The following is a 229,886-nucleotide window of genomic DNA, read 5'->3' on the forward strand; positions in this document are numbered from 1 at the left end:
TACCGCTGGCGAAAGATGCAGCGGTGATCGAGGCGGGGCTGGATGTGAGTGTTGGGGCGGCGGGCAAGCTGGGTGTCGGTTATTCGGGTCAGTTGGCCAGTGATAACCGGGATCATGCGGTGACTGTGAGCTTCAGTCTCGGGTTCTGAGTCAACTGGGGCCGCTTTGCGGCCCTTCGCGAGCAAGCTCGCTCCCACAGGTATGGTGTCCACGGACCTGTGGGAGCGAGCTTGCTCGCGAAGGCCTGCAAAGCAGGCCCAAATCTCCACCCGACTAGTGGTCATTTTCTGTACAGTTTTGTGGGATATTTCCTACCCAATTCATGGCCATTTGATGTAAAAGGGCCACTTTCCGCTTCATTTACCGCCAAGGTCAGGCTTTTTGACTGGCAGCGTGAGACTCTCACCGCTGTCACCGTCGTAGGGGCCCGCATTCAAGGGATTGAATCGCCTGATCCACATTCTGGAGTTTCATTGTGGATAGCCGCGTAGCCCGACCGCTTCGTACCCCTCGTTCGTCCCTTTCTGTCGCCGTCAGCATGGCCGCGCTGGGCGTGTTCGCAAGCCTGGGCAGCACCGAGGCACTGGCGTGTACCCCCTATCCGCCACTCAATAACGACACCGTGACCTGCAGTTCGACGTACTGGCTCGGTTTCGCGAGCAGTTCCGCCAACCTCACGATCACCGTCAACGCCACTTCAACGATCATACAAACCTCGGGCGGCGGCGGGGCAGCGATGCTGGCCAACGGCGGCCACCTGCTCTTGACCATCTCCGGGACCATCGATCCGTCGGGGCTCGTGGCGATGCCGGTACTGACCAGCGGGGTGATCGCCGGTAACGGCTCCGCTTCCAGCATCATCATCCAGAGCGATAACAACGGGATTATCAGGGGCACCGCGCGTTCGCCGAGCGCTTTCCTGACCACGTTTGCCGGTATGGCGGTGGAGGTGTGGAACGCCGTGGGCGGGCAGACGCGTGTCAACAACGCTGGCCTGATCGCAACCCGCGATATCGCCGGCCTCAGCACGCCGACCGTTGCTGCCGACAACGCGCTCATGGCCATCCGCGGCGGTGGCCAGGTCATCATGAGCAACGTGGCGAGCGGCCGCATCATCGGCCGGGTTGCATTCGAACGGTCGTCGGGGGTGGGTAACACGTTCCTCAATGCCGGCTCCATCAGAGGCAGCCTGTCGATGGGCGCGGGCGGCGTCAACGAATTCACTGCGGTCACCCTTGGCAGCCTGACTGGCGATGGCAGCACGACGGGCAGCCTGGGCAACTCGCTGGGCTACAACCTGACGTTCGCCCCCACCGGGCAGGTCGATGGCGGCGCGGGCGGGGTCAACACCCTGAAACTGCGTAACCCCGGCAGTTCGGGCACCACCGGCGCCGTCACGATCAGCGCCAGCCAATACGTCAACTTCAATTACTTGGAGATCAACGGCGGCACCTGGACCATCAATGGCCCGCTGCTGAGCGCGGCCAGCACCAGCACAACGCTGGCGGCCGGTATCGCCATCGTGGACAACTCGCTGGTCTTCGGTAACGGTTCGGTTCAGGCCAACGGCGGGACCCTGCAAGCCAGCGGGACCAATGTAAACCTGGCCAACGCCATCACCATGAACTCCAGCGGGCTGACCGTAACGGGCGGCGATGACCTGACGCTCAGCGGCGTGATTTCCGGTGCCAGCGGCAGCCTGACCAAGAACGGCGCCGGCAGCCTGACCCTCAATCGCCTCAACTCCTACAGCGGCATGACCAACCTGAATGCGGGGACCCTGATCCTGGGGCACAACAGCGCGCTGGGTAACAGCACGCTGATTGTCGGAGGCGGCACCCTTGAGGCCAGCACGGCGATCACCGTCGGTAATGGCATCAACGTGACGGCGCCCGCGATGACCGTCGGCGGCAGCAACGACATCACCCTCACCGGGCTGGTCAACGTTGGCGCGAAGCTGGTCAAGCAAGGCACGTCGAACCTGACCCTGAGCAGCAGCACCGTATTCTCCGGCGGTGCCGACCTCAAGGGCGGCACCTTGACGGTGGGCAGCGGCTCGGCACTGGGCAGTGGCTTCATCACTGTCAGCGGCGCCTCCAGCCTGGCCAGCCTGCAGTCGGAAACCCTCGACAACGCCGTTTTCCTCAACAGCAACCTGACGGTGACCGGCAGCAATGACCTGCAGCTCAATGGCGTGGTCAGCGGCAGCGGCAAGCTGATCAAGGCCGGCACTGGCACGCTCATCCTCAACGCCGTGAACACCCATACCGGCGGTGTCGAGTTGCAAGGCGGGACACTGCAGCTGGACGCTTATGGCCTGGGCCCGGGCGGACTCAAAGTCAGTGGTGCCAGTACCCTCGACGTCCGTACCGCCCTGATCTATGTCGGCCCGGTGGCGATCGAGGCCAACCTGGCACTCGTTCAGGCGTCCAACATGGTGCTGGCCGGCATCCTCAGTGGCAGCGGCACCATCACCAAGACCGGCATCTCGACCCTGCGGCTGGACAATACCGACAGCACGTTCAACGGCACGTACGACATCCAGCAGGGTTTCCTCACCAACAACGCAGTCAACGCGATGGGTGTTTCGCCGAGCGTCAACCTCGCCGGCGTCTCCGTGCTCAACGTGTCTGCCTCGGGCACGGTGGGTGCGTTGACCGGGTCGGGTTCGGTTGCCATCAACAGCGCTGCCACCTTGACCGTGGGCGGCAATAACCAATCCTCCACGTTCAACGGCGCGTTTTCCGGTGGGGGAGGGCTGGTCAAGACGGGCTCGGGCACGTTGAACCTCAGCAACACCAGCTTCAATTCCGGTAGCACTCAGGTCAACGGCGGCACGCTGAACCTGTCGGGTAGGTTCAGCAGCAGCACGGTCACCGTCAACAGTGGCGGCACGTTGCGCAGCACCGGACAACTGGACGGCGGCGTCGTCGTGAAGGGTGGCGGCGCCCTGGCCCTGGCGGGCGGCACTGCCGGCGCCGTGCAGGTGCAAACCGGCGGCAGCCTGCTGGTCAATGGCGGTGCGCCCGTTACCACCGGCGAACTGTTCATCAGCAACGGCGGCATTCTCACCGTTGGCCTTGGCCAGATTTCCACCACGCCGATCATCAATGTCCAGGGCAACCTGACGCTGGACGGCATCATCCTGAACCTCCTGGATGCCGGCAATATCAGCAACGGCGTGCACCGGCTGATGAACTACAGCGGCACCCTGACCTACAACGGTCACATCCTGGGCTCGCTGCCCACCGGCGTGGCCTCGAATCAGTTGCTCCTGACCCTCGGGGCCGGCCAGGTCAACCTGCTGGTCAGCTCGCCTTCGTTGCCCATGCAGTTCTGGGATGGCAGCAACACCGCCGTTTCGGGCACGGTCGAAGGCGGCAGCGGCACCTGGAACGGTAGCCTCGGCAACTGGACCAACGCCCTGGGTTCGAACAACTGGGCCTGGGCTTCGCAAGGCGCTGTGTTCCAGGGCGCTGCCGGCACCGTGACGGTGGACGCCGCACAGTCGGTGTCCTTCCTGCAGTTCATGACCGATGGCTACAACGTGGTAAGCGGCAGCAATGGCAGCCTGAGCCTGAACCCGGGGGTGACCGGCAGCACCGAAGTGCGCGTGGACGCTGGCGTGACCGCCACCCTGGGTCTTTCCGTCCTGGGTGGTTCGCGGCTGGACAAGGTCGGCAACGGCACCCTGGTCCTGACGGGGAACAATGGTTACTACGCCGGTACACGGCTGGCGGGCGGGACCTTGCTGGTCGGCAATACCAATGCAATGGGTTCCGGCCTGGTAGAGGTGCTCACCGGCAGCACACTGGGCACGACAACCGCGCTAAGCCTCAGCAACAGCATCGACTTCAGCGGCGCCAGCACCCTCGACGTCAGCCATAACCTCACGCTTACCGGTACCCTCAGCGGGCTCGGATCCGTGACCAAGACCGGCGCCGGTACCCTGACGCTCACCAGCGGCGGCTCCAGCTTCTCCGGCGCGCTCACCCTCAACGATGGCGCGTTGGTGCTGACTCGCACGTTCGCGCTCGGCACCGCCGCGCTGATCGCCAACAACACCACCAGCCTGAGCACCACCAGCGCACTTACCTTGGGTAACGCGGTGACGGTCAATGGCAACCTGACGTTGCCGAGCAATAACGACCTGGGCCTGTCCGGCGTGATCTCCGGCGCGGGCACCCTGATCAAACAGGGCAACGGCACCCTGAGCCTGTTCGGCAGCAACCTGCTGACCGGTACCCTCAGGCTCGACAGCGGCACCCTGAGCCTGAGCAATGACGGTGCCCTGGGCCAGGGCACACTGAAGATCGCCGGCGTTTCCACCCTCGACAGCAATGCCGCGCGCACGCTGAGCAACGCTGTCGTCCTCGACCAGCAACTGCTGTTGCCCGGCAACCAGGACCTGACCCTCAATGGCGTGATATCGGGCGCCGACGGGATGGTCAAGGATGGCGCGGGCACTCTGACCCTGAACGGCGCCAACCTGTACCAGGGCGATACCCGGCTCAATGCCGGCAAGTTGATCGTGGGCCGCTCCGGCGCGCTCGGCAGCGGCCTGCTCAACGTAGCGGGTAACGCCACGCTGGAAAGCAGCAGCAGGGTGACCTTGAGCAACGTGGTGGACCTGAGCAGTGCGCTGACCGTTTCCGGCAGCAACGACCTGACCCTGAGCGGCGGCATCAATGGTGGCGGCACCCTGAACAAGACCGGGACCGGCAGCCTGACCCTGAGCGGCGGCAGCACCTTCAACGGCAGCGTCAACATCAATGGCGGCCGCCTGATCAGCACCGCCGGCACCGCCATGGGCGTTACGGCACGGGTCGATGTCGCCTCCGGCGCGGCGCTGGAACTGCGCGCTGGCGGTGTTATCAGCCAACTCCAGGGCGCCGGCGACATCGAACTGGTCGGCGGCACCTTCAACGTCGCCAGCGGCACCTTCGTGGGCGCCTTCAGCGGCAACGCCAACCTGACCAAGTTCGGCACCGGCACCTTGCTGCTGACCGGTAACGGCAGCCTCCTCGGCAATACCGTCGTCAGTGGCGGCACCCTGCGCGTGGACGGCAGCCTCGGCAACGGCAGCGTCGCGGTGGGCAGCGTCGGCACCCTCACTGGCAGCGGCACGCTGGGCGGCGTGGTGAGCGTTGCCGATGGCGGCCACCTGAGCCTGGCGGCCGGCTCGGTACTAGGCCTCGGAGCGCTGGTGCTCAACAATGCCTCCCAGCTCGATGTGTCGTTGGGTGCGGCTGTTCCGGGCGCGGCGGGCCTCGCCAACATCACCGGCAACCTGACCCTCGACGGCCAGCTCAATGTCACCGACACCGGCGGCTTCGGCATCGGCGTCTACCGCCTGTTCGACTACGGCGGTGTGCTCACTGACAACTATCTGGCTGTCGGCACCTTGCCTGTCGGCTTCCCGGCCAACGAACTGGCCGTGCAGACCAGCGTCGCCAACCAGGTCAACGTGGTGGTTGGCGGTGACGCCAACGTGCGCTTCTGGGACGGTGCGGGCCTCGTCGCCAACGGCGTCGTCCAGGGCGGCAACGGTGTATGGAACAGCGCCACCACCAACTGGACCACCGCCAACGCCGGCTTCAACATGGCGTGGAACAGCACCTTCGCGGTGTTCCAGAACACGGCGGGCGTAGTCACCGTGGACGGCAGCCAGAACATTACCGGCCTGCAATTCCTCACCGATGGCTACCGCATTGAAGACGGCGTGGCCGGGCAACTGTTGCTGAACGGCACTGCCGGGATGCGGGTCGGCAACGGCCTTACCGCGACCGTGGACGTCGAGCTTGGCGGCAGCGGCGACCTCGACAAACTCGAAGCCGGCACTCTGGTGCTCAACGGCAACAACAGCTACACCGGCAGCACCCGCGTCAGCGGCGGTACGCTGCGGGTCGATGGCAGCCTCGCCGGCGGCAACGTGACCGTTGCCAGCGGCGCGACCCTGGCCGGCAGCGGCTCGCTGGCCGGCGCGGTCGAGGTGGCTGATGGCGGTCACCTGAAGCTGGCCGCCGGTTCCGTACTGAATCTCGGCGCGCTGCTGTTGAACCAGAACGCCAACCTCGACGTCGCGCTCGGCGCGCCGATTCCCGGCGCTGCGGGCGTGGCCAATATCGCCGGCAACCTGACCCTCGGCGGCACGCTAAACGTCAGCGACACCGGCGGCTTCGGCATCGGCGTCTACCGCCTGTTCGACTACGGCGGCCTGCTGAACTACAACGGCCTGGCACTCGGCACCCTGCCAGTGGGCATCCCGGCCAACGAACTGGAAGTGCAGATCAGCGCCGCCAACCAGATCAACCTGGTGGTGGGCGGCGCGCCGGACCTGCGCTTCTGGGACGGTGCCAGCCTCACCAGCAACAGCATCATCGAAGGCGGCAGCGGCGTGTGGAACAGCGCCAGCACCAACTGGACCACCACCAGCGCCGGTTTCAACGAAGCCTGGAACAGCACCTTCGCGGTGTTCGCGGCCAGCAGTGGCACCGTCACGGTGGACGGCACCCAGCGCATCACCGGGATGCAGTTCCTTACCAACGGCTATCGCCTGGTGGGCGGTACGGCCGGTGAGCTGGAGGCCGCGGGCGGCAACGGCGAAACCATCGTGCGCGTCGGCAATGGCGTCAGCGCGGAACTGGATGTGACCATCAGTGGCAACTCCGCCCTGAGCAAACGTGAAGGCGGCACCTTGGTGCTCAGCGGCGTCAACACCTATAGCGGTGGCACCCGACTCCAGGGCGGCACGCTGGTACTGGGCAACAACGCGGCTCTGGGCAGTGGCGCTTTACGGGCCAGCGCTGGCACCACACTGGTGAACGCCGACACCTTGAGCCTCGGCAACGATGTGGTCCTTGATGACTACCTGAGTCTGAACGGCAGCCATGACCTGGCTCTGACCGGGACTGTCAGCGGCAATGGCGGCCTGAACAAGTCTGGCAGCGGCCAATTGACCCTGTCCGGCAACAACACTTACCAGGGCGACACAGTGATCGGCTACAGCAGCCTGTTGCTGCGCCACGACAACGCACTGGGCACCGGCGCCCTGAGAACCTACGGTACCGTCGAGATATCTACCTCCGGGGTGAGCACGCTGAGCAATGCTCTGGACGTTGCCGAAAACGTGACCTTCAGCAGCAATGACTCGCTGACCCTCAGCGGTGCGCTCACCGGCGGCGGCTGGCTGAGGAAGCTCGGAAGCGGCACCCTCACCCTGAACGGCAACAACAATTTCCTCGGTCGTCTCAACCTCGATCAGGGGCGCGTGATCTGGGAGGGCAGCAACAGTCTTGGCTCACCGGACGTTGATGTGGCGGGCCCGGCAGTCCTGCAACTGGGCGTTGACAGCCGCTTCAGTTGGCTGGCCGGCTGGGGCGGCGTGGAGCTGGGCACTTCGAGCCTGACTGTGGAGCGGGGTTACTTCTCCGGCAGCCTGAGTGGCGGCGGCAACCTCAACAAAGTCGGCAGCGGCTCGCTGGTACTGGACGGCACCAACCATATTGGCGGTGCGGTGAACGTCGATCAGGGCGACCTGTACGTCAACGGCCCCGGTGTGCTCAACACCACCGCCGTGTCGGTGGCAAATGGCGCGCGGCTGGGCGGCGACGGCATCATCAACGCGGTCGTCGGGATCGCTGACGGCGGCCACCTGAGCCTCACCAGTGGCAGCGTTCTGACCACTGGCTCCCTGACCCTCGGCAACGACGCCAACCTCGACGTCGCGCTTGGCGCTGCGTTGCCGGCTGATCCGGGCCTGCTCAAGGTCAACGGCAACCTCGCGCTGAACGGCAAACTCAACGTCACCGACATCGGCGGCTTCGGTTTGGGCGTGTACCGCCTGATCGACTACACCGGCTTCCTCACCAATAGCGGCCTGGCCATCGGCAGCTTGCCGGGCGGGGTGGTGGCGGGCGACCTGCAAGTGCAGACCAGCGTCGACAAGCAGATCAACCTGGTGGTCGGCGGCGCCACCGGCAACATCCTGTTCTGGGACGGCCAGAGCGTGGGCAATGGCGCCATCGACGGCGGCAGCGGCACCTGGAGCAACAGCGCGACAACCTGGAGCAACGTCACCGGCAACTTCAACCAGACCTGGAACAGTGGTTATGCAGTGTTCCAGGGCGCGGCCGGCACGGTCAGTGTGGACGGCGCGCAAAGCGTCACCGGGCTGCAGTTCACCAGCGATGGCTACACGCTGACGGGCGGAACGGCCGGCCAGGTGAACCTGGTCAACGGCGCTGGCGGCGTCGCCACGGTGCGCGTTTCCGACGGCAGCACCGCCACGCTGAGCGTGGACCTCGGCGGCAGCGGCACCCTGTCGAAAATGGAAAACGGCACCCTGGTGCTCAACGGCAACAACAGCTACAGCGGCGGCACCACGTTCAACGGCGGCACCCTGGTGGTCGGCAGCGACTCGGCACTCGGCAGCGGCGCGCTGACCGTCGCCAACGCCAGCCTGCCGCCGAGCGGCCCGCTGACGCTGGACAGCAACACCGCGGTCAGCCTCGGCAACGCTGTGGTGCTGGACAACACCCTGCTGATCGGCGGCAGCCACGACCTCGGCCTCAACGGCGTGATCAGCGGCAGCGGCGTGCTGGTGAAAAACGGCAGCGCCAACCTCACCCTCGGCGGCAACAACACCTACGCGGGCGGTACGCAGCTCACCTCCGGCAGCCTGACCCTCGGCCACAACGCCGCATTGGGCAGCGGCATGCTGGTGATCGCCGGTCAGGCCACGCTCGACACCAGCACCAACCTGAAGGTGGGCAACGCGGTCGCCGTGTCCTCGCAACTGACCGTGGCCGGCAGCCACGACCTGACCCTGAGCGGTGTGCTCAGCGGCAGCGGCAACCTGATCAAGAATGGCAGCGGCCAACTGCTGCTCAGCGGCGCCAACACCTTCACCGGCAACACCGCGGTCAACGCCGGCAACCTCACCGTCAGCGGCAGCTTCGCCAGCGCCAACGTGCAGGTCGCCGGCGGTGCGAGCCTGGGCGGCAGCGGCACCTTGTCGGGTCGGGTCAGCCTGGCCGACGGCGCCAGCCTGCTGGTCGGCAGCGCCAGTGCGCCGCTGACCGTGGGCAACCTCAGCCTCGCCTCGGGCAGCAACCTGAACGCGGCCCTCGGCCAGGCGGACGCTTCCACCACCCTGGTGAAAGTCACCGGCGACCTGACCTTCGACGGCACCCTGAACATCAGCGATGCCGGCGGTTTCGGCATCGGTGTCTACCAACTGTTCAGCTACGACGGCACGCTGACCAACAACGGCCTGGACTTCGGCAGCCTGCCGATCGACACCTACGCCTCGCAGCTCAAGCTGCAAACCAGCATCGCCAACCAGATCAACCTGGTGGTGGAGAACTTCGACGGCGACCTGCTGTTCTGGAACGGCGACAAGACCAGCGCCACCGGTTCGGTCAACGGCGGCAGCGGCATCTGGGGCGGGGCAGCCAGTAACTGGACCAACTCCGCAGGCACCAACGCCGCCAACTGGGGACGCCAGTTCGCGGTGTTCGGCGGCAAGAGCGGCACCGTCACCGTGGAGGGTGTGCAGGGCTTTTCCGGCATGCAGTTCCTCAGCGATGGTTACCAGATTCTCGCTGCGGCAGGCGAGGGCCTGGAGCCGGTCAACGGCGCCGACGGCAGCCTCGCGGTGGTCCGGGTGACCTCGGGCAGCGCGCTGATCGGCGCGCAAATGAGCGGCAGTGGCGGTATCGAAAAACGCGACGCCGGCACCCTGATCCTCGCCGGTAACAACACCTACAGCGGTGGCACCACCGTCAGCGGCGGCACCCTGGAAGGCAGCACGTTCAGCCTGCAAGGCAACATCCTCAACAACGCCAACCTGGTGTTCCAGCAAGCAGGCGCCGGTGAATTCAACGGCCTGCTCAGCGGTACCGGCGCGGTGTTCAAGCGCGGTGTCGGCACCTTGCTGCTCAAGGGCAATCACGACTTCAGCGGCAGCTTCACCGTCGAGCAGGGCGTGTTGCAGGTGGGCGAGACCGACGACAGCGACGACGTGGCAGCGGCCCCGGTCGCAGCGTTCGCGCGCATGGCACTGTTCGCCGTGGCGGCGCCGGCCGATGCGCTGGCGGCGAATGTCGAGGTCAAATCCGGCGCCGGCCTGACCGGCACTGGCACCGTTGGCAGCGTGCTCAACCACGGGGTCGTGTCGCCCGGGCCGAACGGCAACCTGACCGTCACCGGCAACTTCACCAACGCCAGCGACGGCACCCTGAGCATCGCCCTGACCCCGCTGCCCACCAGCTTCCTTGCCGTGGGCGGCACCGCCAACCTGGCCGGTACGCTGAGCGTGTTTGCGGTAGCGCCGTACACCGGCGACACCACCTACACCCTGCTGACCGCCGACGGCGGCATCACCGGCAAGTTCGACACGGACAACGTCGACAGCCTCGGCCTCGGCCCCAACCTTGCCTTCATCGACACCACGCTGATGTATGGCGCCAATGACGTGAGCCTGTCGGTGAGCCGCAACAGCACCGCCTTCGCCGATGTCGCCCTGAGTGACAACCAGCGCAACGTGGCCGTGGCACTGGATTCGGCGGCCGCACCGGCCAGCCTGAACAGCGCGATCACCAGCATGGACCGTCCTTCGGCGCAGGCCGCGTTCGACAGCCTGTCCGGCGAGATCCACGCCAGCACCGTCAGTGTGCTGCTGGAGGATTCACGCTACCTGCGCGAGACCGTCAACGAGCGCATGCGCCAGTCCGGTTGCAGCGCCGGCGGCGACCCGCGCAGCGTGCTGGCGCCGAGCGGCAACCTGCAACAGAGCAGCGCCGGTTGCCAGGGCGAAGGCGTGGGCTGGATCCGCGCCATCGGCGGCTGGGGCGACTACGACAGCGGCCATGGCGTGGCCAGCGTCGATCGCGACCTGTCCGGCTTCATGCTCGGCTTCGACAACCACCTTAACGAGGAATGGCGTGCCGGTATCGCTGCGGGCTACACCAACGCCAGCATCAAGGCCAGCGAGCGCAATTCCAGCGCTTCGGTGAGCAGCGTCCACCTGACCAGCTACCTGAGTTACCAGCTCGACGCCTTCGCCGCACGCATGGGCGCGGGTTATAGCTGGCACAACATCGACACCAAACGCGACCTCACCGTGGGCAGCTACAACGATCGGCTCAAGTCCAAATACAAGGCCGGGACCGCACAGGTCTTCGGCGAAGTGGGCTACACCGTCGAAGCTGGCGGCGTGGCGCTGGAACCGTTCGCCGGCATCGCCTACGTCAACTACGACAGCGACAACGGCCGCGAGAAAGGCGGAGCGGGGCGCCTGGAAACCAGCGCGAAACAGGACGTCACCTTCACCACCGTTGGCCTGCGCGCGGGCAAACAGTTCGTCCTCGACAACGGCACCACCCTGACCCCGCGCGGCAGCCTCGGCTGGCGGCATGCCCTCGGCGACAGCCGTCCGGACGCCGACCTGCGCTTCGTCGACGGCGGCGCCGCCTTCAGCACCCAGGGCGTAGCGATTGCCCGGGATGCAGCGGTGGTCGAGGCCGGACTGGACATGAGCGTTGGTGCGGCGGGCAAGCTGGGCGTCGGCTATTCCGGGCAACTGGCGAGCGAGAGCCGCGATCATGCGGTGACCGTGAGCTTCAGCATGGGCTTCTAAACCACCGCTTAGACCGGCTCCCACCCCAACCTGTGGGAGCCGGCCTTGCCGGCGATGAGGCCATCAGCAGCACCACAAAACCCGGCACTCAAGCCTACCGGCTCGACGCCGTCCCCCACTGCACCACCAACATCCCCGCCACGATCAACCCCACCCCCAGCAACCGCAGCAGATTCACCGGCCGCTCCGGCAGCCCCATCAAGCCCCACTGATCGATCGCCAGCGACGACAGCACCTGGCCGGCCACCACGCACACGATGAATCCCGCAGCGCCCAGGCGTGGCGTCAGGATCAGCGCCGCAGTGATATAGGCCACCCCGGCCACGCCACCGAACCATGTCCACCACGGCGCCTGTCCCAACCCGGCGAATTGCGGCGCGGGCGCGCGCATCAGCCACAACGCCGGCAGCACCATCAGCACACTCACCGACAACGACACCAGCGTCGCCCACAACGGATGCCCCAACAGCCGACCCAGCGCGGCATTGCTGCCGGCCTGGAACGGCACGGCGGCGCCCGCCAGCAGGGCGATCAATGGCAGCAGGATCACAACGGGGGAAAAGCTCGGGTTCATGGTGGACTCCTTGATACACGCAGTAGGCATAAGGCAGTCTTGGTTATCCATTCACTGGATGGAAATTCGAATTCCGCACAGGGACTATTCGCCTGATGGATGATTTGCGCCGCATCGACCTCAACCTGCTGCTGGCCCTGCACGCCCTGCTGGCCGAACAGCACGTCTCCCGCGCCGCCTTGCGCCTGCACCGCAGCCAGCCGGCGGTGAGTCACGCGCTGGCGCAGTTGCGGGAAATCTTCGCCGACCCGCTGCTGGTGCGCCGTGGCGGCCGCCTGCAACCCACCGCCCGCGCCCTGGAGCTGGCCCAACCGCTGCAAGACGCCCTGCAACAACTCGACGCCCTGCTCAACAGCCCCGGCTTCGACCCCACGCGAGCGCGGCGCAGCTTTCGCCTGGCGATGTCGGATTACGGTGCGCGGGTGGTCTTGCCGCGACTGATGCGCGGCCTGCGCGAAGACGCGCCGGAAGTCGATCTTGTGGTCACCCAAGGCAGCCGCGAGGCGATGCTCAGTCAACTGTTCGACGGCGAGATCGATCTGGCGTTGGGGGTCTTTCCCACTCTGGCCACCCCGCTGCGGGCCGAGACCTTGTTCGAAGAGCGCTTCGCCTGCCTGGCCGACCGCGACAGCCTGCCGGCGCGTGGCGGGCTGACGTTGGCGCAATGGCTGGCGCGGCCCCATGTGCTGGTGGCGGTGCGGCCGGGTGCCGACAACGAAATCGACCTGGCCCTGGCGGCCCTTGGCGAACAGCGCCGCGTCGCCCTGGCCTTGCCCCACTGGACCGCCGCCACCGAAGTCATCGCCGGCACCGACCTGCTGCTGACTGTCGCCCGCCGCAGCCTGGCGGGGCGCTTGTCGTTGCGCGGTTTACGCTGCTTCGAACCGCCGCTGCCGATCCGCGCGTTCAACTTCCAGCAGGCCTGGCACGAGCGCCGCGAAGGCGATGCCGCGCACCGCTGGTTGCGGGACAGGGTGATGCAAGCGTGTCAGCTTGAACCCGACACCGCGTAAGATAGCCAGCCCGTTCACCACGACATGGAGTTTGCCGATGAACCCGAAAATTTACCTTGCTGCCCTGGCCCTGCTGCTGGGCAGCCAGATGGCCCAGGCCGACACCTACAGCCAGTGCATGAAAACCGCCAACACTACGGCCGACATGAACGACTGCAGCGGCGCCGAATACAAACGCCAGGACACCCGCCTGAACGCCGCCTACAAAGCAGCCATGGCCAGCCTTGAACAACCCCAGCAAGAAAAACTGCGCGATGCCCAGCGCCAATGGGTGAAATACCGCGACGCGAACTGCGCCGTGTACTACACCCTCACCGGCGGCACCATCGACCTGCTCAATGGCGCGGGTTGCGAACTCGACATGACCCGGCAGCGAGCGGATGAGCTGGAGAAATTGCCGCAGACGTAAGGGGAGGGCGGTTTTCACACGGCCTGTGTAGGAGCGGCCTTCAGCCGCGAAGGGCCGCAAAGCGGCCCCAAAACCATCCAGCACGAGGTGGCTGTCTATGACCGGCATTTCTTTCGACGTTCAGGATCCCTGAATGTGAGATCCGAGCCAGCCAGAAACAGTGTGCCGGATGGATTCAGGGCCGCTGTGCGGCCCATCGCGGCTAAAGGCCGCTCCTACACAATCGTGAGCGGCCCACGCTTTCAGGCAAGCGACTAAACCGCCGCCACCGCCTCAACCTCCACCAACATCCCTTCCAGCGCCAACCTCGGCACCGGAATCAGCGTACACGTCGGCTTCATATGCCCGCCCCACGCCCGGTCCGCCTCCGCCACCCACTCCTGTAACCGCGCCTCCGAGTGATCGACAATCAACAGCGTCAGCTTGAACACGTTCTCGATCCCCGCGCCCTTCGACGCCAGCGCCGTCTTCACATTCTCCAGCGCCTGCCGCGCCTGCTCGGCGAACAACGGCGACAATCCACCGTCACGGTCCTCACCCCCTTGCCCAGCGATAAACAACAACCGCGAACCACCCTGAACCTCGGCCACATGCGAATAGGCATTGGCGCTCGGGTCGTACAGGCCTTCGGGGTTGGAAAGCTGGAAAACACCAGTCATGGCGAACACTCCTTGGGAAAAGTGCGGGCGAGTATCGAACCTCGACTTAAGTGGAGGTCAAGCGGGGGGCGGGGGAAATATTTCGATGCCAATTGTCATCCCCTTCTTTAGCCCAGGCGTGGCAGGCTCCTCCGGCTCGATGGAGGAGCAGGGAAGCATTCATCCTGACAGGTGGAGGCTGTTTTTTTCAGCCAGGGAGGGTACGGTGTATGTACATGCGTAAATACGGTGTGTCCCATGTTTTTTGAGTGGGACAACGCGAAGAAACGGATAAACCTCATCAAGCACGGCGTGGACTTCGAAGACGTACCAAGCATGTTCGAGTACCCGATGCTGGTTTTACACGATGGACGAGGTGACTACGAAGAGGCCCGTTGGGTCGGCATTGGCTGGATCAGGGCGTTTGTTGCTGTGGTCGTATACACCGAGCGGTCAGGCGATGTGATCAGGGTTATCTCCGCCCGAAAAGCTACCCGAGAGGAAAGTAGAAACTATGTCGAAAACTTCCAAAACTGACTGGGACCGTCTCGCCAGGATGGACGACAAGGACATCGATACCAGCGATATCCCTGAATTGGGCGAAGCGTTTTTCCGCAATGCTCAACTGCGCTTGCCGACCAAGCAGGCGATGACCATTCGCCTGGATTCGGATGTACTGGAGTGGTTCAAATTGCAGGGGCCGGGCTATCAGACCCGCATCAATCAACTGCTGCGCCAATACATGCAGGCGCAAGAGCAACTGCAGGAAAAAGCCGTCACGAAGTGACCAACGAAAAAGCCGCGGACTTGAACCCCGCGGCTTTTTCGCGTTGGTGGTATTGACGCTTGTCAGCCCAATCCCGGCAAGGCCACTTCGCCATGGATTCCCACCGCCACTTCCCCTAATCTGGCGCCCACCTTTTTCCCGACGTCGGCTCTTCATGATCGTCCACTTCGCCATCTTCCTCTGCACCCTGGTCGCCATGGAGGGTGTCGGCTTTCTGGCCCACAAGTACGTGATGCACGGCTGGGGCTGGTTTCTGCACCGTTCGCACCACGAGCCGCACCTGGGCGTGGTGGAAACCAACGACGTCTACCTGCTGGTGCTCGCGCTCGTGGCGATCACCCTGATCGTGCTGGGCAACGCCGGCCACGATCCGTTGCAGTGGACCGGCGCCGGCGTAGCTGCGTTCGGCATTCTCTATGTGGTGACCCGCGCGGGTGTTGCCCACCGCCACTGGCCGTCGAGGCCCAAGCCGCGACACCCGTACCTGCGCCGGCTGTACCAGGCGCACCTCATGCACCATGCGGTGAAAGGGCGGCGCAACAGCGTGTCGTTCGGCTTTCTCTACGCGCCGCCGGTGCATGAAATCAAGCGCCAACTGCGCGAGATGCGCGATTCAGAAACGCGGGTCGAGGATGGCCGGCAGGGTGATTTCCTTGACGAAGCTCGCGGCTGACAAGCTCAACGCCATCCGCACCACCTGCACCACATCATGCACCGGGATCTGCTCGCCGCCGCCGTGTTGCGCGGCTTGCTCGCGCGGGGTGCTCAGCGGGTCGGCGGTGTTTAGGTAACCGAGGTTCAGGCAGGTCACCCCGAGACGCTGCTCGCGATACCCCTCACGCAGCGCATCGGCCATGCCCCGCAACGCGAACTTGCTGGCGCCGAAGGTCACTTCTGGCCGACCGCTCTGGGTCAGGCCCGAGGTCGAACCCGTGAGAATGATCCGCGGCCTGTCACTGCGCAGCAGCACCGGCAACAGACGCTTGATCAACAGGATCGGCGCGGTGACGTTGCAACTGACGATGGCCTGCAACTGGTCTTCGTCGTCGGCGAGAAAATCGTAGCTGTCGTCGAACGCGCGGTCTTCCCAGATGCCCAGGTTGTAGATCAGCGTGTCCAGCCCGGTTTCCGCCGCCTGTTGCGCGATCTTCCCGACCGCAGTGAGCGGATCACCCAGGTCCGCTTCGATCCACTGCACGTCCACGCTGTCGCGTGGTTGCAGCACCAAGGGGCGACTGCGCGACACGCCGATCAGGGTATCGCCGTGCTCGCCCAGTCCTTCCATCAACGCTTTGCCCAGGCCCTTGCTGGCGCCCACTACCATGGTTTTCATCGCATCACTCCTGTGTTGGCCGGGGCATGCAAACAGACCGGTCGGGTGATGGCAAAGGGCTGGATGTTTCTGAATGTGTTCTGTTCGTAACGATCACGGCATAACGGGAGCGAGCCCGAGGCATTCAGGGATGCCTTGGGCCGCATTTCCCTCAGCCGCATGGGCTCAGATAGGCATTGCCGTAGTAGACCTGGCCATCGCGATCTTCAGATACGCGCGGCAAATCTCCATCTCCACGATCGATGCGCTCAGGAGCGTCTGATGTTCGGGGATGAGTTGCCGGGGCAGGAGAGAGGTTTTCTTGTGCGCGTTGTGAACGAACTCCGCCGCCTGGCGGACCGCCTCTTCATGGGTGACACCGGGGCGGATGGAGACAATGGGTGGGGGATCGGGGACGATTTTTTTCATGGTGGAACTCCTATGTGATTTGGAGTCGCTGGAGTTCGCTGCTAAACGAAGGGTGGCGACTGTACGTGGGTTAGCAGACCGAGACATAGGAGAACCCGGCGCACCCGAAGGTGCCCACACGTACAGCCGCCATAACGGGCTGTTGGGTCGCTTATGTGTTCGGACTGCTAATCCGGTCGTTGATTTGGCAACGACCCGAGGAGACTAGGCACCGATTCCACAGAGCGCAACAAGCTGGCGGGGCTGGGGAGTATGCTTGGGAAGTTGCCTACAAGAAAGTCGGATATTGGGGAAGTTTCGTAGCTTTATGCGATGGTTTTCTGCTGATTGTTCGGCGTCTGTCGTGTGAATTCGAGCAGGTCGCAATCCATCCCGACGTGAGAATTACACAAGGCCGTTTTGCCGGCGCGGTGATGGGGGCGGGGCGCGAATGATGCGCCCCGCGTTGTTTTACTGAACCAGAATGCCGGGCTCATTCACCTCAGCCCATTTAACAAAGTGGTCGATGACCATATTGCTGGCGAACTCTGTGAAGTGGCTGAACTCGTCACGAAAAATTGGCATCCCGCTCACCAGCAGGTTGCATTTTTCTTTGTCGCATAGCGCTTCGTTCTGATCGTAGAAGATAACGTTTTCATTTTTCGCTACCACGCCATCGATGAGTGGTTGGAAGTCACTGTCCATCTGTTCTCTCACGGAGTTGGGCACAGTGCATTCCATTGGGATTTGCTTGAGAGGTCGAACAAAACACCGTTTCAAGCTGTAATTCGCCGACACGTGAGGAACAAAGATAATAACTTTTGCACCCTTGCTGGTGATGCTCTCGATGCGGTTGTTTATACGATCGATGTAAGCCGCATCAGGGTTCTGAATCAGCCCGTCGATGATGACGTACCTCACCGAGCCTGTGTCCTTGATGATCCCGTCGATGAATGTCCGCTGCTTTAGAGGATTATCAAGCGCACAAGGGTTGGTTATCGCTTGATCCGGCCCTTCAATCACATCATGCGATGCTGGCGAGCAGGTTCCGATCGACAATACACTGTTGTCCTTTGTTTTCTGATTCGTCGCCAGACCAGGGAACAGGTGGTTTGCGAAGCTGGTACCCAGCAGAAGAATGGTAGGCGGCGCGTCTTTGTTGGCGGCACAGAACCACCAACCATAGCTGTCGGCATCCTTGAACGGATAGCGGCTCATGCATATTTCGTTTTTCGTGTAAGCCCAGTTGAATTGCTGACCTACCTCGATGGTTTTTTGCACTAATGGCCGGGCTTCAATTCCGTTGTTCAGGAATGCGAAATACCCCGCCCCGCCAATTCCGATCATGCCCAATGTAAGGAAGGCAGCTTTTATCCCACCCGAAGAAATCCTGCGCAGTGGCTTCTCAATCAGAAGATAAGTTGCGATGGCCAGGACAAACGCCGCGCCCACAGCGGCCATCCTGATTTCACGAGCCGGCATTTCACCTTCAATGATTCGTGCGAACGACAACAGTGGCCAGTGCCACAGGTACAGCGGAAAGCTGATAAGGCCTACCCAGACCATCAGCCTGTTCGAAAGAATGTGTTTGTTCAGCCAGGCGCCCGGTCCTGCTGAGATAATCAACATGGCGCCGGCGACCGGGACGACTGCCGACCAGCCCGGGAAACCTTCTTCCCTGATCAGCAAGAAGCCCGCGGCGAGCAGCAGAACACCGACGGTCGACATCAGGTGTTTGATGCTACGACCGTCAGGCTGTGGAGCGGGGCGATAGAAGATCCTTCCGGCGAGGACGTCGGCGCGCTGCGCTACGTGCTGCAGCGTGTCACCGCCATACATCGCCACATAAGCAACGAAGGCGCCGCCGATAAGCTCCCACACCCGGGTTTGCGGCATGTAGAACGCGAAAGACTGGTTGGCAGCGATATTTGAGATGTTGAGGGCGAAAGATCCGGCCGCAATGACCAAGACGATGGTCAGCGGGTTTAACCTGGATCGCCATGCCACGCACATGAACACCGGCCAGAAGATATAGAACTGTTCTTCAATACCCAGCGACCACAGGTGCAACAGCGGTTTGATGTCTGATGTGGTGTCGAAATATCCGACTTCATCCCACAGCAGCAGGTTCGCGATAAATCCAGCACCGCCGGCGATATGTTTGCCGAGTTGCTTGAACTCGTCCGCGTAGAGCGTGTGCCAGCCGAAAATAAAACAGGCCACCAGCACCACGATCAAGGCGGGGAAAATTCTGTTCACCCTGCGCGAGTAGAATTCGGTAAAGCTGAATGACTTCTTGTCCAGGCTGCCGAAAATAATCGTCGAGATAAGAAAACCGGAAATAACAAAAAAAATGTCGACGCCGATAAATCCACCCGGCATCCATACGGGGAAGGCATGAAATGCAACGACCGATAGCACGGCGATTGCACGTAAACCATCGATGTCGGGTCGGTATTTCGGGTGAGTCAGGTGCGGGGTACTAATTTTCAGGGCAGTTTCGGAGAGGGACGTCATTGTTTTTATAGTTCCGTATTTTTCGGTCTGCCTTATTCCTTCAAGGCCCAGTCATTGCGTACAAGCGCCGTAGCGGAGATTTACGGATGTTTACTATTGTTTTTAATGCATTGTTTTGAATGTATTGCGTTGCTTGTTGCACCCAAAGAGACATGCGGCAAAAGGAGACAGATTTATTGTTCGATCCCAATAAATAAGTCCCGTTCTTGTTTGGCTATTTCTAAAACGTAATTGGCGACTCCCTTTCGAGGAGCGCGCGGGATGCTAGCACATCACCGTCTGTGGTCGCATTGGCAAGTGAGGGGATGCTAGACAGACGGTTGATATAGTAAGTGGCGGTTGCGCGGCGCATGCCGGTGGTTTTGTAGCGCTTTCAAGGCCGAGTGCCGCAAGTGCGGCGCTTAGTCTCGAGGGCGCAACACGTCTCAAGATACACATCAGGTTGCCATTGCCTGATTTTCCGGGAGACATGTTTCGACTACCAAGTGACCAACAGTTGCGTGGATCCCCCTGCGCGAAGGGCCGAAAATCCTGTGGGGATATCTGAGCTACCGAATAGGCAGCTTAGAAAGAATCCTTCGCATGGTCAGCGCTGGTCTGACCGTTCACGGTCGTATAGGCAGCCCAAAAGACCCAGAGTGCCAAAGCTTGGCAGTTCAAACGCCGGAACCGCTCCGTGCTCCATCGCAGGCCAAGCCAGTTCCTACAGAAACACTGCACGTCCCCTTTCTTCCAGGCACAAAAAAACCGACTAAAAAGTCGGTTTTTTCTGGATTTTGGTGCCCGAGGGAGACTCGAACATTTGCCATATTGCTCAGTAAATGCTGGGTTTTATCGGAGAGGCAAGGTTTGTCTACTCGCAATCCTACTCACTATCTGGCTGGCGCGTAGGCAGTGGTTCCGTACTACACTCGTGATCGGTCGCTGGGCCCAGGCTTGTCGCAGCGAATCTCCGCCACTCATAGCATGGAGCGAAAATGATTACCGAGGTTTTCAAGGCGACAGTTCAGTATGGCGATCACAAGGGTACCGCTGCCGCGGACGACCATGACCGAGACACGCTCGAAGACTACTTCAGTGCCCGAGGGTTGATTGCGGAAGGGGACAGGATTGTCGGAGTGAAGATGTACTCCGGGGAGGTTCATGCAAACCGGCAGGAGCACCCGATTTACGTCACTGCGTATATCCTTTCGGCTGAAGGGTTTGATCAAGCGCAGCAGGAGCTTGAAAGCGCTGAGCCTGTTCCTGTGAGAGCGGTTAAAGCAGAAATGGAGCTTGCTGATTTCTTCGGCCTGTACAAGCGCTTTGAAATAGCTATCTCCCGCCACTCTGAACTGAATGGGCGCGAGATCCAGGTTTTTGATTGATGCTGAGCTTATGGTGTGGGTTCGAGTGATTGAGATTGCGCCATGAATTCCGCCACTTCCGTGGCATCCCGCTGAAAGCAGGCCAAGGCCGTGACAGCAGGGTGACAGCAAAAAGCCCCGATTAAACGGGGCTTTTTTGTGCCTAACGATCCCGCCTCGGTCGCACGCCAAGAACTGACGCATCAGGGGTATCCTCAGAAATGAGGAGCCCCACTAGGCCTTATTTCAAGGTGCTTACGCCATTGGCGGAAGCGGCTTGCCATACGCACTGCCCCACATTCTCGGCGGCTTTCTTCATCTCGTTTTCCAGGCGCCTGGTTCCGAACGCCTGCTCACTGGCCGGCATGCCGTCGTAGATGACGACGCCCGTTACCCTGGCCATCAGTCTGGCCAATTCATGCCTTCTCTCTCTAAATTCCTTGCCGGTTCCAGTGCACAGTTGCTGCGCCAAGGACTGGATCAGGACCTCTCGCAGCTTGTCCGCAAGCTCAATCCGCTCCTCAAGGGTCATGTACGCCTCCAAAGCAATCCACCCTGCTGGGTTTCTCGATGTATCACGTCGCGAATCTGCTCGGTGACAGCCTCGCTTATAGCGCCGGCCTGCCGCCGCGCCGCCTCATCACTCATACCAGACTGGGCCTGCACTGTGATTGGCGCGTTGATTGTGATGCCGCCGGAGCGACCCGCGCCGGAACCGGCGTCGCCGGCATTGCGCAGGTACTGGGTCAGGTCGCGGTTCTGGTTCGGGTTCAGCACCCGCTCCCCGCCATCGAGGAGCCAGGTGCCCTCTCGCGGAATGTTGTCCATGCCGTCGTGCGCCATACCCATGAGTGCAGAGGATGCGACGCCCGCCACCATTGGTGCGGTAGCAGCTGCGGCGGTGAACGCAGCAGCTGGCGCCAACGCCGGTCCGTACACCGGGATCGCTGCCGTCGAGGCGTAGGCCGCGAGTTGAGCCTGAAATGCTGTGGCCTGTGCGTTGGCAACCAAGCCCATGCCCGCCATTGATTGAGTGCTCTTGCCCACCAAAAGCTGAACGGCCTGATACACCAGCCACTGGGCTGCCATGTCCGCCAAAGTGTCGATCATCGCCTTCCCGAACCCGGCCACCATGTCCCCCAAAGCGTCGCCGACATCCGCAGAGCCGGTAGCCACATCGGAGAGGAACGAGCCAAGCTCGCTTCTGGCGCTGCCAAGCACAGTGCTAGTGGCATCGGATGCCATGGCTGCGTAGTTCATCGCCGCGTCGGCGTAGTCGGCCCAGGCGCCAGCCATGCCCTTCATCCAGTCGGACTGGGCCTCATCGATCAGCGCCCAGCCTTCCTGCATGGCCTCCAGTTGCTCGGGCTGGTACTCCTCGATCAGCGCGATCTGGTTTTCCAGGTCTCGGCGGCGCAGGGCGTCCGAGGTAGTAGCCAGCTCGGTGCGCAGGCCCAGAATCTTGTCGTTGTTCTCCTGCTCGAGCTGCAGCCGCTCCTGATAACGGCCCGCCTCCTTACTGCCCATGCCGATTGAGTCGGCAGCGAGCTGGTACTGGGCCTTCTGGTTGGCAAGGCCCTTCTCCAGTTCGGCTTGGTACTTCATCTGCTCGACCAGGCCGCTGGATGCTTGGATCGCATCGTTGAACCCGCGCGCCACCCACTCAGTGCCTTGGGCGTACTCCTGCTGGCTGATCTTGCCGTTCTTCATCAGCAGGCCCAGTTGGGCGGTTTTCTCCTTAAAGTCATCCACCGCGGCGCCTGCCGGGTCGTACTGCTGCTTGAGCTGGGCGAAGCCACTGGCTGCCGTCTTCAGCGTGCTCTCAAGCTGCTTGGCTTCCTGCTGCTGGCCAGGCGTCACGGCATTGAACGAGCCGGCGCCACCACTACGCATCTGCTCCATCAGAGAGGCCAGTTCTTTGACCTGGTTGGTCGCCCCCTCCCCGGGCTTCTGATCGAAGCCTTTCATCAGGTCGCCATAGCCCTGGGCCAGGTCCGCCATGTGCGCCCTGGCATCGCTTAGCGTCTTGCCCATTTCGCCACTGTTCTTGAAGGCGTTGTAGACCCGCACCGGGGGTAAGTACCTATCCCACCAACTGGCCTCCTCGCCGCCGACCATAGCGTTATCCAGATCGGAGAGGGTTTTGAGTCCGTAGCCCAGCATGTGGATGCCGCCAACCGTGCCCACCGCAAACTTGCCCAGGGCCTGGAAGCTGGCGGCCAGATCGTCGGAGACCTTCTTAGCCATCACGCCATTGATGGTCGCATCGTTGAGCCTGGTGGCAAAGTTGGCAAGTGTGGGCAGCAGGGCGCTGGTGAGCTGATTACTCAACCCGCTGACGGACTGCTCGATCAGCCAGTTCGCGGCGCGCAGTTCCTGGCCGGCGCGGATGGTCTTCTCATCCATGATGGCGCCCGCTGCTGCGGCTGCATCGCCGAATCGCTGGAACCCCTCGGCGTTGTTCCGTAGGAGCGGCAGCAGCGCGGTCGCATCGCTGGCAATCGCTTCCAGGTAGAAGGTCATGTCCGACTGGCTGACCTTCGCCTTCTCCAGGCTCGACACGTACAGCCCCAGAGCCTGGCTACCGCTCAGGTTCCTGAACTCATCCGCCGTAACGCCGACCTTTGGCGCGATCTGCTCGAAGAAGTCGATCATCCCGCCGCCGCCCGTGTTCAGGTAGTCGCCAACCTTGTCGTTCACATCCTTCAGGATGTCGGCCAGCTTGTCCTGCTCGATGCCGACCGCCTTCGCGCCAGCAGACCACCTCTGGAAGTCGGTGGTGCTCACGTTGGCTATGGCTGAGAGGTTGCTGATTTCCGCCGCGCTGCGCATCGCTGAGGCGGCGATGGCGGTCATAGCGGTGACGCCTGCGGCAAGGCCGGCGCCGACCAGCTTGCCCGCTTTGGTGGCGCTGTCGCTGATGTGCTTCATGCGCTGGTCAGTGATGCGGGCGGCTCGATTTATGCCCTGCTCGAATCCGCCGATGCGGGCGATCAGGTCAAGAGTGAGCGCGCCGAGTGATCGTGTAGCCATGATGGCCTCCGGTGTTAAAGCGTTAACTTCTCGGTGTTAAAGGTGTTAACACTGTTAACGCCTCCTGAGCACCTCAGAAGGGCCTTAAGCCCACGGTTTATGTGTCTTTCGGCCCTATGCACGTTCGGCATGGTGTTAACGCGGAATTAACATTTTTTGTTAATCGGGGAAAAAATCTGTGCGTGGGGTTGGAGGTGGTCTAGTGATGTGGAGCCCCCAAGGTTTCACACCCCCTCCCACCTCCTCGGCCTTCTTGACCGAGTCGTGGCACCACCTGGCGGTTGGTCAGTAGTCAGGTGGCGTGAAGGGCGGCGCGCTGCGAATCGCTTCGAGCGCCTCGGCGGGCGTCTTCCCCTCTGCCAGCAGCCGATCAATCTCCCGGCTCAGTTGCTCCCGCTCTTGCATCTGGCGCAGTAGTGCGCGGCTGTGAGCAATCTGGTTGAGTGCCCGTTGGATTGGCTTGGGCAGATGTACGTTGGTCATGATGTTCTCCAGGTAAATGAAAAGGCCCGCGAGCGCGGGCCAGTGACGAATCACCCCTGAAAGGAAATAGAGGCTTCGACTGCTGCGGTTATTGAGCTCGTGGCACTCACAGCTAACCCACGCTCGCCGCTAGCTCAGGGTGACCAGACGAGTAGCAGACGGCGCGAACACAGCCAGGCCGGCGCGCAGCTCCGCGAGGATGGTCACCAGGTTGCGCTTGAAGTTGTCCCCGTCGTTGCGGCTTGCCTCGACAGTGACCTCTTGACGGTCCAGCAGCGCGGCGACGCTGGTATCGAGGATCAGCGCCTTGCCTTGCGGCATGCCGTTGGTGACAACGACCGGTGTGCCCCACAGGCTTGGCGGTGCCGGATCACGCGGGGTGCCGATCACGTACTGCCCGTCGCCCTCGTCGGCCCGCTCACTCTCGATGGCGAACCAGTCACGGGGGTTCATCACGATTACGGTCGGATTCCAGCCATCGGCCTTGAGGTCAGTGAGCGCGGCGCCAATGCGGTCAGCAGGCTTGCCGACGGTGACCCCTGCGGCCTGGGCCTGGGCATTGAACCCGAGGATCTCGCCTGGTCCGCCGGCGCCACGAATCAGCTCGGCCTCCAGCTTCTGCCGCACGCCAACCCCCATCAGCATGTCGATCTGGCCGCTGAGCTGTTCGTTGTCCTGGAGCACTTGGAGGCTGGCGGGAATCCAGGTAGCGATGGTGGCGATCTCGGCGCGTTCAAGCTTGGTCGGCACCGAGCCTTCGGCCTTCTGTTCGCCCTCTTCCTTCTGGTAGTCGGCGCCGTTGATGTAGCCGTCCAGGCGCACATATTCGAAGGTTGCGCTGGTCACCGGGATGATGGGCAGGACGTCCAGCAGGCTGAGGCGCGGCTGGGGAATGCCGCGAATTCCACCACCGTCACGCTGGGGTGCAGTCGGGTAGCTGGTGGAGCCGGTGCCGCCCTTGCCGGGATTGGTGATTGCAGCACGGATACCGGCCACGCAATTGATTTGCCCCGTGGACTTCTGGCCGGCGCGCAGGCTGCTGACGCCCTCTGCATCCACCACCTGAGCGCTGATGATGTTGGGGGTGTCGCCGGCCTGGGTGCTTGCTTGGCCCGGGCGACCTGCGGCGATTTTTTGTTCGACTTCGAGCAGGCGAGCGCTGATCTCGGCCTGCTTTTCGTTCGAAGCGGATTGGAAGTCCGTGATCTTCGCGGTGATCGTACCGAGGTGCTGATTCAGTTGGGTCAGGTCTTGCTGATAGGGGTCGGGCATGAGTCTCTCCGGGGCGTTGAATTCATGCCATTCACCCTATGCGCGCACGCCCACATCGGTCATGCAAACAACTCCCCGTTGTCCCTCGCCTTCATGCGGTTTCGCTCACGAAGGCTCGGATATCGGCGATGCGGTAGAAGCGCCGGTTGCCCCGGCGAACGAAGGGAAGCACTCCAAGCCCCTTGGCTGCCTGCTGTCGCATATGGGCGTGCGAATAGCCGAGGAGATCGGCAGCCACCCGCTCAGGGATCAACCCGCCCAGCAGCGGAGTAATGCCCATGTCTGCGAGCCGAGCGCAGATCTCGGCGTCAAGGTCGGTCATGCTGGCCTCCTGCGGCTGGGTGTACAGCAGAGCCCAGGCCCAACTCGCGGGCGATCTCTTCCACCGTGGCGCCACGCTCCAAGGCACGCATTGCATCGCGGACCAACTGATTGAGCACTTCGTCTTCAAACCGCCGCACCATGATGTCTGCCTTGCGGGTGATGAGTAGCACCAGGTCGTGCGGCAGCGATTGGCGCGGGGCGGGCCGGCGAATTCTGGTCATTGCATACTCCCCTGTGATGGATCTAGGTTTTCGCTGGACGCCACGTCAGCCGTGGCCTTTAGCGGTTTCTGGTGGATTTCCTGTCCCGGCTCTGTCTCACCCGTGAGTACGCTCAATCCCAGCGGATCTAACTGGTTGTGCCAGCGCTCCAGGGCGTCACGTTTCAGGGCCTCGGCGGTCGTGTGGATGTAGGTGGCGTCCATGTTGCGCAGCGCGTGGTTGACCAGCATTTCCCCCACCAGGTAATCGACGCCCAGGTCCATCCAGGCTGTTCGGGCCAGCTTGCGCACATCGTGGCTGGTCCACTCCCGGCGACTCAGGCGCACGAAGATTTCACTGGCGGCAGTCGGCCCCAGCGGTCCGCTACGGGCGGCGGGGAACACGTGGCCACCGCGATATCCGCGCTTGGCTTGGGACGCCTGATATCGGATCAGCAGGGCCACGGCTTGGCGGGTCAGCGGCAGCGTGTGGTCCTGCTTGGTCTTGGTGTCCGCACTGGGTATGAACCACTGCCCACCAGCCAAATCAACGTTGCGCCACAGCGCACACCGGGTTTCCCCGAGGCGGGTGCCGTGCAGCAGCATCATCACCGCCAGCATCGCTTCGGCAGGCTCTTGCTCGAAGTGGTCGGCCAGTTGCGCCAGCAGCCCCGGCAGATCCTTTTCGCGCAGCCGTGAGGTCTTGGGCTTGATCTTGGCCGCGACGAAATCGCCGAAGCGCAGCGAGCCCATTGGGTTGTGCTCGATAAGGCCCAGGCGATGGGCCTGGCGCATGGCGACAGCCAGGACGTTGTAGACCAGCCGCACGAAGGACAGCGCGTAACGCTCCTGCAGAGGCCACATCAGCCGGCGATCCAACGTGCCTTTGTCGAGGTCGGCCAGGGGCAGATCGGCCAGCCGCGGCGACAGGTGGCAGGTGATCGCCGACTTCGCGCCGGCCTTGCGCTTGGCCGACAGGTTGCGGTCGCGCAGCATCCGGTCCCGATACCAGTCCAGTAGCTCGCCGACACGGCACCAGGTGCTGACGGTGGATTGCGCGTTGGCGTCCACGGCGCGACGGCTGAGGATCTGCGGAAGCGCCAGCAGCATGGCCTTTGCGGTCAGGCCCGGATAGTTGCCGGCTTTGCCCCATTTGCCGTTGACGACGACGTGCCAGGAGCCGCGTGCACGGTTCACGGACGAATAGCGAAAGCGCAGCTCGGGATAACGCTGATCGCGGAGCTGGCGCACTGCAGTGTTGGCCAGCTTGCGGATCTCCGCGTCGGTGAGGCTGACGTGTTTGGTGGTCATGATGGACGTTCCCAGTCGCATGGGGCTTTGACGCCCCGCTGATGGCAGAGCAGGAATTCCTGCTTAGAGAGTGAGCGTCGAGCGCTCGCCAACTGCTCGGCGAGCAGGCGGCGAGGTGCGGGAGATGCACCCGTCTGTTGATTGCGTGGAGTCATGGTCCCACCTCCGCACCTGGCCAGCGCACACACACGTCCGCCAACGCTTCGTCACGGGTGATCGGCTCGCTGATCATGGTGAACGGCCGGCACCCCGGTACCAGCACCGTCCAGTTGCAGCGGCGCTCTATTCCGTCGTTCGCCGCCAACTCGGCCAGCAGCGCGAGCCGATGGGCCTTGACGTACTTGCGCACGTCGTCGGTCAGCCTTGAGGCGGGGGAGATCCGCACTCGCATGCCTTGCTTTCTGGCCGTAAATCCACGCTCTAGCAGATAGTCGAGCGCGGCCATTACAGATCCTCCACGTCATCTTCAAGCGAAGGCGATGGGATAAATGCCGATGGCGGCACCTCAAGAAGTACTGGTGCCCTTTCGTCCATTCGTGCCCTTTTTTCCCATTCGTGCCCTTGTTCTTTCCCCGGCACGAATGGGGCACCAATGGGCACGAATGGTGGAAATGTCGAAAATGAACCGGTGGCCTCAGGGAGTGACCAGAGGGTTTTAATCTCTTTTCCGAAGCCCTCTCGTACCGTCACCACCGACAGCTTTTCGCGGGCGGTGCGGGTTTGCTTCGCGCTGTAGCCGTTCTCCGACATCAGGCCTTTGGCCTGCTTTCCGATCATCGGGCCATCTTTGAGGATTCGGCGTAATGCTTCTGATGGATCATCGTCATTCAGGCGGGTGTCATCGTCTGCCCCCTCCACGTCGCCCAGAATCTCCCGGGCTGACCCTTCGATCAGGTCACCCCATGCAACGTGTGTCGTCGTGATGTCGCCATCGATGATGCAAGTCTCGATGGTGTAGGAGACGCCACCCTCGTCGGTGCCGATGTTCGACTTTGCCCGCGCCAGCACGCGCAGGTCGGAGTCTTCCTGTTTGGCAGCCACCAGCACCGTTCGCGCCAGCGCAGAGAAAGCCTGTGAGCCAATCACCCGATCAGCCGGTGATGAGCCAGCGCCGCCCTTGGCAAAGTGAGAAATTCCCACGATGGCGCAAAGGTTCTGCTCCGCAAAGTCCACCACGCCCTGCAGCGCCCGGCGCACGTCGTTGGCCTTGTGCATGTCGCCCTTCACAGCGCTGACGATTGGGTCGAGCATCAGCAGCGACACACCGCCAATCTCGTTTGCCGTCTCTCGCAGCAGGGCAATGTCGTTGGCCGGGTCAAAGGGATCAGCGTCTCCCTGGGCGTTGGTGCGTCCTTGGATGATGTAGACGCGGCTCATGTCGGCGCCAGCAGCGGTCAATCTGGGAATCAGCGTATCGGCGGGTTCATCTTCGCTCGACCAGATCAGTGCATTGCCTGGCTCGCTGCAGCGGCTGCCGTCAGGCCAGCGCCCGCCCGTGGTGATGGTGGCGATCAGGCCGATCAGCAGTGTGGTTTTACCGGTACCGCCAGCGCCAGCGAGGATGTGCAGCTTCCCCTTGGCCAGCCAGCCGGGCCACAGCCAGCGGATGGCAACGGGCTTTATCGATGCAGCACTGGCCACCTTCACTTTCCATACTGCTGGCGCTGCCTCTCGGGTGATCGCGCTGAGTGGTTCTGTCCATTCTGCGGCAAATCGATCAGTCGTCATTTGACCCCCAGGCGCTGCTTGGCGAGGTTGAAGCGCACCAGGTCTTCACCTGCCAAGCTCCCCTGCTGCTGGAGTGATTGGCCGATCCGATAAATCATGCGCTCATGTTCAATCGCGGCCTTACTTGGTCCGCGCCGTGGTTGTTTTTCGCCGGGGAACAAGTCCCGCAACTCCAGGCCAATTGCCGAGACAATTTCTTTAGTTGTGCAGCCGGCCCAGCACTTGATCAACACAACGCCCTCCGAAGTCTCGCTAATTGCCAAGCTCGGATGTTTGTCGTTGTGTGCAGGGCAGCAGGCTTTCCACTTTTCGGCGCCAGCGGACTTAACTTTTTCCAACCGGTTAAGCACTTTATCCAGGCAAGCCGATTCCATCGGCACAAGTGCGCCGTTTTGAATGTTCATGGTTATGCTCCCGGCTTAACTTCGGGCAAGCGGGCGGTAGCCTCGGCACCGGTATCAGTCAAGTTGCTGATAAGAGATCCGAGACTTTCGAGCATCCAGCCAATATCTGTTACGGCACTTGCGTTTAGGCCCACCTGGTCATTTGAAGCAGCACATGCCAATAGGTTGCCAATGCCCGAAATTCCATGGGCGAGGATGGCTACACAGTCATTTGACGCTTGCCCTGCTGCGTCCAGTTCTTCCGCAGACATTTCTTTCATGGTTTTACGGCTAGGTAGAAGGGCGTTCCAGTTGGCACCGGCCATTACAGACCCCCTTCGGCTTCAAGGGCGCGGGCTTGATCCATGTGGTGGTTGTAGCGCTTCAAGCGGACGGAAAGGGACGAGTTTGCGCGGAGAGCGCTCAGAGCCATGCGGCGGTGAGCCAGGGCGCGGATGTTGGACGGAATGAGGGCGTGCATGGGCGTAGCTCCTTTTGCTGTTGAGGAGCTGCCACGATCCTTCCTACGGGATTGGGTGGCAGCTATGCGTGGGGTAGGAATACCGGGGCAAAAGGGTCCCGGCCAGACCGAAGTCTGCCCACGCACAGCCGCCATAAAGCAGGAATGCGGGCACAAAAAAAGCGCCTGCAATCGAAATGGGGCGCCGTGCGCCTTTTGCTTACTCGGGTTCCTACGCCCGGTCGCTGAATTTGCAGCGACAGGCGGACCATAGCCGCGAAGCTCATCGCAAGCAACCGATTTCTTCATTCGTGCCCATTGGTGCCCCATTCGTGCCGGGGAAAGAACAAGGGCACGAATGGGAAAAAAGGGCACCAATGGACGAAAGGGCATGAATGGAGCGGCGAAAGTCATCACGCCACCTCCCCACGGCTGGCTGCGATCTGCTCATCACACCAGGCATGAATCTCGGCCTCGATCCACACTACCGACTTCGGGCCAAGGGTGACTTGCTTGGGGAACGCGCCAGCGGCGATACGGCGGTAAATCTCGGTACAGGACAGGCCGGTGATCGACTCTACGTCCTGGCGCTTGATGAAGCGGCGAGCGGGTGGGGTGGTGTTGGTAGGGTTAGCCATCGTCTGCGCCTCCTTGGGCGGTTTCGGTAATCGACGGTGGCAATGCTGGCGTGTGGTGATCGGGGAGTCATTGCAACTGCAAAAATCAGTTTTGCAGTTGCAATTGCAGTCAGGCTTTCGCGGCCTTCGCTTCGGTGAGTTTGCGGTTGGCCTGGGAGAACATTTTTTCTAGGTTGCTCTTGCTGAGTCCTCGAAGGTCGTAGTTATCGAGTATCTCGTCTATCAAGGATGACTGGTTGCGGTTCTTGGTTTCGCCGTTGGTTGCTATTTCGACCAGTGCTGCGACAGCGAGAGCAAATGACGGGGCTTCTTGTGCTGCCTGCATCATAATGGCTGGTGCTTGCTTTATAGGCCGGTCATCACCAGGAGGGAAGTTGTATAACGTCATCGAGGATATGCAGTTGTCGTTTGGCCGGACTCTCCCTTTTGGTGCTTGAACGGGTTTGTCGTCATTTGCAGACTCTGCTAATTCATATATTTCTGAGGGTGATATGAAGCCTTCTTCGAAGTACGGCATGCTGTCGTGAATATCATTCAGAAAAGATTCGGTTGCATGATCTCTAAGCGCATAGAAACCGCCATCGTCATCCCTGAGAACATAGGCTCTACCACCGTCTCCTATATCTACTTGATCGGCGGGTATGTCGAACCCTACGCATAGTCCGCAGTCTTCGCCGGGCTTCATAAAGTAACGGCCTAGTTCGACTTGCTTTGCATGCTCTTTGGGGTCGAGTAAAGGTGTTAGTTTTACGATGGTGGCGAAGCAGTTAACCCTGGCAGTTATCCAGCCGTTGGTATACATCATTGAGATATCGTTCTCGGTCACTTCCTCATCGATAAGGCGCGAAAGAAGCACGGCAGCCTCTTTGGGAGAAATGCTGCTCTTGAACTTGCTCAGCTTGCTCATCAGGAAGCGCTCCGAATAGAAACCACATTCGCGCCAGCGCAAAGGGCGTCAATCTCATCTGCCCAGTTCTGCATCATTTCCCGTCGCTGCTCCAGGTAGTGCGCATGGTTGTAGGTGTCGCGGATCGAGTCTTGATCGCCGTGGGCCAGTTGCCGCTCGATCCAGTCGCGGTTATAGCCTCGGGTGTTCAGGCTGGTGCTCAGCAGATGGCGGAACCCGTGGCCAGTCTGGCGTCCCTCGTAACCCATCGTGGAAAGTGCCTTGTTTACAGTGTTCTCGCTCATTGGCCTAGAGCGATCGTTACGTCCAGGGAACGCGAGGGGATAGGTGCCGGTCAGTTCGTGCAGGGCACGCAGCAGGACCACGGCCTGGCGCGGGAGAGGGACGATGTGAGGGCGCCGTGCTTTCATCCGCGCCGCTGGGATTGTCCAGGTCGCTGACTCTAGGTCGAATTCGTCCCAGGGCGCCAGCCGCAGCTCACCTGGTCGCACTGCCGTCAGCAGTAGCAGGCGAACGGCGATCTTGCTGGTCAAGTCGCACTGAGCTGCCGCCAGCTTCTCCAGCAACTCCGGTAACTCGGCTTCGGATACGTGAGGATGATGGCGAGTGCGCGGGGCGTGCGCAGCTACGACGTCCAGATCGGTGGCTGGGTTGCCGGGCACCACGCCCTTGGCCAGACCGAAGCGGAATATCTGGCTCAGCCACTGGCGAACCTTGCGAGCGACATTGAACGCCTCGCGCTGCTCGATCTTGCGCACCAGGTCTACCAGTTCAGGGCGCTGGACCTCGGCGGCGGGCCGCTTGCCAATTACCGGGAAAATGTCTGACTCCAGGTACTGCAGGGCCTTCGACGCGGTGGCCGGTGCCCAGCGCGGTTGGTTGTAGCCGTACCACTCCCTCGCCAGCGATTCGAGCGTTAGGGCCTCGGCGGCGGCGGCAGCCTTTTCCTGCTGTTTATGGGCGCTTGGGTCAATGCCCTGCGCAAGCAACTTGCGTGCGGCATCCCGACGCTCGCGTGCCTGGGCGAGGGTGATCGCGGGGTAGGTGCCCAGGCCCAGCATCTTGGCCTTGCCCTCGAATCGGTAGCGAAGGCGCCACAGCTTTCCGCCGGCGGTTGTCACCTCAAGGCAAAGGCCCTGGGCGTCAGCGAGGCGATAGAGTTTGTCGCGGGGCTTGGCGGTGCGGATGGCGGTATCTGTGAGTGCCACGGGCGTTCCTCGCAGCGGCCGACCGGCGCAGGATTGCGGCCGATGTGTGAGTAGGATTCGGGACCGAACTCGTCCTACTCACAAATCTACTCACATACTTTCGGGCTTACAAGGGAATCACTGGGAACGATGGGCACAAAAAAACCGGCTCAGTGGCCGGTTTTCCTGGTGTTCCGGGTCTTTTTGGGACCGCTTGGAACTATGTGATGGTGCCCCGAGGGAGACTCGAACTCCCACTCCTTTCGAAAACGGATTTTGAATCCGCCGCGTCTACCAATTCCGCCATCAGGGCTTGTGGCGGCGAAGTATAGAGATGGGCATACCGTTGGTCAATCACGTTTCATGGTCAATTTTTCCGCTTTCGGCTAAACTTCCCGGCCCTGTCGATCCCGTACCCCCACTGCCATGCGCGTCGCCGATTTTTCCTTCGAACTCCCCGATTCCCTGATCGCCCGCCATCCACTGGCCGAACGGCGCGGTAGCCGGCTGCTGGTCCTCGATGGGCCAAGCGGCGCGCTGGCGCACAAGCAGTTCACCGATCTGCTCGATTATCTGCGCCCCGGCGACCTGATGGTGTTCAACAACACCCGGGTCATCCCGGCGCGTCTGTTCGGCCAGAAGGCCTCCGGCGGCAAGCTGGAGATTCTGGTGGAGCGGGTGCTGGACAGCCATCGCGTGCTGGCCCACGTGCGCTCGAGCAAGTCGCCCAAGCCAGGCACGCAGATTCTGGTGGACGGCGGCGGCGAAGCCGAGATGGTGGCGCGCCACGATACGTTGTTCGAGCTGCGCTTCGCCGAGGAGGTGCTGCCGCTGCTCGACCGGGTCGGGCACATGCCGTTGCCTCCTTATATAGACCGCCCCGACGAGGGCGCCGACCGCGAGCGCTATCAGACGGTCTACGCCGAACGCGCCGGTGCGGTGGCCGCGCCAACCGCGGGCCTGCATTTCGATGAAGAGCTCCTGGCGAAGATTGCCGAGAAGGGCGTCGACACGGCCTTCGTCACCCTGCACGTCGGTGCTGGCACGTTCCAGCCGGTGCGGGTCGAGCGCATCGAAGACCACCATATGCATAAAGAGTGGCTGGAAGTCGGCCAGGATGTGGTCGATGCCGTGGCCGCCTGCCGCGCGCGCGGTGGTCGGGTGGTGGCGGTGGGCACCACCAGCGTGCGCTCGCTGGAAAGCGCTGCGCGCGATGGCGTGCTCAAGCCGTTCAGCGGCGACACCGATATCTTTATCTTCCCGGGCCGGCCGTTCCATGTGGTCGACGCCCTGGTCACCAACTTCCATTTGCCCGAGTCCACGCTGCTGATGCTGGTTTCGGCCTTCGCCGGTTACCCGGAAACCATGGCGGCCTACGCGGCGGCGGTGGAAAACGGCTACCGCTTCTTCAGTTACGGTGATGCGATGTTCATCACCCGCAATCCGGCGCCACGCGGGCCCGAGGATCAAGCATGAGTCGCACCTGTCGTATGTCCTTCGAGTTGCTGGCCACCGACGGCAAGGCCCGTCGCGGCCGCCTGACGTTCCCCCGTGGCACCGTGGAAACCCCGGCGTTCATGCCAGTGGGCACCTATGGCACGGTCAAGGGCATGCTGCCGCGGGACATCGAGGCCATCGGCGCCGAGATGATCCTCGGCAACACCTTCCACCTGTGGCTGCGCCCGGGTACCGAGGTGATCAAGGCCCACGGCGACCTGCACGATTTCATGCAGTGGAAAGGCCCGATCCTCACCGACTCCGGCGGTTTCCAGGTGTTCAGCCTGGGCGCGATGCGCAAGATCAAGGAGGAGGGGGTGACCTTCGCCTCGCCGGTGGACGGCTCCAAGGTGTTCATGGGCCCGGAAGAGTCGATGCAGGTCCAGCGTGACCTGGGCTCGGACGTGGTGATGATTTTCGACGAATGCACGCCATACCCGGCCGACGAAGACGTCGCGCGGGTGTCGATGGAGCTGTCGCTGCGCTGGGCCCAGCGCTCGAAGAACGCCCACGGCGACAACACCGCAGCGCTGTTCGGCATCGTCCAGGGCGGCATGCACCAGAACCTGCGCATGCGCTCGCTGGAAGGCCTGGACAAGATCGGCTTCGACGGCCTGGCCATCGGCGGCCTGTCGGTAGGCGAGCCGAAGCACGAAATGATCAAGGTGCTGGACTATCTGCCAGGCCTGATGCCCGCTGACAAACCTCGTTACCTTATGGGGGTTGGCAAGCCGGAAGATCTTGTTGAGGGTGTGCGCCGCGGTGTCGACATGTTCGATTGCGTGATGCCCACTCGCAATGCGCGAAATGGTCATCTGTTCATCGATACCGGCGTCCTGAAAATCCGCAACGCGTTCCATCGTCATGATGATTCGCCGCTGGACCCGACCTGCGATTGCTATACCTGCCAGAACTTCTCCCGCGCTTATCTGCATCATCTGGATAAATGCGGCGAAATGTTGGGCAGCATGTTGAATACGATCCATAACTTGCGTCATTACCAGCGCCTGATGGCTGGTTTGCGCGAGGCTATTCAACAAGGTACATTGGCCGCCTTTGTCGATGCCTTTTACGCCAAGCGCGGGCTGCCTGTGCCGCCCTTGGACTGATGTTCCGTCGATCCTGACAAATACAATTTTGCAACTTGGAGTGCCTCATGAGCTTTCTGATTCCTGCCGCTTACGCGGACGCCGCAGCCCCTGCTGTCGCCGGCCCGGCCGGTACCGGTTTCGAATGGATTTTCCTGGTGGGTTTCCTGGTCATCTTCTACCTGATGATCTGGCGTCCACAGGCCAAACGCGCAAAAGAGCAGAAAAACCTGCTGGGCAATCTGCAAAAGGGTGATGAAGTTGTCACCAACGGCGGTATCGCCGGCAAGATCGTCAAAGTCAGCGATGACTTCGTAGTTCTGGAAGTCTCCGACACGGTTGAACTGAAGTTCCAGAAAGGCGCTGTAGCGGCAACCCTGCCGAAGGGTACGCTCAAAGCGATCTAAGTTAAGTTTTTTACCAATCGACGGGGCGCGCAAGGCGCCCCGCGTCTTGAACGGGCGGCGTGATGCTGAACAAAACTCCTCTATGGAAATGCGCACTGATCCTGGTGGTACTGGTGATCGGTTTTATTTATTCCGCTCCCAATCTCTACCCTGACGATCCGGCTATCCAGGTCAGCGGCGCCAGCACTGCGCTGCAGGTCAACCAGGCCGATCTGGACCGTGTCAGCAAGGCGCTGGTCGATGCCGGGATCGCGGTCAAGGGCGCAAACTTGGGTGAAAATGGCCGGGGCGCGCTGCTGCGTCTGACCAAGCAGGAAGACCAGCTTCCCGCCAAGGATGTTGTGCGCAAGGCACTGGGCGACGATTACGTGGTGGCGCTGAACCTGGCCCCGACCACGCCAAAATGGCTGCGCAGCGTCGGTGCTCATCCGATGAAGCTGGGTCTGGACCTTTCCGGTGGTGTGCACTTCCTTCTTGAAGTGGACATGGAAAAGGCCATGCAAGCGCGCCTGAAAGTCTACGAAGGTGAAGTGAAGAGCCTGCTGCGCAAGGAGCGCGTGCGCTACCGCAGCCTGCCGCAACAGGATGGTGGCATCCAGTTGGGCTTCTCCGACGATGCGTCCCGCGAACAGGCCCGCAGCCTGATCCGCAAGAATTTCAACGATTTCGACCTGACCACCAGCGAGCGTAACGACCTGTTCGTGCTGCGCCTGGCGATCACGCCGGCGAAGATCACGGAAATCCGTGAATACTCGATCAAGCAGAACTTGACCACGGTACGTAACCGCGTCAACGAGCTGGGCGTCGCCGAGCCGCTGGTTCAGCGCCAGGGTGCCAACCGCATCGTGGTTGAGCTGCCGGGTGTGCAGGACACCGCCGAAGCCAAGCGTATTCTCGGCAAGACCGCCAACCTGGAATTCCGCCTGGGCGCCGAGCCTGGTGCGTCGAAAGCCACTACCGAGGTCTTCGAGTTCCGTGAAGGCGGTCGCTCCGCGCCAGTCGAGCGTGGTCTGATCATCACCGGTGACCAGGTTACCGATGCCCAGGCCAGCTATGACGAGCACGGCCGTCCGCAGGTGAACATCCGTCTCGATGGCCACGGCGGCGAGCTGATGAGCCGCGCGACCCGCAGCAACGTCGGTCGCAGCATGGCGGTGATCTTCATCGAACAGCGTCCGATGACTCGCTATGAGAAGCAGGTGGTCGACGGCGTCGAGAAAGACGTCGCTATCCAGACCTTCAAGGAAGAGAAGAAGATCATCAGCCTGGCGACCATCCAGTCGCCGCTGGGCAGTCAGTTCCGCATCACCGGCCTGAACGGCCAGGGTGAATCGTCCGAACTGGCCCTGCTGCTGCGTGCCGGTGGTCTGGCTGCGCCGATGTACTTCGCTGAAGAGCGCACCATTGGTCCGAGCCTGGGTGCTGACAACATCACCAAGGGTATCGATGCGTCGCTGTGGGGCATGCTGTTCGTCTCGCTGTTCATCATGGCCATCTACCGGTTCTTCGGTCTGATCGCCACCGTCGCCCTGGCGGGCAACATGGTCCTGCTGCTGGCACTGATGTCGGTGCTCGGCGCGACCCTGACCCTGCCTGGTATCGCCGGTATCGTGTTGACCATGGGTATGGCGGTGGACGCCAACGTGCTGATCTTCTCGCGTATCCGCGAGGAATTGGCCAACGGGATGTCCGTGCAGCGCGCCATCAACGAAGGTTTCGACCGTGCCTACACGGCGATTCTCGACGCCAACCTCACGACGTTGCTGGTCGGCGGCATCCTTTTCGCAATGGGCACCGGCCCGGTCAAGGGCTTCGCGGTCACCATGTCGCTGGGTATCTTCACCTCGATGTTCACTGCCATCATGGTTACCCGTGCGATCGTCAACGGGATCTATGGCGGGCGTGACTTCAAGAAGCTGTGGATTTAAGGGGCTGCCATGCTACGTACGATCAACTTCATGGGCGTGCGCAATGTTGCGTTCGCCATCACCATGCTCCTTACCGTTCTGGCGTTGTTCAGCTGGTTCCACAAAGGGCTGAACTTCGGCCTGGACTTCACCGGCGGTACGCTCATCGAGCTGACCTACGAGCGTCCGGCTGATCTGACCCAGGTTCGCGAAGAGCTGGTCAAGTCCGGCTTCCACGACGCCGTGGTGCAGAGCTTCGGTGCGACCACCGACCTGCTGGTGCGTATGCCGGGCGACGACCCGCTGCTGGGCAACCGCGTTTCCGAGGCGTTGCAGAAGGCCGGCGGCGACAACCCGGCGACCGTCAAGCGCGTCGAGTTCGTCGGCCCGCAGGTCGGCGAGGAACTGCGTGACCAGGGCGGCCTCGGCATGCTCCTGGCGCTGGGCGGGATCATGATCTACCTGGCCTTCCGCTTTCAGTGGAAGTTCGCGGTCGGCGCGATCATCTCGCTGATCCACGACGTGGTCGTGACCATGGGTATCCTGTCGTTCTTCCAGATCACCTTCGACCTGACGGTGCTGGCGGCGGTACTGGCGATCATCGGTTACTCGCTCAACGACACCATCGTCGTGTTCGACCGGGTTCGCGAGAACTTCCGCGTTCTGCGCAAGGCAACGCTGATCGAGAACATCAATATCTCGACCACCCAAACCTTGCTGCGTACCGTGGCGACTTCGGTGTCGACCTTGCTGGCCATCGCCGCACTGCTGTTCTTCGGCGGCGACAACCTGTACGGCTTCTCCGTGGCGCTGCTGGTGGGTGTTCTGGCGGGTACTTACTCGTCGATCTACATCGCCAACGTGGTGCTGATCTGGCTGAACCTGAACACCGAAGACCTGATTCCTCCGGTTAAAACCGAAGGTGTGGACGAGCGTCCATAAGGCTTTTTCCTACGCCTCAGGCGGAAGAGGAAGGCGCGAGTATTGAACTCGCGCCTTTTTTTTTGCTCCAAGGCTGGGAGAAGCGCGGGCAAAACCCGCAGGTAAATCAGGAGGTTCACGTGAATAAGTCGATGCTGGTGGGTGCGGTACTGGGTGCTGTCGGTGTGACTGCCGGAGGTGCTGTCGCGACCTACAGCCTGGTCAACAGTGGGCCGGAATACGCCCAGGTGCTGGGTGTGCAGCCGGTCAAGCAGACTGTGAAGACGCCACGGGAAGTCTGCAAGGATGTGACGGTTACGCGGCAGAAGCCCGTGCAGGACCAGCACCAGATCGCCGGTACCGTGCTCGGTGCGGTGGCGGGCGGGTTGCTCGGCAATCAGATCGGTGGCGGCACCGGCAAGAAGATCGCCACGGTGGCCGGTGCGGTTGGCGGCGGTTATGCCGGCAACAAGGTTCAGGAAAACATGCAGAACAACGACACCTACTCCACGACACAGACCCGTTGCAACACGGTCAATGACGTCAGCGAGAAGGTGATTGGCTATGACGTGAAGTATTCGGTCGGCGAGAAGGTCGGTCAGGTGCGCATGGACCGTGATCCTGGGTCGCAGATTCCGCTGGATAAGCAGGGCAATCTGGTTTTGGGGCAGGCGCAGCCGGCTCAGTAATGAGGCCCTGAAATCCGACCAAAAAAAAGCACCTCGAAAGGTGCTTTTTTCATGTCTGGCTAAAAACTCAGCGCTTGACCGAAGGCGGCAGGTGCGGCTGGATAGCCGTCAGCACAGCCTTGAAGCACTTGATGTTGCCGGCAACGACGTGGCCTTTCTCAAGGAAATCGTGACCACCGGTGAAGTCGCTCACCAGGCCGCCCGCTTCCTGGATCAGCAGCGCGCCCGCAGCCATGTCCCATTCGGACAGGCCCGACTCCCAGAAGGCGTCGAAACGACCAGCGGCAACGTAGGCCAGGTCCAGGCTGGCGGAACCGGCGCGGCGGATGCCGGCGGTCTGGCCGACCAGAGCGCGGAACATGCCCAGGTAGTTGTCCAGGTATTCCATCTGGTTGTCACGGAACGGGAAGCCGGTGCCGAGCAGGGCGCCTTCCAGGCTGGTACGCGAGCTGACACGCAGGCGACGGCCGTTCAGCTGGGCGCCACGGCCACGGCTGGCGGTGAATTCTTCCTGGCGAACCGGGTCCAGTACGACGGCGTGCTCAAGGCGGCCGCGGTATTTGCAGGCGATGCTGACAGCAAAGTGAGGAACGCCACGCAGGAAGTTGGTGGTGCCATCGAGTGGGTCGATGATCCACAGGTAGTCTTCGCCTTCACCGCTGCCGGCGTGCAGGCCGGTCTCTTCGCCTTGGATGGCGTGGGTCGGGTAGGCTTTGCGCAGCGCTTCGATGATGACTTTCTCGGCGGCGCGATCAACTTCGGACACGTAATCCTTGGCGTCCTTCTCATCAACCTTGATGGTATCCAGGCGCTCGATTGAGCGGAAAATCAGTTCGCTGGCGCTGCGGGCGGCGCGCAGCGCGATATTCAGCATGGGCTGCATGGACGTTTCACCTGAGTGTTAAAGAAAGCCGCACATTCTATCAGAAAACTTTCCGGGCAGAAGGGCAACATTTGCTTACGTAGCTTAATGGCGGTCGCTTCTGTAAGATTTGCTCCCCTCTTTTTAGTGTCTGAGAGCGCCTGCCGTGCTGGAAAATATTCGTGTCGTTCTGGTTTGTACCAGCCACCCCGGCAATATCGGAGGCGCTGCGCGTGCCATGAAGAACATGGGCCTGTCGCGGCTGGTGCTGGTGAGTCCTGCGGATTTCCCGTCGCCCGAGGCCAGCGCACGCGCCTCCGGTGCTGACGATGTGCTGACAGGTGCCCAGGTGGTTTCCACCCTTGAAGATGCGCTGGTCGGCTGCACCCTGGTGATCGGCACCAGCGCGCGCAGTCGCAGCCTGCCCTGGCCGATGCTCGAACCGCGCGAGTGCGGCACCGAAGTTACCGGACGAGCGGCGCAGGGCGAGCAGGTCGCCCTGGTCTTCGGTCGTGAACACGCCGGCCTGACCAATGAAGAACTGCAGCGATGCCATTACCACGTGCACATCCCGTCCAATCCGGATTTCAGCTCGCTGAACCTGGCGGCGGCGGTGCAGGTGCTGAGCTACGAAGTCCGCACGGCCTGGCTGGCGCAGGCGTCGCAGCCTGAAAAAACGGAAAAGGACGAGCCGGTCGAAGAGCTGGCCACCATGGATGAAATGGAGCGGTTCTACGGGCATCTGGAAGACACGCTGGTGCAGATCGGTTTCCTCGATCCGTCCCGGCCCAAGCACCTGATGCCGCGATTGCGTCGCCTGTTCGGGCGCAGTGCGGTGAATCGTTCGGAAATGAGTATTTTGCGCGGCATCCTCACCGAAACCCAGAAAGCGGCCCGGGGCGATGCACACAAGCGGAAGGATCAATAATGTTCGAGCGTCTGCGTGAAGATATCCAAAGCGTATTCCACCGTGACCCGGCGGCACGCAATGCCTTTGAGGTGCTGACCTGCTATCCGGGCATGCACGCGATCTGGCTGCACCGCGCGGCGCATTGTCTGTGGAAGAAGGACTGGAAGTGGCTGGCCCGGCTGGTGTCGAACTTCGGCCGCTGGATGACCGGTATCGAGATTCACCCGGGCGCCAAGGTCGGTCGGCGTTTCTTCATCGACCATGGCATGGGCATCGTGATCGGTGAGACCGCCGAGATCGGCGACGATGTCACCCTGTACCAGGGTGTGACCCTCGGCGGCACCAGCTGGAACAAGGGCAAGCGCCATCCGACCCTGGAAGACGGCGTTGTGGTCGGTGCCGGGGCCAAGGTGCTCGGCCCGTTCACGGTGGGTGCCGGAGCCAAGATCGGCTCCAACGCAGTGGTCACCAAGGCTGTGCCGGCCGGCGCCACGGCGGTGGGAATTCCGGGGCGGATCATCGTCAAGTCCGATGTCGAGCAGGAAGCCCGGCGCAAGGCCATGGCCGAGAAGATCGGCTTCGATGCCTACGGCGTCAGCGAAGACATGCCCGACCCGGTGGCCCGCGCCATTGGTCAGTTGCTCGATCACCTGCAAGCGGTGGACGGGCGCCTGGAAGACATGTGCGGTGCGCTGAAAAACCTCGGCAGCGACTACTGCGCCAAGGAGCTTCCGGCCTTGCATGAAGAAGATTTCGCCTGCGTCAAAGGCGAGGTTCGCAGCGACGCGCCGACGCATTGACAGGCCGTTCGTTACAAGGGGCGTGTGCTCACGCCCTGATCTTGCTATCATCGCGCCCGCCGTTCAGGCGCAATCCCGACTAAAGCAGTAGGTCTTATAGTTGACTTAAATGCTCGGGAATCGCATACTCGCACACATCCTGTAACTCCCGTGGTATCAAATAGCCATGCGACTGACTACTAAAGGCCGATACGCCGTGACTGCCATGCTCGACCTGGCACTGCACGCGCAAAATGGGCCGGTGTCCCTGGCCGACATCTCTGAGCGCCAAGGCATTTCCCTCTCTTATCTGGAGCAGTTGTTCGCCAAACTGCGCCGCGCCAACCTGGTTTCCAGTGTGCGTGGTCCAGGCGGTGGCTATCAGCTCTCGCGAGTCATGGAAAGCATCCAGGTGGCCCAGGTTATCGATGCGGTCAATGAATCGGTCGACGCAACCCGTTGCCAAGGCCTCGGCGATTGCCATGCCGGCGACACCTGCCTGACCCACCACCTGTGGTGCGACCTCAGTGCACGAATCCACGAATTCCTCAGCGGAATCAGCCTGGCCGACCTAGTGACCCGCCGAGAGGTCCAGGAAGTGGCCCAGCGCCAGGACCTTCGCCGCATTGCCGGCCGAGCCCCGCATCTGGACAAGATTGAAACGTCCGCCGTCGAATGACCGTTTCGAACGAGCGACGCGCCTGCCTGATAGGAGAGATTCAATGAAGTTGCCGATCTACCTCGATTACTCCGCGACCACTCCGGTCGACCCACGTGTCGCCCAGAAGATGAGCGAATGCCTGCTGGTCGACGGGAACTTCGGTAACCCGGCGTCGCGCTCCCACGTCTTCGGCTGGAAAGCTGAAGAGTCGGTCGAAAACGCTCGCCGCCAGGTCGCTGACCTGGTCAATGCCGACCCACGCGAAATCGTCTGGACCAGCGGTGCCACCGAGTCCGACAACCTGGCGTTGAAAGGTGTCGCGCACTTCTACAGCACCAAGGGCAAGCACATCATCACCTCCAAGATCGAGCACAAAGCGGTCCTGGACAGCACTCGCCAACTCGAGCGCGAAGGCTTCGAAGTCACCTACCTCGAGCCTGGCAGCGACGGCCTGATCACTCCGGCCATGATCGAAGCGGCCCTGCGCGACGACACCATCCTCGTGTCGATCATGCATGTGAACAACGAGATCGGCACCATCAACGACATCGCCGCCATCGGTGAACTGACCCGCTCCCGCGGTGTGATGTTCCACGTCGACGCGGCTCAGTCCACTGGCAAGGTCGAGATCGACCTGCAGAAGCTGAAAGTCGACCTGATGTCCTTCTCCGCCCACAAAACCTATGGCCCGAAAGGCATTGGCGCGCTGTACGTCAGCCGCAAGCCGCGGGTTCGCCTGGAAGCTGCCATGCACGGCGGTGGTCATGAGCGCGGCATGCGTTCGGGCACCCTGGCGACCCACCAGATCGTCGGCATGGGCGAAGCCTTCGCCGTTGCCAAAGAGCTGATGGCCAGCGAGAACGTGCGCATCAAGGCCCTGAGCGATCGCTTCTTCAAACAGGTCGAAGGCCTGGAAGAGCTGTACGTCAACGGCAGCCTGACCGCGCGCATCCCGCACAACCTGAACCTGAGCTTCAACTACGTCGAAGGCGAGTCGCTGATCATGGCGCTCAAGGACCTGGCCGTATCGTCCGGTTCTGCATGCACTTCGGCATCCCTCGAGCCGTCCTATGTCCTGCGCGCCCTGGGCCGCAACGACGAACTGGCGCATAGCTCGATCCGCTTCACCTTCGGCCGCTTCACCACCGAAGAAGAAATCGACTACGCCGCGCAGAAGGTCTGCGAGGCCGTTACCAAGCTGCGCGAATTGTCGCCGCTGTGGGATATGTACAAAGACGGCGTCGACATCTCCAAGATCGAGTGGGCTGCGCACTAAGTAGTCGCCGGCAAGAGCGGCTCTCTGATGAGGAAGGAATTGCACCATGGCATACAGTGAAAAGGTCATCGACCACTACGAAAACCCGCGCAACGTCGGCAAGATGAATGCCGAAGACCCGGATGTTGGCACCGGCATGGTCGGCGCTCCGGCGTGCGGCGACGTGATGCGCCTGCAGATCAAGGTCAACGAGCAGGGCGTCATCGAAGACGCCAAGTTCAAGACCTACGGCTGTGGCTCGGCCATCGCTTCCAGCTCCCTCGCCACCGAGTGGATGAAGGGCAAGACCCTGGACGAAGCCGAGACCATCAAGAACACGCAGCTGGCCGAAGAACTGGCCCTGCCGCCGGTCAAGATCCACTGCTCGGTACTCGCCGAAGACGCCATCAAGGCGGCCGTTCGCGACTACAAGCAGAAGAAAGGTCTGATCTGAACCACCTTCAGCAGGTTTAAGGAGTCTCGATGGCTATCAGCATGACAGAAGCCGCCGCCAACCACGTGCGGCGCTCCCTCGAAGGACGCGGCAAGGGTGACGGTGTTCGCCTGGGTGTCCGTACTACCGGCTGCTCCGGTCTGGCCTACGTGCTGGAGTTCGTTGACGAGCCGAACGGCGAAGACGAAGTGTTCGAAAGTCACGGTGTGAAAGTGATCATCGACCCGAAAAGTCTGGTGTACCTCGACGGTACCGAGCTGGACTTCGTCAAGGAAGGGTTGAACGAAGGCTTCAAGTTCAACAACCCCAACGTGCGCGGTGAGTGTGGCTGCGGCGAAAGCTTCAACGTCTGAGGCTGCGCGTGGGTACTCCTTGTCATTTCGCCCTGTTTGAACTGCAGCCGGACTTCCGTCTGGACCTCGAGCAACTGGCCGCCCGCTACCGCGAGCTGGCCCGTGCCGTGCATCCAGACCGGTTCGCCGATGCGTCCGAGCGCGAACAGCGCCTGGCGCTGGAGCGGTCCGCTGGTCTCAACGATGCCTATCAGACCCTCAAGAGCGCGCCCCGTCGGGCGCGTTACCTGTTGGCGCTCGGCGGCCATGAAGTGCCGCAGGAAGTCACCGTCCACGATCCCGAGTTTCTCTTCCAGCAGATGCAGTGGCGCGAAGAGCTCGAAGACCTCCAGGACAGTGCCGACCTCGATGGCGTGGCCGCGTTCAAGCGCCGCCTGAAAGCCGCCTCCGAAGCCCTCAACGAGGAGTTCGCCGCTTGCTGGAACGACGCCGCGCAGCGTGAACAGGCCGAACGCCTGATGCGCCGCATGCAGTTCCTCGACAAGCTCGCCTACGAAGTGCGCCAGCTGGAAGAGCGCCTCGACGATTAACCCGGTGCCGCCCCTGGCGACACCCCTGGTATTCAGATAAGCATGGCCCTACTGCAGATCGCCGAACCCGGTCAGACTCCTCAACCCCACCAGCGCCGACTGGCCGTGGGTATCGACCTGGGTACTACCAATTCGCTGGTCGCTGCCCTGCGCAGTGGTCTTTCCGCTCCGTTGCCCGATGCCGAAGGCCGGGTCATCCTGCCGTCCGCGGTGCGCTACCACGCCGACCACGTCGATGTTGGTCACGTTGCCCGTGAGTCGGCCTCTGCCGATCCGCTGAACACCATCCTGTCGGTCAAGCGCCTGATGGGGCGTGGCCTTGCGGACGTCAAGCAACTGGGTGAGCAACTGCCTTACCGCTTCGTCGGCGGCGAGTCGCACATGCCGTTCATCGAGACGATCCAGGGGCCGAAGAGTCCGGTGGAAGTGTCCGCCGATATCCTCAAGGTGCTGCGCCAACGCGCTGAAGAAACCCTCGGTGGCGAACTGGTTGGCGCGGTGATCACCGTACCGGCGTATTTCGACGACGCTCAGCGCCAGGCCACCAAGGACGCCGCGCGTCTGGCCGGCCTCAACGTGCTGCGCCTGCTCAACGAGCCGACCGCTGCGGCTGTCGCCTACGGCCTGGACCAGAACGCCGAAGGCGTTGTGGCCATCTACGACCTGGGCGGCGGCACCTTCGATATTTCCATCCTGCGCCTGACCGGCGGTGTCTTCGAAGTGCTGGCCACCGGTGGCGATACCGCCCTGGGCGGCGATGATTTCGACCACGCCATTGCCAGTTGGATCGTACAGTCGGCCGGCTTGTCTTCCGACCTCGATCCCGGTGCGCAGCGTCGCCTGCTGGAAACCGCCTGCGCCGCCAAGGAAGCCCTGACCAGCGCTGATTCCGTGGCCGTGCGCTACGACGGCTGGCAAGCCGAGCTGACCCGTGACGCCTTCGATGCGCTGATCGAGCCGATGATCGCCCGCAGCCTGAAAGCCTGCCGTCGCGCCGTGCGTGACAGCGGTATCGAGCTGGAAGAAGTCGAAGCGGTGGTCATGGTCGGCGGCTCGACCCGTGTTCCTCGCGTGCGCAGTGCCGTGGGCGAGTTGTTCGGGCGTCAGCCGCTGACCGATATCGACCCGGATCAGGTGGTGGCCATTGGTGCCGCGATCCAGGCCGATACCCTGGCCGGCAACCGCCGCGAAGGTGGCGAATTGCTGCTGCTTGACGTGATTCCGCTGTCCCTGGGGCTGGAGACCATGGGCGGGCTGATGGAGAAGGTGATTCCGCGCAACACCACCATTCCGGTCGCCCGAGCCCAGGAATTCACCACCTACAAGGATGGCCAGACGGCCATGATGATCCACGTGCTCCAGGGTGAGCGCGAGTTGATCAGCGATTGCCGTTCCCTCGCCCGTTTCGAGTTGCGTGGCATTCCCGCCATGGTGGCCGGTGCGGCGAAGATCCGCGTGACCTTCCAGGTCGATGCCGACGGCCTGCTCAGCGTTTCGGCGCGGGAGCTGGGTTCGGGTGTCGAGTCGAGCATTCAGGTCAAGCCGTCCTACGGTCTGACCGACGGCGAAATCGCCCGCATGCTCAAGGACTCCTTCGAACACGCCGGCAACGACAAGGCGGCGCGCCAGTTGCGCGAACACCAGGTCGACGCCGAGCGCCTGCTCGAAGCGGTGCAGGGCGCGCTGGATGCCGACGGCGAGCGTTTGCTGGATGCCGAAGAGCGCCTGGCGATCGAACAACAGATGCAAGATTTGCGTGATTTGATGAGCGGCACCGATGGCTCGGCCATCGAGCAGCAGACCAAGCGTCTGTCGCAGGTGACCGATGCCTTTGCTGCCCGACGCCTTGATTCGACGGTCAAAGCCGCACTGGCCGGGCGCAACCTGAATGAGATCGAGGACAACTGATGCCGCAGGTTACATTTCTGCCCCACGAGAAGTTCTGTCCGGACGGCTTGACCGTCGAGGCAGCACCGGGGACTTCCATTCTCGAACTGGCCCATGACCACCACATCGAGATCGAAAGCGCCTGTGGCGGCGTGTGTGCCTGCACCACCTGTCACTGCATCGTTCGCCAGGGTTTCGACTCGGTCGAGGAAGCGGACGAGCTGGAAGAAGACATGCTGGACAAGGCCTGGGGCCTGGAAGCGCAGTCTCGTCTGGCCTGCCAGGTGGTCGTTGGTGAAGACGACCTGACCATCGAGATTCCGAAGTACTCGCTCAACCACGCCGCCGAAGCGCCGCATTGATTCTGGAGCCGACATGAGCCTGAAATGGGTTGATGTACTTGAAATTGCTATCCAGCTTGCCGAAAGCAAGCCGGAAGTCGATCCTCGCTACGTGAATTTCGTCGATCTGCATCGCTGGGTGCTGGCTTTGCCAGATTTCAGCGACGATCCGGCCCGCGGCGGCGAGAAGGTCCTGGAAGCCATTCAGGGCGCCTGGATCGAAGAAGCCGACTGAGCGCACTCGGCAGGTTAGGCAATCCCCCGGAACCCGCGTATAATTCGCGGGTTTAATTTTTCGCATCACTTACTGTTTCTGGAGTTACACCATGGCTGTTCAACGTACTTTCTCCATCATCAAGCCTGACGCCGTTGCCAAGAACGTCATCGGCAAAATCACCACCCGTTTCGAAGACGCCGGCCTGAAAATCGTTGCTTCGAAAATCAAGCAACTGTCCAAGGCCGAAGCTGAAGGCTTCTACGCCGAGCACGCAGAGCGCGGTTTCTTCGGTGACCTGGTTGCCTTCATGACCTCCGGTCCAGTTGTTGTTCAGGTTCTGGAAGGCGAAAACGCCATCGCTCGCAACCGTGAGCTGATGGGCGCTACCAACCCTAAAGAAGCTGCTGCCGGCACCATCCGTGCTGACTTCGCCGAGTCCATCGACGCCAACGCCGTTCACGGTTCGGACTCCGAAGCCGCTGCTGCTCGCGAAATCGCTTACTTCTTCGCAGCTACCGAGGTAACCACTCGCTAAGCCACGGCTTTCGAGTGAGGGTGAATCCATGACTACATCGACTGGCAAAACTAACCTGTTGGGACTTACCCAGCCGGAAATGGAAAAATTCTTCGACTCGATAGGGGAGAAGCGCTTCCGTGCCGGTCAGGTAATGAAATGGATTCACCACTTTGGCGTCGATGATTTCGACGCCATGACCAACGTCGGCAAGGCGCTGCGCGAAAAGCTCAAATCGTGCGCCGAGATTCGCGGCCCGGAAGTGGTCAGCGAGGACATCTCCAGCGACGGCACCCGTAAATGGGTGGTGCGCGTGGCCTCTGGCAGTTGCGTCGAAACCGTCTACATCCCCCAGGGCAAGCGCGGTACGTTGTGCGTATCGTCTCAGGCCGGTTGTGCTCTGGACTGCAGTTTCTGCTCCACCGGCAAGCAAGGATTCAACAGCAACCTCACCGCCGCCGAAGTCATCGGCCAGGTGTGGATTGCCAACAAGTCGTTCGGCAGCGTGCCGGCCACCATCGACCGCGCCATCACCAACGTGGTGATGATGGGCATGGGTGAGCCACTGCTGAACTTCGACAACGTGGTCGCCGCCATGCACCTGATGATGGACGACCTCGGCTATGGCATTTCCAAGCGCCGGGTGACCCTGTCCACCTCCGGCGTGGTGCCGATGATCGATGAGCTGGCCAAGCACATCGACGTCTCCCTGGCCCTGTCGCTGCACGCGCCGAACGACGCGCTGCGCAACGAACTGGTGCCGATCAACAAGAAGTACCCGCTCAAGGTTCTGCTCGAGTCGTGTATGCGCTACATGTCCGAGCTGGGCGAGAAGCGCGTACTGACCATCGAGTACACCCTGCTCAAGGACGTCAACGACAAGCTCGAACACGCCCAGGAAATGGCCGAGCTGCTGAAGAACGTGCCGTGCAAGATCAACCTGATCCCGTTCAACCCGTTCCCGCACTCCGGCTACGAGCGTCCGAGCAACAACGCGATCCGCCGTTTCCAGGACTGCCTGCACCACGCCGGTTACAACGTGACCGTGCGCACCACGCGTGGTGAAGACATTGATGCCGCGTGCGGGCAACTGGTCGGCCAGGTCATGGACCGTACCCGTCGCAGTGAGCGCTATATCGCTGTGCGGCAATTGAACGCCGACGCCGATTCCAGCGGCGCGGCGGGCAACTGAGACGAGGACCGCCATGACCTTGCGCGTCGCGCTGCCGCTTCTCCTGCTGACGCTGCTTTACGGCTGCGCCACGCCCGGTGGCAAGGCGCGAGACGAGTCCCGCAAGGCTTATGTGCAATTGGGTCTGGGGTATCTGCAACAAGGCCAGAGCGAAAGGGCGAAGATTCCCTTGAAGAAGGCCCTGGCGCTCGGCGCCGATGATGCCGAGGTCAACGCGGCGCTGGCACTGGTTTTCCAGCGCGAGGACGAGCCGGCACTGGCCCGGATGCACTTCCAGAAGGCCTTGTCGGCCCAGCCCCATGACTCGCGCATTCGCAACAACTACGGTGGTTTTCTCTACAGCCAGGGGCAATATGCCGAGGCGCAGCAGATGTTTCGCCAAGCGTCGGCCGATACCCTGTATCCTGAGCGGTCCCGGGTGTTCGAGAACCTCGGATTGACGGCCATCAGGCTGGGTCAGCGCGACCAGGCGCGGGAATACCTGGAAAAAGCTTTGCGTCTCAACCAGCAGCAGCCTCGGGCCTTGCTGGAAATGGCTGAGATGTCTTACGAAGACAGGCATTATGTGCCAGCTCGCGCGTTCTACGACCGGCACAGCCGCTTGAGTGAACCGAGTGCACGCAGCCTGTTGCTGGGCAACCGCCTGGCGACCGTCTTCGAAGAACGGACCGCAGCCGCCGAACTGGGCCTGCAATTACAACGACTTTATCCCGGTACGCCGGAATATCAGCAATACCTGTCGGAGCAATGATGAAAGCGGCGCATCCCGAAGTAGCACCAGCGACTCGCGAAAATCCCGGTGAGATTCTGCGTCAGGCTCGTGAGAGCCGGGACTTGTCGCAGGCCGAAGTGGCCCGCAAGCTCAACCTGACCGTGAGTTCCCTGAACAACCTCGAATCCGGCGCATTCGACAAGCTGCCGGGTCACACCTTCGCCCGCGGCTATATCCGCGCCTACGCCAAGCTATTGGAGATGGACCAGGCCGCACTGGTCCAGGCCTTCGACCATTACACCGGTACGCATGCCCAGGGCAGTGACGTACACGCGCTGGGTCGTATCGAAGAGCCGGTTCGTCTTTCCCACAACATCATGCGCATCGTCAGCCTGCTGCTGTTGGTCCTGGTGGTCGGTGGCGGCTTCGTCTGGTGGCAAGACCAGAGCAGCCTGCGCGGCAAGGACCAGGCAAACATTGCCCTGGAACATGTCGAAGTCGAAAGCGCCGATGGCACCACGCAGATTCATCAGTTGGACGAGCCTGAGGATCAGGCCGTGACCGCTGGCCAGGAACCGGAAGCCACCCCGCCCGCCACCGAGCAGGCGCCTGCGGCTACCGCCGAAGCGCCGGCCCCGGTCCAGGCGCCCGCTGCTGCGGCAACACATCCTGCTGCGCCAGTGACTCCAGCCGCTCCGGCTGCCGCTGCACCTGCACCGGCAGTGCCCGCTGCACCGGTGGTCAGCGCCCCGGCTGTCGCGGCCGCGACGCCAGCGCCCGCTGCTCAGCCTGCCGCGGTCTCCGCGGGCAGTGGCCAACTGCACATGCAGTTCGTTGCCGATTGCTGGACCTCGGTGACCGACGGTAACGGCAAGGTGCTGTTCAGCGCCGTCAAGCGTAAGGGCGATACCCTGGAGCTGACCGGCAAACCACCTTTCTCGGTACGCCTGGGCTTTGCCCGTGGCGCGCAGATCACCTACAACGGTCAGGCTGTCGATGTCGCTCCGTTCACCAGTGGCGAAACCGCTCGCCTGAAGTTGGGGCAATAAGTCATGCACGGCGAATCTCCTATCAAACGTCGCGAATCCAGAAAGATCTGGGTCGGTAACGTGCCTGTCGGCGGCGATGCTCCCATCGCTGTCCAGAGCATGACCAACACCGACACCAACGACGTTGCCGCCACCGTGGCGCAGATCAACCGTCTGGTAGACGCCGGCGTCGACATCGTCCGGGTTTCCGTCCCGGACATGGATGCCGCCGAAGCCTTCGGGCGCATCAAGCAACTGGTCAGCGTGCCGCTGGTCGCCGATATCCATTTCGATTACCGCATTGCCCTGCGTGTCGCCGAGCTGGGCGTTGACTGCCTGCGTATCAACCCGGGCAACATCGGTCGCGAAGACCGTGTGCGTGCCGTGGTCGATGCCGCTCGCGACCGGGGCATCCCGATCCGCATCGGCGTCAACGCCGGTTCCCTGGAAAAGGACCTGCAGAAGAAGTACGGCGAACCGACCCCGGCCGCGTTGGTGGAGTCGGCACTGCGCCATGTCGAGCACCTTGATCGCCTGAATTTCCAGGACTTCAAGGTCAGCGTGAAGGCTTCCGACGTGTTCATGGCCGTTGAGGCCTACCGTCTGCTGGCCAAGCAGATCGTTCAGCCGCTGCACCTGGGTATTACCGAAGCCGGTGGCCTGCGTTCGGGCACGGTGAAATCGGCGGTCGGCCTCGGTATGCTGCTCGCCGACGGGATTGGCGATACTATTCGCATTTCACTTGCGGCCGACCCGGTTGAAGAAGTGAAAGTCGGCTACGACATCCTCAAATCGCTGCACCTGCGTTCCCGTGGCATCAACTTCATCGCCTGCCCGAGCTGCTCGCGGCAGAACTTCGATGTGGTCAAGACCATGAACGAGCTTGAAGGCCGTCTGGAAGACCTGCTGGTGCCGATGGACGTCGCGGTGATCGGTTGTGTGGTCAACGGACCCGGCGAAGCCAAGGAAGCCCATGTCGGGCTGACCGGTGGCACGCCGAACCTGATCTACATCGACGGCAAGCCGGCGCAGAAGCTGACCAATGACAACCTGGTCGAGGAGCTTGAAAGGCTCATTCGCCAGAAAGCGGCCGAGAAGGCCGAGGCCGACGCGGCAGTGATTGCCCGCGGTTGACCGCTACAGATTTCGTTAAGGATTTTCCGTGAGCAAATCGCTGCAAGCCATCCGTGGCATGAACGACATCCTGCCCGAGCAGACGCCGCTGTGGCGCTACTTCGAGAGCACCGTTGCAGGTCTGCTGGATACCTACGGCTATCGCCAGATCCGCATGCCGATCGTCGAGTTCACCGAGCTGTTCAAGCGCTCCATCGGTGAAGTGACCGACATCGTCGAAAAAGAGATGTACACCTTCAACGACCGCAACGGTGACTCCCTGACCCTGCGCCCCGAAGGCACCGCGTCCTGCGTGCGTGCGGTGCTGGAGCACGGCATCAGCGGCGGCGGCCAGGTGCAGAAACTCTGGTACATCGGCCAGATGTTCCGTCACGAGCGTCCGCAGAAAGGCCGTTATCGCCAGTTCAACCAGATCGGTATCGAGGTGTTCAACCTCGACGGCCCGGATATCGACGCCGAGCTGATCGTCCTGACCTGGCGCCTGTGGGGCCTGCTGGGCCTGCGCGATGCGGTAAAACTGGAGCTCAACAGCCTGGGCACCAGCGAAGCGCGTGCCCGCTACCGTGATGCGCTGGTGGAATTCCTGTCCGCCCGCCTCGAGCAACTGGACGAAGACAGCCAGCGCCGTCTGAAGACCAACCCGCTGCGCATCCTCGACAGCAAGGACGCCAATACCCAGGCGGCCCTGGTTGGCGCCCCGAAGCTGGAAGAGTATCTGGACGAAGAGTCGCGGATTCACTTCGAAGGCCTGAAGTCGCGCCTGGATGCCGCCGGCATTCCTTATGTGATCAACACCAAGCTGGTGCGTGGTCTCGACTACTACAGCAAGACCGTGTTCGAGTGGGTCACCGACAAGCTCGGCTCCCAGGGCACCGTCTGTGCCGGCGGCCGTTACGACGGTCTGGTCGAGCAGATGGGCGGCAAGCCGACCCCGGGCGTTGGTTTCGCCATGGGTATCGAGCGTCTGATCCTGCTGCTGGAAACCCTCGAGCTGGTGCCTGAGTCGATTTCCCGTCAGGTCGACGTCTACCTCTGCGCCTTCGGCGAGCAAGCCGAACTGGCTGGCCTGCAACTGAGCGAGCGCCTGCGTGACCGCCTGCCGAACCTGCGCCTGCAGGTCAACGCCGGCGGCGGCAGCTTCAAGAGCCAGTTCAAGAAGGCCGACAAGAGCGCGGCGCTGTATGCGCTGATCCTCGGGGACGACGAACTGGCCCAACAAGTGGTAGGTTTCAAACCCCTGCGTGGTCAGGGCGAACAACAAAACATTGCCTGGGATGCTCTGGCTGAGCACCTGGAAGCTTCCCTCGCGCAGGCGTGAAGCGCCCATCAGCGGATTTGGTGAAAAGGAGTATTGGGGTGTCGAGTACCGATGATGAACAACTGGCCGCATTCAAGGACTGGTGGGAGCGCAACGGCAAACCACTGGTAACTGGCGGTCTGCTCGCACTGGTTGTGGTGTTCGGCTGGCAAGCCTGGCACAAGTACCAGAACAACCAGTCGCAAGGCGCCTCGAACCTCTATCAGGCCCTTCTGGAAACCACGCTGACGCCGACCGGTGAGCCGGACAAGGCCAAGGTCGCGGAGCTTTCCGGGAAACTCAAGAACGAGTTCCCGGGTTCGGCCTACGCCCAGTACGCCAGCCTGTTCGTCGCCAAGGTTGCGGTGGAAAGCGGCAAGCTGGACGACGCTGCCGCAGAGCTGAAGAGCGTTACCGACAAGCCTGCCGACGCGACCCTGGGCGAAATCGCCCGTCAGCGTCTGGCCCGCGTGCTGGCTGCACAGAACAAGGCCGATGAGGCCCTGAAACTGCTCGACGGCGACACTGACAAGGCGTTCGTTGCCACCCGCGAAGAGCTCAAGGGCGACCTGCTGGTGCAACTGGGCCGTAGCGATGACGCACATGCTGCATACGAAAAGGCCAAGGCCGCACTGTCTGACGACGATGCGGTAGGTGGTCTGCAACTCAAGCTCGACGACCTGGCCAAAGGGGATGCCTGACGTGATTGGTTGGAAACATGCAGCAGTGCTGAGCCTGGCCATTCTGGCCGCGGGTTGCAGCAGCAACAGCAAGAAGGAATTGCCTCCGGCCGAACTGACCAAGTTCACCGAAGAGGTGGTACTCAAGAAGCAGTGGAGCCGTTCGATCGGCGATGGCCAGGGCGACAGCTTCAACATGCTGGTGCCGGCGATCGAGAACGACCGCATCTACGCCTCGGACGTCACCGGTGTGGTGATGGCCCTGGACCGTCTGAACGGCGACGTGGTCTGGAAGAAAGACCTCGACCTGCCGGTCTCCGGCGCTGTCGGCGTTGGTTATGGCCTGGTCACGCTCGGCACCCTCAAGGGTGAAGTGATTGCCCTGGACTCCAGCACTGGCGAAGAGAAATGGCGTTCCCGGGTAACCAGCGAAGTGCTGGCTCCGCCTGCGAACAACGGTGACATCGTTGTCGTCCAGACTCAGGACGACCGCGTGATCGGCCTCGATGCCAACACGGGCGATCGTCGCTGGATCTACGAAAGTACTCCAGCGGTGCTGACCCTGCGCGGTACCGGTGCTCCGATCGTAACCAACAGCCTGGCAGTCGCCGGCCTGTCCAGTGGCAAGGTTGTCGCCCTGGATACCCGCAACGGCGTGCCGGTGTGGGAACAACGGGTCGCCGTCCCGCAAGGTCGTTCGGAACTGGAGCGCGTGGTGGACATCGACGGCGGTCTGCTGCTGTCGGGTGGCACCCTGTACGTCGCCAGCTATCAGGGCCGCGTCGCGGGCCTGGACCTGGAATCCGGCCGTGTGCTCTGGCAGCGTGATGCTTCCAGCTACACCGGTGTGGCTCAGGGCTTCGGCAACGTTTACGTAAGCGAAGCGTCGGGCACTGTCGAAGGTATCGACGAGCGTTCTTCGTCGGCCTTGTGGAGCAACGACCAACTGGCTCGTCGCCAGCTGTCGGCGCCGGAAGTGTTCTCCAGCTACGTGGCAGTCGGTGACCTGGAAGGTTACCTGCACCTGCTGAGCCAGGTGGACGGCCGTTTCGTCGGCCGTGAGCGCATCGACAGCGACGGCCTGCGCGCCCGTCCGCTGGTGGTGGGCGACACGATTTATGTGTATGGCAACAGCGGCACCCTTGAGGCGCTGAGCATACGCTGAGTCTATGCTTGGGGCCTGAGTGCCCCGGGCCGCGACGTCGCGAGACGTCGCCCGAAACTCCGGCCGCTGCCTCGCAGCGGCCTTTGTATTTTTTGAATTTACGCAAATGGAGAGCCGCATGGTTCCCGTAATCGCCCTGGTAGGTCGGCCGAACGTCGGCAAATCCACCATGTTCAACCGCCTGACCAAGACCCGCGACGCCATTGTCGGCGACCTCTCGGGTCTGACCCGCGACCGCCAGTACGGCGAAGCGCGCTGGCAGGGACGCAGCTACATCCTGATCGACACCGGTGGTATCACCGGCGACGAAGCAGGCATGGACGAGAAGATGGCCGAGCAATCGCTGATGGCCATCGAAGAAGCCGATCACGTGCTGTTCCTGGTCGACGCCCGCGCCGGCATGACCGCCGCCGACCAGATGATCGCCGAGCACCTGCGCAAGCGGAACAAGCGTTCGTACCTGGTGGCCAACAAGATCGACAACATCGATCCTGACACCGCCCGCGCCGAGTTTGCGCCGATGGGCATGGGCAACGCGATTCCGGTCGCCGGCTCCCAGGGCCGTGGCATCAATACGTTGATGGAACTCGTGCTGGGCGACACGCCGCGCGAGGAAGAAGAAGACGCACTGGCTGAAGACGTCGCCGAAGGCCAGGAAGCCGTACGGATTCCCGGCCCGAGCGAAAAGGATGGCATCAAGATCGCCATCATCGGTCGTCCCAACGTCGGCAAGTCGACCCTGGTCAACCGCATGCTCGGCGAAGAGCGCGTGGTGGTCTACGACGAGCCCGGCACGACCCGCGACAGTATCTACATTCCCTTCGAGCGCAACGAAGAGAAGTACACCCTGATCGACACGGCCGGTGTGCGCAAGCGCGGCAAGATCCACGAGGAAGTTGAAAAGTTCTCGGTGGTGAAGACCCTGCAGGCGATCAAGGACGCCAACGTGGTGATCTTCGTCATGGATGCCCGCGAAGGCGTGGTGGACCATGACCTGAACCTGCTGGGCTTTGCCCTGGAAGCCGGCCGCGCCATCGTCATCGCCCTGAACAAGTGGGATGGCATGCAGCCGGGCGAGCGCGACTACGTGAAGACCGAGCTGGAGCGCCGGCTGTTCTTCGTCGACTTCGCCGATATTCACTTCATTTCGGCACTGCACGGCACTGGCGTCGGCAACCTGTACCAGTCGGTGCAGAACTCGTTCAAGTCGGCGGTCACCCGCTGGCCGACCAGCCGCCTGACCCAGATCCTCGAAGACGCGGTCAGCGAGCACCAGCCGCCGATGGTCAACAGCCGCCGGATCAAGCTGCGTTATGCCCACCTCGGTGGCGCCAACCCGCCGATCATCGTGATCCACGGCAACCAGGTGGAGAAGGTCCCGCGTTCGTACTCGCGTTACCTGGAAAACACCTATCGCCGTGTGCTGAAGCTGGTGGGTACGCCGATCCGCATCGAGTACAAGGGCAGCGACAACCCTTATGAGGGCAACAAGAACACCCTCACCGACCGCCAGGTCAACAAGAAGCGCCGGCTGATGACGCACCACAAGAAAGCCGAGAAGAAGCGCAAGGACAAGCGCAAGTAAAACCGTTGCGGCGCACCGAGGGCTTCTCGCCCGCGGCGCGCCGCACGCGTTTTTGACCCGGATCAGCGCCCCGCGCCGGGAGTTTGTTTCAACCTTTTTCCTGACCATCCAATCCGCTATGCTCGGGGCCTGTCCGCGCCTCCCGGGGCGGGTCCGCAGGAAAGAGGGCTCCATGATCAGCAGCAAGCTGCCGAATGTCGGCACGACCATCTTCACCACCATGTCCCAGCTCGCCGTGCAGACCGGCGCGTTGAACCTGTCCCAGGGTTTCCCCGATTTCAATGGCCCGCAGGCCTTGCTCGACGCCGTCGGGCGGCATGTCAGTGCCGGACACAACCAGTATTCGCCGATGACCGGCTTGCCCGCGTTGCGCCAGCAGGTGGCGACCAAGGTCGCGCGGCACTACGGCGTCAACGTCGATGCCGACCACGAAATCACCATCGTTCCGGGTGCAACCGAAGGGATCTTCTGCGCCATTCATGCGGTGATCCGCGCCGGTGATGAGGTCATCGTCTTCGACCCGAGCTACGACAGCTACGAGCCCGCCGTCGAACTGGCCGGCGGTCGCTGCGTGCACGTGCAACTGGATGCCACGGACTTCTCCATCGACTGGCAGAAATTCAGCGATGCCCTGAGCCCGCGCACGCGCATGGTCATCATCAACTCGCCGCACAACCCCAGCGGCGCGCTGATTACCCGGGCGGACCTGGACCAGTTGGCGGCGTTGATCGCAGACCGCGACATCTACCTGATCAGCGACGAGGTGTACGAGCACCTGGTGTTCGACGGCGTCGCCCACGCCAGCGTGCTGGCCCATGAGGCGCTGTATCAGCGCGCGTTCGTGGTCAGTTCGTTCGGCAAGACCTACCACGTCACCGGCTGGAAGACTGGTTATGTGGTTGCGCCACCGGCCTTGAGCGCCGAGCTGCGCAAGGTCCATCAGTACGTCAACTTCTGTGGCGTGACCCCGCTGCAATGGGCGCTGGCGGATTTCATGGCCGAGCACCCGGAGCACGTGGACGAACTGCCGGCCTTCTATCAGGCCAAGCGCGACCTGTTCTGCGACCTGCTGACGCCGTCGCGTTTCAGCTTCCGTCGCGCTGCGGGCACCTACTTCCAGTTGGTGGATTACTCGCAGATTCGCCCGGACCTCAACGACGTCGACATGGCCCTGTGGCTGACCCGTGAACACGGCGTGGCGACCATTCCGGTGTCGGTGTTCTACCAGCAGCCCATTGCGCAGCAGCGCCTCGTGCGCCTGTGTTTCGCCAAACGCGAGGAGACGCTGCGCGAGGCAGCGGAAAAACTATGCGCGATCTGAGCAGCCTGCCCAACCTGACCGTTGCCCTGATCCAGACCAGCCTGCTGTGGCAGGACCGCCAGGGAAACTACGCCCATTTCGAAACCCTGCTGGATCAAGCCCGTGGCGCTGATCTGGTGATCCTGCCGGAAATGTTCACCACCGGCTTCTCCATGGAGTCCGAGCGCCTGGCCGAGCCGGAAAACGGCCCCACTTACAAGTGGCTCAAGGCCCAGGCGGCGCGTATCGATGCGGTGATCACCGGCAGCGTGATCATCCAGGCCGCCGACGGCAGTCACCGCAACCGCCTGCTCTGGGCGCGGCCGGACGGCGAGATTCTGCACTACGACAAGCGCCACCTGTTCCGCATGGCCGGCGAGCACAAGCACTACACCCCCGGCGAGCGTCAGGTGCAGTTCGAACTCAAAGGCTGGCGGGTGCGTCCGCTGATCTGTTACGACCTGCGCTTCCCTGTGTGGAGCCGCGATGCTCAGGACACGGACCTGCTGCTGTACACCGCCAACTGGCCAGCGGCGCGACGCCTGCACTGGAACCGGTTGCTGCCGGCGCGGGGGATCGAGAACCTGTGCTATGTGGCTGCGGTGAACCGGGTGGGGACGGACGGAAAGGGCTTCGCGTATACCGGCGACAGCCAGGTGCTGGACTTCCAGGGCGAGAGCCTGCTCAGCGCTGGCGAGGCGGACGGGGTGTTTACGGCGGTGTTGAGCGCGGCGGATCTGGCGGCGTACCGTACACGGTTCCCGGCCAACCTGGATGCCGATACCTTCGAGCTTCATTGAAAATTCTGGGGCCGCGTTGCGGCCCTTCGCGAGCGAGCTCGCTCCCACATGTTGATGTCAGGTTCATGTGGGAGCTAGCTTGTCGGGACGCCGAACCGTCGCGAAGGGGCGCAAAGCGGCCCCAGAATCATCCTCAGTAAACGTCCCGGCGATACCGCCCCAGTTCGATCAGCTCTTCCACCGCCGACTCACCCAGCAGCCCGTTCAACGCCGCATCCACGCCACCAGCCATGCCGTGCAGGCTGCCGCAGATATAGATCGCCGCGCCGTCATCCAGCCAGCGCTTCAGCTCTTCACCGCGCTGCAGTAACAGGTCCTGCACGTAGACTTTCTCCGCCTGATCGCGGGAGAAGGCCAGATCAAGGCGCGTCAGGTCGCCGCTTTCCACCCAGCCCTGCAGTTCTTCACGGCAATGGAAGTCGTGCGCCCGATTGCGTTCGCCAAACAGCAGCCAGTTGCGTTGCTCGCCGCTGGCGATGCGTGCCTTGAGCAGGCTACGCAGGCCCGCCAGGCCGGTGCCGTTGCCGATCAGGATCATCGGCGCCGGAGCGCCCGGCAGGTGGAAGCCGCTGTTACGACGCAGGCGCAGGCTGACGCTGTCGCCCAAGGCCATATGCTCGGTCAACCAGCCAGAACCCAGGCCCAAACTACCGTCGGCATGACGCTCCTGGCGCACGATCAGTTCCAGCACGCCGTCGCTGGCGATGGAGGCGATAGAGTATTCCCGTGCGTCGATGGGGATCAGCGCATCCACCAGTGCCTGGGCGTGCAGGCCCACCAGATGCTCGCGGCTCACCGGCAGTTGCCGGCTGGCGAGAGCCACGGACAGCGGCTCCTGCAAGCCGTCGATCTGCACCGGCGTGTTGGCGTCCAGGCCAAGCCCTTGCAGGAAGCGCTCGATGGCGGCAGGGGCGAGACGCGGGAGGATTTCCACCAAGTCGCCAGCGTCCCATTGCCCGGGTGCCGGTGGGTTCAGGCCCAGCAGGAATACCGGCAAGCCCTGGCTGCCGGGATTGAGTAGCGTGCGCTGAGTCAGGGTCCAGGGCGCGAACTCCGGCGCCTGCCAGACCGGAACAGTGCTGCTGCCGCTCATCTGCGCGAGCTGCTGCTGCCAATGTTGTAGCGCCAGTGGGTCGGCGCTGTCGACTTCCACCGGGGCGAAGCGGGCCTTGGCACCACGCTCGTCCAGCCAGGCATTCAGGCGCCGGGCGAAGCCGCAGAAGTGCGGGTACTGGCGATCGCCGAGGGCGAGCAGGGCGTAGTTGAGGCCCTCCAGGGACCACGGCTGGCCAAGCACCTTGCGCTCGAAACCGCGGGCGCTGTCTGGCGCTTCGCCGTCGCCGAAGGTACTGACCACGAACAGCGCACGCTGAGCCTGGCGCAGGTCGTCTTCGCTGATGCTCGCCAACGGCTGCACCCGCACCGGCAGGCCGGCAGCCTGCAGTTGGCCGGCGCTCTGCCAGGCCAGTTGTTCGGCGAAGCCGCTCTGGCTGGCGAAGCCCACCAGCCAGCCGTTTTTCTGCTCGGCATTTGGGTTCAGGCCGCTACGGGCGGCGCGGACCTGGCGTTTCTTGCGCCGGCGATCAAGGTACAGCAGCCAGCCGGTGACGAAGAACAGCGGCATGGTCAGGCTGGCGATCATCGCCAGGATGCGCCCGGTCAGACCGAAGTAGCTGCCGACGTGCAACGCATAGATGCTGGTCAGCAGTTGCGCCTTGAACGATTTGTCGGTGTACACCTCCTGACGCCGAACCTGGCCGCTGGCCGGGTCGATGGTCAGGGTGTTGTAAGCACGCTCATGGGCGGCATCGTCGAGCAGGTAGAACAATGTGGCCGGCTGGCCTCCAACCGGCGGCAGGCGCAGGTTGTACGCGGCAAGGCCGGGACCGGCAGCTTTTTGCAGGCTGGCCCAGATGGCGTCGTAGTCGACCACCAGCGCGGGAGCATTGGCGTCAGGCTGTTGCGGGCCGCCATGACCGCCGCGGTTGCCACGGCCTTCGCCGCGTTTCTGTTCCTGACCGGCTGGCGGCGGGTCCGCCAGCAGTTTGTTCAGGCCTTCGCGGTACCACTCGTAGGACCAGAACAGCCCGGTCAGGGCAAACAGCAGGTAGAACAGCAGGCACCAGGTGCCGGCCACCGCGTGCAGGTCCCAGTTGAAGGCGCGACCCTTCTTCGCCCAGTCGAGCGTCAGCCAGGCCCGCCAGTTCAGCGCCTGACGCGGCCAGCGCAGGTACAGGCCGGACAAGCAGAAGAACACCAGCATCAAGGTGCAGGCACCGGTGATCTGCCGGCCGGTGTCGCCGATGGCGAGGAAGCGGTGCAGGTTGAGCATCAGGTTGAAGAAGTCCTGGCCGACTACATCGCCCTGGAATTCTCCGGTGTAAGGATCGACGTAGCGCAGCTGGCCACGGCGCTCGCCCGGCGGCGGGGTGAAGAACACCCGTGCGGCGGCATCGCTGTGGGTTTCGACCCAGAGCATGGCGACCTTCTTGCCCTCGGTCGCCTCGACCCGGCGCACCAGCTCGGCCGGAGCGAGCACGCCTTCTTCGCGAATTTTGACCTTGAGCACCTGCGGGTTGATGGCCCGGAGGATTTCATCCTGGAACGAATACGTCGCGCCGGTGATCCCCATCAGCGCGAGCACCAGGCCGGCGGTGATGCCGAAGAACCAGTGCAGTTGGAACAGCGTCTTTTTCAGCACATCAACCACCTTGCCTTACCGGAATGCGAATTACTTGCGCATTATGCCTTGATACACAAAAGCCCCGTTCATCGAAATGAACGGGGCTTTGCCAATCAGCGACCTTAGAAGTGGACGCTGGTGCTCAGCAGGGCGGTGCGCCCGGCGGCCTGGTTGGCGAAGTGCGTGGAGAATGCCTTGTCGTAGTAGACCTCGTTGGTCAGGTTCTGCACGTTCAGTTGCAGGTCGACGTTCTTGGTCAGCTTGTAGGCGGCCATGGCGTCGTAGCGAACATAGCTGTCGACCATGGTGGTGTTGGCCACGCTGCCGAAGACGTCGTCGGTGTAGAACGCGCCGCCACCGATGGTCAGCTTCGGCGTCAGCTGATAGGTGGTCCACAGGCTGGCCGCGTTGTTCGGCATGTTCGGCAACTGGTTGCCGTCGTTGGCTTTGCCCAGCGGGCCGCCGTCGATCTGACGACCTTCCATGTAGGTGTAGCCGGCGAAGACCTGCCATTTATCGGTCAGCTTGCCGCTGGCGCCCAGTTCGATACCGTCGACGCGGGTGGTGCCGACGTTTTCGTAGGCGGTGGTGTTGACCTGGACGCGGGCGTTGTCTTTCTCGGTGCGGAAGATCGCACCGGTCAGCGACAGGCGGCTGTCGAGGAAGTCCCACTTGGTACCGATTTCGTAGTTGGTGGTTTCTTCCGGTTCCAGGTCGCTGCTCAGCACGTTGCCGGTACGGTCGGTCGAGCCTGGCAGTTTGTTGTCGTCCATGCCTTCGCCAAGCTGGGCACCCGGTGGGGTGGCCGAGGTGGCGTAGGAGACGTAGACGCTACCGTTCTCGGCCGGCTTCCACACCAGGCCCAATTGGCCGGTGATGAACTCGCTGGTGTCGCTGCCTTTGGCCGGCACGCCGGTCTTGCTGACGGTGGTGGCACCGTTGGCGCCATAGGTGCGGTATTCGGTCTCGAAGTGGTCGTAGCGCAGGCCCATGTTGAGCAGCCATTGCGGGCTCAGCTCAAGGGTGTCGAACACGTAGATCGCGCGGGTCTTGCTCTTGGTGTCGGTGCCGGCGTAGTTGCGGGCGATCGAGCCGTTCCACGGATCATCCGGGTTCGGGTTGGACAGCGAGGTGCAGTTGTAGCCGCTGGAGACGATCATGCCCGGGGTGCAGTTGGTGCTGGACGGCACGGTCGAGGTGATCGGCGTCAACGGCGTGGTGTCGGTGTTGACGTCGTAGGTCGAACGCTTGCTCTCTTCGCGGCTCAGTTCGATACCGGTGGAGAAGCTGTTCTTGAAGCCGGCCACATAGAAGTCGCCGAACAGGTCGGTCTGGTTGGTGGTGGTGGCAGTGTTGCCCACGCGGGTGTTGGCCCGACGCCAGACGCTGCCGTTGTTGACGTTGCCCTTGCTGTCGTCCGGCTGGGTCAGGATGTAGTCCTGCATCGAGTTGCCGTGGCGCAGGGTGTTTTTGATGGTCAGCGATTCAGTCAGGTCGTGCTCGACGGCGATGGTCGCGATGTCGGTACGGGTCTTGCGGAAGTCGCGGTCGGTCAGGCCGTAGAAGTTGCTGTCGTCACCACCGGCGTAGGGTTTGTCCGGGTTGGCCGAGGTACGGTTGGCGCCGCTGTAGGTGTAAGGAACGCCCGAGTCTGGCAGGTCGTTGCTTTCCATGTGGTAGTAGTCGAGGTTGACGCGGGTGTCGGTGCCCAGGCCGAAGGCCAGGGACGGAGCGATGCCCCAGCGGTCGAAGTCGACTTTGTCGCGGCCGGCGACATTGCTCTCGTGGCTCATCAGGTTCAGGCGGCCGGCGACGGTATCGCTGAACTGGTAGTTGCCGTCGAGGGTGTAGCGCTGGGTCTGGTCGGAACCCCAGGTGAAGCCACCGTCGAAGGAGTTGCCCAGATGCGCTTTCTTGCTCACCAGGTTGATGCTGCCGCCTGCCGCGCCACGACCGCCAACGGCGGAGTTCGGGCCCTTGCTGACTTCGACGGATTCCACGGCGAAGATTTCGCGGGTCTGTGCGCCGGTGTCGCGCACGCCATCGAGGTAGGTGTCGCTTTGCGAGTCGAAGCCGCGGATGAACGGACGGTCGCCTTGCGGGTTGCCGCCTTCACCGGCACCGAAGGTGATGCCGGGCACGGTGCGCAGGGCGTCCTGCAGGGTCAGGGCGTTGGTGTCTTTGAGAACTTGTTGCGGAATCACCGTCACCGAGCGCGGGGTGTCGATCAGCGGCGCAGTGTATTTCGGCGAAGAGGCTTTTTCCACCTTGTAGTCGGTGCTGGCCTGGCTGCCCTCGGCATTGATGCTGGTGGCGTCCAGTGCGATCGAACCTTCCTTGCGGACAGGGGCCGGCTCGTCGGCGTACGCCATGTGTGCGGCGGACGTTGCGGTGATGGCTACACCAATGGCGGATGCGAGCAAGCGCGGCGAGCTGACAGCGGTTGGTACGAATTGACGTGACATCAGGTGGACCCCCTCCCAAGGTTTCGAGGGGGCGGAATATAAGAGCAAGTGATTGGCACTCACAATTGAGAAACGTTGGCATTTACATTCTTTACACCTTTTTCACGAAATTTTGCCAAGGATCAATGTCCACCCCTCGGATGAGGCTTGTGGCAAAGAGATAAGAATCAATACCATTGGCAACTTTTTCCGTTCAGGTGCCAACCGCCATGCTTTTACACATTCCCGGCTTGTTCAACCGCGAGGAAGTGCTGCGTATTCGCGAGGCACTGGAGAGCACCGATTGGGCGGATGGCAAGATCACCGCCGGCTATCAGTCGGCCAAGGCCAAGCACAATCTGCAGTTGCCCGAGTCCCATCCGCTGGCCAAGGAAATTGGCACCGCGATGATCGAGCGCCTGTGGAAAAACCCGCGTTTCATGTCGGCCGCATTGCCACACAAGGTGTTTCCGCCGCTGGTCAACTGCTACCGCGAAGGCGGCAATTTCGGTTTCCACATCGATAACGCGGTGCGCCAGCCTCGCGGCAGCATCGAGCGGGTGCGTACCGACCTGTCTTCGACGCTGTTCTTCAGCGATCCCGAGGACTACGACGGCGGCGAACTGGAGATCCAGGACACTTACGGTCTGCAGCAGGTCAAGCTGGCGGCCGGGGACATGGTCCTGTATCCCGGCACCAGCCTGCACAAGGTCAACCCGGTCACCCGCGGCGCCCGTTACGCGGCGTTCTTCTGGACCCAGAGCATGATTCGCGAGGACAGCCAGCGGACTCTGTTGTTCGAGATGGACAACGCCATCCAGCAGCTCACCGCCGACGTGCCTGATCATCCGTCGCTGATCCAGCTCACCGGCACCTACCACAACCTGCTTCGCCGCTGGGCTGAGGTCTGACATGGCGTTCCAGTTGCGCCGTGAGGAAGTGATCGGCACTGACGCGTTCGGGCAGATGCTCGAACAGAGCCCGGCCAAGGCGGCTCAGGCGTTATTGATGGCCTCGGCAGAGGGCGTGGTCGAGGCGCAGGCTTTGCTCGGGCAGATCCTGCTGGACGGGCGCGGCATCGAGCAGGACGCGGTCCTCGCCCGGCGCTGGTTCGGCATCGCCGCGCAGCAGGGCAGCGTGATGGCGCACAACATGCTCGGGCGTTGCCTGGAGCACGGCTGGGGTGGTGAGGTGGACGTGGCGCAAGCCGCGCGACATTACCGCGAGGCGGCCAACGGCGGGCTGGACTGGGGGCTTTACAACCTGGCCAACCTGCTCGCGACCGGGCGCGGTGTGGCGCTGGACCATGGCGTGGCGCTGGCCTGTTATCGCCGGGCGGCGGACCTGGGGCATGCCAAGTCGATGAACCTGTTGGGACGTTACCTGGAGGAGGGCCTGCATTGTCAGGCGGACCTGTCGGCGGCGCGGGAGTGGTATCGGCGCTCGGCCGAGGGCGGGGATTTTCGCGGGCAGTTCAGCCATGCGGCGATCCTGGCCGGGCAGGGCTTGCTCGATGAAGCGCTGAGCTGGTTGCAGCGAGCACTGGAAGGCGGCAATGCGAATTTCCTGCGGGTAGCGGGGCCAGCATTGGAGCAGGCGGGGCAGGCGGAGATTCGGGCGATGGCGGGGGCTTACAAGGCGCGCTTGGCTGAGCTGGTGTAAGGGCTTTGAGATAAAAAAAGGGGCTGATCACTCAGCCCCCTTTTTGCATTACAGGTAGAACGCTTTCAGCGGCGGGAAGCCGTTGAATTCGACGGCGCTGTAGCTGGTGGTGTAGGCACCGGTCGACAGCCAGTACAGACGGTCACCGATTGCCAGGTTCAGCGGCAGGCCGTACTTGTAGTGTTCGTACATGATGTCGGCGCTGTCGCAGGTCGGGCCGGCGATGACCACTTCTTCCATCTCGCCTTTCTTCTCGGTCCAGATCGGGAACTTGATGGACTCGTCCATGGTTTCGATCAGGCCGGAGAACTTGCCCACGTCGGTGTAAACCCAACGCTCGACGGCGGTACGCGATTTACGCGCAACCAGCACCACTTCACTGACCAGGATACCGGCGTTGGCGATCAGCGAGCGGCCCGGCTCCAGGATGATTTCCGGCAGGTCGTCGCCGAAGTCTTCCTTGAGGAAACGGATGATTTCCTCGGCGTAGGTTTCCAGGCTGTTGGTCCGGGTGATGTAGTTGGCCGGGAAGCCGCCACCCATGTTGATCAGTTTCAGTTCGATGCCGTCTTCTTCTTTCAGACGCTCGAAGATCACTTTGACCTTGGCGATCGCCGCGTCCCAGACGCTGATGTCGCGCTGCTGCGAACCGACGTGGAACGACACGCCGTAAGGCACCAGGCCCAGGTCGCGGGCGAGGATCAGCAGGTCCATGGCCATGTCGGTCTGGCAGCCGAATTTGCGCGACAGTGGCCAGTCGGCAGTGGTGGAGCCTTCGGTGAGGATACGCACGTAGACTTTCGAGCCCGGTGCGGCCTTGGCGATGTTGCGCAGGTCGGCTTCGGAGTCGGTGGCATACAGACGCACGCCCTTCTCGTAGAAGTAGCGGATGTCCTTGGATTTCTTGATGGTGTTGCCGTAGCTGATACGGTCGGCGCTGACGCCGCGGTCCATCACTTTGTCCAGTTCGTAGATCGAGGCGATGTCGAAGCTCGAACCTTTCTCTTTCAGCAGGTCGATGATTTCGACCGCAGGGTTGGCCTTGACCGCGTAGTAGACCTTGGCGAACTCGAAGCCCGCGCGCAGGTCATCGTAGGCCTGGCTGATCATCTGGGTGTCGATGAGTACGAACGGGGTTTCTTGCTTGTCGGCGTACGCCTTCATTTTCTGGAAGGTTTCGCGCGCGAAGTAGTCTTCGACTTGGATCGACATGCTTGGGGACTCCATGGGCAAACTGAAAAAATAAGTGGCTGCAAACTGAACGCCCTCCGTATCCCCACTTTGGTTCGCCTACTTCCCAAGGCATGTCGCCGAAAGCAAAAAGGTCATCCGCGCGATTGAAAGCTGCTGCGGGTGACCTTGCTGTCTCGTCGTCAGTACTTGAGCCGGATGGATCGTTTCCAGCATGGACGTTCGGCGCGAACTTTAGGACTTGAGGGGTTCAAGATCAACAAAAAATGTCGCGTTTTCGTACTGATCAGCCGCTCGTTATCGACTTGTTTCCTTCATAACCGACTCAGGTGACAGCCATATGTTCCGCTGGATCGTCCTTGCGTAAAAAATTGTGGAATAGGTGGCGATTTGCTGACTTCTCGGTAACTTCGTCATCTGGCGTTTCGATCGGCGAGTTTCGCTTCGAAATCACCTTTAAATGAAAAAACGACCGTTTGTCGTGTCGCTTCGAGGTTCTTTTTTCGACGCCTCACTGTTCATATTTATGGCCACTTGAACGGCGGGTATTTCCGACAAAAAAAATTCCTGAATCACCGACAAAAAGCGCTTGGTCGGAAGCCTCTACACAGGATTTGCCGGGCTTAATAAGAAACATTACTATTCGCGCACCTTTCCAACTGCCTGACGACGACCTTCCTATCGTGTCTCGACACAAAGGCTTCCTCGACCACTACCACGAGTTGATCGGCACCTGGACGCGCAAGTTGCGCAGTCGCCAGCAAGCCGAGGACCTCGCGCACGATGCGTTTGTGCGGGTGCTGGAAAGCGAGCAGGACGCGGTGGCGCAGCCGCGCGCCTATCTGCACCAGACGGCGCGCAATATCGCAGTGGACGGTTACCGCCGCGAGGACCGCCGCCAAGCCCTCGAACAGCAGGCCCTGGACCTGACCCCGCCGCTGACGAACGACCCGGAGGCGTATATGAATGCGCTGCAACTGGCCGACAGCGTCGAGCGGGCCTTGGCGGAGTTGCCGCTGAACTGCCGCAAGGTGTTTGTCTGGCAGAAGCTCGAAGGGCTGACCCAGGCGGAGATTGCCGAGCGCATGGGATTGACCAAGAACATGGTCGAAAAGTATATGATCCGCACGCTTCGCCATCTGCGCGAGCACTTGGATGTGTCGAAGAGATGAGTCAGGCGAATGTATTCATGAATCAGGGCCACAGCCCACAAGAGGCCGTCCGCGAGCAGGCGGCCGAATGGTTCGCCCGCGCCCAGGACGCGCCGCTGCCTCCTGAGCAGCAGGCCTGTTTCGACGCCTGGCTGGCGCAGGATCCCCTTCACCGCGACGAATACGACCAGCTCGGCCAGCTCTGGCAGGCGGCTGACCTGTTGCCGCGTGCGCGCCTCGAAGCGCTGTGTGTCGAAGACCGGGTCAGCGCCTTGCCGCGGCGGCGTTTCGTCCAGCAGGCGCTGGCCGCCAGTGTGCTGGCGGCGGCGGTGGGTCTCGGCTGGTTCGGTTGGCAGCAGCACACGCTCAACTACCACGAGCATTTGCAGACCGGTCTCGGTGAGCGCCGCCAGGTAGAACTGCCGGACGGCTCGCACCTGGAGATCAACGGTCGCACCCGCCTGGACGTGCGCTTCAGCGCCGGACAGCGCGACATCCGCCTGGAGCAGGGCGAGGTGATGTTCAGCGTGGCCCACGACAGCAGCCGGCCCTTTGTGGTCGATGCCGGCCATGGCACGGTCACCGTCACCGGGACGCGCTTCGATGTGCGCCGCGATCCTGGGCAAACCCGCGTCGCGGTGGAGCAGGGCTCGGTGCGGGTGCAGGGCCAGGGCGAGTCGAAGGCGCTGCTCAGCGCCGGGCTCGGGGCGCATATCGATGCTTCCGGCGCGGTGGCTGCTCCTTATAAGGTGGATGCCGCTGCACTCACCGCCTGGCGCTCCGGCAAGCTGGTGTTCACCGATGCCTCGCTGGCGCAGGTGGCCGAAGAAGTCTCGCGCTATCGCGAGCAGCCCCTGAAAGTGGCAGCGAAAGTTTCCGCCCTGCGCCTGAGCAGTACCTTCCGAATTGATGACACGGATGCTCTGCTACGGGCCTTGCCGAGCATCCTGCCGGTCACCGTGGTGGCCCATGCCGATGGCTCCCACGAAATAATTTCAAAATAGATTCAGGTATTTTCCGAGTTGTTCGTCTTCCTGCCCGACTTGTAACTGCCAAGCATTTCCATTCGCAACGGCAGTTGATCCCGATCCTCCCTCAGGACTTCTCGAAGACGTGAACAACAACAAGCTTTCTCCGCGCTCCGCCAGCCGTTCGCGCTGGTTGCCTCTGGCCCTGGCGTTGGCGGTCAGTGCCGGTATCGGCAACAGCTACGCCGACTCGGCCCCCACCAGCATCCAGATCCAGGCTCAGTCGCTGGCCACGGCGCTGAACCAGTTGGGCCAGCAGACGTCGCTGCAGTTGTTCTTCAGCCCCGCGCTGGTCGCTGGCAAGCAGGCGCCGGCGGTGTCCGGCAACCTGTCGCCGGAGCAGGCGTTGCAAGCTCTGCTGCAAGGCAGCGGGCTGACCTACGAGATTTCCCAGGGCACCGTGGTGCTGCATCCGGCACAGGGCGACAGCCAGGCCGCCAACGGCACGCTGGAACTGGCGCCCACTGATATCACCATGGTTGGCGACTGGCTCGGCGATGCGCAGGAAACCGTGGTGCAGAATCATCCGGGCGCGCGCACCGTGGTGCGCCGCGAAGCGATGGTCGAGCAGGGCGCGATGAACGTGCGAGACGTGCTAAAGGGCATTCCCGGCGTACAAGTGCAGGACTCCAACGGCACCGGCGGCAGCGACCTGTCGCTCAACGTCGGTGTGCGTGGCCTGACCTCGCGCCTGTCGCCACGCTCCACGGTGCTGATCGACGGCATTCCGGCGGCGTTCGCGCCCTATGGCCAGCCGCAACTGTCAATGGCGCCGATTTCCTCCGGCAACCTCGACAGCATCGACGTGGTGCGCGGCGCAGGTTCCGTGCGCTACGGGCCGCAGAACGTCGGCGGGGTGATCAACTTCGTGACCCGCGCGATTCCCGAGAAAGCCACCGGCGAAATCGGCACCCCCCTGGAAACTCCCCGCCATGGCGGCTGGAAGCACATCGAGTCGGCGTTCATCGGCGGTACCGCCGACAACGGCCTGGGCGCGGCGCTGCTGTATTCCGGGGTCAACGGCAATGGCTACCGCAGCAGCAACAACGCCAACGATATCGACGACGTGCTGCTCAAGACCCACTGGGCGCTGACCGATCAGGACGAACTGTCGCTGAACTTCCATTACTACGACGGCAAGGCCGACATGCCCGGCGGCCTGACCCAGGCCCAGTTCGACGCCGACCCGTACCAGTCCGACCGCGACTACGACAACTTCAGCGGCCGGCGCAAAGACGTTTCGCTCAAGTACCTGCGGCAGATCGACGACGTCACCCAGTTCGAAGTGCTGACCTATTACACCGAGAGCTTCCGCGGCAGCACCATCGCCGCCCGCGACCAGAAAACCCTCAGTTCCTACCCGCGCAGCTACCGCACCTTCGCGATCGAGCCGCGGGTTTCGCGGATCTTCTTCAGTGGCCCGGCCACCCAGGAAGTCAGCGTTGGCTATCGCTACCTGAAAGAAGCCATGCACGAGCAGTCCAGCCGCCTGGCGCTGATCAACAACGTCCCGACCGTGACGCCGACGTCCGACGGCCACGTGTTCCAGGACCGCACCGGCGGTACCGAGGCCAGCGCCTATTACATCGATGACAAGATCGATATCGGCAACTGGACCATCACTCCGGGCGTGCGCTTCGAGCACATCAATACCGACTGGAACGACCGCGCCGTGCGCGGCACCAACGGCGTGCCGGTGCAGGCCAAGAGCCGCAGTGTGACCAGCAACGAGCCGTTGCCGGCGCTGAGCGTGATGTATCACCTGTCCGATGCCTGGAAGCTGTTCGCCAACTACGAAACCTCGTTCGGCAGCCTGCAGTACTTCCAGCTCGGCCAGGGCGGTAACGGCGACCAGACCGCCAACGGCCTGGAAGCGGAAAAGGCCAAGACCTACGAGATCGGCACCCGCTATGACGATGGCGACTGGGGCGGCGAACTGACGGCGTTTTACATCGACTTCGACGATGAGCTGCAATACATCAGCAACGACATCGGCTGGACCAACCTCGGTGCGACCAAGCACCAGGGGATCGAAGCGTCGGTGCATTACGACCTGTCGGGGCTCGACCCACGCCTGGACGGCCTGAGCGCCAATGCCGGGTTCACTTACACTCGCGCCACCTATGAAGGCGAGATTCCCGGCTTCAAGGGCCGTGACCTGCCGTTCTACTCGCGTCAGGTGGTCAATGCCGGGCTGCGTTACCAGGTGGACCGCTGGACCTGGAACCTGGACGCCTTCGCCCAATCGAAACAGCGCGCACCGGGCACTGGCATGAACGCTGACGGCAGCTTCAACGGCAACTACATCACCGAGCCGAGCGCCGATGGCCAGTACGGCAATATCCCGGGTTATGTGACCTGGAGCGCGCGGGGCGGGTATGAGTTCGGCAAGGACCTGTCGAACCTGAAACTGGGGGCGGGGGTGAAGAACATCTTCGACAAGCAGTACTACACCCGGTCGAGCGACAACAACTCGGGGATCTATCTGGGTGAGCCGCGGACGTTTTATGTGCAGGCCAGTGTAGGGTTCTGATTTATCGGTTGTCCTTCAGGGCCTCATCGCTGTATGGGTATCTACACACCTCGCAGGCAGCGCAGGACGTCAGATCGCCTCGTATTGTGGGAGCGGATTCATCCGCGAAGGGCCGCAAAGCGGCCCCCAAACCATCCCGCACGAGGTGGCTGTCTGTGTCCGGCCTTTCTTTCGACGCTCAGGCTCCCTGAATGTGAGACCCAGACCAGCCAGAAACAGTGTGTTGGATGGATTTAGGGCCGCTCTGCGGCCCTTCGCGGATGAATCCGCTCCCACAGGATTGCAGGTGAACGACACTTTGCGATGACCTGCGAGATCTGTAGATACCCATGCTCATCGCTGGCTTGTCGGGGCGCCGAACCGCGGCGATGAGGCCCTAAAGTTTTAAACCGCAGCCTCAGCCGGCGACACAATGCTGGTCTTCCCACCCCGCGACCGACCCGAACTCAGGTACGCCGCAATCGATTCCTGCGTCACCTCCCCCAGGAACACCTGATCGCCATCCAGCACCGGCAACCACGCCCGGTTGAACTCGTACATCCGCGACAACAGGATGCGCAGATGCTCGTCATGCGCGGCGGTAGCGTTGAACGGGCGCAGGAAGTCGGCGCACGTCCCTTGCTGGCGATGCAGGTCGCGCCGGCGCACATAACCCAGCGCGCGGTTGTTCTGGTCAGTCACCACAACGTACTTGCGGTCATGCTCGTCCATCAGCTCCAGTGCATCGGCGACCACCATCTCCGGGCTGGCCGACGGGGCGTTGTCCGCCGCGTCTTCGGCGCGTACCAGCAGCAGGCGCTTGAGGGTGCTGTCCTGGCCGACGAAGTTGCTGACGAACTCGTCCGCCGGATGCGCGAGCAGGGTGTCCGGGTGATCCAGTTGCACCAGCTTGCCGGCACGGAAGATGGCGATCTTGTCACCCAGCTTGATCGCTTCGTCGATGTCGTGGCTGACCATGATCACGGTCTTGTTCAGCGCCCGCTGCATCTCGAAGAATTCGTTCTGGATCATCTCGCGGTTGATCGGGTCGACCGCGCCGAACGGCTCGTCCATCAGCAGCAGCGGCGCCTCGGCGGCCAGCGCGCGGATCACGCCGATCCGCTGTTGCTGACCACCGGACAGCTCACGCGGGTAGCGCTGCAGATATTGCTTGGGCTCCAGGCGGATCATGCTCATCAGTTCGCGGGCGCGGTCGTGGCATTTCTGCTTGTCCCAGCCGAGCAGGCGCGGGACCACGGTGATGTTTTCCTCGATGGTCATGTTGGGGAACAGACCGATCTGCTGGATCACGTAGCCGATGCGCCGGCGCAGGGTCACTTCATCCAGGCCGGTGGTGTCTTCGCCGTTGATCAGCACCTTGCCCGAGGTGGGCTCGATCAGGCGATTGATCATTTTCAGCGTGGTGCTCTTGCCGCAACCGGACGGGCCGAGGAAGACGCAGATCTCGCCTTCGTTGACGGTCAGGCTGACCGAGTCGACCGCCTTGACCTCCTTGCCGTTGCTTTGGAAGGTTTTCGAGAGGTTCTGGAGTTCGATCATTTGAGCAGTCCTTCTGGAGTCAGCGAGCGTTGCAGGGCTTGCAGCAGCAGGTCGGCGGCGATGGCCAGGAGGCTCACCAGCACGGCGCCGACCAGCAGCATCGACATGTCGCTGCGGCTGATGGAGGTCAGGATAAGTACGCCAAGGCCACCGGCACCGATGGTCGCGGCGATGGTCATGACGCCGATGTTCATCACCACGGCGGTACGCACGCCGGCGAGGATCACCGGCACGGCGATCGGCAGCTCGACCATGCGCAGGCGCTGGCCGAAGGTCATGCCGATGCCGCGGGCGGCTTCACGGATGCCCGGCTCTACGCTGGTCAGGGCCAGGTAGGTGTTGCGCATGATGGGCAGCAGTGAATAAAGGAACACCGCGGTGATTGCCGGCAGCGGACCAAGGCCCTGGCCGAATTTGGAGTAGAACGGCAGCAGCAGGCCGAACAGGGCGATCGACGGCACGGTCAGCAGCACCGTGGCGCTGGCCTGCAGCGGGCCGGCGAGGGCCGGGAAGCGGGTCATCAGAATGCCCAGCGGCACGCCGACGACAATCGCCAGGGTGACGGCGATGCCCACGAGGGTGATGTGCTGGCCGGTCAGTTGCAGCACTTGCGCCCAGTCCAGATGGGCAAAGGTATCCAGCAGGCTCATTGCGCACCTCCTTGCAGTGGATGCTGGCTGAGGAACTCGTCAGCGACCTTGCCCGGGCTCTGGTGCTCGACATCGACCTTGGCGTTGAGTTGGCGCATGGTCTCGTCGTCCAGTTGTTCGGCCAGTGGCTTGAGCAGTTCGGCCAGTTGCGGGTGGGCGTCGAGCAGTTCTTTGCGCACCACGGGCGCGGCGGTGTAGTCGGGGAAGTAGTGGCGATCGTCTTCCAGCAGCTTGAGGTCGAAGGCGCTCAGGCGGCCGTCGGTGGTGTAGACCAGGCCGGTGAACACCTGGCCGTTACGCAGGGCGGTGTAGACCAGGCCGGCATCCATCTGGCGGATGTCCTTGCGGGTGAATTGCAGGTCGTAGGTTTCGGTCAGGCCGGTGAGGCCGTCGGGACGGTTGGCGAACTCGGTGTCGAGCGCCAGCACGTGGGTCTGCTTCGGCTCGTCGCGCAGTACCTGGTTCAACTGGCTGATGCTGTTCACCTGCGGGTACTGCTCGGCAATGTTGCGCGGCAGGGCCAGGGCGTAGGTGTTGCTGAAGCGCGACGGTGCGAGCCAGATCAGGCCCTTCTTCGCGTCCAGTTCCTTGACCCGGGCGTAGGTGGCTTCTGCGTTTGGCATGCGTTCGTCGATGTGGTTGTAGGACACCAGCGACACGCCGGTGTATTCCCAGACCATGTCCAGTTGGCCGCTTTCCTGGGCGCTGCGCGCCAGGTTGCTGCCCAGCCCGCCGGTGATACGCACCTCGAAGCCGTGCTGGCGCAGGTAGCGGGCGGTGAGTTCGGCGAGCACGGTCTGCTCGGTGAAGACCCGCGCGCCGATGCGGATCAAGGGTTTTTCGGCGGCCTGGGCAAATCCTGCGAACAGCAGGGCCGCGCCCAGCAGCAAGGCGATTCTTTTCATCGGGGTCCCTCGGTCAGTGAGTCAGGCCGCGTTCCAGCCAGCGGCGGCTGCACTGGCTGACCAGCGCGTCGAGCAGCAGTGCCAGGGCCGCGGTGCAGGCCGCGCCGAGTAGCAGTTGCGGCTGATTGTTCAGGGCGATGCCGGGGAAGATCAGACTGCCCAGGCTGTTGGCGCCGATCAGGAACGACAGCGGTGCGGTGCCGACGTTGATCGCCAGGGCTACCCGCACACCACCGACGATGATCGGCACGGCGTTGGGCAGCTCGACCTTGAACAGCGACTGACGCGGGGTCATGCCGATGCCGGTGGCGGCTTCCTTGAGTGAGGCGGGAACGTTTTTCAGGCCTTCGTAGGTGTTGCGCACGATGGGCAGCAACGAGGCGAGGAACAGCGCGAAGATCGCGGGGCCGGCGCCGATGCCGAGGATACTCAGGGCGATGGCGAGAACGGCGAGGGGCGGAACGGTGTTGCCAATGTTGAAGATCTGCATGAAGCGTTCGGCGCGGTCGACCCGGTGCGGTCGACTCAGGGCAATGCCGGCGGGGATACCCACGGCCAGCGCCGCCACCATCGACAGCAGCACCAGCATCAGGTGCGCCTGCAGGTAGAACCAGAGATCGGCGCGGTAATGCGCGATCGTATCGATGCCGATCCAGTGGATCAGCAGGGCCAGGATGACGAGCGCGGCGGCCCATCCCATCAGCCCCTTGCCATAGCGTTTAGCCACAGGCGGACTCCTTTTTTTGTCGGCGGACACACTCCCGTGGCGGCCGCCATTCCAGGCGACAGGCAGTGTGTTCGCGAGTAGCAGCGCGCGTTCCCGCAGAGGGTGATGTGCACGCCATGAGCGAAGCCCCGTCAGGCTCGTGTTGCCGGTGAAACCCACCCCGACCAACGGTCATTGCAGGGGAATGGACGCCTCCATTGCTTTAAAGGTTCCCATCTGATGCGGCATTTGGCCAGTGTTTATCCCTGGGGTGTGCGAAATTTCGCACGAGAAAAGAGCGTGATTCGGACGTGGAGGCGTTGAAGTACCTGCTGTTGGGCCGTTAGTCGCGAGGTTCAGACTTTTTGGTACTTTCGGTAATTGGTGCAGGAAAAGTTGATGGGCAAAACACTTGAGCAGGTGATGAATGACTTATCCCCTGGGTTTCGGGAGGAAGTAGAGCACCTAGCGCGGGAATTGATCGAGGAGGAGACGCAGCGGTCGGTATTCACAAGAATTGGTAGGAGCGATCCGCCAAGCTCACTCCCACAAGGTCAGTGTCAGAGATCGAAATTCAACCGACCTTCAGGTATGATACCGCCCCATTTTTCAATCCCCAGTCAGGCGATTTCCCATGACCAACCAGGCCGCCGAAGTCGCGAAGCGCCGCACTTTCGCAATTATTTCCCACCCCGACGCCGGTAAGACCACCATCACCGAGAAGCTCCTGCTGATGGGCAAGGCGATCGCTGTCGCCGGTACGGTGAAGTCGCGCAAGTCCGACCGCCATGCCACTTCCGACTGGATGGAAATGGAGAAGCAACGTGGTATCTCCATCACTACCTCGGTGATGCAGTTCCCCTATCGCGAGCACATGATCAACCTGCTCGACACCCCGGGCCACGAAGACTTCTCCGAAGATACCTACCGCACCCTGACCGCCGTGGACTCGGCGCTGATGGTGCTCGACGGCGGTAAAGGCGTCGAGCCGCGGACCATTGCCCTGATGGATGTCTGCCGCCTGCGCGATACGCCGATCGTCAGCTTCATCAACAAACTCGACCGCGATATCCGCGACCCGATCGAGCTGCTCGACGAGATCGAGGCGGTCCTGAAGATCAAGGCCGCGCCGATCACCTGGCCGATCGGTTGCTACAAGGATTTCAAAGGCGTCTATCACCTCGCCGATGACTACATCATCGTTTACACCCCGGGCCACGGCCACGAGCGTACCGAGGTGAAGATCATCGAGAAGCTCGACTCCGACGAGGCTCGCGCCCACCTGGCTGACGAGTACGATCGCTTCATCGAGCAACTGGAGCTGGTGCAGGGCGCCTGCCATGAATTCAATCAGGAAGAGTTCATCAACGGCCAACTGACCCCGGTGTTCTTCGGTACTGCGCTGGGCAACTTCGGTGTCGACCACGTGCTCGACGCCGTCGTCGACTGGGCGCCGCGCCCGCTGGCCCGCGTTGCCCACGAGCGCACCGTGGAGCCGGTGGAAGAGAAGTTCTCCGGCTTCGTGTTCAAGATCCAGGCGAACATGGACCCGAAACACCGCGACCGTATCGCCTTCATGCGTATCTGCTCGGGCAAGTACGAGAAAGGCATGAAGATGCGCCACGTGCGCACCGGCAAGGACGTGCGCATCGGCGACGCGTTGACCTTCTTCTCCTCCGAGCGTGAGCAACTGGAAGAAGCCTTCGCGGGCGACATCATCGGTTTGCACAACCACGGCACCATCCAGATCGGCGACACCTTCACCGAAGGCGAGAGCCTGGGCTTCACCGGTATCCCGCACTTCGCCCCGGAACTGTTCCGTCGTGTGCGTTTGAAGGACCCGCTGAAGTCCAAGCAACTGCGTCAGGGCCTGCAACAGTTGGCCGAAGAGGGCGCGACCCAGGTGTTCTTCCCGGAGCGCAGCAACGACATCATTCTCGGCGCCGTGGGTGTGCTGCAGTTCGATGTGGTCGCCAGCCGCTTGAAAGAGGAATACAAGGTCGAATGCGCCTACGAGCCGATCACCGTCTGGTCGGCTCGCTGGATCGCCTGCGATGACAAGAAGAAGTTGGAAGAATTCAAGGTCAAGGCCGTGGAAAACCTGGCGGTGGACGGCGGTGGTCACCTGACCTACCTGGCACCGACCCGGGTCAACCTGGCGCTGATGGAAGAGCGCTGGCCGGACGTGAAATTCCGCGCGACCCGCGAGCATCATTGATGCTGATGCAGCCGCAAGTTTGAAGCTGCAAGCTACAAGAAGAAGCGGTCCGTGTACTGGCCCGCTTTTTCTTGAGGCTTGCAGCTTGTAGCTTGTACCTGGCCGAAGGTCAGTTGCCTGCTTTTATGCCGGTCCAGATCCGCGTCCTGATCCGGTCGATCTTCGCCGGCATCGCCTCCAGGGCATACAGCTTGCCCATCATGTCTTCGCTCGGATAAATCATGTTGTTGGCCTTGAGCTGCGGGTCTACCAATCCGTCCGCCTTGAGGTTGCCGTTGGCGTACTGCACGAAGTTGCTGATGTTGGCCATCACGTCCGGCTGCAGCAGGTAGTTCATGTAGGCGTAACCGGCTTTTTCGTCAGGCGCGTCCGCCGGCATGGCAACCATGTCGAACCACATCGGCGCCCCTTCCTTCGGAATCGAATAGCCCACCTTGACCCCGTTCTTCGCTTCGATCGCGCGGTTCTTCGCCTGCAGCACATCCCCCGAGAAACCCACCACCACGCACACATCGCCATTGGCCAGGTCGCCGGTGTACTTCGAGGAGTGGAAATAGCTGATGTACGGTCGCACTTTCATCAGCAGGTCCTTGGCTTTCTCGTAGTCGGCCGGGTTCTGGCTGTGGTGCGGCAGGCCGAGGTAGTGCAGGGCGATCGGCAGCAGTTCGGGGCCGTTATCCAGCACCGCGACGCCGCAGCTTTTCAGCTTGCTGATGTACTCGGGCTTGAAGATCAGGTCCCACGAGTCCACCGGGGCGTTGTCGCCGAGCACCGCCTTGACCTTGTCGATGTTGTAGCCGATGCCGGTGCTGCCCCAGAGGTAAGGGAAGCCGTACTGGTTGCCGGGGTCGTTCACCTCCAGTGCCTTCATCAGCACCGGGTTGAGGTTCTGCCAGTTGGGCAACTGGCTCTTGTCCAGTTTCTTCAGGGCCTTGCCCTGGATCTGCCGGGCCATGAAGTGGTTGGACGGGAACACCACGTCGTAACCGGAGTTGCCGGTCATCAGTTTGCCGTCGAGGGTTTCGTTGCTGTCGAAGACGTCGTAGGTGGGCACGATGCCGCTGGCCTGCTGGAAGTTCTTCAACGTGTCGGGCGCGATGTAGCTGGACCAGTTGTATATCTTCACCGAGTCGGCGGCGTTGGCCGCGCCGGCGGTCAGCATCAGGGGGGCGAGAAGAAGAGGTGTGAGAAGAAGGGTGCGCATGTCCGGGTTACCTTGCTTTGTCTGTTGTTATCGAAGGCAGGCGATCAGCGGATCAAAAGATCAAAAAATCAGCACGTAGGTCTTGCGCACGGTCTCCTGGATATCCCAGATGCCGGTGCTGTTGGCCGGTAGCATCAGTGCGTCTCCGGCTTCTATGGACAGCGGCTCACCACCGTCAGGGGTGAAGGTGCAGCGGCCTTTGACGAAGTGGCAGAACTCCTGTTGCACGATCTGCCGCCGCCAGCGGCCTGGGGTGCACTCCCAGATCCCGGTTTCGACGCCGTCGCTGCGCTCGACGCAGGTGACCGACGTCACCGCGACGGGCTCGCCGAGGGGCACGGCGACGGGGTTGGAGCTGTCCAGCGCGACAGTCTCGGTGTGTTTGAACTGGGTGATGCTCATGGCCGGTGAACCTCTGTGGTGAAAAGTCAGTGCATGAAGCCTTGCATGAGATCGGCCAGACCACTGGCCAGGCGCCGACGCCACGGCGGGCTGGCGGGGCTGGCGAGGGTGCGATCCTCGAACACGAAACTCTGGATGATCGCGTTGTAGCCCAGCCAGCGGCAGGGTTCCGGCGGCCAACTGGCGAGGCTCGACAGCGGACGGTTGCCGTGGACGGGCTGCGCGGTGAGCGCGTTGTGCTGGTCGAGGATCAGCGCGGCGAGGGTGCGCCGCCGTTGGTGGTGCGCCCACCCCTTCGCCGCCGTAGCCGCCGGCGGGCGATGCCGCGCTGGCGGTCGCAGAGCATGTGCGGGCGGAAGCGCCGCGCCATGCCCGTGTGCCGCCCCAGGAATGACTGATGCGCACGTTCTTCAGGTGCGGGAACAGCTCGCCGAACAGGTAGCGGCGCAGTTCGATTTCGTTGTGGGTCAGGCTGAAGTCGTCGCGCAGCCGGCCGCCGAAGCGGTAGCCGCCACGGGCACCGAAGACCAGGCGGTCGTCGAGGGTGCGCTGACCGTAGGTGACCTGGCGGCTGTTCTCGCTGAACGCCTGGCCCTGGGCAAGGCCGATCTGTTCCCAGGCAGATTCGGGCAGCGGCTCGGTCGCCACCAGCAGGCTCTGCACCGGCAATTGATGCTTGCCCAGCGGCGGCAGGCTGGCGGCGTAGCCTTCACCGCCGGCACCGCCCACTGGCAGCGAATTGTCGCCAGCGGCGTGCGCACCTGACCGGGATTCCAGTCGATGGCGGGGGTGTTTTCGTAGATCGTCACACCGAGGTTTTCGACGGCGCGGGCCAGGCCGCGTACCAGCTTGGCCGGATGGATCGTCGCGGTGTGCGGGCTGAAAATCGCGCCGTAGGCGTTGCTGAGCCGCAGTTGCCCTTCGAGTTCTTCGGGGCGCAGCCAGCGGTAGTCGTCTGCGGTCATGCCCTGGCGGTACAGGTCATCGAGCCAGGCACGCAGGCTCTTTTCCTGTTCCGGGTAACGGGCGGCGCAATAGAGCACGCCGCCTTTGCGGTAGTCGCAGTCGATGCCTTCACGCTGCAGCACGCTGTGCACTTCATCGGGGATGCCGTGGAGCAGGTCGATGCTCTCGCGCCGCTGCTGCGGGGAGAGGGTGGCGAGCAAGCGGTCTTCGCCGAGCAGGTTGCCCATCAGCCAGCCACCATTGCGCCCGGATGCGCCGAAGCCGGCGATATTGGCCTCGACGATGGCGATCTTCAGGTGCGGGGCTTGCTGCTTGAGGTAGTAGGCGGTCCACAGGCCCGTGTAGCCGGCGCCGATGATGCAAACGTCGAGGTCGAGGTCCTGGCGCAGGGCCGGGCGCGCGCAGAGCGGCTCTTCGAGCTGGTCCATCCAGAGGCTGATCGTGCGCCAGGGTTGCATCGGGTTCCGCTCCACATCATCAGGGTGTGGGGCCGATCCTAGTGGCGGGCGGGGCGCGCTGTCTTACGTGCGTGCACGCAGGGAAATCTGCTTCACATAGGCCTTGGGCGACAGCCCGGTGTGCTCGCGGAAGCACTTGTAGAAGGCGGACAGCGAGTTGAAGCCGGCGCTGAAAGCCAGTTCATCGATGGACGCCGCGCAGTTGCCGCTGTCGATCCCGGCCAGCAGATGGTGCAGCCGGGCCTGGTTGACGTAGCGGTAGAAGCTCTGGCCCAGCACTTGATTGAGCAGGTAGGAAATCTGGTTGCGGCTGTACCCGCTCTCGTTGGCGACCCGCTGCAGGTCCAGTTCGGCATCGAGATAGGGACGCTGGCGCTGGAAGTAGTGCTCCAGGTCCTGGGCCATGGTGCTCAACTGCCGGGGCGACAGGCCCAGGCGACTGGTGGCGGGACGCGGGCCGGTGCGGCTGGCGCGCTGGTCGTCGCGGCGCACCAGGGTGGCGTACTCGTTGACCCGCCAGATCAGCCCGTCCCTGACGGTGATGGCTTCGCTGGACTGGAACGCGACCAGGCCCTCGCCGCCCTGGACCGTCACTTCGTACTGGATGAAGGCCGTGCAGCCATCGACGCGGATGCGGTCGCTGTGGACGATGTCTTCGCCGGCCTCATGGGGCAGGCAGGCGCGCACGTAATCACGCAGCTCCCGGTAGCCGAGCACGCGGTTCTGGAAGAAGTCGTGGTACTCGACGTCGGGGTGGTAGAGCGCCATGACCCCGTCCAGATCGCGGTGCTTCCAGCACAGGTGATAGCGCAGCACGGTATCGGCAGTGAGCGGGGTTTGGGCGGGGCCGTCGGGGATGGGCTGGGTCATGGCGGAAATAGTGCCGAGGGGGCTGAGTGTTGTGCAAGTCCCGGGGACGTGTCGCCGGGATTCAATCATCTTGCATAAAACCCACCAGCGCTTCGCCAATCCGGCATTTTGCACGGTCCTAAGACGCGCGCCTGCCCGCAAAGCCCCGTATTCATTGGGCTTCATCTTTTGAAACATTTGGCATGCCCGGTGCACCGTTGTAGAGCGAAGGGGACATTTCGCTCACCGGAGAGGCGCACATGATCACAACTAACGATTACTCACCCACGCTTGATGCAGGCCCTAATCGCTCGGGTGTGTCCTGGGCGGCCATATTCGCCGGCGCTGCGGCGGCGGCGGCCTTGTCACTGATTCTGGTGGTATTGGGCGCCGGGCTCGGCTTCGCCGCGACCTCGCCCTGGGCGAACGAAGGGGCCAGCGCCAAGGCGTTGGGAATCTCGACCATCATCTGGTTGCTGCTGACCCAGATCCTCGCGTCTGGCCTCGGTGGTTACCTTGCCGGTCGGTTGCGGGTGAAATGGGCCAACCTGCATGGTGATGAGGTGTATTTCCGCGACACCGCCCATGGCTTCCTGTCCTGGGCCATCGCGACGTTGGTGGCGGCCGTGTTGGTTGTCGGTACGGTCGGCAGCATGGCCGGTGCCGGTGTTCAGGCGGGTGCCGTTGCTGCAGCCAACAGCGATGCGTCGATGGGCTACTTCGTCGACAGCCTGTTCCGTGGTGAAGGTCCCGCACCGGTCAGCGACGATGCCGCCAATGGCGTGGCAGCCCGTATTCTGGCCCGTTCCGTGACTCAAGATCGCGCCCTGGCGCCGGAAGACCATGCCTATCTGGCGCAGCTGGTGGCGCAACGCACTCGCTTGAGCCAGGCGGAAGCCGAGGCACGGGTTGATCAGGTCGTCGGTCAGGTGCAACAGGCGAAAGTCGAGGCCAAACAGGCGGCTGACACTGCGGCCAAGGTGGCTGCATGGACAGCGCTGTGGACCTTCGTCGCGCTGCTGTGTGGCGCGTTTTTCGCCAGCTTCGCGGCGCTGTTCGGTGGTCGTCAGCGGGATCAGGTGCGCTGGCTGGAAGGTGACACCGTGGGCTATGCCGACCGGCATGCGGCGCGCAACCCTGCCGCCCCGATTCGTTAATTGAAATGAACTAGAAGGAGAACAATCATGCGTTCATTACTGCTGTGGATGTTGGGTGTGCCGATTCCGGTGATCATTCTGATTGCGCTGTTTATGCACTGATTATTTCAGACCGCTTCGCGAGCAAGCTCGCTCCTACAGGGTTCATTCGGCGCCAACCATGACGCTAATCCTGTTCTTGTAGGAGCGAGCTTGCTCGCGATTGGGCCTTAAAGAAACTGCTCCGCGTAATGGCACGCCACCTGCCGCGTCCCCACCTGACGGAACGCCGGCACTTCCCGCCCACAACGCTCGGTGGCATACGGGCAGCGCTTATGGAACGCACAGCCATCCGGCGGGTTCAGCGGGTTGGGCAGCTCACCGGCAATCTTGATCTTCGGTTTCAACGGGTCCGGATGAATCGTCGGCGTCGCCGACAACAACGCCTGCGTATACGGATGCAGCGGCTTCTCGTAGATATCCGCCTTCGGCCCCATCTCCGCCGGCCGCCCCAGATACATCACCAACACCTGATCGGCAACATGCCGCACCACCGCGAGGTTGTGCGAGATGAACACGTAGGCGGTGTTGAATTCCTTTTGCAGGTCCATGAACAGGTTCAGCACCTGGGCCTGGATCGACACGTCCAGCGCCGAGGTCGGTTCGTCCGCCACCAGCACTTTCGGTTGCAGCATCATCGCCCGCGCCAGGGCGATGCGCTGGCGCTGGCCACCCGAGAACATGTGCGGGTAACGCTGGTAATGCTCGGGGCGCAGGCCCACTTGCTGCATCATCGCCTGCACTTTCTCGCGCCGTTCGGTGCGCGACAGCGTGGTGTTGATCAAGAGCGGTTCGGCCAGTTGGTCGCCGATCTTCTGTCGCGGATTGAGCGAGGCGTAGGGGCTCTGGAACACCATCTGCACGTCGCGCCGCAACTGCTTGCGCTCGCGCTTGCCGGCGCCGGCAACTTCCTGGCCGGCGATTTTCAGCGAGCCGGAAGACGGCTCTTCGATCAGCGTCAGGGCGCGGGCCAGGGTGGATTTGCCGCAGCCGGATTCGCCGACCACGGCGAGGGTCTTGCCGGCTTCCAGTTCGAACGACACGCCATTCAGCGCACGGACCGTGGCGTAGCCCTTGAACAGGCCGCGCGAGACTTCGTAGTGACGGGTGAGGTCACGGGCAGTGAGGACGACTTCGCTCATCACGCTACCTCCTGGTTCAGTGGGTAGAAGCAGCGGGCCAGGCTGTGGGCCTGGGGATCGAGGTCGGGGCGTTGCTGGTGACAGTTGTCGCGCACGTAAGGGCAGCGTGGTGACAGCAGGCAACCGCTGGGCCGGTCATACCGGCCGGGAACGATGCCCGGCAAGGTGGCCAGGCGCTCGGCGCCCAGGCTGTGCTCGGGAATCGCCTTGAGCAGCGCTTCGCTGTAAGGGTGGGCGGGGACTTCGAACAGCTCCGGCACCTGGCCGACTTCCACCGCTTGCCCGGCATACATCACGCACACCCGCTTGGCGGTTTCGGCGACCACGGCGAGGTCGTGGGTGATCAGGATCAGCGCCATGTCCTGCTCTTTCTGCAGGTTCAGCAGCAGCTCCATGATCTGCGCCTGGATCGTCACGTCGAGGGCGGTAGTGGGTTCGTCGGCGATCAGCAACTTGGGCTCGCCGGCAATCGCCATGGCGATCGCCACCCGCTGGCTCATGCCGCCGGAGAGTTGGTGCGGGTAGGCGTCGAGGCGGCTTTCCGGGGCCGGGATCTCGACTTTCTTCAGCAGCTCCAGCGCCCGCTGGCGCGCCGCCTTGCCGCGCAGGCCAAGGTGCTGGCGCAGCACTTCCTCGATCTGAAAGCCCACGGTGTAGCTGGGGTTGAGGGCGGTCATCGGGTCCTGGAAGACCATCGCCATGTCCTTGCCCACCACCTTGCGCCGTTGCCGGCCGCTGAGCGTGAGCATGTCGTGGCCGTCGAAGGTGAGGGCATCGGCGCTGATGCGCCCGGGGGCGTCGATCAGGCCCATCAGCGCCATCATGGTCACCGACTTGCCCGAGCCGGACTCGCCGACGATCGCCAGGACTTCGCCTTTGGCCACGCTCAGGTCGAGGCCGTCGACCACCGGCACGGCGCCGGCGTCACCGAAGCGCACGTTGAGATTGCGGATTTGCAGAAGTGACATGGGCTTCTCCTCAGGCGGCATTCTTGAGTTTCGGGTCCAGCGCATCGCGCAGCCCGTCGCCCATCAGGTTGATTGCCAGCACGCTGAGCAAAATGGTCAGTCCCGGCAGGCTCACCACCCACCAGGCGCGTTCGATGTAGTCGCGGGCCGAGGCCAGCATGGTGCCCCACTCGGGGGTCGGCGGCTGGACGCCGAGGCCGAGGAAGCCCAGCGCCGCGGCATCGAGGATCGCCGAAGAAAAACTCAAGGTGGCCTGCACGATCAACGGCGCCATGCAGTTGGGCAGCACCGTGATGAACATCAGTCGCGGCAGGCTGGCGCCGGCCAGGCGTGCGGCGGTGACGTAGTCGCGGTTGAGTTCGCCCATCACCGCCGCTCGGGTCAGGCGCACATAGGACGGCAGCGAGACGATGGCGATGGCGATCACCGTGTTGACCAGGCCAGGGCCGAGGATGGCGACGATCGCCACCGCCAGCAGCAGCGACGGCAGGGCCAGCATCACGTCCATCAGGCGCATGATCGAGGCGCCGAGGGCCTTGGGAAAGAAGCCTGCGAGCAGGCCGAGGATGATCCCCGGAATCAGCGAGATGACCACCGACGACAGGCCGATCAGCAGCGACAGCCGCGAGCCCTGGATCAGTCGCGACAGCAGGTCGCGGCCGAGTTCGTCGGTGCCGAGGAGGAACTGCCAGTTGCCGCCTTCGAGCCACACCGGAGGGGTCAGCAGGAATTCGCGGTACTGCTCGCTGGGGTTGTGCGGCGCGACCCAGGGCGCGAACAGCGCACAGAAGACGATCAGGCACATGAACAGCAGGCCGGCCACTGCGCCCTTGTTGCGCGAGAAGGCGTGCCAGAACTCTTTGTACGGCGACGGATAGAGCAGGCTCTGGTCGATGGGGCTTGAGGCGTTGACGGGGGTTGGCGCGGGAGTATTCATGATGAGGGCCTCAGCGCTGGTGACGAATGCGTGGATTGACCAGGCCGTAGAGGATGTCGACGACGAAGTTGACCAGGATGACCAGGCAGGCGATCAGCAGAATGCCGTTCTGCACCACCGGGTAGTCGCGGGCGCCGATGGCTTCGATCAGCCACTTGCCGATGCCCGGCCAGGAAAAGATGGTTTCGGTAAGGACCGCGCCGGCCAGCAGCGTGCCGACCTGCAGGCCGAACACCGTCAGCACCGGGATCAGCGCGTTGCGCAGACCGTGGACGAACACCACCCGCGCCGGCGACAGGCCCTTGGCCCGGGCCGTGCGGATGTAGTCTTCGCGCAGCACTTCGAGCATCGAGGAACGGGTCATCCGCGCGATCACCGCCAGCGGGATGGTGCCCAGCACGATGGCCGGCAGAATCAGGTGCATCAGGGCGTCCTTGAACGCGCCTTCTTCGTCGCTGAGCAGGGTGTCGATCAGCATGAAGCCGGTCTTCGGCTCGATGTCGTAAAGCAGGTCGATGCGCCCGGACACCGGCGTCCAGCCGAGGTTGACCGAGAAGAACATGATGAGAATCAGGCCCCACCAGAAGATCGGCATCGAATAACCGGTGAGCGATAGCCCCATCACCCCGTGGTCGAAGATCGAGCCCCGCTTGAGCGCGGCGATGACGCCGGCCAGTACGCCGAGGGTGCCGGCGAACAGCAACGCGGCCAGGGCCAGTTCGAGGGTGGCGGGGAACAGGGCGAGAAACTCGTTCCAGACGCTTTCGCGGGTGCGCAGCGACTCGCCCAGATCGCCCTGGGCCAGCTTGCCGACGTAATCCAGATACTGCTCCGGCAACGGCTTGTTCAGACCCAGCCGCTCCATGGCCTGGGCGTGCATTTGCGGGTCGACCCGGCGCTCGCCCATCATCACTTCCACCGGGTCACCCGGGATGAGTCGTATGAGCGCGAAAGTCAGTAGCGTGATGCCGAAAAATGTCGGGATCAGCAGTCCCAGACGCCGGGCAATGAAACTAAACATCTTCTGGTGTTCCTCGTCAGCCGGTCAGGCGGGCCGCCTTTGCCGTTGTACGGCTTTGAGCGACGTTATTGTTCTACTTCACCAGGGTGGTAGCGAAGTTGTTATTGGTCAGGGGGCTGATGATGTAGCCCTCGACGTTCCGACGCATGGCCGTGAACATCTTCGGATGGGCCATGGTTATCCACGGCCGGTCCTCATCGTACACGGCCAGCGCCCGGTTATAGAGCGCCTCGCGTTGTTGCGGGTCGGTCACCTGGCGGGCCTGGGTGATCAGCGCCTGGAATTTTTCGTTGCACCATCGAGCATAGTTCTCGCCATTTCTGGCTGCTTCGCAACTGAGCAGCGGGGTCAGGAAGTTGTCCGGATCGCCGTTATCGCCGGCCCAACCGGTGGACACCATATCGTGCTCGCCGTTCTTCGCCCGGCGCAGCATTTCCGCCCATTCCATGACCCGGATATCGACCTTGAGGCCGATCTGCGCCAGGTCGGCCTGGAGCATTTCGGCGCTGAGCCGCGGGTTGGGATTGGTCGGGCCGCCGCCGTTGCGGGTGAACAGGGTCAGCACCGTGCCTTGCGGGACGCCGGCTTCCTCGAGCAGCGCCCGGGCTTTGTCGAGGTCGCGGGGCGGGTTGCGGTTGTCGTGGTTGTAGCCCATCAGCGTCGGCGGATAGGGATTGACCGCCAGCAGCGCGTTGCCTTTGCCGAACAGTTGGTCGATGTGGGTCTGGCGGTCGAAGGCGATGTCGATCGCCTTGCGCACCCGCACATCGCTCAGGTAACGGTGCTCGGTGTTGAGGGCGATATAGCCGGTGACCAGCGACTCCATCTCGGCGACCTTGAGCATCGGGTCGGCCTTGAGCGCGGGCACGTCGTCGGGCTTTGGATAGAGCGCGATCTGGCATTCGTTGGCGCGCAGTTTCTGCACACGCACGTTGTTGTCATTGGCGATGGCGAACACCAGCGTCTCGCTCGGCGGCACGCCACGGAAGTAGTCGGGGTGGGCCTTGTAACGGACCTGCGCGTCCTTGTTGTAGCGCTGGAAAACGAAGGGACCGGTGCCGACCGGCTTGCTGTTGAGGTCGCCGGTCTTGCCGGCCTTGAGCAACTGGTCGGCATATTCGGCGGAATAGATGGAGGTGAAGGCCATGGCCAGGTCACGAAGAAACGGCGCTTCGGGGCGGGTCAGGGTGAAGACCACGGTGTCCTGATCGGTCTTTTCCACGCTTTTCAGCAGTTCGCGAAAGCCCATGCTCTCGAAGTAAGGGAAGCCGATGCTGGTCTTGTCGTGCCACGGGTGGTTGGGGTCGAGTTGGCGCTGGAAGCTCCAGAGCACATCGTCGGCGTTCATTTCGCGGGTCGGGGTGAACCAGTCGGTATGGTGGAATTTCACGCCCTGGCGCAGGTGGAAGGTGTAGATCAGGCCGTCGTCGCTGATGTCCCAGCGTTCGGCCAGGGCCGGCTGGATATCGGTGGTTCCGGGCTTGAAGTCCACCAGGCGGTTGAACAGGGTTTCGGCCGCAGCGTCGCCAGTCACCGCGGTGGTGTACTGGGCCATGTCGAAACCTTCCGGGCTGGCCTCGGTGCAGACCACCAGTGGCTTGGCGCAGAGGCTTGCCGAGGTGCTCAGCAACAGGGCCGCCAATGCGACCTGAAGGGGAGAGGGATTCATGCAGGCTCCTTTGCTCGGTTCCCGTCTGCGCCCCGGCCGGTGTGGTGGCCGGGGCGCAGGATTGCTCAGAGAATGTCGAAGGGGATGGTGGTCACGACGCGCAGTTCGTCCACGTTGCCATCAATCTGCGCCCGGCTCGCCCGGTGCGCGCTGTAGGTGGCACGGACGCTGGTGTCTTTAAGCGCGCCGTCCTGCACCGCATAGCTCACGCCAATGCCCCATTCCTCGTGGTGTTCACCATCGAGCTTGCGTACATCGTAGCTGCTGCCGCGGTAGTGAGTCCCGTCGATGCCCCAGCCGCGGGCGTTGTAGAGGTTCAGGCGCACCCCCGGAATGCCGTAGGGGGCCAGGTTGAGCACGTAGCTGAGCTGCACGGACTTCTCGTTGGGGCCGTTGAAGTCCGAGTACAGCGAGTTGGCCAGGAAGATCCCGTTGGTGTCGTGCAGGTAGTCGAAGTACTCGTTGCCGCTCACCTGCTGCCACGACAGACCGAGGGTGTGGGCCTTGTGCGTCAGGGCGAAGGACAGGCTGAACGTGTCGTTGTCGATCGGCCCCTGTTTGCCGCGGCCCTGGTCACGGGTGCCGTAGTAGTTGAGGCCGGTGGTCAGGCCCAGCACGGCGGTGTCGCCCAGGTCGTGGGAGGCGGCGACGTAGTACTGGTTCCAGATGTCTTCGACATTGGCGAAGTACAGGCTGGTGGTTAGGCTTCTCATGGGCTGGTAGGTGAGGCCGGCCATGCTGACCCGGTCGGCCTGGGCGCCGATGGCCGAATATTCCGTGGTGAATTTGCTCTTGCCCTGTTCGGTTCGGCTCGAGACGCGCTCGAAGCGGCCCAGGTCGAACGACAGGTTATGGAATTCCGCGCTGTGCAGGCTGAAGCCATCGAAGCTCGACGGCAGTGCACGGTTGCCGATGGCGGCGATCACCGGCGTGTTCACCGTGTGGCGACCCGCCGTCAGGGTGGTGTGGGAGAAGCGGGCCTTGAGGTTGGCCAGGCCGATCTTGCTCCACTGGCCGATGACGTCGCCGTCACTGTGGGTCAGGGTGCGGTTGTTGGGACCGGCCACGGCGGTGCGGCTTCGTTCGAGGGCAATGGCGTTGTAGCCCGCCACCTGGACGCCCAAGCCCACGGGGCCCTGGCTGAAGCCCGAGGTGTAATCGAGGATGGTGCCCTGCACCCAGTTATCGCGGCTGTGGCTGTCGTGGCGGCTGCCGTCGCTCTTGTAGTAGCGGAACTGCGGGCCCTTGGTCGCGCGCTCGTGGGAGTACCAGTTGCGGGTCGAGCCGGACAGGCTCTGCCCTTCGAAGAATCCGCTGGCTTCGGCCTGGGCGTTGTTCTCCTTGAGGGTGAATGGCAGGTAATCGTGGCTGAGGGATTCGGCCAGGGCCTGATCGGCCAGGCCGCAGAAAGTGATAGCGACGATGGAGATGGAAAGTGCTTTCAAGGCGATGCTTCCTTTTGTTCTTGTAAGAGCACCGGCGAGTCTTGTGGACCCACTGGTCATTGCACGGGATCGGGGCGGGTAAGCCTTGATCCGGCGAGGACCGGCATCACTCGATGCCAACATCCAGGAAGGTGGTGCGACCGAAGGGGCTCACCAGGTAATCCTTCACCTTCGTGCTGACCGGCTGGCTGACCGTTGAGTGGGCGACGGGGGTGATCGGCACTTGCTGCTTGATGTACTGCTGGGCCTGGCGGTACAGCTCGGAGCGCTGCTCGCGGTCGGTGACCGACTTGGCCTGTTTCACCAGGGCGTCGTATTGCGGGTCGCACCACATGGAGTGGTTGTGGCTGCCAATGGCGTCGCAGCTGTAGAGGGTGCCGAGCCAGTTGTCCGGGTCGCCGTTGTCGCCGGTCCAGCCGATCAGGATGGTGTCGTGCTCGCCGTCCTTGGCGCGCTTGAGGTACTCGCCCCATTCGTAACTGACGATATTCACCTTGAGCCCGAGCTTGCCCCAGTCGTCCTGAAGCATCTGCGCCATCAGCTTGGCATTGGGGTTGTAGGGGCGTTGAACCGGCATGGCCCAGAGGGTGATTTCGGTGCCTTCCTTGACCCCCGCCTCGCGGAGCATCTGGCGCGCCTTTTCCAGGTTGTGAGGGGGATCGGCGATGGTCTCGTCGTAGGACCATTGGGTTGGCGGCATGCTGTTTACCGCGACCTGGCCGGCACCCTGGAACACCGTCCTGATGATCGCTTCCTTGTCCACCGCCATGTCCAGGGCCTGGCGCACTTCGAGCTGGTCGAACGGCTTTTTCTGGGTGTTGTAGGCGATGTAGCCGAGGTTGTAGGCGGGCTTTTCGATCAGGTTGATGGTCTCGTCGCGGCGCAGGGCTTCGAGGTCGGCGGGGCGGGGATGGATGGTCACCTGGCATTCGCCCTTGCGCAGCTTCTGGACGCGCACCGAGGGGTCGGTGTTGATCGAGAAGATCAGGTTGTCGAGCTTCACCTTCTCCGGCGCCCAGTAATCCGGGTTGCCGCGGTAGCGGACCTGCGCGTCCTTCTGGTAACGGGTGAACACGAAAGGCCCGGTGCCGATCGGCTTGTGGCTGATGTCCGCCGGCGTGCCACGGCTGAGCAACTGTTCGGCGTACTCGGCCGAGAGGATCGACGCGAAGCTCATGGCCAGGTTCTGGATCAGCGAGGCGTCAACCTGGTTGAGGGTGAAGACCACGGTCATCGGCCCGGTCTTCTCGACCTTGGCGATGGTCTTGTCCAGGCCCATGGCGCTGAAGTAGGGGAACTCGGTGCCGTAGGCCATGCGGAACGGGTGGGTGGTGTTGAGCATGCGGTTGAAGGTGAACAGCACGTCTTCGGCGTTGAAGTCGCGGCTCGGGGTGAAGCCGTTGTTGCTGTGGAATTTCACGCCGGGGCGCAGGTTGAAGGTGTAGATCAGGCCGTCGTCGGAGATGTTCCAGTCGGTCGCGAGCGCGGGCAGTACGCCGGTGGCGCCGCGCTCGAACTCCACGAGGCGGTTGTACAGCGGTTCGGCGACGTCATTGTCGGTACCGCTCTGGTATTGCGCGGAGTCGAACCCGGACGGGCTGCCTTCGGAACAGAACACCAGATTGCCCTTGTTGCCGTCGGCCATGCCGAGGGGCGAATGAACCAGCACGCCGGCACCAAGAAGGGCGGCGAAGAGGGAGGTCAGGCGCATGGGTATCCCCTTGTCTTGTCGTTGTCGTTGTCGTTGGAGTTTTCCGCGACACATGGCGAGCCTTCGCTCACGTGCTGCGGCGCCAGTCCCACGGTAAGGGCGGGAAAGGACGACGACGAGTGACACAGGACGCAAATTGGGGTGGGACGTTTCTGAGTGGTTTGACGAAATTTCAGCAGGGTGGTGGTGACCTATCCACAACGAGTGTGGTTGTCGTGGCGGCTATCCACCTGAACGGTCGCGATGGGCCGCAGGGCGGCCCTTGGAACGCGTTTATGGCTTGACGCTGACGCCGTAGAAATCATTCAGCGCAAACGGACTGATCTTGAAGTCCTCCACCGACTTGCGCATCGGCTGATAGACCGTGGAGTGGGCGATCGGGGTGATCGGCACCTGGTCCTTGAGGATGTGCTGGGCCTGCTTGTACAGCTCGATGCGTTTGTTCTGGTCGGTGGTGGTCTTGGCTTGCTTGACCAGCTTGTCGTAGTCGGTGTTGCACCAGTGGGAGAAGTTGTTGCCGTTGACCGCATCGCAGCCGTACAGGGTGCCGAGCCAGTTGTCCGGGTCACCGTTGTCGCCGCTCCAGCCGATCAGCATGGCGCCGTTCTCGCCGTCCTTGGAGCGCTTGATGTACTCGCCCCATTCATAGCTGACGATGCGCGCCTTGATGCCGATCTTCGCCCAGTCGGCCTGGAGCATCTCGGCCATCAGCTTGGCGTTGGGGTTGTACGGTCGCTGGACCGGCATCGCCCACAGGGTGATCTCGGTGCCTTCCTTGACCCCGGCTTCCTTGAGCAACTGCCGGGCTTTTTCGGGATTGTATTCGGTGTCCTTGATGGTCTCGTCGTAGGACCATTGGGTCGGCGGCATCGCGTTGACCGCCAGTTGCCCCGCGCCCTGATACACCGAATCGATGATCTGCTGCTTGTTCACCGCCATGTCCAGCGCCTGGCGCACCTTGAGCTGGGCCATCGGATTGGGCTCGTTGCTGCCCTTGATCTTGTCCATCACGTTGTAGGCGATATAGCCGAGGTTGAAGCCCGCCTGGGACGGCATCTGCAGGTTCGGGTCGGCCTTCAGGGCTTCGAGGTCGGCGGGTCGCGGGAAGAGGGTGACCTGGCACTCGTTCTTCTTCAGCTTCTGCATGCGCACGGAGGCGTCGGTGGTGATGGCGAAGATCAGGTTGTCGATCTTCACCTCGTCGGGGCTCCAGTACTCCTTGTTGCCCTTGAAGCGGATCTGCGCGTCTTTCTGGTATTTGCTGAACACGAACGGGCCGGTGCCGATCGGCTTCTGGTTGAGGTCAGCGGCTTTGCCCTGCTTGAGCAACTGGTCGGCGTATTCGGCGGACTGGATCGAGGCGAAGCTCATGGCGATGTTCTGGATGAACGCGGCATCGACGGCGGCGAGGGTGAACTTCACCGTGTGGTCGTCGACCTTCCCCACCTGCTTGATGTTCGCGTCCATGCCCATGTCGGTGAAGTACGGGAACTCGGTGGGGTAGGCCTTGCGGAACGGCATGTCCTTGTCGAGCATGCGGTTGAAGGTGAACAGCACGTCGTCGGCGTTGAACTCGCGGGTTGGCTTGAAGTAGTCGGTGGTGTGGAACTTGACCCCTTCGCGCAGGTGGAAGGTGTAGGTCAGGCCGTCATCGGCAACGTCCCAGCTGGTTGCCAGGCCGGGAATGACCTTGGTGCCGCCGCGCTCGAACTGGGCCAGGCGGTTGAACATGGTTTCGGAGGACGCGTCGAAGTCGGTGCCGGTGGTGTACTGCGCGGGATCGAAGCCGGCGGGGCTGCCTTCGGAGCAGTAGACAAGATTGCTGGCGGCTTGCGCGGCTGGGGTGACGGCGAGCAGACCTGCGCCGACCAGGAACGGAATGACTGCGGTTTTCAGCATGGTGGCCTCATTGTTGTCATTTTTTTGAGCAGACGGCCTCGTGAGCCGACCTGCGGATATTTATGCCAACGATTGAGGATAGCTGCTTAGCGGGAAAGTGAAGTGGAGGGGGCAGGGCAATGCCAGTCAGTTAAACCAATTGGGGCCGCTTTGCGGCCCTTCGCGACGGTTCGGCGCCCCGACAAGCTCGCTCCCACAACTTGCACCTTGGCTAGGATCCTGTGGGAGCGAGCTTGTCGGGGCGCCGAACCGTCGCGAAGGGCTGCAGAGCAGCCCCAATATAGGCGCTGAAATTCTAACTGACTGGCATTAGGGTGCAGGGGAGGCTTTTTTGCTTCGTGGGCCTCATCACAGGGACCGGTCTTGCACCGGTCCCCATAGATAACCCGTTTAAGGCATCTGCACTTCGATAGTGCCATCCGCGCTGATGCTTACCTGCGCAGTGCCGGCTTCGACCTGCGGCGACGGCGCGGCTTCGGCATCCATGCTGGCCTTCATCATCATCGGCGCACGCATGTACGGCTGTGGGTAGCCGCTGCTGTTGAGGTTCAGGCTGACCACTTTGTAGCCCTTGCCGCCCAACGCATCGGTGGCGATCTGCGCGCGGGCCTTGAAGGCGTCGACCGCATCCTTGAGCAGCTCATCTTCGCTGGTCTTGCGTGTTGCGGGCGCAACGGCGAAGTCCATGCCGCCCATTTTCAGGGTCTGCAGCAGCTCGCCGGTCAGGCCGGAGAGGGCCGGGAAGTTGCTGCTTTCCAGGCGCAGTTCGGCGCGCTCACGCCAGCCGGTGATCTTCTGGCCTTTGTCGTCGTAGATCGGGTAGGCGTTGCGGCTGCCCTGGCTGATCTTCACGTCCTTGGCCTGACGGGCCTTTTCCAGCGCCTTGTTCAGCGTGGTGGTGATCTCGGCGGCGAGTTTCGCCGGATCAGTGTTCTGTGCTTCGCTGTACAGGGTCACGACCATCAGGTCGCGGGTCACTTCCTTGCTGGCTTCGGCACGCAGCGATACCTGGTTGTAACGCGGCTCGTCCGCCAGAACGGGAAGGCTGGCCAGGAGGCTGGCGGCCAGCAGGACCTTGGCGCTACGGCTGGGGGTATGCATGGATAACTCCTTGAAAAATGGGCGTGGCCGATACGATCCTGTGCCACGCAGACCCTGTCTGACCTTGAAAATAGCAGCAAGGTTCCAGAAGGCCATCATTTATCCCCGGTGTGGCGAGTTGCCGCATTGCTGCAGACCAGGGCGTCGCTTGGGTATACTCGCGGCGGTTTACCTGGAGCACTCATCAGGAGAGCTCATGCTCGCCCCCGAAAAAATGCTGTCCGCCACCCGCCAGAATCTCTGGCGTCTGACGCTTGTCCGCACCCTGGTACTGGCCGCGCAGGCCGGTTCGGTCGGGGTCGCCTACTGGACTGAACTCCTTCCGCTGCCCTGGCTGGCCCTGAGTGTCACCCTCGGGTTTTCCATGGTGTTGTGCCTGGTCACCGCCCTGCGCCTGCGCGCCTCGCTGCCAGTTACCGAGCTGGAATACGCGGTGCAACTGGCCTGCGACCTGCTGATCCACAGCGCCTTGCTGTATTTCTCCGGCGGATCGACCAACCCCTTCGTTTCCTATTACCTCGTACCGCTCGCGATTGCCGCGGTGACGTTGCCGTGGGTCTATTCGCTGATCCTCTCGGGCATCGCGCTGGTGGCCTACACCCTGCTGTTGATGCAGTTCTATCCGCTGGAAACCTTCCCCATGGCGCGGGAGAAGATGCAGATCTACGGCATGTGGCTGAGTTTCGCCCTGGCCGCGGCGGTGATCACCTTCTTCGCGGCGAAGATGGCCGAGGAGCTGCGCCGTCAGCAGCAGTTCCAGGCCCAGCGCCGCGAGGAAGGGCTGCGCGACCAGCAGCTGCTGGCCGTGGCCACCCAGGCTGCGGGCGCCGCCCACGAACTCGGTACGCCGCTGGCAACCATGAGCGTGCTGATCAGCGAGATGCGCCAGGACCATACCGACCCGCTGTTGCAGGAAGACCTCGGCGTGCTCCAGGAACAGGTCAAGCAGTGCAAGTACACCTTGCAGCAACTGGTGCGCGCCGCCGAAGCCAACCGGCGCATGGTGGTGGAAGACCAGCCGGTGACCTTCTGGCTCGATGAATCGCTCAACCGCTGGCACCTGATGCGCCCCGAAGCCAGTTACCGCTTCCAGCGCCTCGGCCAAGGCGAGGTGCCGCGCCTGGCGCCGCCACCGGACCTGACCCAGGCCCTGCTGAATTTGCTGAACAACGCCGCCGATGCTTGTCCCGATGGGCTGGAAGTGCACCTGGATTGGGACGCTTCCGACATCGTCATCAGCATCCGCGACCATGGCCCCGGCGTCCCGGTGGCCATCGCCGAACAGATCGGCAAACCCTTCTTTACCACCAAGGGCAAGGGCTTTGGCCTGGGCCTGTTCTTGAGCAAGGCCAGCGTGACCCGTGCTGGCGGCTCGGTAAAACTCTATAGTCACGAAGAAGGCGGTACGCTCACTGAGCTACGCTTGCCGCGTGACGCGCGAGGAGATGTGTGATGAGTGATGAAATCCAGGTTGAAGGTGAAGAACTGCCGCACCTGCTGCTGGTCGACGACGACGCGACCTTTACCCGGGTGATGGCCCGTGCCATGAGCCGCCGCGGTTTCCGCGTCAGCACCGCCAGCTCCGCGGAGGAAGGATTGGTGCTGGCCCAGCAGGACATACCGGACTACGCCACGCTGGACCTCAAGATGGAAGGCGACTCCGGCCTGGTGCTGCTGCCCAAGCTGCTGGAGCTTGATCCGGAAATGCGCGTGGTGATCCTCACGGGTTATTCGAGCATCGCCACTGCGGTGGAGGCCATCAAGCGCGGCGCCTGCAATTACCTGTGCAAGCCGGCGGACGCCGATGACGTGCTGGCGGCGCTGCTGTCCGAGCACGCTGATCTGGACAGCCTGGTGCCGGAAAACCCGATGTCGGTGGACCGCCTGCAGTGGGAGCACATCCAGCGCGTGCTGGCCGAGCACGAAGGCAATATCTCCGCCACCGCCCGCGCCCTGGGCATGCATCGGCGGACCTTGCAGCGCAAGCTGCAGAAGCGGCCGGTTCGGCGCTGATCTTTTTTGGGGCTGCACTGCGGCCCCAAAAATCTGCCTGTTTCCTGCAATTCATCCGGAAACCCCCGTCCCTGACGCCTGTGCTGGCGTATTATTAGCCACCTAACGACAGGCCACGGAACTCCCCCGCATGCTCGCCCTTTTCATCCAGACGCTGAACATCACCGCCCCGGTGTTCGCGATGCTGTTCATGGGCGTCCTGCTGCGCCGCATCAATGCGATCAACGACGGCTTCATCCAGACCTCATCGGCCCTGGTGTTCAACGTCTGCATGCCGGCGCTGCTGTTTCTCGGCATTTACCACGCCGACCTCGAGGCCGCGGTCAAACCCGGCCTGCTGCTGTACTTCATCGCCGCCACCTTAGGCAGTTTCGCCTTGGCCTGGCTGATTGCCATCTGGCGCTGTCCCCGGGAAGATCGCGGCATCTACACGCAGGGCGCGTTTCGCGGCAACAACGGGGTGGTCGGGTTGGCGCTGGCGGCCAGCATGTACGGCGACTACGGTATCTCGCTCGGCGCGATCCTCGCCGGGCTGGTGATCCTGCTCTACAACTCGCTGTCGTCGGTGGTGCTGGCGGTGTACAGCCCGACGGTCAAGTCCGATCCGTGGAGCATCCTCAAGAGCATCCTGCGCAATCCGTTGATTATCAGCGTGCTGGCGGCGACGCCGATGGCATACGCCAAGGTGCCGTTGCCCAACTGGTTGCTGACCTCGGCGGATTACCTGGCTCAGATGACTCTGCCGCTGGCGTTGATCTGCATCGGCGGGACGCTGTCGCTGGCCTCGTTGCGGGCCAGTGGCCGGATGGCGCTCAGTTCCAGCCTGGTGAAAATGGTCTGGCTGCCGCTGATATTCACCTTTGGCGGCTGGCTATGCGGCTTTCGCGGGGCGGAACTGGGCATCCTGTTCCTCTATATTGGCAGCCCGACCGCGGCGGCCAGTTATGTAATGGCCAGGGCAGCCAATGGCAATCATGAGTTGGCGGCGTCGATCATCGTGATCACCACCCTGGCGGCTGCGCTTACAACCAATATCGGAATCTTCCTCTTGCAGTGGGGAGGATGGATCTAGATTCTCCGGGTACAACAATTCCAACACAGCCTCTTACGTCTGAGGACACTTCATGCAAGACCAGATCACGCCCGAGCGTTTACACCGCGGGCTGAAAAACCGTCATATCCAACTGATCGCCCTGGGCGGGGCGATCGGTACGGGCCTGTTCCTCGGCATCGCCCAGACCATCCAGATGGCCGGCCCGTCGGTGCTGCTGGGTTACGCGATCGCCGGCATCATCGCCTTCTTCATCATGCGCCAGCTTGGCGAAATGGTCGTGGAAGAGCCGGTGTCCGGAACGTTCAGCCACTTCGCCCACAAATACTGGAGCCCGCTCGCCGGCTTCATGTCGGGCTGGAACTACTGGGTGCTCTATGTGCTGGTCGGCATGGCCGAACTGACGGCGGTGGGTATCTATGTCCAGTACTGGTGGCCGGACTTCCCGACCTGGGCCACGGCGGCGATCTTCTTCATCGTCATCAACCTGATGAACGTGAGTCAGGTGAAGGTCTACGGCGAAATGGAGTTCTGGTTCGCCCTGATCAAGGTCGTGGCCATCCTCGGCATGATCGGTTTTGGTGGCTACATGCTGTTCAGCGGTACCGGCGGCCCGGATGCCAGCGTCGCCAACCTCTGGCAGCACGGCGGCTTCTTCCCCAACGGCGCCACTGGCTTGATGATGGCCATGGCCGTGATCATGTTCTCGTTCGGCGGCCTGGAACTGGTGGGTATCACCGCTGCCGAGGCCGATAACCCGCGCCACAGCATTCCGCGCGCCACCAATCAGGTGATCTACCGCATCCTGCTGTTCTATATCGGCGCCCTGGCCGTGCTGCTGGCGCTGTACCCGTGGCAGAAAGTGGTGAGTGGCGGCAGCCCGTTCGTGATGATCTTTCACGACCTGGACAGCAACCTGGTAGCGACCGTGCTCAACCTGGTGGTGCTGACTGCCGCACTGTCGGTCTACAACAGTTGCGTGTACTGCAACAGCCGCATGCTGTTCGGCCTGGCGACCCAGGGCGATGCGCCGAAGAAGCTGCTCAAGGTCAATGCCAAAGGGGTTCCGCTGGCGGCGCTGGGCATTTCCGCGCTGGCCACCGGCCTGTGTGTGCTCATCAACTACTACATACCGCGTGAGGCTTTCGGCCTGCTGATGTCGCTGGTGGTGTCGTCGCTGGTGATCAACTGGGGGATCATCAGCATCACCCACCTGAAATTCCGCCAGGCCAAGGCGGCTCAGGGTCAGGAAACCTTCTACAAGAGCCTCGGCTACCCACTGACCAACTACCTGTGCCTGGCGTTCCTGGCGTTCATTCTGGTGGTGATGTGGATGACCGAAGGGATCCGTATCTCTGTCGAGTTGATCCCGGTCTGGCTGCTGGTGCTGTGGGGTGCTTACAAGCTGACCCGCGGCCGCAAGACCGCCAAGGCCTGACGGTCTTCGGGAAGTGATCGATCAGCCTGGCTGTTGCCAGGTGTCGATCACTTCCTGCGCCGCGCGGAACGCGTCGATTGCCGCCGGCACACCCGCATAGACTGCGCAATGCAGCAACGCTTCGCGAATCTCTTCCACCGTACAGCCATTGTTCAGGGCACCACGCACGTGGCCCTTGAGTTCCTGCGGGCACTTGAGCGCAGTGAGGGCGGCCAGGGTGATCAGGCTGCGGGTTTTCAGCGGCAGGCCTTCGCGGCTCCAGACGCTACCCCAGGCGTGTTCATTGACGAACTCTTGCAGCGGCGCGGTGAACTCGGTGGCGTTGCCCAGTGCGCGGTCGACGAAGACGTCGCCCATTACCTGGCGGCGAACCTGTTCGCCGGTTTTCTTCGTATCGCCCATCTTGTTTTCCTTAGTGTTGGCGGCGCCAGGCGCGCAGGGTGGTGTAGAGCAACACGGCCCCCAGCGCTGGCAGGACATAGAACAACATCAGTTGCTCCAGGCGGTTGGCCAGCGGCATGCCGGTGGTGAAGGCCACCACGTGCAGACCATAGGCCAGATACAGGCAGAGAAACACCAGACCTTCGGCGCGCGTGACCCGGTACCCGGAATAGAACACCGGCAGGCTCAAGGCGGCGACGCCGAGCATCACCGGCAGGTCGAAGGCCAGGGCATTGGGCGAGATCGACAGCGGTTCCGGGGTCAGCACGGCGGTCAGGCCGAGCACGCCCAGCAGGTTGAACAGGTTGCTGCCGATCACGTTGCCCACGGCGATTTCCCGTTCACCGCGAATGGCCGCGATCAACGAAGTCGCCAGTTCCGGCAGCGAGGTGCACACGGCGACAACGGTCAGGCCGATGATGCGTTCCGACAAGCCAAGGTCCGTGGCGACTTCCACTGCTGCCTCCAGCAGCAGGTGCCCGGCCAGGCTGAGCAGACCAAGACCGATGGCCATCAGCAACAGCGTGCCGGCCCAGAAGCCCACGCCTTGCCGCGGCTGATGCCCCGGCGCGTGGTGGATGCGGGTGTGGTGGCGTGACTGGCGCCACAGGATCGCCAGATACGCCACAAGCCCGAGCAACAGCAGCGCACCTTCCCAGCGATCGAGCGCTTCGTTCAGCGCCAGCAGGTACACCAGCAGGCTGGCGCCGATCATCAACGGGATATCCAGGCGCACCAGTTGCCGCGACACGCGCAGCGGAATGATCAGCGCGGCCAGGCCGAGGGTGACGAGAATGTTGAAGATGTTGCTGCCGATCACGCTGCCCACCGCCACATCGGGGGCGCCGGTGTAGGCGGCCTGCAGGCTGACGGTCAGTTGCGGCGCGCTGCTGCCGAACGCCACCAGGCTCAGGCCGATGATCAGCGGGCGTACTTGCAGGCTGGCGGCCAGGCGCAGGGCGCCGCGCACCAGCAGCTCGGCGCCGAGCACCAGCAGGATAAGGCCGCTGCACAGTTGCAGCAGGCTGAAGGTGGGTAAAGCGGCCAGGTTGAAAATGGTCGGGCTCCGAAAACAGGATCAGTCGCTGAGGCTTTGTACCCGGACGCGCGCCGTTCCGCTACGGAGCATGTCCAGCTTCTGCGCGGCGGCCTTCGACAGATCGATCAGTCGGCCACGGGTATGCGGGCCGCGGTCATTGATGCGGACCACGACAGAGCGTTCGTTTTTCAGGTTGGTGACCCGCACCCGGGTGCCGAAGGGCAGGCTGCGGTGCGCGGCGGTCAGGCCGTGCTGGTCGAAGGGCTCACCACTGGCAGTGCGTTTGCCGTGATGGCGAGAACCATAATAGGAGGCGGTGCCGGTTTCATCGTAGCCGCGCGGGTCGATGTCGTGGCTGGCACAGCCGGCGAGCAAGGTGAACAGCGCCAAGGCGCTCAGGGGACGCCACATGTATTACGGTGCTCCGTGGTTCTCTGTAGGAGCGAGCTTGCTCGCGAAGGACGCAGCGGTACCTAAATGGCCCTGACCAGGCAAGCTCGCTCCTACAGGACGTTGTGAGTCCAGAGGAGCGAGCCATATCGAGACCAAGGCTCGGTGACGATTACCCTTCGAGCTTGCTCTTGAGCAATTCGTTCACCTGTTGCGGGTTCGCCTTGCCTTTCGAAGCCTTCATCGCCTGACCGACAAAGAAGCCGAACATCTTGCCGCGCTTGGCTTCATCCGCTGCCCGGTACTGCTCGACCTGCTCGGCGTTGGCCGCCAGCACTTCGTCCAGTACCTTCTCGATCGCGCCGCTGTCCGTCACTTGCTTCAGACCGCGCGCTTCGATGATCTGGTCGGCATCGCCTTCGCCGTTGGCCATCGCTTCGAACACGGTCTTGGCAATCTTGCCGCTGATGGTGTTGTCGCGAATGCGCTGCAGCATGCCACCCAGTTGCTCGGCGCTGACCGGCGCCTGGTCGATCTCGACCCCCAGCTTGTTCAGCAGGCTGCCCAGCTCCACCATGACCCAGTTGGCTGCCAGCTTGGCGTCGCCACCAATGGCCGCGACCTTCTCGAAGTAGTCCGCTTGCTCACGGCTGGAAGCCAGCACGTTGGCATCGTAGGCCGAGAGACCGTACTGGCTCTGGAAACGCTCGACTTTCTGCGGTGGCAGCTCTGGCAGGGTGGCGCGAATACCTTCGAGGAAGGTCGACTCGATCACCACCGGCAGCAGGTCCGGATCGGGGAAGTAACGGTAGTCGTTGGCTTCCTCCTTGCTGCGCATGGAGCGGGTTTCGTCCTTGTTCGGGTCGTACAGGCGGGTTTCCTGGGTGACCTTGCCGCCGTCTTCGATCAGGTCGATCTGGCGCTGGATTTCGGTATTGATCGCGCGCTCGATGAAGCGGAACGAGTTGACGTTCTTGATCTCGCAGCGAGTGCCGAACTCGACCTGGCCTTTCGGGCGGATCGAGACGTTGCAGTCGCAACGCAGCGAACCTTCCGCCATGTTGCCGTCGCAGATGCCCAGGTAGCGCACCAGTGCGTGGATAGCCTTGACGTAGGCCACGGCTTCCTTGGCGCTGCGCATTTCCGGCTCGGAAACGATCTCCAGCAGCGGGGTGCCGGCACGGTTCAGGTCGATACCGGTAAAGCCGCTGAAGTCTTCGTGCAGGCTTTTGCCGGCGTCTTCTTCCAGGTGCGCGCGGGTGATGCCGATGCGCTTGACGGTGCCGTCTTCCAGAGCGATGTCCAGGTGGCCCTTGCCGACGATCGGCAACTCCATCTGGCTGATCTGGTAGCCCTTGGGCAGGTCAGGGTAGAAGTAGTTCTTGCGCGCGAACACGTTGTGCTGGCCAATCTCGGCGTCGATGGCGAGGCCGAACATGCAGGCCATGCGCACCGCTTCCTGGTTCAGCACCGGCAGTACGCCGGGCATGCCCAGGTCGATCAGGCTGGCCTGGGTGTTCGGCTCGGAACCGAACGTGGTGGCGCTGCCGGAGAAAATCTTCGACTGGGTGGCGAGCTGGGTGTGAATCTCCAGCCCGATAACAACTTCCCATTGCATGTGTCTGTCCCTCAGAAGCCGTTAGGTGCGCGAGTGTGCCAGTCAGTCACTTGCTGATAGCGGTGCGCGACGTTGAGCAGGCGGCCTTCCTGGAAGTACGGCGCCAGGAGTTGCACACCCACCGGCAGACCGTCGACGAAACCGGCCGGCATCGACAGGCCCGGCAGACCGGCCAGGTTGGCAGTGATGGTGTAGACGTCTTCCAGGTACGCGGCGACCGGATCGGCGTTCTTGGCGCCGATCTTCCAGGCCAGGTTCGGCGTGGTCGGGCCGAGGATCACGTCGATGCCTTCAAAGGCGGCCATGAAGTCGTTCTTGATCAGGCGACGGATCTTCTGCGCCTTCAGGTAGTAGGCGTCGTAGTAGCCGGCCGACAGGGCATAGGTGCCGACCATGATCCGGCGCTGCACTTCGCTGCCGAAGCCTTCGCCACGGGAGCGCTTGTACAGGTCGGTGAGGTCTTTCGGGTTCTCGCAGCGGTGGCCGAAGCGCACGCCGTCGAAGCGCGACAGGTTCGAGGAGGCTTCGGCCGGGGCGATCACGTAGTACGCCGGGATGGCGTGCTGCATGTTCGGCAGGCTGATTTCCTTGATGACCGCACCGAGCTTTTCCAGCTCCTTGACGCTGGCCTGGACCAGTTCAGCGATGCGTGGGTCGAGGCCGGCGCCGAAGTATTCCTTCGGCAGGCCGATGCGCAGCCCTTGCAACGAGGCGTTCAGGCCGGCGCTGTAGTCCGGGACCGGCTCATCGATGCTGGTGGAGTCTTTCGGATCGAAACCGGCCATGCCTTGCAGCAGCAGGGCGCAGTCCTCGGCGGTGCGGGCCAGCGGGCCGCCCTGGTCGAGGCTCGACGCGTAGGCGATCATGCCCCAGCGCGAAACGCGGCCGTAGGTCGGCTTGAGGCCGGTCAGGCTGGTCAGCGCGGCCGGTTGGCGGATCGAGCCGCCGGTGTCTGTGGCAGTGGCGGCCGGCAGCAGGCGGGCAGCCACGGCCGCAGCCGAACCACCGGACGAACCGCCAGGCACGTGTTCCAGGTTCCACGGGTTCTTCACCGGGCCGTAGTGGCTGGATTCGTTGGCCGAACCCATGGCGAATTCGTCCATGTTGGTCTTGCCCAGGGTCACGGTGCCAGCCTCGGCCAGCTTGCTGACCACGGTGGCGTCGTAGGGGGCCTTGAACGAATCGAGCATCTTCGAGCCGCAGCTGGTGCGGATGCCCTGGGTGCAGAACAGGTCCTTGTGGGCGATCGGCGCGCCCAGCAGTGCACCGTTCTCGCCGGCGGCGCGACGGGCGTCGGCGGCACGGGCCTGGCTGATGGCCAGGTCGTCGGTGACACTGATGAAGCTGTTGATCTGTGGGTCGAGCTGATGGATGCGGGCCAGCAGCGCGCGGGTCAGCTCTTCGGAGGAAAAGGCTTTGTCGGCGAGTCCGCGAGCGATCTCGGCCAGGGTGAGTTGGTGCATGGCAGGCTCTATTCCCTTACTCGATGACTTTCGGAACCAGGTACAGGCCGCTGTCCGTCGCCGGGGCGATGGCCTGGTAGCTGTCTCGCTGGTTGCTTTCTGTTACAACGTCGGCGCGAAGGCGCTGGCTGGCTTCCAGAGGGTGAGCCAAAGGCTCGATACCGGTGGTGTCGACGGCCTGCATCTGGTCGACCAGTCCCAGAATACTGTTCAGGGCATCGGTAGTGCGTGGCAGATCGGCTTCGTTCAGGCCCAGTCGGGCCAGGTGAGCGATCTTTTCCACGTCGCAGCGTTCAAGCGCCATGGGGATCTCCTGGGGAAAGAAAAACGGAATGGGTCCGCGATGAGGAACATGTAGGCGCACACGTGGTCATAAGGCCCGATCGTGTGCTGGCTTGCTCGGAAAAACTGCCAATTTAACATATTGGCGCCTTGCCCAAAATCCCCGCCGTTGTTAGAGTTTGCCGCACTTTTTTACCCACGCGTTGCCAGGGTCCCTTTCCCATGTTCAAGAAACTGCGTGGCATGTTTTCCAGCGATCTTTCCATCGACCTGGGGACTGCCAACACCCTTATTTACGTGCGTGAGCGCGGTATCGTCCTGAATGAGCCCTCGGTTGTGGCCATTCGTACCCACGGCAACCAGAAAAGTGTCGTCGCTGTCGGCACCGAAGCAAAGCGCATGCTGGGTCGTACTCCCGGCAACATTGCTGCCATTCGTCCGATGAAGGACGGCGTGATCGCCGACTTCAGCGTCTGCGAAAAGATGCTGCAGTACTTCATCAACAAGGTTCACGAAAACAGCTTCCTGCAGCCTAGCCCTCGTGTGCTGATCTGCGTGCCGTGCAAGTCGACCCAGGTCGAGCGCCGCGCCATCCGTGAATCGGCCCTTGGTGCCGGTGCCCGTGAAGTATTCCTGATCGAAGAGCCAATGGCCGCTGCCATCGGTGCCGGCCTGCCGGTCGAAGAAGCCCGTGGCTCGATGGTCGTCGATATCGGTGGTGGTCCCACTGAAATCGCACTGATCTCCCTGAACGGTGTGGTTTACGCCGAATCCGTCCGCGTTGGTGGCGACCGCTTCGACGAAGCCATCGTGACTTACGTGCGCCGCAACTACGGCAGCCTGATCGGCGAATCCACCGCCGAGCGTATCAAGCAGGAAATCGGTACCGCCTATCCGGGCGGCGAAGTGCGCGAGGTCGACGTCCGCGGCCGTAACCTGGCCGAAGGCGTACCACGTGCCTTCACCCTGAATTCCAACGAAGTGCTCGAAGCGCTGCAGGAATCCCTGGCGACTATCGTTCAGGCCGTGAAGAGCGCCCTGGAGCAATCGCCTCCGGAACTGGCGTCCGACATCGCCGAGCGTGGCCTGGTGCTGACCGGTGGTGGCGCTCTGCTGCGCGACCTGGACAAGCTGCTGGCCCAGGAAACCGGCCTGCCGGTGATCGTTGCCGAGGACCCGCTGACCTGTGTCGCCCGTGGCGGCGGTCGCGCCCTGGAAATGATGGACAAACACACCATGGACCTGCTCTCCAGCGAGTGATTCGCCGGATTGCAACCCTGTCGACCGGTTTACAGGTAGCGCTTGCAGTGCTACCTGTATTGCCGGCTGGCGTCCGTCTGGACGTCGCTTCCATCCATCCGCAATCCAGGCCGGTGCGTTGCCGTATGAATGACCTCCTGAACCGTCGTCAACGAGGAGCGGCTTATTAAACCGCTTTTCGCCAAAGGCCCGTCGCTGGGCGTACGCCTGCTCGTGCTGGTCGTGCTGTCGATCGCCTTGATGGTGGTCGATGCCCGCTTCCCCGTGCTCAAGCCCGTGCGCAGTCAAATGTCGCTGGTGCTGATGCAGTCCTACACCATCACCGATCTGCCGCAGCGTCTGTGGCAAGGCGTGGCCAGCCAGTTTGGCAGCCGCACCGAACTGATCGCCGAGAACGAAAAACTCAAGACCGAAGCCCTGCTCCTGCAAGGTCGCCTGCAAAAGCTGGCTGCCCTGACCGAGCAGAACGTGCGTCTGCGCGAGTTGCTCAACTCCTCGGCGCTCTTCAATGAAAAGGTCGAGGTCGCCGAACTGATCGGCATGGACCCGAACCCGTTCACCCATCGAATTCTGATCAACAAAGGCGAGCGCGACGGTGTCGTGCTCGGCCAGCCGGTGCTCGACGCCCGCGGCCTCATGGGCCAGGTGGTCGAGTTGATGCCGTACACCTCGCGGGTGCTGCTGCTGACTGACACTACCCACAGCATTCCGGTGCAGGTCAACCGCAACGGTCTGCGGGCCATTGCCAGCGGTACCGGCAACCCGGAGCGCCTTGAGCTGCGTCATGTCGCCGACACCGCCGATATCAAGGAAGGTGACCTGCTGGTGAGTTCCGGTCTGGGTCAGCGTTTCCCGGCCGGTTATCCGGTGGCTACGGTGAAGGAAGTGATCCACGACTCCGGGCAACCGTTCGCCATCGTTCGCGCGGTGCCGACTGCCGCCTTGAACCGCAGCCGCTATCTGCTGCTGGTGTTCAGCGACAGCCGCACACCTGAAGAGCGTGCCAACGACGCTGCCCAGGCCCAGGCGATGGACGCCGCGGGTCACCCGGCACCCGCCACTGACGCCGCACATGCTGCGCCGGCCACCACGCCTGCATCACCTGCCGCACCCGCCACCACGACCCCGGCTGCGCCCCATGCCCCGGCGGCCACACCTGCGGCCGCGCCAACGCCGGCTGCCGCTGCTGCGCCCGCAAGCCATGGCACGCCAACGACCCCCTCCCGGGAGAGACATTGATGGTCAGTACACACGGCAAGAATGGCTGGGTGGTCTGGTTGACCTTCCTGGTCGGCCTGCTGCTCAGCGTGTGGCCGATGCCGCCGTTCATGGATATCTTCCGTCCACTGTGGCTGGCCCTGCTGCTGGCCTTCTGGACGTTGAACCTGCCCACCAAGGTCGGCATGACCACCGCGTTTTTGCTCGGTCTGGCGGAGGACGTGCTGTACGGCACGCTGCTGGGGCAGAACGCCCTGGTCCTGACCCTGATCACCTTCCTGGTACTCAGCCTGCAACAGCGCTTGCGCATGTTCCCCATGTGGCAGCAGAGCCTGACCATCCTGGTGATCTTCGGCGTCGCCCAGCTGGTACAACTGTGGCTCAGCGCCCTGACCGGCAATCGCCAGCCCACGCTGGCGCTGGTCTGGCCGGCAGTGACCAGTGCCTTGCTCTGGCCATGGATCAGCTTCGGCCTGCGCGGTCTGCGCAGCCGATTGAGCATCTACTGAAGCATCCTGCTTTTCGACGCTGACAGGGAGACGTCACGATGACCCCGCTGTACCTGGCCTCCGGTTCGCCGCGCCGCCGTGAGCTGCTGACCCAGATCGGCATTCCCTTCACCGTCGTCAGTGCCTCGATTGACGAAACCCCGCTGCCCAATGAGTCGGCAAGCGCCTATGTCGAGCGCCTGGCCCTCGGCAAGGCGGCTGCCGGCCTGGCCCTGCTGACCGCCAGCGGCACCCGCGAGCCTCTGGCCGTGCTCGGTGCCGATACTGCCGTGGTCCTCGACGGCAAGATTCTTGGCAAGCCCGTCGACCGCGAAGATGCCCTGGCCATCCTGGCCTCGCTTTCCGGACGTGAACATCAGGTGCTGACTGCCGTCGCTGTGAGCGATGGCCAGCGCAGCGAAAGCCTGTGCGTCACCAGTCGCGTTACCTTCGGACCGATCAGCGCAGAGCAGGCGCACGCCTACTGGGCCAGCGGCGAGCCGCGGGACAAGGCTGGCGCCTACGCGATCCAGGGCCTCGGCGCGGTATTCGTGCAGAACCTTCAGGGCAGCTACTCGGGTGTGGTCGGGCTTCCAGTCGCCGAAACCGCCGAATTGCTCGCCCGTTTCGGCATTCCCTGCTGGCAGGGCCTGCCGACAGCAGAATGAGGATGCACTGAGACCGTTTATTGCTCGCCAGTCTCCGTCGGGCAATCCATCATTACCTCAAAGAACTTTGACGAGAGCCTGCCATGAGTGAAGAGATTCTGATCAACATCACACCGATGGAATCACGCGTGGCGGTGGTGGAAAACGGCGTTCTCCAAGAGGTGCATGTCGAGCGCACCCAGCGCCGCGGCATCGTTGGCAATATCTACAAGGGCAAGGTGGTACGGGTGTTGCCGGGCATGCAGGCGGCCTTCGTCGATATCGGTCTGGACCGCGCGGCCTTTATCCATGCCTCGGAAATCTCCCTGCGCGAAGGCACGACGGTCGAAAGCATCAGCGCCCTGGTGCATGAGGGGCAAAGCCTGGTGGTGCAGGTGACCAAAGACCCCATCGGGTCCAAGGGCGCCCGCTTGACCACCCAGTTGTCGATTCCTTCCCGCTATCTGGTCTACATGCCGCGCACCAAACACGTCGGCATTTCCCTGAAGATCGAAGACGAAGCTGAGCGCGACCGCCTGAAGAAGGTGGTCAGCGACTGTGTCGCCCAGGAAAACATCCAGGACTCCGGCGGCTTCATCCTGCGCACCGCGGCGGAAGGCGCCGGGGCAGACGAGATTCTCATGGACATCCGCTACCTGCGGCGCCTGTGGGATCAGATCGGCGCGCAGATCAAGACCGTGGGCGCGCCTACCGAAATCTACGAAGACCTGGGACTGGCGCTGCGTACCCTGCGCGACCTGGTGAATCCGAAGATCGAGAAGATCCGCATCGACTCCCGGGAAACTTTCCAGAAAACCACGCAGTTCGTCGGCGAACTGATGCCGGAAATCGCCGATCGTCTGGAGCATTACCCCGGTGAGCGGCCGATTTTCGACCTGTACGGCGTCGAAGATGAAATCCAGCGTGCCCTTGAGCGCAAGGTGCCTCTCAAGTCCGGCGGCTATCTGGTGATCGACCCGGCCGAGGCCATGACCACCATCGATGTGAACACTGGCGCCTTCGTCGGCCATCGCAACCTCGAAGAAACCATCTTCAAGACCAACCTCGAAGCCGCCACCGCCATCGCCCGGCAACTGCGCCTGCGCAATATCGGCGGAATCATCATCATCGACTTCATCGACATGGAAGACGAAGAGCATCAGCGCCAGGTGCTGCGCACCCTGGAAAAGCAGCTCGAACGCGACCATGCGAAAACCAACATCATCGGCCTCACCGAACTGGGCCTGGTGCAGATGACCCGCAAACGCACCCGTGAAAGCCTTGAGCAGGTGCTGTGCGAGCCGTGCAGCAGTTGCCAGGGGCGCGGCAAGCTCAAGACGCCGGAGACTATCTGTTACGAGATTTTCCGGGAAATTCTTCGCGAGGCGCGGGCCTACCAGGCCGAAGGCTATAGAGTGCTCGCCAACCAAAAGGTGGTGGACCGCCTGCTGGACGAAGAATCGGGGAATGTCGCCGAACTCGAAGCCTTTATCGGGCGAACCATTCGTTTCCAGGTGGAGTCCATGTATTCCCAGGAACAATACGATGTGGTGCTGCTCTGACTCGCTCTGATTTCACGCTGGTTTCTTTTGTGCTGGCAAACCCGGTACGTCGGGCCATAGTTATGGGACGACTCGGGGGGCCACTGGCATGGAGCGTCTGATCCGCGTTCTTGCTGCACTGACCCGCTGGGGCCTGGGTGCCTGTGCGTTGCTGGCGGTGCTGGTTGCGCTCTATGTCAGCCTCGGCCGCGAGCTGATTCCGCTGGTTGCCGAATACCGTAGTGAAGTCGAGGGCAAGGCCGAGGCCGCCCTCGGCATGCCCGTGCACATTGGCGCGCTGGAAGGGCGCTGGAGTGGTCTGGCGCCGATTCTGGTGGTGCATGACGTGCAAGTGGGCGAGGGCAACTCGGCCTTGCGTCTGGATGCAGTGAAGGTGGTGCCCGATCTCTGGTCCAGCCTGACCCGGCGCGAACTGCGCCTTGCCCGTGTCGAACTCGGCGGCCTGCAACTGAACCTGCATGAAAACGAAGACGGTCGCTGGTCGCTCAAGGGCTTGCCGGTCCAGGACGACGCGTCGCTCGACGTCGAGCAACTGCTGCAACGCATGCAGATGGTCTCGAAAATCTCGGTGCTCGACAGCCAGGTAACGCTGGAACCCATCGATCACGACCCCATGACCCTGACCTACGTCGGCCTCAGCCTGCAGACCGGCAGTGTGCGTCAACGTCTTGATGCCCGCATGACCTTGCCGGATGGTCAGCCGATGGCGCTGCGTCTGGATAGCCGCGTCCGTCCGGCGAAATGGCGCGAAGGTGAAGTCGATGCCTACCTGAGCCTGCCGCAGAGCGATTGGGCCAAGTGGCTGCCGGCCCGTCTGCTCGGCCAGTGGCAGGCGCCCGAAGTGCGCGCCGGTGGTGAGCTGTGGATCGGCTGGGGCAAAGGGCAGTTGCAGAGCGCAACGCTGCGCCTGAACGCCCCTCAGGTGCGCGCGGCTTACGCAGAGCGCAAGCCGGTCACCCTGGAAAACCTGGCACTCAATGCCTGGCTGCGCCGCAGCGAACAAGGCGTGAAGGTGACCGTCGATTCCCTGGCGATGAACCTCGGCAAGACGCGTTGGGAATCCCATCTGCAAATCAACCAGACCGCCGCGGGTGCAGACGGTGAGTTGTGGGAAATCCAGGCCGACCGTCTCGACCTCACGCCACTCACGCCAGTGATTCAAGCCCTCGGCCCGTTGCCGACCGCCGGCATGGCGGTGGTCGACGGGCTGAAAGTGACGGGTGGCCTGCGCAATGTTCGCCTGGAAGTCCGCCCTCAAGCCGAGGGCGATCGTCGCTTCAGCTTCGCCGCAAACCTCGACCGCGTCGGCTTCGACGCCTATCACGGCGCGCCGGCGGCGGGGAATGTCAGCGGCAGCATCAGCGGAGACCTCGGCCACGGCGAACTGCGCCTGGATACCGATAAATTCATGCTGCATCTGGTGCCGATCTTCGCCGATCCCTGGCACTACCTCAAAGCCAATGCCCTGCTGACCTGGAAGCTCGACAAGGAAAGCTTCACCCTGATCGCGCCCTATCTCAAAGTGCTCGGCGAAGAAGGCAAGATCGCCGGCGATTTCCTGATTCGGCTGTTTTTCGAAGAAGCCAGCGAAGATTACATGGACCTGCGGGTCGGCCTGGTCGATGGCGACGGTCGCTACACGCCTAAATACCTGCCGGAAGTCCTCAGCCCGTCCGTAGACCACTGGCTGCGTACGGCGATCCTCAAGGGCGCCGTGGACGAAGGCTACTTCCAGTACCAAGGCTCGTTGAGCCACGGTGCGCCTGACCATTCGCGCAATATCAGCCTGTTCTTCAAGGTGCACGACGCCACCCTGGACTTCCAGCCCGGCTGGCCGCAGGTCAGCAAGGTGGACGGTGATGTGTTCATCGATGACCACGGTGTGCGGATCAAGGCCAGCGACGGGCAACTGCTCGACACCCGGGTGAGCAATGTCGTGGTCGACATCCCCCATGTGGCGGAGGGTGAACACAGCCACCTGTACCTGGATGGCGATTTCGACGGCGGCCTGGGCGATGGCGTGAAGATTCTCCAGGAGGCGCCTATTGGCACCGGCGCGACGTTCGCCGGCTGGGAAGGCGAGGGTGACCTGAAAGGCTCCGTCAAACTCGACATTCCACTGACCCACGATGTGGCGCCCAAGGTAGTCGTGGACTTCCGCACCGATAAAGCCCGCCTGAAGCTCGCCGAGCCAGCCCTTGAACTGACCCAGCTCAAGGGCGATTTCCGCTTCGATCTGGACGCCGGCTTGAGCGGCAAGAACATTACCGGCAAGGCGTTCGACAAGCCGATCACCGCGCAGATTTTCGCCGAGGGTAAGCCCGGGCAACTGCAGACCCGTATCACCGCCAAGGGGCAGATTGCCCTGAAGTCGCTGACCGACTGGCTGAAGTTCAGCCAGCCTCTGCCGCTTTCCGGTGAGTTGCCCTATCAGTTGCAGGTGTCGCTGGGCAGTCGCGATAACCTGTTGAGCGTCGATTCGAACCTCAAGGGCCTGACCATCGACCTGCCAGCGCCGTTCGGCAAGGCCGCCAACGACACCCGCGACAGCCAGTTCCGCATGACCCTGCAAGGCCCGGAGCAGCGCTTTGATGCGACCTACACCGATCTGGCCAACATGGTCTACGCGGCGCCTGCCGGGAAACTGGACCAGGGGCGCGGCGAGTTGGCGCTGGGGGCGGGTAACAGCCAGTTGCCGACTGCTCAGGGACTGCGGATCAAAGGCACGGTCAGTGAAGTGGATGTCGAGGCCTGGCAAAAGCAACTGGCCAGCCTGGCCGGCGATGATCCGGGTACCAGTGCCCGGCAGTTTCTGCGGGGTGTGGACCTGAGCATCGGCAAGCTCAAGGTCTACAGCTTCGATCTCAACCAGGCCGTGGTGCGCCTGGACCGCAACAGCGACAACTGGGCGCTGCGCCTGGACAGCAAGGAAGTCATCGGCAATGCGCGGGTTCCCGATGCCAAGGCCGCGCCGATCGCCGTCAACCTGCAAACCCTGCACCTGCCGGCCGCCGACCCGGCCGAAGAGACCGCGCCGGATGCCCCGGACCCGCTGGCTTCGGTGGACCCGCGCAAGATCCCGGCGCTGGACCTGAGCATCGCCAAGCTGTTCCGCGGTGACGATCTGCTGGGCAGTTGGTCGCTCAAGCTGCGCCCCACCAGCAAAGGCGTGGCAATCAACGATCTCGATCTGAACCTCAAGGGCCTGATGGTCGATGGTTCTGCGGGCTGGGAAGGTGTCCCGGGCGCCAGCAGCAGTTGGTACAAGGGCCGCCTGGAAGGTGCCGACCTGGGCGATGTGCTCAAGGCTTGGGACTTTGCGCCTACCGTCACCAGCCGCGACTTCCACATGGACGTCGACGGGCGCTGGCAAGGTTCGCCGGCCTGGGTCAGCCTCAAGCGGTTCTCCGGCAGCATGGATGCGAGCCTGCGCAACGGCCAGTTCGTCGAAGTCGATGCCAGTGCCCAGGCGCTGCGGGTGTTTGGCCTGCTCAATTTCAATTCGATCGGCCGGCGTTTGCGCCTGGACTTCTCCGACCTGCTCGGCAAGGGCCTGAGCTATGACCGGGTCAAGGGCGTGCTGGTGGCCAGCGAAGGCGTGTACGTCACCCGCAGCCCGATTGCCATGACCGGCCCGTCCAGCAATTTCGAGCTGGAGGGCACGCTGGATATGGTTCGCGACCGTATTGATGCCAACCTCATGGTGACCCTGCCGGTGACCAACAACCTGCCGCTGGCCGCGTTGATTGTCGGAGCGCCGGCCATTGGTGGCGCGCTGTTCCTGGTGGACCGGTTGCTGGGTGACCGGGTCGCGCGTTATGCCAGCGTCCACTATCGGGTCGAAGGTCCGGTGAAAGAGCCTAAAATGACCTTCGTCAAACCCTTTGAAAAATCCAATTAAGGCCCGGACATGACCTTCGCCGTCATTCAGATGATCAGTCAGGACGATATCGCCGCCAACCTGGCCCGCGCTCGCGCCCTGTTGGAACAGGCCGCTGCCGGTGGTGCGCGGCTCGCGGTGCTGCCGGAAAACTTCGCCGCCATGGGCCGCCGCGACAGCGCAGCGATCGGCCGGGCCGAAGCGCGGGGCGAAGGGCCGATCCTGCCGTGGTTGAAACAGACCGCCCGCGACCTCAGGTTATGGATTGTGGCGGGCACCTTGCCGCTGCCGCCCGTCGACCAGCCCGAGGCCAAAGCCCATGCCTGCTCCCTGCTGGTGGACGAGCACGGCGAGCTGGTTGCCCGCTACGACAAGCTTCATCTGTTCGATGTGGATGTGGCCGACAACCGTGGTCGCTATCGTGAGTCGGACGACTACGCCCATGGCGCGAACGTGGTGGTGGCAGGTACGCCGGTCGGCAAAGTGGGCCTGAGCGTTTGTTACGACCTGCGTTTTCCCGAGCTTTACAGCGCGCTGCGCGAGGCGGGTGCGGAACTGATTACTGCGCCGGCGGCGTTCACTGCGGTGACCGGCGCGGCGCACTGGGAAGTGCTGATCCGGGCGCGGGCGATTGAAACCCAATGTTATGTGCTGGCCGCCGCCCAGGGAGGCGTCCATCCAGGCCCGCGTGAAACCCACGGGCAGGCGGCGATCGTCGATCCTTGGGGGCGAATCCTCGCCGAACAGGCCCGCGGCGAAGCGGTGCTGCTGGCGACACGCGACAGTATTGAACAAGCGTCCATCAGGGCGCGGATGCCGGTGGCCTCGCACCGGCGCTTTTTCTCGCGGGACGCACTGCGGCCCGCGCACACCTCGGAGTGACTATGAGCGAGTTGTTAACACGTGTCAGCGAGCAGCTGCTGACCCCCGGCGACCTGACCCTCGACAGCCTGCAATCGGTGCTGGGCGAGTTGGCCGGGCCGGGTATCGACGCCGCCGACCTGTACTTCCAGGGCCAGATTTCGGAGTCCTGGGCGCTGGAAGACGGCATCGTCAAGGAAGGCAGTTTCAATCTCGACCAGGGTGTGGGCGTACGTGCCCAGTCCGGGGAGAAAACCGGTTTTGCCTATAGCAACGCAATCAATCTCGAAGCCCTGACCTCCGCCGCCCGCGCCGCTCGCTCGATTTCCCGGGCAGGGCAGAACGGTACGGTCCAGGCCTTCCGCAGCCAGGACGTCACTGCGCTCTATGCGCCTGACAATCCACTGGAAGTGCTGAGCCGGGCGGAGAAGGTCGACCTGCTCAAGCGCGTCGACGCCGCCACACGTGCGCTAGACCCGCGTATTCAACAGGTCAGCGTGAGCATGGCCGGGGTCTGGGAGCGCATCCTGATCGCCGCCGCTGACGGCAGCCTCGCTGCGGACATTCGTCCGCTGGTGCGTTTCAACGTCAGCGTCATCGTCGAGCAGAATGGTCGCCGCGAGCGCGGTGGCCACGGTGGTGGCGGTCGCACCGATTACCGCTATTTCACCGACGATCGGGTCATGGGCTTCGCCCGCGAAGCGCTGCGCCAGGCGCTGGTCAACCTGGAAGCCGTCCCGGCGCCAGCGGGCACTTTGCCTGTGGTGCTGGGCTCGGGCTGGTCCGGCGTGCTGCTGCACGAAGCGGTCGGCCATGGTCTGGAAGGCGACTTCAACCGCAAGGGCAGTTCGGCCTACAGCGGTCGGCTGGGCGAGATGGTCGCGTCGAGCCTCTGCACCATCGTTGACGACGGCACCCTGGAAGGGCGCCGCGGTTCGCTGAGCGTCGATGACGAAGGCGTTCCGACTGAATGCACCACGTTGATCGAGAACGGCAAGCTGGTCGGCTACATGCAGGACAAGCTCAACGCCCGTCTGATGGGCATGGCAGTGACCGGCAACGGCCGGCGCGAATCCTACGCCCATCTGCCGATGCCACGCATGACCAACACCTACATGCGCGCCGGCGAGAGTGATCCGGCGGAGATCATCGCTTCGGTCAAGCGTGGCCTGTACTGCGCCAACCTCGGCGGTGGCCAGGTGGATATCACCAGCGGCAAGTTCGTGTTCTCCACCAGCGAGGCCTACCTGATCGAAGACGGCAAGATCACCACGCCGGTCAAGGGCGCGACGTTGATCGGCAACGGGCCGGAAGCGATGAGCCGGGTGTCGATGGTCGGCACCGACCTGTCGTTGGACAGTGGCGTAGGAACGTGTGGGAAAGATGGTCAGTCGGTGCCGGTTGGCGTGGGCCAGCCGACCCTGAAGATCGATGCGATCACCGTGGGTGGCACGGGCGCATAAAGATGAAACCGGGCGGGCAGGGCGCCTGCCCGGTGGCGGAACTCAGCGCAGGCCGCGCTGAACTTCGTCGAGTTCGCGAATGTACTTGAAGATCTTGCGCGAGGCGGATGGCGCCTTGTTCGTCTTCTGCTCGTGCTGGGCCTGGCGGATGAACGAACGCAGTTGCTGGCGATCGGCTTCCGGGAACTCCTGGACAAATTTTTCCAGGACCTCGTCGGAGCCCTCGATCAGCCGGTCACGCCAGCGCTCGAGGTTGTGGAAGCGCTCGTTGTACTGGCGGGTGGAGGCGTCGAGCTGCTCAAGCAGTGCGTTGATGGCATCAATGTCCTGGTCACGCATCAGCTTGCCGATGAATGACCGGTGACGCCTTTTGGCCTCGTTTGCCGTGTGCTTCTTGTGCTCTTCGAGAGCCCTGCGCAATTCATCGGTCAGAGGCAGTTTGGCCAGGGTGTCGGGCTTGAGCGTGGTGAGGCGCTCGCCCATATCGACCAGCGCCTGCATCTCGCGCTTGATCTGGGTTTTGCTTTTTTCGCCTTCGTCGAAGGCATCGTAAGAATCAACCATGGGGGGCAGTCCGCTGAGAAACGCCGCCATGATAACCAGTCGGGGGCCGCTTGTCCGGCCCGGTCGCTCGATGACCCTCGCCGAACGCCGTATTTGAGTGGAGAAAACCATGAGTGCAGTCCAGAGCGTAGGTCCGCAAGCCCTGCCGGCCTTGCAGGAGCAGGTCGAGCAGATCATCGCCGAAGCGAAGCGCCAGGGCGCCAGTGCCTGTGAAGTGGCGGTATCGCTGGAGCAGGGGCTATCGACCTCGGTACGTCAGCGTGAAGTGGAAACGGTGGAATTCAACCGTGACCAGGGCTTCGGCATCACCCTCTATGTCGGCCAGCGCAAAGGCTCGGCCAGCACCTCGGCCAGCGGCAGCGAGGCGATTCGCGAGACGGTCGCCGCAGCGTTGGCCATCGCCAAACACACCTCTGAAGATGATTGCTCGGGGCTGGCCGATCCGGCGCTGATGGCCCGCGATCTTCAGGACTTCGACCTCTATCACGCCTGGGATATCACCCCCGAGCAGGCCATCGAAAAGGCGCTGGCCTGCGAGGCCGCGGCCTTCGATGCCGATGCGCGAATCAAGAACGCTGACGGCACGACCCTCAATACCCATCAGGGTTGCCGGGTCTACGGCAACAGCCACGGCTTCATCGGCGGTTACGCTTCGACCCGCCACAGCCTGAGTTGCGTGATGATCGCCGAAGGCGACGGGCAGATGCAGCGTGACTACTGGTACGACGTCAATCGCCAGGGCGAGTTGCTCGCCGATCCACGCAGCATCGGCCAGCGTGCGGCCCAGCGCGCGGCCAGCCGCCTGGGTGCGCGGCCGGTGCCGACTTGCGAAGTGCCGGTGCTGTTCTCCGCAGAACTGGCCGGTGGCCTGTTCGGCAGCTTCCTCTCGGCGATTTCCGGCGGCAACCTTTACCGCAAGTCGTCGTTCCTCGAAGGTACTCTCGGCCAGCAGTTGTTCCCGAGCTGGCTAACCCTCGACGAGCGTCCGCACCTGCCTCGCGCACTGGGCAGCGCCGCGTTCGACGGTGACGGTCTGGCGACCTACGCCAAACCGTTCGTCGAAAATGGCCAGTTGGTGTCCTACGTGCTCGGCACCTACTCAGGTCGCAAACTGGGCCTGCCCAGCACCGCCAACGCGGGCGGTGTGCACAACCTGTTCGTCACCCACGGTGTCGAGGACCAGGCCGCCCTGATCCGCCGCATGGGTCGCGGGTTGCTGGTAACCGAGTTGATGGGGCATGGCCTGAACATGGTGACCGGTGACTATTCCCGTGGTGCGGCGGGCTACTGGGTGGAAAATGGCGAGATCCAGTTCGCCGTTCAAGAGGTGACGATCGCCGGCAATATGAAAGACATGTTCCAGCAGATTGTCGCCATCGGTAGCGATCTTGAAACCCGTAGCAACATCCACACCGGCTCGATTCTGATCGAGCGCATGACCGTCGCGGGAAGCTGATTTCCCCACAGGGTCTGTTCACCCAAGGTGTTTCTGAAAGCCCGGCCTCTGCGCCGGGTTTTTTGTTTCTGCAGAAACGAGCTTGAACTGATTCTATTTATCAATTAATAATGAATATCATTACGATGGTGATGATATTCATGAAATCCGTCCTCCACGAATTGCCCTACCTCGAAAACTGGCGCTGGCTGAGCCGGCGTATCCGCTGTGCGCTCGAGCCCGACGAGCCGCGCGTGATCGAACACTATCTGGCCGAAGGTCGTTATCTGGTCTGTTGTACCGATACCTCGGCCTGGACCGTGGCCCTCACTTCTTTCCGTCTTCTGCTCGATACCGCCTGCGACCGTATGTTGCCGTGGCATTGGCGCTGCCTGTGTCTCGACCAGGCGTGGCGACCACTGCTGCAACTGCGCAAGCTCGATGGCGGCGAGCACGGCCAGCGTTGGCAGCCGCTGGCCCTGCAACTGGCGAACTGCACGCTGTTGCCTTCGATTTCTTCCGCTGAACTGATGCAAGGACTTGATGATGAGTAATACCCGTATCGAGCGTGACAGCATGGGTGAACTGCAGGTGCCGGCCGAGGCCCTGTACGGCGCCCAGACCCAGCGCGCGGTCAACAACTTCCCGATCAGCCAGCAACGCATGCCGGCGCAGTTCATTCGCGCACTGCTGCTGGCCAAGGCCGCGGCAGCCAAGGCCAACATCCAGCTCGAGCAAGTGAGCCGGGAGCAGGGCGAGGCCATCGTCGCAGCGGTCGAGCAACTGCTCGCCGGCGACTTCATGCAGCACTTCCCGGTGGATGTGTTCCAGACCGGTTCCGGCACCAGCTCCAACATGAACGCCAACGAAGTGATCGCGACCATCGCCAGCCGCGTGCTGGGCGACACGGTCAACCCGAACGATCACGTCAACTGCGGCCAGAGCAGCAACGACATCATCCCGACCACCATCCACGTCAGTGCCGCGCTGGCGTTGCACGAGCAACTGCTGCCGGCGCTGAACCACCTGGTCAAGGTGATCGAGGCCAAGGCCGAGCAGGTTCACCCGTTCGTCAAAACCGGCCGTACTCACCTGATGGACGCCATGCCGGTACGCATGAGCCAGGTGCTCGGCGGCTGGGCGCAGCAGATCAAGGCCAGCATCGGCCATCTGCAGGATGTTTTGCCGAGCCTGCAGGCGCTGGCGCAAGGCGGTACGGCTGTCGGCACTGGCATCAACGCGCACCCCGAGTTCTCCGGCCTGTTCGCCAAGCAGCTGAGCGGCCTTACCCAGGTCGAGTTCGTGCCAGGTGAAAACCTGTTCGCCCTGATCGGCTCCCAGGACACTGCGGTGGCGGCGTCCGGCCAGCTCAAGGTCACTGCAGTGGCGCTGATGAAGATCGCCAACGACCTGCGCTGGATGAACTCCGGTCCGCTGGCCGGCCTCGGCGAGATCGAGCTGGAAGGTCTGCAACCGGGCTCTTCGATCATGCCGGGCAAGGTCAATCCGGTGATTCCGGAAGCCACGGCGATGGTCGCCGCCCAGGTCATCGGCAACGACGCCACCATCGCTGTCGCCGGCCAGTCCGGCAACTTCGAGCTGAACGTGATGCTGCCGGTCATTGCCCTGAACCTGCTCAGCAGCATCGAGCTGATGGCCAATGCCAGCCGCTTGTTGGCTGAAAAGGCGATCGCCACCTTCAAGGTCAACGAGCCCAAGCTCAAGGAAGCGCTGTCGCGCAACCCGATCCTGGTCACCGCGCTGAACCCGATCATCGGCTACCAGAAGGCCGCCGAAATCGCCAAGACCGCTTACAAACAAGGGCGCCCGGTCATCGACGTCGCGCTGGAACATACCGAGCTGTCGCGTACCCAGCTGGAAGTCCTGCTGGATCCGGAAAAGCTCACCGCCGGCGGCATCTGACGCCGTTCACTGCTTTGGAGGTTTGCCATGCAGCATTGGAAACGCACCACAGAAATCGCCAACCGCCTGTTCAACCAGGGTGATCTGGTCGATGCCCGCGAGCTGTACTTGCAGGCCCTGGCCCTGGCCCAGGTGCTCTTCGAACGCTGGCATGACGCCGACGAAGCAGTGGCCGCCTGTGTGATCTCGCATCACAACCTGGCAGACCTTCATCTGCGCCTGAAGCAGCCGCAGGAAAGCGCTGAGTATCTCTGTGCGATCCATCAGCGGCTGCTGGGCGCCAGCCAGGACATGCGCCTGTCGCAGAACTTGCGCGAAGCAGCTCTGCGCCAGAGCGGAAAGACTTACACCGAACTGCTGAGTTTCATCAGCGAATACGGCCAGTATCCGCGCACCGAGCGCCTGCTTTACCGGCAGGAACCGCAGCCCGGTGTGCTGGCTGGTCAGGACCCCGTGACCCCACGAGCCTTCCAACAAGGAATTCACTAAATGCCTTACACCTTGCCTGCATTGCCTTACGCCTACGATGCGCTGGAACCGCACATCGACACCCAGACCATGCAGATCCACCACACCAAGCACCATCAGACCTACATCAACAACCTCAACGCCGCAGTTGATGGCACGGAGTGGGCTGAGTGGCCGGTGGAAAAACTGGTGGCTGCGGTCAAGCAACTGCCGCAAAACCTGCAGGCGGCGGTCATCAATCAGGGTGGCGGGCATGCCAACCATTCGCTGTTCTGGACTGTGATGTCGCCGACCGGTGGCGGCGTGCCACAAGACAGCGTGGCCAAGGCCATCGATGAGCAGCTTGGTGGCTTTGATGCCTTCAAGGATGCGTTCACCAAGGCGGCGCTGACCCGCTTCGGCAGCGGCTGGGCGTGGCTGAGCGTGACTCCCGAGAAGAAACTGGTCGTGGAAAGCAGTGGCAACCAGGACAGCCCGCTGATGAACGGCAATACGCCGATCCTCGGCCTGGACGTCTGGGAGCACGCCTACTACCTGCTGTACCAGAACCGTCGTCCGGAATACATCAACGCCTTCTACAACGTGGTCGACTGGGCCGAAGTAGAGCGGCGTTACGTTGCTGCCCTGGCGTGAGTGACAGACGGATGCGTTCGGATGTCTTGTCCATAGGCAGTGTGCGCTTGTTCCGTCTGGCCCTGGGTACCTTGCTGCTGTTGGTCGGCACGGCGTTGCTGGTCGTCAAAGGCATTGCCTGGCTCGATCTGGAGCCGCGGATGTTGCGGGCGCTGGAAGGCGGGGCGCTGTGTGCATTGGGCACGGCGCTTGGCGCGGTGCCGGTGCTGGTGATTCGCAATATGCCCGTGGCGCTGGCCGATACCCTCCTGGGGTTCGGAGCTGGCGTCATGCTGGCTGCCACAGCGTTCTCGCTGATCATTCCGGGGCTCGACGCTGCTCAGGCAGTGGGCTTCGGCAAGTGGGGCGCGGGCGGTCTGATCAGTTTCGGGCTGCTGTTCGGCGCGTTGTGCCTGTACCTCGTTGACCTCAAGGTTTCCGGGGTCTCGCCTGATGCGCTGGTAGCGTCGAGTACTCAGCCGGTGGTGCCTGCGCGGATCTGGGTGTTCGTGATCGCGATCATTGCCCACAACATTCCGGAAGGCATGGCCATCGGCGTTTCTGCCGGCGGCGGCATGCCGGATGCGGACAGCCTGGCGATGGGCATTGCCCTGCAGGACGTGCCGGAAGGCCTGGTGATTGCGTTGGTGCTGGCGGGAGCCGGGGTGGCGCGATTCAAGGCGTTCCTGATCGGTGCGGCATCCGGGCTGGTAGAGCCGGCGGCGGCACTGTTGTGCGCCTGGCTGGGGAAAGTGGCTGAACTGCTGCTACCGCTGGGCCTGGCCTTTGCGGCCGGGGCCATGTTGTTGGTGGTGACCCAGGAGATCATTCCCGAGTCACGGGCCAACGGGCACCATCGCCTGGCCAGTCTGGGGCTGTGTATCGGCTTCTGCCTGATGATGGTGATGGATACCGCGCTGTCCTGACAGCGCGGTTTACTCGCCTTCGTCGAACCGGTTGTTGATCAACTCGATCAGCGCGTCCAGTGCCGTTTCGCCATCTTCCCCTTCGGTGAGCAAATGCACCTTGGTGCCTTTGCCCGCCGCCAGCATCATGACCGCCATGATGCTCTTGCCATCGACCAGTTTGTCGGGGGTGCGCCCAATCTTCACGGTTGAGGAATACTTGCCCGCCACGCCAACGAACTTGGCTGCTGCACGGGCATGCAGCCCCAGCTTGTTGATGATCTCGATTTCGGTTGCGGGCATCGCGGGAGGGATCCTGTGGACTAGAGGTCGCGGTGGCGGACCTGAACGTTCTTCAATATGGGTTGCAGCAACTGCCCCAGTCGTTCGGTCAGGTAGACCGAGCGGTGGTGGCCGCCAGTGCAGCCAATGGCAATGGTGACATAGGCGCGATTGCTGGCGGCGAAGCGGGGCAGCCATTTGAGCAGGTAGGAGGAGATGTCCTGGAACATTTCCTCCACATCCGGCTGCGCGGCCAGATAATCGATGACCGGCTGATCCTGCCCGGAGTGCTCGCGCAGTTCGGGCTTCCAATAAGGGTTCGGCAGGCAGCGAACGTCGAACACTACGTCAGCATCGACCGGCATGCCGCGCTTGAAGCCAAAGGACTCGATCAGGAACGCGGTGCCCGGCTCAGGTTGGTTGAGCAGGCGAAGCTTGATCGAGTCACGCAGTTGATAGAGGTTGAGGCTGGTGGTGTCGATCTTCAGGTCGGCAAGATCGGCAATCGGGCTCAGCAACTCGCTTTCGACCCGGATTGCCTCGGCCAGCGAGCGGTCCTGGTTGGTCAGCGGGTGGCGTCGACGGGTCTCCGAAAAACGCTTGAGCAGGGTTTCTTCATCGGCGTCGAGATACAGCACATCGCACTGGATATGGCGCGCACGCGCGTCGTCCAGCAGCTCCGGAAAGCGTGTCAGGTGGCTCGGCAGGTTACGCGCGTCGATGGACACCGCGACCCGTGGCTGCAGCAATTCGGTATTGATCAGGGCGCTTTCCGCCAGCTGCGGGAGCAGGCCGGCGGGGAGGTTGTCGATGCAGTAGAAGCCGTTGTCCTCAAGGACGTCGAGGGCGGTGCTCTTGCCCGAGCCGGATCGGCCGCTGACGATGACGAGGCGCATGCTCAGGGCTCGTTCTGCACGTCCAGGACGACCTGGTACAGGGCGGTACTGCTGTTGGCCGCACGAAGCCGGTCGCGGACATCCTTGCGATCGAGCATGCTGGCAATCTGGCGCAACAGTTCAAGGTGGGCGTCGGTGGCAGCCTCGGGCACCAGCAGAACGAACAGCAGGTCTACCGGGGCGCCATCGATGGCGTCGAAATCTATGGGGGCATCCAGGTGAAGCAATGCGCTGACAGGGCTTGCACAGCCCTTGAGGCGGCAATGGGGAATGGCGATGCCATTGCCAAATCCTGTCGAGCCGAGTTTTTCTCGGGCAATCAGGGCTTCATAAACGGTCTGGCCGTCCAGATCAGGAACTTCTTTCCCGATCAGGTTGCCGATCTGTTCAAGTGCGCGCTTTTTACTGCCACCCGGCACGTTCACGAGGGAACGGCCGGGGGTCAGGATGGATTCAAGTCGGATCATGGATGAGGGGGATCAGCGTGCAGCCGTACCTTGCAGCAGGCTTTGCTGTTTTTCCTTGTGTTTTTTCAGTTGACGGTCGAGCTTGTCGGCCAAGGAGTCGATCGCGGCATACATGTCTGCATCTTCGGCGTTTGCTACCACTTCACCACCGGGAATTTGCAGGGTGGCCTCCACTTTCTGCTGGAGTTTCTCGACCTTCATGATCACCTGCACATTGGTGATCTTGTCGAAATGACTTGCTACACGCTTGAGCTTCTGCTCGACATAGTCGCGCAGCGGCGGAGTGACTTCTACATGATGTCCACTGATGTTGACTTGCATACTGCTTCTCCTTTGTTGCCGTGCATAAAGAGGCAGGTGTTGCGCCTGCCACTGAATTGCGATGGCACACCTCAGGGAAGGTCACATCAATCGCTTGCGCTCACTCGACGGTGCGATGCCGAGGGATTCGCGGTACTTGGCGACGGTGCGACGTGCTACCTGGATGCCTTGTGCCTCCAGTAAACCAGCGATCTTGCTGTCACTCAATGGCTTTTTCTGATTTTCCGCGGCAACCAGTTTTTTGATGATTGCGCGGATCGCCGTGGACGAGCATTCACCGCCTTCGGAGGTGCTGACGTGGCTGGAGAAAAAGTACTTCAGCTCATAGATTCCGCGGGGCGTGTGCATGTATTTCTGCGTGGTGACCCGGGAAATCGTCGATTCGTGCATGCCCACCGCTTCAGCGATGTCGTGCAGTACCAGCGGTTTCATCGCCTCGTCGCCATGGTCGAGGAAGCCGCGCTGGTGTTCGACGATCTGGGTCGCCACCTTCATCAGCGTCTCGTTGCGGCTTTGCAGGCTTTTGATGAACCAGCGAGCTTCCTGCAGTTGGTTGCGCATGAAGGTGTTGTCGGCGCTGGTGTCGGCGCGGCGAACGAAGCCGGCATATTGCGGGTTGACCCTCAGGCGCGGCACCGCTTCCTGGTTCAACTCCACCAGCCAGCGATCGCTGTCCTTGCGCACGATCACGTCGGGAACCACGTATTCGGGTTCGCTCGACTCGATCTGCGAGCCAGGGCGTGGATTCAGGCTCTGGACCAGTTCTATCACCTGGCGCAGCTCATCTTCCTTGAGCTTCATGCGGCGCATCAGCTGGCTGTAGTCGCGACTGCCGAGCAGGTCGATGTAATCGCTGACCAGTCGCTTGGCCTCGGCCATCCACGGTGTGTTGGCGGGCAGCTGGCGCAACTGCAGCAACAGGCATTCGCCCAGGTTGCGTGCGCCGATACCGGCGGGTTCGAACTGCTGGATGCGGTGCAGGACGGCTTCGATCTCGTCCAGTTCGATATCCAGTTCAGGGTCGAAGGATTCGCAGACTTCTTCCAGCGTCTCGTCGAGGTAGCCCTGGTTGTTGATGCAGTCGATCAGGGTTACAGCGATCAGTCGGTCGGTGTCCGACATCGGTGCCAGGTTCAACTGCCAGAGCAGGTGGCTTTGCAGGCTCTCGCCGGCCGATGTGCGGGTGGTGAAGTCCCACTCGTCATCGTCGTTGCTGGGCAGGCTGCTGGCGCTGGTCTGGTAGATGTCTTCCCAGGCGGTATCGACCGGAAGTTCGTTGGGGATGCGCTCGTTCCATTCGCCTTCTTCGAGGTTTTCCACGGTGGGCGCGGATTGCTCGAAGCTGCTCTCCTGGGACTCGGCAACAGGCTTGGACTCGGCGTTGTCGGCCATCGGGTCGCTGTTGTCGAAGTCTTCGCCTTCTTCCTGGCGCTCGAGCATCGGGTTGGACTCCAGGGCTTCCTGGATTTCCTGCTGCAGATCCAGTGTGGAGAGCTGGAGCAAACGGATAGCCTGTTGCAACTGCGGGGTCATCGTCAGTTGCTGGCCCATTCTTAGGACGAGCGATGGTTTCATGGCTGGGGCTTAACACCTTATTCGCCGGCGCGCATGCGCCATCAACTACAGGGGCGCGCGGGCGCCAATTCTAAGCAAGATATATGCCTGAAACTGTAACGTTTGCCTAGAGCGCTGTAACAATTAAGCCGCAATCGTGGCTGAATCGCAGCGCTCGGACCACTCCGATACGCGAGCCTACAGACGGAACTCGTGGCCCAGGTACACCTCTTTGACGAGCTGGTTGGCCAGGATGGTTTCCGAGTCGCCTTCGGCGATCAGTTGGCCATCGTTGACGATGTAAGCGGTTTCACAGATATCCAGCGTTTCACGGACGTTGTGGTCAGTGATCAGAACGCCAATGCCCTTGGCTTTCAGGTGGTGGATGATCTGCTTGATGTCGCCGACCGAGATCGGGTCGACACCGGCGAAGGGTTCATCGAGCAGGATGAACTTCGGTGCGGTAGCCAGGGCGCGGGCGATTTCCACGCGACGACGCTCGCCGCCGGACAGGCTCATGCCGAGGTTGTCGCGGATGTGGCTGATGTGGAATTCCTGCAGCAGGCTTTCCAGCTCCTTGCGACGGCCTTCGCGATCCAGTTCCTTGCGGGTTTCCAGGATCGCCATGATGTTGTCGGCCACCGACAGCTTGCGGAAGATCGAGGCTTCCTGGGGCAGGTAGCCGATGCCGGCGCGTGCGCGGCCGTGCATTGGCTGGTGGCTGACGTCCAGGTCGTCGATCAGCACGCGGCCCTGATCGGCCTGAACCAGGCCGACGATCATGTAGAAACAGGTGGTCTTGCCGGCGCCGTTAGGGCCGAGCAGGCCGACGATCTGTCCGCTGTCGATCGACAGGCTGACGTCACGCACGACTTGTCGGCTCTTGTAGCTCTTGGCCAAGTGCTGGGCTTTAAGGGTTGCCATTACTCGGCCTTCTTCTTCGGCTGGATCACCATGTCGATACGCTGACGTGGCTGGGTGACCTTCTGGTTGCCGGCGCGGCCTGCAGTGGCGACCTGAGTCTTGGAGTTGTAGACGATTTTCTCGCCTTCGGTCGTGTTGCCTTCATTCACCACCTTGGCCTTGTCGGTCAGGATGATCAGGTCTTTCTGAGCCTGGTACTGGATGTTGACTGCCCAGCCCTGCATCTTGTCCGGCTTCGCAGCGCTCTGCTGCTGCTCGAAGTAGGCAAGGTTGCCGACGGAGGTCACCACATCGATGTCGCCGTTTGGCGCACGAGTCAGGGTCACGGTGTTGCCTTTGATCATCATCGAACCTTGAGTGATGATCACGTCACCACGGTAGGTGGCGATACCTTGCTTGTCGTCCAGTTGGGCGTCGTCGGCCTGGATGCGAATGGGTTGATCGCGGTCGTTAGGCAGGGCCCAGACACTCGCGCTTCCCAGTGCTGCGCTCAGGCTGAGCAAAAAGGGGAGGGTTTTAACGAGCCTCATACTGTCCTCTTACGTTGGACAGCAGGTCCATCCTGCCGTCTTTCAAATACGCTTTCATTCCCTTGCCCGTAGTCACGCCACCGGCGCCGTCGATTCTAACGTCTTGCTCGGTTTGCGCATATTGCTTCTGCGGGAATACCGTCATGCGGCTGGAGGTAATGATGGTTGTGCGGCTCTGGTCGTCGGTGCGGGCAACCCGGACCGAGTCGATCAATTCAACTTCGGTGCCGTCCGGGTTGACCTCGCCACGAGCGCTCTGCACGTGCCATGGGTAGGCCGTGCCGCGATACATCTGCAGGTCTGGCGTAGTCAGCAATGTGACTTCGCTGGCCTTGAGGTGCTCGACCTTGTCCGCGGTCATTTCGTATTGCAGCTTGCCGTCAGGCAGATACTGCACACTGTGGGCGTTGATCGCATAGTAGTCGATAGCGCTTTCGTCGACCTGGGCAACGGGCTGGTCGAGGAAGCTCTCCGGACCGATATTCCAGTAGCCGACCGCTGCGAGCAGCGCGGCCATCACGCTGAACAGCGCGATATTGCGGATTTTCTTGCTGAACATGGCTGGCTCTACAGGTAATGGGCGTTTGCCGCTTCCAGGTTGCCCTGGGCTTGCAGGATCAGTTCGCAGAATTCGCGAGCCGCACCTTCGCCGCCGCGGGCCTGGGTAACGCCATGGGCGTGTTCGCGCACGAACGACGCGGCGTTGGCGACCGCCATGCCCAGGCCTACCCGGCGAATCACCGGCAGGTCAGGCAGGTCGTCGCCCAGGTAGGCGACCTCTTCATAGCTTAGGCCGAGCTGGCCGAGAAGTTCGTCCAGCACCACCAGTTTGTCCTCGCGACCCTGATACAGGTGCGGGATGCCGAGGTTCTTCGCGCGGCGCTCGACCACCGGGGTCTTGCGGCCGCTGATGATTGCGGTGGTCACGCCCGAGTTCATCAGCATCTTGATGCCTTGACCGTCGAGGGTGTTGAAGGTCTTGAATTCGCTGCCGTCTTCGAGGAAGTACAGGCGACCATCGGTCAGTACGCCATCCACGTCGAAAACGGCCAGCTTGATGGCCTTGCCACGTTGCAACAGGGTATTCATCACATCACTCCGGCGCGCAGCAGGTCGTGCATGTTCAGGGCTCCGACCGGACGGTCGGCCTTGTCGACCACTACCAGTGCGCTGATCTTGTGGTCTTCCATGATCTTCAGGGCCTCGGCGGCGAGCATGTCGGCGCGGGCGGTCTTGCCGTGGACGGTCATGACCTCTTCGATCAAGGTCTTGTGCACGTCGATATTGCGATCCAGGCTGCGACGCAGGTCGCCGTCAGTGAAGATTCCTGCCAGGCTGCCATCCGCTTCGGTCACGACGGTCATGCCCAAACCTTTGCGGGACATTTCAAGGAGCGCGTCCTTGAGCAGGGTGCCGCGTTGAACCTCGGGCAGTTCTTCGCCGGCATGCATCACGTTCTCGACCTTGAGCAGCAGGCGGCGACCCAGCGCGCCACCCGGATGGGAGAAGGCGAAGTCTTCAGCGGTGAAACCGCGGGCCTCGAGCAGGGCGATGGCCAGGGCGTCGCCCAGCACCAGTGCTGCGGTTGTCGAAGAGGTTGGCGCCAGGTTGAGCGGGCAGGCTTCCTGGGCGACGCGGGCGTCGAGGTTGACCTCGGCGGCCTTGGCCAATGGCGATTCAGGGTTGCCGGTGAGGCTGATGAGCTTGATGCCCAGGCGCTTGATCAGCGGCAACAGGGTAACGATTTCGGCGGTGGAGCCGGAATTGGACAGCGCCAGGATGATGTCGTCCCGGGTAATCATGCCCATGTCGCCGTGGCTCGCCTCGGCGGGGTGGACGAAAAATGCCGTGGTCCCGGTACTGGCCAGGGTCGCGGCAATCTTGTTGCCGATGTGGCCGGATTTGCCCATGCCCACCACCACAACGCGGCCCTTGCTCCCCAGGATCAGTTCGCAAGCCTTCACGAAGTCGGCGTCGATATGGGCCAGCAGGCCTTCTACCGCTTCGATTTCGTAGCGGATGGTGCGCTGTGCGGATTGGATCAGGTCGGTGGATTGGCTCATGTCGGAAATCGGGTTGCCTGATGAAAAGGCCGGGATTATAGCGGGAATGCACGAAAGCCTCACCTGCGGATTACCCGGCGTACGCCTGTTTGAGCGATTTGTCGCGTGCAGGTTCCACACCACAATGGCGCGTGATGGCCTGTACAGGGCCTGAACAGGCATCGCGATGGCCTTGGGAAGGGCCTGCCAGCGATGCTATAGTTCGCCACCAGTTCGGCCCGCTCGATACTTGCGTGCCTCCATGAAGGAGGCGTGCGTCTGAGTGACGTGGCTGCATCGCAAGGAGTCTAGATGAGCGTTGATAACGCCTACGCGGTCGAGTTGAAGGGTGTGACCTTCAAACGCGGTTCGCGCAGCATCTTCAATAATGTCGACATACGCATTCCCAAGGGCAAGGTCACCGGAATCATGGGGCCTTCGGGGTGTGGCAAGACCACGCTGCTGCGTCTGATGGGCGCGCAACTGCGGCCCGCCAGCGGCGAAGTCTGGGTCGCGGGACAGAACCTGCCGACCCTGTCGCGCAGTGACCTGTTCGACGCCCGCAAGCAGATGGGCGTGCTGTTCCAGAGTGGTGCGCTGTTCACCGACCTCGACGTGTTCGAGAACGTCGCATTCCCGCTGCGCGTCCATACCAAGCTGTCCGAGGAAATGATCCGCGACATCGTCCTGATGAAACTTCAGGCGGTGGGGCTGCGCGGCGCCATCGAGCTGATGCCGGATGAGCTGTCCGGTGGCATGAAGCGCCGTGTCGCGCTGGCGCGGGCGATTGCGCTGGACCCGCAGATCCTCATGTACGACGAGCCATTCGTCGGTCAGGACCCGATCGCCATGGGCGTGCTGGTGCGCCTGATCCGCCTGCTCAACGACGCCCTGGGCATCACCAGCATCGTGGTCTCTCACGATCTGGCGGAAACCGCGAGCATCGCCGACTACATTTATGTCGTGGGTGATGGCCAGGTACTCGGCCAGGGCACGCCCGAGGAACTGATGAACTCGGACAACCCGCGCATTCGCCAATTCATGAAAGGTGACCCCGACGGGCCGGTGCCTTTCCATTTTCCTGCGCCAGACTACCGCGCCGATCTCCTGGGGAAGCGTTAGATGCGCAGAAAATCCTTAATCGAACGTATCCGCCTTTTTGGCCGTTCGGCCATCGATGTGGTCGCGGTCATGGGGCGCTCCTGCCTTTTCCTGCTGCACGCCCTTGCGGGGCGTGGCGGTATCGGCGGTGGCTTCCAGTTGCTGGTTCGCCAGTTGTACTCCGTTGGCGTGATGTCGCTGGCGATCATCGTGGTTTCCGGTGTGTTCATTGGCATGGTGCTGTCGCTGCAAGGCTTCAGCATCCTCGCCAAGTATGGTTCGGAGCAGGCCGTGGGGCAGATGGTCGCCCTCACGCTGCTGCGTGAGCTGGGGCCGGTGGTGACTGCCTTGCTGTTCGCCGGACGTGCCGGTTCGGCGCTGACTGCCGAGATTGGCAACATGAAGTCCACCGAGCAGCTTTCCAGCCTGGAAATGATCGGCGTGGACCCGCTCAAGTACATCGTCGCGCCACGCTTGTGGGCCGGTTTCATTTCCCTGCCGCTGCTGGCGATGATCTTCAGCGTCGTCGGGATCTGGGGCGGTTCGTGGGTCGCGGTGGACTGGCTGGGCGTTTATGAAGGCTCGTTCTGGTCGAACATGCAGAACAGCGTGTCCTTCACCGACGACGTGCTCAATGGCGTTATCAAGAGCGTTGTATTTGCCTTCGTCGTTACCTGGATTGCCGTATTCCAAGGCTATGACTGTGAGCCCACTTCAGAGGGGATCAGTCGAGCCACCACCAGAACCGTGGTCTATGCCTCGTTGGCAGTCCTGGGACTGGACTTTATTCTGACCGCCTTGATGTTTGGAGATTTCTGATGCAAAACCGCACCCTGGAAATCGGTGTCGGCCTGTTCCTCCTGGCCGGGATCCTGGCGCTGCTCCTGCTGGCCCTGCGCGTCAGCGGCCTGTCCGCCAGCCCCAGCAGCGATACGTATAAACTTTATGCAAATTTCGACAATATCGCCGGTTTGACTGTCAGAGCAAAAGTGACCATGGCCGGTGTGACCATCGGCAAGGTCACGGCCATCGATCTGGACCGCGATACCTATACCGGTCGGGTGACCCTGCAACTGGAAAAAAGCGTAGACAACCTGCCTACCGACTCCACTGCATCGATCCTGACTGCCGGGCTGCTCGGCGAGAAGTACATTGGCATCAGCGTCGGCGGGGAAGAAGCCGTGCTCAAGGACGGCGGTGTCATTCATGACACCCAGTCGGCGCTGGTACTGGAAGATCTGATTGGCAAGTTCCTGCTCAATACCGTAGGCAAAGAAGCTAAATAAGGAGTTTCCATGATTTCCATCCTGCGACGCGGCTTGCTGGTGTTGCTGGCGGCCATGCCACTGCTGGCCGTTGCGGCGACCCAGTCGCCCAAAGAAGTGATCCAGACCACCACCACGCAATTGTTGTCCGACCTCAAGGCCAACAAGGAGCAGTACAAGACCAATCCTGGTGCGTTCTACGAGGCACTGAATGCCAACCTGGGTCCGGTGGTGGATGCCGACGGCATCTCGAAAAGCATCATGACCGTCAAGTACTCGCGCAAGGCGACCCCGGAGCAGATGCAGCGCTTCCAGGAAAACTTCAAGCGCAGCCTGATGCAGTTTTATGGCAACGCCTTGCTGGAGTACAACAACCAGGGCATCACCGTCGGCAACGAGAAAAACGACGGCGACGGGCGCGCCAGCGTCGATATGACAGTCAAGGGCAACAACGGCGCCGTCTATCCGGTGTCCTACACCCTGACCCTGCTCAACGGCGAATGGAAAGTGCGTAACGTCATCGTCAACGGCATCAACATCGGCAAGCTGTTCCGCGATCAGTTCGCCGATGCCATGAGCCGCAATGGCAACGACCTGGACAAGACCATCGACGGCTGGGCCGGCGAAGTCGCCAAGGCCAAGGAAGCCACTGCGGACGCAGCGGAGAAGCAGGCGCAATGAGTGGCGGCACGGTGCAATTGGCCGAGCCGGGCGTATTGAGCCTGGCCGGCACCCTCGATTACCGGTCCGGCCCGGTCCTGCGCGAGCAGGGCAAGGCGCTGATCGCATCGAGCCCGGCCAGCCAGCTGGTGCTCGATTGCACCGGCGTCGAGCGCTCCAGCAGTGTCGGACTGTCGTTGTTGCTGGGCTTCATGCGTGATGCCCAGGCGACCGGAAAGCAGTTCGAGGTCCGCGGCATGCCCCACGGCATGCGGGAAATCGCTGAAGTCTACGGTCTGGACGAGTTGCTGACGCTGCAGTGACGACCACGCGAATCGTGGCCCCTCTGTCAGAGTCCTCGTTTACGGGGTTCGCAGGCGAGGGGCTTTTTTGTATGATGGCCGACCCGCGCGCACAGGGCGCCGATCGAGGTTGAGCATGCAGGCCGTAGAAGTTAAGAACTTCCTTGAAGAAAAGTTGCCGGACACCCGGGTCGAAGTTGAAGGCGAAGGCTGCAACTTCCAATTGAACGTAATCAGCGACGAGCTGGCGGCATTGAGCCCGGTCAAGCGTCAGCAGCAGATCTATGCTCACCTTAACCCGTGGATCACCGATGGCAGCATCCACGCGGTCACCATGAAATTTTTCAGCAGCGCAGCCTGGGCTGAGCGCACCTGAGCCACCTGTGGCGGCGAGAATCCAAATGGACAAACTGATTATTACTGGCGGCGCTCGTCTTGACGGCGAGATCCGCATCTCCGGTGCCAAGAACGCGGCCCTGCCGATTCTGGCCGGCACCTTGCTGTGCGACGGCCCGGTTACCGTGGGCAACCTGCCGCACCTGCACGACATAACCACCATGATCGAGCTGTTCGGGCGCATGGGCATCGAGCCTGTGATCGACGAGAAGCTGGCGGTGGAAATCGATCCACGCACCATCAAGACCCTGGTCGCGCCGTACGAGCTGGTGAAAACCATGCGCGCCTCGATCCTGGTGCTGGGCCCGATGGTTGCCCGTTTCGGCGAAGCCGAAGTCGCCCTGCCTGGCGGTTGCGCCATCGGCTCGCGTCCGGGTGACCTGCACATTCGCGGCCTGGAAGCCATGGGCGCGAAGATCGAGGTCGAAGGCGGCTACATCAAGGCCAAGGCGCCTGAAGGCGGCCTGCGCGGTGCGCACTTCTTCTTCGATACCGTCAGCGTGACCGGTACCGAGAACATCATGATGGCCGCTGCACTGGCCAAAGGCCGCAGCGTGCTGCAGAACGCCGCGCGCGAGCCTGAAGTGGTCGACCTGGCCAACTTCCTGATCGCCATGGGCGCCAAGATCCAGGGCGCTGGCACCGACACTATCACCATCGATGGCGTCGAGCGCCTGGGTTCTGCGACCTACCGCGTGATGCCCGACCGTATCGAGACCGGTACCTACCTGGTTGCTGCTGCCGTCACTGGCGGTCGCGTCAAGGTCAAGGACACCGATCCGACCATCCTCGAAGCGGTCCTGGAAAAACTCAAGGAAGCTGGCGCCGAGATCACCACCGGTGAAGACTGGATCGAGCTGAACATGCACGGCAAACGGCCGAAAGCCGTCAACCTGCGTACCGCTCCGTACCCGGCGTTCCCGACCGACATGCAGGCGCAGTTCATCTCGCTCAACGCCATTGCCGAAGGCACTGGTGCGGTGATCGAGACGATCTTCGAAAACCGCTTCATGCACGTCTACGAAATGCATCGCATGGGCGCGCAGATCCAGGTCGAGGGCAACACCGCCATCGTCACCGGGACCAAGACCCTCAAGGGCGCGCCAGTAATGGCCACCGACCTGCGGGCTTCCGCCAGCCTGGTGCTGTCGGCGCTGGTCGCCGAAGGTGACACCCTGATCGATCGCATCTACCACATAGACCGTGGCTACGAGTGCATCGAGGAAAAACTGCAGATGCTGGGCGCGAAGATCCGCCGCGTACCGGGCTAGTCTGCCTGCGGCGCAAGGACGCGCCACGAATTGAATTGAACGCCGCCGGTTGCCTGCATGGGCCGGCGGCTTTAAGCCGCATAAGGACCGACGTTTCCCATGTTGACCATCGCGCTGTCCAAGGGCCGCATTCTCGACGATACCCTGCCGCTGCTGGCGGAAGCGGGCATCGTCCCGACCGAGAATCCGGATAAAAGCCGCAAACTGATCATCCCCACGACCCAGGACGATGTACGCCTGCTGATCGTGCGGGCCACCGACGTGCCGACCTATGTCGAGCATGGTGCCGCCGATCTGGGTGTGGCCGGCAAGGACGTGCTGATGGAATACGGCGGCCAGGGCATGTATGAGCCGCTGGACCTGAAGATCGCCTGCTGCAAGCTGATGACTGCGGGTGCCATCGGCGCGCCGGAGCCCAAGGGCCGCCTGCGCGTGGCGACCAAGTTCGTCAACGTTGCCAAGCGCTACTACGCCGAACAGGGCCGTCAGGTCGACATCATCAAGCTGTACGGCTCGATGGAGCTGGCACCGCTGGTCAACCTCGCCGACAAGATCATCGACGTGGTCGACACCGGCAACACCCTGCGCGCCAACGGCCTGGAACCCCAGGAAGTCATCGCCACCATCAGCTCCCGCCTGGTGGTCAACAAAGCATCCATGAAGATGCAGCACGCCCGCATCCAGAGCCTGATCGACACCCTGCGTCAGGCGGTGGAATCGCGACACCGCGACTGACCTCTGCGCGCGACGTTCGGTCGCGCCCGTCTATCCGCGTCATAGCCAATTATCTCGGGTGCCCGCGCGTATGGACTGGTAGCTTAAGGGCGCCTGAGCATTCGCCAATTACCGAGGCCTTAGCTATGACCACGTCCACTGCAATTCGCCGACTCAATGCCGCTGACCCGGATTTCGCCCGACATCTGGATCATCTGCTGAGCTGGGAAAGCGTGTCCGACGACGCGGTCAACCAGCGGGTCCTCGACATCATCAAGGCCGTGCGCGAGCGCGGCGATGCGGCGCTGGTGGAGTTCACCCAGCGTTTCGACGGTGTCGACGCCAAATCCATCGATGACCTGATTCTCGGCCGCGAGCGCCTGGAACTGGCTCTGACCCGGATTACCCCGGAGCAGCGTCAGGCCCTGGAAAAGGCCGCGGAGCGCGTGCGTATCTACCACGAGCGGCAGAAGCAGGATTCCTGGACCTACACCGAAGCCGACGGCACCGTCCTCGGCCAGAAAGTCACCCCACTGGACCGCGCTGGCCTGTACGTACCGGGCGGCAAGGCATCGTACCCGTCTTCGGTATTGATGAACGCCATTCCGGCCAAGGTCGCCGGCGTCAAGGAAGTGGTGATGGTGGTGCCGACTCCGCGTGGCGAGATCAATGAGCTGGTGCTGGCGGCGGCGTGCATCGCCGGCGTCGACCGGGTCTTTACCATCGGTGGCGCCCAGGCGGTCGCGGCCCTGGCTTATGGCACCGAGAGCGTGCCGCAGGTGGACAAGGTGGTCGGCCCGGGCAACATCTACGTTGCCACCGCCAAGCGCCATGTATTCGGCCAGGTGGGCATCGACATGATCGCCGGCCCTTCGGAAATCCTCGTGGTCTGCGATGGCCAGACCGATCCGGACTGGATCGCCATGGACCTGTTCTCCCAGGCCGAGCACGACGAGGACGCCCAGTCGATTCTGGTCAGCCCGGACGCCGAGTTCCTCGACCGTGTCGCCGCCAGCATCGACAAGCTGCTGCCGACCATGGACCGTGCCGAGATCATCCGCACCTCGATCAACGGCCGTGGCGCGCTGATCCATGTCCGTGACATGGAGCAGGCGATCGAAGTCGCCAACCGCATCGCGCCGGAACACCTGGAGTTGTCGGTTGCCGATCCGCAAGCCTGGCTGCCGCAGATCCGCCACGCCGGCGCGATCTTCATGGGCCGCCACACCAGCGAAGCGCTGGGCGACTACTGCGCCGGGCCGAACCACGTGCTGCCGACCTCCGGCACCGCGCGTTTCTCCTCGCCGCTGGGGGTGTATGACTTCCAGAAGCGTTCGTCGATCATCTTCTGCTCCGAACAGGGTGCTTCCGAGCTGGGCAAGACCGCTTCGGTCCTGGCCCGCGGCGAATCCCTCAGCGCCCACGCGCGCAGTGCCGAATACCGCATCCTTGCCGACCAAGAGGGCAACTGAACATGAGTAAATTCTGGAGCCCGTTCGTCAAGGACCTGGTGCCTTACGTCCCGGGTGAGCAGCCGAAGCTGACCAAGCTGGTCAAGCTCAACACCAACGAGAACCCCTATGGCCCGTCGCCGAAGGCGCTCGACGCCATGCGCGCCGAGCTGAACGACAACCTGCGCCTGTACCCGGACCCGAACAGCGACCTGCTCAAGCAGGCCGTTGCCCGTTACTACGACGTGCAGCCAGGCCAGGTGTTTCTCGGCAACGGCTCGGACGAAGTGCTGGCGCACATCTTCCACGGCCTGTTCCAGCACGACGCGCCGCTGCTGTTCCCGGATATCAGCTACAGCTTCTATCCGGTCTACTGCGGCCTGTACGGCATTCCCTTCGAGCCGGTGGCGCTGGACGAGCAGTTCCAGATCCGCGTCGCGGACTACCGCAAGCCCAATGCCGGGATCATCTTCCCCAACCCCAATGCGCCGACCGGCTGCCTGCTGGCGCTGGACGCCATTGAGCAACTGCTTCAGGCCAACACCGAGTCGGTGGTGGTAGTGGATGAGGCCTACATCGACTTCGGCGGCGAGACCGCCATCAGTCTGGTGGATCGCTACCCGAACCTGCTGGTGACCCAGACCCTGTCCAAGTCGCGCTCGCTGGCGGGGCTGCGGGTCGGCCTGGCGGTGGGCCATCCGGACCTGATCGAGGCGCTGGAGCGGATCAAGAACAGCTTCAACTCCTACCCGCTGGATCGCCTGGCCATCGTTGGTGCGGCGGCGGCTTTCGACGACCGCGAGTATTTCGAAGAAACCTGCAACAAGGTCATCGCCAGCCGCGAGAAACTGGTGGGCGAACTGACTGCCCGTGGTTTCGACGTGCTGCCGTCTGCGGCCAACTTCATCTTCACTCGCCATCCGCAGCAGGATGCCGGTGAACTGGCGGGCAAACTGCGGGAGCAAGGGGTGATCGTGCGTCACTTCAAGCTGCCGCGGATCAGCCAGTTCCTGCGTATCACCATCGGTACCGAAGAGCAGAATCAGGCGTTGCTTGACGCTTTGAGCTGATCCGACACATCGCGAGCAAGCTCGCTCCTACAGAGATGATGGAACTCTGTAGGAGCGAGCTCGTCGGGGCGCCGAACCGTCGCGATGCCTCATCCCCGTTTGCTTTCCACTGAAACAACCCGTTACTCTTGCCTTCCTTAAATTCATCCGATGATTGGATGTAAGCCCTTTTATGACCCAGCTCATCAAGCGTTCCCTCGTCGAACAAGCCGTCGAGCAACTCCGCCAGCGCATCACCAGCGGCGTCTGGTCGGTTGGTCAGCGTCTGCCGACCGAGCCTGAACTGGCCGCTGACCTCGGCATCAGTCGCAACACCGTGCGCGAGGCTGTGCGTGTGTTGGCCTTCAGTGGATTGGTGGAAGTGCGCCAGGGCGACGGCAGCTATCTGAAGACCGCCTCGGACCCGCTCCCAGCGGTCCAGGCGTTGTCCAACTGCAGCCTGGAACATGCGCGGGAGGCGCGGCACCTGCTGGAAGCCGAAGCGATCGGCCTCGCGGCATTGCGGCGTACCGAGCAAGACCTGCTCGGCCTGCATGAAGCCCTGCGCGCCAGCGGCAATCACTTCCACGGTGATCTGGGCGATTACATCTGCTGCGATCTGGCCTTCCACCAGCGTCTGGTGGATGCCGCGCACAACCCGGCGTTAAGCGAGTTGTATCGCTACTTCTCCAGCGTGGTGGCGATGAAGCTGGAACACAGCATGAGCAGATCGCCGCGCAATCAGGCGGTGTTCGATCTGCATAAAGCGATTCTCGACGCCGTCGAACGACAAGATCCGGAGCGGGCCAAGGCCCTGAGCCGGACACTGATCAATGAACCCTGACTTCGAGACTGCCATGGGCCAAGACCTTTCCCACAAGCCCGCGCCCCACGGGCCGGTGCTTGACGAACTTTTGATTGATGCCGAAGCCGACGACGGCGATCTCCAGCCGCCCGTAGGCTTGCCAAAGCCGTGGCTGTTGCTGCTGGGCCTGGTGCTCGTGGCGTTGAACCTGCGCCCGGCGCTGTCGAGCATGTCGCCGTTGCTCGGGGATGTTTCCGCGAGTCTCGGCCTCAGCGGTTCCCAGGCCGGCCTGCTGACGACCCTACCGGTGCTCTGCCTGGGCCTGTTCGCGCCGTTGGCGCCGGTTCTGGCGCGGCGTTTTGGCAGCGAGCGGGTGGTCCTGTTCATCCTGCTCTGCCTGGCGGGCGGCATTGCCTTGCGCAGCAGCTTCGGCAGCATCGGGTTGTTCGGCGGCAGCCTGATTGCCGGGGCCAGTATCGGGGTGATCGGCGTGCTGCTGCCGGGTATCGTCAAGCGTGACTTCCCGGCCCATGCCGGGACGCTGATGGGCGTCTACACCATGGCCCTGTGCCTGGGCGCGGCGCTGGCGGCCGGGGCCACGGTGCCGTTGAGTCATTACTTCGGCGACAACTGGACCCTGGGCCTGGGCTTCTGGCTGGTGCCGGCAGTGGTGGCCGCGTTGTTCTGGTTGCCCCAGGTGCGCCAGAGGCATGGCGTGCATCATGTGGCCTATCGAGTGCGTGGTTTGTGGTGCGATCCGCTGGCCTGGCAGGTGACCCTGTACATGGGCCTGCAATCTTCGCTGGCCTATATCGTCTTCGGCTGGCTGCCATCGATCCTCATTGGTCGCGGTCTCAGCCCGACCGAAGCCGGGCTGGTACTGTCCGGCTCGGTGATCGTGCAGTTGGTCAGTGCGCTGACCGCGCCGATGCTGGCCACCCGCGGCAAGGACCAGCGTCTGGCGATCGTCGTGGTGATGGCGCTGACCCTGGCCGGCCTGTTCGGTTGCCTGTATGCGCCTCTTGGCGGGTTATGGGGCTGGGCGGTGGTGCTCGGGATTGGCCAGGGCGGTACCTTCGCCCTGGCGCTGACGCTGATCGTGCTGCGCTCGCGCGATGCCCATGTCGCCGCCAATCTTTCGAGCATGAGCCAGGGCGTGGGTTACACCCTGGCCTCGGCGGGGCCCTTCGCGGTCGGGCTGGCGCATGACCTGACCGGCGGCTGGGCCGCGGTAGGCTGGATCTTCGCGGTACTGGGTGGTGGAGCGATCCTCTTCGGTCTCAAGGCGGGCCGCGCGCTGCATGTGCGGGCGGTCAGCGAGCGGATTTGAGCTACTACGGATTACAACCGGCCTTCCGGGCGGCTGCATCACCGACTTTGGGGCGCGAAGGCTCGATGTACAACGCCTGTTTTTTCGGATAGTTGGCTCGCAGGCAGCGCAACTGTTCGCGCATGCTGCCGACTTGCCGTTCATTGTCGCGCCATTGAGGATCATTGCTGTGGCGAGTGAACACGTCGTCATACAGCGCGTCCGTTTCGCTTTGGCTGGCAGCAAGCCCATAAGGCGTCAGCTTGACGAGCAGTGACAAGCCTTCCTTTTTGCTGACAACGTCGGTGTAGGTTTCCCAACTGATCGACTCAATGTACTTGCTGGGCGCATCGGCAGGTATCGGCTGCAGTTCAATGGCCTGATCAGTCTCGACATAGGCGAAGCGCGCGGTGGCGGGTTTGGTGAAGTCGACGCGCACAATGGGCACGATGAAACCCGCCGCGGCCAGTTTTTTCTGGAAGTTACGAGCGCTGGTAAGGCCGTCCTCGGGCTTTTGCGGTTTGGTATCACCGTAGGTGGAGTAATTGAAGTTGCTGTTCGGATTGAAGACGAAGGCGTCGATGTACTTTTTGGTGTCGGAACCGTCCGAGGTCTCGGAGGCGTTGCGCATCATGAACTCGTTGGTGAGGGTGCGTACGGCAAGGGGCGCGGTGTTGTTGGCTTTCGCCCGGGACTCATGGATCTGGATCATTTCGTTCCATTGCGCCGGGTCGTCGGCCTCGAACGAGCACTGGACGCGCTGGACCGTCGTATTGCCGTAGGCCTTCTGCCATTCGGTCAGACTACTAACACCTTTTTCGGGGCACGTTCCGTAGGCGGTCGTGGCATTCAGGTTGGCAGCACCGCCCTGGCCGGCAGTGGAGGGTTGTCCTTTGCCGTAATCGCCGCAGCCATGCCATTTACGCTCCGGCCCGGTGCCGGCATCGAACGGGTAGATGCAGACGAATCCTTCCTGCTTGACCGGCGCGCCTAACCGCTCGGCATCCACAGGAGTGCGCATGATCATACCGGCAGGATGGACCAGGACCACGATGCTTAGGTCGCTACGCAGCCAGGTCCAGGAGGTGGCGCCGGTCTTGACGGCGTAGGGGCTGTAGTCCCAGGGGTTGAACGGCCCGTCGTTGACCATTCGCAAGGTCACGCCGCTGCAGTAGTAGTGGCCGCGTGGTGCGCCGCTGCCGACTTCCTTGCAGGCGTTGTCCAGCGTGTTGTAGTTGCGGTTGATCCGCTCCACGGTGGCCTGGGCGGACCGTTGCGGATCAGTCTCCTGCGCCTGTGCCCACAGGCTGACGCCCAGGGTCGTGAGTACGAACAGAATGCTGCGGGTACGCATGGGCAAGTCCCTCTTTCGCAGGCCTTTGACTGGGCGATCCGGTCTTTGCGCAAAGGCTGGCTGAGGATAGGAAACGGGACGTTTCGGTGACTACTGACAGAAATATCAGTTCTGACGAGTGGTTGTAGCGAGCGCCACCAGGGACAGGCATTCACCCGGTCAATGCTGCTGGCCTGACGCCAGCAATCGGTCTATCGTGCAACGCTGATCTTTGCGGAGACGCCCGTCATGAGCGATGCCAACAGTGAGCTGATTACCCGTTTCTACCAGGCTTTCCAGCGTCTGGATGCCGAGGCCATGGTTGCCTGCTACAGCGACGATATCGTGTTCAGCGACCCGGCCTTCGGCACGTTGCGTGGCCGGGATGCCGGTGACATGTGGCGGATGCTCACCACACGGGCCAAAGAGTTTTCCCTCACCTTCGACAACGTCTGCGCCGATGACCGCGGCGGTTCGGCCCATTGGGTCGCCACTTACCTGTTCAGCCAGACCGGACGCATCGTGGTCAACGACATCCACGCCAGCTTCGTCATCCGCGACGGCAAGATCTGTCAGCACCACGATGTCTTCGATTTCTGGCGCTGGTCCCGCCAGGCGCTGGGCACACCGGGTCTGCTATTGGGCTGGACGCCGTTCCTGCACAACAAGGTTCACCAGCAGGCGCTCAAGGGCCTGAAGGCATTCCAGCGCGGTTAAGGGGTGCGTGCCTGAGGCGGATATTGCCTCAGGCCATTTCAGACTGCGGCTATGGGTATTAAGCTGGCGGCTTTTCCACTCCAGACCCGACAACCTGTGACCGAACACGCCACCGCAACACCTGACAAGCCTTGGTACGTCTACCTGGTGCGGGCTGCCAATGGCTCGTTGTACTGCGGCATCAGCGACAACCCCGAACGACGTTTCGCCGCACACCAGCAAGGGCGTGGTGCCCGCTACTTCAGCACCAGCCCGGCGGTGGCGCTGGTGTACGTCGAGGCCTGGCCGGACAAGTCGCAGGCGCTGCGCCACGAGCGGTTGATCAAAGCGTTGAGGAAGAGCGCAAAGGAAGCTTTGGTGGCTTCCTTTGCGGCGCAGGGCCGTTGAGCGGTTAAATGTTGTTGCAGCCCTTACTCGTGGACTCATCGATCTCGACGTAAGGCCTTGAAGGTTCCAGGTTCCATTCGGGCTTGTTTCTCGCGATAAGGAAATGGCACACCAGTTGCCGGCGCATGCTGGCTACGTTGTTGATCTGGTTATCCGGGTTGTCCTTCCACTGGAAGTAATTCCAATAAAAAGTCACCAGCTCGTTGAAGAAGTTATTGGTCTGCCCGGGGCCAATCTTTCTGCCGCACTCGGTGGGAACGACCGACAGTGACCAGATTTTTCTCTTGAAACCTGGATCGTCCCGTTCGATCCACTTGGCACTCTGGATATAGGCCGGGCAAGCGTTCTTTTCCGTCGTCGGATAAATGACTTGATCATTCTTGTTGAATGAAAACCGTGCGTCTTCCACCAGGGTTTGCGGCATTTTTATGTCCACCACCGGGACTTGTGTGTGGGTGTGATACCAATACTGGATCTGGTACAGCCTGGCGCCGTAGCGGCCGCTGTCCGTTACAAAGAACGCGGCGAGTACGGAGGGCTCTATCGGCGGGTTTTCCTTCCATATCGCGATGCGCAGTTCGTTATGGATACCGTAGGATTCCCTGGCCAGCAGGTTCGTGGCTCGGAGGCTTTCGTAAAAGGCAGTGGTGCGGTCTTTGCGTTCTGGGCGAACGTCGAAGCCACACTGCTTGCTGTTAATGCGGCCCGCCGCCTTGTGAGCGGCCAGCCACTGTTCAGCGGTCGTCACGTGTTCATCCTGGCACTGTTTTTCGATGCGATCGGTTGTATCGCTGGAATCTCCACAACCGTTTTGCGTGCGGTTGCTCGCGCCTGCGTCGATCGGGAAGGCGCAGAGCACGGTGTAATCCACCTGCTCTTTCGGGTTCTCAGCAACGTTGTCGAGGATGATGCCGCTGGTGAGGTTCCAGGCCAGTGTCTTGAACTTGGCGTCCTTGCGCAGGTAAGACGCCGAAATCCCGCCACTCTTCATGGCCACCGGGCTGACGCTCCACGGGCCAAACTGCACATTGGGATCCAGCGCCCTCATGACCACGCCGCTACAGGTGTAGGCAGGGTCATGTCCGCAGCTCGGGCGGACATCGTTGTAGCGGGCGCTCAGCTTGGCGACGACATCGTCACCAAGCTCTGCGCGGGCTGGGCTCATTGCAAGCGCGCAGACCGTTGCTGCGGTGAAGACGAGCAGGGTGGTGGTTTTCATTTCGCACATTCCTGGCTGCGGGGCGAAGTCTCGAAGGTGTCAGGCCGTGACGAATCGAGAATAAGCAGCCAGGGAAAAGCGCGACTACTGACAAAAATATCAGTTCAGATCAGTGGTTACGGGTTCAGTCCTTGCGACGTTTCAACTGATCCGTCAGTTGGGTAGGCAGGCCCTTGATGATCAAGGTGCCGGCTTCTTCGTCATATTCGATCTTCGAACCCAGCAAGTGCGCCTCGAAACTGATCGACAGCCCCTCGGCGCGGCCGGTGAAGCGGCGGAACTGGTTCAGGGTGCGTTTGTCGGCGGGGATCTCCGGCGACAGGCCGTAGTCCTTGTTGCGAATATGGTCGTAGAACGCGCGCGGGCGCTCTTCGTCGATCAGCCCGGAGAGTTCCGTAAGGGTCACCGGCTCGCCGGCCTTGGTCTGGCTGGTGGCGTAGTCCACCAGAGTCTGGGTTTTCTCGCGGGCGGCTTCCTCGGGCAGGTCTTCGCTCTCGACGAAGTCGCTGAAGGCCTTGAGCAGGGTGCGGGTTTCACCGGGGCCGTCGACGCCCTCCTGGCAGCCGATGAAGTCGCGGAAGTAGTCCGAGACCTTCTTGCCGTTCTTGCCCTTGATGAAGGAGATGTACTGCTTCGAGTTCTGGTTGTTGCGCCACTCGGGGATGTTGATGCGGGCCGCCAGGTGCAATTGGCTCAGGTCCAGGTGGCGGGACGGGGTGACATCCAGCTCGGCGTTCACCGCCACGCCTTCGCTGTGGTGCAGCAGGGCGATTGCCAGATAGTCGGTCATGCCTTGCTGGTAGTGCGCGAACAGCACATGCCCGCCCACCGACAGGTTGGACTCTTCCATCAGCTTTTGCAGATGCTCCACCGCGATGCGGCTGAAGTCGGTGAAGGTCTTGTCGCTGTCGAGGTATTCCTTCAGCCAGCCGCTGAACGGATGCGCCCCGGATTCGGCGTGGAACAAACCCCAGGCCTTGCCCTGTTTGGCGTTGTAGCTGTCGTTGAGGTCGGCCAGCAGGTTTTCGATGGCGGTCGACTCGGCCAGCTCGGAGTCGCGGGCGTGCAACACGGCTGGGCTGCCATCGGGTTTCTTGTCGATCAGGTGAACGATGCAATGACGGATCGGCATGGAGTTCTCGGCTCGGTGAAGGGCCGGCGCAGGGCTCGGCAAAGTTGCCAAGTGTAACTCAGCCGGGGCTGATGACGGGGTTGCCGAGCAGGTGACGGGGGGAGGGGTTCGGTTTTTGTTCTGTTTTTTGCGATATTTTGTGTAAACCCCCGAAAAACCTGAACATTTGGCCCGTGTGAGGCGGATATTTATCTATTCCTGTGGTAGTTTTGCCCGGTCTTGCGCCCCCTGTGTGGCGCATTGCTGGCAGTTCGCTGGCGTCCCGTCGAACCAAACGCATTTTTGTGTATCTACATACGCGATTGGCAAATGGAAGTACCCGACCCGCCGACCATTCGCGGGGCCGGACCCGATGGCTGACGCAGCACTCTGCAAACCCACTGAATTTGATTAGGGAAGGAACACCACCATGGCATTGACCAAAGACCAACTGATCGCCGATATCGCTGAAGCAATCGACGCGCCGAAAACCACCGCGCGTAACGCACTGGAGCAACTGGGCCAGATCGTTGCTGATCAACTGGAAAACGGTAGCGAAATCACTCTGCCAGGTATTGGCAAGCTGAAAATCTCCGAGCGTCCTGCCCGTACCGGCCGCAACCCTTCGACTGGCGCTGCCATCGAAATCGCTGCCAAGAAAGTCGTCAAGTTCGTTCCAGCCAAAGTGCTGACCGACGCTGTAAACAAGTAATTGTAAACAGCACAAAAAAACCGCGCCGGGTGCGAACCTGACGCGGTTTTTTTACGCCTGCAGAAAGGGCGTTACTTGCTGCCCCAGCGTTGCTGACGCCACTGCTGGCGCGCTGGCGCGTCCTGGAAGGTCCAGGCCACCAGGCGGCTCTGTTTCTGCCCCTGGCCCATTTCCAGCACTCTCTGCTCCTGCACGCCGGCCTTTTTCAGCGCCGCCTCGATACCGGGCAGATTCGGGGCTTTCGACACCAGGCTGCTGAACCACAGCACCTGTTGGCCGAGCGCCTTGCTCTCGTTGACCAGTTGCGTCACGAAACGGATCTCGCCGCCTTCGCACCACAGCTCATTGTTCTGGCCGCCGAAGTTCAAAACCGGCAGCTTGCGCTTGGGGTCGGCCTTGCCCAGGGCGCGCCACTTGCGTTGGCTGCCACGCGTGGCTTCCTCGCGGGAGGCGTGGAAGGGCGGGTTGCTCAGGCTCAGGTCGAAGCGCTCATCCGCCGCCAGCAGGCCGGTGAGGATGTGCTTGCGATTGCCCTGCTGGCGCAGGCTGATGAACTTGCCGAGGCCATTAGCCTGGACGATAGCGCCGGCTGCGGCCAGCGCCACCGGGTCGATGTCCGAGCCAACGAAGCGCCAGCGGTAATCCGCATTACCCAGCAGCGGGTAGATGCAGTTGGCGCCGACGCCGATATCCAGTGCCTGGACCTGCACGCCACGGGGAATCTCACCGCCGTTGTCCTCGGCCAGCAGGTCGGCGAGGGTGTGCAGATAGTCGGCGCGGCCCGGAATCGGCGGGCACAGGTAGTCGGCGGGAATATCCCAGAACTGAATGCCGTATTGCGCCTTGAGCAGCGCCCGGTTGAACACCCGCACCGCCTCGGGATCGGCGAAGTCGATGCTCGGCTTGCCGTAAGGGTTGGTGATGGTGAAGCGGGCGAGGTCCGGGTGCGCCTTGATCAGGGCGGGGAAGTCGTAGCGGCCCTGGTGGCGGTTGCGCGGGTGCAGGGTGGGTTTGTCGGGTTTGTTCATGGTCGCTGAATGCAGAAGGGGCCGGGCGGCTACCCGCTTGGCCGCGATGGCGTTCTGTCAGGCACGTTAGTGGTGCTTGAAGTTACGCATCGCGGGCAAGCGGGTCGCCGCACGGCCCGCTCCTACAAGGTTCCTCTGTCGTTACAGGGCGGCAATCCGCGCGTGCTGCTCGGTGAAGTTGGCCAGGGCCTGTTCGGCTTCGGCCAGCTTGGCGCGCTCCTTGTCGATGACGGCAGGCGGAGCCTTGTCAACGAAGGCGGCGTTGGACAGCTTGCCGCCGACGCGCTGGACTTCGCCTTGCAGACGCTGGATTTCCTTGTTCAGGCGCGCCAGTTCGGCGTCCTTGTCGATCAGGCCAGCCATCGGCACCAGCACTTGCAGGTCGCCCACCAGCGCGGTAGCGCTGAGCGGTGCTTCGTCCTGCTCGCCGAGCACGGTGAACGATTCGATCTTCGCCAGCTTTCTCAGCAGCGCTTCGTTTTCGTTCAGGCGACGCTGGTCTTCAGCGCTGGCGTTCTTCAGGAACAGTTGCAGTGGCTTGCCCGGGCCGATGTTCATTTCGCCACGGATGTTACGCACACCCAGCATCAGCTCCTTGACCCACTCGATGTCGCTTTCGGCGGCGGCGTCGATGCGGCTTTCGTTCGCTTCAGGCCACGGTTGCAACATGATGGTCTTACCGTCGATGCCGGCCAGCGGCGCCAGGCGCTGCCAGATTTCTTCGGTAATGAACGGCATGAACGGATGGGCCAGGCGCAGCGCCACTTCCAGGACCCGCACCAGGGTGCGACGGGTGCCGCGAGCACGTTCGACCGGGGCGTTTTCGTCCCACAGGACCGGCTTGGACAGCTCCAGGTACCAGTCGCAATACTGGTTCCAGATGAACTCGTAGAGCGCCTGAGCGGCCAGGTCGAAGCGGAACTGCTCCAGTTGGCGGGTCACTTCGGCTTCGGTCCGTTGCAGTTGCGAGATGATCCAGCGGTCCGCCAGCGACAGCTCGTAGGCTTCGCCGTTCTGGCCACAGTCCTCGCCCTTGTCCAGCACGTAGCGGGCGGCGTTCCAGATCTTGTTGCAGAAGTTGCGGTAGCCCTCGACGCGGCCCATGTCGAACTTGATGTCGCGACCGGTGGACGCCAGCGAGCAGAAGGTGAAGCGCAGGGCGTCGGTGCCGTAGCTGGCGATGCCTTCCGGGAACTCGGCCTTGGTCTGCTTGGCGATCTTCTCGGCCAGCTTGGGTTGCATCAGGCCGCTGGTGCGTTTCTCCAGCAGTTCGTCGAGGGTGATGCCGTCGACGATGTCCAGCGGGTCAAGGACGTTGCCCTTGGACTTGGACATCTTCTGGCCCTGGCCGTCGCGGACCAGGCCGTGGACGTAAACTGTCTTGAACGGAACCTGCGGCGTGCCGTCCTCGTTCTTCACCAGGTGCATGGTCAGCATGATCATCCGGGCGACCCAGAAGAAAATGATGTCGAAGCCGGTGACCAGCACGTCGGTGGAGTGGAAGGTCTTGAGGAATTCGGTCTGCTGCGGCCAGCCCAGGGTGGAGAAGGTCCACAGGCCGGAACTGAACCAGGTGTCGAGGACGTCGTTGTCCTGGTTCAGGACCACGTCGGCGCCGAGGTTGTTCTTCGCCCGCACTTCTTCTTCGCTGCGGCCGACGTAGACCTTGCCGGACTCGTCGTACCAGGCCGGAATGCGGTGGCCCCACCACAGTTGGCGGCTGATGCACCAATCCTGGATGTCACGCATCCACGAGAAATACATGTTTTCGTACTGCTTGGGCACGAACTGAATGCGTCCGTCTTCCACGGCGGCGATGGCAGGTTCAGCCAACGGCTTGGTGGAAACGTACCACTGGTCGGTCAGCCACGGCTCGATGATGGTGCCGGAGCGGTCGCCCTTCGGCACTTTCAGCGCGTGGTCATCGACGCTGACCAGCAGGCCCAGGGCGTCGAAGTCGGCGACGATCTGCTTGCGCGCGACGAAGCGGTCGAGACCGGCGTACTGGGCGGGCAGGGTGGCGTCGACGGTTTCGTTGACGCTGCCGTCGAGGTTGAACACCTGGGCGGCCGCGAGGACCACGGCGTTCTTGTCGAAGATGTTCAGCAGCGGCAGGTTGTGGCGCTTGCCGACTTCATAGTCGTTGAAGTCGTGGGCCGGGGTGATCTTCACGCAGCCGGTACCGAACTCGGGGTCGCAGTAGTCGTCGGCGATGATCGGGATGCGGCGGCCGATCAGTGGCAGTTCGACGAACTTGCCGATCAGTGCCTGGTAGCGCTCGTCGTTCGGGTTCACTGCCACGGCGGCGTCGCCGAGCATGGTTTCCGGGCGCGTGGTGGCGACGATCAGGTAGTCGTTGCCTTCGGCAGTCTTGGCGCCGTCGGCCAGCGGGTAGCGCAGGTTCCACAGATGGCCTTTCTCGTCGTGGTTTTCCACTTCGAGGTCGGAGATCGCGGTGTGCAGCTTGGTGTCCCAGTTGACGAGGCGCTTGCCGCGGTAGATCAGGCCGTCTTCATGCAGGCGCACGAAGGCTTCCTTGACCGCATCGGACAGGCCGTCGTCCATGGTGAAGCGCTCGCGGCTCCAGTCCACGGAAGAACCCAGGCGGCGGATCTGCCGGCTGATGTTGCCGCCGGACTGTTCCTTCCATTCCCAGACCTTGTCGAGGAATTTTTCCCGGCCCAGGTCGTGGCGATTCTGGCCCTTGGCTTCAAGTTGACGCTCGACCAGCATCTGCGTGGCGATGCCGGCGTGGTCGGTCCCGGGCTGCCAGAGGGTGTTGCGGCCCTGCATGCGACGGAAACGGATCAGGGCGTCCATGATCGCGTTGTTGAAGCCATGACCCATGTGCAGGCTGCCGGTGACGTTCGGCGGCGGGATCATGATGGTGTACGACTCGCCCGCGCCTTGCGGGGCGAAGTAGTTCTCGGACTCCCAGGTGTTGTACCAGGAAGTTTCGATGGCGTGCGGCTGGTAGGTCTTATCCATGCGCGGGGGGACCCTATGGCATTTATTCGGGAAAGCCGGGAAGTATAACCAAGCTGCAGGCTTCAAGCGACAAGCTACAAGCAGGACGTGCGCGGTTGCGGACGGGTGTCGTATCTGTCCGCAACTGCGCAGGGATCAGGAGGGTTGCTGGTTCAGCAGGCGTTCGAGACGGGCGTCGAGGCGGCGCTTGATCTCGTTTTCAATGTGCGGGGCGAAGTCGTCGATCACGTCCTGCATGATCAACTGGGCGGCGGCGCGCAGCTCGGCATCCAGGTGCAGCAGGGTGTCCTGGCGGCGGGCCTGTGGGTCGGGCTCGTTCACCGGTGCAGCAGGTGCTGGCGGCGCGAGTTCTTCGGCCGGTTCGAGCAACAGCGGGATCTGTTCTTCCACGGTTTCGGTCAGTAGCGGCGGTTGCAGGGTGTCATCACCCAACAGTTGCCTGATCGATTCCAGGTCATCCAGCAGGTGGGCGGATTGGGGCAAGGGCGGGCGTTTGTCCATCGTCGTCAGAATCGCGGTAAGCGGTGGTCTTGCAGAGCATAGCCCTGTTCGCGGTAGAAACGGAAACTCTCTCGGGTCGCCTGGCGGATGGCCGGGTCCTCGACCACGATCTCGGCGATCCGGGCAAAGCGCGAGGCGAACGGCGGGACTTTCAGGTCAAGGTTGACCAGCAGGTCGTGGTGCTCACCGGGGTCGTCACCCATTCCCAGCGCTACCGCGGCCGCGGCATCTTCCTCGGCAAGGCTGTGGGGCACGAAGGCTTCACCCTTGAACGCCCACAGGCGGGCGTCGAGTTCGTCGCGCTGGGCGGCGTCGCTGCAATTCAGATAGACCCGGTGCCCCAGCCGCCAGGCTTTCTCGCAGAGTTTGCAGGCGAAATCCAGGCGCACGGCAGGCGAGGGACTGGGCAGGATGTAGAAATCGACTTGGCTCATGGCTGTGTTGCCAACCGATCACGCCCGTGGACGCGACCGGCTGGCTGCGCATCAGGCGTTGGCGCGGTCGAGCAGGTACTGGGTCAGCAGCGGGACCGGACGGCCAGTGGCGCCCTTGTCCTTGCCGCCGCTGATCCAGGCGGTGCCGGCGATGTCCAGGTGCGCCCAGTTGTAGGCCTTGGCGAAGCGCGACAGGAAGCAGCCTGCGGTGATAGTGCCGGCCTTCGGGCCGCCAATGTTGGCGATGTCGGCGAACGGGCTGTCCAGTTGCTCCTGGTACTCGTCGAACAGCGGCAGTTGCCAGGCGCGGTCATCGGCACGCTTGCCGGCGCTGAGCAGTTGCTCCACCAGTTCGTCGTTGTTGCCCATGAGGCCGGAAGTGTGGCTGCCCAGGGCGACGATGCAGGCGCCGGTCAGGGTGGCGATGTCGATCACCGCCTGCGGCTTGAAGCGCTCGGCGTAGGTCAGGGTGTCGCACAGCACCAGACGGCCTTCGGCGTCGGTGTTGAGGATTTCCACGGTCTGGCCGCTCATGGTGGTGACGATGTCGCCAGGACGGGTGGCGCCGCCGCTCGGCATGTTCTCGGCGCAGGCCAGCAGGCACACCAGGTTGATCGGCAGTTGCAGCTCGAGGACGGCACGCAGGGTGCCGAAGACGCTGGCGGCACCGCACATGTCGTACTTCATTTCGTCCATGCCGGCACCGGGCTTGAGGCTGATGCCGCCGGTGTCGAAGGTGATGCCCTTGCCAACCAGCACGAACGGCTTCTCGCTTTTCTTCGCGCCCTGGTAGTTGAGGACGATCAGGCGTGGCGGCTGGTCGCTGCCCTGGCCGACGGCGTAGAACGCGCCCATGCCGAGGTCCTTGATCTTCTTCTCGTCGAGGACTTCGACCTTGAGGCTCTTGAAGGCCTTGCCGAGGTTCTTCGCTTCTTCTGCGAGGTAGCTTGGGTGGCACAGGTTCGGCGGCAGGTTGCCCAAGTCGCGGGTCAGGCGCATGCCGCTGGCGATGGCGGTGGCGTGCTTGACCGCGCGCTCGGTGTCGGCCAGGCCGGCCTTGTCGATGAGCAGGGTGATTTTTTTCAGGGCGCGGGGTTCGGCTTTCTGGCTCTTGAAGCGGTCGAAGACGTATTCGCCGTCGAGCAGGGTTTCGGCCAGCAGGCGGGCCTTGCCGTAGTGGGCGTCGCGGCCGTTGACGGCGACTTCGTCCAGAGCCAGCACCGCATCGCTGCCGCCCAGGCCCTTGAGAACGTTCAGCACGCTGTTGACCAGCTTGCGCCAGCTACGATCGCTCAGCGCGTCGTCCTTGCCGGTGCCGACCAGCAGAACGCGCTCGGCCTTCACGCCGGGCAGGCTTTGCAGCAGCAGGGTCTGGCCGACCTTGCCGGCCAGGTCGCCGCGCTTGAGCAGGGTGCTCAGGGCGCCATTGCTGGCTTCATCGACGGACTTTGCGTGGGCGCCCAGCTTGCGGCCTTCGCCTACTCCCAGTACCAGGGTGGCGGTTTTCAAGGATGTTGCGGCTACGCTTTTTACAACCAATTCCATGTCAGGGTCCCCGGAATGAACGGTCAGTGCGCGCAATTCTCTGCGAGCGCTCGAAGCAGCCTGGCGGCGCGGCGGCGGGCCAGACATAAAGCCGCCAGTTTGAGCCCGGCGCGGCGCCTGTGACAACCCCGTTTTCAAGCATCGCGCGGCGCGAAGTGACAGGCACGGTCAATCACAGGATAATGCGCCGACTTCACTGTCCGGGTCCGTCTTGCGGACCGGCAACTATCTTGGTTGCAACGTTTTCCTTGTTCGGCTGTCCGAGCCTGACAACCCAGGAGTGGCTGGTTTGATCGTCTTCCGTTATTTGTCCCGCGAGGTCCTGGTGACCTTGAGTGCCGTCAGCGCAGTGCTGTTGGTCATCATCATGAGCGGGCGCTTCATCAAATACCTGGCCCAGGCCGCGCAGGGCATGCTCGACCCGGGCGTGCTGTTCATGATCATGGGCTACCGGCTTCCCGGTTTCCTGCAGTTGATCCTGCCGCTGGGGCTGTTCCTTGGCATCCTGCTGGCCTACGGGCGCCTGTACCTGGAAAGCGAGATGACCGTGCTTTCCGCCACCGGCATGAGCCAGCAGCGTCTGCTGGCCATGACCATGGCACCGGCCGCGCTGATTGCGCTGCTGGTGGCCTGGCTGAGCCTGAGCCTTGCTCCCCAGGGCGTTACCCAGGTGGCGCAGATCATCAACCAGCAAGATGCCCTGACCGAGTTCGACACCCTGGTGCCGGGACGTTTCCAGACGCTGCGCGACGGGACGCGGGTGACCTACACCGAGCGACTCTCCGATGACCGCGTGCAACTGGGTGGTGTATTCATTTCCGAGAAGCGCTTCTCCCAGGACAAGACCAAGGACCGTGGCATCAGTGTGCTGGTGGCCGAAAAGGGTCGTCAGGAAGTGCAGGCAGACGGCAATCGCTACCTGATTCTGGAAAATGGCTACCGTTACGACGGTAACCCGGGCCAGGCCGACTACCGCGCGATCAAGTACGACACCTATGGCGTGCTGCTGCCCAAGCCGGAAGTCAGCTCGGACATCACCGAGCGCGAGGCGATCCCGACGTCAGAACTGTTCAAGAGCGATGCCCTGCGCGAGCGGGCAGAGTTGCAGTGGCGCCTGTCGCTGCCGCTGCTGGTGTTTATCGTGACCCTGATGGCGGTACCCCTTTCGCGGGCCAACCCGCGGCAGGGCCGTTTCCTCAAGCTGCTGCCGGCGATTCTTCTGTATATGGCTTACCTGACGATTCTGATTGCCGCCCGTGGCGCCCTGGAGAAAGGCAAGATGCCGATCGCCCTGGGCCTGTGGCCGGTGCACGGGCTGTTCCTGCTGATCGGCCTGGGGCTGATGTACTGGGAGCCGCTGCGCCTAAAGATGCGTTCGCGTCGTGCGGAGGTGGCCCGTGCGTAAACTCGACGGCTATATCGGCAAAAGCGTGTTCATGGCGATCCTCGCCGTGCTCGGGATCATTCTTGGCCTGGCGTCGCTGTTCGCCTTCATCGACGAGATGGGCGACATCAGCGATACCTACACCCTGCTGGACGCCAGCAGCTTCGTGGTCCTGACCGCGCCGCGCCGCCTCTACGACATGCTGCCGATGGCGGGCCTGATCGGTTGTCTGATCGGCCTCGGCAGCCTGGCCAGCAACAGCGAACTGACCATCATGCGTGCGGCGGGCGTCTCCATCGGCCGTATCGTCTGGGCGGTGATGAAGCCGATGCTGGTACTGATGCTGGCCGGCGTGCTGATCGGCGAGTACCTGGCGCCTGTCACCGAGAACAAGGCCCAGGCCGAGCGCTCGCTGGCACAAGGCGGCGGTGATGCGCAGAGTTCCAAACGCGGGTTGTGGCACCGCCAGGGCGAGGAGTTCGTGCACATCAACACCGTGCAGCCCAACGGCCTGCTGCTGGGTGTGACCCGCTATCACTTCGACAATGAGCGTCACATGCTGTCCTCCAGCTTTGCCCGCAAGGCGCAATACCAGGAAGACCACTGGCAGCTCACCGACGTGACCAGCACCATGTTCCGCGGCGACCACACCGAAGTGGTGAAGAGCGCCGAAGAACGCTGGGATGTTGCCCTGACCCCGCAATTGCTGAGCACCGTGGTGCTGGCGCCGGAATCGCTGTCGATCACCGGGCTGTGGGACTACATCCACTACCTGTCCGACCAGGGCCTGAACAACGATCGCTACTGGCTGGCGTTCTGGACCAAGGTGCTGCAACCGCTGGTGACTGCGGCGCTGGTGTTGATGGCGATTTCCTTCATCTTCGGCCCGCTGCGCTCGGTAACCCTGGGCCAGCGAGTGTTCACCGGCGTGCTGGTGGGCTTCGTGTTCCGCATTGCCCAGGACCTGCTGGGGCCATCGAGCCAGGTGTTCGGCTTCCCGCCGCTGCTGGCGGTGCTGTTGCCGGCAGGGATTTGCGCGCTGGCTGGCGTGTGGCTGTTGCGCCGGGCTGGTTGACGAGCTTTCCCCGGACAAGAAAAAGCCGACCCCCACGAAGCAATGCCAGGCAGTTGAATCAGTTGAGGCCCATCGCGAGCAAGCTCGCTCCTACACCGTAGGAGCGAGCTTGCTCGCGAAGAGGGTTAACTGACTGGCATCGCTCCCATGGGGTCGGCTTTTTTGTGCCTCACTTCTTGCGTTTCGGGACCCGTACCAGCTGGGTTTCCGAGTAGATGTCGTGCCAGCTTCGCTTGCGCTTGTCGATCAATACCCAGAAGAAACCCAGGCCCAGGCACAGCCAGGACGCGATCGACACCACGAAGCGCAGCAGTGCCTGCCAGAGCCCGATGGCCGAACCGTCGGCATTCTGCACCCGCACGCCCCAGACCTGCATGCCCAGGGTCTGGCCGCCGTGGGTCCAGAACTTGGCGAAGAAGCCGAACAGCACGAACAGCAACACGGTGGACAGCAGCGGATCGCCGTCCAGGGCGCCGGCTTCGGTCATCGTGCGCATCTGGGTTTCGCCGATGATGGACATCTGGATCATCTTGTAGACGAGGGTGGTGACCATCAACAAGGCGGTGCACAGCAGGAAGTCATAGAACATTGCAGCCAGCCGACGGCCCAGTCCGGCTACGGGAAACTCGCCCTGAGGCTGAAGCATTTGCTTGGGCATGCGGTAAGGCTCCTTGCGCAAAAACGCCCATTCTACGGAATTGCGGGCACAAAAAAGCCCCTGCTGTTGCCAGCAGGGGCTTTTATCGGGAATCAGGCTTCCGCGATAACTTCGTCAGCCTGCATGCCTTTTTGGCCCTGCACGGCGATGAAGGTGACTTTCTGGCCTTCTTTCAGGCTCTTGAAGCCGTTGCCTTGAATGGCGCGGAAGTGTACGAACAGATCCGGACCGCTTTCAGGAGTGATGAAACCAAAACCTTTCTCGTCGTTAAACCACTTGACGGTACCGCTCTGACGTTGGGACATTGTCTTATTTCCTTTGAAACTTAGAATTAATAACAGCTTCTTTCAGAATGAAAGAGTACTGGGCTGGGTTGCAGGAAAGTAAGAGACGTCGAACGGGTTGTAGCGAATCTCAGGCTACTGTCCAGGTCACGAACTATGCGACCCACGCAAACACAGTGCAGTGACTCTACGCTAACTCTCTCGAAAAAAACAAGCCCCGCAGCCCCCCGCTTTCAGGGCTTCTGGGCAACTTTTGGCAGTTTTTTACGGCCTCTTTTCGGGGCACTGCCAGCGTCATGTTCGAAAGTTTGGTAGTGCGTTCGAAATCGAATATCCCGAACGCACGATGACACTTTTTGTCCTCGCCAATCAGCCGCGGTAATAGCGCTGTGCAACGAACGGCATCTTGCTGACTTTCATCGCTACACGCTTGCCGCGCACGATTGCCCAGACGGGCGTATCGAGTGCCGTGTGCACGTTGTCCACATAGCCCATGGCGACGGGCGCGCCGAGGGTCGGACCGAAGCCGCCGCTGCACACACGACCGATGATGTTGCCCGCTTCGTCGACGATCTCTGCGTCTTCGCGAACTGGCGTGCGTTCCTGTGGCAGCAGGCCAACCCGCTTGCGTGCGACACCGGACTGCTGTTGAGCGAAGATCGCTTCGGCACCCGGGAAACCACCAGCCCGCGCACCCTCGGCGCGGCGGACCTTGGACACGGCCCAGAGCAGGCTGGCTTCGACCGGCGTGGTTTCGCTGTTCATGTCGTGGCCGTACAGGCACAGGCCCGCTTCGAGGCGCAGCGAGTCCCGCGCGCCCAGACCGATGGCTGCCACTTCCGGCTCGCTCAGCAGGCGGCGGGCCAGGGCTTCGGCCTTGTCCGCCGGTACGGAAATCTCGAAGCCGTCTTCACCGGTGTAGCCGGAGCGGCTGACGAAGCAGTCTTCGCCCAGCAGTTGCACGCGGGCGAACTGCATGAAGGTCATGCTTGCCACCTGCGGCGCCAGGCGCTCCAGCACCTTGACCGCGGCCGGACCTTGCAGGGCCAGCAGCGCGCGTTCTTCGAACAGCGGCTGGATCTCGCACTGCGCGCCGATGTGCTTGCGCAGGTGGGCCAGGTCCTGGTCCTTGCAGGCGGCGTTGACCACCAGGAACAGCTCGTCGTTACCGAGGTTGGCGACCATCAGGTCGTCGAGGATGCCGCCTTGTTCGTTGGTGAACATGGCGTAGCGCTGCATGCCCACCGGCAGGTCGATGATGTCCACCGGCACCAGGCTTTCCAGGGCCTTGGCGGCATTGGCGCCGAGCAGGCGGATCTGGCCCATGTGCGAGACGTCGAACAGGCCGGCCTGCTCGCGGGTGTGCAGGTGTTCCTTCATGACGCCCAACGGGTACTGAACCGGCATGTCATAACCGGCGAACGGCACCATGCGCGCGCCCAGTTCCAGGTGCAGGGCGTGCAGCGGGGTTTTCAGCAGTGTTTCGGTGGACATGTATGACTCCTGGGTTTCAAAGGGATGTCAGCATTCGATGATGTTGACGGCCAGACCGCCGCGAGCGGTCTCCTTGTATTTGCTTTTCATGTCGGCGCCGGTCTGGCGCATGGTGCGGATAACCTTGTCGAGTGACACGAAGTGCTGCCCGTCACCGCGCAAGGCCATGCGCACCGCGTTGATCGCCTTCACCGAGCCCATGGCGTTGCGCTCGATGCAGGGCACTTGGACCAGACCGCCGATGGGGTCGCAGGTCAGGCCCAGGTTGTGTTCCATGCCGATTTCAGCGGCGTTCTCGACCTGCTGAACGCTGCCGCCCATGACCTCGCACAAGGCGCCTGCGGCCATCGAACAGGCCACGCCCACTTCGCCCTGGCAGCCGACTTCGGCGCCGGAGATCGAGGCGTTTTCTTTGTAGAGGATGCCGATGGCGGCGGCGGTGAGCAGAAAGCGCACCACGCCGTCGTCGCTGGCGCCGGTGATGAAGCGCATGTAGTAATGCAGCACCGCCGGGACGATGCCGGCGGCGCCATTGGTCGGTGCGGTGACGACTCGCCCGCCGAAAGCGTTTTCCTCGTTCACCGCGAGGGCGTAGAGGTTGACCCAGTCCAGCACCGACAGGGCATCGCGCAGGCTGGCTTCGGGGTTGGCGCAGAGTTGCCGGTACAGCGCGGCGGCGCGGCGTTTGACCTTCAGCCCACCGGGCAGAATGCCCTCGTTGCGGCAACCCGCGGTGACGCAGTCCTGCATTACCTGCCAGATCTTCAACAGCCCTTCGCGGGTTTCGCTTTCCGGGCGCCAGGCGGCCTCGTTGGCCAGCATCACCTGGCTGATCGAAAGCTGGTGCGCGGTGCAATGGGCGAGCAATTCCCGGGCGGTCTTGAACGGGTAGGGCAGCGGGGTCTGGTCCTCGACGATACGGTCGGCGCCGGCGGCATCCTCATCGACCACGAAGCCGCCGCCCACCGAGTAGTACTCGCGGCTGCGGATCTGCAGCCCGGCACCATCGAAGGCGCGGAAGATCATGCCGTTGGGGTGGAAATCCAGCGGTTTGCGGATCATCGCCAGGTGCTGCTTTTCGTGGAAGTCGATGCGCTGCTCGCCGAGCAGGCTGAGTTGGCCGCTGCTGCGGATAGCCTGCAGGCGGGCGGGGATGCTTTCGGTGTCGACCGTGTCGGGGTGTTCGCCTTCAAGGCCGAGGAGCACGGCCTTGTCGCTGCCGTGGCCTTTGCCGGTGGCGCCGAGCGAGCCGTAGAGCTCGACCTTGACGCTGTGGGTGTCGGCCAGCAGGCCGTCACGCCGCAATCCTTCGGCGAAGCGCGCGGCGGCGCGCATCGGTCCGACGGTGTGAGAGCTGGAGGGGCCGATGCCGATCTTGAACAGGTCGAAGACGCTGAGTGACATGGCCGGATCCTCCAGGGGGAGTGATGTGGGTCTTATCGCCAAACCGCGGCGATAAGACCTGCGAGTGGACTCAGGCGTCCTGATAGCTCTCGATCGACGGACACGCGCAAACCAGGTTGCGGTCACCGAAGACGTTGTCCACACGACCCACCGGCGGCCAGTACTTGCCTTCCACCAGCGACGGCAGCGGGTACACCGCCTGTTCGCGGCTGTAGCCGTGTGGCCATTCACCGGCCAGTTCGGCGGCGGTGTGCGGGGCGTTTTTCAGCGGGTTGTCGTCCTTGTCCAGGCTGCCGTTTTCCACCGCGCGGATTTCTTCGCGGATGCGGATCATCGCTTCACAGAAACGATCCAGTTCTTCTTTGGACTCGCTTTCGGTCGGTTCGATCATCAGCGTGCCGGCGACCGGGAAGGACATGGTCGGGGCGTGGAAGCCGAAGTCGATCAGGCGCTTGGCCACGTCATCGACGCTGATGCCGCTGGTTTCCTTCAGCGGGCGCAGGTCGAGAATGCATTCGTGAGCCACCAGTCCGTTGCTGCCGGTGTACAACACAGGATAGTGCTCTTCCAGGCGACGGGCGATGTAGTTGGCGTTGAGGATCGCCATCTGCGAAGCGCGCTTCAGGCCGGCGCCACCCATCATGCGGATGTACATCCAGGTGATCGGCAGGATGCTGGCGCTGCCGAACGGCGCCGCGCAGACCGCGCCCTGCTTGTTTTCCATGTGTGCGTGACCCGGCAGGAACGGTGCCAGGTGCGACTTGACGCCGATCGGGCCGACGCCCGGGCCGCCACCGCCGTGCGGAATGCAGAAGGTCTTGTGCAGGTTCAGGTGCGAGACGTCGCCGCCGAACTTGCCTGGTGCACAGAGGCCGACCATGGCGTTCATGTTGGCGCCGTCGATGTACACCTGGCCGCCGTTGTCATGAATGATCGCGCAGATTTCGCCGATGGCTTCTTCGAACACGCCGTGGGTCGACGGGTAGGTGATCATCAGTGCGGCGAGGTTTTCGCGGTGCTCCAGGGCCTTGGCGCGCAGGTCGTCGATGTCGACGTTGCCGCGGGCGTCGCAGGCGGTCACCACCACGCGCATGCCGGCCATGTGGGCGGTGGCCGGGTTGGTGCCGTGGGCCGAGGACGGGATCAGGCAGATGTCGCGGCGGTCATCGCCACGGCTCTGGTGGTAGGCGCGGATGGCCAGCAGGCCGGCGTACTCACCCTGGGAACCGGCGTTCGGCTGCAGCGACACGGCGTCGTAGCCGGTGGCGGCGCAGAGCATCGCTTCCAGTTCCGAGGTCAGTTGCAGATAGCCCTGGCTTTGCGCGGCGGGGGCGAACGGGTGCAGGTTGCCGAACTCGGCCCAGGTCACCGGGATCATTTCGCTGGCGGCGTTGAGCTTCATGGTGCAGGAGCCCAGCGGGATCATGGTGCGGTCCAGCGCCAGGTCCTTGTCGGCCAGTTTGCGCAGGTAGCGCATCAGCTCGGTTTCGCTGTGGTAGCGGTTGAACACCGGGTGCTCGAGGATCGCCGATTGGCGCAGCAGGCCGGCCGGCAGTTGCGCGGCGGTGCTGGCGGCGAGCGCGGCGAAGTCCGGGACGGCCTGGCCGTTGGCGAACAGTGCCCACAGGGCTTCAACGTCAGCCTGGCCGCTGGTTTCGTCCAGCGACAGGCCGAGGCGGGTGCTGTCGATCTGGCGCAGGTTGACGCCTTGCGCGCTGGCCTGTTGGTGCAGGTCGGCGGTGGCGCTGCCGGCGGCCAGGGTCAGGGTGTCGAAGAAGCTGCCGGTCTCGACGGTGACGCCCAGGGCGGACAGACCGGCCTTGAGGATCGCGGTCAGGTGGTGGGTGCGCGCGGCGATCTGCTTCAGGCCCTGTGGGCCGTGGTAGACGGCGTACATGCTGGCGATGTTGGCCAGCAGCACTTGTGCGGTGCAGATGTTGCTGGTGGCTTTCTCGCGGCGGATATGTTGCTCGCGGGTCTGCATGGCCAGGCGCAAGGCGGTCTTGCCGAAGCGGTCGATGGACACGCCGACCAGACGGCCCGGCATGTCGCGCTTGAACGCATCGCGGGTGGAGAAGTAGGCGGCGTGTGGGCCACCGAAGCCCAGCGGAACACCGAAGCGCTGGGCGCTGCCGATGGCGACGTCGGCGCCGAATTCACCCGGCGGGGTCAGCAGGGTCAGGGCCAGCAGGTCGGCGGCGACCGCGACCAGGGCGTTGGCGGCGTGGAAGCGTTCCACCAGCTCGCGGTAATCGAAGACTTCACCGTTGCTCGCCGGGTATTGCAGCACGGCGCCGAAGAAGCGGCTGACGTCGGTCAGTTCGCGTTCGTCGCCCACCACCACTTCGATGCCCAATGGCTCGGCGCGGGTGCGCAGGACGTCGAGGGTCTGCGGATGGCAATGCACGGAGGCGAAGAAGGCGTGGCTGCTCTTGTTCTTGCTCAGGCGCTTGCAGAAGGTCATGGCTTCGGCGGCGGCGGTGGCTTCGTCGAGCAGCGAGGCGTTGGCGATCGGCAGGCCGGTGAGGTCGCTGATCAGGGTCTGGAAGTTCAGCAGCGCTTCCAGACGGCCTTGGGAAATCTCAGGCTGGTACGGGGTGTAGGCGGTGTACCAGGCCGGGTTTTCCAGCAGGTTGCGCAGGATCGGGGCCGGGGTGTGGCAGTTGTAGTAGCCCTGGCCGATGTAGCTCTTGAACAGTTGGTTCTGGCCGGCGATGGCTTTCAGTGCGGCGAGGGCGTCGGCCTCGCTTTGCCCTTCGCCCAGTTCCAGCACGCTGGTGCCCTTGATGCTGTCGGGGATGACTGCGGCGCTCATGGCGTCCAGCGAGTCGAAGCCGAGGGTGGCGAGCATGTGCTGTTCATCGGCCTGGCGCGGGCCGATGTGGCGGGCGATGAATTCGTTGGCGGTGCCGAGGTTGATGGTCATGGCGGATTTCCTCAGGCGTCGGCGTTGGCGTTGAGCAGGCGGTCGTAGGCGTCCTGGTCGAGCAGTTGCGCGATGGCGCCGGCGTCGGCCGGGATGAAGCGGAAGAACCAGCCTTCGCCCAGCGGGTCTTCGTTGACCAGTTCCGGGCTGTCTTGCAGCAGTTCGTTGACCGCGACCACTTCGCCGTCCAGTGGCATGTACACGCCGCTGGCGGCTTTCACCGATTCCACGGTGGAGGCTTCGGCGCCCTTGGCGTAGTGCTGCAGTTCCGGCAGTTGCACATAGACCACGTCACCCAGCGCGTTCTGGGCGAAGGCGGTGATGCCCACGGTGACGCTGCCGTCAGCTTCGGCACGCAGCCATTCGTGATCTTCGGTAAAACGCAACTCGCTCATGGAAACTCCTCGGAGGCCGCTGCCGCGGCCGGATGCGGTGATGGCCCGCTGTGCGGGCTCTGGCTGGAGTTTCCTTAGCAAGTTTGCGGCCATTATTAAAAAAGCCAATAAAATCAACGATTTGAATGGATTTAATTGACCGTTTTCAACGTGATGTGTAACGAAATCGCTACGGGGCTTTTGCCGGAAAAAAGCCGAACGGGATCAAACCCTTGCGGTGGCGTGGTTATGACCATTTGTAGCGAATTCGTTCCGCTGTAGCGTTTTCGATACGAACTCAGGCTTTGCCGGAGATTCCGTACTTGCGCAGGCGGTGGGCGATGGCGGTGTGGGAGGTTTGCAGGCGGCTGGCCAGTTGGCGCGTCGAGGGGTAGCTGGCGTAGAGCTTTTCCAGCAGGTTGCGTTCGAAGTCTTCCACCGCCTGTTCCAGGCTGGCGACTTCGCCGTCGTGTTCGCGGGCCACCGCGGTGCCGGCGATATCCAGGTCGCCGATGTCCACCAGGCTGTTTTCGCTGATGGCGGCGGCGCGGAAGATCACGTTCTGCAGTTGCCGCACGTTACCCGGCCAGCGGTTGCCCAGCAGCGCCGGGTAGGTGGTCGGGGCCAGCCGGCAAAGCGGGCGCTGGATCTGCGTGCAGGCCTGCTGCATGAAGTAGCGGGCCAGCAGCAGGATGTCCTGGCCGCGTTCGCGCAGCGGCGGGACTTCGAGGTTGAGCACGTTGAGGCGGTAGAACAGGTCTTCGCGGAAGGTGCCTTCGCCGACCATCTTTTCCAGGTTGCGGTGGGTGGCGCTGAGGATGCGCACGTTGACGCGGACCTCGCGGTCGCCGCCGACCCGGCGAAAACTGCCGTCGCTGAGAAAACGCAGCAGTTTGGCCTGCAGGTACGGCGACATCTCGCCGATTTCGTCGAGAAATACCGTGCCCTGGTTGGCCAGCTCCATCAGCCCCGGCTTGCCGCCGCGTTGGGCGCCGGTGAAGGCGCCGGGGGCGTAGCCGAACAGTTCGCTTTCGGCGAGGTTCTCCGGCAGGGCCGCGCAGTTCAGTGCGAGAAACGGCGCCGCATGACGGCTGCTGATGGCGTGGCAGGCGCGAGCCACCAGTTCCTTGCCGGTGCCGGTTTCACCGTGGATCAGCAACGGCGCATCGAGGGCGGCGACACGCAGGGCGCGGGTCTTGAGGGTGCGGATGGGCGGCGAGTCACCGAGCAGGGCGTCGAAGCCTTCGGCGTGGTCGTGGTGCAGGGCCGACAGGCGTTCGCCGATGCGGTTGGGCGGGTACAGGGTGACCAGGGCGCCGGCATCGGTGATTGGTGTGGCGTCCAGCAGCAGGGTCTGGCCGTTGAGCGTCACTTCGCGCATGGGCAGGTGGAAACCCTGTTCGATCAGGGTGTCGAGCAGCCCCGGCGCGTCGAACAGCTCGGCGATGGAGCGTCCGGCCGGTTCCTGGCCGCACAGTGCGATCAGCGCCGGGTTGGCGAGCAGGATGTGGCCGGCGCTGTCCAGCGTCAGCACCGGATCACTCATGGCCGCCAGCAGCGCATCGAGCTGCAGGTGACGGCGCTGGCCCGGCAGGATGTCGACCACGCGCACGGTCTGCACGCCATGGACGTTGAGCAGGGCATCGTGGAGTTCTTCGAGAACGGCGGGGCTGAGGGTCGGCGCGTCGATATAGACGTTCGGCGGCACCATCTCCACGGCATCCAGGTTGAGATGGCGGGCACCGAGCAGGGCGAGGACTTCCTGGGTGATGCCGACGCGGTCGATGAAGCTGACGTGGATGCGCATGAGGAGGGCGAGGTTCGGCTGGAAAGCAGCGATTATGCCCTGTTATTCAACCGGCTGGCACGAGCAGGGTGGGAACTGGCCAGCCAGCCCCACAGGGAGAATCAGGCGAGGGAATCAGGGTTGATCGGGTCGCCGGACCTTACGCCGAGCTTGTCGCGGATGTCTTCGAACATCGCGTCGTAATGGGTTTTGTGTACCGAGGTGACGATGCCTTTCACCGGAATGCCGTGTTTATGGGCGATGTCTTCGATGATGCCGGCGAAGTTGTACCAGTTGTTCTTGTTGACGGAGAAGGTCTCGTCCACCGTCTTGTCCTGGATGATGCCGTGCAGCCGAAAAGCGATGCTTTTGCCTTCCTTGGGGTCTTGAACCGCTTCGTAATCGACGCAGTAGTTGTAGCTGTAGTCATCCTTGGTCAGCGCTTTTCGTTCGATGTGCAGATGACCAGGTTCGAATTGTGCCATGACAGGCTCCTTGAACAGTTGAAACAGGCGGGCCCGTCAGCAGGCCCGCCCGGAGCTTCAACGATAGCTGATGCCTGGCGAGGCCGTACTGACCCGGGTACCGGCTTTGCCTTTGACGATATCTTCGATATCGCTCAGCGAGCCGATCACCGCGACTTTGCCTGTGTGACGGGCGAAATCGCAAGCGGCCTGGACTTTCGGGCCCATGGACCCGGCGGCGAAGCCCAGGCGTTCCAGTTCATCTGGGTGGGCCTGGGCGATGGCTTTCTGCGTCGGCTTGTTGAAGTCGATGTAGGCAGCGTTGACGTCGGTGGCGATCACCAGCAGATCGGCTTCCAGTTGCTCGGCCAGCAGCGCCGAGCACAAGTCCTTGTCGATCACCGCTTCGATGCCCTGCAGCTTGCCGTCCGCACCATACATGGTCGGAATGCCGCCGCCACCGGCACAGATCACGATACTGCTCTTTTCCAGCAGCCATTTGATCGGGCGGATCTCGAAGATGCGTTTGGGTTTCGGGCTGGCGACCACGCGACGGTACTTGTCGCCGTCGGGGGCGATGGCCCAGCCTTTTTCCTTTGCCAGGCGCTCGGCGTCTTCCTTGCTGTAGACCGGGCCGATGGGCTTGGTGGGGTTCTGGAAGGCGGGGTCCTTGGCGTCCACTTCGACCTGGGTGAGCAGGGTGGCGAAGGGCACTTCGAAGTCCAGCAGGTTGCCCAGTTCCTGTTCGATCATGTAGCCGATCATGCCTTCGGTTTCAGCGCCGAGGACGTCCAGCGGGTAGGGCGTGACCGAGGTGTAGGCTGCCGCCTGCAACGACAGCAGGCCCACTTGCGGGCCGTTGCCGTGGGCGATGACCAGTTGGTTGCCGGGATGGATCTTGGCGATCTGTTCGGTGGCGATGCGGATATTGGCGCGCTGATTGTCGGCCGTCATGGGTTCGCCACGACGCAGCAGCGCGTTTCCGCCTAGTGCAACAACGATGCGCATGATGTGTGTCCTTTTTCTCTGGGGTCCTTCGCGAGCAAGCTCGCTCCTACCGGGGGCTGTGTGTGTCGATCCCTGTAGGAGCGAGCTTGTCGGGGCGCCGAACCGTCGCGATTGCTGTTTACAGGTCAGCCAGAGTCGAAACCAGGATCGCCTTGATCGTATGCATGCGGTTTTCCGCTTGCTCGAAGGCGATGCAGGCCGGCGATTCGAACACGTCGTCGGTGACTTCGATGCCGTTGGCCAGGTGCGGATACTGCTCGGCAATCTGTTTGCCGACCTTGGTGTCGGAGTTGTGGAACGCCGGCAGGCAGTGCATGAACTTGGCGCGTGGATTGCCGGTGGCTTTCATCAGCTCGGCGTTGACCTGGTACGGCAGCAGTTGCTGGATGCGTTCGCCCCAGGCTTCAACCGGCTCGCCCATCGAAACCCAGACGTCGGTGTGCACGAAGTCCACACCCTTGACCGCCGCTTTCGGGTCTTCGGTCAGGGTGATGCGAGCACCGCTTTCTTCCGCGTATTTCTTGCAGCGCTCGACTAGATCGTCGTGGGGCCACAGGGCCTTCGGCGCGGAGATGCGCACGTCCATGCCGAGCTTGGCGCCGATCAGCAGCAGCGAGTTGCCCATGTTGTTGCGGGCGTCGCCCAGGTAGGCGTAGCTGATCTCGTGGATCGGCTTGTCGGCGTGTTCACGCATGGTCAGCACGTCGGCGATCATCTGGGTCGGGTGGTATTCGTCGGTCAGGCCGTTGAACACCGGTACACCGGCGAACTTGGCCAGCTCTTCGACAATCTCCTGCTTGAAGCCACGGTACTCGATGGCGTCGTACATGCGCCCGAGCACGCGGGCGGTGTCCTTCATGCTCTCCTTGTGGCCGATCTGCGAAGAGTTGGGGTCGATGTAGGTGACGTTGGCGCCCTGGTCATAGGCGGCCACTTCGAAGGCGCAACGGGTGCGGGTCGAGGTTTTCTCGAAGATCAGCGCAATGTTGTTGCCTTTCAGGTGTTGCTGCTCGGTGCCGGTGTACTTGGCGCGTTTGAGATCGCGGGACAGGTCGAGCAGGTAGCGCAACTCGCGAGGCGTGTGGTGTTCCAGACTCAGCAGGTTACGGTTGTGGATGTTGAACGCCATGATGATTCTCCTTGGATTCGGTGATCGACCTGGCCGTGCCGGGTAGGCGCGGCCAGGGTGATGGGCGTTAGTAGTCGATAGGGTCGCGGACGATCGGGCAGGTCATGCAGTGACCGCCGCCGCGGCCACGGCCCAGTTCGCCGGCGCTGATGGTGATGACTTCGATGCCGGCCTTGCGCAGCAGAGTGTTGGTGTAGGTGTTGCGGTCGTAGCCGATGACCACGCCGGGCTCCAAGGCCACCACGTTGTTGCCGTCATCCCATTGCTCGCGTTCGGCGGCAAAGCTGTTGCCGCCGGTTTCGACGACGCGCAGCTCTTTCAGGTTGAGGGACTCGGCAACCACTTCGATGAACGACTTGTGCTCGCGGCGCACGTCCAGGCCGTAAGGCTTGCTGGCGTCCTGGCGAATGACGAACGGCACGATTTCCTTGACCACTTCCGGGAAGACCGTGACCAGGTCGCGGTCGCAGAAGCTGAACACGGTGTCCAGGTGCATCGCCGCGCGGGATTTCGGCAGCCCGGCGACCACGACTTTCTCTACCGCGCCCTTGGCGAACAGGGATTGTGCGAGTTGGCCGATGGCCTGGCGCGAGGTGCGCTCGCCCATGCCGATCAACACCACGCCATTGCCGATCGGCATGACGTCGCCGCCTTCCAGGGTGGCCTGACCGTGGTCTTTATCCGGGTCGCCGTACCAGATTTCGAAGTCGGCGTTGACGAACTCGGGGTGGAATTTGTAGATGGCGCTGGTCAGCAGGGTTTCCTGACGTCGCGCTGGCCAGTACATCGGGTTGAGCGTTACGCCGCCGTAGATCCAGCAAGTGGTGTCGCGAGTGAACTGGGTGTTGGGCAGCGGCGGCAGCAGGAAGCTGGAGTGGCCCAGGTAGTCGCGGTACATCTTGATGACGCTGGCGCCTTCGCTTTCCGGCAGGTCTTCACCGGCGACGCCACCGATCAGGAACTCGGCAAGGCGGCGTGGTTCCAGGCCTTCCAGCCAGCTACGCACTTCGTTGGTCAGGCCGACACCGACGGTGTCAGGGGTGATCTTGCGGTCCAGAATCCACTTCAGTGCTTCGGGGTTCTGAATGGTTTCAGTCAGCAGGTTGTGCATTTCCAGCACTTCGACACCGCGCTCACGCATCTTGGTGACGAAATCGAAGTGGTCGCGCTTGGCCTGGTTGACCCAGATGACGTCGTCGAACAACAGGTCGTCGCAGTTGCTCGGCGTCAGGCGCTGATGCGCCAGGCCTGGGGAGCAAACCATCACTTTGCGTAGTTTGCCGGCTTCGGAATGGACACCGTACTTAACTTTTTCCGTGGACATGGTTTCTTTCCTCCAAATTGCGAATACGGGGGTTACAGAGTCAGGAAGCCGTCATAGAGACCGTAGGCCGCCACCAGGGCGCCAGCGATCACAGCGGCGAAGATCAATTTCTCCACGTTGGTAAAAATCGGTTGGCCGATCTCGCGCTTGGCCTTGGCGAACAGGATCACGCCAGGGGCATAGAGCAGGGCCGAGAGCAGCAGGTATTTGACGCCACCGGCGTACAGCAGCCAGATCGCGTAGATGAGTGCGATGCCGCCGATGATCAGGTCTTTCTTGCGTTCGGCCAGGGCGTTTTCGTAAGTCTCGCTACGCACCGCCAGCAGTACCGCATAAGCCGCTGACCACAGGTAAGGCACCAGGATCATCGAGGTGGCGAGGTAGATCAGCGACAGGTAAGTACTGGCCGAGAACAGGGTGATGACCAGGAAGATCTGCACCATGGCGTTGGTCAGCCACAGGGCATTGGCCGGCACGTGGTTGGCGTTTTCGCGGCGCAGGAACTCCGGCATGGTGTGGTCTTTGGCGGCGGCGAACATGATCTCCGCGCACAGCAGCACCCACGACAGCAGGGCCCCGAGCAGCGAGATGATCAAGCCGACGCTGATCAGCACCGCGCCCCAGTGACCGACCACGTGCTCAAGCACGGCGGCCATCGACGGGTTCTGCAGTTTGGCCAGTTCGGGCTGAGTCATGATGCCCAGCGACAGCACGTTCACCAGCACCAGGAACAGCAGCACAGTGATGAAACCGATGACGGTGGCCTTGCCCACGTCGGAGCGTTTTTCCGCCCGTGCCGAGAAGATGCTCGCGCCTTCGATGCCGATGAACACCCACACGGTGACCAGCATCATGTTGCGCACCTGATTCATCACGCTGCCCAGGTCCGGGTTCATGGTGCCCCAGATGTCAGCGGTGAAGATGTCCAGCTTGAAGGCGAACAGCGCGATGAGGATGAACAGCGCCAGCGGCACGACCTTGGCGATGGTGGTCACCAGGTTGATGAACGCCGCCTCCTTGATCCCGCGCAGCACCAGGAAGTGCACGGCCCAGAGCAGCACGGAGGCACCGACGATGGCCGCCGGGGTGTTGCCCTCGCCGAAGATCGGGAAGAAGTAGCCGAGGGTACTGAACAGCAGCACGAAGTAACCGACGTTACCCAGCCAGGCGCTGATCCAGTAACCCCAGGCTGACGAGAAGCCCATGTAGTCGCCGAAACCGGCTTTGGCGTAGGCATACACCCCGCCATCCAGGTCGGGTTTGCGGTTGGCCAGGGTCTGGAAGACGAAGGCGAGGGTCAACATGCCGATGGCAGTAATGCCCCAGCCAATCAATACGGCGCCGACGTCGGCACTGGCGGCCATGTTTTGCGGTAATGAGAAAATCCCGCCACCAATCATGGAGCCGACTACAAGCGCGACCAGCGCGCCAAGTCGAAGTTTTCCGGGAGTGTCTGACATGGTTTGCTCCATTTCAGAAGAGAGAGGCTCAACAATAAAACGCTTGTTCGAATCGGATGCTGACTCAGGTCAGTTCATTGGTACATTCCATTGTTGGTGAATGACTGAAAGAGCCACCGATAGATGCCGTCATCTTCCCGGAAGCCTTGTGCTACGCCGTCTCTGCGAATATAGAGTGATCGCTCGGTCGGCTCGCGAGAGTTGAAACTAGCCCCTTTCCATGAATTCGCAACCTTTTAGCGAGAAAAAATCTTATTTACTTGATGAAGCGGAATTAGTGCACAAAACTCTCCGATAAGTGTGCGTTCTTTAGAGGTAAGGGTTATTAAATTAGTTTGCTTATAACCACAAGTTAGTAAAAAAATATGTACAGGCTTATTTGCTGGAAAACTACGAAAAAATAGGGGATTTAAATGTCCGAACCGGGACAAAAGTTGCGCTTGGGTGCACTTGTGGCATTGGTGGTGGGGTCGATGATTGGTGGCGGGATCTTTTCCCTGCCGCAGAACATGGCTGCACGTGCCGATGTTGGCGCGGTGCTGATCGGCTGGGGCATCACCGCGATCGGCATGCTGGCGCTGGCGTTCGTGTTCCAGAGCCTGGCCAACCGCAAGCCGGAACTCGACTCCGGGGTCTATGCCTATGCCAAGGCCGGCTTCGGCGACTACATGGGCTTTTCGTCGGCGTGGGGGTACTGGATCAGCGCCTGGCTGGGCAACGTCGGTTACTTCGTGCTGCTGTTCAGCACCCTCGGCCTGTACTTCCCGGCCTTTGGCGAAGGCAACACACCGTTGGCCATCGGCTGCGCTTCGCTGCTGCTGTGGTCGGTGCATTTCCTGGTGCTGCGCGGGATCAAGGAGGCGGCGTTCATCAACCAGGTCACCACGGTGGCCAAGGTCGTGCCGCTGATCCTGTTCATCATCATTGCCGCCGTGGCGTTTCGCATGGACATCTTCACCCGCGACATCTGGGGCCTGAGCAACCCGAGTTTTGGCGGCGTGCTGGACCAGGTGCGCAACATGATGCTGGTGACGGTGTTCGTGTTCATCGGCATCGAGGGCGCGAGTATCTATTCAGGCCGGGCGCAGAAACGCTCGGACGTCGGCAAGGCCACGGTGATCGGTTTTCTCGGCGTGCTGGCCTTGCTGGTGCTGGTCAACGTGCTGTCGCTGGGGGTGATGACCCAGCCGGAACTGGCGGCGCTGCACAACCCGTCGCTGGCCTCGGTGCTGGAACATATCGTCGGGCCATGGGGCGCGTTGCTGATCAGCCTGGGGCTGGCGGTGTCGCTGCTGGGGGCATTGTTGTCGTGGGCCTTGCTCTGTGCCGAGATCCTGTTTGCCACGGCGCGGGACAAGACCATGCCGCGCTTCCTCACCAAGGAGAACGCCAACCAGGTGCCGGCCAATGCGTTGTGGCTGACCAACTGCATGATTCAGGTGTTCTTGTTGATCACCCTGTTCTCTGCCGGGACCTACACCAGCCTGATCTACCTCGCCTCGTCGATGATCCTGGTGCCATACCTGTGGTCGGCGGCCTACGCCGTGCTGCTGGCGCTGCGGGGCGAAACGTACGAAGGATTCGCCGGCGCGCGGCGCAAGGATCTGGCGGTGGGCCTGGTGGCTCTGTTGTATGCGGTGTGGCTGCTGTATGCCGGCGGGCTGAAATACCTGCTGCTGTCGGCGCTGTTGTATGCGCCGGGGGTGATCCTGTTCGCCAGGGCCAAGAAAGAGCAGGGGCAGCCGCTGTTTACCCGGTGGGAGAAGCTGATCTTTGCGGCGGTGCTGGCGGGGGCGGGGTTGGCGGCGTTTGGGTTGTATAGCGGGGTGTTGAGTCTGTAGGTATTTTTGTTGCTCTCTCAGGCCTCATCGCTGGCATGGGTATCTACACATCTCGCAGGCAAGATGTGTAGATACCCATGCCAGCGATAGGGCCTAAAGCCAGGTAGCCGTCGCCGATCCCAACCCCGAGGCTGGCCGATCCCACTTCAGCGGTGCACCTGTCACCAACAATGGCGGCTTGAGCCGCCGCGCCGGCCCCCAGGCGGTTTGCTCCGGCCAGGCATCGAGGTCATCCACCGTCTCCGCCGCCAACGGCAAATCCGCCGACACCGTCCCCTGTTCCACCAGCCATTTTGCCGTCCGCGCCAGCGACAGCCGCGCCTGGCTGCCCGCTCCGCTGGCCAGACGCTCGCTCAGGCCGCGAATCGCCGCAGCCGCCATCAGGTAGCCGGTGGCATGATCCAGCGCCTGCACCGGTAGCGGCACCGGGCGACTTGCCTGCTGCCAGCGCATGCCTTCGCGGGCAATGCCGGTGCTCATCTGCACCAGGCTGTCGAAACCCCGGCGCAACCGCCAGGGCCCGGTCCAGCCGTAGGCGTTGAGGCTGACGTCGATCAGGCCGGGGTTCAACCGGCGTCGCTGTTCGTCGCCGTAACCCAGGCGCTCCAGCGCATCGGCGCGGTAACCGTGAATCAGGATGTCGGCCTCACTCAGCAGCCGTTCGAACACCGCCCGGTCGGCAGTCGAGTGCAGGTCCAACCGCGCGCAGCGTTTGCCCAGGGTGACTTCGGCGGCGACACCGGGTTCGTCCCAGCCGGGCGGGTCGATACGCAGCACATCCGCGCCGAAACCGGCCAGCAGGCGGGTGGCGGTGGGGCCGGCGAGGATGCGGGTCAGGTCCAGCACGCGCACTCCGGCCAGTGGCCGACCGGGGTTGCCGGTCCAGAGGCGGCGGCTGTCGTTGGCGAAGGTCTGGCGATGGATCAGCGGCTCGGCGTTTACCGCCAGCCCCTGCGGATGGTTCGACCAGTCCTGGCAACCGCGCATCTGCGCCGCGCAGCCGCCAGACTCGACGATGGCGTCTTCCAGTTCCCCCGCCGACCAGCCCAGCACCTGCCGCGCCATGGCTTCGCGGTCGCTGGCAGGGCCCAGCACCCGTTCGGCCACGGCGCGATGGTGCGGGGCATTGGTGTGCAGGCGGATCCAGCCGTCGCGGGGCTGGTAGTCGCCGGCGATCGGGTCCCACAACGGTGGCACCTGCCAGCCGCGCGGGCGCAGGCTGCTGGCGAACCAGAAGGCGCTCAGGCGCCGGTCCACCTGGACGCTGCGGTGCTCGCCGGTCTGTTGTTCCAGGAGATTGGCGATAGCGATCCCGGCCGCGGCAATGCTCACCGCGGCGATTTCGGTCACGGCGAAGGCCGAGGGCAGGGCGCCCGCGGCGCAAAAGCGCACGGCGTCCTCCGTGGGAGGCGCCAGGGCGAGGTCGTGGGCGATGGTGCCGAGCCTGTTCAGCATCGTTGTCCCTCCTTGAGTCGAAGGGACAAGTGCAGTACATCCCGGCGCGTCGGTCAAACCTTGAACTGATCCATCAGCTTCATCTGCTGCGACGACAGGCTGTTGAGCTGGCTGCTGACTTGCGCCGACTGGTCGGCCTGATGGGTCAGGGTCTCGGTCACGCTGCGGATCGCCGAGACGTTGCGGTTGACCTCTTCGGCCACTGCGCTCTGTTCTTCGGCGGCGCTGGCGATCTGCAGGTTCATATCGCTGATCACCGTCACCGCTTCGCTGATGCGGTCCAGCGCCTGCACCGCGTGGGTGATCTGGCCGGCGTTTTCCTGGGCCTTCTCGTGGCTGGCGTGCATGGTCGCGACGACGTCGCGGGTGTGGGTTTGCAGGCGCTCGATCACATGGCGGATTTCTTCCACCGAATCCTGCGTGCGCTTGGCCAGGTTGCGCACCTCGTCGGCGACCACCGCAAAGCCGCGACCGCTCTCGCCGGCGCGGGCTGCTTCGATGGCGGCGTTGAGGGCCAGCAGGTTGGTCTGCTCGGCGATGCTGCGGATCACTTCCAGTACCGAGCCGATCTGCTCGCTGGTGCTGGCCAGGGTTTCCACTTCGCCCACCGCCAGGCTGACGGTGTCGGCCAGGTGAGCGATATCGCGGGTGCTGCGCTCGATGATCGCCATGCCTTCGCGGGCCGAGCGGTCGGCGCCACGGGCGGCTTCAGCGGCGCTGGAGGCGCTGTTGGCAACGTCGTGGGCAGTGGCGCTCATCTCGTTGGACGCGGTGGCCACCTGATCGATTTCGCGGAACTGCACATGCATGCCTTCGCTGGTACGGCGGGCGATGTCCGAAGACTGGTCGGCGGTGGCGCGGGCCTGGGTGATGCTTTGCTTGATCTGCGCGATGGTCGGTTGCAGCTTGTCGAGGAAGCGGTTGAAGCCCTGGGTCAGACGGCCCAGTTCATCGCGACGGCTGTAGTTCAGGCGCTGGGTCAGGTCGCCTTCGCCGCTGGCGATATCTTCGAGCATGTGCGCCACGCTATTGATCGGGCGGGTCACGCCGGTAGCGGTCAGCCACATCAGCAGCAGGCCACCGAGGCCGGCGAGGGTGGCGAACAGCAGCACCTTCAGGGTGCCGGCGGTGCGGGCCTCATCGAGGGTTTTCTGCAGGCTGATGGCGTCGGCCAGCAGCACGTTGCGCGGCAGGTCGATCACGATGCCCCAAGGCTTGCTGTCGCTGATCGGCTGCACCGGGAACAGGGCGCGCACATTCGCGTCGCGTTCGAACACTTGCGGCTGGCCGCTGGCGAACGCCTGCAACAGTTGCTTGCCGTGTTCACCGAAGGCGTCTTCGATCTTCTTGCTGACCAGCGCGGCGTCGTTGCTGCTGGCGGCCAGCACACCGCTGGACGAGGCTATGGTCAGGTGCCCGGCGCCATTGAACAGCGATTGCTGGGCTTTCACCGCAGCGCTTTGCAGCGACTCGAGAGCGATATCGACGCCGGTCACGCCGATGACCTTGCCGTTTTCCAGCAGCGGCAGGGTGATGCTGGTCATCAGCACCAGCTTGCCGCCGACGGTGTCGGCATAGGGCTCCAGCAAGCAGGGTTTTCCGCTGGCGCGGGAGCAGGTGTACCAGACGTTGAACGGCGAGCCGCTGAGGGTGAGCTCGGTGTTATTCAGTTCGGTGTTGCCGATGACCGTGTTCAGGGCGCTGCCCTGAGCCCGGCTCCAGTAGCTGCCGAAGCGGCCGCTGGCGCCGCTCAGGCGGGCCTCGTCGTTGGCGAATTCGCTGTCGCGACCGTCCAGGGTATCGGGCTCGAAGGCCATCCAGACACCGAGCAGCTCGGGGTTGCGTTCGAAGGTGGTGCGCAATGCCTGGTTGATCGCCTGGCGCAGGTCACCGGCGGGGATCGACTGGCGCTGACCCAGGCGCCGCAGGTCGAGAACCTGGTCGGCGAGCGCGGTGGCGACCGTCTGGCTGTCGCTGAAGGTGCGTTGCAGCAGCTCGGCTTTTTCGCTGGCGCGGGCCAGCAGCAGGGCCTGGACGTTGCGGGTGAGCATGGCGCTGCTGGCCTCGCCCACCAGAGCATCGTTCTGGCGTGACTGGTAGAGGTTGATACCAACGATCAGGGCGACCACGCCCAACAGGCTTATCCCGGACAGCAGGATGATTTTCAGGCGGATGGAGAGCGTGTCGAACATGGACGTACTCGCTAATGGGCAATTATTTTTTTAAGCCTGACGGTTCGATTCGCCAGGTCCCTCTTAGCGGTATCAGGCCATCGGCCCGGAAACTTTAGCCGTGAGCGCGCGCCGACGAGCGGTTTTTCAGGTCAACGGGTACCGATTCCGGGCGCGACCAGATCCACAGGTTGCCCAGGCTCATGCCGCCGATGGCGAGAAACACCGGCCAGCGGTGCTCGAGGAACACCAGCATCACGGTGGCGCAGAGCAGCATGCTGATGGTCGCGCTGACTTTGGCGCGGCGCTGGATCACCTTGCCGTTGCGCCAGTTATGCAGGATCGGGCCGAACAGCCGGTGGTTTTCCAGCCAGGCGCTCAAGCGCGGCGAGCTGCGGGTGGCGGCCCAGGCGGCGAGGAGAATGAATTCGGTGGTGGGCAGGCCGGGCACGACGATGGCGATCAGGCCGATGCCCAGGCTGACGTAGGCCAGCAGGCCATAGAGCAGACGGGACAGTTTGGAGCGGAGTGGCTGGGTCATGGGCTCGTCGACGGCACGGTTGGGTGATCCGGCCATCATGATGATGGCCGGCGCACACTTAGGCCAGTTCGGCTTTAGGCGCAGTTGCGTAAGCGTGTTTCAGCAACTGGGTGAAACGCTCGAAGGCGGCGACCGCGCCCTGTTCGGCGGCGGCGTCTTCTTCCGGGCTCAGTTCCAGGCTGTCGAGGGTGCGGGTGAAGCTCTTCCAGCCTTCGGCGCGGCCGCCGGCAGGTTCGCCGAGGTGACGTGCGCCGAAGCTGTCGGACAGCTCAAGGGCGGCGGCGCGCTTGATCAGGAACGCAGCGCCGAGCTTGGAGCCCTCGGAGACGAACAGCCAGGCCAGGGCGGCGCCCAGGCTCGGGTTCTGCAGCTCGCCAGGGAAATCAGCAGGTACGGCGGTGTCGAGGTCGGCCAGGTCCAGGCGTGCTGCGTCGGCGCGGCAGCGTTCGGCCAGGTCAGGGAAAATGGCGATCAGTTTCGGATCGGTGTACAGCGCTTTCAGTTCGTTCTGGAACAGGTACTGGGCGACCACGAAGCGGGCGAAGTTCTCGCGGGTTTCGAACGGAGCGTGGGATTTGACCAGAGCGTCCAGTTCGGCGTGCGGTGCGTGGGTGACCTGGTTCAGGCGTTGCGAGCGCAGGGCGGCGCGTTCGGTGTTGGCTGTCATTGAGAATTCCTTGCGAATGGGGCGGGCCTTGTAACTAGACGTGCAAGGAGACGCGCGACAGTAAAAAAACCTCACCTTTGCGGGGTGAGGTTTTTGGCGGGGCCGGCTTGATGAGGCCTGTATGGCCTCGAATTACCTCAGATCAGATATCCCACACCAGATTGATCGCAAAGTTGCGACCCGGCATGGTCAGGCGGTCCATGTTGGCCGGTGCGGTGGCGGCAGCTTCGCCGAGGCCGTCGTAGCCGCGGACGTCATCCCACTGCCAGTATTTCTTGTCGGTCAGGTTGTACAGGCCGGCGTTGACGGTGACGTCGTCGGTGACCTTGTAGAACCCGGTCAGGTCGACCACGCCATAGCCCGGGCTGCGGAACTGCTTGCTGGTGCCGTCCGGCGCGAAGAAGCTCTGGTCGTCGACCCGGTTCTTGCGTTTGACCAGCGTCCAGCTGACCAATGCACCGTACTGCTCCTGCTCGTAGCCCAGGCCGAACACGCCGGTCAGCGGGTTCACGCTGTTGATCGGCTGGCCGGTGTCTTCGTTCTTGCCCCAGGCGTACGCCAGCGAGGCCTGGGTGTACAGACCGGCAGGTGCGCCGAAGTGATCGAGGTTCAGACGACCCTTGAACTCCGCACCCTTGATGGTGGCGTTCTTGATGTTGTTGGCTTCGAAGTCCTTGTTGATGTCGGAGCCCTGCACCGCGTCTTCGTTGATGAAATCGCGGTACTTGTTATAGAACACCGCCACATCGAAGTTGCCCGCGTCGAAGTTGCCGCGCAGACCGGTTTCGTAGCTCTTGCTCTTCTCCGGTTCCAGGTTCGGGTTGCCCTGCACGCTGTAGCCCTGGCCCGGGTTTTCGAAGCGGCCATAGAGCGCCTTGGCGGTCGGGGTGCGGAAGCCCTCGGCGTACTGGCCGTACCAAGTGTAGTTGTCGTTGAAGGCATAGGTCACACCGAACTTGGGCGAGACGCGGTGCCATTTCTTCTCTTCCAGGTTGACCGGCTCGTTGCTGGACGCGATGCCGCGCAGGAACTCGTCGGTGGCGTGAGGCTTGAGGCGGGTCTGGTCGTAGCGCACGCCTGGCAGGAAGGTCCACTGGTTCCAGCGGATTTCATCCTGGGCGAAGGCGCTGTAGGTGTTGACGGTCGGGTCCGGGAAGTCGCTGACTTCGACCAGCGCGCTGGACGCCAGCGGACGTCCGGCGACGCAGCCGAAACCGGTGGTCAGGCAGGTGGCGGTGCCGCTGCGCGAGCCGGTGACCTTGTTCTGCTTGAAGGTCGCGCCATATGTCAGCAGGTGCTCGGTTTCACCGAGGCTGAAGGCCTTGTCCAACTGGGCGTCGAGGATCCACTGCCGGTCCTTGTAGGTGGTCTTGCGATCGCGGTACAGGGTGTAGACCATCGGCCGGTAGATTTCTTCGGTGCGCTGGTCGGTCTTGCCGATCTGGTAGTTCAGGCTCCACTTCACGTGGTCGGCCAGCAGGCTGTCGAGGCCGAATTCGTTGGCGATGCCGATGCGCTCGCGGGTGACCACGTCGCTGCCGGTGCGGTTCTGGTAGAAGTTCAGCGGGCTCGGGGTGAACGGGCCGCCAACGGCGCTTTTCTGGTTGAGGTCGCGGTCGTCCTTGTAGCGCTCGTAGGTCAGCGCCAGACGTGCGTCGTCGGCGTAGTTCCAGCCCAGCTTGGCGAGCACGTTGGTGGTCTGCACGTCCTCGGGGTTGGCGGCGGTGCGGTTCAGGCCGGTACCGCCGTGATCGGCGTAGGACTCGGTCTCGCGACCGTCGCGACGGCTCAGGTGCAGCAAGCCGTCGAAGTCACCCTGGCGGGCGGCCACGGTGCCGGACTTGAGCCAACTGTTGTCGGCCGAACTGTAGCCGGTTTTCAGGCGGGCGCCGACGTCCTGGCCGGGCTTGATGATGTCGTCCGGGTCGAGGGTGAAATAGCTCACCGCGCCGCCGATGGCGTTGCTGCCGTAGAGCACCGAGGCCGGGCCGCGGAGGATTTCCACGCGCTTGACGATTTCCGGGTCGACGTAATTGCGCTGGGTTTGCGCGTATGGGCCGAAGAAGTAGCTGTCGGGAATGGCCACGCCGTCGATCTGGGTGAGGATCCGCTCGCCGTCGATGCCGCGGATGTTGTAGCCGTTCAGGCCGCTGCGCTGGCCGGTGCCGCTGACCGACACGCCCGGTTCGTAGCGCACCAGATCCTTGATGCTGTTGACGTTCTGCCGGTCGAGCTGTTCGCGGGTCTGTACGGTGACGGTGCTGGGCACCTGGCTGACGTCCTGCGCGCTGCGGGTGGCGCTGACGGTCACCTGTTGCAGGGCGATGGCCTGGGACCGGGTGCGCTCGATCACCACGTTGTTGTTGCTGAGCTTGCGGTAGTTCAGGCCGGTGCCGGTCAGCAGGCGCTGCAAGGCTTGCTCGGGCGACAGGGAGCCTTGCACGCCTGGCGAGGCCACGCCTTCGGCCAGTTCGGCGGACAGGCCGATCTGCCAGCCGGTGACCGCGGTGAAGGCGTTCAGTGCCGAAACCAGTGGTTGCTGGGCGATGGCGAAGCGGTAGTCACCCATGCGCTGGGCCGGGGCTTGCGCCGGTTCGGCGGCCAGGGCCGGCAGGCTGCAGGCGCCGCTGGCGAGCATGGCCAGGGTCAACAGGGACAGCGTGCAACGCTGCAGGCCTGGTGTACGTGGGGTGACTCGACGGGTGGATCCGGTAGACATCGAAAAGCGCTCCCTGTCGCGCGTTGTTATAGGTCGCGTCTGATTCAAAAATAAGAATCAGTTGCATTGGCTATAACGAGACGTATGACGGGAGGGGATCGCGTAAAAAAAGGTTGGTGGCGTTCCGTGTGGGTCAGCGCACACAAGGTCCGGGTGGTTGAAGGCCCCTAAAAAGCCTGATGCCAGTCAGTTAGTGTTTCAGCGCCGTTGGGGCCGCTTTGCGGCCCTTCGCGAGCAAGCTCGCTCCCACAGGCCCCCGCAAAACCTTGGGTCAGTGTTTGTCTGTGCACACAACTGTGTGGGAGCGAGCTTGCTCGCGAAGGGCTGCAAAGCAGCCCCAACTGGTTTAACTGACTGGCATTACCTAAAAAGCCAACCCTAAAAAAACCGCAGATTCAGTTAAGAATCACAACCGCAGGAAACTCCCGCACCTGCGCCGAAGTGATATGCGCCAGCGACCGCAGCGCTTCCAGCGGCTGATCGAGCCGGTAATTGCCGGTCACCGCGACCTGGTCGAGATTACCGTTGGTGCTGATGATCCAGCCGGGGTAGTAGCGGCGCAGTTCAGCCAGCACCTGGCTCAGCGGGCAGTTCTCGAAGATCAGCCGGCCTTCGACCCAGGCCAGGTCTTTCTGCAGATCGGCGCGTTCGCGCTGGCTGAAGCCGTTGGGGCCGACGCGGATGCTGTCGCCGCTGCTCAGGCGAATGCGCTGGTCGCTGCTGGCGAGCAGGTCGACATCGCCGCGCTGCACCCGCACCTGGGCTTCGCCATTGAGATAACGCACGGCGAAATCACTGTCGCGCACGCTGGCGCGCAACGGTCCGGCTTGCAGTTCAAGCGGCTGGGTACGCCCGCCGGCCACTTCGAAGAAGGCTTCGCCCTGATACAGGCGGGCGACGCGCTGGCGGGTGTCGATGTCGCTGGAGAACGCCGAGTTGGTGTTGAGCAGCACCCGCGAACCGTCGTCCAGTTGCACGCGCTGGCGCTCGCCGACCACGGTGAGGTGATCGGCCTGCAAACGCACGGGCAGGTTGCCGACGGTAAACACGCCGACCAACAACACCGCCGCCGTCGCCAGCGGTTTCCAGTGCGGACGCAGGCGGGCGAGGCGCGAAGGTTTGCGTGTTTCCTGCAACTGCCCGGCGGCCTGGCGCAGGGTGCTGCCGTTCCATAGGGCTTCGGCTTCGACATAGGCGGGAGCGTTGGCCGGGTCGGCTTCGAGCCAGGCTTCGAAGGCGTGGGTGTCTTCGGGGCTGGCGCATTGCAGGCGGATCAGCCAGTCCAGGGCCTCGCCCATGGCTCTGTCGCAGGCAGCCGGGTCCGGCGGCGAAGGGCTATGAGAGGGGTGGTCTGTCACGGGTGATCCTTGCGGCGAGGCGGGCGTAGATGGCGTCATGATCGGGGCTAACGGCGGATCAGGCAAGCGGCCATCAGTTACCGTTGAGTCGATCGGCCACACCCATGCAGATCGCCATGATCAGTTTCAGTTCCTTCTGCACGGTGCTGGCCGAGACGTCCAGTTGCTCGGCGATCTCCAGGTAACTGGCGCCGTGCAGGCGGCTGAGGATGAAGATGCGCTGCTGGCGCGGGGTGAGTTGCGGCAGCGAACTGCTCAGGCGCTTGAGCAGTTGCGCGGCATGGGCGGCGTCCTCGGCGCTGCCGACCGGGGCGGCGACGTTGTGCAGGATCTGTTCGGGCACGTCATCGACCACGGTGCGCGACTGCACCCGGCGCGCGCGCAGGTGATCGAGGGCGAGGTTGCGCGCAGTCTGGAACACGAAGGGCTCCAGGTGTTCGATAGGCCGCTCGCCAAGGGCGCGGGTGACCCGCAGGTAGGTTTCCTGAAGCAGGTCTTCGGCGGTGCTGGGGTTGTCCACCATGCGCTGCAAAGTGCGCAGCAGGGTGACCCGCTGAGCAAGGAAAACGGAGTTGAAGTGGGACTGGCTCACGGCGATACCCGAGCGGAATTTGCTAATGATAATGCTTATCATCAACCCCGTTGGTCAAGCACGAAGTACGACAAGGGCGTCAGTCGTCGTATGAAAATTCCTCGGCTGACACCGCAAAGCCCCGTCTACCGCGCGTTCCACAGCGCCAGGCAGTTATCCAGCATCCGGTTGGAAAAGCCCCACTCGTTGTCGTACCACGCCATCACTTTGAGCAGCTTGCCGCTGGCCTTGGTGTGGTTGGCGTCGAAGATCGACGACAGCGGGTTGTGGTTGAAGTCGCACGACACCAGCGGCAGGTCGTTGTAGCCGAGGATCGGTGAGTTGCGGCTGGCTTCCTTGAACAGCGCGTTGACCTCCTCGGCAGTGGTCTCGCGGGCGAGGGTGACGGTCAGGTCCACCAGCGACACGTTGATCACCGGCACCCGCACCGCCATGCCGGTCAGTTTGCCGGCCAGTTCCGGCAGCACCAGGCCCACTGCTTCGGCGGCGCCGGTCTTGCTGGGGATCATCGACTGGGTCGCGGCGCGGGCGCGGAACGGGTCGCTGTGGTAGCCGTCGGTCAGGCTCTGGTCGTTGGTGTAGGCGTGGATGGTGGTCATCAGCCCTTGTTCGATACCCAGTTCGCGGTGCAGCACCTGGGCCACCGGCGCCAGGCAGTTGGTGGTGCACGAGGCGTTGGAGATGATCTGGTGCGAGGCACGCAGGATGTCGTGGTTGACGCCATAGACTACAGTGGCATCCGCGCCCTTGGCCGGCGCCGAGATGATCACCTTGCGCGCCCCGGCGGCAAGATGGCCGGCCGCCTTGGCGCGGTCGGTGAACAGCCCGGTGCATTCGAACACCACATCGACGGCCTCGGCTTTCCACGGCAGATCCGCCGGGTTGCGGATGGCGCTGACGGCGATCCGGTCGCCATTGACCGTGAGGCTTTCCTGATCGAATTCCACGGTGCCAGCAAAGTGGCCGTGGACGCTGTCGTACTGGAGCAGGTGGGCGTTGATGGCGCTGTCGCCGAGGTCATTGATGGCGACGACTTGCAGGCCCTGGCGGTAGCCTTGGGTATAGAGTGCGCGGAGCAGGTTGCGGCCGATACGGCCAAAGCCATTGATTGCGATCCGGATGGTCATGGGACACCTCATGCGTCGCGCTGATTTTTGTTGTTTGAATAACTAGATTTTTCAGTAGCAGCCAGAAAACAAGCTGCAGTGTCGGCAATATTTTGTTTTAAATACTCCCTAGGATCGGTGGATACCTTGATTGCCCCCTCTTCTTGAGCCTAGGCCGCAATCGTTTGGAAGGGAAACCGCCGCAGTGTTTGCAACCACCGTTTAGCCTGGAGTCCAGTTCATGCATCCGCGCATCCTTGAGGTCACCGAACGGTTGATCGCCCGTAGTCGTCCCACCCGAGAACGCTACCTGCAACTGATTCGTGGCGCGGCCAGTGATGGCCCGATGCGTGCCCGCCTGCAATGTGCCAACTTCGCCCACGGCGTGGCCGGCTGCGGCACCGAGGACAAGCAGAGCCTGCGCCTGACCAACGCCGCCAACGTCGCCATCATTTCCGCCTACAACGACCTGTTGTCCGCGCACCAGCCCTACGAGCACTACCCGGAGCAGATCAAGCGCGCCCTGCGCGACGTCGGCTCGGTGGGCCAGTTCGCCGGCGGCGTGCCAGCCATGTGCGACGGCGTCACTCAGGGCGAGCCGGGCATGGAACTGGGCATTGCCAGCCGCGAAGTGATCGCCATGTCCACCGCTATCGCGCTTTCGCACAACCTGTTCGATGCGGCGCTGCTGTTGGGCATCTGCGACAAGATCGTCCCCGGCCTGCTGATGGGGGCGCTGCGCTTCGGCCATCTGCCGATGCTGTTCGTCCCCGGTGGGCCGATGCCTTCGGGGATTTCCAACAAGGAAAAAGCCGAGGTGCGCCAGCGCTACGCCGAGGGCAAGGCCACCCGCGAGCAGTTGCTCGAATCGGAGATGAAGTCCTATCACAGCCCCGGCACCTGCACCTTCTACGGCCCCGCCAACACCAACCAGTTGCTGATGGAAGTCATGGGCCTGCACTTGCCGGGCGCGTCGTTCGTCAATCCGTACACGCCGTTGCGCGATGCCCTCACTGTCGAGGCCGCGCAGCAGGTCACCCGTCTGACCAAGGCCAACGGCGCGTTCACGCCGCTGGGCGAGATCGTCGATGAGAAAGTGCTGGTGAACTCGGTGGTGGCGCTGCACGCCACCGGCGGCTCCACCAACCACACCCTGCATATCCCGGCTATCGCCCAGGCCGCTGGCATCCAGTTGACCTGGCAGGACATGGCCGAGCTGTCCGAAGTGGTGCCGACCCTGTGCCACGTCTATCCCAACGGCAAAGCCGACATCAATCACTTCCAGGCTGCGGGCGGCATGTCTTTCCTGATCCGCGAACTGCTCGACGCCGGGCTGCTTCACGAAGACGTCAACACCATTGCCGGCCACGGCCTGCGCCGCTACACCCAGGAGCCGTTTCTCGACGGCGAGCGCCTGGTCTGGCGCGAGGGGCCGGCGCAAAGCCTCGACGAATCGATCCTGCGCCCGGTCGCGCGACCGTTCTCGCCGGAAGGCGGTTTGCGGGTGATGGAAGGCAATATCGGTCGTGGCGTGATGAAGGTTTCCGCAGTGGCCGCCGAGCACCAGGTGGTGGAAGCGCCAGCGCGGGTGTTCCACGACCAGCAGGAATTGGCCGATGCCTTCAAGGCCGGCGAGCTGGAGCGGGATTTCGTCGCCGTGGTGCGTTTCCAGGGCCCGCGCTGCAACGGCATGCCCGAGTTGCACAAGATGACGCCGTTCCTCGGCGTGCTGCAGGACCGTGGTTTCAAGGTCGCGCTGGTCACCGACGGGCGCATGTCCGGCGCCTCGGGCAAGATCCCCGCAGCCATTCACGTCTGCCCCGAAGCCTATGACGGCGGGCCACTGGCGCGGGTGCGCGATGGCGATATCGTGCGCGTCGATGGCAACAGCGGCACGCTGCTGCTGCGGGTTTCGGAAGAGGAGCTGGCCAGTCGCGAACTGCCGGCGGCACCGTTGGGCAATGACCTGGGTTGCGGCCGCGAATTGTTCGGTTTCCTGCGTCAGGCACTGAGCCCGGCAGAGAAGGGCGCCAGCGCCTTCACCTCGGCACTGGAGGGTTGCAAATGAAGGTCGCGCTGGTCGGTGATATCGGCGGTACCAATGCCCGTTTCGCCCTGTGGCGCGACGATGCCCTGCACGCCGTGCGGGTCTTTGCGACGGCGGACTACACCAGCCCCGAACAGGCCATCGGCGTGTACCTGGCCGAACAGGGCATCGCCCGCGGCGAGCTGGATGCCGTGTGCCTGGCGGTGGCCGGGCCGGTGTCCGGCGACGAATTCCGTTTCACCAACAGCCACTGGCGCCTGAGCCGCGACGCGTTTTGCGCGACGTTGCAGGTGGCGCATCTGCTGCTGATTAATGATTTCTCGGCCATGGCCCTGGGCATGACCCGGCTGCGCGACAACGAGCGCACCACGGTCTGTGAAGGCGAGGCCGATCTGACCCGCCCGGCGCTGATCATCGGTCCGGGCACCGGCCTTGGCGTCGGCAGCCTGCTGCGCCTTGAAGAGGGGCGCTGGCTGGCGATGCCGGGCGAGGGCGGGCATGTCGACCTGCCGGTGGGCAACGCGCGGGAGGCGGCGATCCGCGAAGTGATTGCCGAACAGACCGGCCACGTCAGCGCCGAAACCGTGCTCAGTGGCGGCGGCCTGTTGCGCTTGTACCAGGCCATTTGCAGCCTCGACGGCCACACGCCGACGCTGACCTCGCCCGCCGCCATCACCGACGCCGCGCTGGCGGGCGAGCCGCTGGCGCTGGCGGTGATCGAGCAGTTCAGCCGCTTCCTTGGCCGGGTCGCCGGCAACAACGTGCTGACCCTCGGCGGGCGTGGTGGCGTGTACATCGTTGGCGGCGTGATCCCGCGTTTCGCCGGGTTGTTCCTGCGCAGCGGTTTTGCCGAAAGTTTCGCCGACAAAGGCTGTATGAGCGGCTACTTCAAAGGCGTGCCGGTGTGGCTGGTGACCGCAGAGTTTGCCGGTCTGCTGGGTGCCGGGGTGGCTTTGCAGCAGGCGCTGGGCTAGGGTCATTGCCCATACCGACAAGGACCCGCCGTTGTGAGCAAGTCGATTCTGCTGGTCGACGACGACCAGGAAATCCGTGAGCTGTTGCAGACCTACCTGAGCCGCAGTGGCTTCCAGGTGCAGGCCGTCGCCGATGGCGCGGGCTTTCGCCAGGCACTGGATGCCGGCGCCTGCGACCTGGTGATCCTCGACGTGATGCTGCCCGACGAAGACGGTTTCAGCCTGTGCCGCTGGGTGCGCCAGCACCCGCGTCAGGCGCAGGTGCCGATCATCATGCTCACCGCCAGTTCCGACGAAGCCGACCGCATCATTGGCCTGGAACTGGGCGCCGACGACTACCTCGGCAAGCCGTTCAGCCCGCGCGAGTTGCAGGCGCGGATCAAGGCGTTGCTGCGCCGCGCCGGCTTCCAGGCGTCGGGTGGCGAGGTGCTGGTCTTCGATGAGTGGCGTCTGGACACGGTCAGCCACCGCCTGTTTCACCGCGACGGCGAGGAGGTGATTCTGTCTGGTGCCGACTTCGCCCTGCTCAAGCTGTTTCTCGATCACCCGCAGCAGATCCTCGACCGCGACACCATCGGCAACGCCACTCGAGGCCGCGAGCCGATGCCGCTGGACCGGATCATCGACATGGCGGTCAGCCGTCTGCGCCAGCGTCTGCGCGACACCGACAAACCGCCGCGGCTGATCCGCCCCGTGCGCGGCAGCGGCTACCTGCTGGCGGCCAGCGTTGCGCCCTCGCACTGAGCCACGCTGGCGCCTGCCGCTACCGCGTTCGCTGCTGGGGCGGATGCTGCTGCTGACCTTGTTGGTGGTGCTGGTGGCGCAGGGGCTGTCGAGTTTCATCTGGCTGTCGCAACTGCGCGCCAGCCAGCGCGAAGGCCTGGTGGCCAGTGCCCGCAGCCTGGCCCATTCGATGAGCGCCAGCGTCAGCTACTTTCGCTCGCTGCCGCTGGCGTACCGCCCGCTGGTGCTCGACCAGTTGCGCAGCATGGGCGGCACGCGTTTCTTCGTTTCCCTCAATGACCGGCCGCTGGACATGCGCGTGCTGCCCTCGACGCCGCGCAAGCAGGCGGTGGTGTCGGCGGTGGACGAGGTGCTGCGCCAGCGCCTGGGCGAGGCGATGCAGATTTCCGTCGAGTTTGTCAGCCCGCAGGACCTGCGCATCTTCAACAGCGGCCTGAAACTGGACGAACTGCCGCGCTCCTGGGCGCACTACGCGCTGACCCTGGAGCCGGTCGATCCGCCGGTGCTGGTGACCCAGATCCGCCTGGCCGAAGGCGAATGGCTGTACATCGCCTCGCTGCTGCCCGAGCCCTACACCAGCCTCGAAGACGAAGGCCTGCCGCGTCAGCAGGTGTGGTTCATCGCCTTGACCAGCTTCTTCCTGCTGCTGTTCATCGGCCTGCTGGTGCACTGGCAGAGCCGCCCGCTCAAGCGCCTGGCGCTGGCCGCGCGGGAGATGTCACTGGGCGCCGAGGTCGAGCCGGTGGTGGAGGGCGGTGGCAGCGAAGTGGTGGAAGTGGCGCGAGCCTTCAACGCCATGCGCGAGCGCATCAGCCGTTACCTCACAGAGCGCAGCCAGTTGTTCAGCGCGATTTCCCATGACCTGCGCACCCCCATCACCCGCTTGCGCCTGCGTGTCGAGCTGCTGGAAGACGAGGCGGTGCAGGCCAAGTTCGGGCGGGACCTCGATGAGCTGGAGATGCTGGTCAAGGGCGCCCTGCAATGTGTGAAAGACACTGATATCCACGAGAACATCGAGCCGATTGACCTCGACCTGATGCTGGAATGCCTGGTGGAACCGTACCTGGCCAGTGGGCGGGTCACGGTGCAGGGCCGGGTGGAGGCGCCGTACCCCGGCAAGCCGCTGGCGTTACGGCGCTGTATCGGCAACCTGATCGACAACGCGCTGAAGTATGGCGAGCGCGCTCACCTGTGGATCATCGACAGCGCTCACAGCTTTGTGCTTCAGGTCGATGACGAAGGACCGGGGGTGCCGGCGCAGCAGTTGGAACAGGTATTCGAACCGCATTTCCGTCTGGCCGGGCAGCAGCAGGGATATGGGTTGGGATTGGGGATTGCGCGGAATATCGCCCATAGCCATGGGGGCGAGGTGAGTTTGCGTAATCTGCGGGAGGGTGGGTTGCGGGTAACGTTGAGTTTGCCTCGGTATTTGGGGTGATTTAGCGACTCGTCAGTCATTATTTCGCATGTTAAATAATAGCTTTGCACTCATTCCCTCAGGCCCACCATGACCAAGTCCTCCCACGCAATCACCTGCTCCGACGGCCTTATCCTCCGCGCCACGCTGTTCGGTGATCCCAATGCCGCCAAGGCGCTGGTGCTGCTCAATCCCGCCACCGGCGTGACCGAACGCATGTACGCAGCCTTCGCCAGCTACCTCGCCGAGCAGGGTTTCCTGGCCCTGACCTACAACTACCGCGGCGTGCAGGTCGGCACACCGGCCAAGGCCGTCGATGCCGGGTTCAGTACCTGGGCCGACCTCGATGTAGAAGCCGTGACCCATTGGGCCGCACGGGAATTTCCGGACCTGCCGCTGCTGGCGGTCGGGCACAGTTTCGGCGGCCATGCGTTTGGCTTGTGCGAGAGCAGCCGGCTGCTCAGCGGCGCGGTGATGATCACCTCGCAGGCCGGCTGCCTGCGCTTTATCCGGCCAACCGCCGAACGCCTGCGGGTGACCGCCTTGCTCAAGCTGATCGGTCCGTTCTGTGCGCGGGTGCTCGGTTATGTGCCGGGGCGCAAACTGGGCATCGGCGAAGACCTGCCGGCCAAGGTGATGCTGGAATGGAGCCGCTGGACCTCGCTGCCCAATTACTTTTTCGATGACCCGACGATGAACGCCGTCGAGCGTTTCCGCAGGCCCAGGATGCCGGTGCTGTCGATCGGCTTCGAGGACGATCCATGGGCGCCCGCCGAAGCCATCGACCTGATGAGCAGCCACCTCACCGAGTGCACCGTCGAGCGCCGCCAATACGGCCCGGCGGACAGCGACGGCCAGGCCATCGGGCACCTCGGGTTTTTCCGTGACCGCCACGCCAGCACCCTGTGGCCGGTGGTCAGTCAGTGGCTGGCGCAACGTATCGAGGCACGAGACTGATGACCTTTGATCGCCGCTACATGTACCTGCTCAACACCGCGCAGAAGCGCTTGCGCCGGCACCTTGAGCAGCGCGCGGAAAACAGCGCGGGGATCAGCGTGGTGCAGGCCGGCGCGCTGTTCGCCCTGCTGCGCCAGGACGGCGCCTTGAGCACGGAACTGGCCAGCCAACTGGATATCGCGCCGTCGGCGATGACCGGGCTGGCTGACCGCATGCTGCGTGCGGGCCTGCTGGAACGCCGGGTCGATGAGCAGGACAAACGCATCAACCGGCTCTGGCTGACGACGCATGGTCGTGACGTGGCGCTGACCGCCCAGGGCGAGCTGGCGCCGCTGAACCACAACCTGACCGAGGGTTTCAGCGACGCGGAAATGCAGGTGGTGTCGCGCTGGCTGGCGGCGGTGAGCGAGCGTTTCGGCTGAATGTCACCGGCTGGTGACATTCGCGCGTCCCTTCGTTACGTCGCAGCGCGGCAGGCTGATTAGACTCGAATCAAACGCCCGCCCCTGTGCCGGCCATAACAACAAGAAAAGGTCTTTGCCGATGAATGCGCTTCCCCGCCTCGCCGCCGTCGTGTCCCTCGCTTCCCTGTTCCCGCTAAGCGCCCTGGCCGATGATCCCGGCACGGTAGAAGTGCTGCATTGGTGGACCTCGGGCGGCGAAGCCAAAGCGGTGGAAACCCTGAAGGAACAGGTGAAGAAAGACGGTTTCATCTGGAAGGACAACGCCGTCGCGGGCGGCGGCGGTGCCGCGGCCATGACCGTGCTCAAGACCCGCGCTATCTCCGGCAACCCACCCGCCGCCGCGCAGATCAAGGGCCCGGACATCCAGGAGTGGGGCGCGCTGGGCCTGCTCACCGAACTGGACGATGTAGCCGTGGCCAACAAATGGGACAGCCTGCTGCCGCCGAAAGTCGCCGAGATCATGAAGTACGACGGTCACTACGTTGCGGTGCCGGTGAACATCCACCGGGTCAACTGGCTGTGGATCAACCCGCAGGTCTTCGACAAGGCCGGGGCCAAGGTGCCGACCACCCTCGACGAACTGTTCGCCGCCGCTGACAAACTCAAGGCCGCCGGCTTCATCCCCCTGGCCCACGGTGGCCAGCCGTGGCAGGACAGCACCGTGTTCGAGGATGTGGCGCTGAGCATCCTCGGTCCGAAGACGTACCACGCGGCCTTCGTTGATCTGGATGAGAAGACCCTGACCGGCGCGCAGATGGTCGAGGTCTTCGCCACGCTCAAGCGGCTCGGCACCTATATGGACCCGAACCGCGCCGGGCGCGACTGGAATATCGCCGCCGCCGAGGTGATCAGCGGCAAGGCCGGCATGCAGATCATGGGCGACTGGGCCAAGAGCGAATGGACTGCCGCCGGCAAGGTTGCGGGCAAGGATTACCAGTGCGTGCCGTTCCCCGGCACGCAGGGCAGCTTTGCCTACAACATCGATTCGCTGGCGATGTTCAAGCTCAAGAACGCCAACGACATCAAGGCCCAGAACGACCTGGCCAAGGTCGCCCTGGAGCCGGAATTCCAGACCGTGTTCAACCAGAACAAAGGCTCGCTGCCGGTGCGCCAGGACATGGATATCAGCCAGTTTGATGCCTGCACCCAGAAGTCTGCGGCGGACTTCAAGCAAGCGGCGCAGGGCGACGGGCTGCAACCGAGCATGGCGCACAACATGGCGACCAGCCTGGCGGTGCAGGGGGCGATCTTCGATGTCGTCACCAACTTCCTCAATGATCCTGGGGCAGAGCCGGCGACGGCGGTGAAGCAATTGAGCGCGGCGATCAAAGCGGCCCGTTAGGGGGGCCATCGCGAGCAAGCTCGCTCCTACAGGGGCGCAGCATTGTTCAGAACCCTGTAGGAGCGAGCTTGCTCGCGATGGGTCGTAACGCGACCCCGTCCTCGGGACTTAATCATGAACACTGCAATCGCCTTACGGCGAGCCTCCCCTCTGGACGCCCTCCAGCGCTGGCTGCCGAAACTGGTCCTGGCCCCCAGCATGCTGATCGTTCTGGTGGGCTTCTACGGCTACATCCTCTGGACCTTCGTCCTGTCCTTCACCAACTCCAGTTTCATGCCCAGCTACAAATGGGTCGGCCTGGCCCAGTACGCCCGACTGATGGACAACGACCGCTGGTGGGTGGCGAGCAAGAACCTGCTGCTGTTCGGCGGCCTGTTCATCAGCATCAGCCTGGTGGTCGGGGTGCTGCTGGCGGTGCTGCTGGACCAGCGCATCCGTCGCGAAGGCTTTATCCGCACGGTCTACCTGTACCCCATGGCGCTGTCGATGATCGTCACCGGTACCGCCTGGAAATGGCTGCTCAACCCCGGTCTTGGCCTGGACAAACTCCTGCGCGACTGGGGCTGGGAGGGCTTTCGCCTGGACTGGCTGGTGGACCCCGACCGGGTCGTCTACTGCCTGGTGATCGCGGCCGTCTGGCAGGCGTCGGGCTTTGTCATGGCGCTGTTTCTCGCCGGCCTGCGCGGCGTCGATCCGTCGATCATCCGCGCCGCCCAGGTCGACGGCGCGAGCCTGCCGCGCATCTACCTGCGCATCGTCCTGCCGAGCCTGCGCCCGGTGTTTTTCAGTGCGCTGATGATCCTCTCGCACATCGCGATCAAGAGCTTCGACCTGGTCGCCGCGATGACGGCCGGCGGCCCCGGCTATGCCTCGGACCTGCCGGCGATGTTCATGTACGCCTTCACCTTCAGTCGCGGGCAGATGGGCATGGGTTCGGCCAGCGCAATCCTGATGCTGGGCGCGATTCTCTCGATCCTGGTGCCGTACCTGTATTCGGAACTGCGGGGCAAACGCCATGACTAGCTCGCTGCGCCTGAGTCGCCTGGCCATCTACGCAACCCTGCTGCTGGCCTGCGCGGTGTACCTGATCCCGCTGCTGGTGATGCTGCTGACCAGCTTCAAGACCCCGGACGATATCCGCACCGGCAACCTGCTCAGTTGGCCCGAAGTGATCACCGGCATCGGCTGGATCAAGGCCTGGGACACGGTGGGCGGCTACTTCTGGAACTCGGTGAAGATCACCGTGCCGGCGGTGCTGATCTCGACCCTGCTCGGTGCGCTCAACGGCTATGTGCTGTCGATGTGGCGCTTTCGCGGTTCGCAACTGTTCTTCGGCCTGCTGCTGTTCGGCTGCTTCCTGCCGTTCCAGACCGTGCTGCTGCCGGCCTCGTTCACCCTCGGCAAATTGGGCCTGGCCAGCACCACCACCGGCCTGGTGCTGGTGCACATCGTCTACGGCCTGGCGTTCACCACGCTGTTTTTCCGCAACTACTACTGCAGCATTCCGGGCGCCCTGGTCAGCGCCGCGCGGCTCGACGGCGCGGGCTTCTTCACGATTTTCGGGCGGATCCTGCTGCCGATGTCGGTGCCGATCATCATGGTCTGCCTGATCTGGCAGTTCACCCAGATCTGGAACGACTTTCTCTTCGGCGTGGTGTTCGCCAGTGGTGACGCCCAGCCCATCACCGTGGCCCTGAACAACCTGGTGAACACCAGCACCGGGGTCAAGGAATACAACGTCGACATGGCCGCGGCGATGATCGCCGGACTACCGACCCTGCTGGTCTATGTACTGGCGGGCAAATACTTTCTGCGCGGGCTCACCGCTGGCGCGGTCAAGGGGTGAAACATGGCAACGCTTGAACTGCGCAACGTCAACAAGACCTACGGCAGCGGTCTGCCGGACACCTTGAAAGACATCGAACTGAAGATCGACTCCGGTGAGTTCCTGATCCTCGTCGGCCCGTCCGGCTGCGGCAAGTCGACCCTGATGAACTGCATCGCCGGGCTCGAACAGATCAGCGGCGGGGCGATCCTGGTGGACGACGCCGACATCAGCGGCATGAGCCCCAAGGACCGCGATATCGCCATGGTGTTTCAGTCCTACGCGCTGTACCCGACCATGAGCGTGCGCGACAACATCGCCTTCGGTTTGAAGATCCGCAAGATGCCGGCGGCGGCCATCGATGAAGAGGTGGCGCGGGTGTCGCGGCTGTTGCAGATCGAGCACCTGCTGGCGCGCAAGCCCGGCCAGTTGTCTGGCGGCCAGCAGCAGCGCGTGGCGATGGGCCGGGCGCTGGCGCGGCGGCCGCGGATCTACCTGTTCGATGAGCCGCTGTCCAACCTCGACGCCAAGCTGCGGGTGGAGATGCGCACCGAAATCAAGCTGATGCACCAGCGCCTGAAAACCACCACGGTCTACGTCACCCACGACCAGATCGAGGCCATGACCCTGGGCGACAAAGTGGCGGTGATGAAGGACGGGGTGATCCAGCAGTTCGGCACGCCGCAACAGATCTACAACGATCCGGCCAACCTGTTCGTCGCCAGTTTCATCGGCTCGCCGCCGATGAACTTCATTCCGTTGCGCCTGCAACGTCGGGAAGGTCGCCTGCTGGCGCTGCTCGACAGCGGCCAGGCCCGTTGCGAGCTGCCATTGGGTATCAGCGAGGCGGGGCTGGAAGAGCGCGATGTGATCCTCGGTATCCGCCCGGAACAGATCAGCCTCGCGCCGACCACGGCCAACGGCCTGCCGACCATTCGCGCCGAGGTGCGGATCACCGAGCCCACCGGCCCGGACCTGCTGGTGTTCGTCACCCTCAACCAGACCAAGGTCTGCTGCCGGCTGTCACCGGACATGCCGGCGCAGGTGGGCGACAGCCTGAACCTGCAATTCGATCCGGCCCGGGTGCTGCTGTTCGACGCGGTCAGCGGCGAACGCCTCGGGGCGGTCGGCAGTTCGCCCAGCGCCAAAGGCAACGTGGCGCAGTTCAAGGGCCGTTGAACGTTGGCAACAACGCGTGATCACCATCGATAACAAGAAACGAGGAAATAACGGATGGAGTACTTCAAGCGCAGTCTGTCTTTGAGTCCGCTGGCGTTGCTGGTGGTCCTCGCGAGTAGCGGGGCGCAGGCCGCCGCAGCCTTCGACCCGTCATCGAAATGGATGAGCGGCGACTGGGACGGCAGCCGCACCGCGTTGCTGGAAAAGGGCTACGACTTCAGCCTCGACTACGTCGGCGAGGTCGCCGGCAATCTGCATGGCGGCTACAACCACGACCGCACCGCCCGCTACAGCGATCAGTTCGCCCTCGGGGTGAAACTGGATTTGCAGAAGATCCTTGGCTGGCACGATGCCGAGTTCAAGCTGGCGATCACCGAGCGCAGTGGCCGCAACCTGTCCAACGACCGCATCAGCGACCCGCGTGCCGGGCAGTACAGCTCGGTGCAGGAGGTCTGGGGCCGTGGCCAGACCTGGCGGTTGACGCAGATGTGGGTCAAACAGAAGTACTTCGACGGCGCGCTGGATGTGAAAGTCGGCCGCTTCGGCGAAGGCGAGGATTTCAACAGTTTCCCCTGCGACTTCCAGAACCTGGCGTTCTGCGGCTCGCAGGTGGGCAACTGGGTCGGCGGCATCTGGTACAACTGGCCGGTCAGCCAGTGGGCGCTGCGGGTCAAATACAACATCACCCCGGAGTTCTTCGCCCAGGTCGGGGTGTTCGAACAGAACCCCTCCAACCTCGATACCGGCAACGGTTTCAAGCTCAGCGGCAGCGGCACCAAGGGCATGATCCTGCCGGTGGAGCTGGTCTGGTCGCCGCAGGTGAGCGGGCTGCCGGGGGAATACCGGCTGGGTTACTACTACAGCACCGCCAAGGCCGATGATGTCTTCGACGACATCAACGGCCAGCCCCAGGTGCTGACCCGTGCCGCCAGCCGGCAGCACTCCAGCAAGCATGGTGCGTGGGTCGTGGCGCAGCAGCAGGTCACCACGCACAACGGCGATGCCAGCCGCGGCCTGAGCCTGTTCGCCAACCTCACCGTGCACGACAAGGCCACCAACATGGTGGACAACTACCAGCAGGTGGGCCTGGTCTACAAAGGTGCTTTCGATGCGCGGCCCAAGGACGATATCGGCTTTGGCGTGGCGCGAATCCACGTCAACGACGACGTGAAGAAGAGGGCGGAGTTGCTGAATGCGGCGAGCGGTATTCAAGACTACGACAACGCAGGGTTCGTGCCGCTGCAACGCACCGAGTACAACGCCGAGCTGTATTACGGCTTTCACGTCACCAACTGGCTGACCGTGCGGCCGAACCTGCAGTACATCAAGAGCCCGGGGGCGGTGGACGAAGTGGATAATGCGCTGGTGGCGGGGGTGAAGGTGCAGTCGTCGTTCTGAGGTCGGGTTGTAGTAATTCTACAAACCTTGAGGGCCTCATCGCCGGCAAGCCAGCGATGAGCATGGGTATCTACAAATCTCGCAGGTAAGCAAAAAGCTTCAGGCCACCACAAACTGTGGGAGCGGATTCACCGGACGCCGGACCGCCGCGAAGGGCCGCAAAGCGGCCCCAAAACCATCCCGCACGAGGTGGCTGTCTATGTTCGGTATTTCTTTCGACCTCAGGATGCCTGAATGTGAGATCCCAAACCGCCAGAAACAAGGTGCTGGATGGATTTAGGGCCGCTTTGCGGCCCTTCGCGGCGGTCCGGCGTCCGGTGAATCCGCTCCCACAGGATTGCAAGTGGCTGACGGTTTGCGATTACCTGGGAGATGTGTAGATACCCATGCAGCGATGAAGCCCTTGAAAGCAACCAGAATCTTGAATCAACCCAGCTCATCATCCAGCGGATACCGGCTCGCATTCAGGCTTTCCTTGATCTTGCGCAGGTGCGGCTGGAAATCCACGCCGCGGCGCAAGGTCATGCCGGTCGCCAGCACATCCAGCACCGTGAGCTGAATGATTCGCGAGGTCATCGGCATATAGATGTCGGTGTCTTCCGGCAGCGGGATGTTCAGGCTCAGGCTGCTGGCTGCGGCCAGCGGCGAATTGGCGGCGGTCAGGGCCAGTACCGAGGCGCCGTTGTCGCGGGCCAGGCGGGCGACTTCCACCAGTTCGCGGGTGCGTCCGGTGTAGGAGATGATCACGAACACGTCGCCGGTGTGCGCCACCGATGCCAGCATGCGCTGCATCAGCACGTCGGCGTGGGCCGAGACGGCGAGGTTGAAGCGGAAGAATTTGTGCTGCGCATCCAGCGCCACCGGCGCCGAAGCACCGAGGCCGAAGAAGTGGATCTGACGGGCCTGGATCAGCATGTCGACGGCGCGGCTGATGATGTTCGGATCAAGTTGCTGGCAGGCCGTGTCCAACGAGGCGATGGCGCTGCCGAAGATCTTCTGGGTGTAGGACGCCGGGTCGTCGTTCGGCTCCACCGCGCGGCTGACGTAGGCGGCGCCGCTGGCCAGGCTCTGCGCCAGTTGCAGCTTGAGTTCCGGGTAGCCACTGACACCGAACGAGCGGCAGAAACGGTTGACCGTCGGCTCGCTGACCTTGGACGCCTGGGCCAGCGCCGCGATGCTGAAACGGGTGGCTTGCTGGGGGCTTTGCAGGATGACTTCGGCGACTTTACGCTCGGCCTTGTTCAAATCGTCGAGACGGCCCTGGATCTGCTCCAGGAGGTTTCGCACGCGGTCCATGAGGGTTTCCTTGGGTCAGGGAGACAGCCATTGGTCGGAGCCAGGCTGTTGTAACGATGGCTTATCGTACTGATGGCACCGTTAGTGCACCACTTCAATCTGTCTGGCAGGTCAAATGTTGTTGTTTTTACTACATTGATTCTTGATTCCTACGTCTGAAAACGGTATTTCTACGTCCACTTGGTAAAAGAACCGACATTATGTCTTCGATCAGCGTTGAGCCCTGCACCTTTGCCCTGTTCGGCGCCCTTGGCGACCTGGCGTTGCGCAAGCTGTTCCCGGCGCTCTATCAACTGGACCGGGCCGAGTTGCTGCATCCGCAGACCCGCGTGCTCGCCCTGGCCCGTGAAGCCGGTACTGCGCAGCAGCACCTGGCGGCCATCGAAGCGCACCTGCATGAATTCCTCGCACCTGCCGACCTCGACAGCGCTGCCCTGCAGCGTTTTCTGGGGCGGCTGCACTACCTGCACATGGACTTTCTGCAGGCCCAGGACTACCCGGCGCTGGTCGAGCAGGTTGATCCCGCTGCGCCGCTGATCGCCTACTTCGCCACGCCCGCAGCGGTCTACGGCGGGATTTGCGAGAACCTCGCCAAGGCCGGCCTCAGCGAGCGCACCCGGGTGGTGCTGGAAAAACCCATCGGCCATGACCTGGAGTCGTCGCGGCGGGTCAACGATGCGGTGGCGCAGTTCTTCCCGGAAAACCGCGTCTACCGGATCGACCACTATCTGGGCAAGGAAACGGTGCAGAACCTGATCGCCCTGCGCTTCGCCAACAGCCTGTTCGAAACCCAGTGGAACCAGAATTCCATCTCCCATGTGGAGATCACCGTCGCCGAGAAGGTCGGGATCGAAGGCCGCTGGGGCTACTTCGACAAGGCCGGCCAGTTGCGCGACATGATCCAGAACCACCTGCTGCAACTGCTCTGCCTGATCGCCATGGACCCGCCCAGCGACCTGTCGGCCGACAGCATCCGCGACGAGAAGGTCAAGGTGCTCAAGGCACTGGCACCGATCGGCGGCCAGGGCCTCGGCACCTGTGTGGTGCGCGGCCAGTACATTGCCGGCCACAGCGGCGACAAAGCGGTGCCTGGCTATCTGGAAGAAGACAACGCCAACACCCACAGCGACACCGAAACCTTTGTCGCCCTGCGCGCCGATATCCGCAACTGGCGCTGGGCCGGGGTGCCGTTCTATCTGCGCACCGGCAAGCGCATGCCGCAGAAGCTGTCGCAGATCGTCATCCACTTCAAGGAGCCGCAGCACTACATCTTCGCCGCGGAACAGCGTTTGCAGATCGGCAACAAGCTGATCATCCGCCTGCAGCCGGACGAAGGTATCTCGCTGCGGGTGATGACCAAGGAGCAGGGCCTGGACAAAGGCATGCAATTACGCAGCGGCCCGCTGCAACTGAATTTCTCCGACACCTGGCGCACGGCACGCATCCCCGATGCCTACGAGCGCCTGTTGCTGGAGGTGATGCGCGGCAATCAGAACCTGTTTGTTCGCAAGGATGAAATCGAATATGCGTGGAAGTGGTGCGACCAGTTGATCGCTGGCTGGAAACAGTCCGGCGATGCGCCCAAGCCGTATGCGGCGGGGACCTGGGGGCCGATGGCGGCGGTCGCACTGATTACCCGTGATGGGAGGTCGTGGTATGGCGATATCTGAGTTGCAGTGGCCGGCGTCGGTCACCGCGCGAGCGTTCAAGAGTCCGGCGCAGCTTGCGCAACGGTTGGCGGCGGATGTCGCCGAGCGCTTGCGCGCAGCCATTGCCGGGCAGGGCAGGGCGACCCTGGTGGTGTCCGGTGGACGCAGCCCGGTGGCGTTCTTCGAGGCGCTGGGGCAGGAAAAACTGGACTGGTCGAAGGTGCTGATCAGCCTCGCCGACGAGCGCTGGGTGCCGGTGGAACATGCCGACAGCAACGCCGGCCTGCTGCGCCGTCACCTGCTTCAAGGTGAGGTGGCCAAGGCGCGTTTCCTTGGGCTTTACCGCGCGGCCGCCAACCTCGACGCCGCCGCATTGGAAGCCGATCAGGCCCTGGCCGAGCTGCCGCCGATCGACGTGCTGGTGCTGGGCATGGGCGATGACGGCCACACGGCCTCGCTGTTCCCGGGGAGCCCGAACCTGGCCGAGGGTTTGCGTGCGGACGGAGAGCGTCGCGTCCTGCCGATGCTCGCGCCGAGCGTGCCGCATCAGCGCCTGAGCCTGACCCGGCGACTATTGGCCACAGCCGCTTTCACCGCCTTGTCCGTGCAAGGCGAGGGCAAACTCGCTACGCTGCGCGCCGCGCTGGCCGACGACGACCTGACGCAGATGCCGATTCGCGCCTTTCTTCACGACCCCCTGGACATCTACTGGTGCCCATGAGCCAAGGATCTCAGCCATGACCACGCTCGAACGCCCAAAGCCATTGCTCACCATGGCTGAAAAAATCGCCCGGATCGACGCGATCTGCGGCCAGGCGCGCATCCTGCCGGTGATCACCATCGCCCGCGAGGCAGACATCCTGCCCTTGGCCGACGCCTTGGCCGCCGGTGGCATCCGCACGCTGGAAGTGACCTTGCGCTCCGAGCATGGCCTCAAGGCCATCAAGCTGCTGCGTGAGCAGCGCCCGGAACTGTGCATCGGCGCCGGTACGGTGCTCGATCGCAACCTGTTCGCTGCGGTCGAAGAGGCGGGTGCGCAATTCGTGGTCACCCCCGGTATCACCCCGGAAATTCTCCAGGCCGGTGTCGACAGCGATATCCCGCTGCTGCCGGGCATCAGCACGCCTTCGGAAATCATGATGGGCTACGCCCTCGGCTACCGGCGCTTCAAGCTGTTCCCGGCGGAAATCAGCGGTGGCATTGCGGCGATCAAGGCTTATGCCGGCCCCTTCGCCGACGTGCGCTTCTGCCCGACGGGCGGGGTCAAGCCGGACAACCTGAAAAGCTACATGAGCCTGTCCAACGTGATGTGCGTGGGCGGGACCTGGATGCTCGACAGCGGCTGGATCAAGAACGGCGACTGGGCCGCAGTAGAGAAGTGCAGCGCCGAGGCGATGGCGCTGCTGAACGAATAACCATTACGTTGTGTGTTTTACGGCTTTTCGGGGCGCTTGGTCGGCGCCCCTTTTTTTTGTGGCAAGAGCGCAACAATCGCCCTAGGCTCTGTATGAAAAGCCTTGAGACGAAGGTCAGGCAAGGCGAAAACAGCCGAGGAAGCGGAGTTTACGGGTTGTAAATGAGCATTCCGAGGCTGTTTTCAACGCAGCATCACCGAGTATCAAGGCTTTTCATACAGAGCCTAGAAGAAAACCATCTTCATCGTGTAGTACACCCACATTATGAAAATGAGCACGGCTAGCCAGGCCAGGCTCTTGTGCAAGGTTGTGCTGGTGGTAACGAAGGCCAATTTCTTCTCGAACGCAGTCAGTGTTGGCGACTCGAAGGTCAGTCGTTGCTTGAAGTATTCCGACACGCCCTGCTCGATCAATTCGTCATTGCATTCGACGCCTTGGCTTTTGTAATACGTCCGAATCCGCTCCGCGACTTCCGCCTCGCGCTTGGCCAGGTCGAGGTGTTCCTCGATTTCCATCCGCCGGTGGCGCAAGTCATCGACGAGCGCCATGGCCCCCATCTGTTCGGCAAGCCGCCCGCCGCTCATTGCACGGCCTTGGTCAGCAGCGTCCGCACCGGCGCTTTCTGGACGGACCTGGGCATGTTGAGGCCGATGGTGTGCAAGCCGGTGACGGCATGTTCAAGGCATTGGCTCATGGCGTATCCCTGCTGAGGTTGATGTGTGGGCATCGTCGAAAGGCTGGCTTCGATTCTTGAACAGATCGATCAGGTCATGCTGTTCCAGATTGCGTTTCATGTAGCTGGAGATCAGTTGCGGGATATCCAGCGACGGCGGGTAGTCCTCGAAGCGTTCGTCGCTATACAGGCAGGCGCAGGGACCTGCGATCGGAGTCATCGTGTGGCAGGCACAATCGCACCGGGAGGGACATTGGAAGTCGCGCATCCGCAGCCCATGCAGCGCATATTGCAGTTCGCGAGCACGGGCATATTGCTCGCCGGCCTTGCGTGTACTGCGCTTCAGGTCCTCCAGTGCGCTGCTCAGCGCCTGCAGTTCTTGTGCGTGCTTGTTGAAGAGTTGCGCTTCGGCCGGGGCCCGTGGAACCAGGCCCTGGATGAATGTCCCCAGGTCGGAGCTCCCGGCCTGGTCGACTATCAGGCTGGCGGCCTTGTGCAGGGCTTCGTCCTGCAGGTCGAGAAGTGGGCGCAAGGTTTGATGGACAATGTTCGCCTTCGACTTGGCGGCGATGATCTGCTTGGCGAGCAGGGTGCGTTTGAACGCCGAAGGGTCGTCTGTCACCGGGCTCAATGCTTCTCTCCACCCCGCCTGCTTGCGTTGCTCAAGTGTGGCGATCCGTTGGGCTTGAACATCGCGGTCGGCCTCGACGGTGCGCGGCATTTCCCTGAGCAACAGTTCATTGCGTTGGTTCTGGGTGAAGTTGATCTTTTTCATCAGCCATGCCACCAGCTTCTGGTGTAGCCAACTGCCTTTGTACCGTTCGATATCGTGCGTGTACTCACGCAGGTAGCTGTAAAAACGGTCCGCCTCATACGCCGGCAGTTTGCTGTCGCGCTCCTCGACCAGGCGCGGAAGGGCTGCTTCCAGGCGCTTGTGGGTGGCTCGCGAGAGTTCCAGCTCTTTGAACAACGCTATGTAATCAGGGTTGAAGCGATGCTCGCGCCACAGTGCGCGCAGCTTGATTTCCCGTTCGGCGACCACGCTCCGGTAGTCCGTGAGCAACGGCAGGATGTCTTCCTCGGCGCGCTCCAGGCGCAACCACTCGCGGGCCAGCAGTTGTTCGCGGTCGCGCAGTAATTGACGAACCTGTTGCTCGCTGGAATTGTTGTGGTAGAAGCGGACCTGGGGCCGTCCGTTCAGCGCGCAGATAACGTCCTGCTTGAGCAGCAGGTCGTTCATGGTAAGCCTCGAAAGTGCTCGTCGCCGTTCGTTGAGAATCAGTTCGTGCTGGCGCGAATTGTCTTCGACCAGCGCAAGGAGGGTGCCGGGTGTCATGCGAGAGGAGTGCTCATCAGTGTCCTTTCTTGATGGGGTGCTGCCGGTTCAGTCTCGCTGGGTCCGCGCAACAAGCATCGAACGCAGAATACTGAGATATTCCTCCGGCTGCACCCATAAAAAAGTCGCCTGCAAGGCGCTGTTGGCGGGTGTTTACTGCTGAGTCGTCTGTGTTTGAGCTTCCTGATAAGCCTTGGAAAACCCGCGGCTGAAGCCGCTGCAGAACGACGTCCCAAACAGAATGGCGAACGCCAGCATGAAAATCAGCCACAGGCGAAACGCATTGCTGATGATGAGCCGGCCGAAAAACCTCTCCCTGAAGTTCATGGGCTTTGCTTCGAACACCAACCGATGCTGGAAGAATTCCCGCACGCCCTCATTCACCAGTTCGTCATCGCACTCGATGCCCTGGCTCTTGTAATAGGCCCGGATACGCTCCGCGACTTCCGCCTCGCGCTTGGCCAGATCAAGGTGTTCCTCGATCTCCATGCGGCGGTGGCGCAGGTCGTCGACGAGGGCCATGGCCCCCATCTGTTCGGAAAGACGCCCGTTGCTCATTGCGCCGCCTTGGTCAGCAGTTCGGCGAAGGCGCGCTTGGCATCTTCGACGGCGCTGGCGATGTCCTCTGCCGCCTTGGTGGACTCGGTGCGGTAGGTGTCGGTCAGGGTTTTCATGTCGTTCTGGAACGCCAGGGTGGCCTGGGCCAGGGCGCGCACGGAGTCGACGCGGATGGTCGAACCGTAACTGGCTTTCAGCGCATCGTTGAGTTGCTGCTGGGTGTTGCTGCCGAGGGCTTCCAGGCCTTTGCTGATGCCGTCGGTGGTGGCGTTGAGGGTGTTGGTCGCTTCCGCCATGCCCTGGTTGGCCGAGAACGACACTGCCAGGCTGGTGAGGACGATCTCGTTGGTGGAGAAGAACGACACCATGCGCTGGTATTGGCGCTCTTTCACCACATGCACCTGGCTGATGCGGGCGAAGACCATTTCCGCCGTGTTGTAGCCAACCCGCAGGTCGTCGGCGATGTCCTTGATGATCTGGTAGCGCTTGTCTTCGTTCTGCAGTTCACGCACGGCCAGGTCGCGTTTGAGTTCCAGCGCAGAGCGTTCCGCCCCGGCCAGTTCGCCGGCAGCTGTCACGTTGGTGTTTGCCTCGTCCAGTTCGCGGCTGCGTTGTGCCAGGGCCTCGGTGGCCACGGCCAGCACTTCCTGGGCGTTGACCTCGGCGGTCTTCATCGCCAGGCGGAAATCCATGTAGGACTCCAGAATCGCGTTTTCCCGCACGATCTGCTCATTGGCCAGTTTGCAGGCCTGCATGTAGTGCTTGCGGATGTCTTCGAAACGGCTGGGGATCGAGCCACGGCGCACGTTCATCCAGGTCAGCTTAAGGCGCTCCACGGTGTCGAGGCGGCCGTCTTCCATCCACAAGGCCATGGCGGCGGCGTCTTCGCGGATCGAGGTGAAGCTGTTGGTAATGTTCATGAAGCGGGTGGACACGTCCATGCCCTGGATCTGGTCGCGGACCATGCTGTTGAAGCTGGTGGACTGCTGTAGCACGGCGGCGATGGCGGTGACTTTCTCGTTGTCGTACTGCGCGACCTTGTCCAGCAACGCCAGCACTGGCGCTTCCTGAACAGGCTTGGGCATGTTGATGCCGATGGTGCGCAGGCCGGTGACGGCACGTTCGAGGTATTGGCTCATGGGGTGTCCTTACGAAGAAGAGAGTTCGGTGGCTGCGCCGGGCGCCGTTGTCGCCGGCTCTGGCACCTGATCGTTGAATAACAACCGTTGGTCGTTGAACAGGCTCATCAGGTCGTCCAGCGCCAGGTTTCGTTTCATGTAGCCAGTGATAAGGCCGGTGCAGTCCAGCTCGGGCGAATAGGTGTAGTAGCGTTCGTCGTCGTACATACAGGGACACTGGCCCTGGAAGTCCTCATCGTGGTGGCAGGCGCAGGTGCACTGCTCGTCACACTCGGTTTCTTCCTCGCGCAAACTGCGCAGACCCCATTCCAGCTCCTTGGCGTGGTGGTAGTCCTCCAGGGCCTTGTCGACGTTTTCCTCCAGGCCCTCGACCCGGTTGCTCGAATCAGCAAGCTTGCTCCAGTACTGGTTGAGCGTGTTGCTGTGTTCGGGGCACTCGTTCACCAGCATTTCGAGGATGTCATCGATGCTGTGGTTGCCCAGTTGGGCGTCGATCCAGCGCTCGATGTCCTGGGTGTAGCTGTCTTCGCAATCGATGAAGAGCACAAGCTGGTCGTAGGCCGCATTGGCCCGCGTCTTGGCGGCGATGATCTGCTTGGCCAGCAGTGTCCTGCGCAGCGTCGTGGCATCGGCACGCAGCCCGCCGCCAGCCTTCGCCCAGTTCGCCACATTCTGCTCATCGAGCGTCAGCAGCCTTGCGTTGTGCGCTTCCACCAACGTTGCGACGCTGTCGGGCATGGAGCGCAGAATCAGTTCGTTGCGGCGGGTTTCGCGGTAATTGACCTTGCTCGCCAGCCAGTCATCACACTGGCGGAACAGCCGCCCGCGGGAATAGTCATCCGTGCCATAGCGCCGGGTGCGCAGGTACACGTAGAACGGGTTGGTTTCGTAGGCCGGCATCTTCTTGTCGCGCTCTTCGACGAGCTGCGCCAGCGAGTCTTGCAAGCGTTGCCGCGCCTGGATGATGTCTTGCCCCTGGCGCATCAGCGAGGTGTAGTCCGGGTGCAGGATGTGCGCCTGCCACAACAGCGGAAGTCGCTGCTCCCGCTGGTTGACCAGCGCGCGGAACTCGCTGACCAGTTGGGTGATGTCGTTCTCCACTTCTGCCAGTTGCGCGCGGTATTTCGACTCCTGCTGCTGGCGTTCCTGCAGCGCGTGGCGCACCTGCTGATCGAGGGCCGGGTGCTCGATCGGCGCGGCTTCGATACGGCGCAGGTTGGCAATGGTGTCCTGGGTCAGCAGCATGTCCTGGGCGGTGGCTTTCAACAGTGTCGTCTGAAATCCGGTCAGGATGTTTTCGTAGTGGCGAACGTTGTCTTCGACAAGCGCCATGAGGGAGCCGGGAGTCATGGGCGTGGGTGTCCGGAGTCTTGAGGCGGCAGGTCGTGAGCAGGTCGGGAGGTGCTCGGAGGGAAGCTCATTTCGTCCGTGATCTCGATGCGGTGAGGGGTTAACGCGGTCGTCGCAGTATATCCAGCAGCACAAGCAAAATAATGGCATTTTCCCAGGTGTTCAAACAAAAAAAGCCCGCCTCCAGAGAGGCGGGCTTTTCAGTGTGACGACAGCGCGGTCTGGCTTACGCCGCCTTTGCTGCCTGCTGGCTCAGGGAGCGGTTCAGCGCGCTGAACAGGGCCTTGAAGCTGGCGGTGGTGATGTTTTCATCGATGCCTACGCCGTGCACCGGACGACCACCGGCAACGCGCAGTTCGATGTACGCCGCGGCCTTGGCGTTGGTGCCGGCGCCGATGGCGTGTTCGTTGTAGTCCATGATTTCCACGGCGACCGGCAGGCCGGCAACCAGGGCTTCCAGGGCGCCGTTGCCCTTGCCGCGCCAGTGCAGGGTGGTCTCGCCTTCACCGGCGACTTCCACTTCCACGGCGCTGTGGCCGTTTTCTTCCTGCAGGCGATGGCTGACCAGCGCATACGGCGCGTTGGCCTGGAGGTATTCGCGGTGCAGCAGGTTGTAGATCTGCTGTGCAGTCATTTCCAGGCCCAGACGGTCGGTTTCACCCTGGACAACCTGGCTGAACTCGATCTGCATGCGGCGCGGCAGGCTGATGCCGTATTCCTGTTCGAGCAGGTAGGTGATACCGCCTTTGCCCGACTGGCTGTTGACGCGGATGACCGCCTCGTCGCTGCGGCCGATGTCGGCCGGGTCGATCGGCAGGTACGGCACTTCCCACAGGGTGCCTTCTTTCTGCTGGGTGAAGCCCTTGCGGATGGCGTCCTGGTGCGAGCCGGAGAACGCGGTGTGAACCAGGTCGCCGACATACGGATGACGTGGGTGCACCGGCAACTGGTTGCATTCCTCGACGACCTTGCGCACGCCGTCGATGTCGGAGAAGTCCAGCTCAGGGTCGATGCCCTGGGTGTAGAGGTTCAACGCCAGGGTCACCAGGTCGACGTTACCGGTACGCTCGCCGTTGCCGAACAGGCAGCCTTCAGCGCGGTCGGCGCCAGCCATCAGACCCAGTTCGGTGGCGGCGACGCCGGTGCCACGGTCGTTGTGGGTGTGCAGGCTGATCAGCACGCTGTCGCGGCGGTTGACGTTGCGGCAGAACCATTCGATCTGGTCGGCGTAGACGTTCGGCGTCGAGACTTCGACGGTGGCCGGCAGGTTGAGGATGATCTTGTGGTCCGGGGTCGGGTTCCAGACTTCGATGACCGCGTCGCAGACTTCCTTGGCGAACTCCAGTTCGGTGGCGCTGAAGGTTTCTGGCGAGTACTCGAAGGTCCAGTGGGTTTCAGGCTGCTGGGCGGCGTATTTGACGAACAGCTTGGCCGCGTTCACCGCGATGTCCTTCACGCCTTGCTTGTCCTGGTTGAAGACAATGCGGCGGAACGACGGGCAGGTGGCGTTGTACAGGTGGACGATGGCTTTTTTCGCGCCACGCAGGGACTCGAAGGTCCGCGCGATGAGGTCTTCGCGCGCCTGGGTCAGGACCTGGATGGTGGTGTCGTCAGGGATGTGGCCGTCTTCGATCAGGGTACGCACGAAGTCGAAGTCGGTTTGCGAGGCGGACGGGAACGACGCCTCGATCTCTTTCACGCCAACGCTGACCAGGGTCTTCCAGAAACGCAGCTTCTTCTCGGCATCCATCGGCTCGATCAGCGACTGGTTGCCGTCGCGCAGGTCGGAGCTGCACCAGATCGGCGCCTTGGTGATGGTCTTCGACGGCCAGGTACGGTCAGGCAAGTCGATGGTCGGGAAGGCGCGGTATTTCTTCGAAGGGTCTTTGAGCATGGACATCAGAGCAATCCTTTAAATGCGGCCTGGAACGGGCCTGCCGGATACGAATTTTTTTGGAATGGGCGAGGCGACGCGATTCAGCTTGGTAGTCGTGCACTGACCAGGCAAAGGCTGCGGTGTTGGCGGAGCAGGATGAGGGTTTTGGCGGTTTTCATGCCCTCAACCCTAACCAGTGGGGTGAAAGATGGCAAGCGCCTGGGGAAAATTGATAGAAATGTGCGGAAACAGCTTTTTATCGACATTTAATAGCGGTTTGTAACGAAAAAGACCGCGTCGGTTGCGCGGTCTTTTTGATTGGCGCAAGCACGCCGTTCCAGCGCTGGCTCAGGGCTGGAAAGCACCGATGAAAATTGCCGGATCGACCCGTGCATCGTTGAGGCTGATGTTCCAGTGCATGTGCGGCCCGGTGGCGCGGCCGGTGGAGCCGACCTTGCCGACCACCGCGCCGCGGCTCAGGACCCGGCCGGTCTTCACGTCGATTTTCGACAGGTGGCAGAACATGCTGATGAAGCCCTGGCCGTGATCGACGAACACCGTGTTGCCGTTGAAGAAGTAGTTGCCGGTGAGGATCACCTTGCCGTTGGCCGGGGTCTTGATCGGCGTCCCGGCGGGTACGGCGAAGTCCAGGCCGGAATGCGGGTTGCGTTCTTCGCCGTTGAAGAAGCGGCGCACGCCGAAGCGGCTCGACAGCGGTCCGCTGACCGGTTTGTCCAGCAGCAGGTTGCTCGGCGTGCCCGGGCTGAAGCTGCGGTAGGCCTTCAGTTGCTCGGCCAGTTCGGCGTCGATGCGCTTGAGGTCGGCCGGGTTCGGGTTGACCTGGCGCTGGTTCTTCAGGGTGATGTGCTGTTCCTGATACTTCTTGCTGCCGACGTTGAAGTTCAGCGTGCGGGAGCCCTGGGTAAGGCTGGCGGCGCCCGGCTTCTGGGTCAGCGGAATGCCGACGATGGCCAGCCAGTTGTCCTGCTCCTTGACCACCAGCACCGGCTTGCCGTCGAAACGGGCGGTCAGTGGCTGGGCGGACGGGCCGAGGTCGACCACGGCGACGCCGCCGGGCACCGGCTTGTTCAGTTGGCGGGTGATGTAGCTGGCCTGGGCACTGCTGGCGAAGGTCAGGCAGAGCAGGAGCAGCGAGGCGAACAGTCTTGGCATGGATTCAGTCCAGTAGGGAAAGCGTGACCGGCGTCTGGTGGTTGTCTTCGACCCGCACCAGCAATTCGCCTTCGCCCAAGCGGGCTTTCAGGCGCTGGCCGTTGTGCGTCTGCGCGGCGCTACGGATCGCCTGGCCGCGCTCGTCGAGCAGGATGCTGTAGCCGCGACCCAGCGTGGCCAGCGGGCTGACCACTTCGAGCATTTGCACCTGGCTCTGGAGCTGTTGGCGGCGGTCCTTGAGGGTGTCGCGCATGGCGCGCGGCAGGCGCTCGGCGAGGTTGTCGAGGCGTTCCTTGAGCAGCGCCAGGGTGCGCCCGGGATGTTGCGCGGCGAGGCGCGTGTCGAGTCGCGCCAGGCGCTCGCGGCGCTGGTTCAGGCGCTGCTCGAAGGCGCGGCGCAAACGCATGTCCAGGTCGTCCAGGCGCTGCGCCTGCTGACGCAGCCGTTCGCCGGGGTGACGCAGGCGCCGGGCCAGGCTGTCGAGGCGCAGGCGATCGTGGGCCAGGCGGCTTTGCATGCGCAACAGCAGGCGCCGTTGCAGGCTTTCCAGGCGGCGTTGCAGGTCGCTGCTGTCCGGCGCCAGCAGCTCGGCGGCGGCCGACGGCGTCGGGGCGCGGACGTCGGCGACGAAGTCACTGATGGACACATCGGTTTCATGGCCGACGGCACTGACGATCGGCGTGACACAGGCGGCGATGGCGCGGGCCACGGCTTCTTCGTTGAAGCACCAGAGGTCTTCCAGCGAGCCGCCGCCACGGGCCAGGATCAGCGCGTCGAAGCCCTGGGCATCGGCCTTTTGCAGGGCGCGGACGATTTGCCCGATGGCTTCGCGGCCCTGCACGGCGGTGGGGATCAGGTTCAGCTCGACCTGCGGCGCACGGCGGCGGAACACGCTGATGATGTCGCGGATCACCGCGCCGGTCGGCGAACTGATGATGCCGATGCGTTGCGGGTGAGCGGGCAGGGCGCGCTTGCGTTCGGCGGCGAACAGGCCTTCGGCGCTGAGCTTTTCCTTCAGGGCGTCGAAGGCCAGACGCAGGGCGCCGTCGCCGGCTGGCTCGACGGTGTCGAGGATCAGTTGGTAGTCGCCGCGGCCCTCGAACAGCGAGACCTTGCCGCGCACCTTGACTGCCAGGCCGTCGCGCAACGCCTGGCGAACCCGCGCGGCGTTATTGCGAAACAGCGCGCAACGCACCTGGGCGCCGCTGTCCTTGAGGGTGAAATAGACGTGGCCGGAAGCCGGGCGGGCGAGGTTGGATATCTCGCCCTCGACCCAGATATTGCTGAAAACATCTTCCAGCAGCACGCGGGCGCGGCCGTTGAGTTGGCTGACGGTGAGGACTTCACGGTCGAGGCCGAGGCGTTCGAAAGGGTCTCTGATCATGGGGCGGCACTATAAAGGATCGCGGGGTGGAGTGTCCTGTGTATCCGGTACATAGGACAACGCCCTGAGGGGCTGTAGAAATTACAGCGGTCTTTGTCAGTCACTGCTTGACTCTGAAGTCACTAGAGGGTTTATCGTCCCCTCCATCGAAGTATTCAATGGACCGCACAAACCGCCCTGGCTTGTGATCTTCAACAAGGATGTTGATGAAATGAACGATCCCTGATTCCCCTCCCTTACTGCGCGAAGCATAACTTCTTCGCGTGCCCTCACGTTCGTCCGTACAACCCGGCCTGATTGAATGGCCGCTGTTGCGCTGTCTGCTGGGCGCTGAAAAACATCAATAACAACATCGAACGTCAAACGTTCGGTCCGTGGCTACCTGCGCTTGTGTGTTTTTACAATAAACATCAATGGAAATGAGGAACTTCATGAACAGCAGCGATTTCTCCGCACGCCTGAAAGAGTTGGGTATCGACCCCATGAAAGCGGCGGCTGCATCGGTTTCGGAACTTTATCGGTTGCCGCAGAGCACACTCGATGAAATCAAGACGTCGTTGATTGTCGACGCCTTCCGTTTTCACTATCGCAATAACGCCTATTATCGGCAGGCCTGTAACAGCAAGGGCATCACTGAATACAGCATCGCGACCTTCGATGATCTGATCCGCATTCCGCTGGTGCCGATTGCCAAGTTCAAGTCCGCCAGCAGTCACGAATTGCTGTCCAAGCCACTTGCGCAGATCGAACACGAAATGCGCAGCACCGGCACCAGCGGTATTCCGAGTATTTCCCGGCGCTGCCATGAAACCGTCGATGTCGCGGTGGTGGCGATCTATGCGATGTACCGCGAGTTCCTCGGCATTTCCAAAGGCGCGGGCTTGTATATCTGCCCGTCCACCGAGGAAATCCCGGAGATGGGCATGATCAAGGCACTGAACATGCTCGCCGGCATGCTCGATACCCATCGGTTCATGGTCAAGCAGGAGCGCTTCGTTCCCGAGCAGGCCATCGAACAGCTCAAGGGCTGGGAAAACCAGTTCACCCGCCACATCATCGGCCCGCCGTTCCTGATCTATCGCCTGCTGCAGTTCCTCAAGCAGACCGGCCAGCGCCTGACCCTGGACCGCGGCAGCCGGGTGATCACCCTCGGCGGCTGGAAGCGCTTTACCGGGCAGATGATTTCGCGCCGCGAATTCAACCTGATGTGCCAGGAATACCTCGGCATCGATCCAGGTTCGGTGCGCGATATCTACGCGCTGGTGGAATCCAACGTCATGGCCATCGATGACGAACATCAGGTCAAGCATGTCTCGCCGTATGTGCACTTCACCGTTCGCGACGTGAACGATCTGAGCCGCGAAGTCGCACCGGGAGAGAGGGGCGTGCTGGGCATTCTCGATCCGCTGGCACTGGCGACGCCGGGGATGATTCTCACCGAGGACATCGTTGTCCTGTTGCCTGGCGAAAGTCCGTCGGGGCGCAGTGGCCAACGCATGGAATACATCATGCGCGCGCCTACTTCCCTGGAGTTCGGTTGCTGTGCGGTGAACCTGGAAAAAACCATGGACGGACAAACCTCGAGCACCTGCCCGATTGCCAGTTGATAGTGTGGACCTCGCGAAAGGACTTTGTATGTTCAACGATATTATCGTCAGAAACTTTTCCGATCCTGTATACGCCGCCGAAGTTGATGAACAGGCCGCCGCCATCGAACTGGGTAATCCGGTGTGCGGCGATCGTATTCGCGTGCAGTTCGAAGTGCTCGATCGCGCTATTCAGAATGTTCGTTATCAGGCCTGGGGCTGTGCAACTTCCCTGGCTACCGGAAATATATTCTGCGCGCAAATCGACGGTAAGTCCCTCGACACACTCAAGGAAGTTACCAGTGCCGACATGCAACAGATGTTGGGCGAGATAGAACCCTCGCAACATCATTGCCTGGAAATGCTCAAGTCACTCTTTATCCAGCTACGGCAATACAACGCCGCCTGAGGAAGAACAGGATGTCGACCCACGGTTATTTCGATTACAACGCTACGACCCCGATGTACAAGGAAGCTTCCCACGCACTGAGCGAGGCCTTGAACCACTTCGGAAACCCGTCGAGCGTCTACACGCTGGCCAAACAGAACCGCAACGCCCTGGCCATCGCACGGCAACAGGTCGCCGGTTTGATGAATTGCGCGCCGACCGAGCTGACCTTCACCTCGGGCGGTACCGAGGCCAACAACTGGGCGATCAAGGGCTCCTTGCTCGCCTGCGGCGCCATCGGTCGTGTGGCCCAGCCCACCCACCTCATCATTTCGGCGATCGAGCACTCGTCGATCCTCGAGATTGCCGCTCACCTGGAGCGGGTCTTCGGCTTCGAGATCACCCGCCTGGCGCCGGACCGTGAAGGTCTGGTAAGCGCGGAGCGGGTGCGCCTGGCCCTGCGGGAAAACACCCGGTTGGTCTCGATCATGCTGATGAACAACGAAGTCGGCACCTTGCAGCCGGTGGGCGAGATCGCCCGGGTACTGCAGGGTCGCGGCATCCATTTCCATGTCGATGGCGTGCAGGCGGTGGGCAAGATCCCCGTGGATGTGCAGGCGCTGGGTATCGACACCCTGTCGTTCGCCGGGCACAAGTTCTGCGGGCCCAAGGGCGTCGGCGGCCTGTATATGCGCAGCGGCGTGGTCCTCGAACCGCTGCTGCACGGCGGCGGCCAGGAGGGTGGGTTGCGCGGCGGCACCGAGGCGTCGGCGCTGGTTACCGCCATGGGTGTGGCCGCCGAGGTGGCGGCAGCGGCCATGCCCGACACCATCGCGCGCATGGGCATTTACCGCGAGCACCTGATCGAGCAACTGCAAGCGCGGATTCCCGGCGTGACCATCCATGGCTCGGCGGACCCGGCGAAGCAGGCGCCCAATACCCTCAGCGTGTGCATCGCTGGTATTCGCGCGGAGTCGCTGGCGGCGCTGCTGGACCAGATGCACGGCATCCAGGTCTCGCTCGGTTCCGCCTGTTCCAGCAACAACGCCAAGTCGCTGTCCCATGTGCTGGTGGCCATGGGGCTTGGCGAGGCGACGATCCAGTCGACCATGCGCGTCAGCCTCGGCCCGTTGACCACCGCAGACAGCCTCGAACGCTTCGTCGGCGCGGTGGAGGCGGGGATCCGTATGCTGCGGCGGATCAGCGGAGAGGTACCAGCATGAGCCGACTGATCCCGCTGGACCGCGCCGGCACCATTCTCGACTGCCTCGATCACTACGCCTCGTCCCAGCCCGACGCGCCGGCCTACACCTTCGTAGGCCACAAGGAGGAGGACCGGCAGGTGCTCAGCTACGGCGAGTTGCACCAGCGCGCCACCTCCTATGCGACGGTTCTGCGCGACGCCGGGCTGGCACACAGGAATGTCCTGCTGCTGTTTCCCACCGGGCTGGATTTCATCGTCGCGTTCTTCGCCTGTGCTTATGCGCGAGCGGTGTCGATCCCGGCCAACCTGGCGCGCAATAGCCATCACTACACCCGCCTCGGACAGATTGTGGAAAACGCTGGCGCCGCTGCAGTGTTGACCGTGCCCGAGTTGCAAACCTCGATCGCCGAAGGACTGGGCCGGCGTGAGGACCTGAAGTTTTACTGCGAGCCGCTTGCTGCAAACCCGGCCTGTGCGCAACTGACCCGCCCGGACCCTGAGCAACTGGCGTTCATCCAGTACACCTCCGGCTCCACCGGTGTGCCCAAGGGTGTGATGGTCCGCCACTCGCAACTGATCGCCAACGAGCGCGCGATCCATTCCGTGCTGCAACTGGGCGAGGGCGTTGTCGGCGCTGGCTGGTTGCCGCAGTTTCACGACATGGGCCTGATCGGCGCGCTGCTGCAACCCATCTCCCTGGGCGGCCACTATGTGTTCATGTCGCCGCTGCATTTCCTGCAGCGGCCGCTGCGCTGGCTGACCTTGCTCAGCCAGTACGGCGCGGCGGCGACCGGAGCACCGAACTTCGCCCTGGCCTTGTGCGTGCAGGCCGAAGTGGACGAACGCACTGCGGCGCAACTGGACCTGTCGGCGCTGCGGGTGCTCTTCTGCGGTGCCGAACCGATCAGCGCCACGGTGCTGGAGCGTTTCGAAGAAAAATTCGCCCGCTACGGTCTGCGCACGGGAACGGTCACGCCGTGCTACGGCCTGGCGGAAGCGACCCTGATCGTGTCCGGCGGCGTGGCAGCGAATGGGCAACGGGTGTTGAACGTCGCCCGCAAGGACCTGGAAAACGGCATCGCCATCATCGCCAGCGAGGTCGATCAGGACGCGCAGGCCCTGGTCAATTGCGGCCCGGTGGTGCGCGATCATCAGGTGGCGATTGTCGATCCCGACAGCCGTCGCCGCGTCGACGACGGCCAGACGGGCGAAGTCTGGTTTTCCGGCCCCAGCGTCGCTTCAGGTTACTGGGCCAACGCCCAGGCCAGCGCTGCCACCTTCGGCGCCACCACCGCCTGCGGCCAAGGCCCGTGGATGCGCACCGGCGACCTGGGATTCATCCATGATGGAAGCCTGTATATCGCTGGCCGGATCAAGGAACTGATCATTCTGCGCGGGCGCAATGTTCACCCCCATGACCTGGAGAGCAGCCTGCGCGATGTGCATCCAGCACTCGGCGAGGCTGCCATTGCGGTGTTCGCCGTCGAGGCCGGCCCGAGCCCGCAGGTGGTTGCCTGGATCGAGTTTCCCCGTCGCGACCGCAGCGCCGGCGACCTGGATTTCCCGAGCCTCACCCGCCAGTTGCGCGCGGTGCTGATGGCCGCCCACGAAGTGCGTCTGGAAGACATCGTCTACCTGTACCAGGGCGCAATTCCGCGCACCTCAAGCGGCAAGGTGCAGCGTCATCTGTGCGCCAGCCGCCACCTCGACGGCAGCATCGAACAGCACCGCCTGCTGATCCACTCCACCCGCCAACCGACCCCGTCCTGCCGGGAGGCTATCGCGCCATGACCGCCGATCTGAACCTGACCGTCCCATTGCCCGATGCCTCCTGGTCCAGCGAGGAAGGCCTGGCCGCCGTCAAAGCGCTGATCAAGACGCGCCTGCGGGATTACCTACGGGTGCACCAGCCGGATTTCGACGAGGAGATTCACGACAACCTGTCGTTCGACTACATCGGTCTGGACTCGGTGGCCCGGGTCGAACTGGTGGCGGCACTGGAGCGGCACCTGGGTATCGCCCTCGACCCGACCGCCGCCTATGACTTCGTCACCGTCGGCGCCCTGGCCAGCTTTGTCTGGTCGGAGCTGTCCGGCGAATCCCTCGACCTGAAAGCTGCGCTGGGGGTCTGAATGCTCGACTGTCTCGTTATCGGCGGCGGGCAATCGGGCCTGCTGTGCGGGCATTTACTGGCGCGGGCCGGCATCGACTACCGGGTGCTCGATGCCGGCCCGCGCGCCGGCGAGGTCTGGCGGCAACGGCCTGCCAGCCTGCGGCTGTTCACCTCGCGGCAGTTCTGTCGTCTGGCGGATCTGCCGATGCCCGGTGACCCCGAAGGCTATGCCTCAGGCCATGAATTTGCCGATTACCTGGAGGCGTTCGCCCAGGCGAAGCAGGTGCGGGTGTCCTTCGCCACCCGCGTGGCGCGTTTGAGCGCGGTGGAAAACGGCTTCGAGGCGCTGCTCGAAAATGGCGAAGTCATTCGCTGCCGCAGCGTGATCAATGCCACCGGTTCCAACCAGGCGCCGGTGGTGCCCGGTTTTGCCCAGAAGCTTGATCCGCGGATCGTGCAACTGACGGCCGGCGAGTTTCGCGATGCGGGCTTCATGCCCGCCGGCTCTCGGATCGCCGTGGTCGGTGACGGCGCCAGCGGGCGGCAGATCGCCCTGGAGCTGGCCGCGCAACACCGGGTGCTGTTGGCCTGTGGGCGTCAGCGCAAGCTGGTGCCGAATCGGGTGCTGGGCAAGGACGTGTTCTGGTGGTTGAACAGCCTGGGAATCTTGTCGGCCCAGCACGATTCCTGGGTCGCGGGAATCATCAGAAAGCGCGATCCGATTCCCGTGGCGAGTGCCAACAACAACGCACTGGCGCAACGGGGTGTGGAGATCAAAGCACGCGCCATCGATGCCGATGAAACCGGGCTGATCTTCCAGGACCAGCGTCACGAACCGGTCCAGGCGGTGATCTGGTGCAACGGTTACCGGGAAGACACCCGCTGGATTCAACTGCCCGGCGCCGAAGCCTTCGGCGCCGTTATCGGCCACGAAGGCCGCACGCCGCAACCGGGGTTTTTCCTGATGGGGCGCAAGTGGCTGAGCTGTCGCGCTTCGGAACTTGTGGTCGGCGCCAATAACGATGCCGCCCGCGTCGTCGAATATGTCCGGGAGTCTCTGGGCAACTAACCGCAGTTCATCTGAAGGATGAGTTGAACATGATAAGAAATACAGTTGCCTGGATCGTCAGATCCAGGTTGTGGGTTCTTATTGCCCTGAGTTTGGCTACGGTGCTGTTCGCCACCCAGGTCAGAAACCTGCAGATCGTCATCAACCCCAACACCATGCTGCCGCAGGCGCACCCGAGTGTGATCGGCACCAACCTCGCCGAATCGCTGTTCGGTTCCAAGCACGTGGTGGTCATCGGCATCAGTGCGGCGGATGGCGGTAGCGCGCTGACCCCGAGGATTCTCACCACCCTCGGCGAGCTTTCCGCGCAAGTCAGTACGCTGCCCGGGGTCAAGGGCCACACGCTGATGAGCGTCACCGCGAACAAGGCCAAGTCGATTGCCGGCGGCGCCGACGAGATGCGCGTCGAGCCGCTGCTGGACACGCCGATCGATGCCGGCGCCATCGCCCGTTTGCAGGAGCGTCTGGCCAATAACCCGGTGTATCGCGGCACGCTGGTGTCGGAGGATGGCAGCCTGGTTTCGCTGTCGTTTGCCATCCACGCCGACCAGGGCGGTTTCCGCAAGATCATGGACGGGGTGCAGAAGGTCATCGACGAACACCGCGCGCCTGATCTGAAGATCACCGCCAGCGGTTCGCCGGTGTTCTTCGCCGCGGTGGAACGCTTTGCCCAGCGCATGGGCATTCTGTTTCCCATTGCCCTGCTGATCATCGGCCTGATCCACCTGGAAGCCTTCCGCACCGTGCAGGGTCTGATCCTGCCGCTGCTCACCGCCGTGCTCGCGGTGATCTGGGGGCTGGGCATCATGGGTGCGGTCGGCGTGCCCATGGATGCGTTCAACGCGACCACGCCGATCCTGATTCTCGCGGTCGCCGCCGGGCATGCGGTGCAGATCCTCAAGCGCTATTACGAGGAGTACGACAAGCTGACCCTCGGCGGCGCGCCGGGCTCGCCGCAGCAACTCAACGACCAGGCGATCATTCAATCGCTGAGCCGCGCCGCGCCGGTGATGCTGACGGCTGGCGGCGTGGCGGTGCTGGGCTTCTTTTCCCTGGTTACCTTCGAGATCGCCACCATCCGCACCTTTGGCCTGTTCACCGGCCTTGGCATTCTCAGCGCGCTGTTCATCGAACTGACGTTTATCCCGGCCCTGCGCAGCTATCTGCCGGCGCCTGCGGTCAAGGCACCAGACGTCAAGGGACCGAGGGTCTGGGATCGCCTCGCCGATCACCTGACCGGGCTGATCCTCAAGCGCCGCGGGCTGATCGTTTCGCTGTTCATGGCGGTCGCGTTGCTGTCGTCCATCGGCCTGCTGTTCCTCAACAAGGAAAACTCGACCAAGAGCTATTTCGGTCGCGGCCTGGCGGTGTATCAGGACGATGAATTCCTCAACCGCAAGCTGGCCGGGACCAACACTCTCTACGTGGTGTTCCAGGGGCTGCAGACCGACAGCCTGAAAGACCCGCGCACCCTGCGCCTGATCGAAGACACCCAACGCTTTGTCGAAACCCTGCCGGACGTGGGCAAGACCACTTCCATCGTCGACTTCATCAAACAGATGAGCCAGTCGATGAACGAAGGCGACCCGCGCTACTTCCGCGTGCCGGACGCTCAGGACATGGTTTCCCAGTACCTGCTGCTGTACTCCATGTCCGGTGATCCCACCGACTTCGACGCCTACATCGACTACGAATACCGCAACGCCAGCCTGATCGTCTGGACCCGCAACGACAGCAGTACCTACGCCGCCGGCCTGGTGCAAGCAATTCGCGGCTACGTGCAGGACCGCCTGCCGCCGGGCGTCAAGGTGCAGATCGGTGGCAGCGTGCCGCAGTCGTCGGCGCTGAGCGAAACCCTGGTGCACGGCAAGATCATGAACATCCTGCAGATGATGGGCGTGATCCTGCTGGCTGGTGCCCTGGTGTTCCGTTCGCTGATGGGCGGCGTGTACCTGGTCGTGCCGCTGGCGGTGACCGTGCTGGTCAACCTCGGCGTGATGGGCGCCACCGGCATTCCGCTCAATACCCCCAACTCGGTGGCGTCGGCCATGGCCATTGGCATCGGCGCCGACTACGCGATCTACATCCTCTACCGCATGCGCGAGGAATTGCGCCGGATTGACGATTTCGACCTGGCCCTGCGGGAAACCATGCGCACCGCCGGCAAGGCGGTGGTCTATGTCGCCACGGCGATTGCCGGTGGTTACTCGGTGCTGATGCTGTCGTTCAACTTCTACATCCACATCTGGTTCGGCTTCCTCATCGTGCTGTCGATGATCGTCAGCGCGCTGTGCGCCCTGGTGCTGATCCCGGCGCTGATGAAGGCCTTCCCGCCAACCTTCCTGCGAGCCCAAGCGATGAAAAAACCACTGCCCGGCGCGGTCCTGCCGCTGCTGTTTGCCCTTGCCGTCGGCCTGCTGTTGCGTCCGGACAGCGCGCTGGCCGTAGGCGCCAATGCCGACGAGATCATGTCGCGCAGCTACCAGGCGACGCGCATGGACAGCTCCCTTTCGCAGTCGACCTTCACCCTGACCAACGCCTCCGGCCAGGAGCGGGTGCGCAAGACCTTCGCCGCGACCCGTCTGCAGGAGGACGCCACGCACAACCGCCGGGTCATACGCTTTCTGTCGCCGGGCGATGTGCGCAACACCACCACGCTGATCATCGAGAAAGCTGCGCAGGATGATGTCTGGGTGTACCTGCCGACCCTGAAAAAAGCCCGGCGCCTGGCCAGCAGCAACAACAACCGCAGCTTCGTCGGCACCGACCTGACCTACGGCGACCTGATCGGTCACAAACCGCAGGACTGGACTCATCGCCTGCTGCGCGAGGAGACCTTGGAGGGCGTTCCCACCCAGGTCATCGAGTCGCTGCCGAAGTCTGCGGAAATTGCCAGCAATACCGGCTATTCGAAGCGCATCAGTTGGGTCGCCAACGACTCCTTCGTGGCGATCCGCACGGAGCTTTACGACGCCAGCCAGGCACTACAGAAAACCGTGCTCAGCAGCGAACTGAAGGCGGTCGATGCGGCGCGACAGAAGTACCAGCCGATGCTGGTCAAGGTCAGCAATCACCAGACCGGCCACTCGACCACCGTGCGGATGGACAGCTTCGAAGCCAACGTCGCGGTGAGCGACAACTACTTCACCAACGGCTACCTCGAACGGCAAGAGTGAACCATGCGCGCCCAACTGCTTATCCTGTTTGCCGCCGTCGGCGCCTTCAGCGAGTCCGCCCGCTCGCAGAGCCTGCCGTTCGGTGAGTGCCGCACCGGCTACTGGTCGTCCAACCGCAATCTGGACGATCGTGGCGACATCGCCAAAGGCACCTGCCTGATCAACTGGAACCTCGATCTCGCCGAGCAGACGCGCCTGGTGCTCGCGGCCCGGGGCGGGATTGACGACAGCGGGCAGGCGGACGGCTACAGCGGCCGCCTGCGCGATGGCTATATCGAAACCGGCAACGATGCGTGGCGCTGGCGAGTGGGGCGGCAGGTCATCGCCTGGGGGCGTTCGGACCGGATCAACCCCACCGATTACCTGTCGCCGCGGGACTTCACCTTGCTGGTTCCCGAAGACGACGAGCAGCGCATGGGCCTCAATGCGGTGCAGGTTCGTCATGGCTTCAATGACAGCCTTTCGCTGACCGCGGTGCTGGCGGATTTCGACGCCAACCGCATGCCTCAGGGAACCCTGCCGAGCAACCTGGACAAACGCGACGAACCCGATGCCCTCGAAACGGCGCTGAAACTCGACCATGCCGGCGACAGCCTGGACTGGTCGCTGTCGTGGTTCGATGGCTACGAACGGGCGCCGCGTTATCAGGCGGTGCTGACGCCGGCGCTGCGTTTTATCAGCGCCTACGAACGCAAACGCGCCATCGGTGCGGACTTTGCCTGGGCAGCGGGGGAGTGGACAGTGCGTGGCGAGTTCGCTCACGAGCGCCTGTCGCTGGACTGTTCGGGGTGCCGTGACGAGCGGCGCAATAGCACCCGGATCGTGGTGGGCGCAGACCGCAATTTCGGCGAATCGGCCAACGTCAATCTGCAACTGTTCGGGGTCTTTCGCGACTACCGGGAGCCGGCTGACAGCGGGATTCTGCGGCTGATCGAAGAGGGCGAGGATCGCCTGAATTCCGAGTTCGGTCGCCGCGACTGGGGGCTGACCACGCGGATTTCCGACATGTTCTTCAATGAGCGGCTGAAGCTGGAAATGTCCGCCGTCGTCGACCTCACCGGCAGCAGTTATGTGGTTCGGCCACGGGCCAGCTATTCGCTCACTGACTCGGTGAAGTTGGGGGCGGGCGTGGATCACTTCCACGGCGCCCGGCAGAGTTATTTCGGGGTGAGGAAGAAGAACAGCGTGACGTTCATGGAGTTGAGTCTGGTGTTCTGAGGTGGCGGGGCTGGCGTGCGGGATTGTTCAGTGCTCACTTTGAGAAACAGGTTTGGCGCCGATGCAATCGCGGATGCTTGGGCCGACGTAGGTCATTCCGACCCATACGCCTCCGCCACGGTCCCAGCTCAATCTGCCTCCGGAATATGCAAGGTCATAGATGACGGTTTCGCCGATCAGTTGGTTGTTGTAGTTGTCATATAAGCGGTAGAAGCCAGGTGATTCCCAAGTGGGAAACCATTGACCCTCGCCGTCGTCATTGGGTGCAAATTCACGATGCAATATGTCGGGCAACAACCAGAAAGGTTTGAAGGTCTGAAGGCTTGAGCATCCGTTTGGGCTTAGTCTTGGTTCTGCTTTAGCGGAGGCAAGGCCCTTCTCCCACCATTCGGAGGCGAGCCAGAGTCCCAGCAGGCTAGCTACGAAAACTCCCCACGAGGCCGGCTGCGCTGAGCAGCCGGCCTCGTGCCTTAAGGTGCGGGATGGTTTAGTGCTCACTTTGGCGGCACAGGTTTGGCGCCGATGCAGTCCTGGATGCTAGGGCCGACGTAGGTCATTCCGACCCATACGCCCCCGCCTTGGTCCCAGTTCAGGCGCCCGCCGGAAAAAGCCAGGTCGTATATAACGGTCTCACCAATCAATTGCCCATTGTAATTGTCATACAGGCGGTAGAAGCCGGGTAGTTCCCATGTGTGCGGCCACTGTACTCTCCCATCTTCATTGGGAATGGTTTGGCCATGCAGTATGTCTGGCAATAACCAGAAAGGTTCGAAGGCCTGAAGACTGGAGCAGCCGTTTGGACTTTGTCTGAGTTCTCCCCATGGAGAGGCGAAGCCTTTTTCCCACCATTCGGAGGAAAACCAAAGGCAGGTGATGGCAGCAACGAAAATCAGGAGGCCTTTCCCAGAACGCCAATTCAAGGTTGATCTCCCAAATAAATAATCTTGTCCAGCTTCTTCCAGAGAACATCCGAGTAAATGATGTAGTCGCCGCCCATGTCTGTCTTGCTTCTGTATTTCCTGAAGTCGTGATTCATGACGAAGGCAAACTCATCGGTCGTCCACTTATAAATGGATTGCCCGCTGGGCAGTGCTGCTCTGGCCATCTCTGACTTGGTAAGTACGCGGTCCTTGGTCCAAGTCCCCAGGAATTGGAGGCCATTGAAGTCATAATGATCGCGAATGTAAAAACCGATGCGCTCTATTTGGAAAAAGTTTTTTAGCTGTCGAGTTTCCGGATCCTCCTTGCTGAAGGTTTTGCCGACAACGCCAACTTTCAATGTAGCTATGCCCAAGGCGCCGTACATGTCATCGAGTGGGTCGTCCGTGCTGCCAAGCTGGACGAAATTAACCTGCGCCGAGGCGTCTATCTGTCGTGCTGAAAACGAAGAGCATCCCAGGCTAACCACGCCCTTGTTCTGCCAGCCTCGATTTTTTAACAAGGTTTTCAATCGGCTAACGGCGTTTGGAGTAACTAGAATAGATTCAGCTTTTCTAACCGCAGCCTGACAGCGATCAAATCCCATTGCCCAACTCATTTTTACGAGTATTTCGTCGCACTGCGTAGAGGGCAGTTCCAGCGGTCCGGGTTGTCCTCCTTCGCTCTTCCAGCTTTCCGGCATCTGCCACCCCGGACTATCGAACCACCTCTGCATCAACGCCGCCGAGGTGTGCCAGCCCATCTTGCGCATCGCCACCGGCAGTTTGCTCAGCGGCAGCGCATTGATCACGATCTGTTTGGGTCTTTCATGTCCATCCGGTGAAGTATCCAGCGTGGCGTTTTCCAGCAGGAACAGGGCATCCGGCCCCAGTGCGGTGGCTGGTTGGAAATCTTTAAGGGACATGGCAGTTACTCCAGGACAGGCGCAGGGGCAGTGGTGGCGATCTGCGTCCGCGTAGGGGCGGTGGCGTCGATGATCTGGCTGCGGCCTTCGTTGTCCAGGCGATGCTGGTCGAGGTAACGACCATCCCGGAGTAAGACACAGGTGTGCGATGCACAGGGCTGGGCGTGTTGGTTGAGAAGCTGGAAGCAGCCACTGAAAGACTCGGGCTTACGGGGCGTGGCGAACTGCAAGGGCGCCGCGTGGTTCTCGCCGGTAGTCAGGTTGGCCGGTTGAGCGGTTGTGGAAGAGGGGCCTTGAACGCTCTTCGTCTCATAGTCGGCATGTTGATAGGAGTGGTACAGGCTGGCGTTGCATGGGCAGCTACTGAAACTATCCAGAGTTCCTGCTACCGGCAGCCCGTCGCTGAGTATCCATGGCACACCTCCGACGATCTGGAAGAAGCCGCCGGTGACGCCACAGGTGACGGTGTCACCCAGGCGCGATTGGGGCAGTCCTCCCATTATGGTGCCGCTGCTGCCTTCGATGACCTTGCCACCACAGCTGGTCTTGTCGCCGAGGCGGATGAAGTAGCCTTGCATAGGGTTGGATTCCTCATGGCTGGGTACTCGAGTCGTATTCGAATACGGGGTATGGCCTGCGAGAGCCTTCAGGTTTTCTGAAGGTCTGCAGGCCGACCGGCCAGAGGATGGGCACTATGGTTGGAAGGTTATGTAGGACCGTTCTTTACGGTTGGTGGGAAATCACTTAATTCTCGCGGTGCTGTCTTGGTGACCGCAGGCCTGGCTGCCGGCACCCTCCAGCGCGCCTTCGCGGATGCGCCGCACGTTGTCGTTGAGCACCTTGTAGAAGAAGTTGTGGTACAGCCAGCCTTTCACGCCGTTCAGGTTGGTCTTGTGCTCGCGGTAGAAATCGTCCGGCGATGCGTACAGCCCGAGTTCCCGGGCGATGCCTTCGCGCTGGATGTAGGTGTCGCGTCCGGTCCATTGCACCGCAGGTTCGGCCAGGGACGGGGTGGCCACGGCATAGCCGAGGAACGCGTGCTGGCAGTTGCTGAACCTGTTCTGTACCGCGCGCAGGTATTGCTCATCGAGGATCACGCCTTCGAGCACCACCCACTGGCCATGCAGCTCGACCTCGACCCAGGTGTGGAGAATTTCCCGAGGCGCCATGAAGTAGACGAAGGCGGTCATGGCACCTTTTTGCAGGCGTTTGTCGATGGTGAAGGCGCGCAGCCGGCAGCGGATGCCGAGGGCGCGCAGCAAGGCCATCAACAGGTTCGACTTGGTGTTGCAGTGGCCCAGGCCTTCCTTGAGGATCGCCGACGCCGGCAGGCTGTCGGCTCCGGCGTTGTAGCCGAACAGGATTTCGTCGCGGCAGAACTCGTAGACAGCCCGCGCCGCCTGTTCGGGTGGCAACTGGCGCCAGCCGCGGGTGTCGATGAGGTGAGCGATCGCCGGGGCGTCGAAATCGAGTATCCCGGTGCGCTCCAGATAGTTCTGATCCTGTTGTGTACTCATGGCAAACCCTCCGTGTTTTTGCCTAGGCTGGACCCTGTAGTTACTTCAGGGTCAAGGTCGCATCGTGAATATGACTGAGGAATTGCCTCACAAGTGGTCCTGCGTCGCGCCTGTAGGCGATGGCGACGGTGCTGACGCAGCCTGGGTCGGCCATCGGCAGAAAACGTACCGACGTCGGGGCGATGTCCTGCATGCAGCGCGGCAACAAGGCGACGCCGAAGCCGGCCTGGATCAGTTGCAACTGGGTGGTCTTGCGCGACACCACCCGCGCCGGCCGCGGGAAAAAGCCGGCGCTCATGCACAGTTCCGCCGACAGGTAACTCAAACCGCCGCGTTGACGATGGGGGATGGAGATGAAGGGTTCTTCCCGCAGGTCTTGCAGGTGCACGCTATCGTGCGTCGCCAGCGGATGGGTATCGGCCACCGCCAGCAACAGCGGCTCTTCGAACAACGCTTCCACGCACAGGCCTTCATGCTGGCGTAGCACCGGAAGGCGCAGCAGGCCGATATCCAGACGACCGTCGGCCAACTCTTCTAATTGGCCTTCGGACGAAAGCTGGGCTATTTCCATGGAGACCCCGGTGTTCTCGCGCAGATAGCCGCCCAGTCGCTCAAGCAGCGTGCCGGTGAGCGGCACCGTGCTCGAATGGCTCAGGCGCAGGCTGCCGCGCAGGCCCTGGCCGACCTCGCGGGCGAGGGTGCTGGCCTTGTCCAGGTCCTGCAGCAGATGGCGTGCCCGTGGCAGGAAGGCCAGGCCGGCGGCGGTCAGGCGCGGCTGGCGGGCGGTGCGTTCGAACAGGGCTGTGTCCAGTTGCTGCTCCAGTTCGCGGACCTGCCGGCTCAGAGCCGACTGGGCAATGAACAAGCGTTCAGCGGCGGCGCTGAAGCTGCCGCTTTCGGCGATTTCAACGAAGTAGCGCAGTTGGCGGGTAGAAATCATGAGCTATGCCGTTTTGAGATGGCTGATGGCGATATTGCATATTAGTCGGCATAAGTGCCGACTGGTTAAGGTGATCTGAAACTTCTGCAAGGTGCTTCCCGAATGCTGTCGGATCTGTTCGCCCAATTGCCGTTTTCTACCCTCGACTGGCTGCCGATCCTGCTCGGTGTGGCCGCCGCCTATGTGGTGTTCGGCATCGCCGGCTTCGGCACCGCGCTGGTCGCCGGGCCGGTGCTGATCAACTTCATGCCGCTGTCGCAGATCATTCCGTTGCTGGTGCTGCTGGATTTCGTCGCCGCGTTCGGCAACTGGCTGCCGGCGCGCAAGGCGGTGGTCAGGAGCGAACTGCTGCGCCTGCTGCCGTTCATGGCGCTGGGCTGCACCCTCGGGGTGATCTTTCTGCTCAAGCTCAAGGCCGATGTGCTGATGCTGCTGATGGGCCTGTTCGTCACTGCCTATGCAATCTATAGCCTGGCGGTGAAGGTCAAACCGGCCAACCTGTCGCCCGCCTGGGCGGTGCCGACGGGGACGGTGGGCGGCCTGCTCGGCGCCTTGTTCGGCAGCGGCGGGTTTTTATATGCGCTGTACCTCAATGCCCGGCTGACCTCCACCGAGCAGGCGCGGGCGACCCAGAGCGCGCTGATCAGTTGCAGCACCGTAGTGCGCCTGAGCCTGTTCCTGATCGCCGGGGTCTACGCCGACTGGCCGTTGCTGCTGCTCGCGGTGTGCCTGCTGCCGATGATGTTCCTCGGCCTGCGCATCGGTCGCCGGCTGACCCTGAACATGTCCCGCGAAGCCTTCGTGCGGCTGGTGACCTGGCTGGTGTTGGGCAGCGGCATCGCGCTGATCGGTCGTTACCTGAGTGAGGTAAACTGGCAGCTTTGAGCACGTCTGGCCGCTGTCATGATTACCCAGAGCATCATCGTTCCCCGCATGTCCACCATCCCCGTGCACGAAGCCCGTGCGCGGGCCATCCTGCGCTGGCTGGTGCGCGAGAAGATCGTCGAAGAGGGCCTCAGCACCTGCGGCCTCACCGGCAGCCGCATGGGCCACGCCATCGGCGAAGGTGCGCGCAAGGTGGTGGAGCGGCCGGAATTGCTGCCGTATGGCAAGCGCATCAACGGTCTGGAAGTCATCACCAAGCGCTGCATCTATACGCCGCTGGATGATTTCCTCGAAGAAGCGGGCTGCCCGGAATGTCGCCGGGAGGTCGGCGAGGCGCTGTTCGACAGCCTGGAAGACTGGATGCCGGCGCAGACCGACAACTTCACCTGCCCTGAATGCGGCCATGAAGACGACATCAACGGCTTTTTGTTTCTGCAGCCGTGTGCCTTTTCCAACCTGGGCTTCATCTTCAACGGGTGGGCCGACGCCGGTTTCAAACAGACCTTCCTCGACGCCTTCGCCGACTGGCTGGATCAGCCGGTGGCGGTGGTGCGGGTGAAGCGGCCAGTCAACTGACCGAAGGCCCATCTTTGCATTGAGTGAACAGGCGCGCATGAGTATAATGGCGCGCTTCCATTTTTCCCGCCCGGGAGCCCCCGCGATGCTGCGTATCAGCCAAGAAGCCCTGACCTTCGACGACATTCTCCTTGTACCTGGCTACTCCGAGGTACTTCCTAACGAAGTCAGTCTCAAGACCCGTTTGACCCGTGGCATCGAGCTGAACATTCCGTTGGTTTCCGCCGCCATGGATACCGTGACCGAAGCCCGCCTGGCCATCGCCATGGCGCAGGAAGGCGGCATCGGCATCATCCACAAGAACATGACCGTCGAGCAGCAGGCTGCCGAAGTCCGCAAGGTCAAGAAGTTCGAGGCCGGTGTAGTCACCGACCCGATCACCATTGACGCCGACGCCACCGTTCGCGACCTGTTCGAACTGACCCGCCTGAACAACATCTCCGGCGTACCGGTGCTGAACAACGGCGACCTGGTCGGCATCGTCACCTCCCGTGACGTGCGCTTCGAAACCCGCCTGGACATCGCCGTCCGCGACGTGATGACCCCGAAAGAGCGTCTGGTCACTGTCCGCGAAGGCGCCGACAAGAACGAAGTCCGCGACCTCCTGCACAAGCACCGTCTGGAAAAAGTCCTGATCGTCGATGGCGACTTCAGCCTGAAAGGCATGATGACCGTCAAGGACATCGAAAAAGCCAAGGCTTACCCGCTGGCCAGCAAGGACGACCAGGGTCGTCTGCGTGTCGGCGCCGCTGTCGGCACCGGCAAGGACACCGCCGAGCGCGTTGCCGCACTGGTTTCCGCTGGTGTTGACGTGGTGGTGGTGGACACCGCTCACGGCCACTCCAAAGGCGTGATCGACCGCGTTCGCTGGGTCAAGGAAACCTTCCCGCAAGTGCAGGTGATCGGCGGCAACATCGCCACCGGCGCTGCCGCCAAGGCCCTGGCTGAAGCCGGCGCTGACGCGGTCAAGGTCGGTATCGGCCCTGGCTCGATCTGCACCACCCGTATCGTTGCTGGTGTCGGCGTGCCGCAGATCAGCGCCATCGCCAACGTCGCCGCCGCCCTCGAAGGCACCGGCGTTCCACTGATCGCCGACGGCGGCATCCGCTTCTCCGGTGACCTGTCCAAGGCCATCGTCGCAGGCGCTTCGTGCGTGATGATGGGTTCGATGTTCGCCGGTACCGAAGAAGCACCGGGTGAAGTCGAGCTGTTCCAGGGCCGTTCCTACAAGGCTTACCGTGGCATGGGCTCGCTGGGCGCCATGGCTCAGGCACAGGGTTCCTCGGACCGTTACTTCCAGGATTCCTCGGCCGGCGCCGAGAAGCTGGTTCCGGAGGGCATCGAAGGCCGCGTTCCTTACAAAGGCGCACTGGCCGCGATCATCCACCAGTTGATGGGCGGTCTGCGTTCCTCGATGGGCTACACCGGCAGCGCCGACATCGAAGAAATGCGCACCAAGCCTGAGTTCGTGCGCATCACCGGTGCCGGCATGGCCGAGTCCCATGTGCATGACGTACAGATCACCAAAGAAGCACCAAACTACCGCGTAGGTTGATGCTCCTGGCAACACCGTTAAGCGGGGCTGTTATCGAACAGCCCCGCGTCGTTTCCGATTACCACTGACGAGATTGAGTCATGGCCCTCGACATTCACGCTCACCGCATCCTGATTCTCGACTTCGGTTCCCAGTACACCCAGCTGATCGCCCGCCGCGTGCGCGAAATCGGCGTGTACTGCGAACTGCACCCGTTCGACATGGACGATGAAGCCATTCGTGCATTCAACCCGCGCGGCATTATCCTCGCCGGCGGTCCAGAGTCCGTCCACGAAGCCAACAGCCCGCGCGCGCCGCAGGCCGTTTTCGACCTGAACGTACCGGTACTGGGCATTTGCTACGGCATGCAGACCATGGCCGAGCAGATGGGCGGCAAGGTCGAAGGTTCGGACCTTCGCGAATTCGGTTATGCCCGCGTTGACGTGGTCGGCAAGAGCCGCCTGCTCGACGGCATCGAAGACCACGTCGACGACGACGGCGTCTTCGGCCTGGACGTGTGGATGAGCCACGGTGACAAGGTCACCCAGATGCCGAAGGACTTCCACGTCCTGGCCAGCACCCCGAGCTGCCCGATTGCCGGCATGTTCAACGATGACCGCGGCTACTACGGCGTGCAGTTCCACCCGGAAGTGACCCACACCAAGCAGGGCGGTCGCATCCTGTCCCGCTTCATCCTCGACATCTGCGGCTGCGAAGCCCTGTGGAACGCCTCGAACATCGTCGAGGACGCCATTGCCCAGGTTCGCGAGCAAGTCGGTTCGGCCAACGTGCTGCTGGGCCTGTCCGGCGGTGTCGACTCCTCCGTGGTTGCCGCGCTGCTGCACCGCGCCATCGGCGACCAACTGACCTGCGTCTTCGTCGACAACGGCCTGCTGCGTCTGCACGAAGGCGAGCAAGTGATGGCCATGTTCGCCGAGAACATGGGCGTCAAGGTAATCCGCGCCAACGCCGAAGAGCAGTTCCTTGGCAACCTGGCCGGTGAGTCCGACCCGGAGAAGAAGCGCAAGATCATCGGTCGCACCTTCATCGACGTGTTCGATGCCGAGGCCAGCAAGCTGGACAACATCCAGTTCCTCGCCCAGGGCACCATCTACCCGGACGTGATCGAGTCGGCTGGCGCCAAGAGCGGCAAGGCCCACGTGATCAAGTCGCACCACAACGTCGGTGGCCTGCCTGAGGAAATGAACCTCAAGCTGGTCGAGCCGCTGCGCGAACTGTTCAAGGACGAAGTCCGCAAGATCGGCCTGGAACTGGGCCTGCCGTACGACATGGTCTACCGTCACCCGTTCCCGGGCCCGGGCCTGGGCGTGCGTATCCTTGGCGAAGTGAAGAAGGAATACGCCGACCTGCTGCGTCGTGCCGACCACATCTTCATCGAAGAACTGCGCAAAGCCGACTGGTACCACAAGACCAGCCAGGCCTTCGTAGTGTTCCAGCCGGTGAAATCCGTTGGTGTCGTCGGCGATGGCCGTCGCTACGCCTGGGTCGTCGCACTGCGTGCCGTCGAGACCGTGGACTTCATGACCGCGCGCTGGGCGCACCTGCCGTACGAGCTGCTGGAAACTGTCAGCGGCCGGATCATCAACGAGATCGAAGGGATTTCGCGGGTGACCTACGACGTGTCGAGCAAGCCGCCGGCGACGATTGAGTGGGAATGATTGGATGCCCGGCTCTGACGGGCACCCACTAGCAAGAAAATACCTGAAGCCCGCGTAATTGCGGGCTTTTGGCTTTTTGGGGCTGGGAACTTCCCATTGCGTAGAGCGCTGATTCCCTGTTTCTTTTAGTGAAGGGCTACCGGCGTCCGTCGCACACGGGTGATTCGCCGATGCGGCCTTGCTTGCACAGGTCGAGATTATCCCGGCGCGAGAACCCTGCGTCCTTCATGCAGTAGAAGCGCATCAGCACAACATCAATTGGTGAATCGTCTCCCGTTCCCACCAGGTTGGTATAACCGCATGCGCGCATGGCGCTCTTGACGCCCTCCTGAGAGACCCCGCTTTTTTTCCATTCGGTAAAGATCGGCGGCGGCGGTTGAAAGCCCCTTCCTGTACAGCCCACCAGTAACACCGCGCAAAAACTCAACAGCAGGTTCCTGGTAAACATGGTGTTCTCCCTCACGGTATGACTCGGACAACATGTGAGACGCCGTTGTCTGAATCTATTCAGAAAGGCCTGCGGCATTCCCACTTGCGGTGTGTGAACGATCATTACCGGCGGCCGTCGCACACGGGGGATTCGCCGATGCGGCCTTGCTTGCACAGGTCGAGCTTATCCCGGCGCGAGAACCCTGCGTCTTTCATGCAGTAGAACCGGGTCAGCACAACATCAATCGGCGATTTGTCTCCCACGCCATCAAGATTGGTATACCCGCAAGCACGCATGGCGTTGTCGACGCCGGATTGGGATTCTCCCTTTTTGTACCATTGCGTGTAGTCCCCTGGCGGCGGTTGGAAAGGGGTACAGCCCCCAACTACCAGAAGGCTCAGGCCCAGCAACTGATTGCGCGTCAACAGCATCACATTCTCCATGTCCATAAATGGCCGGACTTCGCCCGGCTATCTCCGTTCAGCACCTTCAGACACTCTCTCAGGCGCGAGTGTTCAAGCCTGTGAAGCACCGACAGCGCCCCTAGAGCTTTCGTTCTACAGATGGCTCTACCCAGGCCGTCCCCTGGACGGTTCAGGGATCGAATGAAAACTGGGCTGGCGTTTCCATTAACAATGACTGTCGCTTCAACGCGGATATTTGCTGTGCGTCAGTTGAGTTTCCTTCCCGCCTGACCTAAGTTCCTTGCGATTCGACATTCCCTTCTACACTCTCGAGAGGATCGGTTACATGCTTTCCAGCGACCCGCATGACCGTCGTTCGGCACCTGAAACCTGTATTCAGAGCACCGCTTTCCCTGTGGGTGAAGCGCGTTTCCTATCCTCTCCATGCTAGTCATTCGCCGCGAGCAGATGCGCTTCTTCGAAGAAGCGAGCTGGGACCGCTTCTTCGACAGCGTGATCGAGCGTGCGCACATCGAGACCCCCGATGCCTGCCGCGACAGAAAAACGGCTGATCTGCGTGCATTACTGCGCGACGTGGTCCATGAGGTCCAGGCCTATGGCGTCATTCTCACCGACGACCTTCGCCGACTCTGTCTGCTCGCGATTCGAATCGGCATGGACCCCGTAGATCACCAGATCCTCGGGCCGATACTCCGCGATCCTGATCTCCTCGGCGCGGGCAAGCTCGACGCGCTCGAGCGCGCAGCGAGGTGACGCATGGCATTCCTTGAAGCGCGCTCGGGGCCGCCACCGGGATCGCCGGGAAGTGCAATCGTGCCATGCACCCACCCGCGTGGATTCCTGGTCATCCAGGTGCGCAATCGGCGTGCGAACGGCCAGCCCGTGCTCGCGAATACCGATATCAAAGTGAGGGTCGAAGGCTACCCTGGGCAGGATCTGACCACCGACGGCAACGGCCTGGTTACCCTGGTCTACGAAGCGGCCGCGGACTTCGCAAACGCCGAGGTCGCTGTTTTCCTTCGTGTGCCCGCCCGGTTGTGGGAAGGGCGGGGGACCACCGCAGGCGTTGCCGCCAATCCAACGGGGGTGGCAAACCAGACGGCGGCGCAGATCAGCGTCCCGGTTGCGGGGACGTTCACCCTAAAGGTCCGTGTGACGACGCGAAGGCCAGGCGAGGCCGCGGACATCCGCTGGGTACGGGCGTGGAATACTCTTGCGGCGCAGGTCCGGCGGGTGACGACGCCCGATGGTGCTGGTGCCGAGGCTGAGGTCGACACCGATCTGGCCGGCTCGGCCGATCCGGCTCCCGCAGTGGAACTCACTATCGATAACCTCGACTGTGTCTCCTCCCACGACGTCAGCATCCAGAGAATCCTCGGCGCCATCGCCCCGTCGTGCCAGGTGCGACTCTCGGTCGATGGCGTCGCCAAGCCTGTCGCGAGCGCAGTGAACGCCAACCACGACCAGGTTCAGTACTCAAGTCAGGACAACCGCGTGCTTCGCCTGGCTGTCGAGCGCCACGGCGCGGTCATCGACGTCGAGTATTTCGTCCAGTTCAAGCAATTCCTTATCGTTGGTGAAGGGACGTCGTACGAATACGCCGTCAACCTCGCCCAAAAGTTCGGTGATGCCAGCAACGTGGCTAACGGATTTAAATGGATCGTCGTTACTCAATACGACGTCGTCTTGCCCGGCGCTGTCTCCACCAGCATGAGGGTCCTCAACGGGGCCAATGGCGCGGCGATCAACAATCACAACCAGCGACAGAGCGTCCAGGCTGCGCTCGACAAGAACATGATTCGCCGCAACACGCAGTTCGACGCAACGACTCAGGCGCACTGGCAGAATGTGCTCGCCACCTACGGTGCGTTCGACGTGTGCATCTTCAACAACCCCCACATTGGTTATGGCATGCACATGTGTGTCGTGATGGGGTTGACTCAATGGCAAGCAGGCAACAACCCCGCGGACAAACGGGCGCGGAATTACGCCAACAAGAACGGCATGGCGATCAGTGTCTACTCGCTTGGATATAACGGTGCACCGCTTTCCCGTCTTCAGCTCAATCCCCTCCTGGGTCCGGCTGCCCATAGGCACCCGATGGCGACCGTCAATTCAATCGGCCATCAGCGCACTTTTGTGCGAGGAAACGGCGGCGGTCACCTGAACCATCAGAATGCCGCTAACACCGCTGTTGTCGGTCAGTACGACCCCGCGGACTGCTCAGCCATGAACATCGATATCCAGGCTGCATTCGTCTACGAGTCCAACGGAAACGCCATTGTCAATTACGGAGCGCTGAACGAATTCGCGAACAACAACGCTCAAACCCACTACTCGTCCATGAGCGACACGCTGGGGCTTCAGGAGTATCTCCTGCGTTGCTATCGGCATTACGGACCGACGGCTGTCAGGGCTGGTGGATGGCTGTACATCCATGGATCAGCGCACTGGGACCGCAAACTTACCGCTGGGTTCACCTTCGGTATCATTAACGAACCCGCGATGACCAACATCGCACCGTGGGACGGGCGTGACACCTTCGTGCACTACAACACCAACTTCACGAGCAACGACCACCACCCCTCGTGGTATAGCCAATGGAATTTCAATCCAGGCGAGCCCAACATTGAGAACGCGTTCGTCTTCGGGAGACAGTGCTGATGAGTTTTGCCACCGCCATTGCCTTTGAACCCGCTGCGATCTGGATAGGTACGCGTGAAGGCATCCTTGTGCGGCTCGCGGATGAGTCGGCTTGGGGAATGCGTGTGTACACCTCCGGGCCCGTCAGTGCGCTTGCCGTATCCGGTGACGGAGCGTCGCTGCTCGCGGCCGGCCCCGCTGGCGCGGTTTCGGTCCTCAATACAGCCGACGGCTCGCTCATCGACAGCCTTGCGTGTGCGGGCCCTGTGCTTCAAGGCAGCATTGTGGCGCCGCGCACTTATGTCACGGTCGACAACGAGCGTCGTGGGCTCCTCTGGTCGGCGAATGGCGAGGGTCCTATCGGTTCCACGCCAATCTGCGAGGACGGCACAACCGCGGTCCGGTTCGATCGCTTTGGCGGAGGGGAAGCACAACTGACCCTGCTAACGGCCATTGACTGGATGATCTGGGACCGCGCAACGAACAGTGTCGTCTC

208 protein-coding genes, 1 tRNA gene and 2 pseudogenes (1 of these 211 running past the window's edge) are annotated in these 229,886 nt (G+C 62.7%); 106 read left to right on the forward strand and 105 right to left on the reverse strand.

The window, feature by feature from the left end; all coding sequences use genetic code 11:
• Positions 1–475 precede the first annotated feature (475 nt).
• Positions 476–11,641: an autotransporter-associated beta strand repeat-containing protein gene (locus HWV67_RS09260; protein ID WP_256680071.1), complete on the forward strand. Its 11,166-nt coding sequence runs from the start codon at positions 476–478 to the stop codon at positions 11,639–11,641.
• 94 nt (positions 11,642–11,735) lie between these two features.
• Here the strand turns inward: HWV67_RS09260 and HWV67_RS09265 are convergent, their stop codons facing one another.
• A complete protein-coding gene (locus HWV67_RS09265; RefSeq protein ID WP_175651011.1) occupies positions 11,736–12,215 on the reverse strand; it encodes a DMT family transporter in 480 nt (159 codons plus the stop codon).
• Positions 12,216–12,310: 95 nt separating this feature from the next.
• Between HWV67_RS09265 and HWV67_RS09270 the strand changes: the two genes are divergently transcribed.
• A complete protein-coding gene (locus HWV67_RS09270; RefSeq protein ID WP_175651012.1) occupies positions 12,311–13,228 on the forward strand; it encodes a LysR family transcriptional regulator in 918 nt (305 codons plus the stop codon).
• 37 nt (positions 13,229–13,265) lie between these two features.
• Complete coding sequence (locus HWV67_RS09275) at positions 13,266–13,637, forward strand: lysozyme inhibitor LprI family protein (RefSeq protein WP_175651013.1); 372 nt, start codon at positions 13,266–13,268, stop codon at positions 13,635–13,637.
• A 254-nt stretch (positions 13,638–13,891) separates the two neighbouring features.
• Here HWV67_RS09275 and HWV67_RS09280 read toward each other — a convergent pair whose 3' ends face one another.
• Entirely contained in the window at positions 13,892–14,296 is a 405-nt protein-coding gene (locus HWV67_RS09280; protein WP_175651014.1) for a RidA family protein, read from the reverse strand.
• 237 nt (positions 14,297–14,533) lie between these two features.
• On the opposite strand from HWV67_RS09280, the gene HWV67_RS09285 reads away from it, so the two are divergent.
• The 3 genes from HWV67_RS09285 to HWV67_RS09295 all read left to right on the forward strand — a co-directional run bounded on the left by HWV67_RS09285 (position 14,534) and on the right by HWV67_RS09295 (position 15,735).
• Positions 14,534–14,812, forward strand: coding sequence for a BrnT family toxin (locus HWV67_RS09285; protein ID WP_175651015.1), 279 nt, complete (start codon positions 14,534–14,536; stop codon positions 14,810–14,812).
• Positions 14,790–15,062, forward strand: coding sequence for a BrnA antitoxin family protein (locus HWV67_RS09290; protein WP_175651016.1), 273 nt, complete (start codon positions 14,790–14,792; stop codon positions 15,060–15,062). Before HWV67_RS09285 ends, HWV67_RS09290 begins: the two co-directional genes overlap by 23 nt.
• Before the next feature lie 154 nt (positions 15,063–15,216).
• Complete coding sequence (locus HWV67_RS09295; RefSeq protein WP_175651017.1) at positions 15,217–15,735, forward strand: beta-carotene hydroxylase; 519 nt, start codon at positions 15,217–15,219, stop codon at positions 15,733–15,735.
• On the opposite strand, the gene HWV67_RS09300 is transcribed toward HWV67_RS09295, so the two are convergent.
• The 3 genes from HWV67_RS09300 to HWV67_RS09310 form a co-directional block, all read right to left on the reverse strand.
• Entirely contained in the window at positions 15,676–16,395 is a 720-nt protein-coding gene (locus HWV67_RS09300) for an SDR family NAD(P)-dependent oxidoreductase (protein ID WP_175651018.1), read from the reverse strand. The two genes, HWV67_RS09295 and HWV67_RS09300, sit on opposite strands and share 60 nt — an antisense overlap.
• A 165-nt stretch (positions 16,396–16,560) precedes the next feature.
• A complete protein-coding gene (locus HWV67_RS09305) occupies positions 16,561–16,803 on the reverse strand; it encodes a hypothetical protein (RefSeq protein ID WP_175651019.1) in 243 nt (80 codons plus the stop codon).
• Positions 16,804–17,253: 450 nt separating this feature from the next.
• On the reverse strand, positions 17,254–19,299 hold the full coding sequence (locus HWV67_RS09310) for an acyltransferase family protein (protein ID WP_175651020.1): 2,046 nt from the start codon (positions 19,297–19,299) through the stop codon (positions 17,254–17,256).
• Positions 19,300–20,276: 977 nt separating this feature from the next.
• Between HWV67_RS09310 and HWV67_RS09315 the strand changes: the two genes are divergently transcribed.
• Complete coding sequence (locus HWV67_RS09315; RefSeq protein WP_175651021.1) at positions 20,277–20,666, forward strand: hypothetical protein; 390 nt, start codon at positions 20,277–20,279, stop codon at positions 20,664–20,666.
• 220 nt (positions 20,667–20,886) lie between these two features.
• On the opposite strand, the gene HWV67_RS09320 is transcribed toward HWV67_RS09315, so the two are convergent.
• The 16 genes from HWV67_RS09320 to HWV67_RS09395 all read right to left on the reverse strand — a co-directional run bounded on the left by HWV67_RS09320 (position 20,887) and on the right by HWV67_RS09395 (position 32,883).
• Entirely contained in the window at positions 20,887–21,177 is a 291-nt protein-coding gene (locus HWV67_RS09320; RefSeq protein WP_175651022.1) for a hypothetical protein, read from the reverse strand.
• Positions 21,174–23,678, reverse strand: coding sequence for a phage tail tape measure C-terminal domain-containing protein (locus HWV67_RS09325; RefSeq protein ID WP_175651023.1), 2,505 nt, complete (start codon positions 23,676–23,678; stop codon positions 21,174–21,176). The genes HWV67_RS09320 and HWV67_RS09325 overlap by 4 nt, the downstream gene beginning before the upstream one ends.
• Positions 23,679–23,963: 285 nt before the next feature.
• Complete coding sequence (locus HWV67_RS09330; protein ID WP_175651024.1) at positions 23,964–24,161, reverse strand: hypothetical protein; 198 nt, start codon at positions 24,159–24,161, stop codon at positions 23,964–23,966.
• A 129-nt stretch (positions 24,162–24,290) separates the two neighbouring features.
• The gene (locus HWV67_RS09335; RefSeq protein ID WP_175651025.1) at positions 24,291–25,433 is read right to left on the reverse strand and encodes a phage major capsid protein; all 1,143 of its coding nucleotides are present in this window, start codon (positions 25,431–25,433) and stop codon (positions 24,291–24,293) included.
• Positions 25,434–25,524: 91 nt separating this feature from the next.
• The gene (locus HWV67_RS09340) at positions 25,525–25,755 is read right to left on the reverse strand and encodes a DNA-binding protein (protein WP_175651026.1); all 231 of its coding nucleotides are present in this window, start codon (positions 25,753–25,755) and stop codon (positions 25,525–25,527) included.
• Positions 25,742–25,978: a hypothetical protein gene (locus tag HWV67_RS09345; protein ID WP_175651027.1), complete on the reverse strand. Its 237-nt coding sequence runs from the start codon at positions 25,976–25,978 to the stop codon at positions 25,742–25,744. Before HWV67_RS09345 ends, HWV67_RS09340 begins: the two co-directional genes overlap by 14 nt.
• Positions 25,975–27,267 (reverse strand): tyrosine-type recombinase/integrase, encoded by a 1,293-nt coding sequence (locus HWV67_RS09350; protein ID WP_175651028.1) that lies wholly within the window; start codon positions 27,265–27,267, stop codon positions 25,975–25,977. Before HWV67_RS09350 ends, HWV67_RS09345 begins: the two co-directional genes overlap by 4 nt.
• A 151-nt stretch (positions 27,268–27,418) precedes the next feature.
• Complete coding sequence (locus HWV67_RS09355) at positions 27,419–27,712, reverse strand: hypothetical protein (protein WP_175651029.1); 294 nt, start codon at positions 27,710–27,712, stop codon at positions 27,419–27,421.
• Positions 27,712–28,995, reverse strand: coding sequence for an AAA family ATPase (locus HWV67_RS09360; RefSeq protein ID WP_175651030.1), 1,284 nt, complete (start codon positions 28,993–28,995; stop codon positions 27,712–27,714). Before HWV67_RS09360 ends, HWV67_RS09355 begins: the two co-directional genes overlap by 1 nt.
• Positions 28,992–29,399, reverse strand: coding sequence for a virulence-associated protein E (locus HWV67_RS09365; RefSeq protein WP_175651031.1), 408 nt, complete (start codon positions 29,397–29,399; stop codon positions 28,992–28,994). Before HWV67_RS09365 ends, HWV67_RS09360 begins: the two co-directional genes overlap by 4 nt.
• A 2-nt stretch (positions 29,400–29,401) precedes the next feature.
• Positions 29,402–29,704, reverse strand: a complete 303-nt coding sequence (locus tag HWV67_RS09370; RefSeq protein ID WP_175651032.1) for a hypothetical protein — start codon at positions 29,702–29,704, stop codon at positions 29,402–29,404.
• On the reverse strand, positions 29,704–29,859 hold the full coding sequence (locus HWV67_RS31650) for a hypothetical protein (protein ID WP_256680072.1): 156 nt from the start codon (positions 29,857–29,859) through the stop codon (positions 29,704–29,706). The genes HWV67_RS09370 and HWV67_RS31650 overlap by 1 nt, the downstream gene beginning before the upstream one ends.
• A 392-nt stretch (positions 29,860–30,251) precedes the next feature.
• Positions 30,252–30,476 (reverse strand): helix-turn-helix transcriptional regulator, encoded by a 225-nt coding sequence (locus HWV67_RS09380; RefSeq protein WP_175651034.1) that lies wholly within the window; start codon positions 30,474–30,476, stop codon positions 30,252–30,254.
• Positions 30,477–30,585: 109 nt separating this feature from the next.
• Positions 30,586–31,383 (reverse strand): hypothetical protein, encoded by a 798-nt coding sequence (locus HWV67_RS09385; protein ID WP_175651035.1) that lies wholly within the window; start codon positions 31,381–31,383, stop codon positions 30,586–30,588.
• On the reverse strand, positions 31,383–32,591 hold the full coding sequence (locus tag HWV67_RS09390) for a tyrosine-type recombinase/integrase (RefSeq protein ID WP_175651036.1): 1,209 nt from the start codon (positions 32,589–32,591) through the stop codon (positions 31,383–31,385). Before HWV67_RS09390 ends, HWV67_RS09385 begins: the two co-directional genes overlap by 1 nt.
• A gap of 207 nt (positions 32,592–32,798) precedes the next feature.
• Positions 32,799–32,883: transfer RNA gene (locus tag HWV67_RS09395), tRNA-Leu, on the reverse strand.
• 113 nt (positions 32,884–32,996) lie between these two features.
• Between HWV67_RS09395 and queA the strand changes: the two genes are divergently transcribed.
• From queA to HWV67_RS09425, 6 genes are all read left to right on the forward strand, one after another.
• A complete protein-coding gene (gene queA, locus HWV67_RS09400) occupies positions 32,997–34,046 on the forward strand; it encodes a tRNA preQ1(34) S-adenosylmethionine ribosyltransferase-isomerase QueA (RefSeq protein WP_095159527.1) in 1,050 nt (349 codons plus the stop codon).
• 14 nt (positions 34,047–34,060) lie between these two features.
• Positions 34,061–35,176, forward strand: a complete 1,116-nt coding sequence (gene tgt / locus HWV67_RS09405; protein ID WP_175651912.1) for a tRNA guanosine(34) transglycosylase Tgt — start codon at positions 34,061–34,063, stop codon at positions 35,174–35,176.
• A gap of 47 nt (positions 35,177–35,223) precedes the next feature.
• On the forward strand, positions 35,224–35,562 hold the full coding sequence (yajC, locus tag HWV67_RS09410; protein ID WP_110968039.1) for a preprotein translocase subunit YajC: 339 nt from the start codon (positions 35,224–35,226) through the stop codon (positions 35,560–35,562).
• Positions 35,563–35,624: 62 nt separating this feature from the next.
• Positions 35,625–37,490 carry a protein translocase subunit SecD gene (gene secD / locus HWV67_RS09415; protein WP_175651037.1) on the forward strand — a complete coding sequence of 622 codons (1,866 nt, stop codon included), beginning with the start codon at positions 35,625–35,627 and terminating at the stop codon, positions 37,488–37,490.
• Positions 37,491–37,499: 9 nt separating this feature from the next.
• Positions 37,500–38,411 (forward strand): protein translocase subunit SecF, encoded by a 912-nt coding sequence (gene secF, locus HWV67_RS09420; protein ID WP_175651038.1) that lies wholly within the window; start codon positions 37,500–37,502, stop codon positions 38,409–38,411.
• A 119-nt stretch (positions 38,412–38,530) separates the two neighbouring features.
• Complete coding sequence (locus tag HWV67_RS09425; protein ID WP_095159532.1) at positions 38,531–39,079, forward strand: glycine zipper 2TM domain-containing protein; 549 nt, start codon at positions 38,531–38,533, stop codon at positions 39,077–39,079.
• A 67-nt stretch (positions 39,080–39,146) separates the two neighbouring features.
• Here the strand turns inward: HWV67_RS09425 and suhB are convergent, their stop codons facing one another.
• Positions 39,147–39,962 carry a type III secretion system regulator SuhB gene (gene suhB, locus HWV67_RS09430; RefSeq protein ID WP_110968043.1) on the reverse strand — a complete coding sequence of 272 codons (816 nt, stop codon included), beginning with the start codon at positions 39,960–39,962 and terminating at the stop codon, positions 39,147–39,149.
• A gap of 145 nt (positions 39,963–40,107) precedes the next feature.
• Between suhB and trmJ the strand changes: the two genes are divergently transcribed.
• The 21 genes from trmJ (at position 40,108) to HWV67_RS09535 (ending at position 58,735) form a co-directional block, all read left to right on the forward strand.
• Positions 40,108–40,869, forward strand: coding sequence for a tRNA (cytosine(32)/uridine(32)-2'-O)-methyltransferase TrmJ (trmJ, locus tag HWV67_RS09435; protein WP_175651039.1), 762 nt, complete (start codon positions 40,108–40,110; stop codon positions 40,867–40,869).
• Positions 40,869–41,651 (forward strand): serine O-acetyltransferase, encoded by a 783-nt coding sequence (gene cysE / locus HWV67_RS09440; protein ID WP_095159534.1) that lies wholly within the window; start codon positions 40,869–40,871, stop codon positions 41,649–41,651. Before trmJ ends, cysE begins: the two co-directional genes overlap by 1 nt.
• 166 nt (positions 41,652–41,817) lie before the next feature.
• Positions 41,818–42,309 carry a Fe-S cluster assembly transcriptional regulator IscR gene (gene iscR / locus HWV67_RS09445; protein WP_095159535.1) on the forward strand — a complete coding sequence of 164 codons (492 nt, stop codon included), beginning with the start codon at positions 41,818–41,820 and terminating at the stop codon, positions 42,307–42,309.
• Positions 42,310–42,352: 43 nt separating this feature from the next.
• Complete coding sequence (locus HWV67_RS09450) at positions 42,353–43,567, forward strand: IscS subfamily cysteine desulfurase (protein ID WP_095159536.1); 1,215 nt, start codon at positions 42,353–42,355, stop codon at positions 43,565–43,567.
• 46 nt (positions 43,568–43,613) lie between these two features.
• Entirely contained in the window at positions 43,614–44,000 is a 387-nt protein-coding gene (gene iscU / locus HWV67_RS09455) for a Fe-S cluster assembly scaffold IscU (protein ID WP_003248539.1), read from the forward strand.
• A gap of 29 nt (positions 44,001–44,029) precedes the next feature.
• Positions 44,030–44,353 (forward strand): iron-sulfur cluster assembly protein IscA, encoded by a 324-nt coding sequence (iscA, locus tag HWV67_RS09460; RefSeq protein ID WP_095159537.1) that lies wholly within the window; start codon positions 44,030–44,032, stop codon positions 44,351–44,353.
• Positions 44,354–44,361: 8 nt separating this feature from the next.
• A complete protein-coding gene (gene hscB, locus HWV67_RS09465) occupies positions 44,362–44,883 on the forward strand; it encodes a co-chaperone HscB (protein WP_095159538.1) in 522 nt (173 codons plus the stop codon).
• A gap of 42 nt (positions 44,884–44,925) precedes the next feature.
• The gene (hscA, locus tag HWV67_RS09470) at positions 44,926–46,791 is read left to right on the forward strand and encodes a Fe-S protein assembly chaperone HscA (RefSeq protein ID WP_175651040.1); all 1,866 of its coding nucleotides are present in this window, start codon (positions 44,926–44,928) and stop codon (positions 46,789–46,791) included.
• The gene (fdx, locus tag HWV67_RS09475; RefSeq protein WP_110968048.1) at positions 46,791–47,132 is read left to right on the forward strand and encodes an ISC system 2Fe-2S type ferredoxin; all 342 of its coding nucleotides are present in this window, start codon (positions 46,791–46,793) and stop codon (positions 47,130–47,132) included. The genes hscA and fdx overlap by 1 nt, the downstream gene beginning before the upstream one ends.
• A gap of 13 nt (positions 47,133–47,145) precedes the next feature.
• A complete protein-coding gene (gene iscX / locus HWV67_RS09480; protein ID WP_095159541.1) occupies positions 47,146–47,346 on the forward strand; it encodes a Fe-S cluster assembly protein IscX in 201 nt (66 codons plus the stop codon).
• Between the two features lie 91 nt (positions 47,347–47,437).
• Positions 47,438–47,863 carry a nucleoside-diphosphate kinase gene (ndk, locus tag HWV67_RS09485; protein ID WP_095159542.1) on the forward strand — a complete coding sequence of 142 codons (426 nt, stop codon included), beginning with the start codon at positions 47,438–47,440 and terminating at the stop codon, positions 47,861–47,863.
• Between the two features lie 28 nt (positions 47,864–47,891).
• Positions 47,892–49,034: a 23S rRNA (adenine(2503)-C(2))-methyltransferase RlmN gene (rlmN, locus tag HWV67_RS09490; RefSeq protein ID WP_095159543.1), complete on the forward strand. Its 1,143-nt coding sequence runs from the start codon at positions 47,892–47,894 to the stop codon at positions 49,032–49,034.
• 13 nt (positions 49,035–49,047) lie between these two features.
• The gene (pilW, locus tag HWV67_RS09495) at positions 49,048–49,785 is read left to right on the forward strand and encodes a type IV pilus biogenesis/stability protein PilW (RefSeq protein WP_175651041.1); all 738 of its coding nucleotides are present in this window, start codon (positions 49,048–49,050) and stop codon (positions 49,783–49,785) included.
• Entirely contained in the window at positions 49,785–50,795 is a 1,011-nt protein-coding gene (locus HWV67_RS09500) for a RodZ domain-containing protein (protein ID WP_175651042.1), read from the forward strand. The genes pilW and HWV67_RS09500 overlap by 1 nt, the downstream gene beginning before the upstream one ends.
• 3 nt (positions 50,796–50,798) lie before the next feature.
• Positions 50,799–51,908 (forward strand): flavodoxin-dependent (E)-4-hydroxy-3-methylbut-2-enyl-diphosphate synthase, encoded by a 1,110-nt coding sequence (gene ispG / locus HWV67_RS09505; RefSeq protein WP_175651043.1) that lies wholly within the window; start codon positions 50,799–50,801, stop codon positions 51,906–51,908.
• Positions 51,909–51,936: 28 nt separating this feature from the next.
• On the forward strand, positions 51,937–53,226 hold the full coding sequence (gene hisS, locus HWV67_RS09510) for a histidine--tRNA ligase (RefSeq protein WP_095159547.1): 1,290 nt from the start codon (positions 51,937–51,939) through the stop codon (positions 53,224–53,226).
• A 38-nt stretch (positions 53,227–53,264) separates the two neighbouring features.
• Positions 53,265–53,906 (forward strand): YfgM family protein, encoded by a 642-nt coding sequence (locus HWV67_RS09515; RefSeq protein WP_095159548.1) that lies wholly within the window; start codon positions 53,265–53,267, stop codon positions 53,904–53,906.
• Complete coding sequence (gene bamB / locus HWV67_RS09520; RefSeq protein ID WP_095159549.1) at positions 53,899–55,050, forward strand: outer membrane protein assembly factor BamB; 1,152 nt, start codon at positions 53,899–53,901, stop codon at positions 55,048–55,050. The genes HWV67_RS09515 and bamB overlap by 8 nt, the downstream gene beginning before the upstream one ends.
• Before the next feature lie 118 nt (positions 55,051–55,168).
• On the forward strand, positions 55,169–56,635 hold the full coding sequence (gene der, locus HWV67_RS09525) for a ribosome biogenesis GTPase Der (RefSeq protein WP_175651044.1): 1,467 nt from the start codon (positions 55,169–55,171) through the stop codon (positions 56,633–56,635).
• Between the two features lie 172 nt (positions 56,636–56,807).
• Positions 56,808–57,956, forward strand: coding sequence for a pyridoxal phosphate-dependent aminotransferase (locus HWV67_RS09530; protein WP_175651045.1), 1,149 nt, complete (start codon positions 56,808–56,810; stop codon positions 57,954–57,956).
• Positions 57,944–58,735, forward strand: a complete 792-nt coding sequence (locus HWV67_RS09535) for an amidohydrolase (protein WP_095159552.1) — start codon at positions 57,944–57,946, stop codon at positions 58,733–58,735. Before HWV67_RS09530 ends, HWV67_RS09535 begins: the two co-directional genes overlap by 13 nt.
• A 133-nt stretch (positions 58,736–58,868) precedes the next feature.
• Here HWV67_RS09535 and HWV67_RS09540 read toward each other — a convergent pair whose 3' ends face one another.
• The gene (locus tag HWV67_RS09540) at positions 58,869–61,436 is read right to left on the reverse strand and encodes a PepSY domain-containing protein (protein ID WP_175651046.1); all 2,568 of its coding nucleotides are present in this window, start codon (positions 61,434–61,436) and stop codon (positions 58,869–58,871) included.
• 104 nt (positions 61,437–61,540) lie between these two features.
• The gene (locus HWV67_RS09545) at positions 61,541–63,883 is read right to left on the reverse strand and encodes a TonB-dependent receptor (RefSeq protein ID WP_175651047.1); all 2,343 of its coding nucleotides are present in this window, start codon (positions 63,881–63,883) and stop codon (positions 61,541–61,543) included.
• Positions 63,884–64,092: 209 nt separating this feature from the next.
• Between HWV67_RS09545 and HWV67_RS09550 the strand changes: the two genes are divergently transcribed.
• Both HWV67_RS09550 and HWV67_RS09555 read left to right on the forward strand, forming a co-directional pair.
• Positions 64,093–64,773, forward strand: coding sequence for a Fe2+-dependent dioxygenase (locus HWV67_RS09550; protein ID WP_175651048.1), 681 nt, complete (start codon positions 64,093–64,095; stop codon positions 64,771–64,773).
• 1 nt (position 64,774) lies between these two features.
• A complete protein-coding gene (locus HWV67_RS09555) occupies positions 64,775–65,524 on the forward strand; it encodes a tetratricopeptide repeat protein (protein ID WP_175651049.1) in 750 nt (249 codons plus the stop codon).
• A gap of 48 nt (positions 65,525–65,572) precedes the next feature.
• Here HWV67_RS09555 and HWV67_RS09560 read toward each other — a convergent pair whose 3' ends face one another.
• On the reverse strand, positions 65,573–66,736 hold the full coding sequence (locus HWV67_RS09560) for a type III PLP-dependent enzyme (RefSeq protein WP_175651050.1): 1,164 nt from the start codon (positions 66,734–66,736) through the stop codon (positions 65,573–65,575).
• A 662-nt stretch (positions 66,737–67,398) separates the two neighbouring features.
• Here HWV67_RS09560 and HWV67_RS09565 point away from each other — a divergent pair.
• The 3 genes from HWV67_RS09565 to HWV67_RS09575 all read left to right on the forward strand — a co-directional run bounded on the left by HWV67_RS09565 (position 67,399) and on the right by HWV67_RS09575 (position 71,427).
• Entirely contained in the window at positions 67,399–67,887 is a 489-nt protein-coding gene (locus tag HWV67_RS09565) for a sigma-70 family RNA polymerase sigma factor (RefSeq protein ID WP_175651051.1), read from the forward strand.
• Positions 67,884–68,870, forward strand: a complete 987-nt coding sequence (locus HWV67_RS09570; RefSeq protein ID WP_371929291.1) for a FecR family protein — start codon at positions 67,884–67,886, stop codon at positions 68,868–68,870. The genes HWV67_RS09565 and HWV67_RS09570 overlap by 4 nt, the downstream gene beginning before the upstream one ends.
• A gap of 109 nt (positions 68,871–68,979) precedes the next feature.
• Entirely contained in the window at positions 68,980–71,427 is a 2,448-nt protein-coding gene (locus HWV67_RS09575; protein WP_175651053.1) for a TonB-dependent siderophore receptor, read from the forward strand.
• 384 nt (positions 71,428–71,811) lie between these two features.
• Here HWV67_RS09575 and HWV67_RS09580 read toward each other — a convergent pair whose 3' ends face one another.
• Genes HWV67_RS09580 through HWV67_RS09595 form a run of 4 tightly spaced genes read right to left on the reverse strand, consistent with a single transcriptional unit; the run spans position 71,812 to position 75,248 of the window.
• Complete coding sequence (locus HWV67_RS09580) at positions 71,812–72,966, reverse strand: osmoprotectant ABC transporter ATP-binding protein OsmV (RefSeq protein WP_175651054.1); 1,155 nt, start codon at positions 72,964–72,966, stop codon at positions 71,812–71,814.
• Positions 72,963–73,616 (reverse strand): ABC transporter permease, encoded by a 654-nt coding sequence (locus HWV67_RS09585; RefSeq protein ID WP_110968064.1) that lies wholly within the window; start codon positions 73,614–73,616, stop codon positions 72,963–72,965. The genes HWV67_RS09580 and HWV67_RS09585 overlap by 4 nt, the downstream gene beginning before the upstream one ends.
• Entirely contained in the window at positions 73,613–74,521 is a 909-nt protein-coding gene (locus tag HWV67_RS09590; RefSeq protein WP_175651055.1) for a glycine betaine ABC transporter substrate-binding protein, read from the reverse strand. Before HWV67_RS09590 ends, HWV67_RS09585 begins: the two co-directional genes overlap by 4 nt.
• A gap of 13 nt (positions 74,522–74,534) precedes the next feature.
• A complete protein-coding gene (locus tag HWV67_RS09595; RefSeq protein ID WP_110968066.1) occupies positions 74,535–75,248 on the reverse strand; it encodes an ABC transporter permease in 714 nt (237 codons plus the stop codon).
• Positions 75,249–75,861: 613 nt separating this feature from the next.
• Here HWV67_RS09595 and HWV67_RS09600 point away from each other — a divergent pair.
• Positions 75,862–77,445: a peptide chain release factor 3 gene (locus tag HWV67_RS09600; RefSeq protein ID WP_110968068.1), complete on the forward strand. Its 1,584-nt coding sequence runs from the start codon at positions 75,862–75,864 to the stop codon at positions 77,443–77,445.
• Positions 77,446–77,554: 109 nt separating this feature from the next.
• Here the strand turns inward: HWV67_RS09600 and HWV67_RS09605 are convergent, their stop codons facing one another.
• The 4 genes and pseudogenes from HWV67_RS09605 to HWV67_RS09620 form a co-directional block, all read right to left on the reverse strand.
• Positions 77,555–78,649 carry a polyamine ABC transporter substrate-binding protein gene (locus HWV67_RS09605; RefSeq protein ID WP_175651056.1) on the reverse strand — a complete coding sequence of 365 codons (1,095 nt, stop codon included), beginning with the start codon at positions 78,647–78,649 and terminating at the stop codon, positions 77,555–77,557.
• Positions 78,650–78,709: 60 nt separating this feature from the next.
• Positions 78,710–79,051, reverse strand: a complete 342-nt coding sequence (locus HWV67_RS09610) for a cupin domain-containing protein (protein WP_095159568.1) — start codon at positions 79,049–79,051, stop codon at positions 78,710–78,712.
• A 26-nt stretch (positions 79,052–79,077) separates the two neighbouring features.
• Positions 79,078–80,475, reverse strand: a pseudogene (locus HWV67_RS09615) (NAD(P)/FAD-dependent oxidoreductase).
• Between the two features lie 63 nt (positions 80,476–80,538).
• Complete coding sequence (locus HWV67_RS09620; RefSeq protein ID WP_175651057.1) at positions 80,539–81,345, reverse strand: helix-turn-helix domain-containing protein; 807 nt, start codon at positions 81,343–81,345, stop codon at positions 80,539–80,541.
• Between the two features lie 239 nt (positions 81,346–81,584).
• On the opposite strand from HWV67_RS09620, the gene HWV67_RS09625 reads away from it, so the two are divergent.
• Positions 81,585–82,481 (forward strand): hypothetical protein, encoded by an 897-nt coding sequence (locus tag HWV67_RS09625; RefSeq protein ID WP_175651058.1) that lies wholly within the window; start codon positions 81,585–81,587, stop codon positions 82,479–82,481.
• Positions 82,482–82,690: 209 nt separating this feature from the next.
• Here HWV67_RS09625 and HWV67_RS09630 read toward each other — a convergent pair whose 3' ends face one another.
• From HWV67_RS09630 to HWV67_RS09670, 9 genes are all read right to left on the reverse strand, one after another.
• Positions 82,691–83,662, reverse strand: coding sequence for a peptide ABC transporter ATP-binding protein (locus HWV67_RS09630; protein WP_175651059.1), 972 nt, complete (start codon positions 83,660–83,662; stop codon positions 82,691–82,693).
• On the reverse strand, positions 83,662–84,630 hold the full coding sequence (locus tag HWV67_RS09635) for an ABC transporter ATP-binding protein (protein WP_175651060.1): 969 nt from the start codon (positions 84,628–84,630) through the stop codon (positions 83,662–83,664). Before HWV67_RS09635 ends, HWV67_RS09630 begins: the two co-directional genes overlap by 1 nt.
• Positions 84,631–84,640: 10 nt before the next feature.
• Complete coding sequence (locus tag HWV67_RS09640; RefSeq protein ID WP_175651061.1) at positions 84,641–85,567, reverse strand: ABC transporter permease subunit; 927 nt, start codon at positions 85,565–85,567, stop codon at positions 84,641–84,643.
• 10 nt (positions 85,568–85,577) lie between these two features.
• Positions 85,578–86,588: an ABC transporter permease subunit gene (locus tag HWV67_RS09645; RefSeq protein ID WP_175651062.1), complete on the reverse strand. Its 1,011-nt coding sequence runs from the start codon at positions 86,586–86,588 to the stop codon at positions 85,578–85,580.
• Positions 86,589–86,661: 73 nt separating this feature from the next.
• Positions 86,662–88,257 (reverse strand): ABC transporter substrate-binding protein, encoded by a 1,596-nt coding sequence (locus tag HWV67_RS09650; protein WP_175651063.1) that lies wholly within the window; start codon positions 88,255–88,257, stop codon positions 86,662–86,664.
• Between the two features lie 65 nt (positions 88,258–88,322).
• The gene (locus HWV67_RS09655) at positions 88,323–89,672 is read right to left on the reverse strand and encodes an OprD family outer membrane porin (protein WP_371929301.1); all 1,350 of its coding nucleotides are present in this window, start codon (positions 89,670–89,672) and stop codon (positions 88,323–88,325) included.
• A gap of 136 nt (positions 89,673–89,808) precedes the next feature.
• Positions 89,809–91,413, reverse strand: coding sequence for an ABC transporter substrate-binding protein (locus HWV67_RS09660; protein WP_175651065.1), 1,605 nt, complete (start codon positions 91,411–91,413; stop codon positions 89,809–89,811).
• Between the two features lie 273 nt (positions 91,414–91,686).
• Complete coding sequence (locus tag HWV67_RS09665) at positions 91,687–93,312, reverse strand: ABC transporter substrate-binding protein (protein WP_175651066.1); 1,626 nt, start codon at positions 93,310–93,312, stop codon at positions 91,687–91,689.
• Between the two features lie 390 nt (positions 93,313–93,702).
• Positions 93,703–94,413, reverse strand: coding sequence for an SIMPL domain-containing protein (locus HWV67_RS09670; RefSeq protein ID WP_175651067.1), 711 nt, complete (start codon positions 94,411–94,413; stop codon positions 93,703–93,705).
• 196 nt (positions 94,414–94,609) lie between these two features.
• Here HWV67_RS09670 and HWV67_RS09675 point away from each other — a divergent pair, with 196 nt between their 5' ends.
• The 4 genes from HWV67_RS09675 to HWV67_RS09690 all read left to right on the forward strand — a co-directional run bounded on the left by HWV67_RS09675 (position 94,610) and on the right by HWV67_RS09690 (position 98,915).
• The gene (locus HWV67_RS09675; protein WP_095159581.1) at positions 94,610–95,866 is read left to right on the forward strand and encodes an ATP-binding protein; all 1,257 of its coding nucleotides are present in this window, start codon (positions 94,610–94,612) and stop codon (positions 95,864–95,866) included.
• Entirely contained in the window at positions 95,866–96,426 is a 561-nt protein-coding gene (locus HWV67_RS09680) for a response regulator transcription factor (protein ID WP_095159582.1), read from the forward strand. Before HWV67_RS09675 ends, HWV67_RS09680 begins: the two co-directional genes overlap by 1 nt.
• Positions 96,427–96,556: 130 nt before the next feature.
• Positions 96,557–97,498 (forward strand): AEC family transporter, encoded by a 942-nt coding sequence (locus HWV67_RS09685; protein WP_175651068.1) that lies wholly within the window; start codon positions 96,557–96,559, stop codon positions 97,496–97,498.
• Between the two features lie 52 nt (positions 97,499–97,550).
• Positions 97,551–98,915 (forward strand): amino acid permease, encoded by a 1,365-nt coding sequence (locus tag HWV67_RS09690; protein ID WP_175651069.1) that lies wholly within the window; start codon positions 97,551–97,553, stop codon positions 98,913–98,915.
• Positions 98,916–98,936: 21 nt separating this feature from the next.
• On the opposite strand, the gene HWV67_RS09695 is transcribed toward HWV67_RS09690, so the two are convergent.
• The 6 genes from HWV67_RS09695 to gatC all read right to left on the reverse strand — a co-directional run bounded on the left by HWV67_RS09695 (position 98,937) and on the right by gatC (position 104,170).
• Positions 98,937–99,317, reverse strand: coding sequence for a carboxymuconolactone decarboxylase family protein (locus HWV67_RS09695; RefSeq protein ID WP_175651070.1), 381 nt, complete (start codon positions 99,315–99,317; stop codon positions 98,937–98,939).
• A gap of 10 nt (positions 99,318–99,327) precedes the next feature.
• The gene (locus HWV67_RS09700) at positions 99,328–100,353 is read right to left on the reverse strand and encodes a calcium/sodium antiporter (protein WP_371929302.1); all 1,026 of its coding nucleotides are present in this window, start codon (positions 100,351–100,353) and stop codon (positions 99,328–99,330) included.
• A gap of 81 nt (positions 100,354–100,434) precedes the next feature.
• On the reverse strand, positions 100,435–100,806 hold the full coding sequence (locus HWV67_RS09705) for a septal ring lytic transglycosylase RlpA family protein (protein ID WP_175651071.1): 372 nt from the start codon (positions 100,804–100,806) through the stop codon (positions 100,435–100,437).
• A 151-nt stretch (positions 100,807–100,957) separates the two neighbouring features.
• On the reverse strand, positions 100,958–102,403 hold the full coding sequence (gene gatB, locus HWV67_RS09710; protein ID WP_175651072.1) for an Asp-tRNA(Asn)/Glu-tRNA(Gln) amidotransferase subunit GatB: 1,446 nt from the start codon (positions 102,401–102,403) through the stop codon (positions 100,958–100,960).
• 11 nt (positions 102,404–102,414) lie between these two features.
• Positions 102,415–103,866 (reverse strand): Asp-tRNA(Asn)/Glu-tRNA(Gln) amidotransferase subunit GatA, encoded by a 1,452-nt coding sequence (gatA, locus tag HWV67_RS09715; RefSeq protein WP_175651073.1) that lies wholly within the window; start codon positions 103,864–103,866, stop codon positions 102,415–102,417.
• 16 nt (positions 103,867–103,882) lie between these two features.
• Positions 103,883–104,170 (reverse strand): Asp-tRNA(Asn)/Glu-tRNA(Gln) amidotransferase subunit GatC, encoded by a 288-nt coding sequence (gene gatC, locus HWV67_RS09720; RefSeq protein ID WP_095159590.1) that lies wholly within the window; start codon positions 104,168–104,170, stop codon positions 103,883–103,885.
• 200 nt (positions 104,171–104,370) lie between these two features.
• On the opposite strand from gatC, the gene mreB reads away from it, so the two are divergent.
• From mreB to tldD, 8 genes are all read left to right on the forward strand, one after another.
• Positions 104,371–105,408: a rod shape-determining protein MreB gene (gene mreB / locus HWV67_RS09725; RefSeq protein ID WP_175651074.1), complete on the forward strand. Its 1,038-nt coding sequence runs from the start codon at positions 104,371–104,373 to the stop codon at positions 105,406–105,408.
• 165 nt (positions 105,409–105,573) lie between these two features.
• A complete protein-coding gene (gene mreC, locus HWV67_RS09730) occupies positions 105,574–106,647 on the forward strand; it encodes a rod shape-determining protein MreC (RefSeq protein ID WP_175651914.1) in 1,074 nt (357 codons plus the stop codon).
• Complete coding sequence (gene mreD / locus HWV67_RS09735) at positions 106,647–107,135, forward strand: rod shape-determining protein MreD (protein WP_175651075.1); 489 nt, start codon at positions 106,647–106,649, stop codon at positions 107,133–107,135. Before mreC ends, mreD begins: the two co-directional genes overlap by 1 nt.
• A gap of 38 nt (positions 107,136–107,173) precedes the next feature.
• On the forward strand, positions 107,174–107,782 hold the full coding sequence (locus tag HWV67_RS09740) for a Maf family protein (protein WP_175651076.1): 609 nt from the start codon (positions 107,174–107,176) through the stop codon (positions 107,780–107,782).
• An 83-nt stretch (positions 107,783–107,865) separates the two neighbouring features.
• A complete protein-coding gene (rng, locus tag HWV67_RS09745) occupies positions 107,866–109,323 on the forward strand; it encodes a ribonuclease G (RefSeq protein WP_095159594.1) in 1,458 nt (485 codons plus the stop codon).
• 88 nt (positions 109,324–109,411) lie between these two features.
• Entirely contained in the window at positions 109,412–113,224 is a 3,813-nt protein-coding gene (locus tag HWV67_RS09750; protein WP_175651077.1) for a YhdP family protein, read from the forward strand.
• A gap of 9 nt (positions 113,225–113,233) precedes the next feature.
• Positions 113,234–114,085, forward strand: coding sequence for a carbon-nitrogen hydrolase family protein (locus HWV67_RS09755; RefSeq protein WP_175651078.1), 852 nt, complete (start codon positions 113,234–113,236; stop codon positions 114,083–114,085).
• A 2-nt stretch (positions 114,086–114,087) separates the two neighbouring features.
• Positions 114,088–115,527: a metalloprotease TldD gene (tldD, locus tag HWV67_RS09760; protein ID WP_175651079.1), complete on the forward strand. Its 1,440-nt coding sequence runs from the start codon at positions 114,088–114,090 to the stop codon at positions 115,525–115,527.
• A gap of 42 nt (positions 115,528–115,569) precedes the next feature.
• Here the strand turns inward: tldD and yjgA are convergent, their stop codons facing one another.
• The gene (yjgA, locus tag HWV67_RS09765; protein WP_175651915.1) at positions 115,570–116,091 is read right to left on the reverse strand and encodes a ribosome biogenesis factor YjgA; all 522 of its coding nucleotides are present in this window, start codon (positions 116,089–116,091) and stop codon (positions 115,570–115,572) included.
• Between the two features lie 109 nt (positions 116,092–116,200).
• Between yjgA and pmbA the strand changes: the two genes are divergently transcribed.
• The 6 genes from pmbA (at position 116,201) to HWV67_RS09795 (ending at position 121,455) form a co-directional block, all read left to right on the forward strand.
• A complete protein-coding gene (gene pmbA / locus HWV67_RS09770; RefSeq protein ID WP_095159599.1) occupies positions 116,201–117,547 on the forward strand; it encodes a metalloprotease PmbA in 1,347 nt (448 codons plus the stop codon).
• Between the two features lie 131 nt (positions 117,548–117,678).
• Entirely contained in the window at positions 117,679–118,080 is a 402-nt protein-coding gene (locus tag HWV67_RS09775; protein WP_095159625.1) for a FagA protein, read from the forward strand.
• Positions 118,073–119,449: a class II fumarate hydratase gene (locus HWV67_RS09780; protein ID WP_175651080.1), complete on the forward strand. Its 1,377-nt coding sequence runs from the start codon at positions 118,073–118,075 to the stop codon at positions 119,447–119,449. The genes HWV67_RS09775 and HWV67_RS09780 overlap by 8 nt, the downstream gene beginning before the upstream one ends.
• A gap of 27 nt (positions 119,450–119,476) precedes the next feature.
• A complete protein-coding gene (locus tag HWV67_RS09785) occupies positions 119,477–119,938 on the forward strand; it encodes a tetratricopeptide repeat protein (protein WP_175651081.1) in 462 nt (153 codons plus the stop codon).
• Positions 119,939–120,550 (forward strand): superoxide dismutase, encoded by a 612-nt coding sequence (locus HWV67_RS09790; RefSeq protein ID WP_095159602.1) that lies wholly within the window; start codon positions 119,939–119,941, stop codon positions 120,548–120,550.
• Between the two features lie 11 nt (positions 120,551–120,561).
• Complete coding sequence (locus tag HWV67_RS09795) at positions 120,562–121,455, forward strand: ZIP family metal transporter (protein WP_175651082.1); 894 nt, start codon at positions 120,562–120,564, stop codon at positions 121,453–121,455.
• 9 nt (positions 121,456–121,464) lie between these two features.
• On the opposite strand, the gene HWV67_RS09800 is transcribed toward HWV67_RS09795, so the two are convergent.
• From HWV67_RS09800 to HWV67_RS09845, 10 genes are all read right to left on the reverse strand, one after another.
• Positions 121,465–121,737, reverse strand: a complete 273-nt coding sequence (locus HWV67_RS09800) for an HPr family phosphocarrier protein (RefSeq protein ID WP_175651083.1) — start codon at positions 121,735–121,737, stop codon at positions 121,465–121,467.
• A gap of 20 nt (positions 121,738–121,757) precedes the next feature.
• Positions 121,758–122,612 (reverse strand): RNase adapter RapZ, encoded by an 855-nt coding sequence (rapZ, locus tag HWV67_RS09805; protein WP_095159605.1) that lies wholly within the window; start codon positions 122,610–122,612, stop codon positions 121,758–121,760.
• Between the two features lie 2 nt (positions 122,613–122,614).
• The gene (ptsN, locus tag HWV67_RS09810; protein ID WP_095159606.1) at positions 122,615–123,079 is read right to left on the reverse strand and encodes a PTS IIA-like nitrogen regulatory protein PtsN; all 465 of its coding nucleotides are present in this window, start codon (positions 123,077–123,079) and stop codon (positions 122,615–122,617) included.
• A 12-nt stretch (positions 123,080–123,091) separates the two neighbouring features.
• Entirely contained in the window at positions 123,092–123,400 is a 309-nt protein-coding gene (gene hpf, locus HWV67_RS09815; protein ID WP_095159607.1) for a ribosome hibernation-promoting factor, HPF/YfiA family, read from the reverse strand.
• Between the two features lie 81 nt (positions 123,401–123,481).
• Positions 123,482–124,975, reverse strand: coding sequence for an RNA polymerase factor sigma-54 (locus HWV67_RS09820; RefSeq protein WP_095159608.1), 1,494 nt, complete (start codon positions 124,973–124,975; stop codon positions 123,482–123,484).
• Between the two features lie 177 nt (positions 124,976–125,152).
• Positions 125,153–125,878 (reverse strand): LPS export ABC transporter ATP-binding protein, encoded by a 726-nt coding sequence (gene lptB, locus HWV67_RS09825; protein ID WP_095159609.1) that lies wholly within the window; start codon positions 125,876–125,878, stop codon positions 125,153–125,155.
• Positions 125,878–126,408 (reverse strand): lipopolysaccharide transport periplasmic protein LptA, encoded by a 531-nt coding sequence (lptA, locus tag HWV67_RS09830; RefSeq protein WP_175651084.1) that lies wholly within the window; start codon positions 126,406–126,408, stop codon positions 125,878–125,880. The genes lptB and lptA overlap by 1 nt, the downstream gene beginning before the upstream one ends.
• Complete coding sequence (gene lptC, locus HWV67_RS09835) at positions 126,395–126,967, reverse strand: LPS export ABC transporter periplasmic protein LptC (protein WP_175651085.1); 573 nt, start codon at positions 126,965–126,967, stop codon at positions 126,395–126,397. The genes lptA and lptC overlap by 14 nt, the downstream gene beginning before the upstream one ends.
• 8 nt (positions 126,968–126,975) lie before the next feature.
• Positions 126,976–127,497, reverse strand: a complete 522-nt coding sequence (locus HWV67_RS09840) for a KdsC family phosphatase (RefSeq protein ID WP_110968101.1) — start codon at positions 127,495–127,497, stop codon at positions 126,976–126,978.
• Positions 127,497–128,471 carry a KpsF/GutQ family sugar-phosphate isomerase gene (locus HWV67_RS09845; RefSeq protein WP_175651086.1) on the reverse strand — a complete coding sequence of 325 codons (975 nt, stop codon included), beginning with the start codon at positions 128,469–128,471 and terminating at the stop codon, positions 127,497–127,499. The genes HWV67_RS09840 and HWV67_RS09845 overlap by 1 nt, the downstream gene beginning before the upstream one ends.
• Before the next feature lie 291 nt (positions 128,472–128,762).
• Between HWV67_RS09845 and HWV67_RS09850 the strand changes: the two genes are divergently transcribed.
• The 12 genes from HWV67_RS09850 (at position 128,763) to HWV67_RS09905 (ending at position 138,794) form a co-directional block, all read left to right on the forward strand.
• A complete protein-coding gene (locus HWV67_RS09850) occupies positions 128,763–129,572 on the forward strand; it encodes an ATP-binding cassette domain-containing protein (RefSeq protein WP_175651087.1) in 810 nt (269 codons plus the stop codon).
• A complete protein-coding gene (gene mlaE / locus HWV67_RS09855; protein ID WP_175651088.1) occupies positions 129,573–130,370 on the forward strand; it encodes a lipid asymmetry maintenance ABC transporter permease subunit MlaE in 798 nt (265 codons plus the stop codon).
• The gene (mlaD, locus tag HWV67_RS09860) at positions 130,370–130,837 is read left to right on the forward strand and encodes an outer membrane lipid asymmetry maintenance protein MlaD (RefSeq protein WP_095159616.1); all 468 of its coding nucleotides are present in this window, start codon (positions 130,370–130,372) and stop codon (positions 130,835–130,837) included. Before mlaE ends, mlaD begins: the two co-directional genes overlap by 1 nt.
• Before the next feature lie 9 nt (positions 130,838–130,846).
• Positions 130,847–131,497, forward strand: coding sequence for an MlaC/ttg2D family ABC transporter substrate-binding protein (locus HWV67_RS09865; RefSeq protein WP_095159617.1), 651 nt, complete (start codon positions 130,847–130,849; stop codon positions 131,495–131,497).
• Positions 131,494–131,799, forward strand: coding sequence for an STAS domain-containing protein (locus HWV67_RS09870; protein WP_175651089.1), 306 nt, complete (start codon positions 131,494–131,496; stop codon positions 131,797–131,799). The genes HWV67_RS09865 and HWV67_RS09870 overlap by 4 nt, the downstream gene beginning before the upstream one ends.
• Before the next feature lie 115 nt (positions 131,800–131,914).
• On the forward strand, positions 131,915–132,154 hold the full coding sequence (locus HWV67_RS09875) for a BolA family protein (protein WP_095159619.1): 240 nt from the start codon (positions 131,915–131,917) through the stop codon (positions 132,152–132,154).
• A 25-nt stretch (positions 132,155–132,179) separates the two neighbouring features.
• Positions 132,180–133,445, forward strand: a complete 1,266-nt coding sequence (murA, locus tag HWV67_RS09880) for a UDP-N-acetylglucosamine 1-carboxyvinyltransferase (RefSeq protein WP_175651090.1) — start codon at positions 132,180–132,182, stop codon at positions 133,443–133,445.
• A gap of 99 nt (positions 133,446–133,544) precedes the next feature.
• Positions 133,545–134,180, forward strand: a complete 636-nt coding sequence (gene hisG / locus HWV67_RS09885; protein WP_095159621.1) for an ATP phosphoribosyltransferase — start codon at positions 133,545–133,547, stop codon at positions 134,178–134,180.
• 125 nt (positions 134,181–134,305) lie between these two features.
• The gene (hisD, locus tag HWV67_RS09890; protein WP_095159622.1) at positions 134,306–135,631 is read left to right on the forward strand and encodes a histidinol dehydrogenase; all 1,326 of its coding nucleotides are present in this window, start codon (positions 134,306–134,308) and stop codon (positions 135,629–135,631) included.
• Positions 135,632–135,633: 2 nt separating this feature from the next.
• Entirely contained in the window at positions 135,634–136,680 is a 1,047-nt protein-coding gene (gene hisC / locus HWV67_RS09895) for a histidinol-phosphate transaminase (protein WP_175651091.1), read from the forward strand.
• Between the two features lie 172 nt (positions 136,681–136,852).
• Positions 136,853–137,503 carry a FadR/GntR family transcriptional regulator gene (locus HWV67_RS09900; protein ID WP_175651092.1) on the forward strand — a complete coding sequence of 217 codons (651 nt, stop codon included), beginning with the start codon at positions 136,853–136,855 and terminating at the stop codon, positions 137,501–137,503.
• A gap of 13 nt (positions 137,504–137,516) precedes the next feature.
• On the forward strand, positions 137,517–138,794 hold the full coding sequence (locus HWV67_RS09905) for a CynX/NimT family MFS transporter (protein WP_256680128.1): 1,278 nt from the start codon (positions 137,517–137,519) through the stop codon (positions 138,792–138,794).
• Positions 138,795–138,798: 4 nt separating this feature from the next.
• Here HWV67_RS09905 and HWV67_RS09910 read toward each other — a convergent pair whose 3' ends face one another.
• Positions 138,799–140,127 carry a DUF2599 domain-containing protein gene (locus HWV67_RS09910; protein WP_175651094.1) on the reverse strand — a complete coding sequence of 443 codons (1,329 nt, stop codon included), beginning with the start codon at positions 140,125–140,127 and terminating at the stop codon, positions 138,799–138,801.
• Between the two features lie 228 nt (positions 140,128–140,355).
• On the opposite strand from HWV67_RS09910, the gene HWV67_RS09915 reads away from it, so the two are divergent.
• Positions 140,356–140,823 (forward strand): nuclear transport factor 2 family protein, encoded by a 468-nt coding sequence (locus HWV67_RS09915; protein WP_175651095.1) that lies wholly within the window; start codon positions 140,356–140,358, stop codon positions 140,821–140,823.
• 51 nt (positions 140,824–140,874) lie between these two features.
• Positions 140,875–141,210, forward strand: coding sequence for a GIY-YIG nuclease family protein (locus HWV67_RS09920; RefSeq protein WP_175651096.1), 336 nt, complete (start codon positions 140,875–140,877; stop codon positions 141,208–141,210).
• Between the two features lie 4 nt (positions 141,211–141,214).
• Here HWV67_RS09920 and HWV67_RS09925 read toward each other — a convergent pair whose 3' ends face one another.
• Positions 141,215–142,438 carry a DUF2599 domain-containing protein gene (locus tag HWV67_RS09925; RefSeq protein WP_175651097.1) on the reverse strand — a complete coding sequence of 408 codons (1,224 nt, stop codon included), beginning with the start codon at positions 142,436–142,438 and terminating at the stop codon, positions 141,215–141,217.
• A 115-nt stretch (positions 142,439–142,553) separates the two neighbouring features.
• Positions 142,554–143,561 carry a nucleoid-associated protein YejK gene (gene yejK, locus HWV67_RS09930; RefSeq protein WP_175651098.1) on the reverse strand — a complete coding sequence of 336 codons (1,008 nt, stop codon included), beginning with the start codon at positions 143,559–143,561 and terminating at the stop codon, positions 142,554–142,556.
• 409 nt (positions 143,562–143,970) lie between these two features.
• Here yejK and HWV67_RS09935 point away from each other — a divergent pair, with 409 nt between their 5' ends.
• The gene (locus tag HWV67_RS09935; protein ID WP_095154313.1) at positions 143,971–144,252 is read left to right on the forward strand and encodes an HU family DNA-binding protein; all 282 of its coding nucleotides are present in this window, start codon (positions 143,971–143,973) and stop codon (positions 144,250–144,252) included.
• Between the two features lie 71 nt (positions 144,253–144,323).
• Here the strand turns inward: HWV67_RS09935 and rlmF are convergent, their stop codons facing one another.
• From rlmF to HWV67_RS09960, 5 genes are all read right to left on the reverse strand, one after another.
• Entirely contained in the window at positions 144,324–145,280 is a 957-nt protein-coding gene (gene rlmF / locus HWV67_RS09940) for a 23S rRNA (adenine(1618)-N(6))-methyltransferase RlmF (protein ID WP_175651099.1), read from the reverse strand.
• Between the two features lie 141 nt (positions 145,281–145,421).
• Positions 145,422–148,268 (reverse strand): valine--tRNA ligase, encoded by a 2,847-nt coding sequence (locus HWV67_RS09945; RefSeq protein WP_175651100.1) that lies wholly within the window; start codon positions 148,266–148,268, stop codon positions 145,422–145,424.
• Positions 148,269–148,403: 135 nt separating this feature from the next.
• On the reverse strand, positions 148,404–148,769 hold the full coding sequence (locus tag HWV67_RS09950) for a DNA polymerase III subunit chi (protein ID WP_095154307.1): 366 nt from the start codon (positions 148,767–148,769) through the stop codon (positions 148,404–148,406).
• Between the two features lie 5 nt (positions 148,770–148,774).
• Positions 148,775–149,203, reverse strand: a complete 429-nt coding sequence (locus tag HWV67_RS09955) for a DNA polymerase III subunit chi (protein ID WP_175651101.1) — start codon at positions 149,201–149,203, stop codon at positions 148,775–148,777.
• Between the two features lie 51 nt (positions 149,204–149,254).
• On the reverse strand, positions 149,255–150,748 hold the full coding sequence (locus HWV67_RS09960) for a leucyl aminopeptidase (RefSeq protein ID WP_095154303.1): 1,494 nt from the start codon (positions 150,746–150,748) through the stop codon (positions 149,255–149,257).
• Positions 150,749–151,037: 289 nt separating this feature from the next.
• Between HWV67_RS09960 and lptF the strand changes: the two genes are divergently transcribed.
• Both lptF and lptG read left to right on the forward strand, forming a co-directional pair.
• Entirely contained in the window at positions 151,038–152,153 is a 1,116-nt protein-coding gene (gene lptF / locus HWV67_RS09965) for an LPS export ABC transporter permease LptF (RefSeq protein ID WP_175651102.1), read from the forward strand.
• Positions 152,146–153,207 (forward strand): LPS export ABC transporter permease LptG, encoded by a 1,062-nt coding sequence (lptG, locus tag HWV67_RS09970; RefSeq protein ID WP_175651103.1) that lies wholly within the window; start codon positions 152,146–152,148, stop codon positions 153,205–153,207. Before lptF ends, lptG begins: the two co-directional genes overlap by 8 nt.
• Before the next feature lie 169 nt (positions 153,208–153,376).
• On the opposite strand, the gene HWV67_RS09975 is transcribed toward lptG, so the two are convergent.
• From HWV67_RS09975 to arcD (HWV67_RS10030), 12 genes are all read right to left on the reverse strand, one after another.
• A complete protein-coding gene (locus HWV67_RS09975) occupies positions 153,377–153,865 on the reverse strand; it encodes an RDD family protein (RefSeq protein ID WP_175651104.1) in 489 nt (162 codons plus the stop codon).
• Positions 153,866–153,957: 92 nt separating this feature from the next.
• Positions 153,958–154,170, reverse strand: a complete 213-nt coding sequence (locus HWV67_RS09980) for a cold-shock protein (RefSeq protein WP_010220199.1) — start codon at positions 154,168–154,170, stop codon at positions 153,958–153,960.
• Positions 154,171–154,518: 348 nt separating this feature from the next.
• The gene (gene gcvT, locus HWV67_RS09985) at positions 154,519–155,643 is read right to left on the reverse strand and encodes a glycine cleavage system aminomethyltransferase GcvT (protein WP_175651105.1); all 1,125 of its coding nucleotides are present in this window, start codon (positions 155,641–155,643) and stop codon (positions 154,519–154,521) included.
• Positions 155,644–155,670: 27 nt separating this feature from the next.
• Positions 155,671–157,047 (reverse strand): L-serine ammonia-lyase, encoded by a 1,377-nt coding sequence (locus HWV67_RS09990; protein ID WP_110968121.1) that lies wholly within the window; start codon positions 157,045–157,047, stop codon positions 155,671–155,673.
• Positions 157,048–157,117: 70 nt separating this feature from the next.
• Positions 157,118–159,973: an aminomethyl-transferring glycine dehydrogenase gene (gene gcvP, locus HWV67_RS09995; protein ID WP_175651106.1), complete on the reverse strand. Its 2,856-nt coding sequence runs from the start codon at positions 159,971–159,973 to the stop codon at positions 157,118–157,120.
• Between the two features lie 11 nt (positions 159,974–159,984).
• Positions 159,985–160,368 (reverse strand): glycine cleavage system protein GcvH, encoded by a 384-nt coding sequence (gene gcvH / locus HWV67_RS10000; protein ID WP_175651107.1) that lies wholly within the window; start codon positions 160,366–160,368, stop codon positions 159,985–159,987.
• A gap of 277 nt (positions 160,369–160,645) precedes the next feature.
• Positions 160,646–162,154 carry a sigma-54-dependent transcriptional regulator gene (locus tag HWV67_RS10005; RefSeq protein WP_095154285.1) on the reverse strand — a complete coding sequence of 503 codons (1,509 nt, stop codon included), beginning with the start codon at positions 162,152–162,154 and terminating at the stop codon, positions 160,646–160,648.
• Between the two features lie 101 nt (positions 162,155–162,255).
• On the reverse strand, positions 162,256–162,618 hold the full coding sequence (locus tag HWV67_RS10010; RefSeq protein ID WP_175651108.1) for a DUF5064 family protein: 363 nt from the start codon (positions 162,616–162,618) through the stop codon (positions 162,256–162,258).
• A gap of 57 nt (positions 162,619–162,675) precedes the next feature.
• Positions 162,676–163,605, reverse strand: a complete 930-nt coding sequence (gene arcC / locus HWV67_RS10015; protein WP_095154281.1) for a carbamate kinase — start codon at positions 163,603–163,605, stop codon at positions 162,676–162,678.
• 118 nt (positions 163,606–163,723) lie between these two features.
• Positions 163,724–164,734: an ornithine carbamoyltransferase gene (locus HWV67_RS10020; protein WP_110968124.1), complete on the reverse strand. Its 1,011-nt coding sequence runs from the start codon at positions 164,732–164,734 to the stop codon at positions 163,724–163,726.
• 67 nt (positions 164,735–164,801) lie between these two features.
• Positions 164,802–166,058 carry an arginine deiminase gene (arcA, locus tag HWV67_RS10025; protein WP_095154277.1) on the reverse strand — a complete coding sequence of 419 codons (1,257 nt, stop codon included), beginning with the start codon at positions 166,056–166,058 and terminating at the stop codon, positions 164,802–164,804.
• A gap of 32 nt (positions 166,059–166,090) precedes the next feature.
• Positions 166,091–167,518 (reverse strand): arginine-ornithine antiporter, encoded by a 1,428-nt coding sequence (gene arcD, locus HWV67_RS10030; RefSeq protein ID WP_175651109.1) that lies wholly within the window; start codon positions 167,516–167,518, stop codon positions 166,091–166,093.
• A 413-nt stretch (positions 167,519–167,931) separates the two neighbouring features.
• On the opposite strand from arcD (HWV67_RS10030), the gene arcD (HWV67_RS10035) reads away from it, so the two are divergent.
• A complete protein-coding gene (gene arcD, locus HWV67_RS10035) occupies positions 167,932–169,359 on the forward strand; it encodes an arginine-ornithine antiporter (protein ID WP_175651110.1) in 1,428 nt (475 codons plus the stop codon).
• Positions 169,360–169,452: 93 nt separating this feature from the next.
• On the opposite strand, the gene HWV67_RS10040 is transcribed toward arcD (HWV67_RS10035), so the two are convergent.
• The 9 genes and pseudogenes from HWV67_RS10040 to gap form a co-directional block, all read right to left on the reverse strand.
• Entirely contained in the window at positions 169,453–170,814 is a 1,362-nt protein-coding gene (locus tag HWV67_RS10040) for a CoA transferase (RefSeq protein WP_175651111.1), read from the reverse strand.
• 53 nt (positions 170,815–170,867) lie between these two features.
• Positions 170,868–171,623 carry a methyl-accepting chemotaxis protein gene (locus tag HWV67_RS32070; RefSeq protein ID WP_371929303.1) on the reverse strand — a complete coding sequence of 252 codons (756 nt, stop codon included), beginning with the start codon at positions 171,621–171,623 and terminating at the stop codon, positions 170,868–170,870.
• Between the two features lie 102 nt (positions 171,624–171,725).
• A pseudogene (locus tag HWV67_RS32075) lies at positions 171,726–173,006 on the reverse strand (PDC sensor domain-containing protein); the annotation flags it as partial.
• 94 nt (positions 173,007–173,100) lie between these two features.
• Entirely contained in the window at positions 173,101–173,526 is a 426-nt protein-coding gene (locus tag HWV67_RS10050; RefSeq protein ID WP_175651113.1) for a YbaN family protein, read from the reverse strand.
• Between the two features lie 58 nt (positions 173,527–173,584).
• Positions 173,585–174,193, reverse strand: a complete 609-nt coding sequence (locus HWV67_RS10055; RefSeq protein WP_175651114.1) for a biliverdin-producing heme oxygenase — start codon at positions 174,191–174,193, stop codon at positions 173,585–173,587.
• Between the two features lie 142 nt (positions 174,194–174,335).
• Positions 174,336–176,912 (reverse strand): TonB-dependent receptor, encoded by a 2,577-nt coding sequence (locus HWV67_RS10060; RefSeq protein WP_175651115.1) that lies wholly within the window; start codon positions 176,910–176,912, stop codon positions 174,336–174,338.
• A 395-nt stretch (positions 176,913–177,307) separates the two neighbouring features.
• Positions 177,308–178,270 carry a FecR family protein gene (locus HWV67_RS10065; protein WP_175651116.1) on the reverse strand — a complete coding sequence of 321 codons (963 nt, stop codon included), beginning with the start codon at positions 178,268–178,270 and terminating at the stop codon, positions 177,308–177,310.
• Positions 178,271–178,343: 73 nt separating this feature from the next.
• Positions 178,344–178,862, reverse strand: coding sequence for an RNA polymerase sigma factor (locus tag HWV67_RS10070; protein ID WP_175651117.1), 519 nt, complete (start codon positions 178,860–178,862; stop codon positions 178,344–178,346).
• 125 nt (positions 178,863–178,987) lie between these two features.
• Entirely contained in the window at positions 178,988–179,989 is a 1,002-nt protein-coding gene (gene gap, locus HWV67_RS10075) for a type I glyceraldehyde-3-phosphate dehydrogenase (protein ID WP_175651118.1), read from the reverse strand.
• A gap of 220 nt (positions 179,990–180,209) precedes the next feature.
• Here gap and edd point away from each other — a divergent pair, with 220 nt between their 5' ends.
• The 11 genes from edd (at position 180,210) to HWV67_RS10130 (ending at position 192,315) form a co-directional block, all read left to right on the forward strand.
• Positions 180,210–182,036 (forward strand): phosphogluconate dehydratase, encoded by a 1,827-nt coding sequence (gene edd / locus HWV67_RS10080; RefSeq protein ID WP_175651119.1) that lies wholly within the window; start codon positions 180,210–180,212, stop codon positions 182,034–182,036.
• Positions 182,033–182,989, forward strand: coding sequence for a glucokinase (locus HWV67_RS10085; protein ID WP_175651120.1), 957 nt, complete (start codon positions 182,033–182,035; stop codon positions 182,987–182,989). Before edd ends, HWV67_RS10085 begins: the two co-directional genes overlap by 4 nt.
• A gap of 33 nt (positions 182,990–183,022) precedes the next feature.
• Entirely contained in the window at positions 183,023–183,733 is a 711-nt protein-coding gene (locus HWV67_RS10090; RefSeq protein WP_175651121.1) for a response regulator, read from the forward strand.
• Between the two features lie 43 nt (positions 183,734–183,776).
• Positions 183,777–185,171, forward strand: coding sequence for an ATP-binding protein (locus HWV67_RS10095; RefSeq protein WP_175651916.1), 1,395 nt, complete (start codon positions 183,777–183,779; stop codon positions 185,169–185,171).
• Positions 185,172–185,240: 69 nt separating this feature from the next.
• Positions 185,241–186,107 (forward strand): alpha/beta hydrolase family protein, encoded by an 867-nt coding sequence (locus HWV67_RS10100; RefSeq protein ID WP_175651122.1) that lies wholly within the window; start codon positions 185,241–185,243, stop codon positions 186,105–186,107.
• Entirely contained in the window at positions 186,107–186,529 is a 423-nt protein-coding gene (locus HWV67_RS10105; protein ID WP_175651123.1) for a MarR family winged helix-turn-helix transcriptional regulator, read from the forward strand. The genes HWV67_RS10100 and HWV67_RS10105 overlap by 1 nt, the downstream gene beginning before the upstream one ends.
• Positions 186,530–186,650: 121 nt before the next feature.
• Positions 186,651–187,913, forward strand: coding sequence for an ABC transporter substrate-binding protein (locus tag HWV67_RS10110; RefSeq protein ID WP_175651124.1), 1,263 nt, complete (start codon positions 186,651–186,653; stop codon positions 187,911–187,913).
• 114 nt (positions 187,914–188,027) lie between these two features.
• Complete coding sequence (locus tag HWV67_RS10115) at positions 188,028–188,936, forward strand: carbohydrate ABC transporter permease (protein WP_175651125.1); 909 nt, start codon at positions 188,028–188,030, stop codon at positions 188,934–188,936.
• Positions 188,929–189,759, forward strand: coding sequence for a carbohydrate ABC transporter permease (locus HWV67_RS10120; RefSeq protein ID WP_175651126.1), 831 nt, complete (start codon positions 188,929–188,931; stop codon positions 189,757–189,759). The genes HWV67_RS10115 and HWV67_RS10120 overlap by 8 nt, the downstream gene beginning before the upstream one ends.
• A gap of 3 nt (positions 189,760–189,762) precedes the next feature.
• Positions 189,763–190,917, forward strand: a complete 1,155-nt coding sequence (locus HWV67_RS10125) for an ABC transporter ATP-binding protein (protein WP_175651127.1) — start codon at positions 189,763–189,765, stop codon at positions 190,915–190,917.
• Positions 190,918–190,971: 54 nt separating this feature from the next.
• Positions 190,972–192,315, forward strand: coding sequence for a carbohydrate porin (locus tag HWV67_RS10130; protein WP_175651128.1), 1,344 nt, complete (start codon positions 190,972–190,974; stop codon positions 192,313–192,315).
• Between the two features lie 426 nt (positions 192,316–192,741).
• On the opposite strand, the gene HWV67_RS10135 is transcribed toward HWV67_RS10130, so the two are convergent.
• Positions 192,742–193,602: a MurR/RpiR family transcriptional regulator gene (locus HWV67_RS10135; RefSeq protein WP_218241215.1), complete on the reverse strand. Its 861-nt coding sequence runs from the start codon at positions 193,600–193,602 to the stop codon at positions 192,742–192,744.
• Between the two features lie 209 nt (positions 193,603–193,811).
• On the opposite strand from HWV67_RS10135, the gene zwf reads away from it, so the two are divergent.
• Genes zwf through HWV67_RS10150 form a run of 3 tightly spaced genes read left to right on the forward strand, consistent with a single transcriptional unit; the run spans position 193,812 to position 196,675 of the window.
• A complete protein-coding gene (gene zwf, locus HWV67_RS10140) occupies positions 193,812–195,281 on the forward strand; it encodes a glucose-6-phosphate dehydrogenase (RefSeq protein WP_175651129.1) in 1,470 nt (489 codons plus the stop codon).
• Positions 195,268–195,981 (forward strand): 6-phosphogluconolactonase, encoded by a 714-nt coding sequence (pgl, locus tag HWV67_RS10145; protein WP_110968146.1) that lies wholly within the window; start codon positions 195,268–195,270, stop codon positions 195,979–195,981. The genes zwf and pgl overlap by 14 nt, the downstream gene beginning before the upstream one ends.
• A 16-nt stretch (positions 195,982–195,997) precedes the next feature.
• Positions 195,998–196,675 carry a bifunctional 4-hydroxy-2-oxoglutarate aldolase/2-dehydro-3-deoxy-phosphogluconate aldolase gene (locus HWV67_RS10150; RefSeq protein ID WP_110968147.1) on the forward strand — a complete coding sequence of 226 codons (678 nt, stop codon included), beginning with the start codon at positions 195,998–196,000 and terminating at the stop codon, positions 196,673–196,675.
• Positions 196,676–196,899: 224 nt separating this feature from the next.
• Here HWV67_RS10150 and HWV67_RS10155 read toward each other — a convergent pair whose 3' ends face one another.
• From HWV67_RS10155 to xseA, 8 genes are all read right to left on the reverse strand, one after another.
• A complete protein-coding gene (locus tag HWV67_RS10155) occupies positions 196,900–197,259 on the reverse strand; it encodes a DUF6384 family protein (RefSeq protein WP_175651130.1) in 360 nt (119 codons plus the stop codon).
• Positions 197,260–197,352: 93 nt separating this feature from the next.
• Positions 197,353–198,588, reverse strand: a complete 1,236-nt coding sequence (locus HWV67_RS10160; RefSeq protein ID WP_175651131.1) for a hypothetical protein — start codon at positions 198,586–198,588, stop codon at positions 197,353–197,355.
• A 249-nt stretch (positions 198,589–198,837) separates the two neighbouring features.
• Positions 198,838–199,242 carry a DUF6384 family protein gene (locus HWV67_RS10165; RefSeq protein WP_175651132.1) on the reverse strand — a complete coding sequence of 135 codons (405 nt, stop codon included), beginning with the start codon at positions 199,240–199,242 and terminating at the stop codon, positions 198,838–198,840.
• A complete protein-coding gene (locus HWV67_RS10170; protein ID WP_175651133.1) occupies positions 199,239–200,381 on the reverse strand; it encodes a merozoite surface protein 3b in 1,143 nt (380 codons plus the stop codon). The genes HWV67_RS10165 and HWV67_RS10170 overlap by 4 nt, the downstream gene beginning before the upstream one ends.
• 9 nt (positions 200,382–200,390) lie before the next feature.
• Entirely contained in the window at positions 200,391–201,731 is a 1,341-nt protein-coding gene (locus HWV67_RS10175; protein WP_175651134.1) for a hypothetical protein, read from the reverse strand.
• 226 nt (positions 201,732–201,957) lie between these two features.
• Positions 201,958–203,631, reverse strand: a complete 1,674-nt coding sequence (gene leuA / locus HWV67_RS10180) for a 2-isopropylmalate synthase (RefSeq protein ID WP_175651135.1) — start codon at positions 203,629–203,631, stop codon at positions 201,958–201,960.
• A 324-nt stretch (positions 203,632–203,955) separates the two neighbouring features.
• Positions 203,956–204,780 carry a peptidoglycan DD-metalloendopeptidase family protein gene (locus tag HWV67_RS10185; RefSeq protein WP_175651136.1) on the reverse strand — a complete coding sequence of 275 codons (825 nt, stop codon included), beginning with the start codon at positions 204,778–204,780 and terminating at the stop codon, positions 203,956–203,958.
• Positions 204,781–204,784: 4 nt separating this feature from the next.
• On the reverse strand, positions 204,785–206,164 hold the full coding sequence (gene xseA, locus HWV67_RS10190; protein WP_175651137.1) for an exodeoxyribonuclease VII large subunit: 1,380 nt from the start codon (positions 206,162–206,164) through the stop codon (positions 204,785–204,787).
• A 431-nt stretch (positions 206,165–206,595) separates the two neighbouring features.
• Between xseA and HWV67_RS10195 the strand changes: the two genes are divergently transcribed.
• The 8 genes from HWV67_RS10195 to HWV67_RS10230 are packed head-to-tail and all read left to right on the forward strand — an operon-like array spanning position 206,596 to position 216,918.
• A complete protein-coding gene (locus HWV67_RS10195; RefSeq protein ID WP_175651138.1) occupies positions 206,596–207,771 on the forward strand; it encodes a LuxE/PaaK family acyltransferase in 1,176 nt (391 codons plus the stop codon).
• Positions 207,772–207,799: 28 nt separating this feature from the next.
• Complete coding sequence (locus tag HWV67_RS10200; RefSeq protein ID WP_175651139.1) at positions 207,800–208,159, forward strand: iron-sulfur cluster assembly scaffold protein; 360 nt, start codon at positions 207,800–207,802, stop codon at positions 208,157–208,159.
• Positions 208,160–208,170: 11 nt separating this feature from the next.
• Positions 208,171–209,361, forward strand: a complete 1,191-nt coding sequence (locus HWV67_RS10205) for a cysteine desulfurase family protein (RefSeq protein WP_175651140.1) — start codon at positions 208,171–208,173, stop codon at positions 209,359–209,361.
• On the forward strand, positions 209,358–211,133 hold the full coding sequence (locus HWV67_RS10210) for a fatty acyl-AMP ligase (protein WP_175651141.1): 1,776 nt from the start codon (positions 209,358–209,360) through the stop codon (positions 211,131–211,133). The genes HWV67_RS10205 and HWV67_RS10210 overlap by 4 nt, the downstream gene beginning before the upstream one ends.
• The gene (locus HWV67_RS10215) at positions 211,130–211,474 is read left to right on the forward strand and encodes an acyl carrier protein (RefSeq protein ID WP_175651142.1); all 345 of its coding nucleotides are present in this window, start codon (positions 211,130–211,132) and stop codon (positions 211,472–211,474) included. The genes HWV67_RS10210 and HWV67_RS10215 overlap by 4 nt, the downstream gene beginning before the upstream one ends.
• On the forward strand, positions 211,475–212,524 hold the full coding sequence (locus tag HWV67_RS10220) for a flavin-containing monooxygenase (RefSeq protein ID WP_175651143.1): 1,050 nt from the start codon (positions 211,475–211,477) through the stop codon (positions 212,522–212,524).
• A 29-nt stretch (positions 212,525–212,553) separates the two neighbouring features.
• Positions 212,554–215,700, forward strand: a complete 3,147-nt coding sequence (locus tag HWV67_RS10225) for an outer membrane lipoprotein-sorting protein (protein WP_175651144.1) — start codon at positions 212,554–212,556, stop codon at positions 215,698–215,700.
• Between the two features lie 3 nt (positions 215,701–215,703).
• Complete coding sequence (locus HWV67_RS10230) at positions 215,704–216,918, forward strand: DUF1302 family protein (RefSeq protein WP_175651145.1); 1,215 nt, start codon at positions 215,704–215,706, stop codon at positions 216,916–216,918.
• Between the two features lie 27 nt (positions 216,919–216,945).
• Here HWV67_RS10230 and HWV67_RS10235 read toward each other — a convergent pair whose 3' ends face one another.
• From HWV67_RS10235 to HWV67_RS10260, 6 genes are all read right to left on the reverse strand, one after another.
• Positions 216,946–217,416, reverse strand: coding sequence for a hypothetical protein (locus HWV67_RS10235; RefSeq protein WP_256680078.1), 471 nt, complete (start codon positions 217,414–217,416; stop codon positions 216,946–216,948).
• Complete coding sequence (locus tag HWV67_RS10240) at positions 217,413–217,838, reverse strand: hypothetical protein (RefSeq protein WP_175651146.1); 426 nt, start codon at positions 217,836–217,838, stop codon at positions 217,413–217,415. Before HWV67_RS10240 ends, HWV67_RS10235 begins: the two co-directional genes overlap by 4 nt.
• Complete coding sequence (locus HWV67_RS10245; RefSeq protein WP_175651147.1) at positions 217,835–218,761, reverse strand: DUF6402 family protein; 927 nt, start codon at positions 218,759–218,761, stop codon at positions 217,835–217,837. The genes HWV67_RS10240 and HWV67_RS10245 overlap by 4 nt, the downstream gene beginning before the upstream one ends.
• Before the next feature lie 5 nt (positions 218,762–218,766).
• Positions 218,767–219,339, reverse strand: a complete 573-nt coding sequence (locus HWV67_RS10250; protein ID WP_175651148.1) for a PAAR domain-containing protein — start codon at positions 219,337–219,339, stop codon at positions 218,767–218,769.
• A 162-nt stretch (positions 219,340–219,501) separates the two neighbouring features.
• Positions 219,502–220,278 (reverse strand): transglutaminase-like domain-containing protein, encoded by a 777-nt coding sequence (locus HWV67_RS10255; protein ID WP_175651149.1) that lies wholly within the window; start codon positions 220,276–220,278, stop codon positions 219,502–219,504.
• A 40-nt stretch (positions 220,279–220,318) separates the two neighbouring features.
• A complete protein-coding gene (locus tag HWV67_RS10260; protein WP_175651150.1) occupies positions 220,319–221,218 on the reverse strand; it encodes a LysR family transcriptional regulator in 900 nt (299 codons plus the stop codon).
• A gap of 114 nt (positions 221,219–221,332) precedes the next feature.
• On the opposite strand from HWV67_RS10260, the gene HWV67_RS10265 reads away from it, so the two are divergent.
• The 4 genes from HWV67_RS10265 (at position 221,333) to guaA (ending at position 225,892) form a co-directional block, all read left to right on the forward strand.
• Complete coding sequence (locus HWV67_RS10265; protein WP_175651918.1) at positions 221,333–222,103, forward strand: sulfite exporter TauE/SafE family protein; 771 nt, start codon at positions 221,333–221,335, stop codon at positions 222,101–222,103.
• An 18-nt stretch (positions 222,104–222,121) separates the two neighbouring features.
• Positions 222,122–222,679, forward strand: a complete 558-nt coding sequence (locus HWV67_RS10270; RefSeq protein ID WP_095154227.1) for a sugar ABC transporter ATPase — start codon at positions 222,122–222,124, stop codon at positions 222,677–222,679.
• 85 nt (positions 222,680–222,764) lie between these two features.
• Complete coding sequence (guaB, locus tag HWV67_RS10275; protein ID WP_110968169.1) at positions 222,765–224,234, forward strand: IMP dehydrogenase; 1,470 nt, start codon at positions 222,765–222,767, stop codon at positions 224,232–224,234.
• An 80-nt stretch (positions 224,235–224,314) separates the two neighbouring features.
• Entirely contained in the window at positions 224,315–225,892 is a 1,578-nt protein-coding gene (guaA, locus tag HWV67_RS10280) for a glutamine-hydrolyzing GMP synthase (RefSeq protein ID WP_175651151.1), read from the forward strand.
• Positions 225,893–226,028: 136 nt separating this feature from the next.
• On the opposite strand, the gene HWV67_RS10285 is transcribed toward guaA, so the two are convergent.
• Both HWV67_RS10285 and HWV67_RS10290 read right to left on the reverse strand, forming a co-directional pair.
• Positions 226,029–226,340, reverse strand: a complete 312-nt coding sequence (locus HWV67_RS10285; protein WP_175651152.1) for a hypothetical protein — start codon at positions 226,338–226,340, stop codon at positions 226,029–226,031.
• Between the two features lie 104 nt (positions 226,341–226,444).
• Positions 226,445–226,753: a hypothetical protein gene (locus HWV67_RS10290; protein WP_371929292.1), complete on the reverse strand. Its 309-nt coding sequence runs from the start codon at positions 226,751–226,753 to the stop codon at positions 226,445–226,447.
• 417 nt (positions 226,754–227,170) lie between these two features.
• On the opposite strand from HWV67_RS10290, the gene HWV67_RS10295 reads away from it, so the two are divergent.
• The 3 genes in view from HWV67_RS10295 to HWV67_RS10305 are tightly spaced (at most 3 nt apart) and all read left to right on the forward strand, a layout consistent with a single transcriptional unit that may run on beyond the window.
• Positions 227,171–227,500 carry a hypothetical protein gene (locus HWV67_RS10295; RefSeq protein WP_175651153.1) on the forward strand — a complete coding sequence of 110 codons (330 nt, stop codon included), beginning with the start codon at positions 227,171–227,173 and terminating at the stop codon, positions 227,498–227,500.
• Positions 227,501–227,503: 3 nt separating this feature from the next.
• Complete coding sequence (locus HWV67_RS10300; protein ID WP_175651154.1) at positions 227,504–229,411, forward strand: hypothetical protein; 1,908 nt, start codon at positions 227,504–227,506, stop codon at positions 229,409–229,411.
• On the forward strand, positions 229,411–229,886 hold the 5' portion of the coding sequence (locus HWV67_RS10305) for a WD40 repeat domain-containing protein (RefSeq protein ID WP_175651155.1). 415 nt of this gene lie beyond the right edge of the window; the window shows 476 of its 891 coding nt (coding positions 1–476); the start codon lies at positions 229,411–229,413; the stop codon falls past the right edge of the window. Before HWV67_RS10300 ends, HWV67_RS10305 begins: the two co-directional genes overlap by 1 nt.

It is taken from the genome of Pseudomonas sp. Marseille-P9899 (genome assembly GCF_903166565.1).
GTDB lineage: Bacteria > Pseudomonadota > Gammaproteobacteria > Pseudomonadales > Pseudomonadaceae > Aquipseudomonas > Aquipseudomonas huaxiensis.

Coding starts and splice junctions, on each gene's coding strand:
- HWV67_RS09350 (WP_175651028.1), bottom strand. CDS start 27,267: ATGACCACCAAACACGTCAGCCTCACCGACGCGGAGATCCGCAAGCTG.
- HWV67_RS09600 (WP_110968068.1), top strand. CDS start 75,862: ATGACCAACCAGGCCGCCGAAGTCGCGAAGCGCCGCACTTTCGCAATT.
- HWV67_RS09955 (WP_175651101.1), bottom strand. CDS start 149,203: ATGAGCCAAGTCGATTTCTACATCCTGCCCAGTCCCTCGCCTGCCGTG.
- HWV67_RS09535 (WP_095159552.1), top strand. CDS start 57,944: ATGCGCGATCTGAGCAGCCTGCCCAACCTGACCGTTGCCCTGATCCAG.
- HWV67_RS10165 (WP_175651132.1), bottom strand. CDS start 199,242: ATGAGCAACGGGCGTCTTTCCGAACAGATGGGGGCCATGGCCCTCGTC.
- HWV67_RS09295 (WP_175651017.1), top strand. CDS start 15,217: ATGATCGTCCACTTCGCCATCTTCCTCTGCACCCTGGTCGCCATGGAG.
- guaB (WP_110968169.1), top strand. CDS start 222,765: ATGCTGCGTATCAGCCAAGAAGCCCTGACCTTCGACGACATTCTCCTT.
- HWV67_RS09910 (WP_175651094.1), bottom strand. CDS start 140,127: ATGCGTACCCGCAGCATTCTGTTCGTACTCACGACCCTGGGCGTCAGC.
- secD (WP_175651037.1), top strand. CDS start 35,625: ATGCTGAACAAAACTCCTCTATGGAAATGCGCACTGATCCTGGTGGTA.
- HWV67_RS10095 (WP_175651916.1), top strand. CDS start 183,777: ATGCTGCTGCTGACCTTGTTGGTGGTGCTGGTGGCGCAGGGGCTGTCG.
- iscX (WP_095159541.1), top strand. CDS start 47,146: ATGAGCCTGAAATGGGTTGATGTACTTGAAATTGCTATCCAGCTTGCC.
- HWV67_RS09960 (WP_095154303.1), bottom strand. CDS start 150,748: ATGGAATTGGTTGTAAAAAGCGTAGCCGCAACATCCTTGAAAACCGCC.
- HWV67_RS09335 (WP_175651025.1), bottom strand. CDS start 25,433: ATGCCCGACCCCTATCAGCAAGACCTGACCCAACTGAATCAGCACCTC.
- HWV67_RS10130 (WP_175651128.1), top strand. CDS start 190,972: ATGGAGTACTTCAAGCGCAGTCTGTCTTTGAGTCCGCTGGCGTTGCTG.
- HWV67_RS31650 (WP_256680072.1), bottom strand. CDS start 29,859: ATGCACGCCCTCATTCCGTCCAACATCCGCGCCCTGGCTCACCGCCGC.
- HWV67_RS10005 (WP_095154285.1), bottom strand. CDS start 162,154: ATGCGCATCCACGTCAGCTTCATCGACCGCGTCGGCATCACCCAGGAA.
- HWV67_RS09580 (WP_175651054.1), bottom strand. CDS start 72,966: ATGATCGAACTCCAGAACCTCTCGAAAACCTTCCAAAGCAACGGCAAG.
- HWV67_RS10245 (WP_175651147.1), bottom strand. CDS start 218,761: ATGTCCCTTAAAGATTTCCAACCAGCCACCGCACTGGGGCCGGATGCC.
- HWV67_RS09785 (WP_175651081.1), top strand. CDS start 119,477: ATGCAGCATTGGAAACGCACCACAGAAATCGCCAACCGCCTGTTCAAC.
- HWV67_RS09305 (WP_175651019.1), bottom strand. CDS start 16,803: ATGAAAAAAATCGTCCCCGATCCCCCACCCATTGTCTCCATCCGCCCC.
- ptsN (WP_095159606.1), bottom strand. CDS start 123,079: ATGATCCGACTTGAATCCATCCTGACCCCCGGCCGTTCCCTCGTGAAC.
- HWV67_RS10040 (WP_175651111.1), bottom strand. CDS start 170,814: ATGCTGAACAGGCTCGGCACCATCGCCCACGACCTCGCCCTGGCGCCT.
- HWV67_RS10260 (WP_175651150.1), bottom strand. CDS start 221,218: ATGATTTCTACCCGCCAACTGCGCTACTTCGTTGAAATCGCCGAAAGC.
- HWV67_RS09780 (WP_175651080.1), top strand. CDS start 118,073: ATGAGTAATACCCGTATCGAGCGTGACAGCATGGGTGAACTGCAGGTG.
- HWV67_RS09345 (WP_175651027.1), bottom strand. CDS start 25,978: ATGACCAGAATTCGCCGGCCCGCCCCGCGCCAATCGCTGCCGCACGAC.
- HWV67_RS09790 (WP_095159602.1), top strand. CDS start 119,939: ATGCCTTACACCTTGCCTGCATTGCCTTACGCCTACGATGCGCTGGAA.
- HWV67_RS09850 (WP_175651087.1), top strand. CDS start 128,763: ATGAGCGTTGATAACGCCTACGCGGTCGAGTTGAAGGGTGTGACCTTC.
- HWV67_RS09705 (WP_175651071.1), bottom strand. CDS start 100,806: ATGTGGCGTCCCCTGAGCGCCTTGGCGCTGTTCACCTTGCTCGCCGGC.
- pgl (WP_110968146.1), top strand. CDS start 195,268: ATGGCGATATCTGAGTTGCAGTGGCCGGCGTCGGTCACCGCGCGAGCG.
- HWV67_RS10060 (WP_175651115.1), bottom strand. CDS start 176,912: ATGTCTACCGGATCCACCCGTCGAGTCACCCCACGTACACCAGGCCTG.
- lptC (WP_175651085.1), bottom strand. CDS start 126,967: ATGTTCAGCAAGAAAATCCGCAATATCGCGCTGTTCAGCGTGATGGCC.
- edd (WP_175651119.1), top strand. CDS start 180,210: ATGCATCCGCGCATCCTTGAGGTCACCGAACGGTTGATCGCCCGTAGT.
- HWV67_RS09665 (WP_175651066.1), bottom strand. CDS start 93,312: ATGCTGAAAACCGCAGTCATTCCGTTCCTGGTCGGCGCAGGTCTGCTC.
- mlaD (WP_095159616.1), top strand. CDS start 130,370: ATGCAAAACCGCACCCTGGAAATCGGTGTCGGCCTGTTCCTCCTGGCC.
- HWV67_RS09775 (WP_095159625.1), top strand. CDS start 117,679: ATGATATTCATGAAATCCGTCCTCCACGAATTGCCCTACCTCGAAAAC.
- HWV67_RS10200 (WP_175651139.1), top strand. CDS start 207,800: ATGTTCAACGATATTATCGTCAGAAACTTTTCCGATCCTGTATACGCC.
- HWV67_RS10100 (WP_175651122.1), top strand. CDS start 185,241: ATGACCAAGTCCTCCCACGCAATCACCTGCTCCGACGGCCTTATCCTC.
- HWV67_RS10255 (WP_175651149.1), bottom strand. CDS start 220,278: ATGAGTACACAACAGGATCAGAACTATCTGGAGCGCACCGGGATACTC.
- HWV67_RS10210 (WP_175651141.1), top strand. CDS start 209,358: ATGAGCCGACTGATCCCGCTGGACCGCGCCGGCACCATTCTCGACTGC.
- HWV67_RS10055 (WP_175651114.1), bottom strand. CDS start 174,193: ATGACAGCCAACACCGAACGCGCCGCCCTGCGCTCGCAACGCCTGAAC.
- HWV67_RS09555 (WP_175651049.1), top strand. CDS start 64,775: ATGGCGTTCCAGTTGCGCCGTGAGGAAGTGATCGGCACTGACGCGTTC.
- lptB (WP_095159609.1), bottom strand. CDS start 125,878: ATGGCAACCCTTAAAGCCCAGCACTTGGCCAAGAGCTACAAGAGCCGA.
- HWV67_RS09920 (WP_175651096.1), top strand. CDS start 140,875: ATGGGTATTAAGCTGGCGGCTTTTCCACTCCAGACCCGACAACCTGTG.
- HWV67_RS09610 (WP_095159568.1), bottom strand. CDS start 79,051: ATGAGCATCACCCAGTTCAAACACACCGAGACTGTCGCGCTGGACAGC.
- murA (WP_175651090.1), top strand. CDS start 132,180: ATGGACAAACTGATTATTACTGGCGGCGCTCGTCTTGACGGCGAGATC.
- hisG (WP_095159621.1), top strand. CDS start 133,545: ATGTTGACCATCGCGCTGTCCAAGGGCCGCATTCTCGACGATACCCTG.
- ndk (WP_095159542.1), top strand. CDS start 47,438: ATGGCTGTTCAACGTACTTTCTCCATCATCAAGCCTGACGCCGTTGCC.
- HWV67_RS09820 (WP_095159608.1), bottom strand. CDS start 124,975: ATGAAACCATCGCTCGTCCTAAGAATGGGCCAGCAACTGACGATGACC.
- gap (WP_175651118.1), bottom strand. CDS start 179,989: ATGACCATCCGGATCGCAATCAATGGCTTTGGCCGTATCGGCCGCAAC.
- HWV67_RS09640 (WP_175651061.1), bottom strand. CDS start 85,567: ATGAATACTCCCGCGCCAACCCCCGTCAACGCCTCAAGCCCCATCGAC.
- HWV67_RS09370 (WP_175651032.1), bottom strand. CDS start 29,704: ATGGCCGGTGCCAACTGGAACGCCCTTCTACCTAGCCGTAAAACCATG.
- HWV67_RS09975 (WP_175651104.1), bottom strand. CDS start 153,865: ATGCCCAAGCAAATGCTTCAGCCTCAGGGCGAGTTTCCCGTAGCCGGA.
- HWV67_RS09950 (WP_095154307.1), bottom strand. CDS start 148,769: ATGGACAAACGCCCGCCCTTGCCCCAATCCGCCCACCTGCTGGATGAC.
- gatC (WP_095159590.1), bottom strand. CDS start 104,170: ATGGCGCTTGAACGCTGCGACGTGGAAAAGATCGCTCACCTGGCCCGA.
- mreB (WP_175651074.1), top strand. CDS start 104,371: ATGTTCAAGAAACTGCGTGGCATGTTTTCCAGCGATCTTTCCATCGAC.
- HWV67_RS10010 (WP_175651108.1), bottom strand. CDS start 162,618: ATGGCACAATTCGAACCTGGTCATCTGCACATCGAACGAAAAGCGCTG.
- HWV67_RS10185 (WP_175651136.1), bottom strand. CDS start 204,780: ATGCCAAGACTGTTCGCCTCGCTGCTCCTGCTCTGCCTGACCTTCGCC.
- HWV67_RS10215 (WP_175651142.1), top strand. CDS start 211,130: ATGACCGCCGATCTGAACCTGACCGTCCCATTGCCCGATGCCTCCTGG.
- HWV67_RS09695 (WP_175651070.1), bottom strand. CDS start 99,317: ATGGGCGATACGAAGAAAACCGGCGAACAGGTTCGCCGCCAGGTAATG.
- HWV67_RS09365 (WP_175651031.1), bottom strand. CDS start 29,399: ATGAACATTCAAAACGGCGCACTTGTGCCGATGGAATCGGCTTGCCTG.
- arcA (WP_095154277.1), bottom strand. CDS start 166,058: ATGTCCACGGAAAAAGTTAAGTACGGTGTCCATTCCGAAGCCGGCAAA.
- HWV67_RS10225 (WP_175651144.1), top strand. CDS start 212,554: ATGATAAGAAATACAGTTGCCTGGATCGTCAGATCCAGGTTGTGGGTT.
- guaA (WP_175651151.1), top strand. CDS start 224,315: ATGGCCCTCGACATTCACGCTCACCGCATCCTGATTCTCGACTTCGGT.
- cysE (WP_095159534.1), top strand. CDS start 40,869: ATGTTCGAGCGTCTGCGTGAAGATATCCAAAGCGTATTCCACCGTGAC.
- HWV67_RS09360 (WP_175651030.1), bottom strand. CDS start 28,995: ATGACGACTGATCGATTTGCCGCAGAATGGACAGAACCACTCAGCGCG.
- HWV67_RS10110 (WP_175651124.1), top strand. CDS start 186,651: ATGAATGCGCTTCCCCGCCTCGCCGCCGTCGTGTCCCTCGCTTCCCTG.
- HWV67_RS10195 (WP_175651138.1), top strand. CDS start 206,596: ATGAACAGCAGCGATTTCTCCGCACGCCTGAAAGAGTTGGGTATCGAC.
- HWV67_RS09290 (WP_175651016.1), top strand. CDS start 14,790: ATGTCGAAAACTTCCAAAACTGACTGGGACCGTCTCGCCAGGATGGAC.
- HWV67_RS09585 (WP_110968064.1), bottom strand. CDS start 73,616: ATGAGCCTGCTGGATACCTTTGCCCATCTGGACTGGGCGCAAGTGCTG.
- tgt (WP_175651912.1), top strand. CDS start 34,061: ATGTCCTTCGAGTTGCTGGCCACCGACGGCAAGGCCCGTCGCGGCCGC.
- HWV67_RS09845 (WP_175651086.1), bottom strand. CDS start 128,471: ATGAGCCAATCCACCGACCTGATCCAATCCGCACAGCGCACCATCCGC.
- leuA (WP_175651135.1), bottom strand. CDS start 203,631: ATGTCCATGCTCAAAGACCCTTCGAAGAAATACCGCGCCTTCCCGACC.
- bamB (WP_095159549.1), top strand. CDS start 53,899: ATGCCTGACGTGATTGGTTGGAAACATGCAGCAGTGCTGAGCCTGGCC.
- HWV67_RS09755 (WP_175651078.1), top strand. CDS start 113,234: ATGACCTTCGCCGTCATTCAGATGATCAGTCAGGACGATATCGCCGCC.
- HWV67_RS10155 (WP_175651130.1), bottom strand. CDS start 197,259: ATGAGCGGCGGGCGGCTTGCCGAACAGATGGGGGCCATGGCGCTCGTC.
- HWV67_RS10115 (WP_175651125.1), top strand. CDS start 188,028: ATGAACACTGCAATCGCCTTACGGCGAGCCTCCCCTCTGGACGCCCTC.
- HWV67_RS09750 (WP_175651077.1), top strand. CDS start 109,412: ATGGAGCGTCTGATCCGCGTTCTTGCTGCACTGACCCGCTGGGGCCTG.
- iscR (WP_095159535.1), top strand. CDS start 41,818: ATGCGACTGACTACTAAAGGCCGATACGCCGTGACTGCCATGCTCGAC.
- yajC (WP_110968039.1), top strand. CDS start 35,224: ATGAGCTTTCTGATTCCTGCCGCTTACGCGGACGCCGCAGCCCCTGCT.
- HWV67_RS09530 (WP_175651045.1), top strand. CDS start 56,808: ATGATCAGCAGCAAGCTGCCGAATGTCGGCACGACCATCTTCACCACC.
- mlaE (WP_175651088.1), top strand. CDS start 129,573: ATGCGCAGAAAATCCTTAATCGAACGTATCCGCCTTTTTGGCCGTTCG.
- HWV67_RS09900 (WP_175651092.1), top strand. CDS start 136,853: ATGACCCAGCTCATCAAGCGTTCCCTCGTCGAACAAGCCGTCGAGCAA.
- HWV67_RS09905 (WP_256680128.1), top strand. CDS start 137,517: ATGGGCCAAGACCTTTCCCACAAGCCCGCGCCCCACGGGCCGGTGCTT.
- HWV67_RS09680 (WP_095159582.1), top strand. CDS start 95,866: ATGAGTGATGAAATCCAGGTTGAAGGTGAAGAACTGCCGCACCTGCTG.
- rapZ (WP_095159605.1), bottom strand. CDS start 122,612: ATGCGCCTCGTCATCGTCAGCGGCCGATCCGGCTCGGGCAAGAGCACC.
- arcD (WP_175651109.1), bottom strand. CDS start 167,518: ATGTCAGACACTCCCGGAAAACTTCGACTTGGCGCGCTGGTCGCGCTT.
- HWV67_RS10160 (WP_175651131.1), bottom strand. CDS start 198,588: ATGAACGACCTGCTGCTCAAGCAGGACGTTATCTGCGCGCTGAACGGA.
- HWV67_RS09870 (WP_175651089.1), top strand. CDS start 131,494: ATGAGTGGCGGCACGGTGCAATTGGCCGAGCCGGGCGTATTGAGCCTG.
- hisC (WP_175651091.1), top strand. CDS start 135,634: ATGAGTAAATTCTGGAGCCCGTTCGTCAAGGACCTGGTGCCTTACGTC.
- ispG (WP_175651043.1), top strand. CDS start 50,799: ATGCACGGCGAATCTCCTATCAAACGTCGCGAATCCAGAAAGATCTGG.
- HWV67_RS10120 (WP_175651126.1), top strand. CDS start 188,929: ATGACTAGCTCGCTGCGCCTGAGTCGCCTGGCCATCTACGCAACCCTG.
- HWV67_RS09990 (WP_110968121.1), bottom strand. CDS start 157,047: ATGTCACTCAGCGTCTTCGACCTGTTCAAGATCGGCATCGGCCCCTCC.
- HWV67_RS09330 (WP_175651024.1), bottom strand. CDS start 24,161: ATGACCAACGTACATCTGCCCAAGCCAATCCAACGGGCACTCAACCAG.
- tldD (WP_175651079.1), top strand. CDS start 114,088: ATGAGCGAGTTGTTAACACGTGTCAGCGAGCAGCTGCTGACCCCCGGC.
- HWV67_RS10220 (WP_175651143.1), top strand. CDS start 211,475: ATGCTCGACTGTCTCGTTATCGGCGGCGGGCAATCGGGCCTGCTGTGC.
- rlmN (WP_095159543.1), top strand. CDS start 47,892: ATGACTACATCGACTGGCAAAACTAACCTGTTGGGACTTACCCAGCCG.
- HWV67_RS09340 (WP_175651026.1), bottom strand. CDS start 25,755: ATGACCGACCTTGACGCCGAGATCTGCGCTCGGCTCGCAGACATGGGC.
- HWV67_RS09925 (WP_175651097.1), bottom strand. CDS start 142,438: ATGTGCGAAATGAAAACCACCACCCTGCTCGTCTTCACCGCAGCAACG.
- arcC (WP_095154281.1), bottom strand. CDS start 163,605: ATGCGCATCGTTGTTGCACTAGGCGGAAACGCGCTGCTGCGTCGTGGC.
- HWV67_RS10285 (WP_175651152.1), bottom strand. CDS start 226,340: ATGTTTACCAGGAACCTGCTGTTGAGTTTTTGCGCGGTGTTACTGGTG.
- hpf (WP_095159607.1), bottom strand. CDS start 123,400: ATGCAAGTCAACATCAGTGGACATCATGTAGAAGTCACTCCGCCGCTG.
- HWV67_RS10085 (WP_175651120.1), top strand. CDS start 182,033: ATGAAGGTCGCGCTGGTCGGTGATATCGGCGGTACCAATGCCCGTTTC.
- HWV67_RS10230 (WP_175651145.1), top strand. CDS start 215,704: ATGCGCGCCCAACTGCTTATCCTGTTTGCCGCCGTCGGCGCCTTCAGC.
- HWV67_RS10300 (WP_175651154.1), top strand. CDS start 227,504: ATGGCATTCCTTGAAGCGCGCTCGGGGCCGCCACCGGGATCGCCGGGA.
- gcvP (WP_175651106.1), bottom strand. CDS start 159,973: ATGACCATCAACCTCGGCACCGCCAACGAATTCATCGCCCGCCACATC.
- HWV67_RS10290 (WP_371929292.1), bottom strand. CDS start 226,753: ATGCTGTTGACGCGCAATCAGTTGCTGGGCCTGAGCCTTCTGGTAGTT.
- HWV67_RS10170 (WP_175651133.1), bottom strand. CDS start 200,381: ATGAGCCAATACCTCGAACGTGCCGTCACCGGCCTGCGCACCATCGGC.
- HWV67_RS09865 (WP_095159617.1), top strand. CDS start 130,847: ATGATTTCCATCCTGCGACGCGGCTTGCTGGTGTTGCTGGCGGCCATG.
- hisD (WP_095159622.1), top strand. CDS start 134,306: ATGACCACGTCCACTGCAATTCGCCGACTCAATGCCGCTGACCCGGAT.
- HWV67_RS09285 (WP_175651015.1), top strand. CDS start 14,534: ATGTTTTTTGAGTGGGACAACGCGAAGAAACGGATAAACCTCATCAAG.
- HWV67_RS10105 (WP_175651123.1), top strand. CDS start 186,107: ATGACCTTTGATCGCCGCTACATGTACCTGCTCAACACCGCGCAGAAG.
- HWV67_RS09620 (WP_175651057.1), bottom strand. CDS start 81,345: ATGACCCAGCCCATCCCCGACGGCCCCGCCCAAACCCCGCTCACTGCC.
- HWV67_RS09795 (WP_175651082.1), top strand. CDS start 120,562: ATGCGTTCGGATGTCTTGTCCATAGGCAGTGTGCGCTTGTTCCGTCTG.
- HWV67_RS09270 (WP_175651012.1), top strand. CDS start 12,311: ATGGATGATTTGCGCCGCATCGACCTCAACCTGCTGCTGGCCCTGCAC.
- HWV67_RS10020 (WP_110968124.1), bottom strand. CDS start 164,734: ATGGCGTTCAACATCCACAACCGTAACCTGCTGAGTCTGGAACACCAC.
- rlmF (WP_175651099.1), bottom strand. CDS start 145,280: ATGAACAAACCCGACAAACCCACCCTGCACCCGCGCAACCGCCACCAG.
- HWV67_RS10125 (WP_175651127.1), top strand. CDS start 189,763: ATGGCAACGCTTGAACTGCGCAACGTCAACAAGACCTACGGCAGCGGT.
- zwf (WP_175651129.1), top strand. CDS start 193,812: ATGTCTTCGATCAGCGTTGAGCCCTGCACCTTTGCCCTGTTCGGCGCC.
- yejK (WP_175651098.1), bottom strand. CDS start 143,561: ATGCCGATCCGTCATTGCATCGTTCACCTGATCGACAAGAAACCCGAT.
- HWV67_RS09740 (WP_175651076.1), top strand. CDS start 107,174: ATGACCCCGCTGTACCTGGCCTCCGGTTCGCCGCGCCGCCGTGAGCTG.
- HWV67_RS09590 (WP_175651055.1), bottom strand. CDS start 74,521: ATGAAAAGAATCGCCTTGCTGCTGGGCGCGGCCCTGCTGTTCGCAGGA.
- rng (WP_095159594.1), top strand. CDS start 107,866: ATGAGTGAAGAGATTCTGATCAACATCACACCGATGGAATCACGCGTG.
- hscA (WP_175651040.1), top strand. CDS start 44,926: ATGGCCCTACTGCAGATCGCCGAACCCGGTCAGACTCCTCAACCCCAC.
- suhB (WP_110968043.1), bottom strand. CDS start 39,962: ATGCAGCCCATGCTGAATATCGCGCTGCGCGCCGCCCGCAGCGCCAGC.
- HWV67_RS09315 (WP_175651021.1), top strand. CDS start 20,277: ATGATTACCGAGGTTTTCAAGGCGACAGTTCAGTATGGCGATCACAAG.
- HWV67_RS09635 (WP_175651060.1), bottom strand. CDS start 84,630: ATGTCACTTCTGCAAATCCGCAATCTCAACGTGCGCTTCGGTGACGCC.
- HWV67_RS09650 (WP_175651063.1), bottom strand. CDS start 88,257: ATGAATCCCTCTCCCCTTCAGGTCGCATTGGCGGCCCTGTTGCTGAGC.
- pilW (WP_175651041.1), top strand. CDS start 49,048: ATGACCTTGCGCGTCGCGCTGCCGCTTCTCCTGCTGACGCTGCTTTAC.
- HWV67_RS09800 (WP_175651083.1), bottom strand. CDS start 121,737: ATGCCCGCAACCGAAATCGAGATCATCAACAAGCTGGGGCTGCATGCC.
- HWV67_RS09275 (WP_175651013.1), top strand. CDS start 13,266: ATGAACCCGAAAATTTACCTTGCTGCCCTGGCCCTGCTGCTGGGCAGC.
- HWV67_RS09500 (WP_175651042.1), top strand. CDS start 49,785: ATGAAAGCGGCGCATCCCGAAGTAGCACCAGCGACTCGCGAAAATCCC.
- HWV67_RS09320 (WP_175651022.1), bottom strand. CDS start 21,177: ATGACCCTTGAGGAGCGGATTGAGCTTGCGGACAAGCTGCGAGAGGTC.
- HWV67_RS09265 (WP_175651011.1), bottom strand. CDS start 12,215: ATGAACCCGAGCTTTTCCCCCGTTGTGATCCTGCTGCCATTGATCGCC.
- HWV67_RS09545 (WP_175651047.1), bottom strand. CDS start 63,883: ATGTCACGTCAATTCGTACCAACCGCTGTCAGCTCGCCGCGCTTGCTC.
- HWV67_RS09915 (WP_175651095.1), top strand. CDS start 140,356: ATGAGCGATGCCAACAGTGAGCTGATTACCCGTTTCTACCAGGCTTTC.
- gatB (WP_175651072.1), bottom strand. CDS start 102,403: ATGCAATGGGAAGTTGTTATCGGGCTGGAGATTCACACCCAGCTCGCC.
- HWV67_RS09355 (WP_175651029.1), bottom strand. CDS start 27,712: ATGGCCGCGCTCGACTATCTGCTAGAGCGTGGATTTACGGCCAGAAAG.
- arcD (WP_175651110.1), top strand. CDS start 167,932: ATGTCCGAACCGGGACAAAAGTTGCGCTTGGGTGCACTTGTGGCATTG.
- der (WP_175651044.1), top strand. CDS start 55,169: ATGGTTCCCGTAATCGCCCTGGTAGGTCGGCCGAACGTCGGCAAATCC.
- iscA (WP_095159537.1), top strand. CDS start 44,030: ATGGCTATCAGCATGACAGAAGCCGCCGCCAACCACGTGCGGCGCTCC.
- xseA (WP_175651137.1), bottom strand. CDS start 206,164: ATGATCAGAGACCCTTTCGAACGCCTCGGCCTCGACCGTGAAGTCCTC.
- HWV67_RS09280 (WP_175651014.1), bottom strand. CDS start 14,296: ATGACTGGTGTTTTCCAGCTTTCCAACCCCGAAGGCCTGTACGACCCG.
- HWV67_RS09980 (WP_010220199.1), bottom strand. CDS start 154,170: ATGTCCCAACGTCAGAGCGGTACCGTCAAGTGGTTTAACGACGAGAAA.
- HWV67_RS09690 (WP_175651069.1), top strand. CDS start 97,551: ATGCAAGACCAGATCACGCCCGAGCGTTTACACCGCGGGCTGAAAAAC.
- HWV67_RS10295 (WP_175651153.1), top strand. CDS start 227,171: ATGCTAGTCATTCGCCGCGAGCAGATGCGCTTCTTCGAAGAAGCGAGC.
- HWV67_RS10150 (WP_110968147.1), top strand. CDS start 195,998: ATGACCACGCTCGAACGCCCAAAGCCATTGCTCACCATGGCTGAAAAA.
- HWV67_RS09875 (WP_095159619.1), top strand. CDS start 131,915: ATGCAGGCCGTAGAAGTTAAGAACTTCCTTGAAGAAAAGTTGCCGGAC.
- fdx (WP_110968048.1), top strand. CDS start 46,791: ATGCCGCAGGTTACATTTCTGCCCCACGAGAAGTTCTGTCCGGACGGC.
- secF (WP_175651038.1), top strand. CDS start 37,500: ATGCTACGTACGATCAACTTCATGGGCGTGCGCAATGTTGCGTTCGCC.
- HWV67_RS10270 (WP_095154227.1), top strand. CDS start 222,122: ATGATTACCCAGAGCATCATCGTTCCCCGCATGTCCACCATCCCCGTG.
- gatA (WP_175651073.1), bottom strand. CDS start 103,866: ATGCACCAACTCACCCTGGCCGAGATCGCTCGCGGACTCGCCGACAAA.
- HWV67_RS09660 (WP_175651065.1), bottom strand. CDS start 91,413: ATGCGCCTGACCTCCCTCTTCGCCGCCCTTCTTGGTGCCGGCGTGCTG.
- HWV67_RS09675 (WP_095159581.1), top strand. CDS start 94,610: ATGCTCGCCCCCGAAAAAATGCTGTCCGCCACCCGCCAGAATCTCTGG.
- HWV67_RS09560 (WP_175651050.1), bottom strand. CDS start 66,736: ATGTCGATCCAAGTCGAAGACTACTTCGCGCGCGAAACCTTCCAGAAA.
- HWV67_RS09945 (WP_175651100.1), bottom strand. CDS start 148,268: ATGGATAAGACCTACCAGCCGCACGCCATCGAAACTTCCTGGTACAAC.
- queA (WP_095159527.1), top strand. CDS start 32,997: ATGCGCGTCGCCGATTTTTCCTTCGAACTCCCCGATTCCCTGATCGCC.
- HWV67_RS32070 (WP_371929303.1), bottom strand. CDS start 171,623: ATGCATGTGCAGTTCCGCGAAATCGATCAGGTGGCCACCGCGTCCAAC.
- HWV67_RS09685 (WP_175651068.1), top strand. CDS start 96,557: ATGCTCGCCCTTTTCATCCAGACGCTGAACATCACCGCCCCGGTGTTC.
- HWV67_RS09645 (WP_175651062.1), bottom strand. CDS start 86,588: ATGTTTAGTTTCATTGCCCGGCGTCTGGGACTGCTGATCCCGACATTT.
- HWV67_RS09570 (WP_371929291.1), top strand. CDS start 67,884: ATGAGTCAGGCGAATGTATTCATGAATCAGGGCCACAGCCCACAAGAG.
- HWV67_RS09450 (WP_095159536.1), top strand. CDS start 42,353: ATGAAGTTGCCGATCTACCTCGATTACTCCGCGACCACTCCGGTCGAC.
- yjgA (WP_175651915.1), bottom strand. CDS start 116,091: ATGGTTGATTCTTACGATGCCTTCGACGAAGGCGAAAAAAGCAAAACC.
- mreD (WP_175651075.1), top strand. CDS start 106,647: ATGGTCAGTACACACGGCAAGAATGGCTGGGTGGTCTGGTTGACCTTC.
- HWV67_RS09550 (WP_175651048.1), top strand. CDS start 64,093: ATGCTTTTACACATTCCCGGCTTGTTCAACCGCGAGGAAGTGCTGCGT.
- HWV67_RS09300 (WP_175651018.1), bottom strand. CDS start 16,395: ATGAAAACCATGGTAGTGGGCGCCAGCAAGGGCCTGGGCAAAGCGTTG.
- HWV67_RS09935 (WP_095154313.1), top strand. CDS start 143,971: ATGGCATTGACCAAAGACCAACTGATCGCCGATATCGCTGAAGCAATC.
- HWV67_RS09670 (WP_175651067.1), bottom strand. CDS start 94,413: ATGCATACCCCCAGCCGTAGCGCCAAGGTCCTGCTGGCCGCCAGCCTC.
- pmbA (WP_095159599.1), top strand. CDS start 116,201: ATGAGTGCAGTCCAGAGCGTAGGTCCGCAAGCCCTGCCGGCCTTGCAG.
- HWV67_RS10205 (WP_175651140.1), top strand. CDS start 208,171: ATGTCGACCCACGGTTATTTCGATTACAACGCTACGACCCCGATGTAC.
- iscU (WP_003248539.1), top strand. CDS start 43,614: ATGGCATACAGTGAAAAGGTCATCGACCACTACGAAAACCCGCGCAAC.
- HWV67_RS09625 (WP_175651058.1), top strand. CDS start 81,585: ATGATCACAACTAACGATTACTCACCCACGCTTGATGCAGGCCCTAAT.
- lptA (WP_175651084.1), bottom strand. CDS start 126,408: ATGAGGCTCGTTAAAACCCTCCCCTTTTTGCTCAGCCTGAGCGCAGCA.
- HWV67_RS09840 (WP_110968101.1), bottom strand. CDS start 127,497: ATGAATACCCTGTTGCAACGTGGCAAGGCCATCAAGCTGGCCGTTTTC.
- gcvH (WP_175651107.1), bottom strand. CDS start 160,368: ATGAGCGAGTTGCGTTTTACCGAAGATCACGAATGGCTGCGTGCCGAA.
- HWV67_RS09380 (WP_175651034.1), bottom strand. CDS start 30,476: ATGGCTAACCCTACCAACACCACCCCACCCGCTCGCCGCTTCATCAAG.
- HWV67_RS09310 (WP_175651020.1), bottom strand. CDS start 19,299: ATGACGTCCCTCTCCGAAACTGCCCTGAAAATTAGTACCCCGCACCTG.
- HWV67_RS10175 (WP_175651134.1), bottom strand. CDS start 201,731: ATGACTCCCGGCTCCCTCATGGCGCTTGTCGAAGACAACGTTCGCCAC.
- HWV67_RS09385 (WP_175651035.1), bottom strand. CDS start 31,383: ATGAGCAAGCTGAGCAAGTTCAAGAGCAGCATTTCTCCCAAAGAGGCT.
- HWV67_RS09630 (WP_175651059.1), bottom strand. CDS start 83,662: ATGAGCGAAGTCGTCCTCACTGCCCGTGACCTCACCCGTCACTACGAA.
- HWV67_RS09605 (WP_175651056.1), bottom strand. CDS start 78,649: ATGCGCACCCTTCTTCTCACACCTCTTCTTCTCGCCCCCCTGATGCTG.
- HWV67_RS09325 (WP_175651023.1), bottom strand. CDS start 23,678: ATGGCTACACGATCACTCGGCGCGCTCACTCTTGACCTGATCGCCCGC.
- HWV67_RS10050 (WP_175651113.1), bottom strand. CDS start 173,526: ATGACCCAGCCACTCCGCTCCAAACTGTCCCGTCTGCTCTATGGCCTG.
- HWV67_RS10250 (WP_175651148.1), bottom strand. CDS start 219,339: ATGCAAGGCTACTTCATCCGCCTCGGCGACAAGACCAGCTGTGGTGGC.
- gcvT (WP_175651105.1), bottom strand. CDS start 155,643: ATGTCCACCGAAACACTGCTGAAAACCCCGCTGCACGCCCTGCACCTG.